The sequence below is a fragment of the Pseudomonas sp. KD5 genome, from assembly GCF_012932895.1.
Taxonomy (GTDB): domain Bacteria; phylum Pseudomonadota; class Gammaproteobacteria; order Pseudomonadales; family Pseudomonadaceae; genus Aquipseudomonas.
Genome location: NZ_JDWJ01000009.1, coordinates 1 through 224963, shown reverse-complemented (window position 1 = coordinate 224963; position 224963 = coordinate 1). Strand labels below are relative to the sequence as shown.

Genomic DNA, 224963 nt, shown 5'->3' with positions numbered 1-224963 from the left:
AAAGCCAATGGATTCGACTACTATGGTATCGGTCGTGGTCTATCGGTAAGGCCTGTCATTTAATTCTGCCCAGGTCGCAAACACCATAAAAGGCTCTTCCATACTTGTCCGTGTGCTGACGCGGACAAGTCCGGTAGTCAACAAACTTAGATAATGCTGACCATTAATAACAATGCTTCAGCGCACTGGAAGATTTTCGTACAAGAATTTGCAGAAAAAAATAGTAAAACTTCGGTTAATTTCTTAGAAAATCAGAAAAAAATGCGCCCGGGCCTCTCGTGAGCGTGCAGTCTATTCCAGCCTTTCGAGGAATGTTGGCCACTGGTTTACGTTACCAACGAGTGAGATGATTCCCAGGAGGCGACGTGCGTGATCTGACAAGATCTTTGTGAAGTGATCATTGCCTCTTCATCTCCGTTCCATTCCTGCTCCCTTATTATGAAGTTATATAAGGGTCTAATATCGAGAAGGAGTCTGATATGAAGAAACTACTTACGGCCAGCTTGCTGGCTGTCATGAGCACCGCAGCATTGGCGGCGGATGAACCGGCTGCTGAAACGGCGGCTGAAACGGCTAGCGAGCCACTGTCCCTGAGCACTCCGCTGGTTGGGGACGTGACGGTCGCCGAAACCGTGGTGATCGGCGCGGCCATTGTCGGCGCTGCGGCGGCCGCTTCAAACTCTGGAGGCAGTTCCAATGGCGGTACCTCTGGAACGGGTGGCACAACCGGTACTGGTGGTACGACGGGTACCAACTAAACCCCGCGAAGTATGTTGTTCAAGATCACTCAGAACTTTCTGAGTGATCTTGTTTTAGATTTGCCCTCGACTAGCGTAGTGCCATTATGATCCGTAGATTATCTGTTGTTATGCTGGCAAGTATCAGCTTGCACGGCTGTATGTTTTCGCCTGGTCAACACATGGACACCAGTCAAATGGTCAGTGACGGCTCTCCGGAAAGTAGCCGAGTGGAGCTTATTCCCATCACGCCTAAATTGATTGCCATGGATGCCGCCACGCAAGTTCGCGAATCCGTTCCCCCGGCATTGTTGTCCTATGTTCCAGGCGGTTATCGCGTGGGTGCCAACGACCTGTTATTTATCACGGTCTGGGATCACCCCGAGTTGACGGCGCCTTCGGGGCCGCAACAGCAAATCGATGCCAACGGGCGTCTGGTTCGTCCGGACGGCACGTTGTTTTATCCCTACATCGGTAATATCCCAGCCGCCGGTAAAACCATTGAAGAGTTGCGGGCCTTTATTGCCGAGCGCTTGTCGCAATTTGTCGAAAGCCCCCAGGTCGACGTCAGCGTATTGCGCTTCGCCAGCCAGACTGTGGTGATTTCCGGTGCGGTGCTCAAAGCTGGCCAACAGCCGATCACTACCACACCGTTGAGCGTGGTGGAGGCCGTTGGCGCGGCCGGTGTGGACCCCTCGAACGCAGACCTGTCAGGCCTGACGCTGACCCGGGACGGGCGCGAATACAAGCTCGATCTGGACACCCTCAATCGCCAGGACTCACAGCTGCAAGCCGTTTACCTCAAGGGCGGCGACCGGCTGTACTTGCCGTATAACGACCAAAAGCGGATCTATGTCATGGGTGAGGTCAACTTGCCTCGCGCGCTGAGCTTCAAAGGCAAGTCGATCAACCTGACCGATGCGCTGGGCACAGTGGGTGGCTTGAACCAGACTACCTCGAACGGCAATGCGGTGTACGTGATTCGCGGCGCCGACCACCTGGAAACTGAACCGGCCAAGGTGTTCCAACTCGATGCCGAATCCCCTTCGGCCCTGGTACTGGCCACCCGTTTCGACTTGCAACCGCAAGACATCGTCTATGTCGGCCCGGCCGGCGTGACGCGCTGGAACCGTCTGATCAGCCAGCTTCTGCCTACGGCCAGTGTCCTGGGGACCGGCGCCAGCTCTCTCAATAACCTCAGCGAAGCCAACAGCAGATAAGGCTCTATCCCGCCGTGAAAACTTTGCCTACCTGCGCCGGTCTGACGATGGCGCTCTTGCTGTGCGGGTGTAACCCGTTGATGAAGGCCTCCTGGGACACCCTTGAGACATCCGTCGCGGGGCCTGCCTCCATCAATTTGACCCGTGCTCAGGTCGACGCCGTGCCGTATCCGCAGATTCTGGTCACCACCCCCTCCAGTGAGGGTGTGATGGCCATGGCTCGTCGGCGGGGCGACCTGCAGTTCTGGGTCGCATCTGGCAAGCAGGTGCTGATGATGCGCGACGGTCTGGTGGTGCGCACTGTCGGGCTGGGCGTTTCCCTGGACGGTACTCGCTTCAATGAAGAGTCGCCCTTCAAGCGTGGCCTTCAGCATTTGCCCGACGGCTATACCAGCACGCGCTGGATAGACATCTACGACGGCAACCGCATCGGTATCGCGGTCAACAGCCGTTTCAGTCCCCATGGCATCGAGACCATCAGCATTCTGGACAAGGATTACGCCTTGCTACGCATCGACGAGCAGGTGGATGCACCCGCCCTGAATTTCCGCGCCACCAACCGCTACTGGGTCGACCCCCAGGACGGTTTCATTCTGCGCAGCGAGCAGCATCTGACGCCGCAGCTGTTTCTGAAAATCGTGCAGGTGCGCCGTGATCGGGGAGCTGCCCGGTGAAGTGTTCAAACCTTTTCTTGCTTGGCCTGCTGTTGATCGGCCCGGGCGTGGGCCAGGCGGCCGTGACAGTCAGCGGTGACGTGCGTAGCCCTGGCCAATTCGAAATCAAGCCCGGTGCGCGCTTGCTGGATGTCATTCGTAACGCCCAACCCAATGCCGAAAGTTACTGGCTGGGCGCGGCGTGGCTGCACCGTTCATTAGTGGACAAGCAGACGCGTTTGAAAGCAGGTGTTCTGTTCGATCTGAAACTGCTGCAACGGGGGGCCTTGCTCGATGGCAAAAACACGCGAGCAGAATTGAGCGCGCGCCTATATGAGCAGGTCGCGCAACTGCCGGTCACCGGACGTCAGGTCGCGGTGCTCGATCCGATCGCTGTGGAAACGGGGTTCGCCCGCAACGCGCTGCTGGATGATGGCGACCATCTGATTTACCCCCAGCGGCCGTCCACCGTGGAAGTTTTCGGGGCGGTCGCGCAGCCTTGTCAGGTACCTTACCGAGCCCTGCAGGAAGTGCGTGCCTATGCCCGTGACTGCGCCATTCTTGGCGACGCCGAGGGCGACTATCTGTGGCTGATCCAGCCTGACGGCCAAGTGCGGCGCCTGGGCGTGGCGGCGTGGAATCGTGAGGATGGCGTCGTGGCGGCGCCCGGCAGCAAGATCCTGGTGCCGATCAGGAGCGACGATCTCGAGACGCCGACCCCTGAGCTCAATCAACAACTGGCCGAGTTTCTCGCCACTCAACCGCTGGCTGAGGTGGCCCCTTGAAGTGCCCGTTGAAGTTACGTTTTGCTGCTGCATTGCTCCTGCCCTGCGGATTGGCTCACGGTGAACCGCGCTACACCCAGAGTGATTTTGGTGGCGTTGGTCTGTTACAGACCCCCACCGCGCGCATGGCCCCTGCGGGGGAGTTGAGCGTCACGGCCAGTCGTACCGACCCTTATTCGCGCTATAGTTTTTCCTTGCAGCCACTTGATTGGCTGGAGGGATCGTTTCGTTACACCGCAATCTCCAACCGCAGGTACGGCACCGAAGAATTGAGCGGTGATCAGAGCTTCAAAGACAAGGCCATCGACGTCAAGGCGCGGCTTTGGGAAGAAAGTCACTGGGCACCGCAGGTTGCCATCGGTGCGCGGGACATCGGTGGTACCGGGCTGTTTTCCAGCGAGTATTTCGTCGCCAACAAACGTTATGGCGACCTCGATTTCAGCCTGGGCATTGCCTGGGGTTATCTGGGTAATCGAGGGGATTTCAGTAACCCGCTTTCGGTTTTGGGCAGCCAGTTCAACGACCGCCCGCAGAGCACTGCAGTTGTCGCCAGGGCAGGGGACGTGAACACCAACGCTTACTTCAGGGGCCACCCTTCGTTGTTTGGCGGGATTGCCTATCAAACGCCCTGGGAACCACTGAGCCTGAAGATCGAGTACGAGGGCAACGATTACAAGAATGAGCCACTGGACAACCCGCTCAAGCAAGACCTGCCGATCAACTTCGGTGTGGTCTACAAGCTGGCCGACAGCGTCGACCTGAGCGCCGGTTGGGAGCGTGGCAATACGGCGATGTTCGGCATCACCCTGCACACCAACTTTGTCAGCCGCAAGGCACCGGTGAAGACCTATGACCCTCCCGCCGAGCCTCTGCCGGCGCAGGCACCATCAACTCCGGCCGACCAGGTCAACTGGGCCGATGTCTCCAATCGGTTACAGCAAAATGCTGGCTATAAGGTCAAACGCATTACCCAACGCGGTTCGGAGCTGATGGTGTATGGCGAGCAGTCTCGCTATTTTTATTCGGCCAAGGCTGTCGGGCGGGCCAGCCGGATTCTCGATAACAGCGTCAATCAGGACATCGATTGGTTCACCTTGGTGAATCAGCGTTATGACATGTCTATCGAAGAAACCAGCGTGCCGCGAGAAACCTTCCGCGCGGTGGTGAACAACGACCAGCCGCTGAAGGATCTACACCGTACGACCGAGGTCAATCCGGCGACTGCACACCGGGAAACCACGCTCTATACCCAGGCGCTGGAGCCGTTCAGCTATGGCTTGGGCCTGGGCTATAAACAGAACATCGGCGGCCCCAACGGCTTGCTCTATCAGTTCACCGCCGATGCCGACGCGGAGTACCGTTTCACCCGCAACACCTGGTGGAGCGGCTTGCTCAGCGCCAACCTGCTGAACAACTACGACAAGTTCACCTACGACGCACCGAGCGGGTTACCGCGAGTGCGCACCGATTTACGTCAGTACCTGACCACCTCCGATGTGACGATGCCGACGTTCCAGTTCAATCACGCGGCGCAGCTGGATCGGGACTGGTATGGCATGGTCTATGGCGGCTATCTGGAATCCATGTATGCCGGGGTCGGCAGCGAAGTGCTGTATCGACCTAACGGGAAACGCTGGTCGGTGGGCGCCGATCTGAATTTCGTGCGCCAGCGGGATTTTGATCAGGGCTTTGGCCTGCGCGATTACCAGACCATAACGGGTCATGTCACCAGCTATACTGAATTGCCCAATGACATGCTTGCAGCGGTCAGCGTCGGGCGTTACCTGGCACGGGACTGGGGCACCACCGTCGACTTGTCGCGTGAGTTCAAGAACGGCGTGAAGTTTGGCGGCTGGGTCACCCTGACCACTGCGTCGAAGGCGGAATATGGCGAGGGCAGCTTTGACAAAGGCATCTACATTTCCATCCCGTTCGACGAGTTGATGAGTACCTCGACCATGCGCCGTGCCAATATCGTCTGGGCGCCACTGACCCGTGATGGCGGTGCACGCCTGAACCGTTCCTACTCGTTGCAGACCATGACCGACGGACGCAACAGCGACCTGTTCTACAACAACTTCGAGAAAATTACCGAATGATCACGTGGCTTAAAGGCTTGGTCGAGTTGCCATTCTGGCTCCGGGGCTTGGTCTTTGCCGCGGTGACTATGATTCTGCTGTACGCAGGTTTGCGTCCTCAGCCGATCCCTGAGCTGTTCGTCGAAGAGGACAAGCTGCATCACTGGATCGGCTTTCTGGTATTTGCATGCAGTTGCCGTTTGGCTTTCCCCAATGTGAAGTTTACCTGGACAGCCTTGGGGTGTTTGCTCGCAGGCGTACTCATTGAGCTCGCGCAAGGTATGATGCCGCTGCGTACGGCCTCGCCCTACGACATGCTGGCAAATAGTATCGGCGTGTTAATGGGGTTATTGATTTCAAGGTACTGGGTACGTTGAAAAGGCGTTAGGCACCTGGCAGTTTGTCGGTATGTTGTAACCGTTGACCCTCGCTATATCCCCCCCTCCAGCAACACCTCTCTTGCCACTCCATCCGGCATATGTTCCGTAATGCAATCTGTAGCAGCTGCCGAGCCTGCGAGGCTGCGTTCGGCTGCGCAGCAGTCGTCAAACCAGAACTTGCGGTGCATCAGGCAAACCACGTCAGCCGGATTCACGACTGCTGCGCAGCCGAACGCAGCCTCGCAGGCTCGACAGCTGCTACGGGCGAACGCAGCCGTTGGCAGCTGCTACAAAACAGAGGGCGAATGGGGTGAGGCGGGGGAGAGAGGCTCGGGCAGTCAGAGATCTGACTGCCCGGACTGCGGCTCTGTTAGCCACAAGCTGAAGAACAGGCGGGGGGGAATCGCAGCGGTTAATAGATGTCCTTGGAAAAGAGCGTAAAGGGCGTCTTGATCAGGATCTTGATGTCGAGCCACAACGACCAGTTGTTGATGTAGTTGAGGTCGATCTCTACGCGCTTTTGCATCTTGTCGAGGGTCTCGGTTTCGCCACGGCAGCCACTGATCTGGGCCAGCCCGGTGATGCCCGGTTTGATTCGATGACGGGCCATGTAGGCCTGGATTTTGCCGGTGTAGTAGTCGTTATGGGCAATCGCGTGCGGCCGCGGCCCGACCAGCGCCATATGGCCTTGCAGTACGTTGAAGAACTGTGGCAGTTCATCGATGGACGTGCGTCGAATGAAACGGCCAACCGGGGTAATGCGTGGGTCTTCACGGCCGGCCTGGCGGACTTGATGGTCGTCGTGCAGGCGCATGGAGCGGAATTTCCAGACCTTGATGATCTTGCCGTTCCAGCCGTGCCGTTCCTGTTTGAAAATGATCGGCCCCGGGGAGGAGATCTTCACTGCGACGGCGATCACCAGCAGCAGTGGACTGAAGGCGATCAGCGCCAGGGCGGCGAGGCCTCTGTCCAGCAGGGTCTTGCTCAGTGCCGCCGTCGGGTAGCTGGTCAGCGGGCTTTCATTGAGGTGGATGGCGGGCAGGCCATCCAGCTCGCTGACGGAATGATTGAGCAACGTCATGCTGCCCAGGTCGGGAACCCAGACCACATCGACATTCGAGTCGAGGAGGTCGATGTACAGCGCTTCGACCTGTTTGGCTTCGCTCAAGGGCAGCGCGATGTACAACCGCCGGACATCGTGCACCCGGATCAGCTCGCGCAGTTCCTGCAGCTGGCCCACGATCCGGTGGGTATTGACGTTGGTCGACAGCTCGTTGGGTTTTGAGCTGATCAGGCCGACCAGCGGTGGAAACTCGGTTTTGGCCAGTTTGTCCGCCAGATTCACCGCCAGTTGGTCGGTGCCGATGATCAGGGTGTTATTTTGGCTATGCAATTGCCGGTGGTAGTGTCTGGAAAAACTATGCAGAGGCAGGTACAGCAAGGCCTGCACGCAATAACCTGCCACAGCCCAGACCATGATGATCTCCCGGGAGAACAATTCGCTGGTCTTGCTGAGAAAGCCAATGCTGGTCATCCCGGCCAGCAGCAGCAGCCATCCCAGCAGCAAGCGTCCCAGGCCGGAGAGGTATCCATGTTGCTTGTGATAGACCAGCAGCAGGGAGTAAGAAGGGACCGAGCCCAGGAAAGTCAGCACGGCAAGCACACGATAATGAGCTTCGATTTCTCCTGTCTGGTACAACGCCAGAGCAAATAACAACGCATTGACCGAAGTGATGGCAATTATCCATTGCCCCCAGAAGGTCAGTCCTTTGGATATGCTGTTTCGATTAATACGATTATGTACCATCGCGGTGTCCCTCGGGCGTGCGCCACGTTGTGTATCAGTCGACGGTTAATAAATGGCAGCCGCGCGCAAAGGCTGAGCGAGCGCAGTTCGGTCAGAAGTTATTTTTATTATTGGAAGGGAATAACGCGGGCTACGGCTGGCCATCCGAATGTTGTTTTCAAGTCAGCTGATACGGTTGTCTCAGTGTCCGGTTTTTATATTAGTATCTTAATCTTTGTGGGTGTCTGACGAATTATAACGGACACTACTTCCAGGGCCCATGTTATAAAAGGTCGTGCTCTTTCATTAGGAGGGCATCGCTAAATCGTCTATAAATTTACAGCATTCCGATAAACGCTTGCCCGCCATGTGGAGGGAACCGGGCAGGAACTATGGAGAGACAGATGTGCGAGGGACAGGCGGCGGGAAATACAAGGCGAGGTGGTTAGGCAGTCAAGCGGTATCGGGTGGGGCGGAAAATCGCATTTATTGTTATTGTTTTTGCGATCTCGCTCAGTAAGCGATTCTGATCCTTTGTGCCAGGCAATAACCACGGTTTCTGACCGAGCGAATCAGGCGTTCCCCGTTGGCGGCAGTCTTGAATTTTTTCTGCAGCCGGCTCAAGCACATTTCAAGGCCGCTGTAATTCTCCGGGTCTTTATCGATGCGTAGAATAAGATCGTTCTTGCTGAGTACCCGTCGATCACTGATGACCAGTTGGGTGAGCATTAACGATTCGGTGCTGGTCAATGGGATGGTTATATCTTCCTTGATTAATGTTCTGTCGTCGGCATTAAACCACCAGATGTCGGGGTTACCCTGCGACTCTTTAATCCGGCTGACTGCAGAGATGAACTCTTCGTCTGCCACCGGTTTCTTGAGAAAGCCATCAACCCCGAAATGCGAGAAGTGATGGAGTTCTGAATGTTCCGAGTTGGGAGTTATGAGTATGATTTCCGCATCTTTTTGATTCTTGCGGATAAAGCTGACATCGCTCAGCGAGATATCGGCCTGATCGAGCAGGATGTGCGTGAATCGACTCTTTCGGATGCGTTCGCTGCTGAGTTTGCCAGATTCGATTTCAAAAGATAAATACAGGCGTTGTGCGAGAAGCGATTCTATAGCTTGTCGTGCCAGTTGATCTCGGGTGAAAATTAGAAAGCTGTTGTTTGACGTATTCACAATAAGGCTCCTTCCTAGTTTGGTGAAATTTTTAAAGCTTAAATAACCTCGGTCGGAGAGTAATATCTCCCCTGGAAAAAATCGAAAGGCATGCTACGGGCCAGTGTGTGCAGTGCTTTGTGCTCGACCCGGTCCGCGATGAATCTGATCTTGCTGTCATGGATCATGCTGCTCAGGCAGTCGTAAGATCTGTTGAAAAAGTCCTGGCTGTTGTCGACCATGATGTCGAAATTGGATCGGGTCAGGTCTACTTTTATATAATCGAACAGCTTCGGGCTGATCAGTTTTTCAGCGCTGTCATCGCTTAAGTCATAGCCATCGAAAGCAATCTCGATCCCGTTGTCCTTCAATAAGTGAATGTGATTGATAATGGTTCTTTTTTCTTTGAGGTTGAACGAAAGGAGCGAACTGCCGTTAATGCTGGGGATTAACTGTTGTTCATGCTTCTTGAGTGTCGTTTGAGCGTCGTTCAGTTCTCGGATGAACGCTTTATCCAATAACGCGGATTGGTTCATGGTCACGAATAATTTATTGGGTGTCTGTACGGATGGGGACGACGTGACCTCGATCTGTGAAAGGGCATTTAATTGGATCCGCATCAGTACTTCACGATAAATCGCCAGCGGGTGATCGGGATGCAATGGCTGATACCCCTTGTTCAGAGGTGTCTGTTGTTTGGTCGCTTTGGCATAAATCTCACTGCCGAACAATTCATCGTTTCGCTTGAGAATTGATTGCCTGAAGAAAACCATGGCGAAGTTATCTTGCACGGTATATTGCCTGCTGGACTCCATCGTTTAGTCCCTTTAAGAATGAAAGTTTGCTTGCTTTACTGAAACGACCCCTCGAAGCAATCGATAGCCATAACCGCGAACACTATGAATGATGTTAATGCCGAAGTGCTTTTTGATTTTGTTTCGAAGGCGGCTTATGGATTTCTCCAGAACACGTGAGTCATAGAGCTTGATATTCAAACCCATGGATTCGGCCATGGAGTCATGGTGCAGGATATTACCTTCCGCATTAATAAGCGCATCCAGGGCTTTCATTTCCTGATAAGCCAGATCCAGTTTGAACTCATCGTTGTATAAGTGCAGGCATGTTTGGTCCAGGGTCAACTTAGTGGCGGACTGCCATTCAGGTGTTTCGAGCAACTCTGAAATTAACCTGGCTTTTTCATCCTGGTCGTTAGGTACATTGATACAATGATCGGCGCCGGCCAGGTAACATTCAATTTTGGTTTGCGGAGCGCGAAAATTGATTGCAACGATAATGGACAGTTCTGTTGGACTCGTACGTAATTTCTTGATGAGCGCCAGGCAGTCATTAAGAATGGAAGGGCTTTCAACGTCGATTAGTACGGCATCGTGGGCTTGAACTTCATTATCCGGGGTTAATGGGTTTGTGTAATCTAATGTATATATATGCGTGAGATTGGGTGCAAATAACAGTCGAAGTTTCTCCGCTGAGCGCCAAGTGCGCCCAATAGCGAGAATACCCCTCTGGCTATTTTCGATTTTGCTCTCAGTACTCATCGTGCAAATTACTCATATGTGCTGGCGTTGCAATCTTAATACACAAAATACTGAAATTATCTGACTTTTTATAACATTTTGGGCTTGTCAACAGGTGCCATTCTATCGCCAGTAGTTTCAGTTGATTCAATGACATAGCCAACTGTGGAGGCTTTAGCCAATTTGATTTTCTGATATCCGAATTAGTTGGTGAGCGCCTTTGCGTCGGACTAGGCCCTCTAGGTTGACTTTTCTATGATCAACACTGACGCGTGGCTGATCCGCGGATTGGGCTACAGAACGAGGCATCACTGAGAAGTCTTGCGTATAAATTGTGCGGAAGTCCGCATTTTTGATATCTGGAGTTGATTTATAAGGATATTCCACGGTGTTCTATGGCAGTTTAGGTGCGCGCTCGAAAGGCACCAGTTCAACTGTTGCCTCTTTTTAGGGCGAATGAGAGCGGGGGGGACATATTAATTGACTCCTTTTGCGTTGTATTCGTAATATTTTATGTCAAGAGCTGATTTTTTGAACGATGTAGTTGTTCCGTCTGGTTATTGAATAAAAAAAGCTAAAATTGATATCAAGGGGCCATTATACTTAAGTGTTAGTCTTGGGGCCCATCATCGGTCCTTTTCGCAATTAATCATCCATGACACGCCAAACCGATCGACCAGCATCCCGAAGCGTGCCGCCCAGAACGTCGTCTCCAATGGCATTTGAATACTCCCGCCTTGCGCCAATGCCGCAAACACTCGCTTTGCCTCAACCACGCTGTCGACATTCAACGACACCGAACAACCGCTCATGCCGGCGCTGGGGCGATCGGGTGTGGTATCCGACCCCATGATCGACTGATCCCCGACCAACAGGCGCGTATGAATGATCAGGTTGTGGCAGTCCGCTGGCACATGGTCGCGAGCCGGAGTTTCGCCGAAGGTCATCATGACTTCGATCTGGCCAGGCAGGCTTTTGGCGTAGAAATTGAAGGCATCCTGGCAGTCGCCGTTGAAGATCAGGTAGGGGTTGATTTTCATGTTCTGCTCCCGGTGATGGAATGGGGCACATTGGTTGGACGTTCAGGTTCGTCTACCAATCCCGATAGGCATTGACTCCTCATAGCAAAGCGCTAAAACGTAGTGCGCAACGATACTTTTTTAGATGTTTTTCCTATGGACGAGGCGAGGCTTATCGCCTCATATCCACGTAAGTGGGCGTTGCTCATTCCGCATACCGTATGACCTGCCGCGCCCCTCTACATCCGCCACCGAGCCCATTGCCCTATGCCTGTCCTTACCCGTTTCGCCTCTTTGCTCGACCAAGCGAGGCGTGCCTTGCTGCTGGTCTGGGGAACATCACGCGGGCTGTTCCTGGGGTTGGTGCTGGCGACACTGATTGCCGGGGTGCTGCCCGCATTGGCGGCCTGGTTGGGGCAGCGGATTGTCGACGCGGTCGTTACCGCCATGCAGTTGCACGCGCAACAGGGCAGCGCGCCGTTGTGGCCGGTCGTGCGCTATGTGTTGTTTGAAGCGGGCGTGCTTGCGTTGCTGTCCGGGACGCAGCGCGCGTTGTCGGTGCAGCAGTCGTTGTTGCGGGTGCAGTTGGGGCAGAAGGTTAACACGATGATTCTGGAGAAGGCCCAGACGTTATCGTTGGTGCAATTCGAGAATTCCGAGTTCTACGACAAGCTGGTTCGGGTTCGGCGCGAGGCATCGACCCGGCCGTTGGCGCTGGTGATGAAGTCGCTGGGGCTGATCCAGAACCTCATCGTGTTGATCAGCTTCGGTGTGTTGCTGGTGCATTTTTCGCCTTGGGCGCTGGTGTTGCTGGTGGTCGGGGCGTTGCCGGTGTTCTTTGCCGAAGCGCACTTTTCCGGGGATGCCTTTCGGCTGTTCACGCGCCGGGCACCGGAGAGTCGGCAGCAGAACTACATCGAGACACTGCTCTCCCATGAGGGCTACATCAAAGAGGTGAAGCTGTTCGGCTTCGCGCCGCTGTTGTTGCAGCGTTATCGGGACACGTTTGCTCGTCTCTACGCCGAAGACCGGCGCCTGACATTGCGTCGCGATGGCTGGGGATTTGTGCTGGGACTGCTGGGCACCGCGGCGTTTTATCTGGCCTATGCGTGGGTCGTGGTCGATACCGTTCACGGCAGCATCAGCCTCGGGCAAATGACCATGTACCTGGTGCTGTTCAAGCAGGGGCAGACGGCGGTGAGCAGCAGCTTGAGCGCGATCAGCGGTCTCTATGAAGATGGCCTTTACCTGTCGAGCCTCTATGAGTATTTGGCTGAGCCGGTGGTGGCCGATGCCGGAAGCCTTACCGTGGGTGCGGTGCCCGGCGATGGGTTGCGTTTCGAGAGTGTCGGTTTTCGTTATCCGGGGGCGAGCCGCGCTGCTTTGCAGGGCATCGATCTGCACCTGTTGCCCGGACACAGTGTTGCGCTGGTGGGGGAAAACGGCTCGGGCAAAACCACGCTGATCAAGTTGCTGACGCGGCTGTATCGCCCTGATCAGGGCCGCATTCTGTTGGATGGCAGTGATTTGCAGGCCTGGGAAGAAGAGGCGCTGAGACGGCGCATCGGCGTGATCTTCCAGGACTACATTCGCTACCAGTTCTCCGTCGGCGAGAACATTGGTGTCGGCGACACCCTGGCTTTCAACGATGAAACCCGTTGGCAGCAAGCGGCCGCCGAGGGTATGGCTGCGCCCTTCATCGAGCGTCTGGATCGTGGTTATGCCACGCAGTTAGGGCGATGGTTTGCCGGTGGGCAAGAGCTGTCCGGTGGGCAATGGCAAAAGATTGCCTTGTCTCGCGCTTACATGCGCCGCGACGCCGATATCCTGATTCTGGATGAACCGACCTCAGCCCTGGACCCGGCGGCGGAGGCTGCGGTGTTCGAGCATTTCAGCCAACACACTGAAGGGCGCATGACGTTGCTGATATCTCACCGCTTCTCCAGCGTACGCAATGCCGACCACATCATCGTGCTGGACCAGGGCGCGATCCTTGAGCGGGGTGATCACGACAGCCTGGTCGCGGCGGGTGGGCGTTATGCGCAGTTGTTCAACGTGCAGGCGCGTGGTTATCGATAGCCGCAAACTTGTGTTGCGCGATCATGAACAACTCATCGGCATCATCCGGTCCTTTAGCTTCAACAAGCGCAAGGCCTGTTCCAGCACGAGCGCGACGACGATGGCCCCGGCCGCGATGACGAACAGTAACCCGTGATGACCGCCGCTGGCGTTGAACAGCGCCGAGTAGGCAAACCCGGCGATGGCCTGAAAGGTTGCGAATGAAACCGTGGCGCGGCTCCAGGCCACTTGCTGTTGATGGTGTTGCGGTACCAGCTCATGCACCCGGGCCAGCGCCAGCGGCACGATGCCCGGCGGGAACGAACCGAGGATCACTGCCAGCAGGGCCAGGGCGGTGAACGAACTCGATATAGCCAGCAGGCCGACGGCAATCGCCTGCACCACCAGTACCAGGCGGATGCTCAGCTTCGCCCCCAGTTGATCGGCCAGAAAGCCATAACTCACCGGCCCGACTATCGCGCCCAGGCCGTACATCACCCAGATCAGTGCACCGACATGGGGCCCGGCACCGAGGCCGCGCGCCACGTAATCCACCAGAAACACCATGGCTGGCACCAGCCCGGCAGCCATGAACGCGTACTGTGCAAACAGCAGATAAAGGTTGGGATCAAACGGCGATTTGGTGTGCTGAGCGTGCGGTGCAGCCGTTTCATTGGCAACGGATGACGGCCAGCCAAACCAGCTGGCGGCGGTCAGAATCAAGGCCAAGGCGCCGAGCCCAAGCCAAGTGTTCTGTAAGCCAAGGCTCAGCAGCGGCGGAACGAGGGTGCCTGAGCCGGCAATCCCCAAGCCGATGCCCAGGAAAATCGCACCGCTGGCCAGGCCTCGGCGCGAGGCGGGCACATGGGGCAACACGGTCGCCGCCACCAGCACCATGATCGCGCCACCGGCAATCCCCGACAGCAATCGCCAACCGAAGAACCAGCTCACCGATAACGGAAAGGCACAGGCAAAAAACGCCAGTGTCACCGCCAGCATCATCAGCCGCAAAGCGGTTTTGTTGGATGTGCGACGGGCCAGCGGATGGCCGAGCAGTGCGCCGATCAAGTAGCCCACCAGATTGGCGGCGCCGAGGTACACCACGTCGCTGGCGGAAAACCACTGGGCCTGAATCAACGATGGTATCAACGGCGTGTAGGCAAAACGCGCCAGACCAATACTGACCAGGCTGGCGCAGAGACCGGCGAAGATCGGCAGCCAGATCGCGCTGCGCCCAGTGTCGAGGGATGTGCTGTGCATGGGAGCGGTCCTGTGAATTTGTGCTTGGCCTCAAGCATATCGAGGAACGCTGGTGCAATATTGCAGCGATTTCGCGCTACGATGATGCGTATATGCATCGCTGCAGGAAACGCTATGAATTGGGATGATGCGCGAGTGTTTTTGGCGGTATGTCGAGAATCGACCTTACGCGGTGCAGCGCGGGTGCTGAAGGTCGATCAAGCGACCGTCGGCCGGCGTATCGCCGCGCTGGAAAAATCGTTGAATGCGACTTTGTTTCTGCGCACCTCCGAGGGCTATGCGCTGACAGCGGTCGGCGAAGCGGCGTTGCAATCCGTGGAAAAGATGGAGCACTCGGCATTTGAGCTGGAGCGGCAGATTCAGGGCCTCGACGAACGATTGATCGGCAATGTGCGCGTCAGCACTACCGATTCTCTGGCCATCGATTTTCTGATCCCGGCCATCGCTCGTTTGCATGCAGTGCACCCCGACGTGCGAGTGCAGTTGGACGCCTCCACGCAAATCCTCAGCCTGGCCAAGCGTGAAGCCGACATCGCCGTGCGCAACACCCGGCCGGACAACCCCGACCTGATCGCCCGGCGCATCGCGCGCTGGCCGGTGGGGCTGTTCGCCTCGCGAAGTTATGTCGAGGCCAACGGCATGCCGCAACCGGGCTCGGCCTTCGAGGGGCATGATCTGGTGGTGTATCAGCCGTACTTGCAGGGCAACAAGAACATGACCCTGGTCTCGGAACCCCTGAGCCGTGGGCGGATTGTCGCCAGCCTGAGTTCCAGCCTGCTGGTGCGTCGTTCGATTGCCGCAGGTCTCGGGGTGGGGGAGATCCCGGTGTACATGGGCGAGCGCGATGGGCTGGTCAGGCTCTGGCCGGAACGCACACGTCCGCTGCCGTATGAAGTGTGGCTGGTGACCCATGCGGACCTGCGCCACACCGCGCGGGTGCGGGCGGTGATTGAGCAGATTGTCGAGGCGTTTGCACTGGAGAATGAATAAGTCAGGTTGTTCGTGTCGGTCGGGCCGCGCGGATTATTGTGGCGAGGGGGCTTGCCCCCGTTCGGCTGCGCAGCAGTCGCCAAGCCTGTGAATGCGGTATGCCTGATTTACCGTGGTGATCGGGTTTAGGGCCGCTTCGCAGCCCAACGGGGGCAAGCCCCCTCGCCACAAGAGAGCCCATTCAGTCAAAACAAATCACCCATCCTGCCGGCCCCCGACCATTCACAGCCCTCCAGCGTCAGCAACCGCTCTTTGGCCTCAAGCCCCCCGGCAAACCCCGTCATTTCCCCGACGCCCCAATCACCCGATGACACGGCGCGACAATCGATATCGGATTTTTGCCGTTGGCCGCACCCACCGCCCGAACCGCGCTGGGATTGCCGATCTGCCGGGCTATCTCGCTGTAGCTGCGCGTCTCGCCAAACGGAATCGTCAGCAATGCCTGCCACACCTGCTTCTGAAAGTCCGTCCCGGCAAAGTCCAGTTCCAGCTCGAAATGATTACGCGTGCCGGCAAAGTATTCCCGCAACTGCTGTGCGGCGCGTATCAGGATCGGGTTGTCCGCCGCTTCACTCATCGGCCCCAGTCTTACCCGACCTGGTTTGTCGTTTTCCCAGAGGATGGCCGCCAGACGCGTGCCTTTCGCGACCAGCTTCAACTCGCCGACCGGCGACGCCAGGGTGGTAAATGTGTAGGTCATGCCGGCGGACTCCGCACACGTGCTGAACAGGGGCCCAGCATACTGCCTCGCCGGGGAGGCGCAATACGCAATAGCAGCCATACTTGCCAACTGCTTTTGAACCGTTCCCTCTGTTTTTCCACAGAGCCTAAAAACAAAAAAGAGACCGACCCATGAAGTTTGAACCTTTTGCCAAATCGCTCATGGCGACCTCATTGGCGCTGAGCTGTCTGATGGCTCATGCGGCCTCCGTTGCACCGGTCGCGGCCGAAAATGGCATGGTCGTCACCGCCCAACATCTGGCCAGTCACGTCGGCGTCGATGTCCTCAAGAATGGCGGCAACGCCGTCGATGCAGCGGTTGCGGTGGGTTATGCGCTGGCGGTGGTGTACCCCGCTGCAGGCAACCTGGGCGGCGGCGGTTTCATGACGATTCAATTGGCGGACGGGCGCAAGACCTTCCTCGACTTCCGTGAAAAAGCGCCGCTGGCCGCCACGGCCGACATGTACCTCGACAAGCAGGGCAACGTCATCCCTGATCTCAGCACCCGCGGCCACTTGGCCGTCGGCGTGCCAGGCACCGTGTCTGGCATGGAGCTGGCGCTGAAGAAATTCGGCACCAAACCTCGCAAGGAAGTGATCGCCCCGGCGATCAAACTTGCCGAAGACGGTTTTGTGCTGGAGCAGGGCGATGTCGATTTGCTGGAGTACGCCACAGACGTCTTCAAGAAAGACATGCGCGACTCGGGCTCGATCTTCCTGAGCAATGGCGAGCCGATGCAGGTCGGGCAGAAACTCGTGCAAAAAGACTTGAGCAAAACCCTGCGGGAAATTTCCGAGAAGGGCGCCGACGGTTTCTATAAAGGCTGGGTGGCCGACGCTATTGTCACCTCCAGCCAGGCCAACAAGGGCATCATCACCCAGGCCGACCTCGACAAATACCAGACCCGCGAACTGGCACCCATCGAGTGCGACTACCGCGGCTACCACGTGGTCTCGGCGCCGCCGCCAAGCTCCGGCGGTGTGGTGATCTGCGAGATCATGAACATCCTCGACGGCTACCCGATGAAAGACCTCGGCTACCGCTCGGCCCAGGCCATGCACTACCAGATCGAAGCGATGCGCCACGCGTATGTGGACCGCAACAGCTACCTCGGCGACCCGGACTTCGTGAAAAATCCGATCGCCCATTTGCTGGATAAAAACTACGCGACCAAAATCCGCGCCGCCATCGATCCGCAAAAGGCCGGCGTGTCCCGCGAGCTCAAACCTGGCGTAGCGCCCCACGAAGGCAGTAACACCACCCATTACTCGATCGTCGACAAATGGGGCAACGCGGTATCGGTGACCTACACCCTCAACGACTGGTTCGGCGCCGGCGTGATGGCGAGCAAAACCGGGGTCATCCTCAATGATGAAATGGACGACTTCACCTCGAAAATCGGCGTGCCGAACATGTACGGCCTTGTACAAGGGGAGGCCAACGCCATCGCCCCCGGCAAGGCACCGCTGTCGTCCATGAGCCCGACCATCGTCACCAAGGATGGCAAAGTCGTCATGGTCGTCGGCACCCCCGGTGGCAGTCGCATCATCACCGCAACCCTGCTGACCATGCTCAACGTGATCGACTACGGCATGAACATCCAGGAAGCGGTGGATGCGCCGCGTTTCCATCAGCAATGGCTGCCGGAAGAAACCAACCTGGAGAACTTCGCCACCAGCCCGGACACCAAGAAGATGCTCGAAAGTTGGGGCCACAAGTTTGCCGGCCCGCAGGACCCCAACCATATTGCAGCTATTCTGGTAGGTGCGCCTTCGCTGGAAGGCAAACCCGTGGGCAAGAACCGGTTCTATGGGGCGAACGACCCACGGCGCAATACCGGGCTGTCGCTCGGTTACTGAAACAGGCGATCATCGGCCACCCCGACTCCCTGGGTGGCCTCGATCCCGGGTAGCAGTCGTAAAGTCGGTTAGCCACGTTCATTCGGGCAACCGCATTCGCTGATATGGCGAGCGCTGCGCGCTCGAACGCAGCCTCGCAAGCTCGACAGCTGCTACACCGGCTACATAGGCTAGAAGGGAGTTGAAATCCATCGTTCCAGCGACCTGTCTAAGGAAGGAAGCCATGAGCACCGCACTCCTGATCATCGATGTCCAACGCGCGCTGTGCACCGGCGAGTATGAATGCTTCGACATACAGCGCGTCATCGACACCATCAACGGCCTCAGCACCAAAGCCCGAACCGCCAATATTCCGGTCATCCTGATCCAGCACGAAGAAGAGGGCGACCTGCTGCAATACGGCGCCGAAGGCTGGCAACTGGCCGACGGCCTGAAGACGTCACCCCACGACATGCGCGTGCGCAAAACCACTCCGGATTCGTTCTACCAGACCCACCTGCATGAACATCTGCAAGAGCTGGACGTCGAACGCCTGATTATCTGCGGCCTGCAAACCGACTACTGCGTCAACGCGACGGTCCGTGAGGCATTATCGCGAGGCTACGACGTGGTGCTGGCGTCCGATGCTCATTCCACAATCGACAATGGCACGATGAGCGCCGAAGACATCATCACCGAACACAACAAGGATCTGGCGCACCTGACCGGTTCCGTGGCGCGGATCGATGTCGTGCCGGCCAGCGAAATCAATATCTGAAAGCATCGGTGGTTACTGGATGTATTTCCCTCTCGCTTCAAATGAAACGGGCGCCGATCATGGCGCCCGTTTTTTGTTCAATCCGTCTGTAGCCGCCGCACCACCGCCTGAAAACGCTCCGACGCAATCCAGTCCGGATCCGCGTCCTCCACCAGCAGCATGATCCCCAGGTAGTGTTCCAGATGCAGCGTAATCGTCTGCCCCTCGACGGCCAGGTCCCAATAACGCTGGTCCAACCCATTGATCTGTGCCGTCCAGGTCCCGCCCAGCCCTCGTGCCAATTCACTGGCGATGCGATTGAACAGATCCCGGTCGGATGTCTGCGAGAGATAAATTTCCCGCGGTGGTGGAGGCGACGGATCAGTCATGTTTTGCTCCTGGAGAATGAACGTGACTTTACGCTTCCTGCGAGATTTGTGGCGAGCGAGCTATACCAAAACAAGCGCCTTTTCACGTTTGTCTCGGCATACTGGCGCGCTCAAAGAATGGAATCTACCCATGCCCCCGACCTTGTTCTGCTCTAACGCTCGCCGCGCTTTACTGCTGGGGTTTCTCGCATTCTCTGCCGCAGCCCATGCCAGTAGCTTCGATTGCACCAGCGCCGCCAGCTCCAGTGAAAAAGCCATTTGCGCCGACGCTTACACGTCGAAGCTGGATCAAAAACTGGGAGCGGTCTGGCGCTCGACGCTGGAAAAAGTCACCGCCCCTGAAGCGTTAAAAGCAGACCAGCGTCAGTGGTTGAAACAACGTAATCGCTGCGCAGACCAAATCGATTGCCTGCGCCAGCAGTACCTGATGCGCATCACTGAACTCGAGCACGCGGCCATTCCGTTTACCTGGGACGCCACTTGGCAGCGTATTCCCTGGGGCGTTTCGACGGGAGCCGAGTTGAAGACAAAGCGCCGGGATTCGACTCATCTCGTCTTCGAAGTTTCTGCCGCGAGCGGCGCCAACTCTGGCGACCTGGATGGCATCGCCAAACTCGACGGCACTCAGGCGCATTACGTCGAAGGTGCATGCGCGTTGACCTTCCAAGCCATCAACGGCGTGCTTGATGTCACCCAGGACGGCGCCGATGCCGATTGTGGTGCTGGCATGGGCGTGTTCTATGCGGGGCGCTATATCGCGTCGGAACAGCCCTTGGTTCTGGACAACGATTTACTGAGTCTGGGGTTGGCGCGTACACAGGAAGAAGACGATGCATTGCGGCAATTGCTCAAGGACGATTACCAGACGCTGGTGGACAGCAGCAGTTCCAGGCTGATCGGCGATGAGTCGAATGACCTGCCGGGCGCCGAAGTGACTGAAATGTGGGTACGCGGGCTGGGCAATACCAACGCCGCCATCCTCATGCGTACAGCGGACGTCCGATTTTGGCTAGTGCTGCTGGTGTTCGATGAGCAGAACAATTCCCGAGCCCGTTACTACACCAACGTGTCGGGCTGGAAAGGCCGCTTACCCGATGTGCTGCAGCATTGGTATGACGAGCGAACGAAAGGGCAGGTGATGCCGTTGGATCTGATGCCTTAATGCAATCTCGTTGGCGACCGCGCTAATGCGACGCTGCCGAGTAGTTATGTCTAGACTCGGTTGTTGGCTCGATAGAAGTGGGCGGTAACTGAACAACAGAAATAAAAGCACGCCCAATGCCGGTGAGTTAAGAAATTTGAGCGACGAAAGCCTCGCTCCCACAGGTTCTGCACTTTGGCTCACTGGCATTAGCGTCTACCTCAATAAGAAGAGAACACAAAAAATGACCAAGGTCAGCGATACCCAGCAGCGAAGTCCCTTGATCGAGACACGCTCGATCGATTACATCCCCGAGGCGGAGCGTCATGGCAGCCTCTACAGCCAGTTCACCCTGTGGCTCGGCGCCAATCTGCAGATCACGGCGATTGTGACTGGCGCGCTGGCCGTGGTGCTGGGTGGCGATGTGTTCTGGTCACTCATTGGTTTGCTGATCGGCCAGTTGCTCGGCGGCGCGGTGGTGGCGCTGCACGCTGCACAAGGACCCAAGCTCGGGCTGCCGCAGATGATCTCCAGTCGTGTGCAGTTCGGGGTCTATGGGGCGGCGATTCCGATTGTGCTGGTGTGCCTGATGTACCTCGGCTTCAGCGCCACCGGCGCGGTACTGTCGGGGCAGGCCATTGCTCAATTGGTCCATGTCAGTGACAGCGCCGGCATCCTGATTTTCGCCTCCTGCATCGCGTTTCTGACCCTCTTCGGTTATCGGGTCATCCACCTGGTGGGCAGGGTGGCGAGCGTGCTGGGCATCATCGCCTTCGTCTATCTGTTTACCCGGTTGATGACGCTCAACGATATCGGTCTGTTGCTGGAAAACCGCCATTTCGGCTGGAGTACTTTCTTGCTGGCGGTGTCTCTTTCCGCATCCTGGCAGATCGCGTTCGGCCCTTATGTGGCCGACTACTCACGCTACCTGCCGAGCAAGACCTCGTCCTGGAAGACGTTCACCGCCGTCGGCCTGGGGACGGTGGTGGGGGCCCAGGCTTCCATGGTGCTGGGAGTGTTCGCCGCTGCGTTGGCGGGCGCAAATTTTCGTGGACATGAGGTCGCCACCATCGTCGGGTTGGGCAGTACCGGGGTGATGGCCTCCCTGCTGTACTTGAGCGTGGTGTTCGGCAAGGTCACGGTGTCGACCCTCAACGCTTATGGCAGCTTCATGTGCGTGGCCACCATCATCAGTGGCTTTCGTCGTGGCTTCGAAATATCCGCCGGCAAACGCATGCTGTTTGTGCTGGCGATTGTCGGCGCGTCCACCACGCTGGCGCTGTTGGGGCAGTACTCGTTCCTGAGTACGTTCAAGTACTTCATCCTCTTTCTGCTGACGTTCTTCACGCCGTGGAGCGCGATCAACCTGGTGGACTACTACTTCATCAACAAGGAGCGCTATGACATCCCGGCGTTGTCCGACCCGGCGGGGCGTTATGGCCGTTGGAATGTGTTGGGGATCAGCGTGTATGTGCTCGGTGTGTTGGTCCAGCTGCCTTTTGTCGACACTCACTTCTACTCCGGACCAATGGTCGCGCAGCTCGGTGGTGTCGATATTTCCTGGATCGTCGGGCTGGTGGTGCCGGGCATGCTCTATTACTGGCTGGCCAGGACATCTGCGCTTGCGGTGTCGGTCGAGCGCAGTTCAGAGGCTTGAATGCCCGGTCATCAAAGGGGGCAGGGTGGGCGCGCGGCTAACTACCGGGTCCTCGAGCGTCTCCTATACTGATCCGCGTTGACGGTTCAACGCAGACATCGAATGCCGCCGGAACAGCAGCCAGCATTCCGGCGACTTCCCTACGACTCAACAGTAAGGAGAACGAACATGGCAATCCGTATTGGCGACGAAGCACCGGATTTTACCGCTGAAAGCACTGAAGGCCCGTTGCATTTCCATGAGTGGATCGGTGACAAATGGGCGATTCTGTTCTCGCACCCCAAGGATTTCACCCCGGTGTGCACCACTGAGCTTGGCTACATGGCAGGGCTCAAGCCGGAGTTCGATAAGCGCAACACCAAAATCGTCGGGCTCAGTGTCGACCCTGTCAGTAACCATAAGACCTGGGCCAAAGACATCGAAGAGACCCAGGGGCATGCGGTCAACTACCCCATGATCGGCGACGAGAACCTGGTGGTGGCGAAGCTCTACGACATGATTCATCCGAATGCCAGTGGCGGCGCACGGACTGCCGTGGACAATGCCACGGTGCGTTCGGTGTTCATTATCGGCCCGGACAAAAAGGTCAAGGCGATGCTGATCTACCCGATGAGTGCCGGGCGCAACTTCGATGAAGTGCTGCGTCTGCTCGATTCTCTGCAACTGAACGCCAAGCACACCGTTGCCACGCCGGTGAACTGGCGTCCGGGCGAGGACGTCATCATTCCCACTTCGGTCTCCGATGAGGACGCCAGGAAGAAATACCCGGATGGCTTCAAGACGCTGAAACCTTATTTGCGCACCGTGGCGCAACCGAAGTAACTCATCTGTTCGGAGACCACCCACATGGCCGTCCAGGTCCTGCGCGTTGATGCAACCCACATCGATAAAGTCGCCAGCCTCTTCGACGCCTATCGAGGCTTTTACGGCCAGCCCTCGAACCTGATGCAGTCTCGCGCTTTCATCGCAGAGCGCATCGCCAGGGACGAATCGGTGATTTTCTTCGCCGAGGACTCCACGGGCGAAGCGCTCGGCTTTGTCCAGTTGTACCCGACGTTCTCCTCTATCGACGCCCACCGCACCTGGCTGCTCAACGACCTCTTCACCACACCTGCCGCCCGAGGCAGAGGGGTAGGGACGTTGCTGATGAACACCGCCCGAGCCTTTGCGCTGTTGACCGGCGCCAAGGGCATGGTGCTGGAAACGGCCACGGACAATCACCTCGCGCAACGGTTGTATGAATCATTGGGCTATGTGCGCGATACGGGTTACTACACCTACTGTCTCGACTTGAAGTAGGCGCAAACTTGTGGAAGCGAGCCTGTGTGGCGAGGGGGCTTGCCCCCGTTCGGCTGCGCAGCAGTCGTAAAACCGTTGCATGCGGTGTACCTGATATACCGCGATCGCAGGTTTTGGGGCCGCTTCGCAACCCAACGGGGGCAAGCCCCCTCGCCACACAAGTCTGCGGTGTTCAAGCCCCTAACTGACTGACCCCAGCGCCAGCCATTTTCTATGGACGGTTCGAAACCCTCACTCAAGGCGCGCCAAACAGCATCGTCCAATAAACCCCTTTATTGCTGCGCGAATCGCTGGCATACGCCGCGCCGACCTGGGTAAACATCGGATTCATCAGGTTGGCGCAATGCCCGGGGCTGGCCAGCCAGCCGGACATCGCCTGGCTGGGCGAGCCTTGCCCGGCGGCGATGTTCTCGCCGATCTGCCGGCCGCGGTAACCGGCGGCTCTGGCGCGATCCGCCGGCATATCGCCGTCGGGGTCCTGGTGGGCGAAGTAGTTGCCGTAGGCCATTGCCTTGCTGTGGCCTTGCGCGGCGGCGCCCAGGGCGGCGTTCCAGGTTAATGGGCGCGCGGCGGCAAAGCGTTGGCGCCCACACATACGTGGCCTGGCCCGTGCCGCATTGACCTGCGCCAGCAACGTCTTGCCCGCAGCGCGTGAATCGCCGATACGCCCATCGAGCACCGGTTGTGCCAGTACCACTCGCCATTCACTGCGGGCACGAGTGACGCCGATGTCGGCGTATTGGGTATCGAGCAGCGCCCCACAGTAATCGCTCTGAAGCATGTCGAACGCCTCATCGGCGTCTTGCGCGCCGACCAGACGGATGGTCCGCACCGTCACCGCCTGATAGCCGTTAGCCTTCAACCCCTCCCGTAAGCCACCGCCATAGCCGATCGGCAAGGACAAGTCCGATTTCAGCGCCAGCGGCCGTAACGGCCTGACCGCACGCCCCGCGCAACGATCGGGATCGGCGCGATAGTCGTTAATGACTTCCACCAGCTGCCGTTCCCCACTGGCATGGGCGGGGCTGGTGAACAGCGGAAACAAAGGCATCAGGCACAGCGAAATAAAGCGGCAGCAGCGGACAGTCGGGCGCATGAACAGACAGCTCTGATGAGTTGACGACGATAAGGGTGGGATAAAGATGAGCAATAACCGCATGAGCGCTTCATTGGGCGAGCGTCTTTTACGGCACGGCTATGACTGCGGGTCTCAAAACTGGTTCACGAGGGGAACAGACAAATTTGACGGCTACGCTGAGAGGCCCGATCCAGGCGGGTGACGAGCCTGGGACAGCAGACGCTCGCACTGGTAACGTACTGACATCATTCGAGTGGTACAGGGACATGACTAAGACCAAGGGCAACAAGGATTGGGTCAAGCGCTCGGCGCAGCCGTTGAAGATGGAACGCATCGAAGCCTTTTTTGGCGGCCATGGCTTTACGCCGCATCGCCACGATACTTACGCCATCGGGCGAACGCTGTCGGGTGTGCAAAGTTTCCAGTACCGCAAATCCCAACGCCACAGCCTGCCCGGTAAAACCATCGTCTTGCACCCGGACGAAGTGCATGACGGTGAGGCCGGTACCGAAGCAGGTTTTCATTACCGGATGATCTACATCGAGCCGGCCTTGATTCAGCAGGTGCTGGGCGGCAAGCCGTTACCATTTATCGAGGGCGGCTTATCGAGCGACCCGCGGCTGGGTGCCGCAACCCAGGTGCTGCTGCAAAACCTCGACGCTTGCATCGAGCCCCTGGAAGAAGACGATGCTATTTATGATCTCGCGCAGGCGCTGGACACGCTCTCTGGCCAGCGTGGGCGGCGCAAGTCGTTTGATTTTGCAGCGGCCGAGCGCGCGCGTGCGCTGATTCATGACTCGCTGGATCGGGTCATTACCCTGGATGAGTTATCGCAAGCGAGTGGCCGCGATCGCTGGAGCCTGAGCCGCGACTTTCGTGCGCTGTACGGTACGAGCCCCTATCGGTACATGACCCAACGCCGGCTCGACCTGGCAAGAGCATTGATGATTGGGGGCCATTCGATGGCAGAGGCGGCCGTATGCGCAGGTTTTTTCGACCAAAGCCACATGACGCGTCAATTCGTCCAGACCTATGGCGTTTCACCCGGCCGATGGCTGAAGAGGTTGGGCCTTGCTTGAGAATGGCCCCGGTCGACTTGCACAATCGTGCAATACGCAGCGTCAGGCCATCCCTAAAGTCAGGGCTCGATATCTTGTCCAATGAGGGTGACTTAAATGAATTCCCAGGTCTGCACCGCGATTAACTTTGCCGAAAAATATGCCTTGTTCAGCGAGCAATGGGCGCCCAAGGTGATTGCCGAAATGAACGACTATCAGTTCAAAGTGGTGAAAATCGAAGGCGATTTTGTCTGGCATTCCCATGCCGATACCGATGAAGCCTTCATCGTCCTTGAAGGCAAGCTTCGCATCGATTTTCGAGAGGGGGCGGTCGTGGTCGGGCAGGGAGAAATGTACATCGTCCCCAAGGGCGTCGAACACAAGCCTTACGCTGAACGCGAGGTGAAGTTGTTGCTGATCGAACCGCGTGGTGTGCTGAACACCGGTGATCAGGCCGGGAAAAGAACCGCAATCAATGATGTGTGGATTTAGCCATTTGGTGGTTTCTGTCGGCATTTTCGTTGAAACGATTCAATGGAGGCTGGCGAAATGCCTCTCGTCGGGAGACAAGGCAGCTATTGCGCGCTTTTCAGCTATTCTTCCGGCATCTGGATGGTAGCCATTACGTAGTGGCACACGATGCGCAGGGAAGGGAAAGACAAATGGATGATGTGCATTGCGTGCAAGTTATCGCTGTGACTGGCGGCAAGGGTGGCGTGGGCAAGACCACGGTGGCGGTTAACCTCTCGTTGGCGTTGGCGAAAATGGGGCGGCGCGTCGTACTGCTGGACGCCGACCTTGGACTGGCGAATATCGATATTCTGCTGGGGCTGACCCCGCGCTACACACTGGCCGATGTTCTCGAAGGGCGTTGCGAGCTGTCCGAGGCACTCATGCCAGGGCCTGGAGGCATTCGTGTGGCCCCGGCCTCTTCTGGTTTGCAGAACATGACTCATCTGGAGCCTGCGCAATACCGCGCGCTGATCCAGGCCTTTAGCGATATCGGCGACAAACTGGATGTGCTGATCATCGATACGGCCGCCGGTATCGGTGGCTCAGTGATCAACTTCATCCGCGCGTCTCAGGAAGTGCTGGTGGTGGTGTGCGATGAACCCACCTCGATCAGCGGCGCCTACGGGCTGATCAAATTGCTCAACCTGAACTACGGTCTGCAGCGTTTTCGCGTGCTGGCCAACATGACGGGCAGCCCGGCGGAAGGTCGCAATCTGTTTGCCAAGCTGGAAAAGATTACCGAAATGTTCCTGGATGTCTCGCTGCAATACGTCGGCGCGGTGCCGAACGACGACAGTGCGCACAAAGCCGTGCAGAAGGGACGTGCAGTGTTTGAAGCCTTCCCGCGCTCCAGGTGCGCTCAAGCTTTCCAGGCCCTTGCGCACAACGTCGACAGCTGGCCATTGCCAACTCATCCGAGAGGGCACGTGGAGTTCTTCGTTGAGCAACTCGTGCAGAATTCCGGCAGGTGAGGCTGTCGACGGCGGCAGCCCATCGTTAGCTCAGCAGCGAAACGTGTTTCACTGCTTGTAGCCAATCTGCCGCAACAAATTCTTGCGCCACAGGATGTCTTCGTCGCCTTCAATGCCATTGGCACAGAAGCCATCCACGACGCCCAGGATCGCGCGTCCCTGTTCCGTCTCGGCAAGAATCACTTCGGTTGGATTGGCTGTTGCACAAAAAATGCGGCACACCTCTGGCACCATTTTGACGGCGTTCAACACGTTCAGCGGATAGAAACCGTCGCCGAGGAAAATGATGAAGCTATGGCCGGCGGCAATGGCTTGCGCGTTTTTCTGCGCAAGCTCGATCATGGCGGTATTGGTGCCAGACCATCGCACCAGGCATTTGCCGGAGGCTTCACAAAAAGCCACGCCAAACTGGATGCCTGGCACGGCGTTTATCAACGCTTCGTGGAGGTCTTCAACGGACTTGATGAAGTGCGTCTGACCAAAAATGAAATTCGTCGCTTCCGGTTTGTCGATTTTCAACGTGATGAGTTGCATCTCAAACGCCTCCTGTCACGATGTCGCGGACCGGCATCGGGCCTCTATTCAAGCCGGGACGATCTCCTGCTCTTCTGGCTGTGACTCCGGGTGGATGCGAACATCACCCAGTCTCCTTATGGTTGACTTGGGTAAGGTCGGGGCATCCAGAAGAATCGAATCAATGCGCTTGCGGATGTCCAGCACGATTGGCCCCAGGATAGCTTCGTCCTTGCCGCTGGCGATTTCGTCCTGAATCTCGCGAGACATCGCACCGAGCTTCTCGGAGGTGTCTTTGTGCCCGGCAGCCCGGGTATCAAAGTTCAGGAAGGTCTGCACTGAACTCAGCACCAGGGTCAGCAGTGAAAGGATGCCGGCTGCATATTGGAGCCATGCTGGCGATGAGTCACTGATTGAACCAAAGACGCTGGCGCTGACTATCGCCGACAACACCACGCAAGGGATGCCCAGTTTCCAGCTGAACTTCTCGAAATCTCGGGCACTGATTTCGTGCTCGATCTGCAACCGCACGATCATGCGATTCCATTTGGTCAGTAACTCGAGCCGGCTCATGATTGCAGTCCTTTGCAGGGGAATACAGATGAATATTAGCTCCTATTTGACCACCAGCCAGGGCGCCGGGATTCAGTCTGTGGGCTGTCGTCGTACCTTAACGCGGTTTCATACGATAGGCCGTCGCGCTCCAGTACCGGTTACCATTGCTGGTATGGCGAATCCATCCGGTAGCCTCCAGGTGCTTGGCAATCATTCGATTCATTATTCCATGACCGAGCAGTAAAACGGGCCCTTCGTCGGCAAGGGATTGAAGCCGTTGAGCTGCCGTATTGGCGCGCATTCTGGCCTTACTGGCAGACTCGACCTTCCCCGAGAAACCGCACAACCATAAAACACGAAGAATGAATGCCCACGTAAATGGTGAAAGGCGCGGCAGTGTCCATCGTCCATGGGGGAGCTGCGCTTCGCAGAACATATCATCGACAAGGCTGGCTTGAAGGCCTAGCGCTCGAACCGACGTCAGCGCCCGGGGCGCACTGCTCGACACGATCGTTCTGGCAGTAAGCGCCAGTGCCACACTCGATTGTGGGGCGGGTTGGTCGATGATTTCTGACAGGTCGTATTGCTCGATCCAGCGTTTCATATCGCGCGCTGAAACTTTGTCTTGCACGGCCAGATCTGGCTGGCCATGACGCATCAAGATGATTTCCTTTTCCACTGTTGTTACGTCCTTGTTTTGCTATTCCGTGAGTGCACAAGTTGCATCCATCGGAGATTTGAAGGCAAACGACCCGTTGTGGGTCAAACTGCAACGCCTGCGTTGTAGTCCTGTCAGCGATACTCAAGAGGCAGGCGAGCGACAATCATTATGAAGAGGGATAGCCACTATGAGCAAGGAGACGGCTGGATCTAAGGACACTGAGGGGCAAGGCTCTGCCTCTGCGCTGATCGAGGCGAAAATCAAGGCACTGGATGATTGGCGGGGCGAGACGCTTGCTCGGGTTCGAGCGCTCATCAAGCAAGCCGACCCCGAAGTGGTCGAGGAGTTGAAGTGGCGGGGCGTTCCGGTGTGGTCGCATGCCGGCATCATCTGCACCGGCGAGACGTACAAGAATGCCGTGAAGATGACGTTCGCCAAGGGCGCCTCGCTGGAAGACCCTTCAGGACTGTTCAACGCCAGCCTCGATGGCAACACCCGGCGTGCCATCGATATTCATGAGGGCGACCGGATTGATGAAACAGCCTTGAAGGCACTGATTCGCGCCGCCGTGGCGCTCAATCTGTCGTAGCGCCGTTCAGTCGAGCACAGATTCCGGTTCATCCAGGTGATCGATGTGCTTGAAACGCTCGACCAGAAAATCGATCAGGCTGCGCACTCGCGCCGACAGGTGTAACTGTTGCGGGTAGATGGCATAGACATCGGCGCGGGTCGGTGTCTGGTCCTCCAGCACCAGGCGCAAGCGGCCACTGCGCACGTAGCGGGCGATGTCCCATTCGGCCCGCAGCAGAATCCCATGACCTTCCAGCGCCCAATTGAGGGCCACTTCACCGTCGTTGCAGCCTAACGCGCCACGCACTTTGACGTTTTGCGTGCGCCCACCGTTGGTAAAGCTCCATACGCCGTAGGGCGTTTCGTTTTGCCGCAGGAAAATGCAGTTGTGTTGTTGTAAATCCGCCAGGCGTTGCGGCACGCCATGCTTTTCCAGGTACAGCGGCGAGGCGCATAACAAACGGCGATTGGAGGCAATCTTGCGCGCATGAAAGGCCGCATCCGGCAGCGTGCCGAAACGAATGCCCAGGTCAAACCCGTGGGTCGCCAGGTCGAGCGGGTGATCGCTGATTTCCAGCTGTATTTCCACCTCCGGGTATTGCGCGAAGAACGCGCCCAATGCCGGGCCGATGTAGCGACGACCGAAACCCAAAGACGCGTTGACGCGAATCAGGCCTTTCGGCGTTGCACGACTGCTGCTGATGAGCTGCTCGACCTCATCGATCTGCGTCAGGATGCGCGCGGCATGGGAAAAATACAGCTCACCTTCCGAGGTCAGGCTCATCGAGCGCGTGGTGCGGTTGACCAGGCGGATGCCCAGCCGTGCTTCCAGCGCGCTCAAGCGTTTGCTCACCGCCGGTGGGGTCACACCCAGCTCTCGAGCCGTCGCCGCGAGGCTGCCTTTGTTGGCCAGCAGGTAGAAAAAAGACAAATCCAGGGTCTGGCTCATTGGTAACTCAAATTCATCTATGTAGTGATTTGGAGTAACTCACGCTCATTTGCTCACTACATATACTCCGCTCACACCCTGATTGAACACCCCCGTTCGACAGGCACAACAAGAACGTAACGAGAGTGGAGTTGATGATGAGCGCATACAAAATTGCTGCGGTTCCAGGTGATGGCATCGGCGTGGAAGTGATCGCTGCGGGCGTCGAGGTGCTGCAAGCCTTGTCGAAAAAGTCTGGCTTCGAACTGGCCTTCAAACACTTCGACTGGAACTCGGATAACTACCTGAAAAACGGCTACTACATCCCTGAAGGTGGCTTGGAAGAACTGAAAACCTTCGATGCGATTTTCTTCGGCGCAGTCGGTGCGCTCAATGTGCCGGATCACATTTCCCTGTGGGGCCTGCGGCTGCCGATCTGCCAGGGCTTCGACCAGTACGCCAACGTGCGTCCGGCCCGCGTGCTGCCAGGGGTGAAAAGCCCGCTGCATAACGGTGATCAGATCGACTGGGTAGTGGTGCGTGAAAACTCCGAGGGCGAATACTCCGGCAACGGCGGTCGCGTGCACCGGGGCCTGCCGGAAGAAGTCGCCACCGAAGTGTCGGTGTTCACTCGTGCCGGGGTCGAGCGCATTCACCGTTTTGCTTTCGAACTGGCGCGCAGCCGTCCGCGCAAGCACCTGACCATGGTCACCAAATCCAACGCTCAGCGTCACGGCATGGTGTTGTGGGACGAGATCTTCTACGAAGTCGCCAAGGACTTTCCGGACGTGAAGATCGACAAGGAACTGGTCGACGCCGTAACCACGCGCATGGTGCTCAAACCGTCGACGCTGGACGTGATCGTCGCCACCAACCTGCACGCCGACATCCTGTCCGATCTGGCCGCCGCGTTGTCCGGCAGCCTGGGCATCGCGCCGACCGCCAACCTCAACCCGTCGCGCAAATTCCCCTCGATGTTCGAACCGATCCACGGCTCGGCTTTCGACATCACCGGCAAAGGCGTGGCCAACCCGATTGCTACATTCTGGACCGCGGCAATGATGCTCGAACACCTGGGCGAAGCGGCCGCGGCGAAACAGCTGATGTCGGCCATCGAAGCCGTGACCGAAAGCGGTTTGCATACCCCGGATCTGGGCGGCACGGCCACCACCCGGCAGATCACCGATGCAGTCATTGCGTTGATCAACCGCTGATATTTCCCACCGATTCAAAGTAGTACTGCGGCACAGCGCCAAGGGGCAGATCGCTGAATCCGGTCCCTTGGCATTTCCTGACAACAATAAAAAATCAGGGCCCTGTCATGAAAAGAATATTTGGCAAACTCTACGTACAAGTGCTCATCGCGGTCATCCTCGGCGCCATTGTCGGGGTGTTCATTCCCGAGACCGGAGCAGCGCTCAAACCCTTGGGTGACGCGTTCATCAAACTGATCAAAATGCTGCTTGCCCCGGTGATTTTCCTCACGGTGGTGACGGGCATTGCGCGCATGGAGAACATGAAAGAGTTGGGGCGTGTCGGCTTCCGGGCTCTGCTCTATTTCGAAGTGGTGTCCACACTGGCGCTGGTGGTCGGCCTGGTCGTGGTCGATGTGTTCAAACCCGGCGCGGGCATGAACATCGATGTCGCCTCGCTGGATACGTCCAGCCTCGCGACCTACACCACGGCGGTGAAACATGCGTCGTTCATGGACTTTGTGATGAACATCATCCCCGACACCATCGTGGATGCCTTCGCCAAAGGCAACGTCCTGCAAATCTTGCTGTTCTCCATTCTGCTGGGTGTTGCCCTGGCGCATGTCGGGCCGCGCGCAAAAGTGTTCGTCGACACGCTGGATAGCCTGATGCAAGGGATGTTTCGCATCGTCAACATGGTCATGCGTCTGGCCCCCATCGGTGCCTTCGGGGCGATTGCCTTTACCATCGGCAAATACGGCTTCGGTTCGCTGTTCTCCCTCGGCAAATTGATGGCGTGCGTGTACCTGACCTGCGCGGTGTTCGTGATCTTCGTGCTCGGGCCGATCTGCCGCTACAGTGGTTTCAGCCTGTGGAAGTTTCTGAAGTTCATCAAGGAAGAACTGTTCACGGTACTGGGCACCAGCTCTTCGGAATCGGTGCTGCCGCAGATGATTTCCAAGATGGAAAAGGCCGGCGTTTCCAAACCCGTCGCCGGGATGATCATTCCCTCGGGCTTGACCTTTAACCCGGACGGCCAGGCGATCTACTACACCATCGCCGCGATCTTCATTGCCCAGGCGACCAACACGCCGCTGACCCTCATGGACCAGTTGATCGTGCTGGCGGTGCTGATGTTCACCTCCAAAGGCTCGGCGGGGGTGACCGGTTCGGGGTTCATCATCCTGGCGGCGACGCTGTCCTCCCTCGGCACCATCCCGGTGGCGGGCATGGTGCTGTTGTTGGGCGTCGATCGGTTCATGTCGGAAGCACGCGCGATCACCAACACCATCGGCAACGGCGTCGGCACCATGGCCATTGCCAAATGGGTCGGTGCGTTGGATACGGTGAAGATGAACAAGGCGCTGAACGGGGAGGGCGCGGAGGAAAAGCCTGAGATGGCTCAGGCGGACGTTATTGCTGTTCCTTCATCGATGACAGCAGGGCGGTTGAGCAACTAGCTTCTTCCCCTCGCAGCTGACGGCTCATGTCGTCGCAGCTTTGCGACCAGGCCGTCAGCCACATCGACATCTCGGGTGACTGTTCGGCCAATCCCAGCTCGCGGACGAACTCGACCGGTGCAACCGTGCCTTTGGCCGAGCGGAACAGCCCCCGCATGATGACGACGCCGATTACCCGTCCTTTGCTCACGAAGCGGTGTTCCATAAAGCTCCATTTATCGTCCCAGCCGAGTATGCGGGTATGAATCTCGAACGATTCGAACAGCTTGAGCTCACGCCGAAACTTGCCCCAGGTATCGCCAACGATCGGCACGGCTTTGTTGCGCAAGGCTACTCGAAAGGCGCCGCTGCGCAGCGTGAAATCCATGCGGCCTACGTCGGCCAGGGTGAAATAGCGGCCATTGGTGACGTGGCGGTTGAGGTCGAGGTCGAGCGGCCAGACGCGCAGGCGGATGACGGTGGTGGCCAGGCCGTCCACCGGTTTGCGCCATGGGCGACGGAACAGCATGAGGATAAGTCGGAACCAGAGATTCATAAGTACGCCGAGGATTGAATGACCAGCGCACTTTAGGGGGCAGAAATCGGATAAGGTAGGTGCACAAATGACTTTTTTCATGCGAAAAGCGCAATCTGGATGATTCATGCACGTCACCCTGCTACTGGCTGATCAATGTTCCGCCGCCAGCGCCACCCTGGCGCTGGAAGTGCTCAGTGCCGCCAACCTGTTCGCCGATACCGCCAGTGCGCCGTTTGAGGTGGTTGCCGCCTCGCTGGATGGCGCCGATGTCGCCGCATGGGGAGGGCAAACGCTGCGCGTGGACCGATCCATCGCCGACATCACCCGAACCGATCTGGTGCTGATCCCGGGGTTTCTCTTTACCCTGAAAGACGCCTTGCCGGCATTTCCCGGTTATGGGCCGTGGCTGCGTCAACAGCATGCACAAGGTGCCGTCATGGCTTCCATGTGTACGGCGGCGTTCATGCTGGCCGAAGCGGGAATGCTGGACGGCATTCGTGCCACCACGCACTGGGCCTTTGCCGATTTTTTTCGTCGTCGGTATTCAGAGGCCTGTCTGGAGGAGGCGCAGATCCTCTGTGAAGACAATCGCGTGATCACCTGCGGTGGCGCGACGGCCGCCATGGACCTTTTGCTGCATCTGATCCGCCGCTTCGCATCACTGGAGCTGGCGCAGAAGTGCGGCAAATACTTGCTGGCCGACAACGTACGCAGCGAGCAATCGGTCTATGTCATGTGGTCGATGCCGAAGAACCATGGGGACGGCGAAATCCTGCGGGTTCAGGCGTGGCTGGAAGATCACTTCCATCAGCCGCTGCTGATCAATGACATGGCCGAGCGATTCGGATTCGGCGTCAGGAACTTCAAAAGGCGTTTCAAGGAAGCCACCGGTTACACGCCGCTGACCTACCTGCAAACACTGCGTCTGGAAAAGGCAAAGCAGTTGCTCGAATCCACACGAATGACCCTGGACAGCATCACCTACAAAGTAGGTTACGAGGACAGCAACTCATTTCGCAGGCTTTTCCAGCAGCGCGTGGGCCTGCTACCGGCGGCTTACCGGAAGAAGTTTCAAGCGAGTGCGAGTTGAGTGACATCGGCTCCTGATCGAGGCGGTTTAAAAACCTGGATCAAGGCGCAGCGTTCGGACGAACATAGTAATTGTCGAACTCGCCGCTTTCGACGAATTGGAAGCCATGGCGGATGTAAAACCGATTCGAAGCGCTCTCTTTGAGCGCGCCCACCCTGACAGGGAGCGCGGCGGCATCCGCTTCTTTGAAAATCTGTTTGAGGACAGCAGAGCCTACACCTGTTCCCTGAGCATTCGGTCGCACATACAGGTGGTCAAGCAGCAGTTCATTCAGGAGAGGCTTGACCACAATAAAACCGACCCGCTCGCCGGCCAGCTCAATGTGGCGCGTGTTGCGGCAATCAAAACCGTTGAGAAAACGCTCACGGGCACGTACCGGATCAAATCGCCCAATCCGTTCAAGGCTTTCGCGCATGGCCTCAATTCGAATGGCCACTAGATTGTCCAGGCCGGCGGGGTGAGCCGGAACCAACATTACTGGAAGACTTTCAACAGGTATGACGGACATCGTTTGCACTCTAATCATCACGGGGAGCCAGCGCCAGTACGATGGATTTCATTCTGGCCCTCCTGCAACGGCGTTAATGGAGCAAAGAGAGTTATAGATTAGCTTCAAGGCTTCGATGTGAGCGCCAGTCATGATGAAATAGCCGCCCGCTTTTGCTGTCAGCCGCATCGATTTGGAGCCGAACATGAAAAACGCCGCCGTACTCACCTTGGCCTTGATGCTCAATATGGGGTTGTTCAGTACGCAAGCAGTAGCGGCTGGCGATGCTGAGGCGGGCGAGAAACTGTTCAAGCGAATCTGCGGTGGCTGCCATCAGGTAGGGAGTTCAGCGCGAGGGTTTTTTGGTCCGCAACTCAATGCGATTTTCGGGCGCCCTGCGGGCAGCACGACGGACTACCAGTACTCAGAGGCGATGAAATCATCAGGCGTCGTCTGGACCCGCGAAACACTCACCGCCTACATCGAGGCGCCAAAAACAGTGGTCCCCGGCACCCGCATGATTTTCTGGGGCCTCAGCGATCCGGAAAAGATCGAAAACCTGTTGGCCTATCTGCAGACGTTTCAGCCGCAATGATCGGTGCCTCATCGATCCGCTTTTTTCAGTGCTGAGTGATATCATTGGGCCACTTCATCCGTTAGAGTATGCGCCGCCCGAGAGATGGATCCCGGGTATTTCTAATGGAGTGACACAGTGAATTACCTCAGCAAAGCGGTTGCCGTAGCCCTGTTTGGCCTGGTTCTGGCGGGTTGCACCGGCACCCCGATGAAGACCCAGCAATACGACAGCAGCCAGTACACCGTTGTCGGCCACAGTGAAGCGACCGCCACTGGCCTGCTGCTGTTCGGCGTCATCCCGATCCAGCAGAACAACCGCTTCATCCGCGCTCAGGATGCGGCGATCAAAGCCAAGGGCGGCGACGCCATGATCAACACCCAAGTGCAGGAAAACTGGTTCTGGGCTTGGGTCCTGACCGGCTACACCACCAAAATCTCCGGTGATGTGGTCAAGCTGAAAACCGTTCAGTAAGTGCGGTGCGCCTTCAGTCATTTCAGCTGCGGCGCATTCCTTGTAGCAGCTGCCGAGCTCGCGAGGCTGCGTTCGGCTGCGAAGCAGTCGTGAATCCGACTGACGCGGTCTGCCTGATGCACCGCAAGTTCTGATCTTACGACTGCTGTGCAGCCGAACGCAGCCTCGCGAGCTCGGCAGCTGCTACAGATCGCATTACGGCTTAGGACATCGACCGGGGTGAGGCACATCCAGATGCCATCACCCGGCTCATTGATCGAACCTCACGCCCACGCTTTTCCGAGTTCCTCCAGACCGGCGTTCTGCAGGTCCTGCGGGTTCATGACCACACGGAATTTGCAGTTGGCCTGGAAGTTGAGGAAGAAGGGTTCCGCATATCCGGGTATTTCGGAGGGATCCACGACATCGATCAGAAAAATCCCACCTCGCATGCCATCTTGCTCAGTGAAATAAGCCGCTTCGGGCTTAATGGTGTCCAGGATACGGTTCATGATTTCGCCGACCTTCCCCGACCGGACAAACGCGTTGAAAGGCTCATGGGGAAACTCGACCATCAGTAGCATTTTCATTATTTGATACTCAGTTTGAAGTGGCGCACTCCTTACCCGGATCCTTACTCCTGATTTTGATGCCGCAAGCCGTGCCCGCGGTGTGTGTGGTTAAGAATAGCGAAGGGGGAGAGGCCGTCGGGGCGGGGTTACGGACGGTCGTTGTTGATGATTTCGCGCGGGTGCCAATTCGCTGAAACCCGCGTCTATGCTGCTTCGGGCGAACATCGATGCAGTTGGGCACCAAAAAAACGCATGAAAAAACCCGGCTGATGAGGCCGGGTTCTTTGGTCGAGTGTTACGGTAAAGCCACTCATTCATGCTGCACGGTTTTCGATCAGACGGTCGGAACCACCTTCAGCGACGCGGTTTTCGATCAGACGATCCGAACCACCTTCAGCGACGCGATTCTCGATCAGACGATCCGAGCCACCTTCAGCGACGCGGTTTTCGATCAGACGATCCGAGCCACCTTCAGCGACGCGGTTTTCGATCAGACGATCCGAACCACCTTCAGCAACGCGATTCTCGATCAGACGATCCGAGCCACCTTCAGCAACGCGGCTTTCGATCAGGCGATCCGAACCACCTTCAGCGACGCGGTTTTCGATCAAACGATCCGAACCACCTTCAGCCACACGGCTTTCAATCAGGCGATCCGAGCCGCCTTCAGCGACGACCGGGTGAGTAGAAGAGGCGGCGAAAGCGTTTACTGCAAAAACCGAGAAAGCGATGCTGAGAAGGGTTTGGCGTTTCATGATGGTGTGCTCCGGGGTGTTATTGGTTGGGTATGGAGCGGATGTTACGCCGAGGATTTTTTATGAGAACTTCATTGACGTGATGGTGACTATCGACGCCAGCAATGGTTGAAACGCGGTGGGCAAATGCCGCGTTCACGCGACATGGACCCACACCTATCGAACATTGGATGCGGGCTGTTTCCTCAGGTTTACATGAACAGGTCATAGGACAGTTTGCCGATCAGGATCAGCAGCAACACCAGGAACAGCGCCCGGACAAAGGGCACGCCTTTATGAACCGCCAGCCAGGTGCCGGTCAGTGCGCCGAGGATGTTGAATGCGGCCATGGGGATGGCGATCAGGTAGAGCACGTTCCCCGTCGGAATGAAGAACATCAGCGCTGCTACGTTGGTCGCGATGTTCACCAGTTTTGCCGACGCCGAGGCATGCAGGAAGTCGAAGGCGAAGCAGCGGATGAACAGGAAGATCAGGAAGCTGCCAGTGCCGGGCCCGAACAGTCCGTCGTAGAAACCGATGGCGCCGCCGATGACAATCGCCAGCAGTTTTTCCTTGGTGCCGATGTGCATGGGCTTGTGCAGGGCACCGAAGTCCTTTTTCCAGAAGGTGTAGATCGCCATCAGCACGATCAACACCAGCACCGCCGGCCGGATCACCGACTGGGGGACGAACGACACCGTCGCCGCTCCGAAGAAGGACATGACAAACGCCGCGCAGGCGGCAGGGATCACCAGACTCCAGTTGATCACCACCTTGCGCACGAAGGATCGGGCCGCGAATGCGGTGCCGCAGGCTGCCGCAACCTTGTTGGTCCCCAGCAGCGCTGCCGGTTGTGCCGTGGGCAGCACGTTGAACAGCGCGGGAATCTGGATCAGTCCGCCGCCGCCCACCGCCGCATCGATCAGGCCGGCAGAGAAGGCGAATACGCAAAGGATGACAATATCGATCATGGAATCAGGCTCTGACGGTGAAAGGTGGGTGAGAGTCCAGGTTGAACGGGAAGGTTAACCAAAGCGCTTTTTTTGTGTTGCAATACCACGTTGTGAAAAGTGCAATGAGGTGGCGCATGGCATTGGATATGTTGGGGGAACTTGAAGCCTTCGCGACGGTGGCTCGCAAGCGCAGCTTCGTCGCGGCAGCACGAACTCTGGGGCGCTCTCCCAGCGCGCTGACCCGCGCAGTTCAGGCCTTGGAGGAAAGTGTCGGAGTCAAGTTGTTCAATCGCTCCTCCAATGCCGTGAGCTTGACCGAGGCGGGTGAGCGCTTGTTGCCCCACGCCTACAAAATGCTGGATCTGCAACGTGAGGCGGATGAAGACCTGGCCGGCATCAGTGGCCAGGCCTACGGCTGGGTCCGCTTTTCCGCCCCCGAGTTTCTCGGGCACGGGGTATTGCCCCGGCTGATCGCGCGGTACGCCGAGCGTTATCCAGACGTGAACGTCGATGGGATTTTCACCGATGAAACCATCGACCCGGCCAAGAGCAAACTGGACTTCTCGATTCGCGGCGGCTATCCGCAATCCAGTGACCTGATCGGCTTTCCACTCTGGAGTTATTCACGTTATCTGTACGCCAGCCCCGAGTATCTGGAGCGGCACGGGATACCCGACTCCATCGAGGCGCTGGAGGCGCACTCGCTGATCCTGCACACGGCGCCGCGGATTCTCAAGGAGTGGAATTTTCGTAGTGAGACGCAGGCCATCAGCGTTCGGGCTCACCCCAAGTTCCGCTTCAACTCAGGTTCGGCGGCGTTCCAGGCGGCCCTGGCGGGCCTCGGCATCGCCCGCCTGGCGGACTGGCTGGCGGAGCCCGAAGTGGAAGCGGGGCGCCTGCTGCGGGTCTGTCCCCAGTACAAACTCACCTCCAGCAGCGGTGAGAGCCCGCAGATGCACGCGGTGTACCCGGCCGGGAATCTGCCGCTGCGGGTGAAGTCATTGCTGGAGATGATCCGTGGCTATGGCGAAAGCCTTGATCGAAAGCACGCAGTAACGCTCCAGGGTGGCTGATGCATCACCAATTGCGGACACAAAAAACGGGCGCCCTTCAAGTGCCCGTTTTTGTCTGCTCCATCGCTTGCGCCCGTAAGCGCCAAACGACCGGTTCTAACGCTTGATCAGGGAAATCTTGGTGCCTTCGATGCTGACGCCAGCCATTAACCCTTGCTGGTCGAAAATGAACGCGTAGGCATCGCCCTTCAGCGTCGTACTGGACAGATTTTTCGCCACACCCGCATCTACCAATACAACAGTGGGGCCTACGCCGATTTCCCAACCCTTGGTTTTACGTACATAGTCCACGGCTTTGTCGGTCATCAGGAAAACCGCATAGGCATACGACTGTGCGCCTGCCTGTAGCCCCCAGGACCCGGTTACGGTGTTGTAGTAATTCTCTACTTTCTTGTTCTTCAACAATACGCCTTCGCCGTAGCTGCCGCCGAATACAAGGCCCGCCTTGACGATATTCGGGAAGACAAGAATCGCTTTGGCATTGTGCGAAATGGATTCGGCCAGTGGTGTGGACTTGTAAAGAGTTTGCAACGCTTGCTGAGAGTCGGCATTCAGATCCTCAGCGGTTGCCGCACCTGCGGTGTTCAGGAAACTTGCCGATACCAGTGAAGCTGTCGCAAGGACGATCGATAAGAAGAACCGCATTGACTGAGTCATGTCAGGTACTCCAATACGGGAGCATTGGATGTCAGCAGCAGCCAGCACTTGCCCCGGCAGAATCCGGGCCTGCTGAAATTATCCGGCGCACCCTAAAGTGGTGTGAGCTACTGGCTTCGCCCTTGAATGAAGCAGGCCGGCGGCCTGTGATCAGTAGCGATGCCATCACTGGTTTCGACCTCTGCGTGTTGGCCGGGTTCGAAAAAAACAAAACGGGCGCCTGACGAGGCGCCCGTTTTCATTTATTCCGCGGCCTGCGCCCGCAAGCGTCTGCCGATCACATCCATCAAATCACAACCATCGCGCAACGGTATGGCCAGCAGTTTGGCAAAGTCCGACAGCACCACCGTGTCGCAACCGATCTCGGCGCGGAAGGCGATGTTTTCCAGCACCTGCGTGACCGCGCGGATGCGGTAGTCGGCCATGGCTTGCAGGACGTCGAGTGGGGCTTGGGTGTCGATGAGCAGGGAGGCCGGGATCAGGTCGATTCCGGTGAGGGGCATGTATCTATCCATAGGTGAAACTCCGAATCAGATTTAAAGGGACTGATCCGATCTGCAGGTCGCCAAACCTGGTCGCTTCGTGGGCGGCGGGGTGACTATAGGTTCTTCGCGCCAGTAGGGGGTAGGGGCGATTTCCGAGGTTGGTGTAGGACTTGTATGTAAAGCTGGCGTGATTAGTTTGGTTGAAAGTTGGAGCCCGGAGCATGCAGCGTTGCGTATCTGCTTAGCGCTCATTCGCACGGCGGATACGATTCGGGAAGTTCATACCATGGTGCCTTGGAGGCAACATGAATATGTTTCTGTTTCTGCGGTATGAAGGGAGTGTCCAGCGTGCCCAGAGCTACAGAAATCCAATGGGCGTACTCGCCTTGAATTCTTGACCAGAACAATGTCGAGCCACAGTGCGCACAGAACTGGCGAAGCACAGATTTGGACGAAGGGTAGGACTTGATATCAGATGCGCCGCTCAAGATCCGAAAGTCACTGCGTAGAACACTGCCGTAAGTAGCGAATGCCGCCCCGTGGCTTTTCCGACACTGGCCGCAATGGCAATGATTCACCGCTTTTGGCGGAACAAGCATCTCGTAACTCACCGCTGCACAAAGGCAGCTTCCCTGGTAAACCTTCGTCACTCACTCGACCTTCCGTGAAAAATAGAAGCTTAACGACCACGCACTCATCCGTCGATCGTTCGCTTTCGGCCTAGCCCGGAAGCAGCCATTACACATCCAAATCCACAAAATAGGAGCGCGTTGTTCCCAGTTCCGTAGCGTAGAATTTCCAAAACGCCAGCCCCCACCCGAGACGGACCCTCAATGCAAACCCCAGCCAAACCCCAACACCCCCTCTGGCAAACCTACCTCCTGTTCCTCGCCCCCATGGTCCTCTCCAACTTCCTCCAGTCCATGTCCGGCACCGTCAACAGCATCTACATCGGCCAATTGCTCGGCACCCAGGCGTTAGCGGCGGTATCGGGCATGTTCCCCGTGGTGTTCTTCTTCATCGCCCTGGTTATCGGCCTCGGTGCGGGCGCCGGGGTGTTGATTGGTCAGGCCTGGGGCGCCCGTGAGCCGCATCTGGTGAAGGCCATCGCCGGTTCGACGCTGCTGTTGGGGGCGATGATCGGGTTGGTGGCGGCGGTGTTGGGCAGTGTGTTTGCCCGGCCGGCGTTGCAGGGGTTGGGCACGCCGGCGGATGTGCTGGACGATGCGGTGGCGTATGCGCATGTGATGATGTGGATCTTGCCGTCGCTGTTGGTGTTTGTGTTGTTCACGCAGTTGCTGCGCGGGGTGAGCGATACGCTGTCGCCGTTGTTGGCGCTGGTGGTGTCGACGTGTGTCGGGCTGGCGCTGACGCCGGCGTTGATTCTCGGTTGGTTGGGGCTGCCGCCGATGGGGATTCAGAGTGCGGCGTGGGCGGGGTTGGTGGGTAACCTGTCGGCGATGGGGTGGCTGGCGTGGCGGTTGATTCGCAAGGGGCATCCGTTGGCGCCGGATCGGGAGATGTTTGCGGCGATGCGGCTCGACAGGGTCATCCTCGGCAAGGTGCTGCGCATCGGGCTGCCGACCGGGTTGCAGATGGTGGTGCTGTCGTTGTCGGAGTTGGTGATTCTGGCGCTGGTGAACCAGCACGGCTCCCAAGCGACGGCGGCGTACGGAGCGGTGACGCAGATCGTCAACTACGTGCAGTTCCCGGCGCTGTCGATTGCGATCACGGCGTCGATCCTTGGCGCGCAGGCAATCGGGGCAGGGCGCATTGAGCGCATGGGGGAGATTTTGCGCACCGGGTTGTTGATCAACGTGTGCCTGACCGGTGGCCTGGTGCTGTTGGGGTATCTGCTGTCGCACTGGTTGCTGGGGTTGTTCCTCACGGCGGATTCTACCCGGGCGATGGCCGAGCACTTGTTGCACATCATGCTCTGGAGCCTGCTGGTGTTTGGTTTTCAGGCGATTGTCGGCGGGATCATGCGCGCCAGCGGCACGGTGTTGGTGCCGGTAGCGGTGTCGATCGTTTGCGTGGTCGGGGTGCAGTTGCCGGTGGCGTATCTGCTGGATGCGCGCTTTGGGTTGCCTGGAGTGTGGATGGCGTTTCCGGTGGCGTATCTGGGCATGCTGATGCTGCAGACGCTGTATTACAAAATGGTCTGGCAGCATCAGAAGATCGAGCGGTTGGTCTAGGGGGCCTCTCAAGTATTGCTCTTGAGCCAGGTCTCGAAGCGTGTCGGCCCGACGATGGGGTGCTCGCCCGGCGTCAGCGAGTGGTCATCGATCGGCGCGCCGAAGTAGGGGACCGTGTCGTCCGGTTGGGCCTGGCGCGGGTCGTTGGTGTGTTGCAAAAACAAGCGCACGAACTCCACCAGCGGCCAGCGCTCAGGCCCGGCCACTTCCAGGGTGTTGTTGCTCGGCGCTTGCACGGCGACTTTCGCCAGCGCCGTCGCGACGTCGAACGCGGCAATCGGTTGCAACGCGGCGGAGGTCAAGCGCACGGTGTCGCCTTCCTGTACGCCCGAGTGGGAAATGGCCCCAATGAATTCGAAGAACTGTGTGGCCCGCAGGATTGTGTAAGGAATGCCTGAGTCCTTGATGAGTTGTTCCTGGGCCATTTTTGCCCGGAAATAGCCGCTGTCGAGCATGCGCTCGGTGCCTACTACCGACAGCGCGACATGGTGTTTGACCCCGGCGGCCTTCTCGGCGGCGAGCAGGTTGCGCCCGGAGGTTTCGAAGAACTCAAGCACTGCAGCGTCTTCGAAGGAGGGCGAGTTGGCCACGTCGACCACTACATCGGCGCCTTGCAAGGCGTTTTGCAAGCCCTCGCCAGTGAGGGCGTTGACGCCGGTGCTGGGTGACGCGGCCAGGGTTTCATGCCCCAGGTCTTGCAGGTTTCTGCAGAGCTGCCTGCCGATCAGCCCGGTACCGCCAATCACGACGATTTTCATGACGAGTCTCCCGATGCGTGTGCAGTGGGGTGCGAGGTGTCAGCCCCGCTTGGACGTCGTGTTTCTGGTCGGGGTGGGGGGCTGGCTTGGAATCCTGCAACCATTAAAGACCCGGAATCGGCTTAATGGCGCAAGGGGCGGGAAGTTGTCCGATAGGTGGTCAGTTCAGCCGTGATGCGATCCGTAGCAGCTGCCGAGCTTGCGAGGCTGCTGCTACGGATAGTTCCGGCACCATCCGGTGCAAAACCCATTATTGCTTCTGCTGATTCTCCGCCACAGCAGCCTTGGATTTGGAGAACCGATAGAACAGGTTGGGCTCGCTCACAATGTAGAGCTCGCCGGAGGTGTCCATGGTCATGCCTTCGGCTTGCGGTATGGTTTTTTTCAGGTCATTCAGGCCGAGCAGGGAGCGGAAGCTGACGAAGTTGCCGTCCTGGTCCAGTTCGGTCACGTTGCTGGACTGCTCGCTCAATAACAGCAAGTGACCGGTCCGCGGATCGTAGTAACCCTCGGAAAGGTCCAGGCCGGAGACGCTACGGTCGATCCAATGGGTCAAGTCCTGGATGTGCACCTGCAACGGGCTGCCGATGGACGCCAGCATGCCCGTGACCGTAAACAGCTGCCGCGGATCGCGCTCCTTGATCGCGAAGATACGATCATTGGCCGCGTCATAGGTCACGCCTTCAAAGCCCTTGTTGTGTTCGCTCAGGTTGATCTCGATGGCAACAAACGGGGTGTTCTCGACATGGATCGGGCCAGGGCTGTCCGGCAAGGTGACGACGTACAGTCGCTGCAACTGTTCATCGGCGATCACTACGCGACCGTTACCGAGGTAAGCAAGGCCTTCGGTGTCCTGGAAGCCGATCAGCGGGTAACGTTCAAGCAGATCACCGTTGCGGTTCATGGCCACAATCTGCATGGGCCCACCATTGGTGATGCCCAGCAGCCGATCATGGTCCGGGTCATAGGCGATGCCGGACAGATTGGTGATGTCCGCGACAGGCTTGGCCTGGATCACGGCTTTATAGTCCGGCAGCCAGATATTTTTATCGGGCGCCTGATTGCCATGCCAGAGGGTTTGCCAGTACGCATAAAGCTGCTGGTGGACCATGAAGCGTGCGGAAACCACGTAGGCGCCAAGTAGTACAACAATGAAAAATACTCCCAGCGTCCATCTCTTGCTCATGACCTGTCCTTGTCCCAGCTGAAGCGATAGACCTTGGCGGGTTGTCCGGGCTGGCATTGGCCGTTATCGGCATCGGCGCCCACGATCGACCACTGCGCACGAGATGTTTCGCCCAGCTCATGAGCGGCTTGGGGATTGAAACACTTGCTCAGCACATCGTCGGGGACCAAGGCGTAGGCGTCACGGTGTTCGCGCAGCCACTGCGCCGCCAGTTCGACCGTAGAGTTGGTCATCCCGAAATGCACGATCGGCTGCCGGGCGAATAACCAGTGGCCCTCGCGCCAGTTGACCAACACCAGATCGGCGCCGTGGGTCATGGTCGCCGCCTGCGCCATGATCGCTTCATGGGGGTTTTGACCTTCCTTGATCGGCTCGATAAACCCGCGGGCGAACCACAGAACAAACCAGGTCGCCACCAGCGCCTGGAATACCCGCATACCGCGCGGACGCTTTCCAAACCAGCGCTTAAGCAGCCAGGGAATCAGTGGCGCCGCCACCAGTACCAGACCGGGCAACGCCGGATAGATGTACAACTTGCGCTTGCCGGTGCTCAGGCAGAAAAACAGCACCACCAGCACGACCCAGCTCAGCAGCACCAGCACTCGACCGTCGTGCTTGCGCAGTTGCTTGCGCCAGGCCGGCACCAGCCACGGCAGGGCCAGCACCAATGGCAGCCAGTATTGCGGGATCACGTTGACGAAGAAGTACCAGAACGGTTCGCGATGGTCCCACGCGGCGGCATAGCGTCCCGCTGTCTGGCGCAGCAGGATTTCTCGCGCATAGGCGACTTCTTCAGCGGTGCCATTGAGCACGATGGACAGTGCCAGAGGCAGCAGCCAGATCGCGATGGCGCCGAGCGCCACCAAAAAGCCCAGGAACCACTTGCGCTTCTGGCCGGGCATGGCCACCACGCCGGACCAGTTTTTGCGCACCGCGTAGGCATACGGAATCAGCATCAAGGCCGGGACGAAGCCGACCCCTTTGGTGATGATGCCAATGCCCATGGCGGCGCAGCCTACGTAAAACCAGCGCCAGGCCGGCCCGAGCAGCAGGTGCCGTGCCAGTCCGTACAGACCCAGGGAGGTGAACAGAATCAACAGGCTGTCGATCTGGCCGGTACGCAGGATGCTATAAGTCTGATAGGTGGCCAGGTACAACAGCGCCGCTATTCGCCCAATGCGCTGATTCCACAGCCGACGGCCCAGGTCGTAGACCACGGCCGTGACCGTCGCCGCCGACAACATCCCCGGAATATACAGGGCGAGGGCGGGCAGGCCGGTGAGCCACGCGAAGAACGCCACCATCCACATGAAGACCGGCGGTTTATCGCCGTAGATCTCCGCAGCGCGGTGAGGGATGAACCACGACCCGTTGTGCAGCATCTCCAGCGCTACGCCGAGGAAACGTTCCTCGTCGACGTTTTGCGGTTGACGCAGCCCAAGGCCAGCGCCGATCAACAGCAAGGCAAGCAGCACCAGGCCCAGGCATTCGATGCTGGGCGACAGGTTTTTACGCATGGCTCAGTCCTTCAGGTGTTTGGTGCGGGCAATCAATTGCAAATTGCGCAGATAGACGATGGAACCAAAGGCCTGGCCGGCGATGAACACCGGGTCTGCCCGGTAAATGGCATAAGCGAGCAGCAGGGCGCTGCCGACAATGCTCAGGTACCAGAAACTCACCGGGATCACGCTGCGTTTTTTGTACTCGCTATACAGCCACTGCAGGATGAAGCGACCGGTAAAGGCGATCTGGCCAGCGAAGCCGACCACCAGCCACAGGGTTTCGCGGGAGAGGTTCATCCTTCGATCTCCTGCGCGTTGGTGTTCAACCGCGTGCGCTTGATCAGCCACCACACACCGAACAGGTCGAGAATACCCACCAGGGCGCGGTCGATGTTGCCGTATTTGGACACCCCGGCGGTGCGGGGCCGGTGGTTGACCGGGTGGACGATCATTCGGCCGTTGTGACGCTGGATCAGCGCGGGAATGTACCGATGCATGTGGTCGAAGTACGGCAGGCGCAGAAACGCCGCGCGCTCGATCAGCTTCAGCCCGCAACCGGTGTCCGGGGTATCGTCATTAAGCAGGCGGCGACGCAGCCCGTTGGCGAAACGCGAAGCCCAGCGTTTGCTTGCGGTATCGCGGCGGTTGACCCGGTGCCCGGCCACTAGCTGAACGTCGACCAGACCCTTTTCACCGCGCACCAGCGCCAACATCCCGGGGATGTCCGCAGGGTCGTTTTGACCGTCGCCATCAAGCGTGGCCAGCCATTGCCCCCGGGCGGCGATTGCCGCGTGGTAGAGCGAGGTGCTTTGCCCCAGCGAGCGCTCATGGCGCAGGATGCGCAACGCGTCCAGGCCATTGTTTTTCAGCTGCCGCAGTTCATGCAGGGTGGAGTCGGTGCTGCCATCGTCCACCACAATGATTTCGTAGGCCTCATCGGCCAATGCGGCGCGGACTTCCTCAAGTAACGGCTTGAGGTTGTTTGCTTCGTTCTTTGCTGGAATCAGTACAGATACAAAAATGTCTTGGCTCATAGAGTCCCCCCCTTGCTCCTTGGTCTTTTATTTATCAAGGGCTCGATTCATATCTGATAGAAGTGGCGATACCACTTCACAAATTCTGCTACACCGGTCTCGACCGTCACTTGAGGACGGAAGTCGACCCACTCGGCCAGTGCCGAAATATCGGCCCAGGTCTTGACCACATCGCCTGCCTGTAGCGGCATAAAATTACGTTGGGCCTTGATGCCCAGCGCCGATTCCAGGCAGTCGACAAACTCCAGCAGCGGCACGGGTTGGCCACGGCCGATGTTGAAAATCCGGTTGACGCCAGCGCCCGGCTCGTTCGGCACCGGTGGCTTGGAGCGCAGGCGGGCGATGCTTTCGACGATATCGTCGACATAGGTGAAATCGCGCGACATCTGGCCATGGTTATAGATGTCGATCGGCAAACCTTTGATGATCGCCTCGGTAAACTTGAACAGCGCCATGTCGGGGCGCCCCCAAGGTCCGTAAACGGTAAAAAAGCGCAATCCGCTGGCTTTCAGGCCATAGAGATGGCAATAGCTGTGTGCCAGCAGTTCATTGGAGCGTTTGGTGGCGGCGTACAGCGAAATGGGATGATCGACGGCGTCTTCGACGCTGAACGGCATTTTGCTGTTGGTGCCGTACACCGAGCTGCTCGAGGCATAGATCAGATGTGCGGGGCGATGGTGCCGGCAAGCTTCCAGCACATTCAGAAAACCCACCAGATTGGACTGCGCATAAACATCCGGGTTGTCCAGTGAATAGCGAACACCCGCCTGGGCGGCCAGGTGCACAACCTCGGTAAAAGCGTGAGTTTCGAACAGCGCCATCAAGGCCGGTTTGTCGACGATGTCCATGGCCTGGAAGCGAAAACCCGGCAAGGACCCCAGCTCCTTGAGCCGCGCGTGTTTGAGTTCTACGCTGTAATAGTCGTTGAGATTGTCGATACCGACGACTTCAAGGCCTTCTTGACACAAACGCTTGACGGTGTGATACCCGATGAAACCGGCGGCGCCAGTAACCAGAACAGTCATGAGGCCTGCGCCTGTGCGTGACTGATTCCGATTCTGCGCAAAGGACGCTTTTGCATCACAATACAATCCCCTGTAAGTACTCGTACTCGCTGATCAGTATATTTTTTGGGCTTGTTACCACCATTGGCTCCATGCCTTGCTCCATTGTATTGGTAAAGCCCTGTGCGGTGCTCATCATGAGCCGCAGAACTCGCAGCCGTATACCCTGCCAGTTGGATTGTAAAAAAAACGTTAAGTATTTACTTCGTTTTTCTGACCGTCTGCTTAAAAACGTGCTGCTGTGAGGGTGCTCACAACGCGGCGCCCAGCATTTGCAGGTAGTTGGGGCTCTCGGAGATCGAGTTGTGGCCCGTGTCCGGTATGACCTGCAGCGATGCTACACCCTTGGCGAAATGCGTGTAGAGCTGGTCTGTGCTTGCGCGCGGTACGACTTCGTCGTGCTCGGCCGCAACCAACAGCGTCGGGACCGTGATATGAGCGGCGTATTTCCAGGACTCGAACTTGTCCTGCAACAGCCATTTCACCGGGAACCAGGGAAACTGGCGGGCGGCGAGGTCTTCAAGGCTGTTGTAGGGCGTGATCAGGATCAGCCGCGACGCCGGTCGCTGGCTGGCCAGGCGCACGGCAACGCCTGAACCCAGGCTGCGCCCGATCACTGCAATATCGGGATGGCTGTTGTAGACATAGTCGAACAAGGTCATGGCATCACGCTGAATCGCCTCCTCGGACGGCGACCCGGTACTGCCTCCGTAACCTCGGTAATGCAGCAAGTAGATCGCATGATCCGCAAACGCCTGCGAAAACCCGGGCAGGCTGCGGGAAACGTCCTCGGCATTGCCACCAAAGTAGATCAACGCCTTCGGCCCGTCGTGTGGCCTGACGGTCACCAGCACCTGCGCGTCGGCGACTGACAAGGCAAGAAGTGATTCGGGTGTGCCGATGGCGCGAGGTTGCGGGTAGTAGATGAGGGCCCGTTGAAACACGAACAGCGCGACGCAGAGCAGCAGGTATGCAACGGCAAGGAAAGCGAAGAGAGACACCGGGGTTCGCGACATTCGGCTAAGTTTAGTGGACGGCATGGACTGCTTCGGGCCTTGAGACAGCTATTGCTGGAGCGTCGCCAGAGTGTAGTCCAGCAATTTCAGCTGTGCAGAAGCGCCGCCCAATGCCCGTGTGGGTGCGAGCACCTGTGGCGAGGGGGCTCGCCCCCGTTCGACTGCGTAGCAGTCGTAAATCCGTTGCATGCGGAGTACCTGATACACCGCGACTGCAGGTTTTGGGGCCGCTTCGCAACCCAACGGGGGCAAGCCCCCTCACCACACATGAGGCAAGAACATGCTGACCCGAGCGATTCCTTCCAGCAACGAGCCGTTGCCCATCGTCGGGTTGGGCACGTATCGCGGTTTTGATGTGGCGCCTTCCGATACCGCTTACAAACAACTGCACGCGGTGCTCAATGCGTTGTTCGAGAAGGGTGCAAAGGTGATCGACAGTTCGCCCATGTACGGTCGCGCCGAGCAGACCACCGGTGAGTTGCTGTCGATCCATCAACCGCGCTCGCCAGCATTCCTGGCCACCAAGGTCTGGACCCGTGGCCGCGAAGAAGGCATCGCGCAGATGGAGCAGTCGTTCAAGCTGTTGCAGACCGACCGGATCGACCTGATGCAGATTCACAACCTGCAGGACTGGAAAACCCATTTGCCGACCTTGCGTCAATGGAAGGCAGAAGGGCGCATCCGCTACATCGGCATCAGCCATTACACGGCGTCGGCCTACGACGAAGTGGAGGCGGTGTTGAAAGCCGAACCGATGGATTTTTTGCAGATCAACTATGCCCTGGACGACCGCGCTGTCGAGAAGCGAATCCTGCCGCTGTGTCGTGAGCGCGGTGTGGCGGTGATCTGCAATCGGCCCTTCGGTGGCGGCGGCCTGATCGCTCGATTGAAAGGCAAACCGCTACCGGGATGGGCTGCGCAAGTGGGGATCAACAGCTGGGCGCAACTGGCGCTCAAGTTCCTGCTGGCTCATCCGGCGGTGACCTGTGTCATCCCCGGCACCAGCAACCCGCGCTACATGACGGAAAACGCCGGTGCAGGTAGAGGACCGATGCTCACGGATGCGCAGCGCCAGCAATTGATTGCGCTGGTGGGTTGACGGCTACCTTGTAGCAGCTGCCGAGCAGCGCGAGGCTGCGTTCGGCTGCGCAGCAGTCGTGAGTCCGACTGACGCGGTCTGCCTGATGCACCGCAAGCTCTGGTTTGACGACGGCTTCGCCGCCGAACGCAGCCTCGCAGGCTCGACAGCTGCTACAGGCTTACGGCGGCCGGCATTACCTGCGCCATCTCCAGCGGAATCTCCAGGGTAAAAACCGCTCCCTGGCCGGGGCCGTCGCTATGGACGCTAAGGTGGCCGTTCATTTCCACCGCCGCGAGCGCGCAGCTGTGCAGGCCGAATCCATGGCCTTCCTTGCGCGTGGTGAAGCCGTGATTGAAGATGCGGGTCATGTTCTCGGCGGCGATCCCTTCGCCCTGATCCTCTACGCTGAAGCGCAGCGTTGCGTTATCGATAATCCTGACGCCCAGCGTCATACGGCGCTCATGATCGCTGACCCTGGACATCGCATATTTGGCATTGCTGATCAGGTTTATCAGGATCAGCAGCAGTCGGTGTTTGTCGCCGATGATGGTCGGTGTGGCCTGGTAGTCTTTAATGACGGTGACATGGTGTCGACTCAAGGCGCCGGAATTCATGCGTAACGCATCTTCGAACAGATCGACGACATTCAACGGCTCGACCAGCCTGGCGGCGCCGGCATAGGCCTGTTGGGTGGCAACAATATCCTTGATGTGATCGATGCTCTTGGTGAGTTGCGCCAGCTCGTCAACGATGCTCGATTGCTCGGCCGCGATGGAATCCACCAGTTGATTGAAGTAAAGGGGCAGCAGTTTGCCTTTTTCATCGTGCGTCATGAACTGACCCAGGTCTTCGGCATGTTCATTGATCATTTTTACCGCTTTGCCCAGGCCGAGGGTTTTGCTGGTCGATAATTTGCGGGTGATCAATTCCGCGGAGACGTTAACGCTATTCAACACATTACCGACGTTGTGCAGCACGTTGGTCGCGATCTCTGCCATACCGGCCATCCGCGCGGCGTCGATCAGTTCGCGCTCGGCTTCAAACAGTTCGCGGGTGCGTTCCTCGACCCGTTGCTCCAGCCGCTCGTTCGCTGTCTGCAATTGGTTGTTCATCTTGTTGATCAGCGCATAACTGCGAATCAGACGGGCGGCCAGGTACAGCAACAGCAGCGCCATGATGCCGGCGCAGATCCCCAGGTAGAGGTGGTATTGGCGGTCTGTCGCGGCTGTGCGCCGTTGTGTCTCGTTCAATAACTCGTTGATGCTGTCCAGTTGCTGTGCAACCGGAATGACACTGATGCGATCAACCAGGTCATTGACGATGGGCTGCTCTCGCACAATGGCATTCACAGCGTCTACGAGTGCAGTGAAAGTCGGGCGCCGTTCAGGCGGCAGTTGATTGATGTACTCATTCAGATATTCCAGATGCCCGGAGATTTCTTCGGCCCGTTCGCTGCTGACATAGAGGGCGTATTCAAGGGTGTCCAAGGTAAGGTCGAACACCACTGAGGCCGCCCGGGCATCCACCGACGAGAGTTTGTCGTTGGAATCTTCCTGCAACACCCGAATGGCATCTTCCAGCGTAGGCAGGGCCTCGAATGCTGTTCGCAAGGCCGTGTTGTGCTGTTTGAATTGCTCAACCAACCGGGCTTTGTTTTCTACCGCCTCCAGATAACCCTGGCGTCGGGTTTGCCAAAGGGTCGGGAGCGGGCCGACAGCGTTGAGGTTATCGAGCTGTTGCCAGCGCTCTTCCGCTTCAGGCGGCGCCACCAGCAACAGGTTGTTGTTCATGCCGATTTTGGCTCGCAGGAGCTTCACGTTCCAATTGGCATCGTATTGCTTGAGTTGACGAACGAAGTCGCGCGACTCGAAGTAGGTCGATGTGTCGTACGAGTAGGATTTGATCAGCAAAAATATCAGTACGCTGAAGAGGGTCAGTGCAATGGCTGCCAAGGCAGACCATTTGTAATGATTAGAAATCTGCATGGCGGCATTCCTCCCTGATACAGGCTGTCCTGAGAGAGAGAGGCTGCCAACGGTCAATTAATTCCATTTTTTGCGCTCCCTGCAGAATGACGAGGCATCGCCACGTCATCCGTAAGCCTAGCGTTGTTGGTGGACGGTGCCGGAAAAAACACCGAACGGCAGGGGCGAGCGTCAGGGGACGAGCACGATCGCCCCTTTGACCTGACCGGCCCGCAGGCTTGCCAGCGCCTGATTGGCATCGTCCAGGGCAAAACAGGTGACGTCGCTGTGCACGGGCGTATGACGCAGCTCTGCAAAAAACGCCGTGCCGTCTTCGCGGGTCAGGTTCGCCACCGAGCGGACGCTGCGTTCGCCCCACAACAGTCGATAGGGGAAGCTGGGGATGTCGCTCATGTGGATGCCGGCGCAAATCACACAACCGCCCTTGACGCTGGCCTCCAGCGCCAGCGGCACCAGCGCACCGACGGGGGCGAAGATCAGGCTGGCGTCGAGCGGATGCGGTGGTGGCTGATCTGAAGGGCCTGCCCACACGGCTCCCAGAGTCCGGGCATAAGCCTGGCCCTCGCTGTCGCCCGGTCGAGTGAAGGCGTACACCTGCTGCCCCCGGCCCCGCGCCACCTGAATCGCCAGATGCGCCGCCGCGCCGAAGCCATAGAGGCCCAGGTGGCGTGCACCTTTGGCCATTTGCAAGGCGCGAAAACCGATCAGCCCGGCACACAGCAGCGGTGCGGCTTCGGTGGTCGAGAGCGCGTCCGGGAGGGGGAAACAGAAGTGGGCATCGGCAACCGTGTAGTCGGCATAACCGCCATCCCGATGACAGCCGGTGAACTGTGCCCGGTCGCAGAGGTTTTCACGGCCCGAGCAGCAAAACGTGCACTCACCGCACGTCCAGCCAAGCCAGGGAACGCCGACGCGCTTGCCGACCCAGTCGGGCGAAACGTCGCCACCCACCGCTGTCACTTCACCGACGATTTCATGGCCCGGCACCCGCGGCAGCACTGCTTGCGGCAGTTCACCGTCCACTAAATGCAGGTCGGTGCGGCACACGCCACAGGCCAAAACCTTGATCAACAGTTGCTGCGCGCCGGGCTGCGGCACGGGACGTTCTTCGCGTTGCAGCGGCTGGCCGGGGGCATGCAGAACCATGGCGCGCATGACGATTCTCCAAAAGCCGATGCACCGCAAGGCGTTACAGGGGGGATTCCCGGTGGCAGCCGGCGACCAGTTGCTTGAGCCCGTCCAGATTCAGCACTTTGACGTTACGCCCGGAAATCTCGACCAGTTCCGAGTCCCGTAGATGAGCGATGCCCCGACAAATGGTTTCCAGACGCAGGCCCAGATAGGAGCCGATCTCTTCGCGACGCATCTTCAGCACAAAGTCTCGGGACGAGTACCCCCGAATGCTCAGCCGTTGCGACAGGTTCAGCAGGAAGGCGGCCAGGCGTTCATCGGAGTTCATGTTGCCCATCATCATCAGCAGGTTGTGCTCCCGGACGATTTCCCGGCTCAGGATCTTGTTCATGTTGTGCTGCAACGAGGGCAGCTCCAGGGCGAGTTTCTCCAGTTGGGCGAAGTTGAAGGGGCAGACTTCGCTGTCCTCCAGGGCAAAGGCACTGCAGGTGTGATGATCGTCGCTGATAGCGTCCAGACCGAGCATCTCGCCGGGGATCTGAAACCCGGTGACCTGCTCGCGGCCATCGACCGACAGCATGCTGGTCTTGAATGAGCCGATCCGCACCGCGTAGAGCGAGCGCAACGGATCGCCGGCCCGGTACAGGGCTGCACCTTTTTTAACCTTTACACGCTGAATGATCAGGGTATCCAGCCGTTCGACTTCGTGGCTGCTCAAGCCAATCGGCAGACACAACTCCAGAACGCTGCAATTGGCACACGCGGCTTTCAGATAATGATGTTGATACGGCCGAGTTTCAGGCATCGCAATAATTCCCCCTGACAGGAGCCTAGAGCATAGTTCGGATCGGCATTTCAATCAGGTGTTTAACCAGGTGCAATCGACGAGCGGGAAAAGGTTTATCCCCTGTTGAACCGGGACGGGTCACGCAAGGTTGATGTAAATCAAGTCTTAGGCCGTGCAGACACCCAGAATCGACGCATGTCTCCCGGTTTACCGAGGCCCTGGCGGAGGACGTCATGAGCGATTTTCTGAGTGCCGAGCAGCTGGAAGGGCTGGATGCCTACTGGCGGGCGTCCAATTACCTGGCGGTCGGGCAGATCTACCTCAAGGACAATCCGCTGATGGCGGTGCCGCTGACACTGGCGGATGTAAAGCCACGGTTACTGGGGCACTGGGGCACGACGCCGGGGTTGAACCTGATCTATACGCACCTCAATCGCCTGATCACGGCCCACGACCTGAACATGATCTTCATCGCCGGCCCCGGGCATGGCGGGCCGGCCATCGTGGCCCAGACCTACCTGGAAGGCACGTACACCGAGCTCTACCCGTCGGTGGGGCGCAATACCAATGGCCTGGCCCGACTGTTTCGGCAGTTTTCCTGGCCCTATGGCATTTCCAGCCATGTGTCGGCGCAGATTCCGGGGTCGATCCATGAAGGCGGCGAGCTGGGCTACAGCCTGGCCCATGCCTATGGCGCTGCGTTCGACAACCCGGACCTGATCGTGGCGTGTGTGATTGGCGACGGCGAGGCGGAAACCGGGGCGCTGGCGGCCAGTTGGCATTCCAACAAGTTTCTCAACCCGGCGCGTGACGGGGCGGTGTTGCCGATTCTGCATTTGAACGGATACAAAATCGCCAACCCGACGGTGCTCTCCAGCATCAGCGAGGAGGAGTTGTCGGCGTTGATGTACGGCTATGGCTACGACCCATATTTCGTCGAAGGCGATGACCCGGCAGAGGTTCATCAAACCCTGGCCAGAACGCTGGACACCATCGTGCAGGAGATTCGCGACATTCAGCGGGGCGCGCGTCAACGATCGTCGTCCCGGACGCTGGAGCGGCCCCTGTGGCCGATGCTGATCTTGCGCACGCCCAAGGGCTGGACGGGGCCGACATTCGTCGATGGCCAGCGGGTCGAAGGCACCTGGCGGGCGCATCAAGTGCCCTTGGCCGACTTCCAGCAGCCGCAGCATCTGCGGCAACTGGAGGAATGGCTCCGCAGCTACCGCCCCGACGAATTGTTTGACGCCAATGGCACCCTGTTGCCCGAGATCGCGGCGTTGGCGCCGACCGGCCATCGGCGAATGAGCGCCAACCCCCACGCCAACGGTGGGCTGCTGTTGCGCGCGCTGGATCTGCCACGGTTCACCCAGTACGCGGTGAACGTCGAGGCGCCCGGTGGCCTGCGGGCAGAGGCCACGCGGGTGCTGGGCCGGTTTTTGCGCGACGTGATGAAATGCAACCTGACGTCGAGCAATTTTCGCCTGTTCGGCCCGGATGAAACCGCCTCGAACCGGCTGGATGCGGTGTATGAAGTCAGTGCCAAGGCGTGGATGGAGCCGCTGGGGCCTGATGACGTCAATCTGTCGGCCGATGGCCGGGTGATGGAGATTCTGAGCGAACAGGTGTGCGAAGGCTGGCTCGAAGGTTATTTGCTGACCGGCCGGCATGGGGTGTTTTCCTGTTACGAGGCGTTCATCCACATCGTCGACTCGATGTTCAACCAGCATGCCAAATGGCTGAAAACCGCCGCCGAAGTGCCATGGCGCAAACCCGTGGCCTCGCTCAACTATGTGCTCACCTCCCATGTCTGGCGCCAGGACCACAACGGTTTTTCCCATCAGGACCCGGGGTTCATCGACCTGGTGGCGAACAAAACGGCGGACGTGGTGCGGATCTACCTGCCGCCCGATGCCAATTGCCTGCTGTCAGTGGCCGATCACTGCCTCAGGAGCCGCAACTACATCAACGTGATCGTGGCCGGCAAGCAACCGGAGTGGCAGTGGCTGGACATCGATGCCGCCATTCGTCATTGCCAGGCCGGTATCGGACGCTGGGACTGGGCCTGCCGCGATGACAGCGATCCGGACGTGGTGATGGCCTGTGCCGGCGACGTTCCGACCCTGGAAACCCTGGCGGCGGTCACTTTGCTGCGCGAATACGTGCCGGATCTGCGGGTGCGGGTGGTCAATGTCGTCGACCTGATGGTCCTGCAGCCGTCGTACCACCATCCCCACGGTTTGCCCGACAGCGCCTTCGATGAATTGTTTACCGTCGACCGGCCGGTGATCTTTGCCTTCCACGGCTACCCCGCGCTGATCCACCGGCTGCTGTACAAGCGCACCAATCATGAAAACTTCCATGTTCGCGGCTTCAAGGACGAGGGGGCGACCACCACGCCGTTCGACATGGCAGTGCTCAATAATCTGGATCGGTATCAGTTGGCCCTGGATGTCATCGAGCGCGTGCCCCGGCTGCACGATCAACTCCAGACCGCCCGGGCGCGTTACTGGGCGACGATGGAGAAACACAAGCTTTACCTCATCGAACACGGGCAGGACATGCCCGAAGTGATGGAGTGGCAATGGACGCCTGCGCCGGGCAATCAGGGCTGATGGACGGCGCCCGGCGCTATTTGCTCTTCCAGTACTTCTGCATCTCCAGAAACAGGAACGAAGCGGTCCAGGAAATCAGCACCAGCCCTGTCAGTGCCTCCAACCCGGTCAGGTACTTGAGGTTTCCCATGGGTGAAATGTCGCCGAAACCGATGGTCGTGAACGTGGTGAAGGAAAAGTACACGCAGTCCATGAACGAACCATCGAAATTGCCGCTCAGGCTGCCCCATTCGCTGGAGCGGATCAGCAGGTAATAGACCAGCGCGAAACACCAGACCTCTAACGCATGGGCCGCCATCGCGCCGAATACCCCGACGACGATCCGGAAGCGGCTCCAGAGTTTGAGCCTGGGCAGCCAATCGTTCAGACGCAGCAGGCATTCGTAGTGGATCACCACCGTGATGACCACCACCAACGTGTTGATCAGCGTGACTGCGAACATGATGATCCTTCAGCGATGGGGGCAGGGCGCCGTATCCGGGCGATTGATCGGTGCGTCACGGTGCGGGTAATGCCGGGGTGGGCTTGAGTGGCATCAGCGGCGGGAACTCCTCGGGCGTGAGGGTTTCCTTTTCCAGCAACAGACGGGCACCCTCATCCAAGTCGGCCCGACGACTCTGAAGCAGCGCCTTGGCCCGCTGGTAGGCTTCATCGAGCAGAGCGCGAATACCCAGGTCGATTTCCCGGGCGGTCTGTTCCGAATAATCCTTTTCGCCCATCGTGGCCATGCGATCTCCCAGGTACGTTGGGGTTTGCTTTTCCAGCACCGACTGGCCGAGCTCAGGGCTCATGCCGAAGCGGGTGATCAATTGCCGGGCGATATCGGTCGCGCGGCCCAGATCGTCGGCGGCTCCGGTGGAGATCTGGCCGTAGACAAGGTCCTCGGCGGCGCGTCCGGCCATCAGCACGACAATCCGGTCCTTGAGTGTCTGGCAACTGATCAGGAAGTGATCCTCGGTCGGTCGCTGCAAGGTATAGCCCAGCGAGCCGATGGCCCGGGGCACGATCGACACTTTATGCACCGGGTCCATGGCTGGCAGGCTGCTCGCGGCCAGGGCATGCCCCATCTCGTGATAGGCCACCACCCGGCGCTCGTCGGGATCGAGCAGGTTGCTCTTGCGTTCGAGCCCTGCGATAAGGCGTTCTACCGCGGCCGTGAAGTCATTCAGGTTGACGGCATCGGCGCCGCGGCGGGTGGCGACGATGGCCGCTTCGTTCACCAGGTTGGCCAGGTCGGCGCCGGTGAAACCGGTGGTGATTTCGGCGATACGTGCGCCATCGAGCCCTGGTTCCACGGTGATTTTCTTGAGGTGAACCTTGAGGATCGCTTCCCGGCCTCTGCGATCGGGGCGGTCGATCAGAATCTGCCGGTCGAAGCGCCCGGCGCGCAACAACGCCGGATCAAGGACCTCCGGCCGGTTGGTCGCAGCCAGCAATACCACGCCCTCACGCGGATCGAAGCCGTCCAGTTCGGCCAGTAACTGGTTCAGGGTCTGTTCTTTTTCGTCATTGCCGCCTAACACGCCGACGCCACGCATCTTGCCCAGCGCATCGAGTTCATCAATGAAGATGATGCAGGGCGACGCCTGGCGGGCCTGTTCGAACAGGTCACGGACCCTGGCCGCACCGACCCCGACGAACATTTCGACAAATTCGGACCCCGAAATCGAGAAAAACGGCACACCGGCTTCACCGGCGATGGCTTTGGCCACCAGTGTCTTGCCGGTGCCTGGCGGGCCGACCAGCAAGGTGCCCTTGGGAATGTGCGCGCCCAGGCGTGCGTATCGGGCCTTGTCCTTGAGGAACGAGACGATTTCCACCAGTTCGGCCTTGGCTTCGTCAATGCCCGCGACATCGGCGAAGGTCACTCCGGTGTCGCGTTCGACAAAGATCCTGGCCCGCGACTTGCCGACATTCATCAACCCGCCAAGGCCTTGTTTGTCCGCCATCCCGCGAAACAGGAAATGCCAGAACACCATGATCATTATGAACGGCAACAACCAGCCCAACAGGCTGTTCATAAAGGTGTTTTCGTTGACTCCGGTAAAGCCGACGCCCGATTGGGAGAGTTCGGTCGCCAGCGACGGATCGACCCGCACCGTGGAGAACCGGTCGCGTCCGTCGATGGGCTCCACCAATTTGCCGCTGATCCGGTCCTTGTCGATCTGCAAGTCACTGACTTTTTGCTCGTTCAACAATTGCATGAACTGGCTGTAGGGCAGGGGCTGCACGGCCTGGCGCTCGACAAAGAAGACCTGCATGAGGCCCATGACGATAAAAGCGATCGCCAAGTAGGACAGGTTCCACTGGTCGTTCTTTTTCATGGCCTTGGCTCAGAGTGGGAACGCATATCGGTAAGCCCGCGGCCAACCCGTTTTATAAAGATAGCCTGCTTCAGCTTCTCCCTCGCGCAGGGCGCCGGATGATGTGCACAGAGACCTCAGGTCTGGATCACCTCACCTCGTGCCGGTCATTCAGGAAACGGTGGCTGGGCAGGCGATTCCTTTTCTGGAATATCCGTCATGGTCGCCTCGGTGAGCAGCAGGACACTGGCGACCGACACGGCATTTTCCAGGGCAATGCGTACCACTTTGGTCGGGTCGATGATGCCGGCTTCGTACATGTCCACATAACAATTGGTTGCCGCATCGAAGCCCACGTTGCCCGGTTCGGCGAGCATCCGGGCAATGACCACGCCGGCATCCACCGCCGAGTTTTCAGCGATGAACCTGGCCGGTGCTTCCAGAGCCCGGCGCAGAATCTGCAGGCCGGTTTTGACATCGCCCTCATGGTTGGCTTCTTCGGCTGCAATCATCGGCACGGCTTTGAGCAGGGCCAGACCGCCCCCCGGAACAATGCCTTCGGCGATCGCCGCCCGGGTCGCGGAAATCGCGTCGTCGAGTGCATCCTTGCGCGATTTCATTTCCGCTTCGGAAGGCGCGCCGACGCGGATCACCGCCACGCCGCCAGACAGCCTGGCCAGGCGTTCCTGCAGTTTTTCCCGGTCGTAATCGCTGGTGGTGTTGTCCATTTGCACGCGGATCTGTTGCAGGCGCGCCTCGATAGCCTCGCGTGCACCTGCGCCGCCAATCAGCGCGGTGCTGTCTTTTTGCACCACGACGCGATGAGCCCGGCCCAACTGGCTCAATTCCACCTGTTCGAGGTTGATCCCCAGCTCATTGGAGATCACGGTTGCGCCGGTCAGAACGGCAATGTCCTGAAGCATTTCCTTGCGTCGATCACCGAAGCCTGGCGCCTTGATCGCCACTGCGCGCAATACCCCCCTAATCTGGTTGACCACCAGCGTGGTCAACGCTTCACCCTCTATGTCGTCGGCGATCAGGACCAGTGGCTGGCCACTTTTGGCAATCAGTTCCAGCAATGGCAGCAGGTCTTTGAGCACCCCGATCTTATGGTCACAGAGCAGCAGGTAGGCATCGTCGAGTTCGGCCTGCATCTTCTCGGTATCGGTCACGAAGTAGGGCGAGACATATCCACGATCCAGACGCATCCCTTCCATGACCTCGACCACTGTTTCGGTGGTCTTGGACTCTTCGACACTGACCACGCCTTCAATGCCGACCTTTTCCAGAGCGTCGGCCACCAGTTGACCGATGACCGCGTCGTTATGGGCCGAAAGCGTGGCCACTTGGGCCTTTTCCTTGGGCGTGCTGACCGGGCGCGATTGCGCCAGCAGTGATTGCATGACCAGAGAAAGCCCCCGGTCCATACCGCGCTTGAGGTCGATCGCACTGGCACCGGCGACGACGTTGCGGATGCCGTCAGCCAGGATTGCATGGGCCAGGACCGTCGATGTGCTGGTCCCGTCCCCCACGGCCTCGCCGGTGCGTTCCGCCGCCTGACGCAGCATTTGCGCACCCAGATTCTCCTCGGGGTCCAGCAGGTCGATCCGTTTGGCAATTGTCACGCCATCGTTGCAGACCGTCGGATTGCCCCATTTATTCTGGATCAACACCGATTTCGATTTCGGTCCCAGAGTCACCCGGACAGCGTCCGCCAATTGTGTGGCTCCGCTGAGGATTTTCTCGCGAGCGCCAGCACGAAACAGGATTTTAGTGTGAGCCATCAGGTTGTTCTCCTGAAGAGTTCTGCATTGTTTCAGCTTCTATGAAATGGCAGGTGCAGCGTTGATTTTTATCAACAAAGTCACATAGGCAGGCGTGCAGTCGCAGTACGTACCGTTCGGATGATCGACCGTCGGTTGTTGGCCCGAATTGACAAATATCAACCTGCGCCGCAGCAAACCGGGCCCAAATGAAATCTTCAAATCCACCGTGTTTTCAGTGGACCGGACGGGAAGGGGGGGCGATTTGAAAACACGGTTCGCGTGGGATTTTTAGCCAACTCATTTGCGAGGAAAGACCATGGACAAGTTTCAGCAGAGTCAGAAAAACCAGCTGTTCAAAACACCGGCCCATGATCCTTATTGCTTGCCGAAAATCGAAGGCTCTGCCGTCTGCCCGCAGTGTGGGGCCGCTTACCAGGCAGGTAACTGGACCTGGAAAGTTCCTGAAAACACGGTGGTTCATGATGCGCAATCAGTGACCTGTCCAGCCTGTCAGCGTACCAATGACAACAAGCCGGCGGGTACGCTCACGCTATCGGGCAGCTTCTTGGCCGCGCATCGAAGCGAGATCATCAACCTGATCGAAAACACCGAGAAAAACGAAAAAGCGGAGCATGCCCTGGAGCGCATCATCAGCCTGGCCGACTCCGAAGGCGCGCTGGTTGTAACCACCACGGGCATCCATCTCGCGAACCGCCTGGGTCATGCACTGAAAGCGGCCTTCAAAGGGCACGCCGATTATCAGTACAGCGATGATGAGTTCGGGGTGAACATCGACTGGACGCGTGACGAGTAGAACCGGGCGAGGGTGTACTCGACGCTACGAACTTGAACAAGTGACAGGAGGTCGGGATCGTTTACTGGTACTTGCGGGAGGAGTACGACCATGATCGCCAATGATTCAACGACACAATTTTCTGCCTGTTCTGAATCAATCAATCGATGTTCGGTGCTCTTTGCTGAGGCCGACCAACTGAGTAAACAAGCCTATGCGTTGTTGAGTGAGCCTGTTTCGACCCAGACGATACAGCGATTTTCTGCAGCGAAAAAACTGGCGGATGACAAATACCGTCAAGCCCACCAGGAATGGTTGAAAACCATCAGCAAGAGCGACTCATGATGGAGGGCTGCTGCCGGTAGCCTGCCCGGCGAAGGTATTTGATTTATATCAACGCCAAAGCGATTCCAACGGAGGACTCTGGGTTGACGCTGGTGCCTGGTCCAGCGAGGGCGCACCGACCGCGCCCTCGCAACAGGCCATGACGCGTTGAAGCCCACCTGCCTGGAGTCAGATCATGAGCCAGTATCAACGGTTGTTATTGATCATCAACCCGGCCCTGCGCCAGTCTCCTGCGATACAACATGCGGCGGCCCTGGCCAAGGCCAGCGGGGCACGTTTGCATATCGCTGCCTTGATAAAGTCGTTGGATATTCTGTCGCTGCTTGAAGAGGGCGTGCGGGAAACGGCGCGGGAGACCTACTTGCAGGACCACCGCGACTGGTTGAAGTATCAGGCAAAAAATATCCGTGGCCTGGGGATCGAGGTGACGGCAGAAGTGGCCTGGGCCGATGACCTGCAGCAGGACATTCTGGATCACGTCACGGAAATGCAGCCCGACCTGTTGATCAAGGAGGTTCAGCATGAATCGGCGCTCAAGCGCGCGTTCTTCACCCCGCTGGATTGGCACTTGCTGCGCCACTGCCCGGTGCCGGTCTATCTGGTGGGCGGCGGTGGCCATACCTTGCCGCACAAGATCGTGGCCGCCGTTGACGCTTCGGGTACCGATGCCGACAAAGAGTTGAATGACCGGATCATCCAGCAGGCCAATGGCCTTGCGCTGCAGTGCAATGCCGAGTTGCACTTGCTGTACGCCTGCGACACGACAGACTATCTGGGCGATATGGGCGGCGGTGGCCTGACTCTGTCGCAGCTGACCAAGCAGCTGCGCAGGGAACTGGAAAAATCGTTCCTGGCGCTGGCCGGTCGGTACGGTGTGGCCTCTGACCGTCGGCATTTCATTCTGGGGCACCCGGTCTCGGCGCTGAGTGAGTTTGCCGAGGCAAATCAGGTGGACGTGATCGTGATGGGCAGAGTCCAGTCCCATGGATTGAACAAACTGGTGGGCAGCACGACCGAACATATTCTGTATCAGGTGCCATGCAGCGTCCTGGCGGTCTAGGGACAGTCCCGTTCACGGTTGATCACACCCCTGGGTGACGAGTTGTGATGAACAGCCGTTGAGGTGAAGCCCATGCATTTGCCGATGATCAAAAAGCAACTCACCCGTTTGCCGACAAAGCCCAATTGGCTGGACAGCGAGCAAGCCCGCGCAGCCTTTTCATGGCAGGCTCAAGCGCTCGAATTGGCCGGGTTGCCAGGGGGCGGCATGAACCTCGCCTATGAGGCGGTGGATCGGCATGCGATGGGAGGGGCGCGTGAACATACTGCGTTGCGCATACTCGATCGCCATGGCGGGCACCGCGACATCAGCTACGGACAACTGAGTACGCTGACCAACCGCTTTGCCAATGTGCTGAAAACGTTGGGCGTGGCCCCCGGCGAACGCTTGTTTGTGCTCTGTGGCCAAGGGCTGGAGCTGTATCTGGGCGTGCTCGGTGGCTTGAAGCTCGGTTGCGTGGTTTCGCCGTTATTCTGCGCGTTCGGCCCCGAGCCCATCGAAACCCGGATGCGTCTTGGTGAAGGCAGCGTGCTGTTGACCAGCGAAACTCTTTATCGACGCAAGATCGCGGCGGTTCGTGAGCATTTGCCGGCACTCAAGCATGTGCTGCTGTATGACGCCGAGGGTGGGAATACGAACGCCGTTGAGGGTACCCTCAGCGTGCATCGATTGCTGGCCGAAGCCGCTGACGATTTTGACATCGCCCGGACAACGGTCGACAGCCCCGCACTTTTACACTTCACCAGCGGCACGACCGGCACCCCCAAAGGCGTGTTGCATGTGCACGGCGCCGCGCTGACGCACAGGGTCACCGCCAAATACGCCCTGGATTTACACCCTGAAGATATTTACTGGTGCAGCGCCGATCCGGGCTGGGTCACGGGGACTTCATACGGGATTTTCGCGCCGCTGCTGATGGGGGTGACCAGCGTGGTCGAGGGCAACGAATTCGATGCCGAACGCTGGTACAGGATTCTCGAAGAGCAACAGGTGACGGTCTGGTACACGGCACCGACGGCCATTCGCCTCTTGATGAAAGCCGGTGACGCCTTGGCGCGCCGCCATCACTTTCCCTGCCTGCGGTTTATTGCCAGTGTCGGCGAGCCGCTCAATGCCGAGGCTGTCTGGTGGGGCAAAGAGGTGTTGGGGCTGCCGATCCACGACAACTGGTGGCAGACCGAAACCGGCGGAATCATGATTGCCAACACGGTCTCGATGGCCATTAAACCGGGCTCCATGGGCAAACCGTTGCCCGGTGTCGAGGCGGCCATCGTCGAGCGCAAGGCGGACGGTTCGCTGGTGTTTCTCGAGGCAAATGAAGTCGGTGAACTGGCTCTGAAACGACCGTGGCCCGCCATGTTCCGTACTTATCTGGGGCAAGAGGAGCGCTATCGACAGAGCTTCGTCGGTGAGTGGTACCTCAGTGGCGATCTGGTGCGTCGCGATGCCGACGGTTATTACTGGTTCGTTAGCCGCGGCGACGATGTCATCAAGTCGGCCGGGCACCTTATCGGCCCGTTCGAGGTAGAAAGCTCACTGATGGAACATCCGGCGGTGGCCGAGGCTGCCGTGATTGGCAAGCCCGATCCTCTGCTGGGTGAAACCGTGAAGGCGTTTGTTTCGCTCAAGAGCGGATTCACCGCCAGCCCGGCCCTGCACGATGAATTGCTGGGCCATGGACGCAAGCGTCTCGGTGCCGTGGTCGCGCCAAAGGAACTGGCATTCATCCAGGCACTGCCGCACACCCGCAGCGGAAAGCTCATGCGACGTCTGCTCAAGGCTCGGGAGCTGGGTTTGCCGGAGGGCGATACTTCCAGCCTGGAGAATCCGTCATGAGTCTTCAATCGTTGCCCAAAGACTTTGCTCTCGATTTGCTGCGGGACATGGTGCGCATCCGTCGCCTTGAGGAGCGCGCCGGCGAGCTGTATGGAGAGGGCAAGATCCGTGGCTTCCTGCACCTGTACATCGGTGAAGAAGCGGTGGCGGTCGGCGCTCTGCATGCGCTGGCAGCCGACGATGCGGTGGTCGCGACGTATCGCGAACATGGCCATGCCCTGATCAAGGGAGTGCCCATGAAGACCATCATGGCCGAGATGTACGGGCGTCAGGAAGGCTGCTCGCGAGGGCGTGGCGGTTCGATGCACTTGTTCGATGCCGGTACACGTTTCTTCGGCGGCAATGCCATCGTCGCCGGCGGCTTGCCACTCACCGTCGGCCTGGCGCTGGCCGAGCGTATGCAGGGTGGATCGCGGCTCTCCGCGTGCTTTTTTGGTGAAGGTGCCATGGCCGAGGGAGCGTTTCACGAGTCGATCAACCTGGCCGCCTTGTGGCAGTTGCCGATGCTGTTTTGTTGCGAGAACAACCTCTATGCCATGGGCACGGCCCTGGAGCGTTCGCAATCGCAAACCGACCTGTGTGCCAAAGCCTCGGCGTACAAGGTCCAGACCCGGTCTGTCGATGGCATGGATGTGGTCGCGGTGTACGAAGCCACCCGTGAGGCGGTTGAACACATCCGGCAAGGGAGCGGGCCTTTTTTCCTGGAGTTTCGTACCTATCGGTTTCGCGCCCACTCGATGTTCGACCCGCAGCTGTATCGCGACAAGGCCGAGGTGGAGCAGTGGAAGACCCGTGGGCCGATTCACACCTACAGTGCCCGGCTCAAGGCCGAAGGCCTGTTGGACGAACCCGGTTTTCTGGCGATTCTGGCCCAGGTGGACGCTGAAGTGGAGGCCGCCATCGCTTATGCCGAAAGCGCCAGCCTGGAACCGCTGGAGGATCTGTCTCGCGATGTCTACACCCCGAGGGCCGCGCCATGAGCACTCGCATGACCTACCGCGATGCGTTGCGCGAGGCCCTGCGTGAAGCGTTGCAACGGGACCCTCGGGTGTTTCTGATGGGCGAAGACGTCGGCCGTTACGGTGGCAGCTATGCCGTCTCTTTGGGGCTGCTTGAAGCATTCGGCCCGGAACGCATTCGAGATGCGCCGTTGTCCGAGTTGGGCTTCGTGGGGGCCGGTATCGGGGCGGCGCTGGGGGGCATGCGGCCGATTGTAGAAATCATGACCGTGAATTTCAGCCTGCTCGCCCTCGATCCTCTGATGAACACGGCTGCTGCCCTGCGGCATATGTCCGGCGGCCAATTCTCGGTTCCCCTGGTGGTGCGCATGGCGACGGGCGCGGGACGTCAGCTTGCGGCGCAACACTCTCACAGCCTCGAAGGCTGGTATGCGCATATCCCAGGGCTGAAAATTCTCGCCCCGGCGACCGTCGAGGATGCACGCGGCATGCTCTGGCCTGCGCTGCTGGATCCGGACCCGGTGCTGATTTTCGAACACGCCCAGCTCTACAACATGGAGGGTGATACCGGCGACTGGAAGGCGCTGGATATCAGTGCCGCCAAGGTCCGCCGAGTCGGCAAGGACCTGACCCTGATTACGTATGGCGGCACCCTCGGCAAAGCCCTGACGGCGGCTGAGCAACTGGCCGGGGAGGGGATTGATTGTGAAGTCATCGACCTGCGGGTTCTGCGCCCTCTGGATGACAGCACAATCATGACGTCGGTTTGCAAAACCCGCCGCGCCCTCGTCGTCGATGAAGGCTGGCGCAGCGGCAGCCTGGCGGCGGAAATCATCACGCGGATCGTCGAACAGGGCTTTTTCGAACTGGATGCACCACCGGCGCGGGTGTGCAGCGCCGAAGTGCCGATGCCTTATCCCCGGCATCTTGAAGAAGCCGCACTGCCTCAAGTGTCGACGATCGTCGCCGCCGCGCATGAGCTGTGCGAGGGGACTGCAACGTGATGACAGGCATTTACCGCGTCCAGGTTTCGGGCCAGGAGGGGCAACCATGATCGAATTCAAATTGCCATCGCTGGGAGCCGATATGGATGAAGGCACGTTGCTGGAATGGAAAGTCCATCCCGGTGATGCGGTCAAGCGTGGTCAGGTGATTGCCGTCGTCGATACGGCCAAGGCTGCTATCGATGTGGAGTGTTGGCACGATGGCACGGTGTTGCAACTGCTGATCGATGTCGGCGCCAAAGTGCCTGTCGGTACCGCCATCGCGCAGTTGCTGGAACCGGGTGAAAGTCCGCAGAGCGTGCGACGGACAGCAACGCCCGCGCCTGTGCCGCGTGAGGTGGAAAACCTTTCTGCGCAGCGGCCGAAGATTTCCCCCGCAGCGCGCAAGCGCGCGGCCGAACTGGGGCTCGATGCCAGTCAGTTGCAGGGCCATGGTCCACACGGCGTGGTGACCCTGGAAGATGTCGAAGCCGCCGCCCGTGTGGCGCCGGAGCCCGACCGTAACCAGGCCATGCGTCGTACGATCGCGGCGGCGATGAGTCGTTCAAAACGCGAGATTCCCCATTACTACCTGAGCGAAACCATCGCCCTGGATAAGGCCATGGCCTGGCTGCAGGCACACAACGCGCAAAGCCCACTGCCGGAGCGTCTGTTACCCGGTGTCTTGTTGCTCAAAGCGGTGGCGTTGGCCTTGCGCGACTATCCACAACTCAACGGTTCCTGGCAGGACAACGGCTTTAAACCGGCGGCCGATACAGACCTTGGCGTGGCAATTACCTTGCGCCAGGGCGGGTTGGTCGCCCCGGTCCTGCGGCATGTGGCCGACACGTCCTTGACCGATTTGATGAGTGAACTGTCCAGCCTGGTGGAGCGCGCCCGCAGCGGTTCTCTGCGCAGCTCCGAACTGGGTGGCGCCGGCATCACGGTCACCCAGCTCGGCGATCAGGGCGTAGACAGCGTACTGGGGGTGATCTACCCGCCCCAGGTTGCCCTGGTCGGTTTCGGCCGTATCGGAGATCGGCCCTGGGTCAAAGATGGCCAGTTGTGTGTGATGCCCACCGTCGTCAGCAGCTTGTCAGCCGATCATCGGGTCAGCGATGGTCACTACGGCGCACGCTTTCTGGGGGAAGTCCGTCGTTTGTTACAAACCCCAGAGAACTTGTGAGGGTGAGCCCATGGACCCGCTATCGGTACGTAATCAGGTGTTGAACGCGTTGAAGAGCATCGCTCCTGAAGTCGACCCCGAGCAATTACCCGCTGACCGCCCGCTACGCGAGGAGGTTGATCTGGACTCCATGGATTGGCTTCGCCTCATCGAGGCCCTGAATCGGAGCCTGGGGGTGGTCATTCCTGAAATCGATTACCAACAGGTGGACACCCTGGACAAGCTCGTCGCCTATTTGATGCAAAAGAAAAAAACCGGCGGACAGGCGCCATCGATAGGTAGTCGATGACGCTGCCGGGCAGGTCAATACAGCAAGTTCTCCTGCCGTAGCCGCGCGAAGCGCGCAAGCGGCACCGTGTCGAGCGCCTGCGCCGCGTCAGGTGTCGCGCCATCGCGAATCGCCTGCCACACGCTTTGCGAGCCGATTGAATCACGGGTCGCCGCCAGGTCGAGTAGGTGGGGATAGAGCGTGTGCAAGGTGGCGAGCAGGGTCAGTCCAAGGCTGGCTACAGGGCGTTGCGCAGGCATTGAAAGGCGGGTGATGCTCACACCATGACAGAGCCGACCGTGCCAGTTTGATTCGGTGGGGACGAAGTCGACCGGCTCGAAATGCGCGCCGACGTCAAACGCATTCAGCGCGGTTGCGAGCCGGGGCGCGTCGATCCACGGCGCGCCGACCCACTCGAACGGGTGCGGTGTGCCGCGCCCCACACTCAGATTCGCGCCTTCGAGCAAACCGACATCCGGGTACAGGTCCAGCTGGGAGAGCGTGCGCAGGTTTGGCGAGAGCGGCACCCATCCCAACCCGGTGTCGGCAAAGGTCATCGTGCGCCGGTATCCCTGCATCGGCACAACGCGCAGATCCGCACTAATGTGCTTGTTGCGATTGAATAGACGCGCCAGCTCGCCGACGGTCATGCCGGGCTGCAGCGGTGCAGGGAAATAGCCGGTAAACGATTCACGGCGACTGTCCATCACCGGGCCGCCGAAACGTTGTGCGCCGAGCGGGTCGGGCCGGTCCAGCACGAACAGCGCAATGCCTTGCGCCGCGGCGGCTTCGAGTGCGTAGCCGAGTGTCGTCTCATAGGTGAAGAAGCGCACGCCGGCGTCCTGAATATCGAAGATCAGCGCATCCAGCCCTTTGAGCGAACCGGCCGGGAAGCGCTGCGTTGCGCCGTAGAGACTGTGCACGGTGAGGCCCGTCGCCGGGTCGCGAGTGTCGCCGACTCGTTCGTCCACGTCGATGTTCAGCCCATGCTCGGGCGAAAACAGCGCCACCAGTCTGACGCCTGGCGCATGGGCGAGGACGTCGACGGTGCGTCGGCCTTTGGCATCGAATCCGCTGCGATTGGTGATCAAGCCCACGCGCAGGCCGGCGAGCGGGGCAAACTGCTGTGCCTCAAGCACATCAATGCCTGTCTGCACCGGGCCCGTCGAGGTGGGCAGGCGATCGGCGGCACGCAGCGCCGGCAACGCTGAGGGCAGCAACCGGCCGATTTGCGCGCTGTTCGCAGGTGCCCCGCGACTGGCCATCAGTGCAAGCAATTGCGCACGAAGCGGGCGAGCGTCACCGCGGTCATCGGGATACACCCGGTTGCTCAGGATGACGATGAATTGGCGGGTCACCAGATCAATCCACAGCCCCGTGCCGGTGTATCCGGTATGGCCGATGACGCCAATCGGCGGCAGACGATCATGGTTCGATACGAACGGTGCGGCCAGTTCCCAGCCGAGGCCGCGCCACGGCACGCTGTCGAGCGGCGAAGCGGCGCTCGTGAGGGCGGCGATGCTCGCTGGCCGCAGAATCTGCCGGCTGCCTGCGCGTCCCTGGTTCAGCACCATCTGCGCGAAACGCGCAAGGTCGTCCGCCGTGGAAAACAGCCCGGCGTTACCGGATACACCGTCCATCCATTGCGCCGTCGGATCGTGTACGCGCCCCCGGAGCGTACCAGCCTTGGTGGCGAGTGTCGGTGCGCTGCGTATCGCTCGCAGGGTATCCGGCAGAAAAACCGTGTCGCGCATGCCCAGCGGCCCGAAGATGTGAGCCTGGCAATAGGCGTCGAGCGAGCTGTGGGTGATGCGTTCGACCAGTTCGCCGAGCACCACGAAATTCAGGTCACTGTAAATGACTTGGGCACCCGGCGCGTTGCGCAGCCGCTGCGCCGCGATGGCGCTCAACACACCTTTGCGGCCCGCACCGGGTGGCCGCCCAGGCAAATCTGGGCGCAGCCCGGACGTGTGTGCAAGCAGTTCACGCACCTTCACCGCCTCTTTGCCGTGCGCCCCAAAGGCCGGCCAATACCGTGCAACGGGGGCGTCCAGGTTGATGCGGCCCGTTTCGGCCAGTTGCAGGATAGCCGTGGTCGTCGCGATGACTTTGGTCAGCGATGCCAGATCGAACTCGGTGTCCAGCGTCATCGGCTCGCGGGGGGGCGTCGTCGTGCGTTGTCCGAAGGCCTGGCGATAGAACACATGCGTGGAATCACCGATCAGGACGACAGCCCCTGGAACGCGTCCGGTGGCGATCTGGCCCTCGACGATTTGTGCGGCTTGCAGGCGCGTCGTCGCATCGAGATCAGCGGCGCATGCAATGTGCGCCGCCATCGCCAGGCCAAGCAGCATCGCCCAGCGCTTCAGCGCTGTGGCAAATCGGCGGCCTCGTAGTGATTGCGTGGGTTCCATAACATCCATCCATCGGTGCCGGCTGCGTCGGCGGCGTGAACCTGAGCACTGATCGCGGCCGCGTCAAACGGGCGACGATCGAAGGCATAGTCACGAAAGGCCTGCAACCAGGGACGAAAGCGCACGCCCGGCAGGTGGGTGCGCTTCATCGCCTCCGCCAGGGTACGCCTGACAATCTGGCCGGGGTCGGCTGTCGGGTTGGTAAAGCCCGGCAGCCCCCATGTGAAACCGGACGGGTACAGCATTGGCGAAATGTAGTCGAGCTCCGCGCCCAGCAGTTCGATTTGCTGGCCGATCGCCGTATCGTCGAGGTTCCAGCAGACGTAGCCGAAGATGTCCGCGGAGACAAATACATTGTAGGGGGCGAGTCGTGCGCGTGCGGCCTGCAGAAAACCGATGATCGCCGCGGTCCGGTTGGCGCGGTTGTTGGGGAGGGCAAAGCGTAGCCCGCTCTTGTCGGGAAAACGCACATAGTCGAACTGGATCTCGTCGAAACCCATCTGCGCGGCCTCCTCGGCGACATCGAGATTGTGCTGCCAGACCTCGTGCGAAAACGGATCCATCCATTGCAGCTTTTCGAGATCCCGCCACGGCTGGCCGTCAGCGGTGTGCACGCTCCACTCTGGATGCGCACTGGCCAATGGATCGTCCTTGAACACCACGATGCGCGCGATCAGGTACGGGTGTTGCGCGCGTAGCTTGGCAAGCAGCGCCGGAAAGTCGCGCATCTGAGGTGCCCGTGTGGTCAAGTGGGCCGTTGCGCCGATCGCCTCGCGCGCCGCACTGCGATAGGGCGTCAGGCCACGGTCACCCTTGACGTCGATCACCAATGCATTGATCTCGGTGTTTTCAGCAAGGCTGACAGCGTTGTTGCGCAGGGTCGAACTGGTCACGCCGAACACCGACAGATAGACCGCTTTGGGGCGGAACGGGGTCAGGGCGAGCGTCACAGGCGTTTCGTCGCTCACTTTGGCCTCGGTGCGCAAATACCCAGGGGCGCGGGCGGCGACACTCTCGACCGCCTCGGCCGTCTCGAACCGCCCGTTTTCGTCGGTACGCATCACGCCGGCCGATGTCGTGACGATTGCGTCGGCGAGCGGGTCCTGCGTACTCGAGTCGAGCACGACACCGGTGACGGCCAGTGCGCTTCGCCCGGTCAGCAGGGCCGTGACGACGAATAGCGCCGGGATCGCATAGCGCCTCAATGCGCGGATAACGGTCATCGCGGGTTCCCCGCGGTCGGCTGAGTGTCCGGTTCACCGAGCAACTGCGCGAACGCGTGTGCGCCGTAGGCATCACTCATCAGAAAGCGCGGCAGGGCGAGCAGTCGTGCGTGCCGGTCGGCCTTGCGCGCGTCTAGTGTGAAGGCCACTGCGTAACCCTCGTCGGAGGCGAGTGCGATCAACTCGTCGTCATAGATACCGAACGGCCACGCGAGCATGTCGACCTGCTGCGCACCGGTTTGCGACTCGATGCGTTGACGTGATTTTTGCAGTTGGGTTCGGACGAATTGCTGGAAATCCGCCGGCGTGCGGTGCCTGCGCTCGACGTTGAAATTGGGATGCCAGTACGTATGCGACTGGATGTCGATGAGCCCGGTCTGCTTCAGGGTTCGCAACTGCTCCCAGGTCAGCGCATAGGACGCGTTGGAGATGGCCGATGGATAGATAAACAGGGTCACCGGAAAGCGTTCGCGCTGGATGATGGGCAGCAGTTTGTCGAAGACCGAACGGTGCCCGTCGTCGACGGTGATCGCCACCGGCTTTGACGCTAATGTCGCGTCGGGATTGCGCAGCCAGTCGACCACCTCGCGCAGCGACACAATGTGATAACCGTGCTCGCGCAGGACGCGCAACTGGGTTTCGAAGGTGCTCATGCGCACGGTCATCGAGTCGTCCGCCGTGTCCGAGAAACGGTGGTAAACGAGGATCGTGACGCGTGGTTCGACGTTCTGTGCGGCGCTCTGTGCGGCGCCACCCGTGCTCCAGGCCAGTGCGCAGACGCTTGTCAGCATGATGCGGATCAGCAGCCGGAACGCGACACTCCCACCGATACACGCCATGATTTTCCCGCACATGTCAGCGCTCCTGCGCGAGCCAGACGCTTGCAGTGTGTATTGAGCGTTCATCGTCTATCTGGTGCAGATCAATTTCGCGCAATGTGGTCCGCTCCGAGGGGGGCGAGTCGTCAGACAAAACGGGAGGCCGGTTGTGCCTTGATTTGATTTAGATCAACAGCAAGCCCTCGTGGGCGGATGACTTTATAAAGGATATGACACTCTTTTGAGGTATGCCCCCCATGAACATCAATAAGGCGATCTTGGGCCGTCGCTCGACACGGGAGTACACGACAGAAGCGGTTGATGAAGACATCATTCGTCGTTTGATCAGTGCCGCTGCGCAGGCGCCCAGCGCGATGAACCAACAACCGTGGACGTTTACCGTCATACGCGACCAGAGCCTGCTGGATCGGGTCTCGCGCGAAGCGAAGGCTCACCTGTTGGCGACGATACCCCCCGAGGCCCAGCCCGAGCACTTCCATACGTTGCTCGATGATGAGAACTATCAAATCTTCTACCACGCGCCGGTACTCATCCTGATTTCGGGAACCGCGCCGGGTCAGTGGGTCGTCGAAGACTGCGCACTGGCTGCCGAGAACCTGATGCTCGCGGCCTACGCTGAAGGGCTGGGTAGTTGCTGGATCGGTTTTGCCCAGGGGTTTCTCGGTACTGCGCAAGGAAAGCATGCACTTGGCCTTCCCACCGAGTGGACGCCAGTGGCACCGATCATCGTGGGTCACCCGAAATCTGCCCCCGCGCCCGTGCCCCGGAATGAACCCGTGATCCGCTGGATTGGGTGACAGCACCGTGGATAACGATTGTTGGCCGCTCCTCTTACGGGGTAGCTCGACCGTTTATCCACTTGCCCGGAGGTCTGCCTGTTTTCTGATGTGGATCAGATACGCCCCCAGGCCGACTCCTATTCTCGAATCAACCCACGGTATCGAGATGAACTGAAATGAACAGATCAAGCCTGATCGGCCAATGCATGTTAATGGCGGCAAGCCTGTTGCTGGTGCCCTCTACCAGCGTCTTCGCCAACCCGCCGACGTCTGCTGCGCAAGGTGGCATGTATCATCGTTTTCAGGATTTCGATTGGGTCAAATACACGCAACAGACCCTGGACGATCTCAAAGGCAAGCTCAATCTCAAGCCGGAACAAATGGCTGCCTGGGATACCTGGGCCACGGGGGTCATGGCGGACGCCAATCAGCATCAGGAAAAGGCCAAGGCCGAACGTGATGAAAGCGTGAGCATGAAGAGGGCGTCGATGAATGAAACGACCCCCGAAAGAATGGCCAGAGAGATAGAGCGTTTGCGCAAGCAAACCAAGTGGATGGAGGCGCATCTGGAGCGCATGGATGCTGCGCTGGTGCGTACCAAAACTTTCTACGAGGTTTTGGATGCTGAGCAGAAAACCATTTTCGATCTGTTCTGGACGGTGGTGCATCACCGGCTCTACGGCAATGACCGTTGGCAGATGCCGATGCACATGTTCAGACCACGAATGATGGAAGGCGACCAGGACGAAAAAAGTAAACAGTAAGCGCTACTCACTGTTCGATTACGCATGTCGCGCCGTCATCGCGCGGCGCCATGCCGCCAGACTTCAATACAGAACTCCTTTTCGTAAGGGGGCACGTTGCATTCGACGATGTCAGTGGCGGCCACTTGCAGATGCACGCCGACGATATCGGCATGGATCGGCTGCTGGCAGACGTGCCGGTCGACCAATACGGCCGTGTAGACCCGACGAGCACCGAGTTGCGCCAGATACGCGCAGGTACGCAGGAGTGAATGGCCTTCGAACAGCACATCGTCGACAACGAGCAGGGTGGTGCTGGCAAGGTCCAGCTCGCCCAGCAGCGGGTTTTCGGTCAGTTCGGTGTGGGCATGCAGCACTTTGAGGTCATCGGCATAGCGCTTGACCTTCAAGGGGTAGAGCGGCAGTTCTGGCTGGCCGGTCTGATGTGACAGATGCTGTTGTAAACGCTGCGCCAGAGGTTCGCCGCGGCGCTGGATGCCAATCAGTGCCACTTGAGTGGATGGCAACAGTGCAGCGGCCTGGCGCGCCATTGCCTGCAGCACCGAATCGAGTTCATCGCTGTCGTACAGGCGCAATCGCGGGCTCGCAAATAAGGTCGGCATGACAGTCTCCCATAGAGCGCCGCTGCGGGGCGGCGCTGTCCACTATTGGCAACGTAATCCATTGGGCCCCAGCCTGATTGATATTGATCAACAACGGCGAAATGAAATGCCCGGGCCCTTGCGCGGACAGGGTTGGCCTTGCGCGCGAGCTTGATAAAAATCAACGACAAGGAGACTCCAGCGGAGGACTTTTAATGAAAACTGATGCTTGATCCCGCAAGGACGTGGAGAGGTCAAGGCTGTGTGATACGAACCGACAGGTGTGATCGCCTGGGGAGGTTTTCAAGTGATTCATGGTCCCTCAACGCAAACCCTCCTGCGTGACCGGGTTGATGCCGGTCGAAGGCTGGTGGAGCCGCTGCTCAAATACGCTCATCGACCCGATGTCATCGTTCTCGCCTTGCCCCGTGGCGGCGTGCCGGTTGCCTATGAAATTGCCACGGCCCTGGAGGTTCGCCTGGACCTGATGCTGGTCCGCAAGCTCGGGGTGCCATTCCATCAGGAGTTCGCCATGGGCGCGATTGCCAGTGGCGGTATCCAGATCGTCAATGACGACACGCTGCGGGCGAACCGTATCGATCAGCGCACGCTCGATAACGTGGTGGCACGGGAAACCCAGGAGCTGTTGCGTCGCGAGCGCTTGTACCGGGGCTCGCGTGCCCCCTTGGCGCTCAAGGATCAGGTGGTGATTCTGGTCGACGATGGCCTGGCGACCGGGGCCTCAATGATGGCAGCGGTCCAGGCGGCGCGCTTGCAAGCACCGTCGCGTATTGTCGTCGCCGTGCCGGTGGCGCCACCGGAGACGGTAGAGGCGCTGTTTAGCGAAGTCGATGAGGTGATCTGCCCGCTCACCCCCGAATGGCTGATGTCGATCGGCAATTGGTATTTGAATTTTTCCCAGACCTCGGACGAAGAAGTCATCGATCTTTTGCATCGGGCCTGGCGCAGAGAATCCGATACGAGTGCTTCCGGTCAGGAGAACTCCGATGTTTGAGCTTCGCTATCGAAAACTGGACCTGGGGAACGTGGAGCTGTCTGCCGACCTGCGTCTGCCGGCGCACGCTGGCGGCCTGGTGGTGTTCGTTCATGGCAGCGGCAGTGGTCGTTCAAGCCCGCGTAATCAACAAGTTGCGCTGTCTCTGGCTCAGCGGGGGTTGGGCACGTTGCTGTTCGATCTGCTCACAGAGCCAGAGCAATACCTGGATAACCAGACCCGGGAATTGCGTTTCAATATTGCGCTGCTGTCCAACCGACTGGTGAAGGTGATCGACTGGATTGGTCGGGACGCCGAACTGCAACCGCTACCGATGGGATTGTTCGGCGCAAGCACCGGTGCTGCGGCGGCACTATTGGCAGCGGCCGAGCGGGCGGACGTGGTGCATGCGGTGGTGAGCCGGGGAGGGCGGACCGACCTCGCCGGAGCGGCGTTGTCCCGCGTGAAGGCGCCGACCTTGCAGATTGTCGGTGAGCTGGATCCGGTGGTGCTCAATCTCAATGTGCAAAGCAGTCGCGCCCTGCAGTGCGAACAGCGGCTGGAAGTGGTGGCGGGCGCGACACATCTTTTTGAGGAAGCAGGAACCCTCGAAGAAGTCGCCAGACTGGCCGGCGACTGGTTCGAGCAGTATTTGTGACGGTAGTCATCCCACGCAGACGACCACCGTCCGATGCCTGTCATATGCCGAATGGAAAGGTTTCGTCTTCCGGTTCCAGCGCCTGGCTTTTTGGCAGGGGCAACGCGGTTACCGGTTGCGTCTGTTCAATCCAGACCATGGCGTCGAATTGTTCGGTCAGCACTGACTCGAAGTAGTGGCTGCTGCGCTCGCTGGCGGGTCGATAAATCACACCGATGGCCCGTTCCAGCAGCGGTTTGGACAGGGCCCGCCGCAGCTCTTTTCGCTGTGGATCCCGCCAGTCGGTCAATGAAGCCGGGACGCCGGCGTCGAGGAACTTGCGCTCCCAACTGTCTGGCCGGGACGGCCGGATGTCCTTGATGAGCATCTCGCAATCCCAGTCGTCAGCCGCGGCCACTTGGCCACGGTCGGTGCTCATGCCGATCAGAACCACATCGCGCCCATAGGCATTGCGGCACAGTTGACCGATATTGAACTGACCTTTCCAACCCATCTCTGTCGCGGCCGCATTGCCGATATGGGAGTTGTGCGCCCACACCACGGCCTTGGCTTGCGGACCGCGGTGTTCGAGCAACGCACGTAACGTGTCGAACATGTGCCTGTCGCGCAGGTTCCAGGAGGCTGTCGAACCTCGATAAATCGCTCGGTAATATTGTTCCGCCGCCTGGATGACCCGGGCGTTCTGGGTCGCATCGAAGAACGCTTCATCATCCTTGATATCCCCGGCCAGTTGCTCGGCCAGCATGGCATTGAGTTGTTCGACCACCGCATGCTCGCAGGGCATTATGCCGTCGCGTTCGACGAAGTGGCCGTACAGCGCAGGATCATCCTGCCACGGGGTCAAACAGCCATAGCGACGCCGTGCTTCGTGTGCCAGTTGCGGGTCGGCACGGTCCAGATAGCTCAGCACCTCATGGATGGAGTTGCGCAAACTGTAAACGTCCAGACCGCGAAACTCGACGCGCTGTTCAGGTGCGTGTTGGTGGTTGTACTGATGCAGCCAATGGGTGAACGCTCTCACATCGGTGTTGCGCCACATCCAGGTCGGGAACCGGCTGAAAATGTGCCGCGTCCAGGCCGAGCGCGCCAACCCTCTGACATAACGGTCTACATGACCCGCGTCCGGCCAGTCTGCCTCAACGGCCACGATATTGAATCCGTGTTGCTCGATCAGCCGTTGGGTAATCGCCGCCCGGGTCCGATAGAAGTCACTGGTGCCATGGCTGGCTTCACCGATCATCACCACGCGCGCATCGGCGAAGCGGTCGAACATTTCGCCAAAGGCCGGTGAATTCAGTTCCGGCAGGGGTTCGGCGTATTGGCGCAAGAGCGGGACGATGGAGGCTTCGTCAATGTGGGTATGCGTGCCATACAGCTGGTTCAGCATGTTTTGGGAAGGTGTGTTCATGAACGTCATCCCCCTAAGGGTGGATTGCCCGACGTGCGATGCGGCGCGGCATCACGTCGACTGTCAGGGCAGGGCTCGCACGGGGTTGTTTTCGATCCATTCGACGTCGCGGGCCTGTACCGCCTCTTCAATCATTCCTACGCCTGAATGCAGTCGAGCATTTGAGTTTTATCAATAGTCGGTGCACAAAATGGCCGATGAATGTCCGGTTGCTGTCTGACCTATATCAATGCCGGGAAGTCTGGATCGGTAATGCTGATTTCATGAAGCGTGTGCGATGGGAGTCATGCCATGAAGCACGCTGTCGCGCCTTTCCAGGCACCTTCGTCGGCCTTGCCGCCCCCGACCAGCGGCAGTCAGGTGGTCGACAACGATCATATCGCTGCGGTTTTTGATGAAATCGCTGATCTGCTGGACATCGAGGACGCCAATCCCTTCCGGATCCGGGCTTACCGCAATGCAGCACGGACCCTGAGGGCGCTGACCTTTGATGTGGCGAAAAACCTCGCTCGTGGCGAGCCGCTACCCAAACTGACCGGGATCGGGGTTGATCTTGCCGGCAAGATCAATGAAATCGTGACCACCGGTGATTGCTCGCTACGTCAACGCTTGCGTTCGACATTGCCACCCGGGCTGGTCGGGCTGCTTTCCATTGCCGGGTTAGGACCCAGGCGCGTCAAAAACCTTTATCACGACCTGGGTATCGAAACTGCGCAGCAACTTCCGGAAGCCTGCGACGCATGCGCGACACCGTCGGCGACATCGATATTCTGGTGGCGGCAGCGCCCTCGGTGGATGTCACCACGCAGTTCATCAGCCATCCGGACATTTTGTCTGGCACCCATAAAAAACCCCTTGTCGGTTTCCCGACAAGGGGCGGGTCTGCCCGGGACTCAGTTGCCTTTGATCTGCACGACCTTGTCAGCCTTCAGGGCTTCAGGCTTTTTCGGCAGCGAGATGCTCAGTACGCCTTTGCTGTAACTGGCTTCGATCTTATCGGCATCCACCTCTTTGGGCAGGTTGAACATCCGTTCGAAGGAGCCATAGCTACGTTCGCTGAGATGGTAGCCTTTCTTTTTTTCTTCCTTCGTTTCTTGCTTTTCCCCTTTGATGATCAGGCTGCCATTGGACAGTTTGATCTCAATGTCCTTCTGATCCATGCCGGGAAGTTCGGCAGTGATTTCGAAGCTTTTATCTTTCTCGACGATGTCTACCGCAGGCATGCTCTGACCGATCAACTCCCGGTCCCACAGGGGGGCGACATCGAACAGTCCACGGTTGAACAGCGACAACCCCGAGCCAAGACTGAAGTCTTCGAACAGATGGTCGACCTGTTGCCGAAGCTTTTCGAAGGGGCGCATCAGTTCAGTTGTCTTTGGGCGCGGAGCGGTTTTCGCTTCGGTATGAACGGGTACTTTCTTCACGGAGTTGCTCATTTTCTTTTCTCCTCTTGGCGAATAAGGTGAGCCGCGAGCATTGGTTTCGGCCCACCACGACAAAACAACAACCCGGCACTCGCCCTTACAAGGCCAGTGCTCCGGACCACAACATCCAGCCGGCGATGGCTGCCGCCACCCAGATAATGATCAACAGTCCCGTCTCGGGGCCGTTGAGCGCTTGTCCCTGACGAGTCTTCAGGGTGCCCAGGTAAATCAACGAGCCGGGGGCGTAGAGCAAAGCGCTGAGCAACATGTATTTAGGCCCAGCGGCATACAGCAACCACAGGCAATACAGCGTGGCGACCGAGGCAATGACCATGTCGCGCAGTTGCAGGCCTCGGTGGCCGGCGTAGGTCTGGCCCTGCCAGGTCAGTTTCAATGCGTACAAACCGCTGAACAGGTACGGCAGCAGAATCATCGAAGTGGCCAGGGAAATCAGGGTCAGGTAAGTGGCGCTCGAGTACAGCGTCAGCAGCAGGAACAGTTGTATGCAGCCGTTGGTGATCCACAGCGCATTGGCGGGCACGCCACGGGTGCTCTCCATGGCGAGCGTACCCGGCATGACCTTTTCCTTGGCCGGGGTGAATATCGATTCGGCTGCCAGCAGCGTCCAGGCGAGCAGGGCGCCACCGACTGAAATGATCAAGCCGATGCTGATCAGCATCGCGCCCCACGGCCCGACAACTGCCTCAAGTACGCCCGCCATCGAAGGGTTTTTCAGGGTCGCCAGCTCCGGTTGTCCGAGAATGCCCAGCGACAACAGGGACACCGCAATCAGCAGCAACAAGGTAATGACGAAACCGATAACGGTGGCACGGCCGACATTGACGCGTTCTGCCGCTCGGGCGGAAAACACGTTGGCACCCTCGATCCCGATGAACACCCAGACGGTCACCAGCATGGTGCTTTTGACCTGATCCAGCGTGCTGCCCAGTGCGGGAGAACCCCAGAAGTCGACCATGAAGGTTTTACGCTGGAAGGCCGCGATCACCAGCCCGATAAACAGCAGCAAGGGCACGACTTTGGCCAGTGTGGTCAGGGCGTTGGCTTTGGCCGCGGTGCGCATGCCCCGCAGGATCATCCAGTGCAATGACCAGAGCACCACGGACGCCCCGACAATCGCCGCTTTGTTGTTGCCTTCGCCAAACAGCGGGAAGAAAAAACTCAGCGCGGAAAACAGAATCACCATGTAACTGACGTTGCCAACCCAGGCGCTGATCCAATAACCCCAGGCGGAGTTGAAGCCGAGGAACTCACCGCCCAACGCCCGGGCGTAGGCAAACACGCCGTTGTCCAGGGTCGGTTGACGGCTGGACAAGGTTTGATACACCAGGGCCAGCGACAGCATGCCGACGCCGGTGATCAGCCAGCCAATCAGGATGGCACCGGCACCCGCACTGGCGGCCATGTTTTGCGGCAGGCTGAAAATGCCGCTGCCGATCATCGAGCCGATCACCAGAGCCGTCAGCAGGCTCAGGGACAGGCGTTTAGGCTCCAGTTGTCGCCAACTGCCGGCCAGGGGTTGGGGGGCAGTCGGCGGGAGAATCGGTTGCGTGCCGTGCAGATGAGTCGCCATGTCAGGCCTCCACGAAACGAAAGAATGAGCGCTGACCGCAGATACGGCGGTTTGAACGCTGACTCTAAATGTCTACGTGAACGGCCCCTGGCTGTTTGATTTAAATCAGAAAGAAAGCACACAGCGATTTTGTCCCGCGGCGGCCATTGCGCTAACGCCAGACGAGGCTTCAATTGATAGCGCGCAGCGAACATGTCGGGCATTCGAGACCTAAGCTCTACCCATGACGGCGATGAGTCGCAGAGATTTGTACAACGAGGGCTGCGCAGCGTTTCTTGAGGAACCCACATCGATGTTCAGTAAGTGGCTGGACCCGGTTTTATTGCTGCTCACCACCCTGACCCTGCTGGCCGGGGGCATTGCGCAGCTTGCTCACAAGTCTGACTGGGCATCGATTTGCTGGGCCGCGGGCAGTCTGGTGATGGCCCTGGTGCTGCTCGTCGAGATTGTCAGGCGCCTGGCCCGGCGCGAGGCGGGTGTGGACCTGATCGCTCTGCTGTCGATTGCCGCCGCGTTGTTTTTTCAGCAGACGCTGGTGGCGGCGGTGATTGCCTTGATGCTGGCGTCGGGGCGCATCCTGGAGTTCTTCACCCAACAACGCGCCGAACGCGAACTGCGTGCGTTGGTCGACCGGGCGCCACGCGTTGCCTGGCTGCAGGAGAACGGCAATTTACGACAGATTCCGGTCGAGCAGATCCAACCGCATCAGACGCTGCTTGTGCGCCTGGGGGAAGTGGTACCGGTCGATGGCCGTTTACTCAGCCCCACGGCGATTCTCGACGAGTCGGCACTCACCGGCGAGTCATTGCCGGTCACCCGCCTGGAAGGAGAGCTACTGCCCAGCGGGGTGACCAATGTCGGTACGCCAATGCTGCTGACAGCCACTCGAACCGCAGCGCAGAGCACCTACGCCGGGGTCGTGCGCCTGGCTGAAGCCGCACGGCGATCGCGCGCGCCTTTTGTGCGTTTGGCCGACCGTTACGCGTTGTTCTTCATACCGCTGACATTGCTGATTGCCGGCCTCGCCTGGTACATGAGTGGCGACTCTTTGCGCGCGCTGGCAGTTATGGTGGTGGCCACGCCTTGCCCGTTGATTCTGGCCGTGCCGATTTCGATCATGTCAGGTATTTCCAGGGCAGCGCGGCGCGGGATCCTGATCAAGGACGGCGTCACCCTGGAAGCGCTGGCCGAGGTCAAGCAAGTGTTTCTCGACAAGACCGGCACGTTGACCAGCGGCCACGCGCGTCTGCAATCGATCGAGACCAACGGAGCGCTCGATCCGCAGCGTCTGCTGGGCCTCGCCGCTTCGCTGGCACAGGCCTCGACGCACCCCATCTCCCAGGCCATTGTCGAGGCGGCCTGTCAGCGTGGATTGCCGCTCAGCGTGCCGCAGGCGGTCGAGGAAAGTCCGGGCTCCGGTCTTTGCGGGTTGATCGATGGTCTGCGGGTGCGTTTCGGCACGTTGTCCTTTGTTCAGAATGAATCACCGGTTGGCGACTGGGCCGCCACCATGCTGCGTCGCATGGATTACCTGGCGTGCAGCGGCAGCTTTGTTGAAGTGGATGGGGCTCTCGCGGGCCTGCTGATCTTCTCCGACAAGCTGCGTCGGGAAACTCCACTAACCCTGCGCCGACTGCGCAACAGAGGCATCGAGCGGATCGTCATGCTCACGGGCGATCGCGTGGAAACCGCCGAGATGATTGCACTGTCGGCCGGGATCGACGAGTTGCGTGCCGGGTTGAGTCCTGGGGACAAGGTGCGTGCGGTACAGGATGCCTCCCAGCACGCCAGCACACTGATGGTCGGTGATGGCATCAACGATGCCCCCGCCCTGGCGGCGGCCAATGTCGGGGTGGCCATGGGGGCGAGCGGTGCCACGGCGTCCGCGCAAGCGGCGGGCGTGGTGCTGTTGGTGGATCGTCTGGACCGTCTGGTCGAGGCGCTGGACATCGCCCGTCAGACTCGCCACATCGCCCGTCAAGGTGTATTGGCCGGCATGGGCATGTCGGTGCTGGCCATGGGGGTAGCTGCCTTCGGCTACTTGCCGCCGCTGGTCGGTGCCGTGGTGCAGGAGGGTATTGACGTGGTGATCATCTTCAATGCCTTGCGTGCATTGGGGCCGTTACCGGGTTTGCGCCAACGCAAGCTGGCCGCCGAGCATATCGATCACCTGCAAGACGAACACGACCAGCTCGCTTCGGTACTCAGCGATCTGCATCAACTGGCAAGCGACTTCGCCCAGCGCCCACTCGAGCAAGCGCAGAGCGACTTGCTGGCGCTGGTAAAAAACCTGCAGGAATCACTGGCCCGCCATGAACGGGACGACGAAAACACTCTGTACCCACTGTTGACGCAAAGCCTGCCCGGCGAGGACCCCATGTCGGCGATGAGCCACGTCCACCGCGAGATCTTTCGCCTGATCCATTTGCTGGCGCGCATGAGCACGGATTTCAGTGCCGACCCTGCAACAGCTTCTGTCGATGAGATCCAGCATCAGTTGATCCGCCTGGATACCCTCGTGCGGCTGCACTTCGATCAGGAGGAAGAGTTGTTTCGTTACCTTGATAAGCGCTGAAAAGCCGTGCAGCGTCAGTGGAGGATCGCTGAATGGCAACCGGCGACCAGCTGCTTGAGCCCGTGCAGGTTCAGGATCTTGACCTCACGACCGGCTATTTCCACCAGCTCCTGTTCCCGCAGATGGGCAATGCCCCGGCAGATGGTTTCCAGGCGCAACCCCAGGTAGGAGCCTATTTCGTCGCGCCGCATCTTGAGTATGAATTGGTTCGATGAGTAGCCTCGCATGCTCAAGCGCTGCGACAGGTTCAGCAGAAAGGCGGCAAGACGCTCATCCGAGTTCATATTGCCCAACATCATCAGCAGATCGTGATCGCGGACGATTTCACGGCTCAGAAACCTGTTCAGGTTGTGTTGCAGTGCCGGCAGCTCCCGGGCGAGTTTTTCCAGCTGAGAAAAATGGATGGGACAGACTTCACTGTCCTCCAGGGCAAATGCATTACAGGTGTGCTCGTCGGTGCTGATGGCGTCCAGGCCGAGCATCTCGCCGGGTAACTGGAATCCGGTGACCTGCTCGCGGCCATTGAGCGACAGCACGCTGGTCTTGAATGAGCCGATACGGATCGCATACAGAAAACGCAAGGGATCGCCTGCGCGGTAGAGGGGGGCGCCTTTCCTGACCTTGAACCGTTGCAAAATCAGCTTGTCCAGGCGCTCGAGTTCCAGTTTGTCGAGACCAAAAGGCAGGCAAAACGCTAATACACTGCAATTGGAACAGGCAGCCTTGAGGTGTTGACCCTGAAGCAGGTGGACTTCAGTCATGTCAATGGCGCCCTTGGGGGGTTATATATAAAGCATAGGTGCTGTGCACTCGGGCACGGATTCCGTTCGGAAGATCGCCGGAAGCAATCGACAAACGGAAAACCGTTGGCCCGTCGCAAGTGATTGTTATCCCTGGGAATTACAGGTTCCCCGGGCTCTTTGATTCAGGCAATGCGCAGATGATCATCAACTTGCCTCACCCCCGGTACTGACCAGGCGGCACGTTCGGCGATCTGACGCTCACGCCACAAGTGAACCTTGCCTTCAAGCTTCACCACGTCGCCTTCCACCTTGATGTGAATTCCCTTGGCATCGACTTCGGCATTGCGTTTGAGGGCTTCTTCGATACGACGCTGGATATCGTCCACGTTCACTTGCGGACGAAGGACGAGCCGATTGTCCACGCCTACCACTCCCGACAGCTTGCGCACGGCCATCTCGGCGGTTTCTTTCTGGTACTGCCAGTCCACTTCGCCTTCAAGGGTGATCCACCCTTTCTGCACAATGACTTTGATGTCCTGTTCGGGAATGTCGGAGCTCCAGGTGAGGATATTCAAGGCGCGGGAGGCAATGGCGTCGTCCGCCGTGCCCGCGCTTTTCATCGGCCTGACCTGAATTTCTTCGGCCACGGCCCGTACCCCTTTTATGCTTTTTACCGCGCGTTCCGCGCTGACTTTTTGCGCGTAGCTCTTAACGTGCCCGGTGAGCGTGACGACGCCATTGTCCACGGTCACACCGATGTTGGCGGCATCGATCTCAGGCTGGAATTCAAGCTCATCCATAATGCTCTGACGCAGACTCAAGTCGTTCATGGTGATGTCCTTTGTCTGAAAGGTTGGTAGGCCAGGTGCGAAACAGCCCTCTACAGTTCCTCAGGTGAAACCACCCAGACACTGCACGGCATTTTGTACAGCAGATGCTCCACCGTGCTGCCCACCAGTCGACCCACGCCCCGGTGGCCGACCCGGCCCATGACAAGCACGTCGATGTCGTAGGCATCGGCGTATTGGGTAAGAACCTTGGTCGGGTTGCCCATGATCATGTGCTGTTGCTCTGGCGCAATACCATTGCGCTCAGCCAGTTCACGGAAGGCATCGGCCTGAGCATCAAACAGTGTCTTGGCTTTGCCTGGGGAAAACAGCGCTGAGCTACTGTCGAAATCGAACTCGTCCGCACTGAGGGATGAAAGATCGTGGGCGTAGATCACGTCGAGCTGAGCGTTACAGGTGCTGGCCAGTTTTGAGGCCTCGCGCAAAATCCTGTCGTTGAAATCCTTGTACTGGGTATTGCTATGGAAGGGATCGACCGCGGCGACGATTCTGCGCGGCAGCACGTGCTTCACGTGGCTGACAAAATGCAGCGGCACCGGGCATTCGCGCAGCAAATGGATATCCAGGGGCGTGAACATGATGCGTGACAGCAACGACTCGTATTCCAGTGCCTTGATCAGTACCGCCATCGGCTGTTCTTTGAGATGAATGAGGATTTCCTGCAAGGGTCGTTCAACCCAGATCACCTCCGTGGTGACGGGCACCCCGATTTTACGCAAGGGGCGGGCCTGTTCTTCGAGCCATTGCCGATGGCGCTCGACATACCCCAGCCGCATCTCCTCCAGCGCTTGTTCGTTGACCATGCTCGCCGTTGCCAGGCCTTGCAGGTAATCGAAGGCGACGATATGCAGGGCCGCGCCCGAGGCCTTGGCCAACGCGGCGGCGCGGTCGAACGCGGGGCTGTTTTCCATGAGGGGCGAGACGACCAGCATGAAGCGTGATTGCTCAGACATGACCAAACTCCCGTCAATAATCGTAGATATTCCTGTACTCACTGGCACCGCTGCGTTTGGGCAGTGGTTCTCTGGCTTTTATCCTGCCGATGACCGGGGGGGGCGGGATTGATCTTTATCAATCTGGCGAGTGATCCAGCTTGTAGCCCGACGTGTGGCGGGGGGCGCCACGTCCATCTATAAAACATTGACCACTATCAATCTCTCCTGCGTCATGCCGGTGCAGTCTTGGGGTTGTGGCTTACCCGGACAGGAGTCATATGAACGAAACCTTGGGCCTGGCAGGCGCGGCAGCTGCGCTGGGGATCGGCATGCTCGTCGGCCTTGAACGTGAACGGCACAAGGGGCGTGGGGACAGTCGCGCCTGTGCCGGATTGCGTACGTTCGCGATCACCGCGTTGCTGGGTTATGTGGCGATGCAAATCGGTGGTGGTTTGCTGGTGGGCATCATGGCGGTTTCGGTGGCCTTGCTGGTCACTGTGGCTTACTGGCGAAGCCTGGGCACTGACCCTGGTGTCACCAGTGAAGTGGCGTTATTCATGGTATTGGCACTGGGGGCGTTGTGTAACAGCGCGCCCGAACTGGCCATCGCCATCGGCGTGGTGGTGGCGGGGCTGCTGACGTATCGCCAGAAACTGCATCATTTTGCGCGCAGCCAATTGACTGAAAGGGAGATGCGCGACGGTCTGGTGCTGTTGGTCGCTGCCCTGGTGGTGTTGCCATTGGCGCCGGATCGCTTTATCGGCCCCTATGCCGCCATCAATCTGCGCACCATTTGCACCCTGACGGTGTTGCTGATGGCCGTCGGGGCGGTCGGGCATATTGCCGTTCGTACCCTGGGTGCCCGTTACGGCTATGTGGTCAGCGCCATCGCCTCCGGGTTTGCTTCCAGCATCGCGACCATCGCCGCGATGGGGCACCTTGTCGCCAAGGAGCCAGGCAACATCAAAGTCTTGAGTGCGGCAGCGATGCTGTCCAACCTGGCGACCATCATTCAGGTCGGCCTGATCCTGGGGGCGGTCGACATCGGTCTATTGCGCTACATGTGGGGGCCGCTGTTGTTGGGTGCCGCCGCCACGGCGCTGTATGGCTTGAGCCTGATGTTGCCCAAACCTGCGAGTGGCGACAATCAGCCGGTCAAGGTCGGCGGTGCGTTCAACCTCAAGCTGGCGTTGGTCATCGCACTGACCATGACCGGCGTTACCTTTGTGTCTTCGATGGTGCTCAATCACTTTGGCGAAGTGGGCGTGATGGTCACGACGACGCTCACCGGTTTCGCCGATGCCCATTCTTCGACGGCGTCCATTGGCGCCCTGGCCAAGGCCGGACTGTTGCCGTTCGACGCCATTGCCGGGCCCACGCTGGTTGCCATCAGCAGTAACTCCCTGAGCAAATGCCTGGTGGCCTGGGTCAGCGGTGGGCGACGGTTCGCCGCGTATGTCATTCCCGGCCAGGTCTTGCTGACGTTGGCGATGTGGGTGGGCATGTTGCTGCATTAACGGGCATCCGAGCGCTGTAGCTGACAAAGATCAAGTCGCCCGAATCTGCCGCGATCACTCTAGGGTTCTACTCATTGCATCGAGATGGCCGCGTGCCGAGGTGTCCCATGTCGCAGACTCAGCGTTTACTGTTGATCGCCCCCCATTCCATGACCTGTACTCCGGCGTTCGACCGGGCCGCCGCGTTGGCCCGCGCGATGCAATCGCCGCTGCACATCGTGGCATTCGATTACTTGCAGGCCTTGGCCGTCGCCGGCCTGTTCGCCCCCGAGCAAATTGCCCAGGCTCGGGAAGGCTATTTGCAAACCCATCGGCAATGGCTTGCCGAGCAAGCCCATTTGATAAGCAAACACGGCGTCGAGGTCACCAGCGAGGTGGTGTGGGTACAGCACCCTTACGAGGAAATCCTGCAATTCGTCAACGAGATGTCGCTGAGTCTGATCATCAAGGACGCCCAGGAAGAGTCGGCGTTGAAACGGGTTTTTTTCACCCCGCTGGATTGGCAGTTGTTGCGCGATTGTCCGGTGCCGGTGCATCTGGTGACCAACGCCCGGAACGCGCGGCCACGTAACGTGCTGGCCATCGTCGATGTGCTGCGCAGCGAAGAGCAGGACCTGGTGTTCAATGACCAGATTATCGACGCCGCCACCAAGCTGGCTGAACAGTGTGAGGCGCAGATCGAGTTGGTGCATGCGTACGACTGGACAGCCGTGTATGCCCTGGACATGGGCGTTGGCGCACTCCCGTTGGCCTCCGGTCTTTACGAAGCCATGGGCACGGCGCAACACCAGGCGTTCACGGCACTGGCCGAGCGTCACGGCGTGCCGTCGCAGCGTCGGCACTTCATCGAAGGTGCGCCAGTGCCGAGTATTTGCAAGTTCGTCGAGGACCATCACACCGATGTGATTGTGATGGGGACGGTGCAGCACTCGGGGTTGAACAAGCTATTGGGGACCACTGCCGAACAGCTCTTGCACCGGGCCCCTTGCAGTGTGCTGGCGATCAAACCCGACAGGTCGCTGTAACCCTGAACGTAGACTTGCCCCACGGCGGACCGTTGGCCGGTACGTCGTGGGGCAATCGGCTTTTATGACATGTACAGACGATGGATGACCTGACGACTGTCGTTAGGGTCATTGTGCCTCTCGAAACCCAAGGCTTTGGCCAGGTCACGCATGGGGGCATTGCTTGCAGCATCGATCGAATACATCTGATTAAAGCCGTTTCTGCGGGCGGCCTTGATCAGATGCTCCATCAAGGCGGTGCCGAGGCCCAGATGCTGCCATTCATCGGCGACCGTCACCGCGCACTCACACTCATGTTCCGACGTGGCGGCGTAGCGGCTGATGCCGATTTCGATCAATTTGCCGTTTTCGTGAACCAGCGCAATGTAAGCCATGCGCTGTTTGTTATCGGTGTCCATCAACTGATCGAGCATGGCGGCGCCGGGCTCGTTGATCTGCGCGAGAAAACGCATGTGTCGGGACTCGGGCGACAGGCGCTTGATGAAGGCGTATTCAAGTTCGCGGTCCTTTTCCAGCAGTGGCCGGATCAGCACATGGCGGCCGTCCCTGAGCGCTTCGATCCAGTATTTTCCGGGGACTGCGGCATAGGCGGCCGCGGCCCGATCATTGTGGTCTTTGACAGTGAGCATGGATGGTCCTCCATCTTGTTTGAAAGGTCGGTGCGTATTCACCCATCACGCGGTTGATTCCTTTCTACGCCACTGGCAGCCCTTGAATCTGATCTGGATCAGACACCTGTCACGAGGGCGTTCATTTGCGGGTATTTGATGTAAATCAACCTCGGGGAGGGGGCAACGAGCGCAGTCTTGGCCCATGCCGGCGGGTAAGGGACCGGTTTCGAGCGGAGGTGTGAGATGGGGCAATATCAACGTTTGTTACTGATCGCCGACCGGACCCTGCATCAGTCCCCTGCCTTGCTCCGGGCCGTCGCGTTGGCCAAGGCGAGCGGGGCCGCGCTGGATGTGCGGGCCTTTGTCGATCCGGCACCGATTGTTCATTTATGGGAAGAAAAAATCGACGAGGCGGGGTATCAGCGCTATCTGCGCCACTGTCATCGTTGGGTGGCTGACGAGGTCGAGCGGCTCAGCGGGCAGGGCGTGGACGTGACGGTTGAAGCGGTCTTCACCACCCATCCGTTGCTGGACATTTTGAAGGCAGTCGAAGACCTCAAGCCCGACCTGCTGATCAAGGATGTCACCCTGGAACCGGCGCTCAAACGGGTGTTCATCACTCCGCTCGATTGCCATCTACTGCGCGAATGCACGATCCCCGTGCACCTGGTCAATCAGGTCCGTTACGGGTTGCCGCACCGGGTCGTGGCCGCCGTGGACCCGTTCGATCCGGCGACGCAAATCAGTGGATTGAACGACACCATCATCCAGACGGCCAACGCGCTGGCGCTGCAATGCGACGCACCGCTGCATCTGCTGTACGCCTACGACTTGTCGCCCGCGTTCAATGGCGATGCGCCGCTGATCTCCGGTGGCTGGGGCGTGGACTTCGTCGAAGAATTGCGCGAATCCCTGCATCGGGCATTTATCACCCTGGCGGATCGTTACGGTGTTCCTCCCGAGCGTCGGCACTTTGTCATGGGCCTGCCGGTGCCGGTGATCAGTGAGTTTGTCGAGCAATACCTGGCGGATGTGGTGGTGATGGGCACTGTGCATCGCGTGGGGATCGACCGGTTGATTGGCAGCAACACCGAGCGGGCGTTGTACTCGGTACCGGGCAGCATTCTGGCGGTCAGGCAGCCGGGTTCGAGCGTCGCGCAGTAAGCCGATCGCTGGCCGGCCATTAGTTGATAAAAATCAGAGCCGCATGGCGAGAGCCCCCCGATACTTGAGCCACAACCTGAAGCTATCCAGAGATGAGGTGGGTGAGGGTGAAAATTCAACGTTTGCTATTGATTGCCCCGACCGAAATGATCCGCACCCCGGCGTTCGAACGGGCACGGGCCTTGGCTTGTGCAACCGGTGCGGCGTTGCACATTGTCGCTTTCGATTATGTCCAGGCGCTGGCGGCGGCTGGGCTGTTTGACCACGACGCGATGGCCCAGGCGCGGGAAGGTTACTTGCAGGTACATCGTCACTGGCTGGAGCAGCAAGCCCGGTTTCAACGATGCGAAGGCGTGCAGGTGACCACTGAAGTGGTGTGGGCCAGACCGACCCTGGCGCATCTGCTGGAGTACGTGAATGACTTCCATGCGGACCTGGTGATCAAGGACACGCACCGCGTATCGGCCCTCGATCGCGCTTTCCATCGGCCTCTGGACTGGCAGTTGCTGCGCGACTGTCCAGCGCCCTTGCACCTGGTCATCGATGCCACAAATCCCAAGCCGTTGAGCATACTTGCGACCATCGATTTGTCCCATCTGGAAGAGCTGACCCAAGGGCTCAATGATCGGATTCTCGACTTGGCCTCGAGCCTGGCCGAACCCTGCGGCGCCACCTTGCACCTGCTCAATGTCAGCGGCTGGTCGGAGCTGGGGGAGGCTGAAGTGAACGTGCCGACCGCGACGTTGGCTAGCAGTTTGAGAGACGCGGTCAGCGATGCTCAGCTGGAGGCCTTTGAGGCGCTTGCCGACCGCTACGGCATCGAGAAACAACAGCGCCATTTGCTGCCCGGTACTCCCGCCGAGGTGATTGCCCGTTTCGCACAACAAGGTGCCTTCGACATGGTGGTGTTGGGAACGACCTACCATCGCGGGATCGATATATTCATCGGCAGCACGGCCGAAAGTGTGTTGAACCGGTCACCTTGCAGCCTGACGATCGTCAAGCCCCGGCTAGACTGAAAAGATTAACCCGTGTGGCCCCGGTTGATAAAAATCAACTGCCCATGGGCGTAAAGGAGCGATCAATAGCGCTCCATGAATGCGCAAGGAAACGGCCATGCGAATGACATTTCTCGGTGCTGCGGGCACGGTCACGGGTAGCAAGTATTTGCTGGAACATCGCGACCAGCATGTGCTGATCGATTGCGGTCTGTTCCAGGGCTATAAACAACTGCGCTTGCACAACTGGGACCCGTTCCAGTTGCCGGTTCGCGACCTCGAAGCCATTGTGCTGACCCACGCTCATCTGGATCACAGCGGCTACCTGCCGGTGTTGGTGCGCAACGGTTATCGCGGCCCGGTGTATGCGACGCCAGCCACCTGTGAACTGGTGAAAATCCTGCTGTGCGACAGCGGCCGCTTGCAGGAAGAAGAGGCCGAGTTCGCCAATCGCCATGGCTTCTCCAAACACTCTCCGGCCTTGCCGCTGTACACCGAGCAAGACGCCGAGCGGGCATTGAAATTGCTGCGGCCGGTGCAGTTGCACCACCGGGTCGACATTGTCCCGGGGATGAGCATTCTGTTGCGCGGTGCCGGGCATATTCTGGGCGCAGCGACCGTGGAAGTCGTCGCCGATGGCATGACCCTGGTGTTCTCCGGGGATCTGGGGCGGCCGAACGATCCATTGATGTTTGCCCCGGAGACGATCGAGCAGGCCGATTATCTGCTGGTGGAGTCGACCTATGGTGACCGTCGGCATCCCGACGAGCCCCCGGAGGATCAACTGGCCGAGGTCATCACCCGTACCGCGCTGCGCCATGGCATCACGCTGGTGCCATCGTTCGCGGTCGGTCGCGCGCAGTTGCTGATGTATCACCTGTATCGCTTGCAACAAAAACGCGCGATTCCCGACCTGCCGATCTACCTCAACAGCCCCATGGCCACCGACGTCACGCGCTTGTACCAGCGCTTTCGCAGTGAACACCGGTTGTCCCTGGAAGAGTGCGAAGGCATGTGCCGTGTCACGCGTTTTGTGCGCTCCACCAGAGATTCCATCGAGCTGGACCAGCAGCGCACACCGGCGGTGATCATCGCCGCCAGCGGCATGGCCACTGGCGGGCGGGTGCTGCACCACCTCAAGGCGCTGGCGCCCAACCCGCTCAATACGCTGCTGGTGCCGGGCTTTCAGGCGGGCGGCACCCGCGGCGCGCAGATCATCGCAGGCGCCCCGTCGGTACGTATTCACGGCAAAGACGTGCCGATCCGCGCCGAAGTGGTGCCGATGGAAACCCTGTCCGCACACGCCGACTGCGATGAAATCATGCTGTGGTTGCGCGGCTTCAAGCGGCCACCGAAACACACCTATGTGGTACATGGCGAACCCAATGCCTCGGATGTATTGCGCCGACGCATCAGCCTGGAGCTGGGCTGGTCGGTCTCGGTGCCGGAGTACCGCGACAGCGTGGAGCTGACGGGGCCTCTTTAGTGCTCTGGCCACTATAGAAAAGGGGCTTTAAAAAGGCCCCTGGCTGATTTGTTTCGCCACGCGAGCCGTCTATTTCGAGAACTTTCGTGCCCCGGCCACGCAAAGAATCACCGCCACGGTCACCCCCAGCATGGCAAGGCTGACCTGCTCATGCAGCAACGTGGCAGCCAGTGCCAAGCCGAAAAACGGCTGCAGCAACTGAAGCTGGCCGACGGCGGCAATCCCGCCCTGAGCCAGCCCGCGGTACCAGAACACAAAGCCAATCAACATGCTGAACAGCGAGACGTAAGCCAGGCTCAACCACGCAGGCGGGGTAATTGCCGAGAGCGAAGGCGGGGCCAGCAACCAGGTCAGCGGCGCCATGACGGGCAGCGACAGCACCAGCGCCCAGGAAATCACCTGCCAGCCTCCCAGAGTCTTGGAAAGCTTCGCACCTTCGGCATAGCCCAACCCGCACGCCAGGATCGCCAGCAACATCAGAATGTCCCCCGCAGGAGAGGCCGTCAGGCCTTGGGAGACGGCAAACCCCACCACCAGCAGGCTGCCCAGCACCGAGAAGAACCAGAACACCGGCCGGGGCCGCTCGCCGCCGCGCCAGACCCCGAATGCTGCGGTGGCGAGCGGCAACAGGCCAACGAAGACGATGGAGTGCGCAGACGTTACATATTGCAGCGCCAGTGCGGTCAACAGCGGAAACCCTAATACAACGCCCAGGGCCACGATGGCCAGGGAGAGCAGCTGATGCCTGGCCGGGCGTTTTTCCTTGAACAGCAACAGCAAGCACAGCGCCACAATGGCAGCGATACTGGCCCGGGCAACCGTCAGGAAGACCGGGTCGAACTGTAGAACGGCCACCCGTGTCGCCGGCAGCGAGCCGCTGAAGATGAGCACGCCGATGAACCCGTTGAGCCATCCGCTCGCGGTCTTTTCCGTGGTGTGCTGTTGCAGGTTCGATGTGCGTTCCATTCTGGATCCCCTTCATGCTCAGGTTGCATGGAAGGCATCGTATGGACGAAACTCAATACAATCAAAATATTGTCATGGATACATCTGCTCATGCCTCGTTCCCGCTACAAATCACTGGTGGATATGTTTGCCGCGGATATTCGTTCAGGGCGCCTATTGCCGGGCACACGCTTGCCGACTCATCGTCAGTTGGCGACCACGGAAGGCCTGGCCCTGGTGACGGCTAGCCGGGTCTATGCGGAGCTGGAAGCCATGGGCCTGGTCAGCGGGGAGACGGGGCGGGGGACGTTCGTCAGGGAAACCTCGTGGTCGCCCAACCAGGCTATCGATCAACACAGCGTTGCCGCCGGTATGACCGACCTGAACTTCAACTATCCGGCGCTACCCGGGCAGGCAGAACTGTTGCGCAATGCACTGCGCCAACTCGCCTCAGCCGGTGATCTGGAAGCGTTGCTGCGCTACCAGCCACACGCCGGGCGACCCCATGAGCGCGCCGCTGTGGCGCGCCATCTGCGCGTTCGAGGGCTGACGGTCGAGGCTGAGCAAGTGCTGATCGTCACCGGCGCCCAGCAAGGGCTGGCGGTGACGATGATGGCGCTGTTGCAACCCGGTGACGTGATTGCCGCGGACGCGTTGACCTACCCGGGGTTCAAGGCCCTGGCCGACACGCTGCACCTTGAAATCGTGCCCATTCCGGTGCTTGATCACGGGCCTGATCTGCAAGCGCTGGAAAGCCTGTGCCGGCATCGACGCGTGCGGGCCGTGTACACGATGCCGACCCTGCACAATCCGCTGGGCTGGGTGATGAGTGCCGAGCAACGGGAACACCTGGTGACGATTGCGCGCCAGCATGGGCTGCTGATCATAGAAGACGCCGCTTACGCCTTCCTCGCCGAAAATCCACCCGCGCCGCTGGCGGTACTCGCCCCCGAGAGGACGATTTACGTGTCAGGGCTCTCCAAAAGCGTGGCCACCGGACTGCGCGTCGGCTTCGTCGCCGCCCCCCTGCAGAACGTGCCAGCGCTGGAACGCACAATCAAAGCGACCACCTGGAATACCCCGGGTGTGATGACGGCGATTGCCACCACCTGGCTTGACGACGGCACCGTCATGCAACTGGAAGCCGAAAAGCGCCGGGACGCGCAGGCCCGGCAAATCGTGGCCGGCGAGGTACTGGCGGGGCTGCGCTGTATTCGCCACCCCTCGTCGTATTTTCTTTGGCTGCCATTGTCGGAAGACGCACGGGCCGACCAGATCGCCATGGCGTTGATGCGGGAAAACGTCTCGGTTTCAACCGCCGAACCGTTTGCCACATCGGCCAACGTTCCACATGCGTTTCGCCTGGCGCTGGGCTCCGTGGAGATGGGGGCGCTCAGGGAGGCGCTGGAGAAAGTGAAGTGGGTGGTTGGGGCTTATACATAGTCTCGTTATTACCGAAGAGTATGTGCCTGCGCCGTAGTGGTCAGTAGAGAGCCTTTATTCCAACAACTAGCGCATTACAATCTCACTGAATTTGACGGTAAGCGTCTCATCATTCCCATCTCGAAACACCAACTTGATCGCTGGTGTTTTGCTGAGTTTGCTGTTGCTCTGCTGGAAGATCAGCGTAACGCGTGTAGGTACGTTGCGAATCAGCTGAAAGCGCAGCCAGGCGTTGTCCTCGACCTGGCCCACCCGGATCGACTCGAACTTCAGTGGACCGCCAGACTCGTCGAATAGCCGGGTGCCGTCGTCGAAGCGAAAGCTGCGGTCTACGTTCAGATTGGTCAGTTCAAAAGTGCAGGTGGGCAGACGGCCGATGTTCTCGCAACCCTCCAGTTCGATGCGAATGTTATCCAGCACTTCCATGCGTTTGCCGAGCAGGTTGTTGCCTTCGTTTTCGACTATTTTGGCTTGCAGTTTGGCGAACTCGAAAGAGGGCTTGGCGTATTCGGTGCCTAGGATGAAGAAGCCGAAAGACAAGCCGGCGATCATGAAAAACTGCAACGCGCCGCGGAGCATCGGCGTGAAATTACGAATCTGCCAGCCGATTGAAACGGCTCCCAGAAATATGAATGCACTCACCAGCAGGACCACGTTTTTCCAGCTGATGAAGCTGAAACCGAACACGCTCGGGTCCGGCACGGCATAGGTGATTAACGCCCACATGGCGCCCAGCACGACGCTGAGGCCTGCCATGCCGCGGGTGATCAACGAGGTGAATTTCTGAGTGCGGGTAAGCGGTATTGCTGAGTCTTGCTGGGATATCACGGTGCTGATTCCTTGTTCCGTAGCCGATCGTCCGTCCTTGAAGGTGACTGTCAGGCTGTAGCAATATAAAACCTTGAGAAATCAAGGTCAGAGCCTGGTTGTGGCAGGGGGCCATTATCCAGTAATGGCAGGCTGGGTAAAGACGTGGGAGCACCAATCACGAGTAGGTGAATGGCTCAAGAAAAATTTGCGGATCAATCCAGAGTCTTAAACCGTAAGGAATGACTGAATAGCCGTCGTAGCGACCCGAGAAGGTATTAGACGCAGCGAACTCTAAAAAACGACCACGTTTATCGTTAACGACGCGTATACCCGGGCAATCGAGCATTGAGTACCGCACTATTGGGTTTGGTAGCGGAGCCGCCCACAGCTGGACTTCAACATCGCAATCAAATTGCCAAATGGTCAATTGCAGTCTGACAGCGCCCTGTTCGACGATGTACTGGTGCGAGATCCCGGACTCTCCTTCAGAAGGAGCAACCCCAAGTACGTTGAAAAGGTCAAACGGGTCCCATATCAGCGGTGGCATTGCACTTTCCTTTATCGAAGAGCAGTTCGGGTTGTTTCACGCCCCATCGAGCCCAAATTTTTTGGAGTCCAGGCGTCGCTGTCAGCGTTATCTACAATGGGGTTCCTGGACTCCGAATACCTCATCCATCACTGGTCGATCATGGGTTAGTAAAAAACGCTGATGTTTCTGATACAGCTGCGCCAGGGCAGTCCTGTTCGGTCCGACGACATCCATGCCGCGATCATCGTAGGGAAATGCCATAACCTGCAGGTTCAGGTTGAAAAAGTAGATGTCACAAAACGGGCGGGGCCGAATGTCTCCAATGTCCTTCGCCAATGCACACCATAGAAAGTTCTGAAGTAGCGACAATGGGGCATGAAAGGCGACATTTGCCCAATGCTCTTCTTCATGTTCATTAAACCAATTGTCCGGATGAATGGGGTTAAGCCATCGGGAATGATTCGAGGGGATCTTGATACCGGCCGCCCGAAGCTCCGCTAGAACAGGTCGGTGTGCAAATGGATTTGCTCTGGAACGAACACGAAGACAGACAACGAGCGATCCTTCCTTGGAGAATATGTCCTCGCAAATGCACCGTGCTTTTTGAAGCGCCAGGAGAAACTGTTCAATGGCAGTTCCCTTTTCGGAAAGGCTGAATCGCAAACCTCCCGGGTAGGAATAGAACAGTGGCCGTTCGAAGGCTTTTCTTTCGTAAACCTCGTCAATTTCACGCTGTAGGTTCACTACTTTACGGTCCTTCGTAAGAGGAGTTAGTAAAAGGGAGTCGGCGGCCAAGAGCACAACTTTAGGCACATCGGGCTTTCCGGCGAGTCCAAAGACCCGTGGGGCCGGGCTTTTGAGGAGCAGGGGCTCTGCTGGGCTGGAATAACCCTCGAATATTTGCTTAAGTCCAGCTATCGCAGCCACACGGGTGCAGCACTTCAATCCCTGAAGGGCGTTCCACCCGGAGAACTCCATGCCTCTTCGATTCCCGCGTTTCGCCGCATTGCTCGCCATCCTCACGATCGGCGTCTTGCCCTGTGCCCAAGCCGTTGAATACACCCGAGTCAACACCACCGCCAGCAAGATCTCCTTCACCTATAACCAGTTCGGCTCCAGGGTGTACGGCACCTTCGGCAAATTCGACGCCACGCTCGATTTCGACACGGCAAACCCCACCGCGGCCCACGCCAGGATGACCATCGACCTTGCCAGCATCGACGCCGGCAGCAGCGATGCCAATGCCGAATTGCAAAAGCCTGCCTGGTTCAACACGGCGGACTATCCGGTGGCGACCTTTGAATCGACCCGGGTGAAAGCGCTGGGCAATCAGCGCTATCTGATCACCGGCAAACTTAACCTCAGGGGCATGACGCGCGAGTTGCAGGTGAAGGTGCTGTTGAAACCGGAGCAGGCCATCGGGATTTTCGATGGCAACATCATTCTCAAACGCAGTGACTTCAAGATCGGGGAGGGGGAGTGGGCCGATACGGTGGTCTCCAACGACATCGACATCCGCTTCCGCATCGTCGCGCCGCAGCGTTGATTTTCCTGCGAGGGGCTCGATCTGTGACAATGGCCGGGCTGATGTTCAGTAAGCCTTGATCCGGAGTCAGAAACGCAATGCCCCAGCTCACCCACTTTGCCACTCCATGCCCGGAGCCCATCAACAGCCAGATTCTGCAGATGGTCGTCGACAACCTGACCGACATCAGCATGGTAGGCATCGCGCCGAGCAACCCGTTGTACAACGTCTATCAATACGCGGTGGGCTATGAGGTTCATCTCTACCTGGAAGCGCTCGGCGGCGCCAAAGGCATTGCGGTCGAGTTGATCGTCGCCATGGATGATGAAGATCCCGAGAAGGTCATCGGGTTTTTGCTGTACCTGCCGGTCAAGGACGATCCCGAGGCCTGCGGCGTGGCGTACATGGCGGTGCAGGCCAGTCACCGGCGACAGGGTGTCGCGCGGGCGATGCTGCAAGACATGCTCGGTCGCTACCCCCATGCCGAGTTGACATGCACCGTCGCCAAGGTGCCCTGGTTCGAGTCGATGGGTTTTCAAGTGCTGGGCGTGCGCGGCACTCAGGTGCTGATGAACACCCGGGATCACGGCACTGAAGGCCTGATGGGTCTGTTGGATGTCACCTCGATCTACAGTTCTTTGGAGGTGCGGCAGATACATACGTATCTGCTGCAAAAACACGGCAAGCGGGCAATGATCGATGCGGAAAAGCAGCGCGACCGGCATCTCGACCAAATGACGCGCAACGCCAAGGCGTTTGTGCTGGATCGTTTGAGCAAAAACGCCGAGCACGGGCCTCGTCCCGTCTAGACTGTCGAGTCCTTTCGGGCGCGCAGGCTGGCCGAGGCGTGATATTCTGTCGCATTAACTTGGTTTGACTTATTCGGTTCGTACGTCCACAGACGTGCGACAGAATCAATGTCGCTCAAGTAGCTGAGCCAATAATGATAAGAAGTCAGTGCACGAGGGACATATAACTGAGGTCGATGGAGACACGTCGGCCTTGTGTGCCCACCTTCAAATCTTTCTGAATGTAGAAACCCGCGGCACGCTGCCTGCGTACCCGTGAACCTGGGTTGCTCATGAATGAGGGTTGGAGGCGGATGGCGTTTATCATAGGTGCTACAAATGTTTAAGAAACTGAACACAGCCCTGCTGGGGCTGGCTTTGTCGATGGGGATCACGTCCGCTTACGCGGAGGCAAAGAAAGTCGATGTGCTGCTCATTGGCGGCGGCATCATGAGTGCAACGCTGGGTGTATGGCTCAATGAGCTGGAACCCGACTTGTCGATGGAAATGGTCGAGCGCCTCGACGGCGTCGCCCAGGAAAGCTCCAACGGCTGGAACAACGCCGGTACTGGTCACTCCGCTCTGGCCGAGCTGAACTACACCCCGGAAGACGACAAGGGCAACGTCCAGATCGCGAAAGCCGTTGAAATCAACGAAGCCTTCCAGATCTCCCGTCAGTTCTGGGCCTGGCAGGTTCAGCAAGGCGTGCTGAAGAACCCGCGTTCGTTCATCAACTCCACTCCGCACATGAGCTTTGTGTGGGGCGATGACAACATCAAGTTCCTGAAGAAGCGCTACGAAGCCCTGCAAGCCAGCCCGCTGTTCGCCGGCATGCAGTACTCCGAAGACCCGGCTGTGATCAAGAAGTGGGTTCCGCTGATGATGGAAGGGCGTGACCCGAACCAGAAAGTCGCGGCCACCTGGAGCCCAATCGGCACCGACATGAACTTTGGCGAGATCACCCGCCAGTTTGTTGCGCACCTGCAAACCACGCCGAAATTCGACTTGAAGTTGTCTAGCGAAGTGCAAGACATCACCAAGAACGCAGACGGCAGCTGGCGCGTCAGCTACAAAAACCTGAAAGACGGCACCAAAACCGAAACCGACGCCAAGTTCGTGTTCATCGGCGCGGGCGGCGGTGCACTGCACCTGCTGCAGAAGTCCGGCATTCCTGAAGCCCAGGAATACGCAGGCTTCCCGGTTGGCGGCTCGTTCCTGGTCACCGATAACCCGACCATCGCCGAACAACACCTGGCCAAGGCCTACGGCAAAGCCTCCGTTGGCGCACCGCCAATGTCGGTTCCGCATCTGGACACCCGTGTCCTGGACGGCAAGCGCGTCATCCTGTTTGGCCCATTCGCGACCTTCAGCACCAAGTTCCTCAAAGAAGGCTCGTACCTGGACCTGCTGACCACCACTACTACACACAACGTGTGGCCAATGACCCGCGTCGGCATCAAGGAATACCCGCTGGTCGAGTACCTCGCAGGCCAACTGATGCTGTCTGACGAAGACCGCATGAATGCCCTGAAAGAATACTTCCCGAATGCCAAAGCCGAAGACTGGCGCCTGTGGCAAGCCGGCCAGCGCGTGCAAATCATCAAGCGTGATGAAGCCGCCGGTGGCGTGCTGAAGCTGGGTACCGAAATCGTTGCTTCGCAAGACGGCACCATCGCCGGCCTGCTGGGCGCATCGCCAGGCGCNTCGACTGCCGCACCGATCATGCTGACCGTGCTGCAGAAAGTGTTCAAGGACAAGGTTGCCACCCCAGCCTGGCAGGAAAAACTGCANCAGATCGTGCCTAGCTACGGCACTCAGCTGAACAACAGCCCTGAGAAAGTGGCTCAAGAGTGGGCTTACACTGCCAAGGTGTTGGAGCTGACTCCGCCGCCGGCGATTAGTCAGGTGGCGGCTCCGGCTGCTGCTCCGGCTGCTCCGGCTAAGGCGCCGAAGGCCAATGCTGCGACGGATATGGCTCTGTAACTAGAAACCCTGTCAAAAGCCCACTGAACCGGTGACGGTCAGTGGGCTTTTTTGTGGGCGAAAGATCAAAAGATCGCAGCCTTCGGTAGCTCCTACGTGTTCGTGGTGTTCGTGGTGTTCGCGTGTCGCAGATATCGCCGATACAAAACGACACCCATGACAACCGAAAGCAACCCAACCCCCGCATTACCCAAAAGCCAAATTGCAAAGTTCCGACTTTGGTCTGCCTCACTCTCGTAGAACGGCCCAAAGTAGCCAGACACTGCCACGAATATCAAATTAAACGCCCCAACGGCCAGGGCAACAACAAGGATGACGAACAATGCCCCTTTGACAATTTTCATATGACCTTCCAAAACCATATTTCCTTCGACTCGTGGTAGTCGGAGAAGCTGCCCTCAATGGAAAACCCCAACTGAATACGAGGGTAGCTCATCCAGTCCGTTAATCTACGCCCGTTCCATAGATCGATATGATCGCCGCTGCGATTGCCGAAGGTCTCGTTTCCTCGGCGCCAGAAATCCTTGAAGAAAATGATGCCTTGTTGCCCTTCAAGATCATCTTCGAAGTCCTTCGGCTTTATCTTTTTGATGGCGTGCAGCCCGGGTATTTTGGCTTGGCTTAACGCCTGCGCGATCTCTTCTGCTGCCAATACATGCCCTTCGCTCTTGGGGTGCTGCCAACAGTGGCGGACATCCTTGAGCTTGCCGAGATCAGCACCTGCCCGGCGTAGTGCCACGCCGAGGTTGATAGCACACTGATCACTGAAGTTTTTGGCGCCGTTGGTTCTGCACGGAGCTGCGTCTCCAAATATTTCTGGGTGGTTTTTCCATAACGTGTCGAATGTGAGCACCCTGCCTTCTCCCTGTGGCCCTTTAATCCTGACGGCTAGCCTAGCAGAAGGCCCTGTTTGCTGAAGAGACCTCTCAGAGGTCAATGGAAAAATCGGAATATTCCTTCATCCTGCCGTAGGGAAGCGCAGTCTGTGACAAGCCGGCCAACGCGTGCAAATCATCAAGCAGCGCCATCGCCGGCCTGCTGGGCGCATTGCCAGGCACGTCGACTACCGCAGCGATCATGCTCTGCCTCTACCGTCCCGGCACGACTGTATATCCGGTACGTGAAGCAGCATTGCCAGTCGCTCACCGTAACTTTGCTTTTTCCCTCTTCAAACATTCATCCATTGCTCTTTCTTGCACTGCTAATATCTTGTTTTGAGGTTGATAGAGTCCCGACACGGTTGTATATCCGGTACGTGAAGCGGCATTGTCTTTCGCTCCCTGTAACTTTGCTTTTTCCGCCTTCAAACATTCATCCATCGCTCTTTCTTGCTCTGCCGATACATCGATTTGAGGTCCGCTGGTGTCATAACTTGGCGCGTCGTTTTTAATGGTGTCATCCTTCAATGGCTCCAATGAGCTAGTAATGCCGCTTGAACTGCTGTCGTCTGTTTTAGTTTCAGTCGCAGCCTGGCTTGAGTTCTGACTGACAGGGTTTTCACTCGATGTAACGGTGTTTGCGGTGGGGGGCTCGCTAGCTGTGCTAGGTTTCAGAGGGCGGGTAGCGGGAGCGGAGACGGTGTCTACTCTAACGGTTGACTTATTTTTCTTCGTCGATTTATTGCTGTTTTTTTGCGTTTTCTTAGCCATTGAAAAAGCAGAGTTTAGTTCTTTTTTGTTCTTGTGAATAAGACTGTCGATCGGCACATAGCTAATAATTTGGTTGGGTTTTCTTTTAATATTTGAATTATAAAATTTCACTTGCTTCTGCGTTAGCTGGATATCGGCAACAGGCGACAATCGAACGAGGCCAAAAATCGCCTCGCGAGTAATAGCGTATGTCAGTTGATCAAGGCTGTAAGAAAAACTATTACTGGGTTTTGGTATGGCAGAGGATGGTGCTATTAATTCAATGGCTCTGTCATGCCTGGAGAGTATTTTTCCTGCCGCTAAATCTTTATATGTGTAAACAACATTGCATTTCGATCGAGTCCCGCCTCGGGCGTTGCTTATAGATACTGAAGATATTTCTGTACTGATTTCAATGCGGCCGCTGTAATGTCCAAATTCGATAAAGCGATCACTGTTATGAATTTCTTTCTGGGTCGCATCCTTGATGGCATTTCCCCAGTTTGAAATTTGTAATTCGCCTGAAAAGTTATTGTCTATATCTACATTTTCTTTGGTTTTTATTTCTGCAGGAAGCACAATAACATCTACGTTGTATGCAAGGTCATAATAGTCAATATCAGGAACAATGCTCTTGTTTCTTTCGCTTGAGACTTCTGAATAATTTCTTATGCTGGCACAACTCGTCACTCCGAAAAAGCTAAAAGCCAGCACGAGTAAGGCAGTTGTTTTTTTTATCGACATGTTACCCTCCCATAATTATTGATTAAGGGCTTGCCTTGTCGTTGGCGCATAACAATGATTGGACCGAATTCGGCGGTAACGAAATAATAGAAGCCTCTAGATAACTCTGCGCTACCAATTCCGATATTTTTAAAAGTCTATATAAATCATAGGCTTATATTTCACGCCCAACCCCTCAGCTGTAATCGCGCGACTTCTGTTTTTTGACGTCAATATCCTGTTGGCTCAGATTGATCCGCAGGAGTAGGTGAAGTTCAAGACGGTATCTACGGTCACCAACTGCCTGTGCTCAACCAGTTCAGGCATATAACAGGGAGCCATGAAATCAAGGCTCCACCACTGGTCTTTCGGATCATTCTTTCCTGACAAGGGATCAGAGGACTGGCAGCCGTGTTCAAACTGAATGTCCGCCCCCCGGGAGAGATGAAATCCGGTCCCATTACTCTGGCTTCAACAGCATCTCTACCCATCACCGACTACACTTTCTCCAGCCAGTCCGGGCAATCGTCCGGGGGCACACTCCAGGAGGAATCATGACAAGGAAAAATGTCTCCAGCCCTGAACCCTCAGCTACCGAAGCCAACGCGCTGTTGAGCCCGCCCGACATAGCTGCTCTCGCCGAGATATCCATCACTGATCCTGACAAAATGCACCCAGCGTGGATCAAGGAGCAGTTTCCCGAGTACGTGGACCCGCATGCAGGCCATGAGGCCAGGACGGTTCGCGAGATTAACCACAAAGGGCACGTTGTCCGGATCGTGACTACCTATCAGGTGGAGGTGGATGGCGCTCCGGTCCAGGCGCATCTGTTTGTGGACGATGCTGGGCAGGTCCATACGCACGCCACTCCATTCGTTTCTTACGGATCGGCTCTCGATTTGATGACAGCGGTGATCGATGCCTATCCCGAGTCTTTCGCCAAGAGCGATGGCGACGGGAAAGAGCACTCCGACCATCCCGTCCACCATGATCACGGAGCACATCATGATCAGGTCTAATGCAGTTAAAGATCTCGCGGCGCTCCAGAAATACGTCGAAGGGGTGAAGCGGCTCAAGGACCCCGTGCAGAATCCCTGGCCTGGGCAGGCCAATCTCTCGATTTATGACTCCTTGGTGGCCTGGCACCACCGAGCCATGATGATTTCAACGCCTGCGGGCCAGATGGCCAGGAATGCTGCGCATGGAGGCCCGTCATTTTTACCGTGGCATCGCTACTTTCTCGTGCGGCTGGAATCGTTGCTTCGCAAAGCGGTAAACGACCCACACTTTCGAATTCCGTACTGGGACTGGAACACTGACGCGGAACTTCAGGACCCCAGGACATCAGTCATCTGGTCGAATCAGTACCTTGGACAGTTCGTGGACGGGAAGTGGCGGGTACGACTGATGGGTGACGGCCGCACCATGGAACTGGGTCGGGTAAACCGCCCTCTGGTGCGTTATCTGGGTGGAGATGGAGCACTGCCCAGTCGAGCCAATGTACGCAAGGTCATCCAGGAAAATACCGTGTATGACAAAACACCCTACGACGCGGCGCAATCCACCGGTGGTGCGCGCAACTCCATCGAGGGATGGGCGGGCAAAGAGCGCATTCATAACAACGTCCATGTGTGGGTCGGCGGTGACATGGGGTTGTCGTCTTCGCCAAACGACCCGGTGTTCTTTCTGCATCATTGCAATGTCGACCGACTCTGGGCTGCATGGCAAGCGAAGCATCCCACCGCCGCTTACGTACCTGACGCAGCGGCTCCCGATACGCTCAAGTTCCATCGGATCGATGATCCGATGTACAGCCCTTTTCCGGAAAAGGTGACACCTCGAGATGTTCTGAATTACAGCCAGTACTACAAGTACGACACTTTGAGCGACCTGCTTTAGGCAGCATCAAGCGGGGGAGCCTCTAGTCATACTGAACGCCTGCTCTTGCAGACTCGTTTGTATCAACGCAGCCAATTGTCGGGGGGCAGGCGCCAAGTGTTCTGCTCCTCGATGAAGTACATAGCCGAGGGTCGGCAACGAGGGTAGACCGGCAATCACGGCGAGATGCGCTGGCAGCCCAATGCGAGTTCGCAATGTGAGGCCCAAACCGGCCGCAACGGCCGCCCAGATTCCACCAACGCTGGGGCTGGTCAGCGCGATTCGCCAGGGAATCCGCGCCTCATCCAGTGCCTGGGTTGCCGCGCTGCGTAACACGCAAGGGGCGTCGAACATGATCAATGGCAGGGGGGAATCGACAGAGCCGTTGATGGGGGGCGCGTCACGAGGCCCGATCCAGTGCATCTGCGTTTCACCCAGGTGCGTGGCGTAGGGGGATTTGTGCCCTGTGTCCCAAGACAGGGCCAGGTCCAGGCCACCGCTGTCGATCAATGCAAGCAGTTCGGTATTACGCGCGATCCTGACTTCGAGGCTCACCATCGGGTACATCTTGACGTAGCGTCGCAGAATGTCGCTGAGAAAGTGTTCGCCAAAGTCTTCCTGAAGCCCAAGGCGTACCGTGGCGGCGGTCTGGCTTTCGTGCAGGGTCTGGAAAATGCTGTCGTTCAATTCGAGCAGTCGGCGTGCATGGCTGAGCAGGGTTTCACCCACCGGCGTCAACACCAATCCTCGACCGGATTTTGACAGCACTGGCGTGCCTACCTGTTCCTCAAGCTTCTTGAGTTGTGCGCTTACGGCAGACGTCGAGCGATTGAGCCGATCCGCCGCCTTGGCAAAGCTGTTGAACTCCACGCCGGTCACGAAAGTACGCAGCACATCAAGATCGAAGGTCGGACGGCGCATCGAATCATCCATTAATTCGGGACTAAGGCCGCTATTAAATCTGATATTCGGAATGATCGCGACTTGATAGTTTTCCCCGGTCAGTTGGATTTTCAGGAGTAGGTCTTAATGCCATTTGCACGTATTTCACTGCACCGGGGAAAGTCTGCCGAGTATTTACAGGCCCTCTCACAAGGGCTGCACGATGCCTTGGTAGAATGCTTCGAAGTGCCGATGGCCGACCGGTTCCAGGTCATTCACCAACACGAAGTGGGCGAACTGATCTTTGACCCCAACTACCTGGGCGGTCCGCGCAGCCATGACTTTGTGTTGATCGCGATTACTGCCGGTCGCCCTCGAGACATCGAGACGAAACAGCGTTTCTATCGCAACCTGGTCGAGAGACTGGGCCGAGCGCCGGGCATCGATTCTGAGGACGTGATGGTGGTGATTACCACGACCGCGGCAGATGAGTGGTCGTTTGGTGGCGGGCGGGGCAACTAGTTCCTACGCGGTTGTGTGTAAAACACCAGACGCCGTGGTGTCCACACAGATGAGTCAGGCAGGGTGCCAAAACAAACAAGGGATATCGAGTGGTTACGTCAACGGGCGAACTGACGATACGTCAGATATCAGCACTTCCTCCGGAAATTCTGGTACTGGAAGCGGAGGCCGTTACAGAGGGTTTCAGGTTTCTCACGCGCTTGGTTGCAGATTGGAAAAACGGGTCGAATCGATTCGATCAACCAGGTGAATGTCTTTTGGGAGCCTTCCGCAACGGGCAACTGATGGCCATCGGTGGTCTTTCATATGATCCATATGCCGGGTCGGATATCGGGAGACTACGGCGGGTATACGTCGCGCGCGCATCAAGGGGCCAGAATGTGGGTAAAGCTCTGGTGGAGCGGCTTCTGGAATATGCGGCTCAGAGATTCCGTGTCGTGCGCCTATCCACGGATACCCCAGAGGGATCGGCATTTTACCTTCGCTGCGGGTTCCAACAGATACACGATGATTTTGCGACTCATGTGAAGTCATTAGTAGACGCCACATAACCAGGGCGACGTGTTTAAGATCAAAAGATCGCAGCCTTCGGCAGCTACAGGGGGCGTGAATCGCGGATCTGATCCGTATTTTTCTTGGCTATCTGCATCTGTAATGGGATCAGCCTGCGGCTCACAATGACGGCACGGTCAGCAGTGGTGGTAACCGCTGCACCGCAAACTCATAGCGTAGGAGGCCCCATGGGCAAGATGGCAATTTTCCTGGGTGGATTTCTGGTGTTGACCATTTTGATTGGCGCGCTGGCCACGATTTCTCCCGTTTAGTCTCGTCCTGCGATCAGCAAAAAGCACAACGCCTCCACACTGGGGGGGCGTTGGTTTTTTTCGGACAAGCTGATGGCAGAGGGGGATCAAGACCGCTTCAACGAATATGCTTGGAATAGGCGGCCTTAAGTGCCTCGGATACAAGGGCAATCAGTATCGGGGTCGAGCTGGACTGCATGTCTCTGCCGATGTCAGTTCGACGCTCCAGCACTTTGCCAGCGTATTTGGATGCCTGGCCTTCAGACGCGAGTGATAACAGCTCTTCTTCAGTAAAAGACTTCTCATAAGCCGCAGCAAGATTTTGATTCCATTTCGGCTGGTACTGCGGAAGTAGTGCGTCAATTTCGCTCGATACGGCACTGTGTGCTTTTTCACTTCCTAACTTTTCAATGAGCATCGCAAAGGTTTGCGTTTTCTTTGCCGCCAACAGCGCCAGTGTTGGCAGGCTGTCACCCACATGGGTTTGAGCAACAAAAGCGAGCGCTGTCTTATGCGCAAGTACTTCAGCAGTGACCGTGGTGGACAACACGATGGGCGCTACGAATGCGACCGCGACACACAAAGACCTCATCAATTGATCTGGCTCCTTCGGTTCGCCACGTCGGTGATGCGCCACTGCGATAGGTGGTTTAATCGCAATCACACAGAGAACCCTAGTTGGGAAAAACCTTTGTCGCTAGTGCTTCGGTTCCACTTGGGATTGAACCTGAGAGCCAAGCCATAAAAAGCCCACTGAACCAGTAACGGTCAGTGGGCTTTTTTCACGCTGGATTGAGCGCTTGCATCACCTCAGGTCAAACCGATCCAGATTCATCACCTTGACCCAGGCTGCCACGAAGTCTTTCACAAACTTCTCCTTCGCGTCGTTGCTGGCATAAACCTCAGCCAACGCCCTCAGCTGTGCATTCGAGCCAAACACCAGATCAACACGCGTCCCTGTCCATTTGAGATCGCCGGTTTTGCGGTCGCGTCCCTCGAACTCTTCATTGGCCTGCGACACCGGTTTCCATTCCACGCCCATGTCGAGCAGGTTTTTGAAGAAGTCGTTGGTCAACGCTCCCGGTTGCTTCGTGAACACGCCGTGTTGGGTTTGGCCGACGTTGGTGTTCAGCACGCGCAGGCCACCAATGAGCACGGTCATTTCCGGCGCGGTGAGGGTCAGCAGCTGGGCCTTGTCGATCAGCAGGGCCTCGGCCGGTACGCGATAGCGGGTTTTGAGGTAGTTGCGGAAGCCATCGGCGGCGGGTTCGAGGTAGCCGAAGGATTCAACGTCCGTTTGCTCTTGCGAGGCGTCCATGCGTCCCGGTGTGAAAGGCACCGTGATGGTCTGGCCGGCATTTTTTGCCGCTTGTTCGACGCCGGCACAACCGGCCAGCACGATCAGGTCGGCCAGGGAGATTTTCTTGCCGCCGGTTTGCGCGCTGTTGAACTCGTTCTGGATGCTTTCGAGTTTCGCCAACACGCTCGCCAGTTGCTCAGGCTGGTTGGCCTGCCAGGATTTCTGCGGGGCCAGACGCAGGCGTCCGCCGTTGGCGCCGCCACGTTTGTCGGAGCCGCGGAAGGTGGAGGCCGCTGCCCAGGCGGTCGATACCAGTTGCGAGACGGTCAGGCCGCTGGCCAGGAGCTTGCCCTTGAGTGCGGCGATGTCGCTGTCGTTGACCAAGGTATGGTCGACCGGCGGGATCGGGTCTTGCCACAGGAGTACTTCGTTGGGCATTTCCGGGCCGAGGTAGCGGGAGAGGGGGCCCATGTCGCGGTGGATCAGTTTGAACCAGGCGCGGGCGAAGGCGTCGGCCAACTGATCCGGATTGGCGAGGAAACGCCGCGAAATCGGCTCATAGATCGGGTCGAATCGCAGTGACAGGTCCGTGGTCAGCATGGTCGGATTACGCCGCTTGGACGGGTCGTGAGCATCGGGAATGATGCCCGCGCCGGCACCACCTTTCGCCGTCCACTGGTTGGCACCCGCCGGGCTCTTGGTCAGTTCCCACTCGAAGCCGAACAGGTTTTCCAGGTAGTTGTTGCTCCACTTCGTGGGCGTGGTGGTCCAGGTCACTTCCAGGCCGCTGGTGATGGTGTCGCCGCCTTTGCCGCTGCCGAAAGTGCTCTTCCAGCCCAGGCCCTGTTGTTCAAGCCCCGCGGCTTCGGGCTCGGGACCGACATTGTCGGCAGGGCCGGCACCGTGGGTTTTGCCAAAAGCGTGGCCGCCAGCGATCAGCGCCACGGTTTCTTCATCATTCATCGCCATGCGCCCGAAGGTTTCGCGGATGTCTATCGCCGCAGCGACTGGGTCCGGGTTGCCTTCCGGGCCTTCGGGGTTGACGTAGATCAGGCCCATTTGCACGGCGGCAAGCGGGTTCTCCAGGTTGCGTTCGCCGGGTTGTTGCGTGGCTTCTTTGTCTTTGCCGTAGCGGACGTCACCGCCCAGCCACGTGCTTTCGGTGCCCCAGTAGACGTCTTCATCCGGTTCCCAGACGTCTGGCCGACCGCCGGAAAAGCCAAAGGTCTTGAAGCCCATGGACTCCAGCGCGACGTTGCCGGTGAGGACGATCAGGTCAGCCCAGGAGATGTTGTTGCCATACTTTTGCTTGATCGGCCAAAGCAGCCTCCGCGCCTTGTCGAGGCTGACGTTGTCCGGCCAGCTGTTGAGCGGGGCGAAGCGCTGCTGACCGGAGCCGGCACCGCCACGACCGTCACCGACGCGGTACGTGCCGGCGGCGTGCCAGGCCATGCGAATAAACAGTGGCCCATAGTGACCGAAGTCCGCAGGCCACCAGTCTTGCGAATCAGTCATCAGTGCATGCAGGTCTTGCTTGACCGCCGCAAAGTCCAGTTTTTTGAACGCTTCGGCGTAGTTGAAGCCCTCGTCCATGGGGTCGGACAGGGGCGAGTGTTGGTGCAGGATCTTCAGATTCAGTTGGTTCGGCCACCAATCGCGGTTCGTCGTGCCACCGCCAGCGGCGGCGTGATTGAACGGGCATTTCGATTCATTTGCCATGTGTGCGCTACCTTTGGTCGTGTTCATCCGGCTATCCGGCCCGGGGTTGGGCACGCAATAGCGACGAGCGGAATCAATGACATAGGCTGCAGCCGTGCGATCAATTGATCGTCGTGGTCACACGGGAAATCCGGATAGCGGCAATCGAGTTGCCAGCACGGTGGCCCACGGCAAGCCTAGTACGTTTCCTACTCATTCGTATCTCTTCTCAGGTCTCAACCGGCCGGCTGACGCCAGCGCTCCAGTAAGGTTAGACGCCTATAAAGCAGTCAGCTAATAGGGGGAGTATTGGGAGGTGATAGGGATAGTCTTTTATCTGAGCCGTCGAGATGGAGCCGCTGTTGCGCGTTTCTTTTATCCAGCGCCGGCAAAACGTAATCTGTCGCATCGACCTTTGGATGGAACCAAACCAATGCTGCTAACCCACCGCCCCGTCAGTGCTGAAGACGTGTTGACGATTTGCGACTTTCCTCAAACGCCCCAAGAGCTTTTTTTCATGTTCCCGAAGGCGCAGTACCCGCTGACGGAAGCTCAGCTGCTTGCATCGATAGCTCAACGCTCGGACTCAACGGTGGTTGAAGGGGATAATGCTGTTGTCGGTTTTGCTAACTTTTATTCGTTTCAGCGCGATGGCGTTTGCGCGATCGGCAATGTGATCGTTTCGCCCAAGGCCCGGGGGAAAGGTGTCGCGAGGTTTTTGGTGGAAACGATGGTGGGGCTGGCGTTTGATCGTCATCGGGCAAGTGAGGTGCAGCTTTCGTGTTTCAACGAGAACACGGCGGGGCTACTTTTGTATCCGCAGCTTGGGTTTGTGCCGTTTGGGGTTGAAGAGCGGGTGTCGCAGGATGGGCGCCGTGTAGCACTGATACAGATGCGAAAGATTCGGGGGGATGGAAGGTATCGTATGATGAGTCTTTTCCGTTGACCGCCACCCAAGGATCCACCCGATGTCTTTAAGCAAACGCGATCAGGCACACATCGAACGTCGCCTGGTCGCCACTCTGACCGAGGCGTGCGAAACAGCCAAAGCGGAAATAGTCGGGTTTTGCTGGTTGACCCACGAAATCGATTACGACGCCTTTCCATCAAGCCTGCGGGTGATCTGGGTCTTCGATACGCAGGCCCATAAGGATCAGGCGCTGGCGAGCGGGCAGGGCGAGCGCATGGTCGAACTGACGGCCGTAGCATTAAATGAAGCGGACGTTCTCGTCAGCCCGGTCGCGGCCCATGTGCAGTTCGATTCTGAAGAACAATGTCAGCGTGCCAATGGCGGCAACTGGCAGCAACGCCTGGCGCCCAAGCGCTCAACGCGGGGTTGAGCCGTGGCCAAGGATATCGAAAATCCGTGTATTTCCGTTTGCCAGCTCAGTGGTGAGCTGTGCGTCAGTTGTGGTCGCACCAAGGACGACATCAGAAAATGGAAACGCATGAAGCGTCCGGAAAAAATGGCGGCGGCGCAACGGGCGAGTGTGCGGTTGAAGGGGCTTCAGAAAAGGAAGGGTTGAGGGTTCCTCAGGGCCGCGCACAAACCTCTCGAACACATTCACGCAGCCACCGATGTGCCGAATCGGCATCCATCCGTGGATGCCACAGCATCGAAATGGTGATCGGCGGCAGCTCGAACGGCAGCTCGAAACTGTGCAGGCCGGTGCGCAGGTTTTGGGTGTGTCGGGCAGGCACGGTGGCGATCAGGTCCGAGGCGCGAGCCAGTGCCAGGGCGGCTGAGAAACCGCCGACGACGGTGATGATTTCCCGCTGCAGTCCCAGCGCCTCCAACGCTTCATCCATCGGCCCCTTATCGAGCCCGCGCCGTGAGACCAGGATGTGCCGGCCAGCGGCGTAACGGGAGGTGCTGACCTCGCCTTGGCTCAGCGGATGCCCCGTGCGCACGACGCCGATGAAACGGTCCTCGAACAGCGCGCGGGTGCGCACTTCCGGGCTGGTCGTGCCGCCGACCACACCGGTTTCCAGATCGACGGAGCCGTCGCGAAGTGCGGCGCTGTCCTTGCTCAGCTTCTGCACAAAGTGCAAACGCACGCCGGGGGCTTGCTCACCGGCGCGGGCGATCAGCGCCGGGCCGAAGTTTTCGACGAAACCGTCACTGGTGCGCAGCGTGAATGTTCGAACCAGTTGCTTGAGGTCGAGTTGTTCGGCGGGGCGCAAAACTGCTTCGGCGTCTTGCACCAATCGACTGACGTGCTCGCGCAGTTCCAGTGCTCGGGGCGTCGGTACCAGGCCGCGTCCGGCCCGGACCAGCAGCGGGTCGCCCGTCGTTTCGCGCAACCGCGCCAACGCCCGGCTCATGGCCGACGGGCTCAGCCGCAGTCGTTGGGCGGCGCGGGCGACGCTGCCTTCGGCGAGCAGCACGTCCAGGGTAATCAGCAGATTGAGATCGGGAGTGGTCATGCCGCAACGTTAGCACGGCGCGGGGATGACATGGCGTCAAACGCATCTATCAAGTGCAAATGCTGCGCCTTCCGCCTTGTCACGCACGGGCATACGCTGCTGCTCTACCTTTCAGACGTGGCCAGACAATGAAATCCATCACTCAATCAGGTTCGGTGCGCTGGGCGCTCGCCAGCCTTTCGCTGTCGATGTTGATGCCTTCACTCGACACCAGCATCGCCAATGCAGGATTGCCGACGTTGGCCGAGGCATTCGATGCTTCCTTCCAACACGTGCAGTGGATTGTGCTGGCGTATCTGCTGGCGATCACCACGCTGATCGTCAGCGTCGGACGGCTTGGCGACATGCTCGGCCGTCGGCGTTTGCTACTGGTGGGCATCGCCATTTTTACCCTGTCATCGCTGGCCTGCGGTGTCGCGCCGTCGCTTGGGTGGCTGGTCGGCGCCCGGGCGGTGCAGGGGCTTGGGGCGGCGATCATGCTGGCGCTGACCGTGGCGTTTGTCGGTGAGACGGTGCCGAAAGCGCAGACCGGCAGCGCCATGGGGGTGCTCGGAACGATGTCGGCGATCGGCACCACGCTGGGGCCGTCGCTCGGTGGGATGTTGATTGCCGGCGTTGACTGGCAGGCGATTTTTCTGATCAACATACCACTGGGTGTGCTGAACATCTGGCTCGCGTATCGCTATTTGCCGGCGGATGTTCAGCGGGTGAAAGCAGGGCGGGTGGGGTTCGACAAGGCCGGCACGTTGCTGCTGGCGCTGACGCTCGCAGCGTACGCGCTGGCCATGACGATCGGGCACGGTGATTTTGGACCGCTCAATATCGCGCTGCTGCTGGCGGCTGTTTTCGGCGTTGGGCTTTTCATCTTCGTCGAGGCCACGGTCGCATCGCCATTGATCACATTAGCGATGTTCCGCCAGCAGGGATTGAGCGCCAGCCTGGCCATGAGCGCGCTCGTTTCGACGGTGATGATGGCGACGCTGGTGGTCGGGCCGTTTTATCTCTCGGGTGCGCTTGGCCTCGGCACGGCACTTGTCGGTTTCGCCTTGTCGGTCGGCCCGTTGGTGGCTGCATTGACCGGCGTGCCGGCCGGTCGCCTGGTGGACCGTTTTGGCACTCGGCGCATGACCCGTCTCGGACTCGCGACAATGGCGCTCGGCGCGAGTGCTTTATCAATGATGCCTGCGGGGTTCGGCCTCCTCGGTTACCTCGCGCCCATCGCGGTGATCACGGCCAGCTACGCGTTGTTTCAGGCGGCCAACAACACCGCGATCATGACCGACATCCGCCCGGACCAGCGCGGCGTGATTTCCGGCATGCTCAGCCTGTCACGCAATCTCGGCCTGATCACCGGAGCCTCGGTGATGGGCGCGGTGTTTGCGCTTGCTTCGGCGACGACAGACATCACCAGCGCGTCTCCCGCAGCCGTCGCCAGCGGCATGCGGATAACGTTTGCCGTCGCCGTGGCACTGATCATCCTGGCCCTTGCTGTGGCCCTGTTGCCGAGGGATTCTGACTGCTGCACTGTGTGCAGTAATGAACTGCAGTAAGGCTATATTGTTCATCTAAAATCGAATACCGATACTGCCTGAACATCGCGCAGTCGACGCTCATGGCGTTCAAGACATGGCTGGAGGCCAGATTTGCAGAGGGGCCGCCTTGGCTGCATGTGGACCGAAGCGAACTAAAACCTATGGGGCACGCCGATTAAATGTGGGAGCGGGCTTGCTCGCGAAGGCGGTGTGTCAGGCAACATCAGTGTTTACTGACACTCCCTCTTCGCGAGCAAGCCCGCTCCTACAGGTTCTGCACCTGACTGCGTTCCTTTTAGTGAGCGCCTCTGATGACAGCCGCTTGCGCCGTGCGCAACGCATGCCGATTGCCACGGAACAACACCAGTGTCGCGATCAACCCCAGCACCGCCGCGCCACTGAGCCAGATCCCCGGCGCTGCCTTGTTGTCCAGCACATGGATAAGGTACGTACAGGCCGCCGGGGTGAAACCACCGAACGTTGCGGTCGCCAGGCTGTAGGCCAGGGAGAAACCAGTCGTACGCACTTCCACCGGCATGATCTCGGTCAGGGCCACCACCATGGCGCCATTGTACGAGCCATACAGGAACGACAACCACAATTCGACAATGAGCAAATGGCTGAAGCTGGGGTTCGCCACCAGCCACGACAGCGCCGGATATGCTGTGAGGATCGCCAGAATCGTCGCGCCCAGCAGCAGGGGTTTGCGTCCGATCTTGTCGGAAAGCGCGCCCATCACCGGCAGCCAGAAGAAGTTCGACAGGCCGATGCACACCGTCACCAGCAACGCATCCAGATCCGACAGATGCAGCTCGGCTTTGCCGAAGGTCGGGGTGTAGGCGGTGATCAGGTAGAACGACACCGTGGTCATCACCACCAGCGCCATGCCGGCGAGGACGATGCCGAAGTTCTGACCAATCGAGCGGACGATGTCCCGCAGGGTAGGGCGGTGTTTGCGTGCCTGGAATTCCGGGGTTTCTTCCAGCGAACGGCGGATCACGAAGATCGCCGGCACGATCATGCAGCCGATCAGGAACGGCACGCGCCAGCCCCACTCACCCATTTGGTCGGGGCTCAGCCAATGGTTCAAACCCACGCCGAGCAGGCCGGCGAATACCACCGCGGCTTGCTGGCTGGCGGACTGCCAACTGACGAAGAAGCCTTTGCGGCCCGGCGTGGAGATTTCGGCGAGGTACACCGACACACCGCCCAGTTCCACGCCAGCGGAGAAGCCTTGCAACAGGCGGCCGAACAATACGATCAGCGGCGCCGCGACGCCCAGCGTGGCATAACCCGGCACACCGGCAATCAGCACCGTGCCGGCGGCCATCATCGCCAGCGTGATGATCAGGCCTTTACGACGGCCGTGGCGGTCGATGTAGGCCCCGAGGAAAATCGCCCCCAGCGGACGCATCAGGAAACCGGCCCCGAAAGTGGCCAGAGACAGCATCAGGGAAGCAAACGCGCTATCGGCGGGAAAGAAGGTTTTGGCAATGGCCGTGGCGTAAAAGCCGTAGACCATGAAGTCGAACATTTCGAGAAAGTTACCGCTGACAACGCGAAAAATCGCTTTGCCTTTGCTCGTGCTGGAAGACATTTGTAGATACTCACTCTGGTCAATCTTGTTTGAAAGCGCTGCACCTGTGGGAGGGAGCAGGCCTCGCTCCCATGCGCTCTGAAGCCCATAATGGCGGGCGCGGTTTTGAGGGGAGATGAAGATTTGTTAACTGGACGGTGGAGTGGACTTGTGGTTCTGGCCGGCATTTTGTCCGGTTGCGGTAACGGCGACAGCCTGGAACGCTTCGACGGCCCGACCATGGGCAGTCGTTATTCCATTCAATACGTAAGGCATGCCTCCACGCCCGGGCCGAAAGCGGTGCAGGCCGAAGTGGAAAATATCCTCGCCGACGTGGATCGACAATTTTCGACCTATCGCAGCGACTCGGACATCGAGCGCTTCAATAATTTGCCCGCCAACCACTGTCAGAAAATGCCCGCGCCGATCCTTGAATTGATCCGTGTGGGCGAACAGTTGTCATCCCAAAGCGACGGCTCCTACGACCTGACGGTGGAGCCGCTGCTCAACCTCTGGGGATTTGGTCCGCAGGCGCGTGAGGAAAAGGTCCCGAGCGCCGAAGCGCTGGCCGAGGTGCAGCAGCGCGTCGGCCACCGTCACTTGCGCATTGACGGTGACCAGTTGTGCAAGGATGCCGCGGTCGAGGTCGACTTCAACAGCATCGCTGCCGGTTACGCGGTCGACACGATTGCCGCCAGACTCGAAGCGCTGGGCATCCACGACTACCTCGCTGAAGCCACCGGTGAACTCAAGGCCGTCGGCAAAAAACTCGACGGCTCACCGTGGCGCATCGCCCTGGAAGAACCCCGTGATGATCAGCAAGTGGCCGAGCGTGTCATCGCCGTCGACGGCTACGGTGTGTCCACCTCCGGTGACTACCGAAACTATTTCGAGCAGGGTGGCCGACGCTATTCCCACACCTTCGATGCCCGCACCGGAACACCGGTCCTACACACCCTGGCGTCAGTCACGGTGATTCATCCTTCAGCGTTGATGGCCGATGGCTTATCGACGCTGTTGCTGATTCTTGGCCCTGAACGGGGTTGGGACTATGCCCAAACGCATGACATTGCTGCATTCTTTGTGATTCGTGCCGATACAGGTTTTGTCACACGCACCAATCAGGCTTTTGAGCGCCTGGCCGGTGAGAAAACCGAGTGATTGCGGCTGCAAAAGCATTTTTCGATGGCTTTGTAGTGCAGGCAAAACTAGCCTACGACGCGACCAAGGGTTAATGTGCGCGGCGTTGACGCTTCTATAGACTGTGTCCGGGTTCTGCACTGGCCCCAAATTGTTCCTTCACGCCGCCGATCGGTGTGATTTAGCCGCAGGCGCCGAGGGTGCCGCGGCCTGTTCTGAGGAGTACGCATGGCTGTCTACAACTACGATGTGGTGGTGTTGGGTTCCGGCCCGGCGGGAGAAGGCGCGGCAATGAACGCCGCCAAGGCAGGGCGCAAGGTGGCGATGGTCGATAGCCGTCGCCAGGTCGGCGGCAACTGCACCCACCTGGGCACCATCCCGTCCAAGGCCTTGCGTCACTCGGTCCGGCAGATCATGCAGTTCAACACCAACCCGATGTTCCGGGCCATTGGTGAGCCGCGCTGGTTCTCGTTCCCGGACGTGTTGAAGAGCGCTGAAAAAGTCATCTCCAAACAAGTCGCCTCGCGCACCGGCTACTACGCCCGTAACCGCGTCGACGTATTCTTCGGCACCGGCAGCTTCGCCGACGAGCAAACCATCGAAGTCGTCTGCGCCAACGGCGTGGTCGAAAAACTGGTGGCCAAGCACATCATCATCGCCACCGGCTCGCGTCCTTATCGTCCGGCGGACATCGATTTCCATCACCCGCGTATCTACGATAGCGACACCATCCTCAGCCTCGGCCACACCCCGCGTAAACTCATTGTTTACGGCGCCGGCGTGATCGGCTGCGAATACGCCTCGATCTTCAGTGGTCTGGGTGTATTGGTTGAACTGGTGGACAACCGTGGTCAGTTGCTGAGCTTCCTCGACTCGGAAATTTCCCAGGCCCTGAGCTACCACTTCAGCAACAACAACATCACGGTTCGCCACAACGAAGACTACGACCGCGTCGAAGGCGTGGACAACGGCGTGATCCTGCACCTCAAGTCCGGCAAGAAGATCAAGGCCGACGCCCTGCTCTGGTGCAACGGCCGTACCGGCAACACCGATCAGCTGGGTCTGGAAAACATCGGCGTGAAGGTCAACAGCCGTGGCCAGATCGAAGTCGACGAGAACTACCGCACCTGCGTGCCGAACATTTATGGCGCCGGTGATGTGATTGGCTGGCCAAGCCTGGCCAGTGCCGCCCACGACCAGGGCCGTTCGGCCGCTGGCAGCATCGTCGACAACGGCAGCTGGCGCTTCGTCAACGACGTGCCGACCGGCATCTACACGATTCCGGAGATCAGCTCGATCGGCAAGAACGAGCAGGAGCTGACTCAGGCCAAGGTGCCGTATGAAGTGGGCAAGGCATTCTTCAAGAGCATGGCGCGTGCGCAGATCGCCGGCGAGCCTCAGGGCATGCTGAAGATCCTGTTCCACCGCGAGACGCTGGAAGTGCTGGGCGTTCACTGCTTCGGTTATCAGGCGTCGGAGATCGTGCACATCGGTCAGGCGATCATGAACCAGCCGGGCGAGCAGAACACCCTGAAGTACTTCGTCAACACGACGTTCAACTACCCGACCATGGCCGAAGCCTATCGGGTAGCGGCGTACGATGGCCTCAACCGGCTTTTTTGAGCGGCTCCGGCCGGTGGCCTGAGCCGGCCGGGGAGACCGATTTCAGCAATTCTCGAGCGTGGCGCTGGCCAAACCGGGAAAGTCTGTAATCAGGCTGTCAACGCCGAAGTCGGCGAGCCTGCGCATCAGCGCGGGCTCGTTGACTGTCCACACCGACACATGCAGCCCCTGACGCTGCGCCTTCTGCAGGCGTTCCGGCGTACACAGGGTCCAGTTCAGCGCCAGCATCTCACAGCCATAGTTTTGCGCGACCTTCAGCGGGTCGAGCCAGGCGTACTCGGCTACCAGTCCGCGAGACACGTCCGGCACCAGGTCCAGCGCGGCTTTCAACACTTCGCGTGAACTCGAGGTAATCGTGACCTTGTCCCGTATGCCGAAACGCTGGGCCATTTCGCGAATCGCCAGCACGGTGGTTGCGGCACGGGTGCGTGAAGCGCTTTTGACTTCCAGCTGCCAGTGCTCGAAATCGCATTTTTCGAACAACTCTTCCAGCGTCGGGATCGGGCAGGGTTTGATCCAGCCCGGGCCGCCCTTGCGCGCGTCGTAGGTCACCAGTTCCGCAGCCGTGTGTTCGGCCACTTTGCCGCGGCGGTCGGTGGTGCGTTTGAGGGTCGGGTCGTGGATCACCATCAACTCGCCGTCCTTGGACAGGTGCAGGTCCAGTTCGCAGCGGCGCACGCCGTGCTTGAGGCATTGCTGAAAGCTGGTCAGGGTGTTTTCCGGTGCTTCGCCTTTGGCGCCGCGATGGCCGTAGATGAGAGTCACGGTTCTTCCTTAATTAATGGCCGTTTTCGTTTTGTTCGCGCGCCAGGCGTCGTTCTTGTGCCTGTCGCTGCAAGATGTAGCGGGCCAGCAGTTGTCGCTGGGCATCGGACAGGTATTCGAATTCGGTGCCGACGTCGTAGCCGCCGCCCTTGCGGTCGCAATGGGTGACGCGGGCCCGCAGCAACAGGCCGAGGGCTTGTGGCATCAGCACCAGCTTGACCGACAGGTGCGCGCCGACGGCAATGGGCGTCGGATGCTGAAAGTCGATGCCGCCTTCGGAGATGATCACCGGCTGCGGTTCGCCGATCTGTCCGAGCACGGTCAGGGCGACCACCTGGCTCAGCAGATCGATGCGTTTGTTCTGTGATTTGAGGAACGCGGCGATGGCTCGGTCGCGTTCGTTGATCTGGCGCAACAGGTGTTGCGACTCGAATTCGCTCAGGTGCAGTTCGCTGAGCAGGTTGAATAGCGGGGAAGCATCCTGCAACACTTCCTGGCCTGCTGCTTCGGGAGCAGACAGGGGCCGAATTTCCAGTGCGATCGTGTCCTCGATACGGTAGTATTCGCGGCGATCTTCTTCATCTAATGTCGACATGGCGAACCCATGGTAGCGGCGGTGGTCTGAGTGTAAAGCTGGTTATCGACCCCCGCCACAAGGACGTTCCTTTTCCCTCCGAACAAGCCCCGACATGTTCAGACCTCTCTTCGTATTTATCGGCACGCGTTATACCCGTGCAAAACGTCGCAATCATTTTGTGTCATTCATTTCCCTGACCTCGATGATCGGACTCGCCCTCGGCGTGGTCGTGATGATCGTGGTGCTGTCGGTCATGAACGGCTTCGATCATGAGATGCGCACCCGTGTGCTGGGCATGGTGCCCCACGCGACCATCGAGTCCGGCGAGCCGATCAGCGACTGGCAAAGCCTGGCCGCCAAGGTCAAGCAGAACCCGCAGGTGGCGGCGGTTGCGCCCTTCGTCCAGATGCAGGGCCTGCTGACCAACAACGGCAAGGTTTCCAAAGTGTTGCTCAATGCCATCGACCCTGTGCAGGAACGGCAGGTGTCGATCATTGATAACTTCATGCAGCAGGGCAAACTCGACGACCTGGCGCCGGGCAGTTTCGGCATCGTCATCGGCGACAAGGCGGCAGCCAAGCTCGGCGCGGCGGTTGGCGACAAGCTGACGTTTGTCGCGCCGGAAGTCACCGTGACCCCGGCCGGGATGTTCCCGCGCATGAAACGCTTTACTGTGGTCGGCATCTTCCATGTCGGCGCCGGTGAGCTGGATGGCTATCTGGGCCTGACCAATCTGCAGGATCTGGCCAGGTTGCACCGCTGGCAACCGGATCAGGTCCAGGGCTTGCGACTGAAGTTCGACGACCTGTTCCAGGCGCCGCGCACCGCGTGGACTATCGCCCAGCAGCTCGGCGAAGACCGTTACTACGCCCGCGACTGGACTCGTACCCACGGCAACCTGTATCAGGCAATCCGCATGGAAAAAGCCATGATTGGCCTGCTGTTGCTGCTGATCGTCGCCGTTGCTGCGTTCAACATCATTTCCACGCTGGTGATGGTGGTGAACGACAAGAAGGGCGACATCGCGATCCTGCGCACCCTGGGCGCCACGCCGGGCTCGATCATGGCGACGTTCATGGTCCAGGGCACGGTCATTGGTGTGGTCGGTACGCTGATCGGCGCCGTGGTCGGGATCTTCGCCGCGCTGAACGTCAGCGCCGCGATCTCGGCCCTGGAAGGGCTGATCGGCCACAAGTTCTTGAACGCCGACGTGTATTTCATCGATTACCTGCCGTCGCAAGTGCAGAGCCAGGACGTGTTGATGGTCTGCGCCGCCGCGTTGGTCCTGAGTTTCCTCGCCACCCTGTATCCAGCCTGGCGTGCCGCGCGCACCCAGCCTGCGGAGGCGCTACGTTATGAGTGAGTCGGGCATGAGTGATAAAGCAATCTTGAGCTGCCGCAACCTGGGCAAATCCTACGTGGAAGGCCCGGAATCGGTAGAGGTTCTGGCCGGTCTGCAACTGGAACTGCATCCGGGTGAGCGCGTGGCGATCGTCGGTACGTCGGGTTCGGGCAAAAGTACCTTGCTCAACCTGCTGGGCGGCCTCGATACGCCGACCAAGGGCAGCGTCTGGCTGGCCGGTGAAGAACTCTCGGCCCTGAACGAAAAGGCCCGTGGCCTGTTGCGCAACCGGTCGCTGGGTTTCGTTTACCAGTTCCACCACTTGCTGCCTGAGTTCACCGCGCTGGAAAACGTCTGCATGCCGTTGCTGATCGGCAAGACCGCGATCCCGGAAGCGCGTCAGCGTGCGACGGCGTTGCTGGAGCGGGTAGGGCTGGGCCATCGCCTGGAGCACAAACCGGCGGAGTTGTCCGGTGGCGAACGCCAGCGTGTGGCTATTGCCCGCGCCCTGGTGAACAAGCCAGGCCTGGTGATGCTCGACGAGCCGACCGGCAACCTCGACTCCCACACCGCCCAGGGCATTCAGGATTTGATGCTGGAACTCAGCACCTCGATGCGCACGGCGTTCCTTGTGGTGACCCACGACATGAACCTGGCTCGCCAGATGGATCGCGTCCTGCATTTGCAGGAAGGTTGCCTGACCCCCATCTGATTGGCTGAAACCCGGCACACTGAACAGTGCGTCGGGTCTTTTATTTTTATACGGTGCCCCAGCGAATGTTCAGACCGTTATCGATCTTTATCGGCACGCGCTATACCCGCGCCAAGCGCCGCAATCGCTTTGTTTCCTTCATCTCGATGACCTCGATGATCGGCCTCGCCCTGGGCGTACTGGCGATGATCGTGGTGCTGTCGGTGATGAACGGCTTCCAGCGCGAAATGAGCTCGCGCATCCTCGGCATGGTGCCCCACGCGACCATCGTCGGTGTGAACCCTATCGACGATTGGCAGCCGGTGGCCGCCGCGGCGATGAAGAATCCTGAAGTCACCGCCGCCGTGCCATTCACCGAGATGGAAGGCATGCTGTCCTACAAGGGCACCATGCAGCCGATCCAGGTCAGCGGGGTCGATCCGGCGCTGGAAAGCAAGGTCTCGATTGTTGCCAAGCACATTGTTCAGGGGCGTCTCGACGCCTTGAAACCGGGCGAATTCGGCGTGGTGATCGGCGAGATCACCGCGCGGCGCTTTCGCTTGAACGTCGGCGACAAGATCACCCTGATCGTGCCGGAAGTCAGCAATGCGCCGGGTGGCATCACCCCGCGCATGCAGCGGCTGAACGTGGTGGGCGTGTTCAAGGTCGGCGCCGAACTGGACGGTTCGATGGCGCTGATCCACATGGCCGATGCCGCGCAAATGCAGCACTGGCAACCGAATCAGGTGCAGAGCGTGCGCCTGGCGGTGAAGGATCTGTACGCCGCGCCGCAAGTATCGAGCGACATCGCGACCGGCCTGGGCGCCGCCTACAAGGCTGACGACTGGACTCACACCCAGGGCAGTCTGTTCAGCGCGATGAAGATGGAAAAAACCATGATCGGCTTGCTGTTGCTGATGATCGTCGCCGTGGCGGCGTTCAACATCATCGCCACCCTGATCATGGTGGTGAACGACAAGGGCGCGGACATCGCGATCCTGCGCACCATCGGCGCCACACCTCGGCAGATCATGGCGATCTTCATGGTGCAGGGCACGGTGATCGGGATTGTCGGCACCTTGATCGGTGGTGTGCTGGGCGTGATCGCGGCGTTGAACGTCAGTGAACTGGTGGGCTGGATGGAGCGGGTCAGCGGGCAGCACATCTTCAGTTCCGATGTGTACTTCGTCAGCAACTTGCCGTCCGAATTGCAGGGCGCGGATGTGCTGTTGATCTGCTCCGCCGGTTTCATCATGAGCTTTCTGGCGACGGTTTATCCGGCGTGGCGTGCGGCGAAAGTCGAGCCGGCTACTGCGTTGCGGTATTCGTAGTCCGTTAGACCGCGAAGGGGCCAGTCCTGCTGGCCTCAGTCCTTTCTTGGCAACTCAATTATGAACCGCGTCCACCCCTGAGCCGATTCGCAACGAATCTGCCCGCCATGGGCGCGGATGATCGACTGGGTGATCGCCAATCCCAATCCCGCATGCTCACTGCTGCCTTCACGGCGCGCGGGGTCTGCCCGGTAGAAACGGTCAAACAAACGCGGCACCAGGTCCTCGGAAATCCCTTCACCACTGTTTTCAACGGTCAGGCTCAAGCCTGCCGGTTGCTCGACGATCTTTACCCGCACCTCACCACCGGCAGGGGTAAACCGCAACGCATTGTCCAGCAAATTGGACAGTGCCCGGCGCAACATGCTGCGATCGCCCTGCATACGCGCGTGGCCGTCACGACTCAACTTCACCCGGGCGTCCTCGGCCAGTGGCGCGAAAAACTCCAGCAGCACATCCGCTTCTTCCGCCAGGTCCAGCGGTTCGCGCTTGGGCATTAGCAAGCCGTGATCGGCCTTGGCCAGGTACAACATGTCGTTGACCAGTTGCGCCATCCATTGCAGTTCTTCGAGGTTGCTGTGCAGCGCCTCGCGGTAATCCTCAAGGGGGCGAGGGCGGGTGAGGGTGACTTGGGTGTGGGTCAGCAGGTTCGACAGCGGTGTGCGCAGTTCATGGGCGATGTCGGCGGAGAAGGCCGAGAGCCGCTGAAAAGAGTCATCGAGGCGTCCGAGCATGGCGTTGAAGCTGTGGGCCATTTCCGCGAGTTCCGGCGGCATGTCTGCTTCCGGCAGACGGGCGTTGAGTGATTGCGCCGACACGCCGCTGGCGACCGCACTCATACGCAGCAACGGACGCAAACCACTGCGCGCCGCCCAGGCACCGAGCAGGGCAGTGGCCAGGGCCGAGAGGCCAACCGTCAGCCAGATCAGGTGTTGCATGCGCTGCAGAAAGTGTTGGTGATGGGTGATGTCCAGCAACAAGGTCAGTTGCGGTGAGTCGGGTTTGTCGAGGAACAGCGGCGCATTCAGGACGCGGTAATCGGTGCCGTCGTCGCTCACTGTCGACAGGCCACGCTTGCGCGGCAAATCTTTGGGCACGCTGGGCGAGCTGTCGTACATGCGTTGGCCGTCACTGCTAATGATGCGCAGCGAAAGATCGGCCTGTCGGCTCAATTCATCGGCCAGCCTGGCCTCGGCGTCGCCGGCCTGAATGTCATCCAGCGCCCGGCGTAAACCAATCAGTTTGTCATCCAGCAACTGCTGGTCCAACTCGACAAAGTGCGCCTCGCTGGCGCGGCTGAACAACACCCCGGCGAACAACGACACCACCGCAGTACAGGCGGCAAACAGCAGTGCCAGGCGGTTGCTTAATGAAAGCCGGCGCATCAGGCGGGGCGCTCTTCAAGGACGTAACCCATGCCGCGCACGGTGTGAATCAACTTGTTCGGGAAATCGTCATCGATCTTCAGGCGCAACCGGCGGATCGCCACTTCGATGACGTTGGTGTCGCTGTCGAAATTCATGTCCCACACCTGGGACGCGATCAGCGACTTGGGCAGAACTTCGCCCTGGCGCCGCAGGAGCATTTCCAGCAGGGCGAATTCCTTGGCGGTCAGGTCGATGCGCTGACCGTTACGCTCGACCCGTCGACGGATCAGGTCCAGGCGCAAATCGGCCAGTTGCAGGCTGGTTTCCTGAGGCGTGGCGCTGCCGCGACGCAGCAGGCTACGAACCCGGGCCAGCAGTTCGGAGAAGGCGAAAGGTTTGACCAGGTAGTCGTCGGCGCCCAGTTCCAGGCCGTGGACTCGGTCCTCCACCGCGTCTCGTGCGGTCAGAAACAGTACCGGCGTGTCCAGGCCTGCACCGCGCACCGCTTGCAAAATCTGCCAGCCATCGCGTCCGGGCAGCATCACATCGAGAATCAACAAGGCGTAATCGCCACTCAAGGCCAGCTGCTGGCCGGTGGTGCCGTCGGTCACCAGTTCGGTATTGAACCCGGCCTCGGTCAGGCCCTGGCGCAGGTATTGGCCGGTTTTCGGTTGGTCTTCGACGATCAGCAGTTTCATGGGCGACTCGGGTAGTTGGAACAGGTGCGTTATACCGTGGGCGGCGAGGAAGCTGGCCAATCTGACAAAGTTGTAATCTGCCTGTCAGGTAGCTGGCAGAGCCGGCTGGTAGAGTTTCCCACAAGCTGAACCTCATCTTGTTGGAGTACGACTATGTTTTTGCAAAAGCGTCTGGCACTGGCCGCTTGTTTGCTGACTCTGAGTTTAGGGCTGGAAGCCTCACCGGCGCAGACCTACGATTTCGGTCGACCAGCCTCGGCCGCCCAGGCCACCCGCAGCGTTGAAGTGGTGATGGGCGATATGACCTTCAGCCCCAAGACCATCGATATCAAGGCCGGGGAAACCGTGCGTCTCGTACTGGTGAATAAAGGACAGTTGCTGCATGAATTCAACCTCGGCGATGCACAGATGCATGCCAGGCATCAGCAGGAAATGCTCCAGATGCAGCAAAGCGGCATGCTGATGCCTACAGGCATGAAGGCCATGGACCACGGTTCCATGGCCGGAATGGATCATGGCGCCATGGATCACGGCATGAAGCATGACGACCCCAATAGTGTGTTGGTGGAGCCGGGTAAAACCGCCGAGCTGACCTGGACCTTCACCAAGGCCACTAACCTGGAATTTGCCTGCAACATCCCCGGCCATTACCAGGCCGGCATGGTCGGCAAACTGACAGTCAGTCAGTAAGCACTCAAAGGCGGGAGCAAAGGCTGGTAGAATCCGCTGATTCTTCAGTCAGGTTTCCGCCATGCATCCCGCAGCCGAACATTCGCCGCTGGGCAAATCCAGCGAATACATCGCCACCTACACGCCGTCCTTGCTGTTCCCGATCCCGCGCACAGCGAAATGGGCCGAGCTGGGCCTGACCGCGCAAACCCTGCCGTACAAGGGGGTGGACTTCTGGAACTGCTTCGAGCTGTCGTGGCTGTTGCCGTCCGGCAAGCCTGTGGTGGCGATCGGCGAATTCAGCATCCCGGCGGATTCGCCGAACATCATCGAGTCGAAGTCGTTCAAGCTGTACCTCAACTCGCTGAACCAGACGCCATTTGCCGACACCGCCAGCCTTGAAGCGACGCTGGTGAAAGATCTCTCGGCCGCTGCCGGCAAACCGGTGGGCGTGCGGGTTCGCAGCCTGAAAGAGGTAGAGGCGGAAGGCGTCGTGGCGTTGCCGGGCGTGTGCATCGATGACCTGGACATCAGTGTCAGCAACTATGAGCATCCGCGTCCGGAACTGCTGCGTTGCGATGAGTCGCGCATCGTTGAAGAGTGCGTGCACAGCCATTTGCTCAAATCCAACTGCCCGGTCACCAGTCAGCCGGACTGGGGCAGCGTGGTGGTGGAGTATCGTGGCGCGGCGCTGGATCACGCGAGTTTGCTGGAATACATCGTGAGCTTCCGCCAGCACTCGGACTTCCATGAGCAGTGCGTAGAGCGGATTTTCCTCGACCTGCAGCGGTTGCTGAAGCCGGAGAAATTGACGGTGTACGCGCGGTATGTGCGTCGTGGTGGATTGGACATCAACCCGTATCGCAGCACCGAAGAGGTGCAACTGCCGAACCATCGCTTGGTCCGACAATAAAGAGCCAGTGCGGGATTGCATTTGCAAATCCCGGAAATGAAAAAGCCCCGCTATCAATAGCGGGGCTTTTTTGCATCTGACGGGTTCAGATCCCCATGCTGACCAAGGCTTGCATGATGTTACGCAAGGTGCCGGCAAGGGCGGGATGTTCGACTTCGAAGCGATCGACTGCCAGGTTCACACTGTCGGCGAGGTTGGTGTCCTGGGTTTTGGTTTCCAGCTCAAGCTCCAGTTGGATCTGTTGCATCAGCGCGTGCAGGTCTTCGCGCTCGGCTTCGGTCAGTGGCGGATTCTGTTCCAATTGCTCGCGCAGTTTATTGAGCTGATCTTGCAGTTCGCGGGCGGGCATGGCGTTCTTCCTTTTCTCGATAGGCACTGGCATAGACCGCAGCGGCGTGCCAAAGGTCTATGGCTGACCTTTAGATTAATCCACTCCCGGGCAACCTGCATGATCTCAGTCAGGGCTTTTCGCCTTTGAGCCGACGCAGGCTGATATCGGCCAGGCAGGTATCGAGCTCGCCCAGATGATCGATCACCGAATGCACGCCCAGGCCGAACAACTGCACCGTCGCCTTGCCGCGCAAGTGTTCCCGTTCCTTCTGGCTCAAGGCTTGCCATTCGTTCGGCGCGAGCCCGCATAACGAGCCGCACGACGCCAGGCCGATGGTCCACAGCCCGGCGTTCAGGCCCGATTGCAGCAGTCGCGGCTCGCCGCTGACCAGCACGCAACCGTCCAGGCGCTCGACATTCAGCGCCATCAAGGCTTGCCAGCAGGCATTCGGGGCCGGCCATGGATTGATTGTTTCAGAGTGTTGCAAAGATTTGATCCAGGCCGGAAGTGCGACGGCCAGGGAATGGCTGAGGGCAGGGGGTAGTTCATCAAGCCAGGCGCAGGGAATCCGTTGTCGCTGCAAGCTGGACAGGCTCTCCAGGGCGCCGGGCGTGACCTCGGTGTGCTCGGCAGAAACGGTGCCGTGCTGACGCGTGCGCGCGCCGAAATCCACCAGGCAACCACTGAGGCCGAACAGCACGGCGGTCAGATTTGGTGCGGCAAGGGGCAAGACTTCGGCGTGCGGCATGGAAACGTCCCTGAAATAGCGACAAGGCTATTCACGGACGATGACAATCGAGTGACACGGATGTGAATCGCTCGCCGTCAGGAGGGCGTCGTTCGTAGACCATCGTGCACGATGCTGCCTAAACCGGGTTTTCCGTCATATACTAGCGGTCTTTGCGGCTGGGCCAAGCGCCCGCGTCAGTACAATCCAAGGAGTTTTTCTATGCGCTGGAGCAATCGACTCGCTCAGCTTTGTATGTGTGCCAGCGTGTTGCTGGTTCCGTTCGCGGCCCAGGCTGCCACGGAAGAAGACCCTTGGGAAAGCATCAACCGCCCGATCTACAAATTCAACGACTTTGTCGACACCTACGCACTGAAGCCGTTGGCTCAGGGCTACCAGTTCGTCACACCGCAGTTCCTGGAAGACGGCATCCACAACATGTTCCGCAACGTCGGCGATGTGACCAACCTCGCCAACGACGTGTTGCAGGCCAAGCCCGCTGCGGCTGGCGTCGACACCGCGCGTTTGATTTTCAACACCACCTTCGGCCTGCTGGGCTTCTTTGACGTGGGCACCAAAATGGGCCTGCACCGCAACGACGAAGACTTCGGCCAGACCCTCGGTTACTGGGGCGTGGGCAGCGGCCCGTACGTGATGCTGCCGCTCTTGGGCCCAAGCACCTTGCGTGATACACCTTCCAAGTATGTCGACGGCTATACCGGTCCGTACCCTTACATCAACGATATACCGGTACGTAACTCGATTTACGGCCTGAACATCGTCGACACTCGCGCCAGCCTGTTGTCGGCCGAGAAACTGATCACTGGCGACAAATACACCTTTATTCGCAATGCATACCTGCAAAACCGCGAATTCAAAGTCAAGGACGGTAAGGTCGAAGACGATTTTTAATCTCGACCGGTAAAACGAAGAGGGCGGCCAATTGGCCGCCTTCTTTCGTTTGGCTTGCGGGTGAAGTCAGGGCTATTTCATCTTCAGGATTGTAAGCCCGAGTTTCTGGCCGCCACCGTCCTGTGCTTTCACCCACACCACCTCGGTGTCGGCCTCAAGGCCTTTGAGCGCTGCGTGATCGGAATCGATCCGCACACTGAGCCGGTCACCGACCTTGAATGAGCGGGGCGCCTCCAGCTGCATGCCACTGCTGGAAAGGTCGATGCAGACGGCTTGCACCTCATCGCCTTCATGAATCAGCGACACATCGGCATCAACCCGCATGCGGATGAAATCGCGCTTTTCGCTGTAGTCCCGATCGGTTTGGCTCATGGGCTCGATCCTTCCTTTGGGTTACGGTTTTGCCTGTTCTTATAACTCTCGGTGATTTGACAAGTAAAGACGTCAAGCGACCATCGGCGTGAGCTTGAAACGCCTCGCGGATGGGAGTACCGTCTGCGCCTTAGAAGGGCACCTCTGGTGGAACAGTGAGTAGGGCAAACGCTCGAAAACGGTGCAGCAGAGAGGCTAGAAAGCGAATCCAGTAGTGTGTGCAGGGCCAAATGCCCAGCCTGCTACGCCAACCTAATTCTGGCGCCGTTTGCCCACATGCCAAAAACCAGTGCCACGCTGCTGATAATCGATGATGACGAAGTAGTGCGTGCGAGCCTCGCGGCCTACTTGGAAGACAGTGGTTTCAGTGTCCTGCAGGCCAGCAATGGCCAGCAGGGTCTTCAGGTATTCGAGCAAGACAAGCCCGACTTGGTCATCTGCGATCTGCGCATGCCGCAGATGGGCGGACTCGAACTCATTCGCCAGGTCACCGAACTGTCGCCGCAAACCCCGGTAATCGTGGTTTCGGGCGCCGGTGTGATGAACGACGCCGTCGAGGCCCTGCGCTTGGGCGCAGCGGACTACCTGATCAAGCCTCTCGAAGATCTCGCCGTACTCGAGCACTCCGTGCGCCGTGCCCTGGATCGTGCGCGTCTGCTGCTGGAAAACCAGCGCTACCGCGAGAAGCTGGAAAAGGCCAACCGCGAGCTCGAAGCCAGCCTGAACCTGCTCCAGGAAGACCAGAACGCCGGTCGCCAGGTGCAGATGAACATGCTGCCGGTGAGCCCCTGGACCATCGACGAGTTCCAGTTTGCGCACCAGATCATCCCGTCGCTGTACCTGTCGGGCGATTTCGTCGACTACTTTCGGGTCGACGAGCGTCGGGTAGCGTTCTACCTGGCGGACGTTTCCGGTCATGGCGCCTCTTCAGCCTTCGTCACCGTGCTGCTGAAGTTCATGACCACACGCTTGCTGTTCGAATCCAAGCGCAACGGCACATTGCCGGAATTCAAGCCTTCAGAAGTCCTTGGTCATATCAACCGGGGCCTGATCAGTTGTAAGCTGGGTAAACACGTCACAATGGTCGGTGGAGTCATCGACGAGGAGACAGGTTTGTTGACCTATAGCATCGGCGGTCATCTGCCGTTGCCCGTGTTGTACACGCCAGACAGTGTTCGTTACCTGGAAGGGCGTGGTCTGCCGGTGGGCCTCTTCAATGAAGCCACCTACGAAGACCACGTACTGGAGCTGCCGCCGGTATTCAGCCTGACGCTGATGTCTGATGGCATTCTGGACCTTTTGCCAGAACCCACACTCAAAGATAAAGAAGCTGCTTTGCCTCAACGGGTCAAAGCGGCGGGCGGCAGCCTGGATGGTCTGCGCCAGGTTTTTGGATTGGCCACGCTAGGGGAGATGCCGGATGATATCGCCCTGTTGGTGTTGAGCAGGAATCTTTAATGAGTACCGGTAGAATCCAGTTCGCCGAGCAGGACGGCACCTTCGTCCTGAAGTTCGTCGGTGAAGTTCGCCTGACCCTGTGTTCGGCGTTGGATGCGACTATTGAGCGGATCTTCACTGCGTTGAACTTCAACGCCATCGTGATCGACCTGACCGAAACCCGTAGCATCGACAGCACCACCCTGGGCCTGCTGGCCAAGCTGTCGATCCTGTCGCGGCAAAAAGTCGGCCTGTTGCCGACTGTCGTCACCACCCACGAAGACATCACCCGTCTGCTGCAGTCCATGGGCTTCGAGCAAGTGTTCAACATCGTTGATCGCCCGATCCCATGCCCTGAATGCCTGACCGACCTGCCAGACCAGGACCAGTCCGAAGAAGTGGTGCGGATCAAAGTCCTCGAAGCACACAAAATCCTCATGGGCCTGAACGACTCCAACCGTGAGGCGTTTCATGACCTGGTGAACGCGCTGGAGCGTCACTGATTCCCTGAAGCCGCTTGGGCCTGACAGGCCCAGCCACAAATCCCCTGTGGGAGCGGGTTTGCCCGCAAAGGCGCCCTAACAATCACCACATCTTCCAGTACTAAGCCCATTACCCAAATTCAACGCAAAAAAAGGGCGAACCCATGGTTCGCCCTTTTTGCATCCAGCTAACTCAAATCACAGCTTGGCCTGCAACAACGCCTCAAGCTTCTCCTGATCCCGAGCAAACTGACGAATGCCCTCAGCCAGCTTCTCGGTCGCCATCGCATCTTCGTTGGACAACCAACGGAACTGCGCTTCATTCAAGCTCAGACGCGCTTCACCCGCATGCCCAGGCACCAATTTGCGCTCCAGCTTGCCGGTATCCGCCGCCAGTTTCTCCAGCAGATCAGGGCTGATGGTCAACCGATCACAACCGGCCAACTGCTCGATCTGATTCAGATTACGGAAGCTGGCACCCATCACTACGGTTTTGTAGTCATTGGCCTTGTAGTAGTTGTAGATGCGCGTCACCGACTGCACGCCCGGATCATTCGCGCCGGTGTAGTCGTTGCCGGTGGCCTTCTTGTACCAGTCGTAGATACGGCCCACGAACGGCGAAATCAGGAAAACCCCAGCGTCAGCACATGCCGCCGCCTGAGCGAAAGAGAACAGCAAGGTCAGGTTGGTCTGGATGCCTTCCTTTTCCAGCTTCTCGGCAGCGCGGATGCCTTCCCAAGTCGAAGCAATCTTGATCAGCACACGGTCACGGCCAACGCCGGCCTTTTCGTACAAGTCGATCAGACGGTGCGCACGCTTCAATACGGCGTCAGTGTCGAACGACAGGCGCGCATCCACTTCAGTGGAAATACGGCCAGGAATCACCTTCAGAATCTCTTGCCCCACCGCCACACCAAAACGGTCACTGGCCAGGCCCACATCGCCCTTGCAGTCGCTGACGCAAGCGTTCAGCAACTCGGCATAACCGGGAATGGCCGCCGCTTTGAGCAGCAGGGAAGGGTTGGTGGTGGCGTCCACGGGTTTAACGCGAGCGATTGCTTCGAAGTCGCCAGTGTCGGCAACTACGGTGGTCATTTGTTTGAGTTGTTCCAGCTTGGAAGTCATGGGCGTGCTCTGTCCTATGGGTCTAATGACATTACCCGAGCGCTGACAGCCACTCAAGGGTGCATGTGCGTATCGAAGGCCCCAGCGGCAACATCCTGAAAACGGATGTTTGAAAGGCGGGGCGTGGTCTCGGTAAATACGATGCTGAAATGGAGGGCAGGTTCAATGGAGGTGACGGTTAGCGTGCTGAGCAGGCCTGGGTCATGTCCTCAATGCTTACCGATTTGACCAGCTTGCGAATTAGACCTTTGAGCGCTCGGGCCGAACAAGTGACGGCCGCCATTTCAAAGCGGCCATTTTCTAACGAGACAGAGCGCGGACACCGGCGCGCGAAACCTGCAAGTGAGTGACGAGGGATTAACGTCCCTCCAACAACTCTGCCGCCTGATCCAGCAACGCCAACGGCTCTTTAGCCTTGTGAATATCCACCGACAACAACTGCCGAAACTTGCGCGCCCCCGGAAACCCGGTGCCCAGTCCCAGTACATGCCGAGTGATGTGATGCATCGCGCCACCCGCCAGCAGATGCTCGGCAATATAAGGCCGCAACTGCGCCAGCGCCTCGGCCCGGCTGATCACCGGCGCCGTGCTGCCAAACAGCTGCTGATCCACCTCAGCCATCACATAAGGGTTGTGATACGCCTCACGGCCCAGCATCACACCGTCGAACGTCTGCAAATGCTCGTGACAGGCCTCCAGCGTCTTGATCCCGCCGTTGAGAATAATCTCCAGCTCCGGAAAATCCGCCTTCAACCGCGCCGCCACGTCATAACGCAGAGGCGGAATGTCACGGTTCTCCTTCGGCGACAACCCCTCCAGAATCGCAATCCGCGCATGCACGGTAAAACTCGTGCACCCGGCATCCCGAACCGTGCCGACGAAATCGCACAGTTCCTCGTAACTGTCCCGCCCATTAATCCCGATCCGATGCTTCACCGTCACCGGAATCGACACCGCATCACGCATCGCCTTCACACAATCGGCCACCAACTGCGGATGCCCCATCAGGCAAGCCCCGATCATATTGTTCTGCACCCGATCACTCGGGCAGCCGACGTTCAGGTTTACCTCGTCGTAACCGTGATCCTGGGCCATGCGTGCGCAGGCGGCTAGGTCCAGCGGAACACTGCCACCGAGTTGCAGGGCGAGCGGGTGCTCGGCTTCGTTGTGACGCAGGAAGCGCTCGTGATCGCCGTTGAGGAGCGCGCCGGTGGTGACCATTTCGGTGTAGAGCAGTGCGTGCTTGGAGAGCAGTCGCAGGAAGAAACGGCAGTGGCGGTCGGTCCAGTCCATCATCGGCGCCACGCTGAAGCGGCGAGACGGCTCGGAACGGGTAGGGCTAGTGTTTACGGGCGCTTCAGGTTTTTCGAAATTCATTAGTACTGATCTTTTATACAGCAGTTTTTACCCATTTTTCCTTGTTTTTTGAAGTCGGTTGCTACAATGTAGCAAGCGTATTCAGCAATGTAGCAACTGGAAATGGGCACGATCACATCACGCAAGCGCAAGGACAATTCGACGGCTTACACGGCGCAGATACGGATCAATCGGGACGGGAAGACAGTTTATCAGGAAAGCCAAACCTTCGACCGCAAGCAGGTCGCCCAAGCCTGGATCAAACGCCGCGAAACGGAGCTGGCGGAGCCTGGGGGCATCGAGCGCGCGAACCGCAAGGGCGTGACGATCAAGAAGATGATCGAGCAGTACCTGGACGAGTACGAAAAGATCCGCCCGCTGGGCAAGACCAAGAACGCGACGCTGAAGGCGATCAAGGATACCTGGTTGGGTGAGCTCGACGACTCGGCATTGACCAGCCAAAAGCTGGTGGAATTCGCGCAGTGGCGGATGAGTGAGGAGGGCGGTGGGGTTCAGGCACAGACGGTTGGCAACGACTTGTCGCACTTGGGCGCGGTGCTGTCTGTGGCGCGGCCGGCCTGGGGTTACGAGGTCGATGCGCTGGCCATGCCCGACGCGCGCAAGGTGCTGCGTAAGCTGGGCATGGTGAGCAAGAGCAAAGAGCGCAATCGTCGTCCTACCCTGGAAGAGCTGGATAAGCTAATGAAGCACTTCTTCGAGATGCAGGTGCGCCGGCCGGGCTCGATCCCCATGCCGAAGATTATTGCTTTCGCGATCTTTTCGACGCGTCGGCAAGAGGAGATCACGCGGATTCGTTGGGACGATCTCGACGAGTCCAGGCAGGCCGTCCTGGTGCGGGACATGAAGAACCCTGGGCAGAAGATCGGCAACGACGTGTGGTGTCATCTGCCTGATGAAGCCTGGGCGATCCTGCAGACCATGCCCAAAGAGGAAAAGGAGATCTTTCCCTATAACGGCAAGTCGGTGTCGGCGTCCTTCACGCGGGCGTGCCCGCTATTGGGCATTGAGGATCTGCATTTTCATGACCTGCGGCATGAAGGGGTGAGCAGGTTGTTCGAAATGGATTGGGACATTCCGAGAGTGTCGAGCGTGTCGGGGCATCGAGATTGGAACTCATTGCGTCGTTATACGCACCTGAGAGGAAGGGGGGATTCCTATAAGAGTTGGCAGTGGAAAGATTGCCTTCTCAAGAAGTGACGAAACATTTCTGAGTCGGTTTGGCCTGGTGGGTCGTTGCTTGCGGTGGGCAAAATTAGTATGTTCTCAGACCTGTGATATTAAAAAGACATCCGGCCTGTCTTTTTACCCCCAATTTGCCCATTGCTGAGATTAGAAATGAGAGCTGAGTTCAAGGAAAAGAAAGCGGTTTCTATTGATCTATTGACATTGGATGAGAAAAACCCTCGTCTCGGTTTCGCCAAAGATCAAGATGCTGTTTTAGCTCGAATGATTGCGTACGGGCAGCCTTTTTTTGCGCTTGCCAAGGATATTGCTGAAAGTGGACTGTCCATTGAGCCAGTTGTGGTTCAGAACGACGGAAACAAATATAAAGTTAGGGATGGAAATCGCAGGATTTCAGCGCTCAAGTTGTTAAATCGGCCACATCTTTGTCCTGATAAAGCTTCTAGAGATCGATTCACAAAGCTTGCAGAGATTGCAGAGCAGAATGGCCATTTACTTAGTAAAATTGATTGCATGGTTGGAGCAAGTGATGATGCGATTAATGCTTACATTTGGCGCGCTCATACAGGTGAAAATGGAGGATTAGGTCGAAAAAATTGGGAGTCGTTACAGCAAGAGTTTTATCTGCTTTCTATAGGCGAGAAAGGAGCATTTTGGAAGGCTGCGAAACTCGTGCTTTGGGCTGACGAAAATGACTTGGAGGTTTCGGAGGGGTTTAGTGTAACGACTTTGGGGCGTTATTTTAACGCTGCAAAAAATATTAGGCTGCTCGGATTTGATTTTGATGCTGAGGATAATATATTTCCGATAGTTCCCCTGTTTACAGCTGTCCTCATCGTTAAGAAAATTATTGGAGATATTGAGTCTGGTTTTGTTCACGTTAAACGTGGAGCTACTCCTGGAACAATGTCGCTTATGGGGGCGGCAGATCGTGACTTGTATATAGCGGCGTTTCGACGCGAGTTGAAGCTGGATTCTGTTGATGTGGTCGACCCTGTGCCTGGCGCTAATGGAACGGGTGCAAGGCCCGCGGCTTCGCAGGCCGGCCAACCTGGCGGAAATGGTACCAGTGTCGATGCGGGAGGTAGCAAGCCTGAAGCAGGCCCTGCGCAAGCAGGTACTCCAGAGGCTGAGGGGGCGAATGTAAAGGGTGGCAAAAACGGTACCACTCCCGCAACTCACAGCTCTCTCCGGAAAAAATATGTGACCAGGGCTTTGCATCCGCTGGAAATGCCCACGGGCGAACAAAAAATCAGAGATATCTATAAAGAGCTTCAGACTATCGAAAAGTGCCCGATAGCGGGAATGATGCTTGTGCGGGCCTTTGTTGAAAGTACATTCAGGGCATTCGTGAGGAGAAACGAATTGATGGAGGAGGGGCGTATCGATGGCGCCTCAATAAAGGACATGCTTAGGTTTATTCGAAAGAAGTTGATTGATGATAGTATTTTGGTAGAGGGAACAGGGTCGGATTTATTTCAGAAGGTCGAGTTGATGGCGCAAAATTCGATCGTGACAGTGCCGACTATGCAGAAGTTTATTCATTCTGAAATGTTTAATCCCAAGGACGCGGATGTTATAAGAACTTGGGATGAGTTCTATCACTTCTTGAAATTGCTATGGCAGTTGCTAGCTGCTAGGGCTTAATTGTTTTGTGCTCGGCTCCTTAATTGGGCTTATCTGTTTTGATGTGAACGGTAAGGGGTCGATGTTTATATTTTTGTAGATTAGGAGCTCTTTTGCAATGGGGCGTTCCAAGTGGCTTGAGTAGATTATGTTGAATGTTAATGTATTGTGGTCTTCGTAAATTTCTTGAATTTCTTCGCAGTTGTCATACGTCACAATAATTGGTGTCTTTATTGAATGTACCAGTTGCGCAATGCGTACGTGATCGTCGTGCGTATAGAAACTTGAGTAAAGTTGGTCGGCCTTCTTGTAGTATGGTGGGTCAAGGTTTATCAATGAGTTCGCATTGTGCGGAACTTTGTTCATGAACTTGATGGCGTCATCCGACGAAATTGTTATGTTGGATCTCATTTCGCTTATGTCTAGGATGCGTTTAGCTAGATTTTCTTTTGTATACCGGGCGTCAATTTTGTAATTCCCATCCTGGTTCTTCCCTCCAATAACTCCCCCTTTTATAATGCCCGAACGATTGGTTCTGTTCAGAAAGAAAGTAGCGAAGCCTAATTCGAGCTCGGTGTGCTTTAGAGGATTGAAGTAGATTTCTCGCTGCTTTTCTCTTTCGTCGATAGTCACTTCAGTTTCAAGCAGAAGCTTGATGAAGCTGCGGCTATCATTTGTAACGGAATTCCAGAAGCTATAAATTGCAGGGTCAATATCATTAATAAATATGTTTTTTACGTACTTGTTGCTCAGCAGATAAATTGCCGCGCCTGCGCCGCCGGCGTAGGCCTCAATGTACGAGCCATCTTGAATGTTGTTGTTCCTTAGCAGGTGCGCAAGCCAGGCTCCAAGCTTGGCCTTGCCACCGGGATAGCGTAACGGTGTAAGCATCTGACTATTCTCTAAAAAATCGCTTATGATATTGGATTTTTTAAGGGATTACAAATGGTGATTGGTAATCCCTCAGTAGTAGCGAAAATATAGCTCTTATTTAAGTTAACGCATAAGTTGTTTTTGCTCTTTGGTCGCTTTGTCTCTTTGCTTGTCGATGTAGTCGGCCAAATCTCTTAGGTGAATGCCAAGGGCGGCCTTTTGGCTATTGGCTCCAAGTCTGACAATTGGAATGTCTATTTCTCCTGACATGCATTTCAGTTTAAATTTTTCAACAGTCAGGTGCATGTAATCAGCACAAACGCGACTGAGTGGGATGACAGCCTGTCCATCGTATTGGGCCATGAGTAAAAAAAGTGTATTCATGCTGCCACTCCTATCGAAACGCCATCTACTTGAACTTTGTTTGCGTTAACTAACGCCATCATTGGCCACGGCGAAACCGAATTACCCACCATCATTACCTGCGTCTTATTGCTGAACTTCCGGCCGTCGTGCCCGGTGTCGATAATGTAGTTGTCAGGAAAGCCTTGAGCGCGGTACAGCTCGCGTGGTGTGAGCATTCGCATGCCGATATCGACGATTACATAGGGCGTGCCTTTGATCGTGACGGTGACGAGTGCCAGGCGGTCCCGTGTGGTGATGGTGGCGGCGGGATCGCGCAAGTCGTAGACGTTATCGCTGCCGTAGTAGCCCATTAAAAACGAAGCGACCCGCAAGGCTCCTGCTTCAATCTCGGGCGCGAGCGTGTACTTCACCAGTGCGTGATGTTCAGCGCCGGCCGTGATGGTAGGCACTAGCTCATCCATACTTCGTCCGACGCAATTCCGGCGCAGGGTTGCTAGGTGCGCCGTGACAATCTGTTGCTGGCTGCCGGTGGTGGTGATTGCGGTTAGCGGCTGGGTTGGGTGATGACCTGGTGTTTCGTTGTAACCACCGTTGTGTTGTGCGACGTACGCTACGGCCACAGCGAAGTGGCCGCCTTTGACGCCGCTGCATATGGTGCGCAGTGGATCGTCACCGGGCATGTTGCGCTGGCTGCTGCCATTCGCGTGTTCGGTGATGAAGGGCGCCAGTTGTGGCGTTACAAGGGCAAAGCCGTGAGCCCCGGTGATGGTTTTCGCAAGATCTTGCACTGAGTGGCAGCGGGACAGGTCGTTGTCACTGTGGTTGACGCTGACGATGAAGGGGTTTTTGTGTTCAACCACGTAGCGTTTGGCGCCTTTGCGCAGGCGTTCCATGGTGTTGTTTACCAGCGGCCGCTTGACCCCGGCAGCACGGCCTTCCTCTTTGGTGAGAAAGATGCTCGGGCACGGGATTGACCAGTCGATGCAACTGGCAGCGGTGCGGTAGGGGAGCTGCCCCTTGCCTGGATTTTTGAAGTGTGTCGGCTCTGGCCAGCGCAGAAGTTTGCCATCGCGACGGGCGATCATGAACAGACGCTCACGGGTGGTGGCGGCACCGAAGTCGCAGGCCTTGAGTTTGCCGTGCATCAGGTCATAGCCCATTGCGCGCAGTTGGCATTCGAAGTGGCGCCAGGTGCGACCTTTGCGTTTCGGGTTGGGCACCAGGTACTGATCCTGCACCGGTACACGCTCGCCGACCGCTGCGACGGTGAGGTCTCGACGAACAACTCGGCCTGTTTTCGGGCAGCGCTTGGCTATCAGCGGACCCCATTGCAGGATCTGCGTCACGTTTTCCATCGTGATCATGTCCGGGCTGACCTGGCCTGCCCATTTAATGATGACCCATGACAAAGAGCGGCTGGTGGTGCTGCGGGCCTGCCCACCTGCTGCAAGGCTATGATGGGTGCATTCCGGGCTGGCGTGAAGATGATCGACTGGGCGGCCACGGGTCGCCATACGCGGGCATACATCATAGACGTCGGTGATGTAATGCTCGGCGCTCGGGTGATTACGCTTGTGCATGCTGATCGCGTCGGCATTGTGGTTGATGGCAATATCCACTGGAATGTCGGTGGCCATCTCCTGGCCCATGGTCGCGCCACCGCCGCCTGCGAACAGGTCGACGCGGATTCCGCCAGCCAAGTTCAGACCAAATTGGGTTTTGACTGCTGTGGTGATTGGAGTGGGGTCGAAGGAGGTCATGCTTGGCCTCCATGGACGGGATCAACGAAAGTAGGCAAGCTTTGCGACCGCTTTGGCGCAAGGAGCCAGCAATGAATACTGACAGCGCTAAATTCACGAATAAGAGGCTTGTTTTGTGGTTGCTTTCCCCTCTCGGTGTGTTGTTCGTTGTAGGGGGGACGGTTTTGGCTTTTAACCAAAAAGATGCGCCTGCATGGTTTCAAGTTATCGGAAGCTTGGCGGCCGTCATTACTGCACTGGTCGTAGCTAACAAGCAGGCGCGTGATACTGCTCAAGCGCGCAGGTCTAAAGATGACGTGGTATTTAGGCTCGTTTGTGGCGTCGCAGAGCGTGCTGCTGCGGTGAGTAGCCTTTTGTTTCAGAATTTCGACACGATTCAATCTGATGACAAGGCTGCTCGGGTTGAAATCATGACGACGGTTGAGGAGCAGTTGCTCGCTATGCGCGGCATTAATCCTGTCGATTTGCCATTGCCAGATATGGTCGAACCCTTCCTGGTTATAAGGGGGGCATTGGAACAGAGTGTGGTTATGGCGCGTCTGCTTTCCGATACGGGCATGATTGATAGATTTAGGTGTGCGACAGCACTCTCGATGAACTCTCAGGCTATTCACGTGGCGGCCAGAAAGTTGTCTGGAATGCGGCTGGCTTAGAGTTCCTTTCGGGGGGTTATACCCCATAACAGGCTGCGCGGGCGGGCAATTCTGAGCGATTAGCGTTGCATCGGGTGTGGCTGCCTCGCGCAGCTTTTCGTGGGGTATAAGTGCCTCGGCAGTGGCGCTGATAGACGCAGTAATGCCTGCTGCTGCGCAGCAGAGACTCTTTGTTTTTTGTGTGTCGACGCCATTAGCGTGGCGGAGCAAAGCGGTTGATGCTTGGGTGGTATGCCGGTTCGTTTTCATGCCGCTTTCCTCCGGTGTTCGATAGCGAGTTGGTCCATCAGGCGCTGGTTGAATTGCTGTCATGTGGTGTGCTCCTGGTATCACTTGGCTGGTGGTGGCGGCAGCCATTTGGATTGGTGGTCTTACTCGGTTGGTTCGTCCTGCGGTCGCAGCATTTCTTCATCCGCCTTGTAGGCACGGATGTCGATCAGTGAGGCGACATGCCGGATGTGGGCGTACTTCGGTGCCTTGCGGCTGGTGTCCAGCGTGGTGATGGGAAGCTGAATCCGGCCGCTGTTGATCTCCGCTACAAACGACTGCTCGTTGAGGTTGCGGAAGTACTGCTCGCGTACTTTTTCAAGTGGGATCAACACGTCGCCGAAGGTGCGGTAGAGCAGTTCTACGGTGGCCGATTCGGGTGCGGGTTGTAGCCGGAGTGGGGTTTGTCCGGTGTTAGTCATCGGCTTGTTCGGCCTCCTTGCGTTGTTTTCTTGCTGGATGATTCCAGGCATTCAGACAGTGGCATCTAGTCAGCTCGCGCAGATGTTCGGGCACTTCGAGGAGCGCGGCATTGCGCTCCTCGCGTGTCCTCATGGCGATGATCTGGCGGGCATATTCCCTAGGCCACGTCACGGTTGTCTGCCGGGATAGCAGGAAGGTCGATACTCAACTGGTCCGCCAGCCAACGGATGCCGGCTTGTCTGACCTTGGTCGACTGGCTGTACTGAAGGCCGTACTTCTCGTGAAACCACTGGCCGTCTTTAATCCGCAGGTACTCGCGGTCGCGGATGGGGTAAGCCGGCAATCTGCATTCGTTGAGCAGACCTTTTTCCTGCATGAGAGCTATTAGCTGGGTCCGGGTCAGGCTCAGCTGAGTCGCGGCTTGGGCGAGCGTGCGTTCCATGGCATCCCCCTCATGCTGCGTGCGCGGCTGGGGTTGCCGCTGCAGCGAGATGGCTGATGGACTCGGTGACCTTGCCGTAGATCTCGACATCGGTGCCGCACACGGTGAAGCATTTGGTGTGTGGGCTCTTTACGCCGATGCTGAGAATGGTGGTGACGCCGGGACGCGTGTGGGTGCGGTGCACCGCGACGTGCAGGGGGACGTCGAAGCCCATGTCGAGACTCAGGATGCCGCCGGTGCGCACCAGCTCGAACACGCGCTGTTTGTCCTGGATTTCAAACCGGCCGTATTCGCGGCTTGCGTGAGGACGATGCTCCAGCTCGCTGGTGTTGCTCGGGTCGAACGGGCCGTTGGCAATTTCTTCGATGAAGTCGGCCAGTTTGAGGTGCATCTTCTTGCCGTTTTTCAAGGTCAGCGTGTGGCGTTCGCTACCCAGTTCGACGACGAAAATGGTCTCCGATGTGCCGCGTTCAACCTTGAGACGGAACGCCAAGGATTCACGTTTGGGGGGCGACCTCAGTACGTGATTGAAGGTCTCGGTCAGGTTGACCTGGGCGTTGAGCAACTGCAGGGTGCGGTTGTCGAGTTTGAACTTGCTCATGCTGCGTGCCCTCCGCCATTTGGGTCGGAGGGGAAGGGCTGATAGTTTTGGGCGACGAGCTTGGGTTTGTTGTTGTGGATAATGATCAAGCAGCCGGTGGTGGATTGCAGCTGCTCGATCAGTTTCCGGTTGCTGGTGCACGCGGGATGGACGTGCAAGGTTGCCGTGGTGTGCATGGTGTTGCCTCGCTCTGTGGTGGAAGAGTGAGGTAAATATCACGTATTGTGTTTAATGTGTCAACACGATGTGTGATTATTCGGGCTTGTCATGCGCAAACCGTGATGATTTCAGTATCCCGCCCACTAGATGTACCTTGGAGACGTCATGCTGATCGAGGTGAAGGGGGCTATGGTCCTGGTTGACACTGTCAAACCGATATACGCCATCTCGAAGGTAGATGAACTCTTTGATCATTGACCGGCCGTCTTGGGTTTGAACCATCACCTCGTCTCCGGTGACGTATATCTTGTTGGGCTCAATGAGAACGTATTCGCCACTTTTGATTCGTGGATGCATGCTATCGCCGATGACCCTGAGGCCGTACGCGTTAGGGTCATCACTATAAATGTGGAGATAGCCATCACCATGCCCGACAGGGAAATCTAGTGCCTCGAAATAACCATCCATGCCTAATTTTGCCGTGCCGACTACTGGCACCACTCCTTCCTTCGTAGGGCCAATCGGCTTGACAACGCCTGCTGTCTTTTTGGGTGCCCTGCTCAATATCTGCGGTTCAAGGTTGGCCTGTGCCGGAACGAGTTGTTGAGAATTGGTGCCACTAATCAACTCCGCGATCGATACGCCAAGCGCAGGAGCAAGCAGTGTCAGGTCTGTGAGATTAGGTTCCCTGAGGTCGCTCTCATAGTTCCCTATTCGAGATTGTGATGACCAGCCGCATTCTTCAGCCAATTGTTTCTGGCTGAACCCTTTTTGTTTTCTGAGCCGCTTGATGCGGAAGCCTAAAGTTTCCATTCGGAATTTTTATCACGTAATGAAATGTTTTTTTCTCACTTATCGTGTTGAAATAATCACGATCCGTGTTTAGAGTGTGCGAGGTCAAAAGGAGTCAGATTCATGAACCGAATTGCCTGCCTCAGAAAGGAGGCGCAGATAAAACAAAGGGATCTTGGTGAGCTGCTTGGCTGGACCCAGACAAGGCTTAGTAACTACGAGTCTGGTCACAGAATGCCAGGCCTCAGTGAGTGTAGGGCAATCACCTCTGCTCTGAATCAACTGGGGGCCGCTTGCTCACTTGACGATGTTTTTCCACCAGAGCGGGAAACATCAAAAGCTGCTTAGAAAAAAGGCGACCCAAGGGCCGCCCAGCTCCTCCCGGCACGCACCACAACAGCGCTGTCGGGTCGCGATAAAGATAGGCGGGCACACCACATGCTAACCACCTCTCTTTATCGCGCTTTCCAAGGCACGGATGCCTTGGTGTTGCTGCCTTTTCCACCACAGATTGGGCAGCTGTTGCGCCAGAGGTGAACGACGGATCGTTCGCCTCGGCACGGTGCCGGTGTCGATCCTGAAGATCTAACCGGCGTTTGGGCCCTTTCAAGCCACGCGGCAAATGTATCACCACTGCATGTCGCGAGGCACTGGCAACCTGTAAGGATTAATGCCATGAGCCGAATCGCTCTGAGTTCTGTAGAACGGGCGCAGCGGGAGATCCTGCCGCTCGATCTAGCGCTTTACCATGCTGCTCGGGACTATCCCGGTGGTGCGGCTGCAATCGCCGCCACCACAGGCAGAAACCCCACCACGCTGCAGCACAAGCTTTCTCCCACGCACCCGAGCCACACGGTGAACATTCAGGAGTTTGGCGAGATCCTGGAGCTGACCAAAGACCGCCGCATTCTCGATGCGGTACACGCGTTGGTGGGGGATACCACTTGGCAGGAATTGGCCGAGGCGTACACCAACGACATGCCTGAAACCTTGACCACCGGCATTGCTGAGTATTTTCGGCAGGTGGCTGACTTGGCTGATATCTGGGCCAAGAGTATCGGTGACGGCGCGGTCAGTGACCACGAATTGGCGGCGATCCGCCTGCAGGTGTTTCGCGGTATTCAAGGGCTGCTGGGGATGTTCAACCGCGCCACCTACGTCAATCAGACAACGCGGGGTATCGACCGTGGTTGATATCGTCGACTTTGCCAATGACCTGGTGCAGGAGCGTCTTGATCAAGCCCTGGCTGCACGTCGTAATGCTGCTAAGCCCGCTTTAGCGGCGCATTCATTTCTATTCTGCGAGAGTTGTGACGATCCGATTCCGGAGTCTCGTCGGTTAGCTCAGGCGGGTTGCACTCAGTGCGTGAGTTGCCAGTCCATCGAAGAATCGCGGGAGGCCCGGCATGCTCGATGAGGTACTAGGTCAATTCGCAGACTTTGGTCTTGAGCCGAAACTACCGCTGACTTTTGGCAAGCTGACTCGGTGCAAAACAGCGCAGGACAGGGGGGCGGAAAAGAACGGTTGGTACGTCGTCCACGAACATCGCACCGAGAAAAACGAAACGCTGATTTTCGGCAGTTTTGGTGACTGGCGTTCGGGTGAGTCGCAGAAGGTCAAGGTCAAGGCCGGGCGGATGTCGCCAGAAGAGCGCGAAGTCATGCGGGCTCGTCAGGAGGATGCTAAACGCCGGGCTGCCGAGGTTAAGGCCAATGCAGCGCGTCGCGCCGCGAACCGTGCTGCGGGCATGTTCAAGCGCATGCCGGAAAAGGGCCGTAGCGACTATCTGGACCGCAAGCAGATCGTCGGTTTCGGCGTTCGATACGCACCGCGCTCCGGCGCGTTTTTGGTGCCTATGTGCAACGTGCGAGATGAGATCGTTGGCTTGCAAGTTGTATTTCCCGCCAAGCAGGAAGACACCGGTCGGGACAAATCCTACTGGCCCTACGGGATGTCCAAAGAGGGCGCTTTTCACTTGATCGGGCCGCACCCTGATCCGGGTGAGCCGGTGCTGGTGTGTGAGGGCTACGCCACCGGCGCCAGCCTGCACATGGCGACCTCGCTAACGGTGGCTATCGCCTTCGATGCGGGCAATCTGTTGGTGGTCTGTAAGGCCATGCGCGAACGCTTCCCGGGTTGCCCTTTGATTGTCTGCCGTGACGATGACTGGAAGACCAAGCGCCCGAACGGCGATCCTTGGAACCCCGGTGAAGAAAAGGCGAACAACGCCGCGTTGGTCGTTGGTGGCCAGGTGGTCGCGCCGATCTTTTCCGGCGAGCGGGAAGACAAGTGGACCGACTTCAATGATCTGCATGTCGCTGAAGGTTTGGACGCGGTGCGCCGCCAGGTGCTGGCGGTGGTCAAGCCGCCGGCCGCAGGCGGTTGGAAGGATCTGCTGGCCCGCAGTGAAAGCGGTGCGTTAATTGCGCACATGCAGAACGTCGAGCTGATTCTGGCCAATGACGAGCGATGGGCCGGAGTGATCAGCTACAGCGCTTTCAGCTCGAAGATCGTGAAGTTACGGGCTGCACCTTATGGCGGCGGCACGGGAGACTGGGCCGACATCGACGATATGCGTGTCATGAAGTGGCTCGCGCAGCAGTACAACCTGCGGGTTAAGGCGTCTCATGTGATCGAGGCTGTGAGTGTGGTTGCCCATGACCATGCCTTTCACCCGGTGCGACAGTACTTGCAAAAGCAGGAGTGGGATCGTGTACCGCGCCTTGAGAGCTGGCTCACAGATGTCATGGGTGTGAAGGAAAGCGAATACACGTCGAAAGTCGGCAAGCGTTGGATGCTCTCGGCCGTGGCGCGGGTGATGAAGCCTGGCTGCAAGGCTGATTCGGTGATGATCCTCGAAGGCGCGCAGGGCGCCGGTAAGTCGACAGCAATGAACATCCTCGGCGGCGAATGGTTTATGGACACGCCTTTCGCCCTGGGTGACAAGGACGGGTTTCAGGCAATCCGGGGCAAGTGGATCGTTGAGCTGGGCGAGCTGGACAGCTTCAACAAGGCCGAAAGCACCAAGGCCAAGCAGTTCTTTTCGGCATCGACCGACACCTACCGCGAGAGCTACGGCCGCAGAACCATGGATGTGCCACGCCAGTGTGTATTCGTTGGCACGACCAACCAGGACGAATACCTGAAGGATGCGACCGGTAACCGTCGCTATTGGCCGGTGGCCTGTACCAAGGTGGATCTGGAGCTGCTGCGCACGATCCGCGACCAGCTGTGGGCCGAGGCAATGTTCTGCTACGAGGCGGGGGATCTTTGGTGGGTGACGCTGGACGAGGCGGCGATGTTCGGCGAGGAGCAGGACGAGCGCTTTGTGGTGGACGAGTGGGAAGGGCCAATTCTGACCTGGCTTGAAGAGTCGCAGATCGGCGAAACCACCACCGGCAGTGAAGTGCTGGCCAACGCGCTGAAGCTGGACTACGGGCACTGGAGCAAGCCTGAGCAGATACGGGTCGGGGCGATCATGCACCGGCTTGGCTGGCGACGTGTGCGTCTGCCAGCGTTGGTGAAGAGCGGTCAGCGGCCCTGGGCTTACAAGAAGCCCGCAGGGTGGGGTAGTGCATCAGCATTGCAGCGCGAAACATTCGAGGAGCCTTGCTTTGATTAGGCGAATCGACGAAATGCTCAAGCTGTGGGCAGAGGATTTGCACAGCCCACACGAAGGGGTGGCGGAGCTGGGTGGCGGCAACATGATTGCCATGCTGATGGAGTGCAAAGGCGAGCTGATTCGTGGCACGCGGGGCAGTAGGGTGCTGCTGGACGAATCGGCGGATATCGAGCTGATCGTGAACAAGCATCTGCCGCCGCAGCTGTCGGTGGTTGTGCGCGAGCACTACTGCAATCACGACAGCTTCCTGACGCAGAAGATCATTTATTGCGGCTGCAGCCGCAAAACCTACTACGAGCGCTTGCACGAGGCTCACGAGTACATCGCCGGCATGCTGATGGGGAAGGCTGCGTGACCCCAGCTTTGGCTCCAGCTATTGCTGTCCTATTGGCCCACCTTGTCCCATTGCGTTTCGACGTAATGGGACAAGCGCGGGCCTTGTATTTGTTGGCGTGTCCCATTGTCCCAGCTCAAAACGCCTCCCGCCCGTGTGAGCGAAGCGCAGAGCTGTACGCGCTATCGCGCGCACGCGTGTTTTTCGATTTTCTTCTTTACACGAGAAAAGAGAAAACAGATGGGACAATGGGGCAAAGCCCCGAATTTAGGCGTGCTCAGGCGTCCCATAGCGATTTCGAAGCATGGGACATATGGGACAACGTCGAAAGAGCAGAATGCCGACTTGGGATATTCGCCGACATTCGCTAGGCGTTCACCCTGCGTTACCCACATATTCACCGGGTGGCATTAAAGTGGGGTTGCTGCCAGGAAATTCGACCTGTAAAAAGTAGTCATCTTCGATAGGTGCGACCGCAGAGAGCGGCAGGCACCACACCACCAAACCCGGCCATTGCGCCGGGTTTTTGCGTTTATGGGGTAGGGCGATGACGAACGAGCAGCAAGCGCTGGCAGAGATGCCCATCTGGTTAGTGATCGTCCTGGCCTTGGTCGGCGGCGTATCGGGAGAGATGTGGCGGGCCGACAAGGATGGGGCGCGAGGCTGGGTGTTGTTACGACGCCTGGCCCTTCGGTCCGGTGCCTGTATCGTCTGCGGCGTGTCGGCCATGATGCTGATGATCGGTGCGGGCGTGACGATCTGGACGGCGGGCAGCTTGGGTTGTCTGACTGCAATGGCCGGTGCTGATGTTGCCATCGGGTTGTACGAACGTTGGGCCGCCAAGCGCCTGGGCGTCAGCGAGTCGTCGACGGCGGGCGGCGATCCAGGGCAATGATGCGGCTGGAGATGCGTGACAACATCGACAAGATCGTGAAGGGCATGCGAGGGCTCAGCCGCAACAAGGTGCCCATTGCAGCGGCCAAGGCGCTGACCTTCACCGCCGAGCGGGTGCATATCGCAGAGAAAGAAGAGATCGCCCGCGTGTTTGATCGACCTACCCGCTGGACGTTGAACTCGATCTATAAGCGAAGTGCCACAGCCACGCGGTTGTTCGCCCGCGTGTGGGTCAAGGATGAGGCCAGCTCGGGTGTTGCGGCCTCGAAGTACTTGCCGGTGCATATCGAGGGTGGCAATCGTCCGCACAAACGATTCGAGAAGGCGCTGATTCACTACGGCTTGATGCCTGCTGACATGTACGCAGTGCCCGGCAGACGCGCCCGAATGGATGGCAGCGGCAACATCAGTCGCGGGCAGATCGTTCAGATACTGTCGGCACTCGGTGCTGCTGAGCGTGTGTCAGGTTTCATGGCCAACCGCACGACCCGCAGTAAACGACGCAATCGTAATGCCCCCGACTACTTCGCGGGTCGCCCGGGCAACGGCACCGGCCCGTTGGGTATCTGGCAGCGCATCGGCAACGGTGCACGGCCCATCCTGATCTTCGTTAAGCGCCCGACCTACCGTCGTCGCTTCGACTTCTACGGGGTGGCCAACCGCGTCGCCGCTGCCGAGTTCGAACCGCTGTTCCGCCGGGCATTGGCCCGTGAGATGGCTCGCGACTGAGGCCTTGGTCGATCTTTCAGCGTTTTTCGCCCGGTATTTGGCCGACTCGGGCACGGATCGAGGCCTCATCCCCTTTTTCAATGGGTCCTTTCGGCGATCTGAGGGAATGGGGTAATTCGAACCCCGATCTTTTTGCAGATTCAACCCGACATAGGGGGTTCCGCTTCCTAGTCCAGACCTTGGAGATGAGCATGCCAACACAGCGTGAAATCGCAGATCACCTGGACATGAGCGAGCGAAACGCTCGCGACGTGCTGAAGGGGGTCGGCATCAGCGATTGGCAGTCATCCAGTTTGGACGAGATTCGGATCGCTTACATCCGCGACCTACGTGCGAAAGCGGCTGGGCGCGGAGGCAGCCAACTGGAAGAGCTGAATGCGGTGCGGATCGATGAGGGGCGGGTCAAGGCCGCGAACGGTCGCCTGCTGTACCACGAAAAATTGCGGTCACTGATTCCCAGCATGGAAGCGGAACGTGTGCTGGCCGACTGGGCCGGCTTTGCCAACCGGGAATACCTGGGCGGTGTCGAACGACTTATTCAGGAAATCGAGAACGTGCAGAAACTCACGGTAGATCGATCTGTGGTGGCCAAAGTTGCTGGACCTACAACCGAGCGAATTGCAGGCTACGCGCGAAAACTTGGCGCGGAGCTTGTCGGCAGCAGCGGGGAAGTTCAACCCGCCGCGTGACGTGCCGACAGCGGAGTACTTGAGCACCAAATTTTACCTGCCCGCTGAAAGCGGTGTGCTGCACGGCCTCTACGATTTTCATTACACGCCCTATTTCCTCGGTGTAGCCGCCGCGCTGGACGATCCGCGTGTCAGCGAAGTGGACCTGATGAAGGCCGCGCAGATCGGCTGGACCTGGTTCTTGATCGGCTACCTGTTCAAGTTTGTCCAGTTCCTGCCTCGGCCAATCATGATCCTGTTTGCCAAGGAGAAGGACGGGAAGAACTTCCATGACGAAAAGCTCAAGCACGGTGTGACTGCGAACACCGAGATCAACAAGCTGATGCCGGTCGATACCAGTCGAACCTCCGGCAATCGGTGGGACCACAAAAGCTTCCCGGGTGGCTTCCTCAAACTGGTGGCGTCGAATTCACCTGGCAACGTCAAGTCGACCTCGTCCGTGGGCCTGTCGGTGGTCGAGGAACCGGACGACACCAGCGACGACGTGAAGGGGCAGGGTGACGCGATCGCCTTGCTCGAAGAGCGCGGCAAACGCTACCCCGGTTCGAAAATGCTGGTCGGCGGAACACCGGCGATCAAGGGGGCGAGCAAGACCGAAGCGCGTTTGGCGCAGACGGATTGCCGGGTATTGCCGATCATCTGCCACACGTGCGGCCAGGCCCATGTGTTGGACTTTGCTCACATCAAATACCTCGACATCGCCGAGGGGGCAGAGCCCCACGAAATCTATGGCCGTGCGGATCCCGAGACCGCCGGCTATGCCTGTCCGCACTGCGGGGAAATTTGGGACGACTACCAGCGCAAAGAGAACATCCGTAACACGGTGTTCAATGCGATCGAGGCGGGTGATCCGAACTGCGGCTGGGTACCGACCAAACCCTTTGCCGGGCGTGCCGGGTTCATCGAGCTGAACGAACTCTATGCCTGCCTTCCTGGTACCAGTCTGGCGGACATCGTGCGCGAACAACTCAACGCCGAGCACCGAGCGGAGATGGGCGACCTGTCGCTGCTGATCAAGTTCGTCAACCAGAAACAGGGTCGAGCTTACGAGTACAAATCGGATCTGCCCGAAGCCGACAAACTGGCGGAGCGGGCTGAAGACTATCCCGAACTGTTCGTGCCCATGGGCGGGTTGGTCCTGACGGCCGGCGTCGACGTCCAGCATGACCGGCTGGCAATCATCATCCGCGCGTGGGGCCGGGGCGAGGAGTCCTGGCTGGTCTATTGGGGCGAGATTCACGGTCAAGTGGTGTTGCCGGACCAGGGCGTTTGGCTTGACCTGGAGAAGCTGTTGTTTGCTCCGATTCCCCATGCCTGCGGCGCCAAGTTGAAGGTGCTGGCCGTCTCGCTGGACACCTCCGATGGCACCATCACCCAGGATGCCGCGTACGCATTTGTCCGTAAGCATCAGCAGCGTGGGGTGATGGCGATCAAGGGGGCGAGTGAGCGAGGCAACACCCGCGACGATGAGCGCAAGGAAATTTTCAGCGCGCCCCGGCAGGGGGTGGACACCGATAAGGAGCAAAAGGCCTCGAAGTACGGCCTGCGGCCTTACATCGTCGGCACGTCACGGGCCAAGGATCTGTGGATCGAAGGTCGGCTGCCGCTGACCGGCAATGGTCCTGGCCGAATGCACTTCTACAAGACGGTGCGGCCGGACTACTTCCGGCAGATCACCGCCGAAGTGAAGGCACCCAGTCGGCGGCATCACTACCGCAAAGTCTGGCAGAAGAAGGCCGGTGAGCCGAACGAAGGGACGGACTGCGAAACCTACGCGCTGCATGCGGCCCGGTCGTTGAAAACGCACCTGCTGAATGAACACGACTGGGCGGCGCTGGATGCGCAGATCCGGCAGGGCGGGTTGTTCGATTCGCCACCACCGGAACCCGAAGCTGAGCACGATCCCGAGCCCGCAACGGCACCGGAAAATCCGGCACCCACACCACCCGCTGAACCCAACGATCTGCCGCCTTCTGGCGGGAGAGTTGTTTCTGGGCGCCGCAGCGCAATGCGCGTGCTCTCTCAACGCAGGAATTAGACATGGCCATCACATTGGAACAAGCGCAGAACCAGCTGCAGGCCTGGCTCGACGCGAGCCTCAAGGTCAGCCAGAAACAGAGTTACCGTATCGGTACCCGCCAGCTCAATTACGCTGATGCGGCGGAGATCACCCGGATGATCGATTACTGGCAGGGGCAGGTTGATCGACTGTCCAGTGGCCGGCCTCGCGGCATTGTCCTGCGCGGGATCACACCGTTATGAGTCGCGCGCCGAAGGTGCCTGAGCCCACTTTGTTGGACCGGGCCATCAGTTGGTTCAGCCCCGAAAGCGGCGCCAAGCGTATGCAGGCGCGCATGACCATGACGGCGCTGGGTGGTTACAGCGGCGCCTCCAAACGCAAGCGCTCGCTCAGTGCCTGGCATGCGTCGGCTGGTAGTGCCGCCGCAGATCTGCTTCCGGATCTGCCGACGCTGCGGGAACGTTGCCGCGATCTGGAGCGTAACAACCCCATCGGCGGCGGTGCGATCAACACGGTCACCACCAAAACAGTGGGTACCGGCCTGGCACTCAAGTCGGTGGTCAATCGGCAGATCCTCGGTTGGGATGAAAATACCGCCCGCGAATGGCAGCGCAACACAGAGTCGTTGTTCAAGTCCTGGGCGGAAACCACGGCGTGCGACATCACCCGCGAACAAAATTTTTACGGGCTGCAGGATCTGGCCTGGCGTTCGGTGTTGAGCAGCGGTGACGTGTTTCCGCTGCTGACACACAAGGAACGTCCGGGTCAGCATTATTCGGCGTGCATCCAGTTGATTGAGGCCGACCGGATCTGCAATCCGCAGGGCAAGGCCGACACGGAAACACTCACGGCCGGCATAGAGCGAGACGCCGACGGCGAGCCGCTCAAGGCGCACATCCTGCGCAGTCATCCTGGAGCGTTGGGTGTGAAAGAGCGGGTGTGGGATGAACGCCCATTCTTCAATGAGCGGGGTGGGCGGGCGCTGTTGCATTTGTACCGGCGTCGACGTGTGGGTCAACCGCGCGGCGTACCGTATCTCACCCCGGTCATCGAGAAGCTCAAACAACTCGATCGCTACACCGACGCGGAGCTGGAAGCCGCCGTGGTGTCGGCGTTCTTTGCGGTGTTCATCAAGCCCGGGAACGGCGGCAATCTCAGCCCGCTGGCCTCGGCCGCGACCGGCAATACCCCGGTGGGTGGTGATCGTCCAGCCGGTCGCGAGTCAGGCGGGTGGGACGGTTCGCTCAGCGGCGGCATTGTCGCCGAGCTGGACGACGGCGCCTCGATTGACACCGCCGCGCCGGGCCGTCCCAACCTGGCATTCGATCCGTTCGTGTTGGCGATGTTGCGGCAGATCGGCATGGCCCTGGAACTGCCGTATGAGGTGCTGATCAAGCACTTCACCGCCAGTTACACCGCCGCCCGTGCGGCGGTTATGGAAGCCTGGCAGTTCATCCGCGGCTGCCGCGACTTCCTTGGCAACGGCTTCTGTCAGCCGGTGTACGAGCATTGGCTGGAAGAAGCGGTCGCTCAGGGCGATGTCGATGCCCCCGGCTTTTTCGACCACCCGCTGCTGCGTTATGCCTACTGCGGCTCGCTATGGGTCGGCGATGGTCCGGGCACCGTGGATCCGCTCAAGGACATCAACGCGGCCAAGGGGCGTGTCGATCTTGGCGTCAGCACGCTGGCCAAGGAATCGATGCTCTACGACGGCAGCGACTGGGAAGAAAACCACGAACAGCGCGCACTGGAAGTGAAGCGTCGGATGGAGGACGGCCTGTCGGCAACGCCGGCCTCCCAGCCTGAAGATCAGCTGCCGCAAAACCCTGACTTACCCGAACGGACCTGACCATGACCGATAAACCAACCGACGCATCCCCCGTGCATCGGGTGACGGCGTTCGACCTGGTGTCGCGTGAACCCTGGGCCATTACCCCGGACATGCTCAACACCATTGCCGCCATCGCCCGGCGTGAACATGAAGGCCCCGACGCCGTCGAGGCTCGTCAAGGTCGGCCCCTGCAGAACAGCCGCACGGTCACTCAGCGCGGCAACGTGGCGTTGGTGCCGGTCACTGGCCCGGTCTTTCGCTATGCAAACCTGTTCACCGCATTGTCCGGTGCGACTTCGCTGGACGTGCTGGCGAAGGACTTCACCACGGCGGTGGATGACCCGCGAACCGAAAGCATCATCCTGGTGATGGACACGCCCGGCGGGCAGGCCAACGGCATCGCTGAGTTTGCGCAGATGATCCGCGCCTCTCCCAAACGGGTGGTCGCTTACGTCTCGGGCAATGCCGCCAGTGCGGGTTATTGGATGGCTTCGGCGGCGCACGAAATCGTCATGAGCCGCACCGGTGGCGTCGGCTCCATCGGCGCCGTGCTCAACATTCGGGCGAACAAGGATGACGGCAGCCTGGAGATTGTCAGCAGCCAGAGCCCCAACAAACGTCCGGACTTTACGACCGAGCAGGGCCGAGCGGTCGTGCAAAGCCATGTCGATCGGTTGGCCGGCATCTTCATCGAGGACGTTGCGAACTATCGCGGCGTGACCGTCGACGACGTCCTCGCCGATTTCGGCCAGGGCGACATGCGCATTGGTTCTGACGCCGTGGCGTTGGGCATGGCCGACCGCGAATCCACCCTGGAAAACCTAATTGCCGAACTCAATGGCAGCACTTTTGGAGATCGTTCCATGAGCACCACAACCACCAGCAAGCCCAACGACAGCGACAAGCCGCCGGTCATCGACCGCAACTACCTGGCCACCCACCATGCCGAGCTGCTCGCGACACTGGAGCACGACGCTCACGCGGCCGGTGCGCGCGCCGAGTGCGATCGCATCAAGGGCGTCGAAGCCGCCGCGCTTCCGGGCCACGAAGAGCTGATCGCCAGTCTCAAGTTCGATGGCGTCACCAGCGGCCCCGAGGCTTCTGCCCAGGTCATCGCGGCGGAGCGAGCCAAGCGCAGCAATGCCCTGGCCACGCTTCGCAGCGATGCCCCGGCGCCGGTCCCGAATGCCCCAGCACCCGCGCCGGAACCGGTGGCAAAAACTGCTGAGGATCCGGATGCACCGCTGGCAGAGCGCGCCAAGGCAACTTGGGACAGTGACAAGGAAGTACGTGCCGAATTCGGCACCTTCGAGGCCTATCACGGTTATCGCCGGGCTGAGGACAAAGGCCTGATCAAGGTCTTGAAAAAGTAAATCGGCATTTAACCCTCAACCCCTCGGCTTTGGAGAACATCTATGCCTCTTACCCTCGACACCCCACGCTCCCACGAGATCGGGGATATCAACGAATTGCCTGTTGCAGCGGCCACGCAGATCTTTGAAGGCTCGGCGGTCGGGATCAACTCGGCGAACGGATTGGCTCGCCCCTTGGCGGCGGGTGACCTGTTTGCCGGCTTTGCTGATCGCAATGCCGACAACCGCTTGGGCGCAGCAGCTGCCCTGCGCGTGCGGCTGCGTGAAGCCGGCAAGATCGAAGTGCCGATCGCCGGGCTGGCCGTGACTGACATTGGCAAGCTGGTTTATGCCAGTGACAGCGGCACCTTTGGGCTCACGACCGCCGGCAACAGTTTAATCGGCCACGTGCACCGTTTTGTCAGCGGTGGCGTGGGCATCGTCAAGTATGCCGCCCAGGCTATTCCGGCCGCGTAATCACGCGCCCATCCGTCACCTTCATCAGGAGAAACACCCATGGGTGCTGAAGTACTTTCCAGCCGTGCCGTTATCGGCACTTTTTACGAACTGCTCGAGCAGAACACCGGGGCCAGCTGGATCGACTTCTTGTCGAACCTGTTCGACTCCGATCAGGCCAAAGAAACCTATCCGTGGATCGGTAGCGTTCCGACCTTGCGGGAGTGGATCGGTGGTCGTCATGCCAAAGGCTTCATTTCCGCTGACCTCGAAATCGAAAACCTGCACTTCGAAGCGACCATCGAAGTACTGGTCAAAGAGCTGCGCCGCGACAAAACCGGGCAGCTACGCATCCGCCTTGGTGAACTGGCCGACCGCACCAACTCGCACTGGGCGCGGCTGCTGTCGGCGCTGATTCTCAACGGTGAAAGCCAGGTCTGCTACGACGGCCAGTACTTCTTCGATACCGATCATGAGGAAGGCAAAAGCGGGGTGCAGTCGAACAAGATCACTACCGACATCAGCGAACTGAGCGCCACGCTGCATGGCACTCCCAGCCGCCCGAGCCCTGAAGAGTTCCAGCAGGCGGTTGCCAAATCGGTCACCCAGTTGACCAGCCTGAAGGACGACCAAGGCGAGCCGATCAACGAACTGGCGCGTGAGTTCCTGGTGATGGTGCCCTTCAGCTTGTTGAGTGTGGCGCAGTCGGCATTGACCGTACCGCGCGGTACCAACATCAGCGAAATCGTCATGCCGGACAACGTCACCGTCCGTGTGATCGGCAATGTGCGCCTCAATGCCTGGACCGACAAGTTCGTCACGTTCCGCACCGACGGCCGCCTGAAAGCGTTCATTCGTCAGCAGGAAACGGACGTGGTGATGAAGGCCAAGGCCGAGGGCTCGGAGTTCGAATTCGACAACGATGCTCACCAATACGGCGTCGATACCTGGCGCAACGTCGGGTTCGGTCGCTGGCAGTACGGCGTCCTGAACCAACTGGTGTAAGCCCTCAGGCTTTCATCCCACAGAGGACAACACCATGCCGAAATACCGTGTGGATCAGCCCATCACCCTGTATGGGGGGGAGCTGATTCTGACTGATGCTCAGGCCAGTGCGCGAGCGCACAGCCTGGAGCAGGTTAAAAAAGGGCGCTACACCATTGTGCAGCCAGTCCAGTTCAAGATCGGGGAGGAAATCGTGATCCCTGGCGAACCGGACAAAGCGCTGTCGCAGCGAGTGACCAAACTCGAACGAACGGCGGGGGCAGCCAATGGCGAATAAATCCTACACCGTGCTATCCGGTTCCTTTCGCGACCATAACAACGAAGTGATTGGCGCCGGTGGCACTGTCGAATTGCCCGATGATGTGGCGGTCCGTTTTCGTCACCAGCTACTGGAAATCAAACAGGATCCGGCACCGGCCACGGTCGCTGCACCGGCCAAGTCCAGCGGAGCGGCCAAGGAGGGCCGTGATGTTTGACGAAGACCTGGCGGGCTTTCTTGAAGATTTTGATGCCGGCGGTTTGGTCGATGATCAGCCATTTCTGGCCGTTCGCGATATGCCGGACGAAATCCGGGCCATGGCCGGCATCAATAGCCAGTCCACCTATTACGAGATCCTGGTCATCACCGCCGAGGCCCAGCGGATGGCCATCGACAACGGGAAAATGATCAAGGTCGGGGGCGTTGCTTTCCGGGTGCGTGACCGACTGATGATCGATGACGGGGCGTTCAGTCTCGTTTCACTCACCGAGATTTAATCATGCCTTCGATCCAAGAACGCGTCGTCCAGCGGGCGCAGGCGCTGATTCTGGGCGCCAATACGTTGGCCGAAGATCGAGTGTTTCGAAGTCGGACGGATGCCTTCACGCGCAAACAAACACCCGCCATCGTGATCCGCCCGGATCTGGAAACCACCGAACGTGAGAGTCACACGGTGGATCGCAACCAGTTCGAGCTGTCGGTGGAAATCCTCGCCCGTGAAGACACCGTGACCAGGAACGCATGGGATCAAGTTGCCGACCTGGTGAAGGTTGCCGTGCATACGGTGCTGATGGGGGAGGACGCGTTTCCCGAAGCCGATCGTGTACAGCGCTTTTACATCGACTGGATTGAAGAAGACGGTGACAACACCGCAGGCAACTGCATGGTGCGTTATCGCTTCACTTACTTGTGCAATGCCGGCGATCTGACGTCCGGTCCTACCTTTTACTGAGGAACACAACCATGCAAATTGCATTCGGCAGCGGGTTGTTTTACGCCACCCCGCTGATGGACGCCTTCGGCAACGCCATTTCCGCACCGACGCCGATCCTGCTGGGCATCATGCAGGAAGCGTCGGTCGACCTGTCTTTCGATTCCAAGGAGTTGTTTGGCAGTGAGCAGTTCGCGGTCGATGCGGCACGCGGCCAAGGCAAGCTGACGGGTAAGGCCAAATCGGCGCAGATCAGCTTGCTGCAGTGGAACCAGCTGGTGTTCGGCCAGACCCTGACGACCGGCCAGGTGCTGGTCCATCACGCCACGACCCCGACCGCTATTCCGGTCGGCGCCGAGATCCTCGTCACCCCACCAGCCGGGGGCTCGCTCTCCGGTGATCTGGGGGTGCGTGGTGCCGGTGCGGTGCCTTTTGTGCGCGTGCTGAGTGCGCCGACCGCTGGCCAGTACACCTTCGATGTGGCGACCGGTACCTACGGATTCGCCGCGGCTGATGTCGCCACGCCGGTGTTCATTGACTATCGCTACACCGTGCAGACCGGTAAGAGTCTGTCGGTGCGCAATTTACCGATGGGTGACATGCCGGTTTTTCAGGGTGAGTTGATCCTGAAGTACAAGGGCAAAAGCATTTATGTCCGGGTGCCCAACTTTGTCAGCAACAAGCTGGGCATCGCCACCAAGCAGGATGATTACACCATTCCGGACTTCGAATTCACCGGCTATGCCGATGAGTTTGGCGAGGTGTGCTACTGGAGTGCGAACGAATGAGCACCGTGAACATCCCCGGCATCAGTTACCCGTTTCCCGGTAAGCCGTTGGTGATTCCACCGCTGTCGTTGGGTGACCTGGAACAGCTGCTGGATCGGATCAATGCGATCGTCGCAGGCGGTATGGACCGGGGCAGCATTGCGACGGTGATCGACGCCACGCACGCGGCGCTTCGCCGTAACTACCCGGACATGCTCCGCGAGGAAGTGGCGGGTTTGCTGGATCTTCGCAACATGCGCGACGTACTCAACGCCGTGATGAGTGCATCCGGCATGGAGGCGCAGCCGGTGAATGAACAGGGGGAAGTAGCGGCCCCTTCGACTGGGGCCAACTCTACGCTCACCTGATTGCCAGCACTGGGCAAAGCCCCACCACGCTGCGGCGTGAGTGGGACATGACGATGGTGGGGCACATGACCGACTACTGGCGTCACCATCCGCCGGTTCATGTGCTCGTCGCCGGCTACATGGGCTTCAAGCCGGAATCACAGGTTACCGATGCACCGGATCTTTCCACCAACCTTGCCAGCTTGGCAGCGGATCTGCGCGACGAGTTGCCATCGCATTTAAGGAGTGCCTTGGATGCATTTATTGGGAAGGATTAAGTCGATGTGGGGTACCTCTTACAGGTTGCCGGATAGCATTAGGTGCCGAATTCTAACAATATCCTTTTTTACTGGCGCTGGGCCATTATTGGGCTAGCCTTGATCCAAGGGACTGTGTCTAGCGATTTTAAATCTCCCTTAATTCAGCCTACTTGATATCGGTCAGCATTTGCTGTGAGGGCTTTCGTATGTCGGCAATCATAAAAGGATGTATGTTTCTTGCTGTGCTTCTGGGGTTTGTAAATGTATCGGGATGCTCTGGGATAGGGCCGCAAGTGGATAATAGATATACTGTATTTACTCCGGAATTTGCAGATAATCGAGTTTATTATCTAGGGTCGAAAGGTGTCGGGCAAAACCAACCTCTAGAATCAATAGGAACTAGCTCGACAAGGGGCGGTAATACTATTGCTCGGAACTCTCCAATTTCTATAGTTCTGAGGTCTGTTGAGATTCCAGCAAAGTATGAAAGTGATGGAAAGGGTGGGATGAGAAAGGGGGTGGTTACTGAGGATGCGGATTATGCGGTTATTCTCGATGTTGGTACAAAAGCCGATGGGTCATCCAGCTCAATGGTTGTCTGGTATCAGCGTGGCGTCCAGCCGGACCAGTCGCTAAACTTCTCCAATCTGCTTGTTTATTACGAGCCTAGATGGGATGAAAGAGTCGCACCATTTTTTCGTGTGCGAGTAATGAATGTGACAAAGGAAAAAAATATTGAGACCCGAAAGGCGTTAGAACGAGCGCATAATATCGCTGGCTCTGTTGGTGTGATGGCGACAAATCCAATTGTTACACCCCTGATCGGAATTTCATTTACTGCTGCTGAATTGGTATTTGCTAACAAGGAAAACAAAATGCTTTTGGACTACTCAGTTCAATTGTATTCATCTTCCTCAGCCGCGCAGGCCGGTATGGAACTAGGAACACTAAAACGTGGTTCGTATGTAGTTGTAGGACGGCCTCCGGCAGAGACTCGTGATTTTTGGAAGGGACCATTTTCTTACGAGCCAGACAGTCGAGCAATTTTCAGGGGGACGAATGTGATTAATGTCCCAACTGCGTCACTAACAGTGGGCACTTTCGAGAGTATCGTACCAACTATCGTTATGGAACGTTCAACAGCTCTCACTGCATTGTTGAGCTCTAATGGCTCTGGATCAACTGTTGAAGAAATAGAAGATGTGAATAATCGTCTTTCCGCGAGCATTGAGGCATTTGCTGCAACGGAAAAAATTCGGAGATATAGAAATCATCAGGATGTTGAAGCTATTTTAGTAAAAATGGATATGGATCCTGTTTTTCAAGGGCGGTTAGGTTCAGAAGATGTCTTTTTTGTTTTGCGCGCCGCAAGCGAATGTTTTGGTGTTAAGCCTTTTGTTTCAGTGAAAGAGGCGATTGATTATAGGGCTGCGCATGCGAATGAGAGTTGCAAGGGGGAAGCGTCATGAAGCATGTAGCATTGTTATTTGTTGTATTAATTTTGGCTGGCTGTAGTAGTGGGGTAGGGTTGGACACTTATCCATACTATAAAAAGTCTGCAGGCCTACTAGGTCCAGGCATTCCTCGTTATCCGGAGCTTGGGGATTTTCAGCTTAATGAGGGTACTCCTACAATTGATGCGTTGCTTAAAAGCTTTAGTCATAATGGATCTAAGGCTTTCATGGGTCGAGGGCTAAGTCAGACGTATTTTGAGATTTATCCTGGGCGAGCTTGGTGTGATATTTCTTTTAAGAGTGGGCTAGTGAACTATATGTTTGGTGTTCAATTTGTCCAGGTATCAGGGGGTGGGGTAACTGCGGTGGTACGAAATATGCGTACGGTTGAAGGTTATCCAGTGGATTCTAAAGTGATGGAAATAACTCCTAAAGTGTATGCCGCTCTGGTAGATGCACAACTTTTCAAGCCAGCACTGGCAAGCGAACAAAGTTTAAAGTAGTAGGGTTTTTGTAGTTAACCTAGGTTTTTTTTGCATAGATAGCCCCGCTTCGGTGGGGCTTTTTATTGCCTGCATTTCGAGGTTTCGGCATGGACAGAAACATCGCGTACCAGTTCACTGCCGGGACCCAGGGTTTTGATCGGGCGGTGGATAACATTGAGCGCAACATGCGTGACGCTCGAAGCACCTTCAATCGCGAACTCAAGGCGATCAACACCGACATGGTCGGCAGCCAAGTGCAGATCAGCCGTCTGGGGGCTGCTGCTAATGATGCCTTTGCCTGGGTGGGTTCCAAGCTCAAAGGAGACCTATTGGCGTTGGGCGCCTCAATGGCGGCGGTTTTTTCGGCCGTCGCCATCAAGGATTTTGTGACCGATAGCAAAGCGGCCGCGATCCAGCAGGAGGCCGCTTACCGGGGCTTGGAGGCTGTGGCTAATCATGCCGGTGTCGGCATCGGCCGGGCGATGCAGGAAGCGCAGAAGTTGTCCGCCGACGGTCTGCTCAGCGTGGGGGATGCCGCCAAAGCCCTGCAAAACCTGCTGAGCCGGGGTTATAACCTGGATCAGTCGATCGCGGTCATCAACCGCCTGAAGGATGCAGCAGCCTTCAACCGGCAGGCTAATCTCGGTTTATCCGAAGCGGTGTTGACGGCTACCGAGGGTCTGAAGAGCGAAAACTCGGTGCTGGTCGACAACGCGGGTGTGACAAAAAACGTCGCCAAGATGTGGGACGAGTACGCCAAAAGCATTGGCTCCACACGCGACAAATTGACCGCGTCCCAGAAGGTGCAGGCGGAATACACAGGCATCCTCAAGGAAACCGAAGCTCAGGTGGGTAATGCGGCGAAAGCCGCAAAAGGGCTCACCGGTAGCCAGGCTGAACTGAACGCCAAAAGCAACGAGCTGAAGGTCACGGTCGGTACCATCCTTGAGCCCGCGTTCATCAGCCTGAATAAAACCTTGGCCGAGACCGCGAGCTGGTTCAATGGCTTGCTCAAGAGCATGACCGGTGTGGGGTTAACAGTCGATGACGTCACCGGCAACATCGCCCGTCTTGAGGCTTCTTTGGCAAATTTCAAAGAAGGCCCGCGAGGCGGCGGTGCCAGGGGGCCGCTGGAAGGCACACTTCAAGAGCAGCGTTTGCTCTTGGAGCAACTGCAGTTGTCGTCGGACAAAATCGACGAAGTCGACGCGGGCATGAAGACGCGTCTGGCTCGCATTGAAGAGCAGCGGCGCAAAGTTGCCGCGATGGCAGCGACCGGCGATACCGCCTTGTCCACCAAGCAGCAAGCCCAATTGCGTCCTACGGCCTATGGTCTTGAAGTTAGCCGTCTGACCAAGCTGGAAGAGTCATATGCCGCTGCTATTAAGCGGCGCAAGGAACTGCAAAAGGGCACCGAGCCACCGGCCAAGCCCGAGCCCGAAGTTAGCGGCGGCGGTGCGACAAAGTCCCGGGTCAGTCAGTGGTCCGAGGTGCTGGACGCGCAGAAGGTCGCCCACGCCCAGCAGCAGGCAGAGCAAGGCACCTACTACCAGTTTTCGCTTCGGCAGGAAGTCGAATACTGGCAGGGGATTCTCAAACGCACGGACCTGAGTGCGTCCGAACGTCTCGGCGTTCAGCGCAATTACCTGGCCGCACTGACAGCCATGCGGCGTCAGGACGAGGGTAAAGCGTTCGCGGATCTACAGGCACAGGCGCAGCAGTATCGCAACAACATGGATGCGCGATTGCAGATCGCCCAGCAAGCGTTGGAGCGCAGCCGGCAACTGTATGGCCAGGACAGTCAGGAGTATCGCCAGGCGGCGGCGGAAGTGGTCGCGATCGAGCGAGAGAAGCAACAGCAGATCTCGACGATGAAGCAGCAGCAATTGGCAGCCGATCAGCAGGCCCGGCTGGGCAATATCGCCCATGCCGAACAGATGGCCCAGCTGGACCTGCAGGCCAACCTGATCACCCAAGGGCAATTGCTGCAGGCGCAGGCCGAGTTCGAACAGCAGCGCTACGCCATTGAGGCGGCTGCATTGGCGCAGCGAAAAGCTTTGCTCGATCAAGACCCTGACCGCAACCCCGTTGCCCTGCAACAGGTTCAGCAACAGATCCTGGCCCTGGAACAAACGCATCGCAACAGCATGGCAGTCATCGGCCGGCAGCAAACCCTGGAATCGCAAAACAACTGGACCGGCATGCTCGGCAGTGTTCAGTCGAGTTGGACCAGCGGCCTCAACGGCATCCTGACCGGGACGATGAGCACTCAAGGTTTGCTGCAGGGCATCTTCGGCAGCATCGGCACCGCGTTCATCGAGAACATGGTGACCAAGCCGTTGATGGCCTGGATGTTCGGTGAAACCGCCAAGACCGGCGCGACGGTGGCCGGCGTCGGTGTGCGGACAGCGGCAGAGGCGGGTGGTGCGGCAACGTCCGTGGCGATCTGGGGAGCGGCGACGATCAAGAACATCATTGCCAGTGCCTGGCAAGCGATGGCGGGTGCCTTCGCGGCCATGTCGGCCATTCCCATCATCGGTCCCGTGCTGGGTGTCGCTGCCGCTGCGGCGGCTGGCGCCTTCGTGTTTGGCCTGGTGAAAAACGTGGCGTCGGCCGAAGGCGGCTACGACATTCCGGCGGGTACCAACCCGATGACTCAGCTTCACGAACAGGAAATGGTTCTGCCCAAGCAGTACGCCAACGTTATTCGCCAGGCGGCGAATGGCGACGGGCAACTGGGGGGCGGCGGCACCTATCACTACAACGATTACAGCGGCCGGATGACGCCGGCAGACATCCGGCGCAATGCCCGGGCGTTTGCCGAAGAAATGCAAAAAATGCGGCGCAACGGTGCCATCAAGGCATAGGGGGAATCATGCCATTAGGTCCGTTCTGGCCACCACGCTGGATAGCCAGCTATCCGGATGTGGGAGTAGTCAGAGAAGGTGTTTTGCCGCGTATGCCAGGGCAAACATTGCTGTCGAAAAAGGCTCCGGAGTGGAGCACGGGGGTGCAAAAGGCGGTTAGCGGCCGACGTCGCACTACTGCTTATTACTCGGCGCCCTTGTGGTCATTCCAGATCAGTTACAACGCGGTGCGCAAGCGGCCGGGGCTGGATGAGTGGTCGCGCCTGGTGGACTTTTTCAACAGTCGCAAAGGGCAGTTTGGCGAGTTCCTGTACTTCGATCGCTCCGACCACCTCGTTAGACAGCACCGGTTCGGTACCGGCGACGGCACCACCGTAAGGTTCCAGTTATCCCGCCCCATCGGCGGCTGGGTCGAGCCGGTGTATGGCGTCGTCAACATTGATGCGCTGACGGTGGGTGGCGTTCTCACGGCGGCGTACAGCGTCGACGAGCTCGGCCTGGTCACTTTTGCCGTGCCGCCGCCGAACGGGGCGTCATTGGTGTGGAGCGGCGCGTTTTATTTTCGCTGCGCCTTTGATGCGGATTCGCTGGATGGCGCTCAGCCTTTCCGGACGATTTGGGAAATGAAGAACGTCGCCTTTACGAGTATCAAACCATGATCGATGCCAGTCCAGAGTTGAAGCAGTTCCTGGCCACGGCACGCAGTTTCGTGATGGCCGACCTGTACACGATTGTCTTGGCCAGCGGACAGGTGCTGCGTTACACCGATGCGGGCCTGCAGATTTACTACGCCGGACAGAACTACTCGGCCAGTGGTCCGCTGATCAAACGCACCGGCGTGCGTGCGGTGCGCGGCATCGAGGTGGATACCTTGAACGTCACCTTTACCGCCGGCCTGAGCGACACAGTACTGGGGGAGTCGGTGCTGCCGTTCATTGCCGGTGGTGGGTTTGATGGCGCTACGTTGAATCTCGCCCGGGCCTTCATGGTGGACTGGGGCAAGCCGGTGGTCGGAGCGGTGACACGCTTCATCGGCCGGGTGGCCGAGGTCGATCCCGCGGATCGCGAGCAAGCGACCGTGACAGTCAAGTCGCCGATGGAACTGCTGGACACCAAAGTCCCTCGGGGTGTGTATCAGCCGTCGTGTCTGCGCACGGTGTACAGCGCCGATTGCGGTGTTAATAGGGCGTTGTTCCAAACGGCGGGAGTGGTCCAGGCCGGCAGCAACACCGCCTTGCGCATCAATTCCAACGTATCGGCTGAACAGGGTTGGTTTGACCAGGGGGTGATCCGCTTCGTCAACGGGGCCAATGCCGGTGTGGCCCGCACGGTGCGTCGGCAGACTGCAGACGGCGCGATCACGATGATCCTCGGCGTGCCTGCTGTGCCCGTCCCGGGCGATCAGTTCCTGATTTATCCGGGCTGTCCGCGCACGCTGGATGCCTGCACCAACAAGTTCGGCAATCGCGCGCGTTATCGCGGCATGCCCTTCATCCCTGTCGCGGAGACATCCATATGAACGCGCTTGAAGCTCAGCAGCGGGCGGCCGTGGTGGCCGAGGCAGAACGCTGGCTGCGTACACCGTACCAGCACCGTCAGCACTTGCTGGGTGTCGGTGTTGATTGTGCCTGGCTGCTGATCGAGGTCTACAACGCGGTTGGACTGATGCCCTTGATCGACCCCGGACCTTATGCCCAGGACTGGCACCTGCACCGCAGTGAGGAACGCTACCTGGACTGGCTCGACCGGTACGGTCACCCGGTGGAAACACCACAACGCGGAGACATGGCGGTGTGGCGTTTCGGCCGCACCTACAGTCACGGCGCGGTGGTGATCGATGAACACCGGGTCATCCATGCCTACCGCGATATAGGCGTGGAATACGCAGACATGCGCGAGGAACGGCTGGCCAGCCAGTTGGTGCGTTATTACACACTCAATCTATATGGAGTCAGCGATGGGGGGCAGCAGCACCACGATCTCTAACAGCGCCACGCGCATCAATGCACTGCAAGTTCAGAGCAGCGCGAGCGGCAAGCCGATTGCCTGGCTCGCCGGCCGCAATCGCATCAGTCCCAACCTGATTTACTACACCGACTTTGAGTCCGTGGCGAAGACCACGAAGAAAAAGTCGGGCGGCAAGGGCGGCGGCGGGGCGACCCAAAAAGACACTACCTACACCTACTACGCGGCGCTGATCCTCGCGATCGGTCGCGGAACGTTGGGGGCTGTTCACCGCATTTTCCGCGACAAGGAAGTGTTCACGGAAACGGTCATAAAAGGTGTGACCCAGTCGGCCTTGGCTCAGGCCGGTTTCAGTTTTGCGCAGGGTACCCGTGACCAGCCGGTGTGGGGCTTTCTTCAAACCAAGCATCCAGCCGAGGCCATCGCCTACGCGGACACGGCCTATGTGTATGCCAGTCGGTATCTGCTCAACGATAGCGCTGGGGTGCAGAACCACACGTTCGAAGTCGATGGTCCCTATCAAGTGCCGGGGCTGCCGGACGCCAATCCTGGGGAGTTCTTGCCTGGACTACTGCTCGACCCTCTGGACGGTATCGGATTTAACCCGGCGTGGATTGCCGACCTGAGCAACTATCGCAATTACTGCCTGGCTGAAAACCTGTTGTTGAGTCCTGTGCTCGACGAACAGTCACCGGCCAGTGAGGCGATCGCCCGCTGGCTGCAGCTGACCAACAGCGAGCTGGTCTGGTCGGCGGGTCAGCTCAAGGTCATTCCCTATGGCGATCAGGCCGTCACCGGCAACGGCGTGTCCTGGTTTCCGGATGTCGCGCCGGTGGCGAACCTGACCGATGACGATTTTCTGGCCGAGGAGGGTGAGCCTCCGGTCTCACTCAAGATCAAGAGTCAGGCGGACAGCTACAACGAAGTCTCGCTGGAGATTCTCGATCGCGCTCACGAGTACAACACCGACGTGGTGCGTGGCACCGATCAGGCGGCCATCGAGCAGTTCGGCTCGCGACCGATGGAGACGATCAAGGCCTATGAGATTTGCGATGTAGCGATCGGCGCGCATGCCGCGCAGCTGCTGGTTCAACGCAAGCTTTACGTGCGCAATGAATACCAGTTCTCGCTGGGTTGGCAGCATGTGCTGCTGGAACCGATGGACCTGGTCACCATCACCGAGCCGGGATTGAATTTGCATCAGCGTTTAGTGCGCTTGATCTCGGTCGAGGAGGACGAAGAGGGCAAGTTGGCCGTGGTGGCCGAGGATGCATTGTTGGGCGTCGGCAGTGCGCCGAAGTATCCAGTGCAAAGCAAGAGCGGCTTTCAAAGCAATCAGAACATCGCACCCGGTCCGGTCTTGGCGCCGATCATGTTCAACCCGCCGGAAAGCCTGTTGCTCGCCGGTGAGTTACAAGTGTGGGGGGCTGTGGCCGGTGCGAGCCCCAGCTGGGGTGGTTGCGAGATCTGGATCAGTGCCGACGGCGACAGTTATCGGATGGCCGAAACCATCTATGGCCGGGCGCGTATGGGCAGGCTCTCCGCGACGTTGGCTGCCGGTAGCGATCCGGACTCGGCCAATGCCTTGTCCGTGCAACTGGCGGCCACGGATGAACTGACGGCCGCGACCACCGCCGAGGCAGACAGTGGCGCCACCCTGTGTTGGGTGGACGGAGAACTGCTCAGCTATCGTGATGCAACGCTGACCGGCGTGGGGGCTTATCAGTTGGGCTACCTGCGACGTGGTCGGCTCAGCTCGCCGGTGGCCAGCCATCCGGCCGGTTCACCCTTCGTGCGCTTGGACGATGCGGTCTGGAAATACAGCTATGCCCGGGATCAGATTGGCAGAACCGTGTGGGTGAAGTTCCGCTCGTTCAACGTGTATGGCCGGGCGCTGGAGAATCTGGCGGACGTCACGGCGTACAGCGTCACCTTGTCGCCCGCGCGGGTGGTACCGGCTTCGGCGCAGAATCTGGCATTGGTCGGCTCATTCGAAGCGCCGTACTTCACCGTCAGTTGGACGGCAGGGGCGCGTGCCGAAGATCGGCTGGTACGGATCCGCAATGCAGGCAGCAATGCGCTGCTGCGTCAGGTGTCGACGACCAGCACCGCCTTCACCTACCAGCGTGCCGATGCCTTGGTCGACGGCGCGTTGATTCGCAGTTATCGCGTGGAGATCATCGAGCGAAACGCTGCTGGCAGCGCACCGTTGACGTCGGTGTTGGTGACCAATACGGCACCGCCGGCCGTGACCGGTACTGTTGCGACAGTCAGCGGCACCACAGTTGATGTGAGTTGCGACGAAAGCACTGCAGCAGACGCTGCTGGTTATGTGTTCGTGTACTCCACGTTCGCTGATTTCGATCCGACCATCGCAGGGGCTGTTGGATATCAGGGCTCGTCCCGTTCCGGGGAGATTGCCGGCTTGATCGTCGGTACCACGTACTACCTGCGCGCTGCTGCCTATGACACCTGGAGCAGCACACGCAACCAGCTCAATTTCGCTTCGGCGATCACCTTTAACACCTGATAGAGAGCCACCATGCAACCCATTCAATTCTTTGCCGCAAGGGCCGAGGACGGCGTCCTATTGCCTGGAGCGACGGTGCGTGTGCTTGTGTCAGGGACTCAGACGCTGGCCACCTTGTTCACCGACGCGACCGCGTCCGTGATTCAGGGCAATCCATTTAGTGCCGATGCAGCAGCCCGGGTGTTCTTCTATACGAAGGTCGACCGGATTGATATTCAGATCAGCTACGGGGGGTACCAGGCACCCTTGCTGCGTGAGATCCACACGGTGGATGCCGCCGACGTGGTGGACGCCGAGGTTGGAAGGCTTCGGTTAGAACTCACCGATGGGAAAATCTATCCCAGCGAAGCGGCAGGCCGAGCCAGTGCTACCGTTCTCAACGGGATGATGTTCTGGGCCGCCAGTACGGATCCACGGATTCTGCGGACGTTGTGGCAGAAGGTGGACAGCGCCACTTCGCTGCATATCTCTGATGATGTCAGTAAGAAAGTCGTCGATGACCTTTCCAGCAGGGCAGATCGTGACGATGCTCTCGGGTTTTATCGGGACGGCGTGTCGGATTTTGCCTTTCCGATCGTGGACCCCTCGGGAAAGGTCGTCGGTTTTTTGGGGAACGGTGGAGTGTTTGCGACTCACCTTGAGGTGCCCTCCATGGCCTCGGTCCCTTCCAGGGATGGGCCGTCGGGGATTCCCATTATCCAATCGCTGGTCGATCGCAAGAACGGCATCACCTTCAATCCCGACGATGGTCGGACCGATCTGTTGTTGTCTGACAGCGCGATTCGGTTTGTCGCGCAGAACCTGAGCGGCGTCTCGACCTACCTGCCGCTGACGGAGATGCGCGGCTCTTATGCGGTCTCTGCAGTACGGCGAACCACAGCGTTCAATATCGCCGCGATTCAGGACCGCAGTGGTCAATCGTATGACGGGAAGCAAAGGGCCACGGGCTCTTACGACACCATCGTGATCGATCGCAAGGCGCCGATGCGATTCCGGGGAATGATCGGGCAGTCAAATTCTCTAGGGGCATCCAGCCCTGGCATCCTCGAAGGTCGGCCGTTGTTTCCTCATACGGTATTGTCGTTTGACGGCCGTTTTTTTATGCAGGGATCAAATGGGCTGGTGAACGGGGAAACCTTGACCGATCTGGTGCCGCTGTACGATTCAGCCGCCGGCCTCGGTCAATGGCCGGCTGCCCTGGCGGCGTTCGCCTCCGCGCAGGCGTGGGCAGACGCCGGCCTTCCTCAGGTCGGCCAAATCGTGGCGACGGCAGGCCAAGGCGATCAGCCGGCCGCCAGTTTTTTATCCGGTACGGTGAACTGGATCAATTTGATGACCTTCGCCAATCGCGCCAAGGTCTGCGCCGCCCTCTACGGGCGCACCATTGAATGCCGGCACCTGACCTACATTCAGGGTGAAAAGTCGGATAACTGGTACGCCGATTTCAATACCTTTGCCGACACGGTCATCCCTGCGCTGAAGACCCAGCTCGGCCAGACCAGCCTGATGGAAATTGCCCTGTGGCAAACCGTCGGCGTGGCACCGGATAACGGTGTCGGTCAACTGCAGATTGCAGCAGCGGATGCGCGGACTGATGTGAAGCTCTTCGGCCCGATGTACATGCTGCCGGTCAGTGATCTTCAGCATGCCAATGCCTTGGGCAAGATGTTGATGGCCGATATCCATGCGGCAGTGGAGGTCCAGATCGAACTGGGCAGGACGTGGAAACCCCTGCGGATGCGCAGCGCAGTGCGGGTCGGTACGACCGTTACCCTCACGGTGGACTTGCCGCCCGGGACCACCAGCACTGCTAAGGACCAGGACTGGCTGCCGCAGGTCACTCAGGATGGCTTTGTGTTCCGCGACAGCAACGGCGCCACTGCGATCACCGCCATTGCGTATGCCGGGGCCACCATCACCTTGACCCTGGCGGCGGTACCAACCGGGGGCAGTCCGGTTGTGCGGTACGGAATGGATTACGGCCTAGGAGCTGGCTACTACTCCATGGCAGGCAACGCCATTGCCATGACCGAGACACCATCTTTTTACCATCGCCTGGGGCATCCGGTACCGAAGTTCATTCGGCATAACCTCTTGCGTCAACAAATAGGAGTCACCGTATGAGCATCGCTGGAATCCGGATCAATCAACCCTTTAACAACGATGCGTTGAGCGTGGGCGGCTCGCGGGCTGAAGCGCTCATTGGCGATGTTCACCTGGTTAACTGGTTCCAGGCGGATCCCCGTAGCGTGGACCTGGACGGTGCCGAAATCATTTCCTTTACGGACAAAAAGGGTACGGGGGCCAAGTTCACTCGGGCGACTTCGGCCAACTCGGCGACGCTGGTCAACGGCTTGTTTGGAATCTACCCGGGGGCCAGGTTCAACGCGTCGGAATCCGACAAGTCGGTGTTCTCCGGGGCTGCCGCCAATCTATCGCAGCCGTTTACCTGGGCGGGTGTAGCGACGCTCAACAACAATGCGGCAGCCGCCAACCTGATGGGCACGTTTACCAGCACCACGGTCCGATCGATTCTGAACGTATCTGGTGGAGCGGCGGCGATGCGTCTGCAATTTGGCACGGTGAGTACCGGCGCACTCGCCATTCCCATCGGGGAGCCGTTCGCCTTCGCCGCTGGATTTGATGGCACCAACATCTTTTTGATGGTCAATGGTGCGGTGAGCGTTGTTGCGGCGGCTGGCGCTCCCAGTATGTCGGCCTTGAGCCTTGGTGCGTTGCCTGGAGGAGGGCAGTTCTGGGACGGCAATGTGTCCGACATTTTTATCTGTGATATCGCCTTGAACAGCTCGGCTCCTGCAGCCACCGCGTTGCTCAGCAAGATTCGAGGCTTCACCCAAAGGGCCTATGGCCTAAGTGCCTGATCAATTCCCGTCATCTATTGCCCGCCAAGTGCGGGCTTTTTTTCGCCTGGAGAAAAGTTATGACTGCAACCGAAGTAGACCGAGACATTTTTGCGCGCACGCTGTGGGGTGAAGCTCGAGGGGAGGGGCTGGCTGGCCAGATCGCTGTGGCCTGGACCATCCGCAACCGGGTGAACGATGGCAAGGCCAGATCCTGGTGGGGCGAGGGCTATGTCGGTGTGTGCCAGAAACCCTACCAGTTCAGCTGCTGGAACAAGAACGATCCGAACTTCGTCTACCTGAGCGGTGCTAAGCCGATCCCGTTCCGCGAGTTTGCTCAAGCGCAGATCGCCGCTGAACAGGTGATGACCGGCAAGGTTCCGGATCCCACCGGTGGGGCCACGCATTACTACGCGACCACTTTGCCGAAAGCACCGGCATGGACTGTGGGAGCGAAACAAACATTCCGACTCGGCCACCACGTCTTTTTCAGGGATGTGCCGTGAGCCCCGCGTCGCTGAAGTTGGCGGCCGTAGGCGTACTGGTCCTAATGCTGCTGACGACTGGAGTTACCTGGAAGGTGCAGGACTGGCGGTACGGCAAGCAGCTGGCTGAACAGGCTGGCCTGCACAAAGACGATTTGACCGCCATCAGTAATGCAGTCGCGGGCCAAGTCCGAGCCGATCAGGAAAAGCGCCTGGCCCTGGAGCAGCGCTTGTCTACCAGCGAACAATCTCACTACAAGGAACTGAGCGATGCTCAAACCAACCAGGCTCGCCTGCGCGATCGGCTTGCCACTGCTGATCTGCGGCTGTCAGTCCTCCTTACCGAAGGTCCAGCCGGTGGCAGTTCAGTGCCAGCCGGTACCGCAGCCGGTAGCGTGGTTCATGACGGAGCGCGCGCCCGACTTGACCCAGCGCATGCTCAACGAATTATCGGCATCACCGATACCGGCGACCAAGGACTGATCGCCTTGGCAGCCTGTCAGGCCTACGCCAGAGAAGTCTCAACACCGAAGTGAAAAAGAGCGACCGGGGTGAATGCGTCAACATCCAACCCGGCCGCCGTCCCTGCAGATTGTCCCTGCAAGTCCAGCCAAGGCTCTTACTCCGTGCACGAAGCGCGGCGAGCCTAGCACCTGTTTATCCATACAGTAAAGGTCTTGCTCTCAATGTCTACACCCATCATCCCTTGGATGGGCGGCAAACGCCGCCTGGCCGATCGCCTCATTCCGCTGTTCCCACCCCACGAATGCTACGTCGAAGTCTTTGCCGGCGGTGCTGCTCTGTACTTCATGCGACCCCAGGCGGCGCCGGTTGAAGTCCTCAACGACATCAACGGCGACCTGGTCACGCTATACCGCGTCGTGCAGAACCACCTTGAAGAATTCGTGCGCCAGTTCAAGTGGGCGCTGAGCTCGCGTCAGGTGTTTGAGTGGCAGAAGATGACCCGCCCCGAAACCCTCACCGATATCCAGCGCGCCGCTCGATTTTTCTACCTGCAGCACCATGCCTTCGCCGGCAAGGTCACTGGGCAAACGTTCGGTACCGCGACGACTGGCCCGGCCATCAACCTGCTGCGGATCGAAGAAAACCTTTCGGCCGCCTGGCAGCGACTGTCCGGCACCTACGTCGAAAACCTGCCCTGGTTGGAATGTGCCGAGCGCTACGATCGAGCCCATACCTTCCATTACATGGACCCGCCTTACTGGAAGACCGCCGGCTATGGGGGGGATTTTCCATTTGAAAACTATGAGCGCATGGCCGACTTCATGCGGCGCTGCAAAGGCAAGGTGATGGTCAGCATCAATGATCACCCGGACATTAGGCTCGTGTTTGAAGGGTTCTATTTTGAAACAATAGATATTCGCTACAGCACCACTAACCAACGGCAGGGGAAGTCAGAAATGAGTCGGGAGTTGGTAATTATGAATTGGAAACCCGGTTTGCTTGACAGACTATTTTGACTTCCAAAAAACGTTGAGCCTTTTGCCATGTCAACTTTGACCAGCAACGTACAAAAGGTGTAGTGTGGTGGCATTTTGTCATAATGAGATTCTCTGGGATGAAAAAATTTCCTTCGGCTTTAACTAAGATTGAGCTGGGTTATTCAGAAAACAAGGAAGTCGTTATTGCGTCAATCGCAGGTATTGCGATTAAGCGATTTAGAACTATGCAAGATCAAGATGTTTTTTTAGGAACAAATATTACGATATTTTCTGGTCGAAATGGAACAATGAAAACATCCTTGATGGGGTTGATAGCGCACCCCTTCAATAGTGAGGCTCAAGATGTATTTGGTAAGGTTCTGAAAACACCTCTAAAAGAAGTGTTTAAATTGTCACCTGTTTTCGACAGAGATAAGTATGAGTATGACCTTATCCTTTGTACGGATAAAGGTACAACTATGAAAGAAACCGTATCGATGTACTATGTTGGTGATAAAACTAATCGCCATCGAGTTGTGGTTTCCGGGGCTGAAAAAGGGGATGGAAACTTTGCGTATAATACGTCTTTTCTAAATTTGAAAAGATTGTATCCTTTGGTCGATACTAAAGCGGTGCCGGATAAGGCGACTTCACTTGATTTGAGTTCTGAAGAAGCTGCTGACCTGAAAGATTATTATGAGACGGTTTTGCCAAGTACTGATTATAATCAATTTACACCAGTGCATGAGAAAAATGTTAAGACAACTTTCGCCCCGGTAGGAGAAGGTGCTAGGTATGACTGGCTTTCAATTTCTTCAGGGGAGGATAATTTGGGGGCTATATTCAATAGGCTTCTTGGCTTTAGGCGTTCATTTAAAGGGAAAAATGGTGGGGGTAATGGGATTTTTTGTATAGATGAATTTGAAAGTAGTTTGCATCCTGTTGCTCAGTTAAGACTTTTTGACTATCTTCAGCGCTGGTCAAGTAAGTACAATGTCCAAGTAATCGTATCAACACACTCGCTGCATCTGATTTCTCATATTTATTTGGAGCATGGCGAAAACTTAAAGAAAGACAGGATAGTAGTTAATTTTGTTAGCAAATCTACAGCGGCGGATGGTAACTATCCGATTCTGCGCAATCCGCCCTATGAGCTGGCGTACAAAGAGTTAACACTTCAGGATCCAGAGGAAGCTGTTAAAGCAAGAAAGATAAGAGTTTTCTGTGAGGATGATTACGCTGTTCATTTTGCTAAAAAGCTAATAAAGTCGAGAAAGATATTGAGTTGTGTTGAATTTCATTCGTCATTGAATAAACAAGAAAATGGCCCGGGCACATCTTATTCTGCATTACGTGCTTTGTGTGTGAATTATCCGTTACTGCTTGAGCGGAGTCTGGTTTTGTTTGATGGAGATGTGCCTGATACAGTTACTAATAACATAAAAAACAAAAGCTTGTACTTGACGTTGCCTGATAGCCACGGGCTGGCGATTGAGCGGCGAATTATAGTGTTTATTTTGGAGTTGGAAAATGATGACGGTTTTTTTGTAAAGTTTAAGAAGGAGCGCGAGCGTCTTTTGAGTGAGTTTAAAGATGCAGGCATCAAGTCGTTAGCAGTTAAAGATGTTATGAGTGAAGCCAAAACACCAATTTCTAATTGTAAGGCGTGGGCGGATAAAGATAAGGTGAAATTCAAGGAGTACATAACTTATTATTGTGGAATGGCGCAAGGTCGAGATGAGTTTTCGGTTTCATTTGTGAATGCTATCAATAAAATAAATGCCATGAGTGGAATGCCTGCTTTGACAAATTGATCAGGTTTTGGGTTTTAAATTTCGTGTGGGGGCTGCGATGACACCGGGTGCAATTTTTACTGAATTGAAAAAAGAGTTGGGTGGGGTCAATCCATACATGGCTATTGTGGATTCTTCGGTTAGAATTTTTTTGGATGACGCGAAAACTCATGTAAGTCCTTCAAAATTCATGGCGGAAAAGGCCAAGCTCTTAGGCTATGGACGATTGTATCTAGATCAGTTGGAGTTAGAGCGAGCGAAACAGTTTGTTTATATTTCGCATGTGGCTTTCATAAATAGTAAGGCTGAAGTTGCGTGTGAAAAAATAAGAAAGCAGCCCTTGGTGCGCAAACCAGTTTCTGCCGTAGAAGGAGATTATTTACGTCAGGCTATCCGTGTCATACATGCGTCACGGAATGGTTCGTCTACAATAATGAATGATGATTTGGCAATGGGCGAGTTGGTGGGCATTGGGGATGTTGCGATAATTGATTATTATAGGAAACTCCGGAACGAGAATTTCCATGGGAGTAAGGTTAATACTGCGTATCCTTTCGATCAAACCCAAATCAGTCATATAGTCTCTAGATATGGGGTCGCCCCAAGTCAGTCAGGAAGTTTGAATAGTCAAGATATGATTTTGTTGTCGAAAGTCTGGCAGCAGGTAATTTTTGATTTGTGTGTCAAGTCGTTACACCCCGAAAATGACGTACTTCCGGTGGTGGCCAAAAGGTATAAGGGAATAACAGGCGATAGAAGAGCTAAAGGAATTACTCAGCATCTTCAGCAAGAATATTTACTTGACAGCTATTCTGCGCATGAGCTATTTTTGAAAATGTAGGCTGGTTAGCATAATCGGTAATGCGCCCTACGGCTGTGCTACGGCACAGCCTTCCCTCGAATGGCACTTGGTTTCAGGTGATATTCGAGGGGTAGATGGAGGTTCGAGTCCTCTGCCAGCCACCAATTCCTACAGGTCTGCACCTCGTTTGTGAAGACAGACTAAGCGATTCAGCACCCGCTTCACCTTCAGGCCTCTTGATTTAAACCCTCCAGCACAATGCGTAGTGCGTTCAGTCGAATAGGGCACTACTCGTAATTCTTAACTCATGCTGTGGCGACCATTAATTTTTAAGATGTCCACTAGTGTCCCCGTATAAGACAAAATCCAGTTACCCTAACGGGACGTTCTCGTCTACGGGGGGATTATTTTCAGCCAAAGCTTGACTCAGTTATAAGCATCCGCTGACCTCTCACCCATGGCGCTAATTGTAGATGGGGGCACCACTAACGACGCCCCCCTTTCACTACGTCTGACAGGTTCTTGTTGGGCTTTTTCAATCGGTATTTCTGTTATTCAAGCGGGCAAGCCCTTGTTTGATATGGCCGGCGTTTTCACCCATGGTCCACAGTGCTCCACGGACATTTCCGCCCACCTCCTGTGCCCCTTGCTCCTCAACCAGCAGTGTCAATTCCATAATGGCCGCCTGCAGAGCCTCCTGGTTTTCGTACAGCCTTTGCAGCACATCCGACAGTGAATAATCACCAGACATGACGTCGACTCCTTTCATGCAAAACACAAGCATAGTACCGGCAGTGCCCATGTCAGGCAGTAATTGCAGCTTGCTTAGAAATTGCTACAAAGCGAAGAAGTCGCAGCGGATTAGCCAGTCGGGCTGGGGCGTTGGAGGACTGCTAGACCCAATCCATCATCGGGGCGACGGAGAAGCGGCGGGAGAGCGGTTGGGCGATGGTTGGTGCGGCTGAATGGGGCATGGGTATCTGAATAAAAGAAGCGTGAGGCGGGGTAGGGAGTTTATCAGGAATGAAGGAGTGGAAGGGCGCTAGGGGGCACTTGCGGCGACCACGATTCTGACGTCGTGCTTCTCACCGCAGTCGGCTTCGTCTCTTTTCGCGCGCCATGCCAGCGCCAGTGATAAACGTGACTAGCGCCAATGGCGTAAGGCCGATGTATCCAATGCTTGCCACGCTTCGGAGTGGCAAAGTTGATCCTTCGTCAGCCAGAGTCCTGCGTGCGGGCACAGGGACTCGGCGGGGAGTGCCAGCAGGTCGCTCAACTTCATTGCGCTGATTGAGCCTCGGTCTCCTTCATCCTCGGCTTCCCAGTCGCGCAGAAATAGACGTACCTTCAAGACATTGGCATTAAAACCTTCAAACTGTGGTCGATTATGGAGCCACTGAGGTGAATGCCTCAAGGTTCGCTCCTGGACATCCAACAGCAAGATCTGCCATGCCAAGCGACCTCCGTGGTCATCTTCGACGTTGGTATGGAGTCGAGTCAGCGCGAGATAACGTGCATCCTCGGACCAGATCATCGAGGGCGCGAGATGGCTGATGGCGCAACCGGACGCCGTCAGCAAATGCCCGCCCAGGCGTGGGCTCTGGACGCGTAGCCAACTGTCGGCGTATTCGGTTTCACAACCGAACAGCCAAGCGGCATCTTTATCCATCGGTGCTGGCTGGACAAAGTTTCCATCGGCGATTGCAGACTGTGGCTGTTTAACCAGGCGCCAATCGGGGAGGGCGCTCAGGCCTTGTTGGCTGACATTGAGCTCACACCACTCGTAGTAAAGCCGCGAGTCCTGTCGATACTGGCAAAATGCAGCGGCATCGTCCGCCTCGGGTGGCGATTGATCAAAGCGCTGCAATGGACTGCTTTGCCGATCCTGATCCAGGCGACCTCGAATCACTGCCAGGCTCAGTCTCGGCCCACGAAAGTCCAACAATCGTGCGACCAACAGAGGAGGGCTGTTCATCAATTGTCGTTCCTGTGCGTCGACCACCACCACGTGACCTGCTGTGGCGGGCGGCAGGGCGAACGGTATTAATGCGATGTAACGTCCAGTGTCTGAAACTCGATGATCGAGCAGCCAAACGCCCGGTAACTCCCAGTCCCCAATCCTGCAGGTATAACCCCCGAGCCCCAGGCTGTTGTCTTGCCGCCAGCTAAATTGAGCCCGCGTATCACCAGTCAATGGTGCCGACTCGACCATCGTCGCGCCTCGCTGTCCATCACCCACCAGAGGCACGGCCAACCGCACGCGAGTCAGGTGCCGCTGCGCAACCTGCACCCGGCCGTTCGGATCATGGCCCACCTGAGACTCACAGTCGCTGTGTATGCTGTACAAGCCATAACCATAGCGACCGCGATCAGGCTGCGGGTAGTCGAAGTAGGACGATAGCCGCAGGTAGTGGTCATCCAGCTCCAGGGGGGCGCTCCAACCCACGGAAGGTTCGCTGTCGGCAGATAGCCACGGACAAGGCAATGCTTGCCAGCCGCGGTCTACGTGCCAGAGCCAATATTCGAGGGCTTGCGGTTGCTCATCATTCATCCGTGCATGGCAAGCGAACGAGCGGCCATCATGATTCCAGATGATTGAGGTATCGGCCCTGATCAGCAACGAAGTGGGCTCACCGTTCATGCTCACGCTGTATTCCGGGCTCATCAGCGGGGCGCAAGGCTGTGGCAATTCGCGCAGGCTGGCCGGCAGCGCCAGACAGGCGTCCAATCTTTGCTGACCATCGGGAGACGTATGCCGGAACGCGTCGAGCGCAAGGTTTTTTTGCCAGTCACCAGGCTCAACCCAAAGGTCAATAACGGGCACCAGGCTGACCTTTTCAGCCGTCGTCAGCAGTTGCTCCAGGCTGATCTCCCGTGCGCCGTTGTCGACCAGAGGACTGTAACGCCCACTCAGGATGCCGTCGTTAAAGGCATCCAGTTCCCAAAATTCATCACACGAACACTGGTAAAGCTGACGCAACTGTCGATCCAGAATCACCAATCCCCAGGCTTGGCGCGAGGGTAAAGGCGCGGCGAAATAACGTCCGTCATTCGAGAAGCGAGCCGACGACCCAAGGCCCTGGAGCAGCACCCCATCGGGAAATAGGTAATCGCACAGGACGGGTCCGCCCATGGCGATTTCGCTGTAGTTGAACACCCTGATGGGCTCGCCCTCGGGAGTTTGCTGCGGTTCGTCCCCACCCCAGGCACTGGCGCCGCCTGAAGACTGACCAGGCGATACCGGTGACGACTTGGCCTGTGTTTTATCGACCAGGCCAAAACGTCTTTCCAAGTGACTGACGCAAGCCAGCCCGAAGAACATCACAGCCGCTGCCCCCGCAATATCCCAGTACGCCGGCAAAGCCCTGCCCAGATTAAAACCCAGGCCTAGTGCGGCAGAGGTCATGAGCCGGGCAGCCCCTCGACCGGTTCGTTGCCAACCGGCCCGTGCCGTCAGCCACATCAAGGCAGCACAACCCAGTACCACACCGAGCGCCCACAGCAGCGGTAATACCGCCACGAGAAAAATCGGGATCAACAGTACGGCGATTTGCCAAAGTAGATCGAGCAACAATCGAGGCAGGCTTTTTTCGTCAGTACGTTGATCCGAAGAGTGAGTCACCATTACCTCGAGAATAAATGGGCGATTTCAAATAAGCGTGTTTGCGTAAAAGAGAGATGCTGAGTTACCAACGACCAGTCTGATCGACGCAAAATGGGGCGACGCAGAAGCGGCGGGAGAGCAGGGCGAGTGTGGCGGTGATTGGTGGCATTGGCGTTTCTGGAATGGGTGAGGCTGGGAGGTGGGGAGTTTATCAGGATTGGGCTTACGGGGCTCAGGTGAGTCTTGCTGCGGTAGTTGAGAGCGAGTGAGAACAGGAACGGGAGGGGTTGAGTGACTTGCAACGAAGAGCCGTCGATATACGGACACCCCTGTAAGTTAATACGTGGTGTCCGCGTAATACTTAAGTGAAGTCAGTGCTAAGTAAGCTAATTTTTTAAGGTGTACGGCGAACTCCAACTAATGCCATTGATTCTTGACTTCCTGCCACTGGTCGTCTGACAGCCACTTATCTGCCGCCGGAAAGAAAATATTTTCCTCGGCGTCCATATGATCGTAATATTTTTTGATAAAGTCATCGATAGTGTCAGCAATTACTCTCGTTTCCTTAGTGGTGTCCTCCAACATCTTCAACTGTCCAGCAATGCGCCCAAATGCCTGATGATCTCGCTCGATATCCTTGACCCGTTGGTGGATCGGCGCCTCAGTCGCTAGCAAGGCCAGCCGAATAAGTTCTTCATTTTCATGGTGGTGTCGCTCTGCATCACCATGCAAGGCTTCCAGCATCGTGAACAACAGCTTGCAGTCATCAGTTCCATCGGGTTCATGTCTGATTTTCCTCAGCAATTCTTTGATCTGAGTAATTTTCATAGACACTTCGTGATGATAGGTCAGAAGTTCTTTCAACAAAACGTTCATGTCAAATCCTCGTCGCGACACCAGATCATCACAGAAAATGTTTTTAACCAGTAACTCCAAAAGACGCCTAGGTTTCAATATCTTGTTAAATGCACTCGCTGACACTATTTAATCTTTTTAGTATAGGCGAGCACAAAGCTCCCACCCCAGGAAATTTTTCGTCTTTGGAAAAAATTGAAATATCGAGTGTATGTTTATATGCACTATTTGATCTGCCGGATGCCCGCCCGCGAAAACGGAAGGAGAAAGCAGCGCCCAATCGATGCGGTGGCAGCTGTGCGCGGGTCTGCAAGACCGGGAAACCAGGAACCCGGCAGACCCGAAGGTCTCCCGCACAAAGCCGCCATTGAGCAGGTGGGTCGCTTCAGAGAAAACAAGGATGCTGAACCCACGCTGTCGCTCAGTAATGTTTCATCAAGTTGGGTAGGCTCGCGGCATAGGATGACCACCTAAGACCGTGCTGCCACACCTCCAGCCCACAGGAAACAACAAGATGATCTCGAACCTCTTCAAAGCCATGCTGATCACCGGTGCTTTGCTCTTGAGCGCCTGTTCGGGTGTGAGCACCAGTTCCTGCTTTTCAGAAGGCTGCCAACAATTCGATGGCCATAACCCCAACAAGGTGAACTTTGGTGGGAGCGCCATCGGCAACAGCTTTAATGAGTACAGCTCGGGCTTGCTGCACGACTAAGGAATGACGCAACGGCTGGGGTGTTTTCGCCGTTGCGTGATTTGCCTGATGAACCGTGTGCCCTGATTTTGCGACTGCTGCGCAGCCGAACGCAGGCTGCGCCAGCTGCTACAGGGAATGTGTCGCGGCAACTAACAGGCTATTTAGCCTCTGGCACCGCGATCCACTGACCGAGGATTTTCTGGTAGTTCCCCGTCACCTTGGCCAGATGCAGCCACTGATCGACATACATCTTCCAGCTGATGTCATCCCGTGGCAGCAGATATGCCTTCTCACCGTACTGCATGTATTGCGTCGGGTTGACCGCGCACAAACCTGGTTTGAGTTTCTGCTGATACAGCGCTTCCGAGGCGTCGGTAATCATCACGTCAGCCTTCTTGTCCAGCAGTTGCTGGAAGATGGTCACGTTGTCGTGCAGCTGCAATTGCGCCTTGGGCAGGAAGGCGTGGACGAAGGCTTCGTTGGTGCCGCCGGCCGGTTCGACCAGGCGAACCGAAGGCTGGTTGATTTGTTCGAGGGTCTGGTATTTCGCTTGATCTTCGCAGCGCACCAGCGGGATTTTGCCGTCGACATCCAGGGTGGTGCTGAAGAAGGCTTTTTTCTGGCGTTCCAGGGTGACGGAGATGCCGCCGACGCCGATGTCGCATTTGCCCGCGAGCATGTCGGGCATCAGGGTTTTCCAGGTGGTCTGGACCCACTCGACCTTCGCTCCCAGGCTGTCGGCCAGTGAGCGGGCCATGGCGATGTCGATGCCCGAGTATTCGCCGTCTTCACCTTTGAAGGTATAGGGTTTGTAGTCGCCTGTGGTGCAAACGCGCAGTTGGCCTTGTTGCAGGACGGTGTCCAGATGGGAAGAGTTTTGCTCTGCCTGAGCGCCGCAGGATAGAGCCAGCAGGCCACAGAGCATCATTGTGCTTTTTATGGTTTTCATTGTTATCGGGCTTTTGTGATGGAGTGGGGGGCAAGGCTGGATCAGTGTAGTGAAACCGCTTCTTGGCTGTCATCCACGCTGAATGCGATGCTCCCCGGCCCTGGTTCAATATGCTCGATGATCGAGAGGGCGATGCATGGGTCAGTGTCTGCCGTGGTGATGCCCGAATAGGTGCATCAGCGGGCACAGCAATAGAATCAGATAGGGCAGAAGCGGGTAGATATGACCGTAATGCTCGCGGGCCAGGTAGAACAGTCCGATCACCAGCAGCATGCCTAGCGCGATGCCGGGTTTGCTGCGCCAGAATGAGGTGACTGGAGGTGTCGAGGGGTTTGAGTGGTTCATGTGACGCGCTCCGTTCTGACGAAAATCTTCCGGGGTGTCGTCCGGCCATGCCGGCCAATGCCAATCGTTAACGACGGGTGCTATGGCGCAATGCTTATTGGCCCATCGGCATCTTCATCATCCTGGATTGCTGATCCATCATTTTCATCATCATGTCCATCATCGCTGTATCCGAGCTGCCCTTGCCACCGGACATGCCCATGCCCATCCCCATACCTCTGCAATTGTCGTGCAGCATGCCGAGGCTTGTTCTCATCGTAGTCATGGCTTCCTGCATGGCTGCCCGGCGTTCGGCCGGGGTTTTGGCGGCGATCATTTTGTCGTGGGCCGCCTGCATTTTTTTCATCTGTTCGCTCATGGCCTTGTCTTGCATGGGCGTGGCTTGGGTTGCGTTATCGGTGGGGGCGGCGGGCGCTGTTTCGGGGTATTCGGCAGCAAGCGTCAGCAATGGGCTGCTGATGACCAGTGCGGCCAGGAGGGACTTGATGTCGATGTGCATGGCGATCTCCACAGTGATAACGCGGATCGGCAGCGTCGGATGGCTGCGGACCAAGGTATGTTGTGTTCCCGTTAGAGGGAGTGATCTTGAACTTACGCCACGGTCGCAGGGCGTTGTTGATCCATATCAAACGACGCCCACAGAGGTTTGTTGTGCTGCCAGGGTGACATTTCAATGGCTGATACGTGTCAGGCAAGGCCCGACACGTATCCCTCTACATGAGTTGTTTATCCACAAGCCACGGACTTCGAACTCTTAAGGTGAGCTTCAATCGAGTTGCTGGCAGAGTGCACTCTTACTCCCTTGAGTTTATCGAGTGGCGGGTCTTTCCAAAGTTTTGATGCGTCGATGGGAAGGATGACCTGAATAGCGGCTCCTTGGGGCGGATCAGCAACAAAATCGAAGTCCTGAATGCCGTCTGGTGGGAACTGAATGTAAACCCGCGGCTCCAGTCTCGGGTTTGTCCATCCACCAGAATTCACCAGGCCAATTGCCGATATGTGTAGCTGCGGTGGGTTGGATTTAAGTATTTTTAAGTCGACATCCACCACTTTCATTACTTCAGCCATTTTCGAACTCCTTTCGATAATTGCGCCGCTTTTTTCACCTTGGCGCTTGGGTGTTGAACCCTCTGGCTTGAAATCTAGTGTGGTTAGACGCTAGTAAAGGACCCTCACCCTGTCCACTGACTGGTCTGGCCGGTCATCGGATGCTTTCATTTCCCTACTGGGCACCCATTTCCGGGCTCAGCGTTCCGAGCCAAGCCACCAATCCCACGATCAACACCGCCGCTGCCAATTCCACCACCACGCTGCGCCGCAACGCATTGGCGGCGACCGTGTATTGCCCGTCCCGCAACGAGCGCTCCAGAAACGGCCCGAGGTGAAACCGGTTCAACGCGGCGAGCACCAGCATGCCGGCAAACAGCACCACTTTGATGAACAGCAGAATCCCGTAAGTGCTGAGAAACACCTCGTCCAGCTTCGGCCCAACGATGAACAGATAATTCACGACTCCCGTCGCGGTGATGACCACGACGATGGCCGCGCCAATCGCCTCAAACCGATTAACCGCGCGGGCCAGCAACCTGAGGCGCGCTTCGGTTTGCAGGGCGTTGATCTTCGCCATCAACGCAAACGCCAGCAACGCGCCAAGCCAAGCCCCCGCCGCCAGCAGGTGCAGAATGTCCACCGCGAAATGCCAAAAGCGACGATCGCCTTCATCCATCGCCCCATGCCCGCTCCAGGCCAGGCTGGCGAGGGCAACAGCACCGGCAAAAGCCGCGACCCATAAACTGAAACCAGGCGCACGGAGCATCACCGCTAAGCCAGCGATGACCAGCGCAACAATGCGAACCCCCCAAGCCAAGCCGACATCCGTCTCAAACAGCATCATCTCGATGTGCGGACGCAGCTCGGCGAAGTCCGTTTCACCGCTCATGGCGCTCGCCATCATCACCATGCTGGCGACGGACAACACCGCGCCCAGCACTGCCATCCCCGCCAGCATCGACCGGAATGGCAGCACCGCCCCGGACATCCGTTCCTGCCCTTTAAGGCTGTACAGCCCAAAAAGTGCCACCCCGAACAACAGCATCAAATCCACATACAACGCAAACCGCAGGGCAATGCCGACCGAGTCGCTCATCAATCACTTCACTTTGAACGTAACGTTGCCGGTGATCGGGTGAGTGTCCGAAGACACGGCGCGCCATTCGACTTTGTAGCTGCCGGTGGGCAGGGGCGAGAGCGGGGTGACGACCATGGTTTTCGGGTCGCTGCCGCCGGAGACTTTGGCTTTCATCGGCATGGGGGAATGGGCCATGCCGGGCATTTCGGTCATGACCAGTTTGGCGCCGGAGAATTGGGTCATGAGGTTTTCGGAAAAGTGCAGCTCGATGTTGCTCGGTGCTGCGCCGTCCGCGCCTTCGGTTGGGGTGGAGGAGAGCAGTTTCGGGTGGGCTTGAGCCAGTGCGCTCATGAGCAGCCCGGTGGAAAGTGCGATGGCGACAGCGGTGGTTTTGATGGTGCGCATGCAAGGCCTCTTACCGCTTTAAGCGGTTGTTTTTTAGGTTTTTGAGTTGAAGTGTTTAGAACCACAGCCGAACGCCGACGACCAGTCGGGCTTCGCTGCGGTCCTCGCCTTCGTCCCTGGCGTAATCGGCGGTTTTGCCGTAGGTGCGGTTCCAGGTCACACCGATGTAGGGCGCGAACTCCCGGCGGATTTCATAGCGCAGCCGCAGGCCGGCTTCGGTGTTCGACAGTCCGGAGCCAATGCCCCGTTGCGGGTCGTTTTTGCCGTAGACGTTGAGCTCGGCGGTCGGCTGCAAAATCAGCCGATTGGTGAGCAGGATGTCGTAGTCACCTTCCAGTCGTGCAGCGGTCTGGCCGCCTTCGCCGATGAAGGCGGTGGCCTCGGTTTCGAAGTTGTACAGGGCCATGCCTTGCACGCCGAGCGCGGCCCAGGTTTGCGGGGCGCCGGGTTTGAAATCCTGGCGCACGCCGGTCACCACGTCCCACCATGGGCTGATCGCGTGGCCCCAGAGGGCCTGGACTTCGGCATCTTCGGTTTTGCCATTGACGCGTTCGCCTTCGGAGCGCAACCACAGGCGATCAACGTCGCCGCCGATCCAGCCAGACAGATCCCACGCCAATGCGCTGCCGTTATCGGCGTCCTGCCATTCGAGTTTGTCGGCGAGGAAGTAATAGTTGAGCGCACTGTCGTGCATGTCATGGCCGGCGGGGCTGACGAAAACGGCAGCACGGTCGGCGTCGGTCAATGCCGGGATCGGCGTGCGGCTTTGGGTCGGCGCGGCGGGCTGCATTTGCCCGTAATCCTCGTTCTGCATCTGGCTGTGATCCATGCCCGGCATCTGGCTATGGTCCATGCCCTGCATGTTGTCAGTGGCGGCCATGGCCGAAGAGAGCGTCAGGCCCATGGTAACGAGGGTCAAAGTGATCGGAGTGAGTCTGGTCATGGGTAGCGCCTTATTCTTCCACGCGAACTTCACGGAACATGCCCATTTCCATGTGGTACAGGAGATGGCAGTGGTAGGCCCAGCGGCCGAGCGCATCGGCGGTAACCCGATAGCTGCGCTTCGATCCCGGCGGCACATCAATGGTGTGTTTGCGCACCATGAACTGGCCGTTCTCGTCTTCGAGGTCGCTCCACATACCGTGCAAATGAATGGGGTGAGTCATCATCGTGTCGTTGACCAGCACCACTCGAACCCGCTCGCCGTACTTGAGTCGCACGGGTTCGGCATCAGAGAACTTCACGCCGTTGAACGACCAGGCGAACTTCTCCATGTGGCCGGTCAGGTGCAGTTCGATGGTGCGGCCGGGCTCGCGGCCGTCCGGGTCTTCGAAGGTGCTGCGCAGGTCGGAGTAGGTCAGCACACGGCGGCCGTTGTTGCGCAGGCCCATGCCCGGGTCGTCGAGTTTTGGCGTGGTGCTCATGGCTTGCATGTCCACCAGCGGGTTGTCTTTTTCCGTGTCGGGATGGGATTGCATACCGGCCATCCCGGCCATCCCGGCCATCCCGGCCATCCCGGCCATGCCACCCATGTCCATGCTGCTGTGATCCATGCCGGCCATGCTGTTCGTGCCCTGCATGTTGCCGCCGTCCATGCCCTGCATGTCGCCGCCGTCCATGCCCTGCATGTCACCACCGTTCATGCCTTGCATGGCACCGTGGTCCATCCCCGCCATGTCACCGCCCATGCTGCCGTGATCCATGCCGCCCATGCCCATGTCATCCATGGTCAGCAGCGGTCGCGGATCCAGCGCTGGAATCGGCGCCGACAACCCGGCCTTCACCGCCAGGGTGCCTCGCGCATAACCCGTTCGGTCCATCGATTGGGCAAACAGGGTGTAGGCGTCCTGGGTCGGCTCGACAATTACATCGAACGTCTCCGCCACCGCGATGCGGAACTCGTCGACGCTCACCGGTTTGACGTGTTGGCCATCCGCCGCGACTACGGTCATTTTCAAACCCGGGATGCGCACGTCGAAGTAGGTCATGGACGAGCCGTTGATAAAACGCAGGCGCAGCTTTTCGCCGGGACGGAATAGGCCAGTCCAGTTCATGTTCGGCGCCTGGCCGTTCATCAAGTAGGTGTAAGTGGCACCGCTGACGTCCGCCAGGTCGGTGGGGTTCATCTTCATCTCGGCCCACATCTTGCGATCGGCCACCGTCGACCCCCAGCCTTTCTCGCTGACGTCGTGGATGAAGTCGCCCACAGTGCGTTTGTTGTAGTTGTAGTAGTCCGATTGTTTCTTGAGTTTTTTCATCAGGCCGACGGCGTCTTCGTCGGTCCAGTCGGTGAGCATCACCACGTAATCGCGGTCGTATTGGAACGGCTCCGGCTCCTTGGCGTCGATCACCAACGGCCCATAAACCCCGGACTGTTCCTGAAAGCCCGAATGGCTGTGGTACCAGTAAGTGCCGTTCTGCCGGACCTTGAACTGGTAGACGTACATGCCGTCCGGTTCGATCCCGTGAAAACTCAGGCCCGGCACGCCATCCATGTTGGCCGGCAGCAAAATGCCGTGCCAGTGAATGGACGTGCTGTCCTTGAGTTTGTTTTTCACCCGCAGCGTGACGGTGTCGCCTTCGCGCCAGCGCAGCAGGGGGCCGGGAATGCCGCCGTTGATGGTCATCGCGGTTCGAGGGTTGCCGGTGATGTTGACCGGGGATTCGCCAATGAACAGGTCGAAGTCGGTACCGGCCAGCACATTCGGTTGGCCGGGGCTGGTGACCGCCCAGACTGGCGTGCGCCACAGCCCGAGGCCAGCGAGCACCCCGCCAGCGGCCAGGCCCTTCACAAAGGTGCGTCTTGAGGTGTTGGAATGCATGCCGTTTTATCCCGTCCGTCAGCCTGATGAAGCCCTCAGGTCCATCCTGAGCGGAAGGAAGAGAACTCAATGGGGAGGAGGCTAACGGGCGGTGCCTTTCAGCAGGCTGAGGCCAAGATTACAGTTTTGACAGTTTCACGCGGTGTTCAAGGACTGCTATTGGACCTGGACGAATCCGCCACGGTGGCGTTACCGCAATTGATATACGAAGAAGACTTCAACCAACGCTGATCCGGGTAGTAAGAAAATAACAACTGCCCATCCTTCATCGAGTCGATCAGCCGATGTGCAATCGCAGGCCTCACCGCAGGGCAGCCGAGACTTCTGCCAATCCGGCCATTGGCCCGCGCCAGGGCAGGGCTGACGTAAGGCGCGCCGTGAATGACGATCGCCCGTTCGAAGGCGTTGTCGTTAAAACCCGGTTCCAGGCCTTCCATGCGCAGGGAATAACCGTTCTGCCCGACATAGCTGGATTGGGTGCGGTACAAGCCCAGGCTGGTGGCGTAGCTGGCATTCTGATTGGAGAATTGGCTGGCCATGTTCTCGCCACTGTTGCGACCGTGGGCGACCAGTTCATGGAACAACAATTTGCGTTGTTTAAGGTCGAATACCCAAAGACGTTGCACCGTCGAGGGCAGGGAATAATCGATCACTGCGAGTCTCTGCACCGGGGACGTGCCTTGGGCCCGGCTGCATTGGGAGGCGCGGACGGCCAGGGCAATGACTTTGGCGTTGGCATCGGGAGCCGCTTTGACCAAGGCAGCTTCAAGCGAATCGGCGTAGGCTGCCGGTAATGAAAAAAAAGCAGTCAGCAGCAGGGCCGTCATTAAGCAGCCAAAGCGGTGTGGGGCCATATGCAAGTCTCATCTGAATATTTCGAGTCTAGCAGCGCGCACGACGCTAGCCGGTTGAAAACGGAAGATTAAGGATTATCCATGGGGCAGTTAACAAGGTTATTCGTCATAAGCCGCATATTTTTTATGGGCTTTCTGATAAGCGGCACGGCGATCGCGCAAACTTCGCCGATTGAGCCGGTATCTCCCGTTAGCAGTGTGGCTGAAGCGGCACCTGGCGATTATGTTGGCCAAGCGATTCAGGCGGAGTTGGCGCCATTGAGTTCGGCGTTTCCGCCGCTGCTCACCTCGCCGCGTCATCAACGGGTCGATGTGAACCGAGTCGTGCTGGATTTTTATAGCCATCGTGGCTATCGCGCCGCCTGGACGGACGATGACGATGTCGCCCAGTTGTTGAAAAGCTTGGGTGATACCCAGGCCGATGGCCTGAACCCCGCGGATTTCCGGATCGCCGAGTTGGCCGAGGCCCACACACTGATGCAGACAACCTCCCCAACCCCCGGGCAACGGGCAGCCTTTGATATCTCCGCCACCCGGACGTTCATCACGGCGCTGCTGCAGTTGCGGCGCGGCAAGGTCGACCCTTCGCGGTTGGACATCCACTGGAACTTCGACCCCGCTGGCGTCGATCCTCGGGAGGACGTCAATAAGTTTTTTGCCGCCCTCGATAGCCATGACATTGCGCGCGCCTTTGCCCTGGCGCCGCCCCAAGAAGCGGTTTACGGCACGTTGCGCCATGGCCTGGCGCAACTGCGCAAGGTTCGTGATCGGGGTGGCTGGCCAAAGATCCCGGAAGGGCAGACGCTCAGGCCCGGCATGGACGACGCCTCGGTTGCTCTACTGCGTACGCGTTTGGCGGCGGGCGGTTATCTCGCCGCGCAAGGAACTGCTCGCACCGACTACGACGACGCCGTCACCGCGGCGGTGAAGAAGTTTCAGACTGAGCAATACCTTGGGGCGGACGGTGTAGCGGGGCCGGCGACACTCACGGAGCTGAATGTACCGGTCGAGGCGCGAATCGATCAGGTGCGGGTGAACATGGAGCGGGCGCGATGGCTGCTGTACAAACTTCAGGGCACCTTCGTCGTGGTCGATATCGCCGGGTATAAAGTCGCGTTCTATCGCGATGGCAAACCGGTCTGGCGCTCACGGGTGCAGGTCGGTAAACCGTTTCGCAGCACGCCGATTTTTCAATCCGCGATCACCTACGTCACGTTCAACCCCACCTGGACCGTACCACCGACGATTCTGCTCAAGGACATGCTTCCGAAGATTCGCGACAACCCTGGTTACCTTGAGGCAAGCCGGATTCGCGTGATCGATCGAGATGGCAATGTGCTTGATCCGTCCACTGTCGATTGGGACAACCCGCGCGGCCTTACCTTACGGCAGGATGCGGGGTCGGATAACTCGCTGGGGCAGGTAGTGATTCGTTTTCCCAATGAGTATTCGATTTATCTGCACGACACGCCGCATCGAGATTTGTTCGCGAAATCCAATCGCGCGACCAGCTCCGGCTGTATTCGGGTAGAAAACCCGCTGCAATTGGTGGAGCTGTTGTTCAACGATCCGGTTCACTGGAACAGCGAAGGGATTCAAAAACAGTTAGCCAACGGCAAGACAGAGAACATCAGGCTCCCGGTGAAAGTGCCGGTGCTGTTGGCCTACTGGACGGTGGACCTGAGTCTTGATGGGCGCGTGACATTCAAGCCCGATGTGTATGGCTATGACTCCCCGGTATTGCGGGCGTTGAATCAGCCTTCGGAGCGGCCGGCGCTGGACGGGAGGCGAGCGGCGCCTCCTTCGGTGGCAGCGGAGCAGAGCAAGTTGTAGGCTTTAAAGCCCCAAGCCTTCTTGCACGGCCAGCAGCAAATTGTGTTCCGTCAGCGCGATCGCATCCGGTTGTTGTCCGGATTGTTCGCTCGCCTGGAGCCACCACTGCGTCTCGCCGTGTTCGTTCACGGTTCGTAACAAGGCGAGTTCCTTGCCTGTCGAGTGGATTTCGATCCGCCCGGCGCCGTCGACAGTGAAGCGCGCGACGGGATCGAAGGTGATGCCGTGGTGGTTGCCTTCGATCAGCAGTTGGTCGATGGCGTAATCGTAAGTCGCACCGTCCGGCGCACTCTCGAACACATGGGTGGAATTGCGTCGCAGCTTCAGGCCCACCTCGATCAGTGGTTGCAGCCAGGCTTCGATCTGGTGATACAGCTCGTAGACCTGGGCGGGCCAGCTGTCGATGGCTTGATCGGCGATGGTCGCGTCGGCACTGGTTTGCCGGGATTGTTTAAGCTTCGCGGCGAGCTCGTCTACCTTACTCATTTCGATTTCCTGTCGTGATGTCAGTTAATCGTAGCTCCTTCAAGGTCATGTGGTTTTGCCTTGCGTCATGGAATTAAAACACAACCATTTATCCCTCAATCCTCTGTTTATCCCGCACAACCCCGTAGACTACGCTCAAAAAAAATAGGGGCTTTGGGCCGTTGCCCATGTCTTACCCTTCCAGGACTCACTTTTGCCTATCCCCATTCACGATCCGCAGGACGCGTCCGGCGGTGCCTTGAAGCGACTGCCTTTGCTCAAGGCCGCGGTGCTGTTCATTGCGGCGGTATGCCTTTGTCTCTGTGGGCTGCTTTACCTGCAACTGGAGCAGTCGCGTCGGCACGACCTCGCGTTGGCCGAGGTGTCGTCGTCGAACCTGACCCGAGCCATGGCGCAGCAGGCCGAAGACACGTTCATGAAGGCCGATCTGGTGCTGACCAGTCTGGTGGACTGGATTCAGGCTGAAGGTTTCGATGCTGCCCAGACGTCACGCTTGCAGAAAACCTTCGCGCGGCGGGTGCAGGCGCTGAATCAGTTGCACGGGATATTTCTGTTCGACAGGCAGGGGCAATGGACTGTGACGTCGTTCGAGAGTCTGCCTCGTGGGCCGGGTGTCGCGGATCGCGAGTATTTCAGGTTTCACCAGCAAAACATCTCAACCCTGGCGCACATCGGCCCGGCAATTCGTAGTCGGGAAAATGGCGAGTGGATCATTCCGGTTTCCAAACGGATAAACGATCAGAGCGGTCATTTCCAGGGCGTGTTGCTGGCCGGGATCAAGATGTCGTACTTCGATCAGTTCTTCAAAAGCTTCAGCCTCGACGACAACGGCGCGATGTTTTTGGCATTGACCGATGGAACACTGCTGGCGCGGCGGCCGTTTGTGGAATCGCAGATCGGCAGGTCATTGGCTAAGGGTGAGATTTTTCAGAAACTCTTGCCCAACGCCACGTCCGGCAACGCCATGATCGACTCGGTGGTCGATGGCATCCCTCGGCTGTATGGCTACCGTCAGCTCGACGCCTATCCGGTGGTGGTCGCGGCGGCATCCTCCAAAGACGCAGTCCTCAAGGACTGGTACGACACGGCGATTCAATCCGGTGTGATCGTCGCTCTGGTTGTCCTCGGCGTGGGGTTGTTCGGTTGGGTGTTCATTCATCAGGTTCGTGCGGGCGAGCGCATCGAGGCGGATTTGCGCGAGGCGCAGAAAACCCTGGAGCTGATCGCCACCCACGACAGCCTGACCGGGTTGGCCAACCGCCGCTTGTTCGAACGGGCGCTGGAGAAAGAGTTCGGGCGCGGTGCCCGGCGGTTGAGCTCGCTGGGCCTGATTATGCTCGATATCGATTACTTCAAGCGCTACAACGACACTTACGGCCATGTGGCCGGGGACCATTGCCTGGCCGAAGTGGCGCGGGCCCTGAAGAGTTGCTGCCACCGCAAAGCCGATCTGGCGGTGCGCTACGGCGGCGAAGAGTTCGCGGTGTTGCTGCCGGACACCGACATTCATGGAGCACTGACGATCGCCGAGCAAATCCGCCGTAGCGTCATGGACAAAAACATCACCCACAGCGGTTCACCCACGGGCTATCTGACGGTCAGTCTTGGCTGTTATTCGTTTGTGCCGACGGCGCACGACAGCACCGAAATGTTGATCAAGCGCGCGGATGCGGCGCTGTACCAGGCCAAGCACTCAGGGCGAAATCGCTCGGCGGTGTTGTCGATGGAAGGGGGCGTCGAGGCGCTGATGCGCTCGGATCGATGACGCTTGCGGCCATCGATGGGCAATGGTCCTTGTGACCGGTTCTTCAAGTGCGGCAATGACTTGCGTTATCCAGGAGCGATGATCGGGCATGCCTGCTATGGTCAGTGCAGAGAGCCTGGCTGTCACACCTGACCGACTGGGCCCACCGGTCTCATCCCGATCGGGCAATCGAATGACAGGATCAAGTGCATGGATTTGTCTGCCGTTACCACCGCTGCACCTGCGCGCCATACCCCGATTACTCGCAACCTGATGTTGGTGGTCGGTCTGTTGTTTGTGGTTGGGGTGCTGATCGCGCTGATCGCCCTGTTCAGTATTGCCGGGCGGCTCGATGCCGAGGACTTGGCCAAGACCACGTTTTATACCCAGCGCGCGCTGGAAAACCGCATTACCGCCACTAAAAACTACATCGCCAGTTATGCCGACTGGACGTCGGCCTACGATCACCTGAACGGCGAGGTCGATGTGCAGTGGGCCTACGTCGAGCAGAACATGGGTAAAACCCTGTTCACCATGGACCACTACGAGGGTGTTTTCGTGGTCGATGTTCAGCGAACAAAATACGCCGTGGTGCGTGGGCTTCAGGTTCAGGACGAGGCGGCGGCCTATCTGTCGACCTCGATGGCGACGCTCATTGACGAGGCTCAGGGTCAGGAGAACCTCATCAAACCCGTCAGCCACTACACCTTGTTCGAGGGCAAACCCGCGCTGCTGTCGGCCGCCGCGATTGTGCCCAATGACGAACGCACGGCGGTCGATCCCAAAAGCACTTCGGTGCTTATATACGTCGACCAACTGAACCCTGAAAAGCTCAGCACCTTGAGCGTCGATTACGGTTTGCACGACTTGAGCCTGATGCCCGACAACGCCATCGCTCCCGGTCAGCCCGCTATTGCACTCACTGGCACCGGTTACAGTCTGGTCTCCCGGCTCGAGCGGCCGGGTCATCAATTGCTCTGGTCACTGTTGCCGCCACTGGGCGGGGCGCTGCTGGTTCTGGCGTTGTTGACCGCTTATTTCTTTCGCTATGTCCTGCGCACGTCGGGGCATGTGGATGCCAGTTACACCAGCCTCGATTTGTCGAACCAGGCACTGGAGGCCAGTGAAGAGCGTTTTCGTGCGGTAGCCGAGGCCGCGTCCGACTGGATCTGGGAAATCGACGACCAGCATTGCATCACTTATCTGTCGGGACGCTTCAGCACCGTCACCGGGTTCTCCGATCAGCAGTGGCTGGGACAGAACATCGGGCAATTGCTCCATTGCGATACGACGCCGTTGTCGCTGTGGCTGAACAAACTCGATGAAGAGCAAGCCGTCAGCCATTTGCGCTGTTCCTACCGCGATCAATCGGGGCAACAGCGGGTCTGTCGGGTGTCGGCACGGCCGATCCAGCGCAAGGGCGCGGTGCTGGGCTATCGCGGAACGGCCAGCGACATCACCGATGAAGTCGCCGCCCATGCGCAGATCCAGCATCTGTCGTTGCACGACGCCCTGACTGGCCTGCCGAACCGCAACAAACTGGCGCGTTTTCTCGATGAGGCGCTGGCACTGAAAGAGCAGTCGACGGCGCTGACGTTGTTGATGATCGACCTGGATAACTTCAAGCCGATCAACGATTCCCTCGGCCACCCGGCCGGCGATGCGGTATTGCTGGAAGTCGCCACTCGTTTGCGCGAGTGCACACGAGAAATTGACCTGGTCGCCCGACTGGGTGGCGACGAGTTCGTGCTGGTGCTCCATGGCATGGACAGCCACGCGGAAATCGACAGGTTTTGCGAGCGCTTGCTCGACAGCCTGCATCAGCCGATTCACTACGACCATCACTCGCTGCACATCGGCGCGAGCATCGGTATCGCCTTGAGTCGGCGCCAGGGGCATATTCCACAGGAGCTGATTCGGTGTGCCGATATCGCGTTGTATCAGGCCAAATCTGATGGCAAGAAAACCTGGTGCTATTTTGCCGCGCACATGAACGATCAGATCCAGCATCGCCGGCAACTGGAAAACGACCTGCGTCGGGCGATCAAGAACAACGAATTCGTGATGCATTACCAGCCGCGTTATCACGTCGATGGCAAGCGCATCGTCTCGGTCGAAGCGCTGCTGCGCTGGCAGCATCCAGTGCAAGGCTTGTTGAGCCCCGACGCGTTTATCCCGCTGGCCGAGCAAACCGATCTGATCGTGCCATTGGGCCGCTGGGTGCTGCGCGAGGCGTGCGAGACGGCTCTGACCTGGCCCGGTGCGATGATGGTGTCGGTCAACCTGTCGCCGGTTCAATTCGCCCGTAGCGATGTGATCGAGGACGTGCGCGAAGCGTTGATCCAGACCCGCTTGCCCGCCAGTCGGCTGGAGCTGGAGATCACTGAAAACGTGATGCTCATCGATGTCGATGGCGCCCTGGCGACCATGAATGCACTCAAGGAGTTGGGCGTGCGCCTGAACATGGACGACTTCGGCACCGGTTATTCCTCGCTGGGTTACTTGCGCACGTATCCGTTCGACGGGATCAAGATCGACAAACGCTTTATTTCGTCCATGAGCAGCGGCAGCAATGATCGCGCCGTGGTGCAGGCGATCATCAACCTGGGCAAGGCGATGGGCCTGACCGTCACTGCAGAAGGTGTCGAGACGCTGGAGCAACTGGACTTCCTGATCTCGGATCAGTGCCATGAAGTGCAGGGGTTTTACCTCAGTCGTCCGGTGGACAGGTCTGCACTGCTGCCTTTGCTCAAGGCCTCGCAGGAAGACTTTGCGCAGCAGGGCGCGCACCTTTAGTCGCCTGTTTCGTGCGCCACGGCAACTGCCGTGGCGTACTCCGGTCACAACTGGATACCGCCCATCCGTTGCGAGCGTCGGATCATGAACAACCTGAAAATCGCCACCTTCAACGTCAACGGCATGCGCGCACGCCTGCCGAATCTACTGGCGTGGCTTGCGCGGGAGCAGCCAGACATCGCCTGCCTGCAGGAACTCAAATCGGTGGACGGGGCATTCCCTGCCGCTGAGCTGGAGGCGGCCGGTTATGGCGCTATCTGGCAGGGCCAGGCGGCGTGGAACGGGGTGGCGATTCTGGCGCGCGATGCGCAACCGCTGGAGCGTCGGCGTGGTCTGCCGGGCGATGACAGTGACACCCATAGCCGCTACATCGAAGCGGCCGTGCACGGGGTTCTGGTGGGGTGTCTGTACTTGCCCAACGGCAATCCGCAGCCAGGGCCAAAGTTCGATTACAAACTGGCGTGGTTCGAGCGGCTGATCTCTTACGCCAAGGACCTGCAAGGCAGCGACCATCCGGTGGTGCTGGCCGGCGACTACAACGTGGTGCCCACCGACATGGACATCTACAACCCACGCTCCTGGCTCAAGGACGCGCTGCTGCAACCCGAGAGTCGGGCGTGTTATCAACGTCTGCTGGATCAGGGTTGGATTGATTCCCTGCGTCATCTGTATCCGCAGGAGCGGATCTACACCTTCTGGGACTACTTCCGGCAGCACTGGCAAAAAAACTCCGGACTGCGCATCGATCATCTACTGCTCAATCAGGCAGCGCGTCCTTACCTGCAAGAGGCCGGTGTCGACGCCTGGGTTCGCAACGAGTCTCATGCCAGCGATCACGCGCCGACGTGGATTCGATTGGGTTCACGCAAGCGGCGATAGTTTTGGCGTGTGCGGCGATTGGCGAAATCAATTATCGGCCCGGACGCTTTTTCCCTTATACATGGCGGCCATCGGCGGAGCGATCCGCGGGTTCCATGCATAAGGATTGAGCGATGAGCGAACCACGACTGACAAATCTTGCGCTGTACCTGCAACGCCTGGGTTTCGACGCGCCCCCGGCGCCGACCCTGCAAACCCTGCGTCAATTGCAGTTGCGCCACACCGGCGCCTTCCCGTTCGAAAACCTCACCACGCTGTTAGGGCAACCGGTACTCATCGACCTGCCGTCCATCGAGCAGAAAGTCCTGCACGACGGCCGTGGCGGTTACTGCTACGAACTCAACAACCTGTTCCTGGCCTTGCTGCAGACGCTGGGTTTCGATGCGCGCGGCATCACCGGTCGCGTGGTCATGAACCAGCCCGAAGGCGCATGGACTGCACGCACTCACCGCTTGAGCCTGGTGACCCTCGACGGCGTGCGTTACATCACCGACGTCGGCTTCGGTGGCATGGTGCCCACCGCACCGCTGATCCTCGACACCGAGGACGAACAGCTCACTCCCCACGAACCCTATCGCATCGAACAGCATGCAGACGGTTACACCCTGCGTGCCAACGTCGGCGGTGAATGGCGGGCGATGTACATCTTCGACCTGCAACGTCAGGAAGACATCGATTACACCCTCGGCAACTGGTACGTCTCGACTCATCCCGAATCGTCCTTCGTCAAACAATTGATGGTGGCGCGGACGGGGGAGGGATGGCGACGCACTCTGAACAATGGCAGTTTTGCCATTCACCGCATGGGCAGCGAGAGCGAGCGGCGGCAGGTGACGGATGTGGATGAGTTGATTGGGTTGCTGGAACGTGAGTTCGACATTCGGGTGCCAGCGAAGGAGGCGTTGAAGCCGGTGCTGGAGCGGTTGATCGAGCCGGTGCCGCAGGCAAACTGAGCACCACGCGAAGGGCGGATCTGATCAATCCGCCCTTTTTTATTTGGCCGACTCAAGCGGTTTGTGTCTAGGAACGAACTTCTAGCTCCATCACGTGATGGATTTCGCTGAGGGCCTCTGACAATTTTTTCTCCAGGCTTTTCAGCTCCGAGGCGGTTATGCCTTTTTTGAAATGCCCGACGTTTGCCCCCGCGGTGTTCTCATCGGGCTTCGCCGCTTTGCCTTTATCACTGAGCAACACCTGGCGCAAAGTATTGTTGATCACTGTCTGGTAGCCATACCCCTCGTTTTCTGCCAGAGCACGCGCGGCCTCTATGACGACATCGTCGAGCATGATGGTGATTCGGGTCTTGCCTTTGCTTGTGGCAATTGCTCCACGCTTGGCGTTGCTGAAGTCGTATTCGTCTTTCATCGTTCAAGCCTCCAAATAGTGGCGACGCTCGCCTTTGGTGGCGACGCGTGCGGAAATGATTCGCACGAAATTCGGGTCGCGATAGGTGTACGCAACGACCAGCAAGCGATCTTTGGCATCCAGCCCCATGATGATCCACCGCAGCTCATCATGATGGTCGTCCTGAAAAGTCAGGGCGCGTTCGTCATAAAACACCGGTTCTGTCTCTGCGAGGCTGATGCCTTGATGTTTTAGTTTGTTGGCCGCGTTCTTTGCCCTGTGATACTGAATCTCGAATGACTTCATTATGCATACTTTATATGTATAAGCGAGGAGGCGTCCGTGCCGGCGGTCGCTTGGAAAGCAAAAGATTAGCGGTGAGGAGGGATAGGGGGGCAGGGATGTATTTCAAGACGTTTGGGGCTGGAGGCGCTATGGCCAAAGGGTGGCGTGGACAAGTGTCCATAATCTGACTGGCTAGTTGTATACAACTCTATAGACATTTGTCTTGAGTATTGAATACAGTGTGCGCATAACAAAAACCAGGGAACCCCCCAACCATGAAAACGCCCCATGTTTCACACCAACGGCCCGAGGACGAAAACCTTGGGATCGGCGCGAATATGGCTTATGGCCTGCAACACGTTCTGACCATGTACGGCGGTATCGTCGCGGTGCCTTTGATCATCGGCCAGGCGGCCGGGCTCTCGCCGGCGGACATCGGTTTGTTGATTGCTGCTTCATTGTTTGCAGGGGGGCTGGCGACATTGCTGCAAACCCTGGGTTTGCCGTTTTTCGGTTGTCAGTTGCCGCTGGTGCAGGGCGTGTCGTTCTCCGGCGTTGCGACCATGGTCGCGATTGTCAGCAGTGGCGGGGAGGGTGGCTTTCAGTCGATTCTCGGGGCGGTGATTGCCGCGTCGTTGATCGGTTTGCTGATCACGCCGGTGTTCTCAAGGATTACCAAGTTCTTTCCACCGCTGGTGACCGGCATTGTGATCACCACTATCGGCTTGACGCTGATGCCGGTGGCCGCGCGCTGGGCCATGGGTGGCAACAGCCATGCGCCGGATTTCGGCAGCATGGCGAACATCGGTCTGGCGGCGGTGACGCTGGTGCTGGTGCTGCTTTTGAGCAAGATCGGCAGCGCGACCATTTCCCGTTTGTCGATCCTCCTGGCGATGGTCATCGGCACGGTCATCGCTGTGTTCCTCGGCATGGCGGATTTCTCGTCCGTTACCCAAGGGCCAATGTTCGGCTTTCCGGCGCCGTTCCATTTCGGCATGCCGACCTTCCACTTCGCCGCGATCCTGTCGATGTGCATCGTGGTCATGGTGACCTTGGTGGAAACCTCGGCCGACATCCTTGCCGTTGGTGAAATCATCGGCACCAAGGTCGACTCCAAACGCCTCGGTAATGGTCTGCGCGCCGACATGTTGTCGAGCATGATTGCGCCAATCTTCGGCTCCTTCACTCAGAGCGCCTTCGCCCAGAACGTTGGGCTGGTGGCGGTGACCGGGATCAAGAGCCGCTTCGTGGTGGCCACGGGTGGTGTGTTTCTGGTGGTGCTCGGATTGCTGCCGTTCATGGGCCGGGTCATCGCCGCCGTGCCGACCTCGGTGCTCGGCGGCGCCGGCATCGTGTTGTTCGGTACCGTCGCCGCCAGCGGCATCCGGACACTGTCCAAGGTCGACTACCGCAACAACGTCAACCTGATCATCGTCGCCACTTCCATCGGTTTCGGCATGATCCCCATCGCCGCCTCGAACTTCTACGACCACTTTCCAAGCTGGTTCTCGACGATCTTCCACTCGGGCATCAGCTCCTCGGCGATCATGGCTATCGTGCTGAACCTGACCTTCAACCACCTCACGGCCGGCAACTCGGACCAGCAATCGGTGTTTGCCGCCGGTACTGAACGAGTCCTGCGTTATCAAGACCTGGCGGCGCTGCGGGAAGGGGACTACTTCAGCGAAGGTAAACTGCGCGACTGCGACGGGAATGAGATTCCGGTGGTGGAGATGGACCATGGGCATGCCGAGTTGCAGGTGGTGCATGCGAAAAACCGTGAGCATGTCTGACTGGCGATCGGGGGTGGGTCGACCGATTCAGTTGTCGGTCAGGTTGACACTCGCTCCACGCATGGTTGAGAATCGAATTTGAGGTCTGCAATTGCGCATCCTTGGGCTTGGCCTCCAGCATTGGCCCCCCATCTTGTTGGCAGCAGAGAAGCTGGCTCCCTCTGAAGTAGTGACGACTGGCATGCCGGTCGGATTCTGAACCCAAGGTCATTTGTGGCCAGGAGCTAAAGAATCGCTGCGACTACTCCTCGAAAATTCAAAAGGCGTCCATCAGGACGCCTTTTTTATTGCTTGGGATCTGGTTTGGCGATTGTGCCGACCAGGGTGCCTTCTGCACGTCTCTTGGGATACCAGGTTACGACGTAGTATCCGAAGCCGCGACGCTCATTTCGAGGCTCCAGAATGAGCGAGCCGGTAGGATTTTTAAGCACGGCGACTCTGTGATCACCTCTCATTTCCTTGAACTCACAGTAGATGGGGGCGCCGGGTACGATCATTTTGGCGATGTGGGCTGCCACATCATCAATGGTGTGGAAGCCAAATATTGCCAGGTCGGTCTTGTGGGCTTCCCAGACATGTCGAACGCCAAATCCTTTGTTGATGCCTTTGTGAATTCCGACCCGCAGGAATATTTCGCCACCCCGTAAATTGAACCTGGGCATCTCGGGAAGGGTGCCAAAGCTCAGTGAGCCGCCAGGGTGAGGGATAAGGACGTTCTCCTTGAGTTTGAGTAACTCTGACACGTGAACGATCCGGGGATGTTGGCAGGCGAGAGGCGCTATTCATAACGCACAAGTTCGCTGCTTTACAGTCAGCATCCGGCCACTATGAAAGTGGCTATTGATGCTCTAGTCCAGGGTTTACGGGGGCTCAGGCGAAAGCCTGAAACACGGCTACAGAAAATCAGGAAGCTTCCTACTCTGTCGGGGGAGGGAATTCATAGGATCGTGTCTTTTCGTCAAGCACAAAAAAAGCCCCTGAACCTTTCGATTCAGGGGCTTTTCGGTTTTGCTGTCTGGCTCCACGACCTGGACTCGAACCAGGGACCCAGTGATTAACAGTCACTTGCTCTACCAACTGAGCTATCGCGGAATGGCGTGTATGTTACTGATTCAAAAAGAGAAGTCAAGCCTCTGTTGGCAATTTGATGTTTTCATCGGATCAGAGGGAGGTTTATCGGCCATCGGCGGTTACCAGAAGCGCGGGAGAGGTCTACCATGGCTGCCCGGAAGTGGTGACACGCGCTGCCGGCCCTCAGCCGAAAAGGTACGCGCCATGAATCACCCAGCCTTCACACCCCGAAACAGTGGGGTGTTCCCATGAGCATCGCTCAGATCAGCCTGCCCAAAGGTGTCGGCCCGCACGCCGAGAAACTGCTCGACGCAATCACTCAGGCCAGCACCGCTGACGAGCTGAACCGCGCAGGCGGCAAGGCCGAAGGTTTTGTCCTGGGCCTGGAAAGCACCAAGGCGATCAAAAGCCAGGTGGCCGAGTCGCTTTATGTCGCCTATGACGACGCGGCCAGCCAGCGTGCGAGCGAATTGGCCTAACCGCCAAAAGTGATGGTGCCGAGCATCAGCTTGGCATACAGCATCGTGGCGGCCAGTTGCACCAGCCACAAGGCCAGGCCGCCAAGGAACACGCCCGCGGCCACTTGCAGCACCAGGTTATTACCGCGTTTGGCAGAGGAGCGGGGCACGAAGTGGTCCAGCTCGTCGCGGTCGGCGCGTAGGTCATCGTTTTTCATGTGGGGTTCTCGCAAGAATTCTCGGGTGTACATAAAGCCTGTGGGAGTTTAAAGGGCGCAGCGGCTGCTTTGAGATTTATCTGAGGCCAATAAAAAACGGGAAGCCAGTTTGGCTTCCCGTTTTCATGTCACGCGACGACTCAGATCACCTGAACGATGGCCTTGGTCACGGCGTCGATGTTGCTCTGGTTCAGCGCGGCAACGCAGATGCGGCCGGTGTCCAAGGCGTAGATGCCGAACTCGTTGCGCAGACGGGTCACTTGCTCAACCGTCAGGCCGGAGTAGGAGAACATGCCGCGTTGGCGACCGACGAAGCTGAAATCGCGCTGTGGAGCGTTTTTCGCCAGCAGGTCGACCATCTGGGTGCGCATGCCGCGAATCCGCAGACGCATTTCTGCCAGTTCTTCTTCCCACTGGGCACGCAATACCGGGCTGTTCAGCACAGCGGCGACGATGCTTGCACCGTGGGTCGGCGGGTTGGAGTAGTTGGTGCGGATCACGCGTTTGACTTGCGACAGCACGCGAGCGCTTTCTTCTTTCGATTCGCTGACGATCGACAAAGCGCCAACGCGCTCGCCGTACAGCGAGAAGGATTTGGAGAACGAACTGGAAACGAAGAAGGTCAGGTTCGATTCGGCGAACAGGCGCACGGCAGCGGCGTCTTCATCGATACCGTCGCCAAAGCCCTGGTAGGCCATGTCGAGGAACGGCACGTGACCTTTGGCTTTCACTACTTCCAGTACGTTTTTCCAGTCCGCCGGGCTCAGGTCGACACCAGTCGGGTTGTGGCAGCAGGCGTGCAGCACAACGATGGAGCCGGACGGCAGGGCGTTCAGGTCTTCCAGCAGGCCGGCGCGGTTAACGTCGTGGGTGGCGGCGTCATAGTAGCGATAGTTCTGCACTGGGAAACCGGCGGTTTCGAACAGTGCGCGGTGGTTTTCCCAGCTCGGGTCGCTGATCGCCACGACGGCGTTCGGCAGCAGTTGCTTGAGGAAATCGGCACCGATTTTCAGCGCGCCAGTACCGCCGACGGCCTGGGTGGTGATGACCCGGCCAGCAGCGATCAGCGGCGAATCATTGCCGAACAGCAGTTTCTGCACGGCCTGGTCATAGGCGGCGATGCCGTCGATCGGCAAGTAGCCACGGGAAACGTGTTGAGCGGCGCGAATCGTCTCGGCTTCGACAACGGCGCGCAGGAGAGGAATTCGTCCTTGCTCGTCGCAGTAAACACCGACCCCCAGGTTGACCTTGTTGGTACGGGTATCGGCATTGAATGCTTCGTTGAGGCCCAGGATTGGATCGCGTGGTGCCATTTCGACAGCGGAGAACAGGCTCATTATTACGGCGGCTCTGAATGGAGTGTGGAGGGACGTGTCGCGCTCCAGCCGAATGCACTAGAGCGGTGCACAAACGGGGAGCTAGTATAGAGGCCATCAGCGATTGATGGCGACAGGCGATTCGGTTTTTACGGTAAGTTTTTCCAATTATTTTTCGATCGCTGTTTGAGTGACGTCGTCAAAGGTTTTACCCGATGTAGGACGTTTGCCTTGAAAGGGATGGCAATCGGCTCCACATTGAGCACAATCCAGTTTTTTCCTCGGGCGACATCGGTCGTTTGCGGTCTTTCTCGTTCCTGTCCGGTGTAACCGGGCAAGAGTGAACCAGAGGTATGTATGTCTGAATTCCAGCTAGTCACCCGCTTCGAGCCCGCCGGCGATCAGCCGGAAGCCATCCGTCTGATGGTCGAGGGCATCGAGGCCGGGCTGGCGCACCAGACGCTGCTCGGTGTGACCGGCTCGGGCAAGACCTTCAGCATCGCCAACGTGATCGCCCAAGTGCAGCGCCCGACGCTGGTGCTGGCGCCGAACAAGACCCTGGCTGCGCAGTTGTACGGCGAGTTCAAGGCGTTCTTCCCGAACAACGCCGTTGAATACTTCGTCTCCTATTACGACTACTACCAGCCCGAAGCCTATGTGCCGTCGTCCGACACCTTCATTGAGAAGGACGCCTCGATCAACGACCACATCGAGCAGATGCGCCTGTCCGCGACCAAAGCGCTGCTGGAACGCAAAGACGCAATCATTGTCACCACGGTGTCGTGCATCTACGGTCTGGGCAGCCCGGAAACCTATTTGAAGATGGTGTTGCACGTGGATCGCGGCGACAAGCTCGACCAGCGTGCCTTGTTGCGTCGCCTGGCCGACCTGCAATACACCCGCAACGACGTGGACTTCGCCCGGGCGACTTTCCGGGTGCGCGGCGATGTGATTGATATCCACCCGGCGGAATCCGATTTTGAGGCGATCCGCATCGAGCTGTTCGATGACGAGGTGGAGAGTCTGTCCGCCTTCGATCCGCTGACGGGCGAAGTCATCCGCAAGCTGCCGCGCTTCACCTTCTATCCGAAGAGCCACTACGTGACGCCTCGGGAAACCCTGCTCGACGCCGTGGAGGGGATCAAGGTCGAGTTGCAGGAACGCCTGGAATACCTGCGTTCCAACAACAAACTGGTGGAAGCCCAACGCTTGGAGCAACGCACTCGTTTCGACCTGGAGATGATTCTGGAGCTGGGTTACTGCAACGGCATCGAAAACTACTCGCGCTACCTGTCGGGCCGTGCATCCGGCGAGGCGCCGCCCACCTTGTTCGACTACCTGCCGGCCGACGCCTTGCTGGTGATCGACGAATCCCACGTCAGCGTGCCGCAGGTCGGCGCCATGTATAAGGGCGACCGGTCCCGTAAGGAAACGCTGGTGGAATATGGCTTCCGCCTGCCATCGGCGCTGGATAACCGGCCAATGCGTTTCGACGAGTTCGAAGGCATCAGCCCGCAGACAATATTTGTCTCGGCCACGCCGGGCAATTACGAGGCTGAGCACGCAGGGCGCGTGGTCGAGCAAGTGGTGCGCCCGACTGGCCTTGTGGACCCGCAGATCGAAATCCGTCCGGCGCTGACTCAGGTCGACGACTTGCTCTCGGAAATCACCAAGCGCGTAGCCCTGGAAGAGCGGGTGCTGGTCACCACGCTGACCAAGCGCATGTCCGAGGATTTGACCGATTACCTGGCCGATCACGGCGTGCGCGTGCGTTATCTGCACTCGGACATCGACACCGTGGAGCGGGTCGAGATCATCCGTGACTTGCGCCTCGGCACCTTCGATGTGCTGGTGGGGATCAACCTGCTGCGTGAAGGCCTGGACATGCCGGAAGTCTCGCTGGTGGCGATTCTTGATGCGGACAAGGAGGGCTTCCTGCGCTCCGAACGCTCGCTGATCCAGACCATTGGCCGGGCGGCACGCAACCTTAATGGCCGGGCGATTCTGTATGCGGATCGGATTACTGGTTCCATGGAGCGGGCAATCGGCGAAACCGAGCGTCGTCGCGACAAGCAGATCGCCTTCAACCTGGCCAACGGCATTACGCCCAAAGGGGTGTTCAAGGACGTTGCCGACATTATGGAAGGCGCGACTGTGCCGGGTTCGCGCAGCAAGAAGCGCAAAGGCATGGCCAAGGCCGCCGAGGAAAGCGCCAAATACGAAGCCGAATTGCGCTCGCCAAGCGAGATCACCAAGCGCATTCGTCAGCTGGAAGAGAAGATGTACCAGCTCGCCCGCGACCTGGAATTCGAAGCCGCGGCGCAGCTGCGCGACGAAATCGGCAAGCTGCGGGAGCGGTTGATCGCGGTTTGACGTTCCCTCTGTAGACGCTGCCGAAGGCTGCGATCTTTTGATCTTGTTTTTACAGGCAAAGTCAAAAGATCGCAGCCTTGGCGACTCCTGCAGCGCTTAAATCCCGCACTCACTGGAGCCGGGCGGCTATCGCCTGTTACCATTCGCCCCTTGTTTGATCTTTGCTTTTCATTCTTTTTGAGACATGCCATGACCACCGTCCGCACTCGCATCGCGCCATCGCCTACCGGGGACCCCCACGTAGGTACCGCTTACATCGCTTTGTTCAACTACTGCTTTGCCAAGCAGCATGGCGGTGAGTTCATCCTGCGGATCGAAGACACCGACCAACTGCGTTCGACCCGCGAGTCCGAACAGCAGATTTTCGACGCCCTGCGCTGGTTGGGTATCGACTGGAGCGAAGGCCCGGATGTCGGCGGCCCGCACGGTCCTTACCGTCAGAGTGAGCGCGGCGATATCTACCAGAAGTACTGCCAGCAACTGGTCGACATGGGCCATGCCTTCCCGTGCTTCTGCACTGCCGAAGAACTGGACCAGATGCGCGCCGAGCAAATGGCCCGCGGTGAGACCCCGCGTTACGACGGCCGTGCGCTGTTGCTGTCCAAGGAAGAAGTCGCGCGCCGCCTGGCCGCTGGCGAACCTCACGTGATCCGCATGAAAGTGCCGACCGAAGGCGTGTGCGTGGTGCCGGACATGCTGCGTGGCGACGTTGAGATCCCGTGGGATCGCATGGACATGCAAGTGTTGATGAAAACCGACGGCCTGCCGACGTACTTCCTGGCCAACGTGGTCGATGACCACCTGATGGGCATCACTCACGTGCTGCGCGGTGAAGAATGGCTGCCTTCGGCACCGAAACTGATCCTGCTGTACGAGTACTTCGGCTGGGAACAGCCGCAGCTGTGCTACATGCCGCTGCTGCGTAACCCGGACAAGAGCAAGCTGTCCAAGCGCAAGAACCCGACCTCGGTGACGTTCTACGAGCGCATGGGCTTCATGCCGGAAGCGATGCTCAACTACCTGGGCCGCATGGGCTGGTCGATGCCGGACGAGCGCGAGAAGTTCTCCCTGCAGGAAATGGTCGACAACTTCGACCTGAGCCGCGTCTCGCTTGGCGGGCCGATTTTCGACATCGAGAAACTGTCGTGGCTCAACGGCCAGTGGTTGCGTGACCTGCCGGTGGAAGAGTTCGCCGCTCGCGTGCAGAAGTGGGCGCTGAACCCTGAATACATGATGAAGATCGCGCCGCACGTGCAGGGCCGGGTTGAAACCTTCAGCCAGGTCGCACCGCTGGCTGGCTTCTTCTTCGCTGGTGGCGTGAATCCGGACGCTAAACTGTTCGAATCCAAGAAGCTCTCGGGCGATCAGGTTCGTCAGTTGATGCAATTGATCCTGTGGAAGCTGGAAAGCCTGCGTCAATGGGAGAAGGACAGCATCACCGCAACGATTCAGGCGGTGGTCGAATCCCTGGAGCTGAAGCTGCGTGACGCCATGCCGCTGATGTTTGCTGCGATCACCGGGCAGGCCAGTTCGGTATCGGTGCTCGACGCGATGGAAATCCTCGGTCCGGACCTGACCCGTTTCCGTCTGCGCCAGGCCATTGACCTGCTGGGCGGCGTGTCGAAGAAAGAAAACAAAGAGTGGGAAAAGCTTCTGGGCGCGATTGCCTGACGGCGTTTGACTCTGTAGGAGCTGCCGGAGGCCGCGATCTTTTGATCCTGATCTTCGGCGCTTCCCCCGAATTTACGGGGGGAGGGCGGTAAGTGATTGTTATGTCGGCAAAAAATTTTAAATTTTTTGAAAAATAAGTTTGACAGCTTTCCGATGCGCCATTAAGATTCGCCCCGTCCTCAGCGATGAGGGGCTATAGCTCAGCTGGGAGAGCGCTTGCATGGCATGCAAGAGGTCGACGGTTCGATCCCGTCTAGCTCCACCAATTTACACTTCAAGGTCTGGCCACACCGACCTTGAAGCGATCAACACTCAGCGTTGATCAGTTGTATAGAAGGGTTTGCGTCCCCTTCGTCTAGTGGCCTAGGACACCGCCCTTTCACGGCGGTAACAGGGGTTCGAGTCCCCTAGGGGACGCCAGTTTTACAGAAGCGATGTTGCAAGATGTCGCTCCGCCGCGAGGCGAAAAATCCGGGGCTATAGCTCAGCTGGGAGAGCGCTTGCATGGCATGCAAGAGGTCGACGGTTCGATCCCGTCTAGCTCCACCAATTTTACAGTTCAAGGTCTGGCCACACCGGCCTTGAATCGATCAGCTCTCAGCACTGATCAGTTGTATAGAAGGGTTTGCGTCCCCTTCGTCTAGTGGCCTAGGACACCGCCCTTTCACGGCGGTAACAGGGGTTCGAGTCCCCTAGGGGACGCCACGATTACCCGCTTTGCGGGATTTTTAAGGGTCATTCAATTATTGAATGGCCCTTTTGTTTGTCTGGCGTTTGGCCAAATCTCCTTTTTCCCCAAAACTGTTCTTCAGACCAGCGGTCACATCCACGACTTGCGAAAAATTATTATGAGAATAATATTCTAGTCGTAATATTCGGAGGCAACGATGAACGATAAAAAAGCTCAAACCCGCGAACGCATCCTCAAGGCTGCCAGTGCAGCGCTGATCCAGCGCGGCCCGGCCGAGCCGAGCGTGGGCGAAGTGATGGGCGCGGCCGGCCTGACGGTCGGCGGTTTCTACGCGCACTTCGAGAGCAAGGACGCGTTGATGCTGGAAGCGTTCAAGCAGCTGCTCAGCCATCGTCGTGACTTGATCGCCGACATGGATGCCGAGTTGACCGGCGAAGAGCGTCGCGCGTTGGTCGCAGCGTTCTACCTGTCGCGCAAACACCGTGATTCCACCGAGCAGGCATGCCCGGTTCCAGCGTCGATCAGTGAACTGGGCCGTCTGCCGGACGAATTTCGTGTGGCGTTGAATGAACATATTGAATTGATGGTCGCGCAGTTGGCAGCCTGCCCGGAAGACATCGACAAGGTCTTGGCCGACATCGCCTTGATGGTGGGTGGTTTGGCGCTGGCGCGGGCGCTGGGGCCGGGAGAGTTGTCCGATCGATTGCTGCGCGCCGCCAAATCGGCGGTGCTGTGACCTAAAGGCATCCAGCCTGAGGAGATGAGCGATGAACGCGTTGAGCTGGGTTCGTGGCGTTAATGGCACCTTGGGCTGGTTCGCACCGAAGCTGGTGGCGAGCAAGATGCGTCTGGCATTCATGACCCCGCGGGAGTTGCCGCCGCGTGATTGGGAATTGCCGCTGCTGGCGAAATCCGAGCGGATCACCTTGCGCTTCGGCCTCTCGGCGCTGCGTTGGGGACAGGGCCCGGCAGTGTTGTTGATGCACGGCTGGGAAGGCCGGCCAACGCAGTTTGCCGCGCTGATCACGGCGCTGGTCGATGCCGGTTACACCGTGGTCGCCTTGGACGGCCCGGCTCACGGTCGCTCGCCTGGACGCGAAGCCAATGTGGTGCTGTTCGCCCGGGCGATGCTTGAAGCAGCTGCTGAACTACCGCCGCTGCAAGCGGTAATCGGTCACTCGATGGGCGGCGCCAGTGCGATGCTCGCGGTGCAGTTGGGCTTGCGCACCGAAACCCTGGTCTCGATCGCCGCCCCGGCGCGAATCCTTGGGGTGCTGCGCGGTTTTGCGCGCTATGTACGCCTGCCGCCCAAAGCCCGTTCGGCGTTCATTCGTCAGGTCGAAAAAGACGTTGGCATGCGTGCTGCTGCGCTGGATGTCGCGCACTATCAGCTCGACATGCCAGGCCTGATTGTCCATGCCGAGGACGACAGCTTTGTCTCGGTCAAGGAGTCCCAATTGATTCACGAAGCCTGGTTCGACAGTCGCTTGTTGCGCCTGGAAGAGGGCGGTCATCAGCGGGTCCTGGCCGATCCGCGGGTAATCGATGGCGTGCTCTCGCTGCTGGCCGGTCGTAGCCTGCAGTCGCGCCAATCGGCCTGAGCTTCCGTTACACTGCCCCGGTCGAAATAATCTGACCGGGAGTGGGGCATGGGCTGGGATCGGGCAACGCCGTTTATCATTGATCTGGAAGTGGGCGCCGAAGACATCGACGGGTTGGGTCACGCGAACAACGCGGTGTACGTGACCTGGCTCGAGCGCTGTGCCTGGCGTCACTCGCAGCGGCTGGGCCTGGACCTGGTCGAGTATCGGCGGCTGGACCGGGCGATGGCAGTGGTGCGGCACGAGATCGATTACCTGGCGGCGGCCTACGAAGGTGATGAGCTGCAATTGGCGACCTGGATCGTCGATTGGGACCAGCGCCTGAGAATGACCCGACACTTCCAGCTGATCCGCCCCAGTGACAACTCAACGTTGCTGCGGGCGCAGACCACGTTCGTGTGCATCGAACTGTCGACCGGCAAGCCCAAGCGCATGCCGGCGGAATTCATCGAGGGCTACGGCTCGGCGTTGCAAGTTCCAAGTTGACACAGTCCGCACATTTGCCACCGCCCGGTCTGACGAAATACCTTCTGCACGCCGAAACCAGTAAACTGCCGCACGTTTTTCGTCGAGTGTGTTTTTCATGCAAATTGCTTTGGCGCCCATGGAGGGGTTGGTCGACAACATCCTGCGGGACGTGCTGACCCGTGTGGGCGGTATCGATTGGTGTGTAACCGAGTTCATTCGGATCAACGATCAGCTGCTCACGCCTGCCTACTACCACAAGTTCGGCCCGGAACTGCTGACGGGCGCCCGTACCGCCTCTGGCGTGCCGCTGCGGGTGCAACTGCTTGGCTCCGATCCGGTGTGTCTGGCGGAAAACGCTGCACTGGCCTGCGAATTGGGTTCCGAAGTCATCGACCTGAACTTTGGCTGCCCGGCCAAGACCGTCAATAAGTCGCGTGGTGGCGCCGTTCTGCTCAAAGAGCCTGAGCTGCTCAACGAAATCGTCGAACATGTCCGTCGCGCGGTGCCCGCACACATTCCAGTGACCGCCAAAATGCGCCTGGGCTTCGACAGTCCCGATGGCTCGCTGGTTTGCGCCACAGCCCTGGCCGAAGGCGGTGCGGCGCACATCGTGGTTCACGCACGGACCAAAACGGATGGCTACAAGCCGCCAGCTCACTGGGAGTGGATCCCGCGGGTGCAGGACGTGGTCAAGGTGCCAGTGTTCGCCAACGGTGACATCTGGAGCGTCGAGGACTGGCGCCGTTGCCGCGAGATCAGCGGCGTCGAAGACATCATGCTCGGCCGCGGCCTGGTGTCGCGTCCGGACTTGGCCCGACAAATCGCCGCCGCCCGCGCCGGTGAGGAGGTCGTCGAGATGACCTGGGCCGAGCTGCTGCCGCTGATTCAGGATTTCTGGCTGCAAGCCAAGGCCCAGATGACACCACGCCAATCGCCGGGTCGCTTGAAGCAATGGCTGGCGATGCTAACCCGCAATTATCCTGAAGCGGTAGAGTTGTTCAGCGTGCTGCGACGTGAAACCGAACTGGATCAGGTCTCGCGTTTACTGGGGTTGCAGGTGTCTGAAGCCGCCTGAATCGGCTTGAAAAAAATCTGAAAATAATCTCTTGAAAAGTAATCAGCGGTCCTTATCTAAGGATTACGCGATGCCGAATTCGGGTCGCGGAGACAAAAAAACTTGCTGATTATGTTCAGGAGATTTGAATCATGAGTACTGCATTTTCCTTGGCCCCACTGTTCCGTTCCTCGGTAGGTTTCGACCGTTTCAACGACCTGTTCGAAACCGCCCTGCGCAATGAGCCAGGCAGCACCTATCCACCCTACAACGTTGAAAAATACGGTGATGATCAATACCGCATCGTTGTAGCGGCCGCCGGTTTCCAGGAAGACGACCTGGACCTGCAAGTAGAAAAAGGTGTACTGACCATCAGTGGCGGCAAACGTGACGCGGACGAAAACGTCACTTACCTGTACCAGGGCATCGCACAGCGCGCCTTCAAACTGTCGTTCCGTCTGGCGGACCACATCGAAATCAAGGCCGCCGAACTGCGCAACGGTTTGTTGAGTATCGATCTGCTGCGTGTAATCCCGGAAGAAGCGAAAGCCAAACGCATCCCGATCAATGGGGCGGAAAAACCGGCTCTGCAACACTAATCGGTCAGAGCAAATGAGAAGGGCGCCATCCACTGGCGCCCTTTTTTTGTCCGTTATCCCGTCCTGAATAAGATTTACACCTATTTGTAGCAGCTGCCGAGCCCGCGAGGCTGCGTTCGGCTGCGTAGCAGTCGCAAAACCTGCCACCGCGTTCTTTCAGCTAAATGGTATTGACTGGATTACGACTGCTTCGCAGCCGAACGGAGCCTCGCTGGCTCGACAGCTGCTACAGTCGAATGCGGAGCTGCTACGGGTTTATTTGAGGAGTTTCTGAAACTCCTCCACCAGCAACGGCCTGCTGTGCAAATACCCCTGATACAAATGGCAGCCCAGCCCTTGCAAAAACTCCAGTTGCTCCTCGGTTTCCACCCCTTCGGCAATCACTTCCAGCTCCAGGCTGCGGGCCATGGCGACGATGGCGCGAATGATTTCGGCATCGTTGGGGTCGGTGGTGGCGTCGCGGATGAACGACTGGTCGATTTTCAGGGTGTCGACCGGCAGGCGCTTGAGGTAGGTCAGCGAGGAGTAACCGGTACCGAAATCGTCCATGGCAAAGCTCACGCCGAGTTTTTTCAGGCGTCGCATTTTGCTGATGGTGTCGTCCAGGTTCTGGATGACGATGCCTTCGGTGATTTCCAGTTTCAGTAACGAGCAGGGCAGGTCGTGGCTGCCGAGGCTGTGCTCGATGCGTTCGACGAAGTCGTTCTGGCGGAATTGTCGCGGGCTGATATTCACGCACAGGCTGAAATTGAGCGGGTCGATCAGGCCTTTGGCGATCAGGCTTTTGAAGGCCGCACAGGCTTCGTCGAGGATCCATGTGCCGACTTCCAGAATCAGCCCGCTGTCTTCCAGCACCTTGATGAACTCGGTCGGCGATTGCGCGCCCAGTTGCGGATGGTGCCAGCGCACCAGGGCTTCGGCGCCGGTAATGCGGTTGTTGCGGGCGTCCACCTGAGGCTGGTATTGCACGCTGAATTCACCCCGGGAAAGGGCTAGGCGCAGGTCGGTCTCCATGCGCAGGCGTTCGCTGGCGGCCTTCTGCATGGTGTTGTGATACATCTGCGTGGTGTTGCGGCCCGAGTCTTTGGCGCGATAGAGGGCGATATCGGCGCGCTTGAGCAGGTCGGTCGGGGTCGAGCCGTGGTCGGGGATCAGCGCGATGCCGATGCTCGGCGTCACTTGCAGGCGCTGTCCATCGAGGAACATCGGTTCGGACAGCAATTCGCGCAAGGTATCCGCCAGTTCCCGGACTTGAGCGCTGACGTCGCTGCGCGAGCCTTCCAGGCCACTGAGCAGCACCACGAACTCATCGCCGCCCAGGCGTGCGACGGTGTCTTCCATGCGTACGCTGGCTTCAAGGCGCGCGGTGATGATTTTCAGCACCGTATCGCCCACCGGGTGGCCGAGGGAGTCGTTGATGTGCTTGAAGTGGTCGAGGTCGAGGAACATCAGGGCGCCACGCAAGTTGTGGCGCTTGAGCAGGGCGATCTGCTGGCTCAGGCGGTCCATCAACAGCGCGCGGTTCGGCAGGTTGGTCAGCGGGTCGTGGTAGGCCAGGTGACGGATCTGCGCTTCGGCATTTTTCAGCAGGCTGACGTCCCGGGCGGTCAGCAGCAGGCAGGCGGTTTCGTTGAGGGTGATCGGTTCCACCGAGACTTCGACGGTCAGCAACTCGCCGCGCTTGTTGCGCCCGAGCATTTCCAGGTGGTGAACCCGGCCCTTGATCTGTAGTTCGGCCAGCAACGCCGAGCGTTGTTTCTCCTCGGCCCAGATGCCGACCTGATACACCGTGCGGCCCACCACTTCATCGGCACGGTAGCCGGTCAGGCGGCAGAAGCCGTCGTTAACCTCCAGATAGCGTCCAGTGTCTCGCTCGGTAATGGTGATGGCGTCGGGGCTTGAGTGGAAGGCCTTGGCGAACTTCTCCTCGCTGGCCTTGAGCGCCGCTTCCGAGCGTTGCTGTTGGGTGATGTCGCGCAGGGTGGTGACGATGCACGGCTGGTCGCCGACGCTGATCTGGCGGCTGGAGATCACGCAGGTCAGGGATTGCCCGTCCTTGTGTTGAACGATGATCGCCACATTGTTCAGGCCCTGTTCGCGGATGACCCGCTCGATCCTTTGCAGGCTTTTCGCCGAGGCGTCCCACAGGCCGATTTCGTCGGCGCTGCGGCCGATGACGTCGGTGGTGCTCCAGCCGAACGTCTGGGTGAAGCTGGAGTTGATCTCGATGAAGTGGCCGGTGTCCTGGCGCGTGACGCAGATCGGGTCGGGGCTGACCTGGAACAACGTGGCAAATTTCTCTTCCGACGCTATCAGTTGCTGTTCGCGCTCCACTTGCTCGGTGATGTCCAGCAGCGTGCCGGCCATGCGCAGGGGATTGCCGTCATCATCGCGGTAGAGTCTGGCGCGGCTTTCCAGGTAGCGCGAACTGCCGTCCGGCAGTTGCACGCGGTAGGTCAGTTGATAATTGCCGGCCGGGCCTTCGCGTAAGCTGCGGTAAGCGTCGCGCATGGTGTCGCGTTCTTCGCCGGGTACACCTTCGAAAAACGCATCGAAGGACTCATGGAAGGGTTTGGGCTCCAGCCCGTGCAGCTGAGCGGCCCGCGCCGAGCCATAAAGCATGCCGCTGGGGATGTGCCAGTCCCAGGTGCCGAGTTGTGCTGAATCGAGGGCCAGGTCGAGGCGTTCCTGGCTGTCTTTGAGGGCGTGCTCGGCGATTTTGCGTTCGGTAGTGTCAAGGAATGTGCTCAGCAGATAGGGCTGGCCTTCGAGCTCGACCTTTTGTGCGCTGAGAATGCCGTCGTGAACCTGCCCATTGCTGGCGCGAAATTGCACCTCCATGTTGATCAGCTCGCCTTTGGCCTTGGTGGCCTTGACCAGTTCCGCCCGTTGCTCCGGGTTGACCCAAAGGCCCAGTTCCAGCGTGGTTCGGCCGATTGCGTCTTGCACCGGCCAGCCGAACAGGCTTTCGAAGTACTGGTTGGCTTCGCTGATCAGGCCGTCTTCCTGTCGGGTCAGCAGCACCATGTTCGGGCACAGGTGAAACAGCGTGGCGAAGCGTTTTTCCGAGCTGCTCAGCGCTTGTTCACGCTGGCGCTGGTGGGTGATTTCACGGATGACCCCGATCATTCGTGGCCGGCCGTTTTTGTCCGGTAGCAGGCTGCCGTTGATTTCCAGCCAGTGCAGGCTGCCGTCGGGCCAGCGGATGCGGTGGTGCATGGCCTGCTCCAGCGGGGCGCCGGCGATCACTGCATTGAAGGCGCGGATGGCTTTCGCCCGATCCTCCTGGGGCAGCAGGTCGAGGTATTCCAGATCCTCGGGCAACGGTTGTCGGGGATCGAAGCCGAACAACGCCTGAGTGCCCCGTGACCAGCTGATCTGCCCGCGCTCGATGTCCCAATACCAGGCGCCCAGTCGGGCACCATTGAGGGCCGCGAGCAACTGTGGGGCACTTTCCCAGCTCTGCTCGGACCGTTTTGGGTCAATTGCCTGAATTCGCGGCATTGGCGGCATACGTTCAACAGATTTGGGCATGGATGACAGGCCTTGGGCTGAATTGGGCGTTAGGCACAGGGTTTTGGGGCTCTATAGGCGTAGCACAAAAGAAGAAGCACAGCTTAGCCGCGAGTCCCTGGCTGATCGATTTGTGCATCCAGCAAAGCCATGAAGGCCTTTGCCGCGTTCGACAGCGTCCGTTCGGTGTGCAGGATATAGCCTAGCTGGCGAGTGAGCTGTATGCCCGGCAAAGGTATGCGCGCCACTTGTTCATCCAGCATGGTGCGCGGCAAAACGCTCCAGGCCAGGCCGATCGAGACCATCATCTTGATGGTTTCCAGATAATTGGTGCTCATGGCGATGTTCGGCGTCAGGCCCTGGGCCTCGAACAGGCGTTGCACGATGTGGTGGGTAAAGGTGTTGCCGCCGGGGAAAACCGCGGGGTGCAAGGCAATATCCGCCAGGCTGACCGCGCCGTTGCTGATCAGCGGATGCTCCGGGGCGGCCACGAAATCCAGCGGGTCGTCCCACACGGGCATGGCCTTGACCAATGTGTGAGGTTCCGGTGCAAGGGTGATGACTGCCAGTTCAGCGCGGCCATGGAGGATTTCTTCGTAGGCCACTTCCGAATCGAGGAACTGAATATCCAGCGCCACTTGCGGGTAACGTCGGGTGAACTCCCTTAATAAGGGTGGCAAGCGATGCAGGCCGATGTGATGGCTGGTGGCCAATGTCAGACGACCGGTCACTTCGCCAGTCAGGTTGGTCAGGGCGCGGCGGGTGTCATCCAGTACATTGAGGATCTGATAGGCCCGTGGCAGCAAGGCGCGGCCGGCTTCGGTCAGGCCGACTTCCCGGCCCAGTCGATCGAACAGTCGCACCTTCAATTGCTGCTCCAGCCCGGCGATGCGCTTGCTGATGGCCGGTTGCGTCAGGTGCAGCCGTTCGCCGGCGCCGGAGAAGCTTCCGGTCTCGGCAATCGCGATAAAAGCGTTGAGGTTGGCGAGGTCCATAATGAGGTCTCAGTGGCATTCCAGTTGGTTATGCAAAGCATAAAAAATATGAATTTGAGTTATTTAATGTAACCCCCTAGGATCGACCTCACAAGCCAAGGGGTTATTGAATTACTCAAGATCCGGGGCATAGAAACAAGCTGATGAGGAAACCGTCTGATGGCCGGCAAAACGCTCTACGACAAGCTCTGGGATTCGCATTTGGTCAAGCAGCGCGACGATGGCTCTGCGCTGATCTACATCGATCGTCACATCATCCACGAAGTGACCTCGCCGCAAGCCTTCGAAGGCCTGCGTCTGGCCGGGCGCAAGCCTTGGCGCATCGATGCCAACATCGCGACCCCGGACCACAACGTACCGACCACCCCGGAGCGCAAGGGCGGCATCGAAGCGATCGTCGACCAGGTCTCGCGTTTGCAGGTTCAGACCCTCGACGATAACTGTGACGAATACGGCATCGTCGAATTCAAGATGAATGACGTCCGCCAAGGCATCGTCCACGTCATCGGCCCGGAGCAGGGTGCCACCTTGCCGGGCATGACCGTGGTCTGCGGCGACTCCCACACCTCGACCCACGGCGCATTCGGTGCCCTGGCTCATGGTATCGGCACCTCCGAGGTCGAGCACGTGCTCGCCACTCAGTGCCTGGTCGCCAAGAAAATGAAGAACATGCTGGTGTCGGTCGAGGGCAAATTGCCGTTCGGCGTGACCGCCAAGGACATCGTCCTCGCCGTAATCGGCAAGATCGGCACCGCCGGCGGTAATGGCCACGCCATCGAATTCGCCGGTAGCGCGATTCGCGACCTGTCCGTTGAAGGCCGCATGACCATCTGCAACATGTCCATCGAAGCCGGCGCCCGTGTTGGCCTGGTGGCCGCCGACGAAAAAACCGTGGCTTACGTCAAGGGCCGTCCATTTGCTCCGAAGGGCGCGGAATGGGATTTGGCCGTCGAAGCCTGGAAAGACCTGGTCTCCGATGCGGATGCCAAGTTCGACACCGTCGTCGAGCTCGATGCCTCTCAGATCAAGCCGCAAGTCAGCTGGGGCACCTCGCCTGAGATGGTGTTGGCCGTGGACCAGAACGTGCCGGATCCGGCCAAGGAAATGGACCTGGTCAAGCGTGACTCCATCGAACGCGCCTTGAAATACATGGGTTTGACCGCCAATCAGGCGATCACCGACATTCAGCTGGACCGCGTATTCATTGGTTCCTGCACCAACTCGCGGATCGAAGACCTGCGCGCCGCCGCGGTGATCGCCAAGGGCCGCAAAGTGGCTTCGACCATCAAGCAAGCCATCGTGGTGCCGGGTTCGGGGCTGGTGAAGGCTCAGGCTGAATCCGAAGGCCTGGACAAGATTTTTATCGAGGCCGGTTTTGAATGGCGTGAGCCTGGCTGCTCGATGTGCCTGGCGATGAACCCGGACCGTTTGGAATCGGGCGAGCATTGCGCGTCGACCTCCAACCGTAACTTCGAAGGCCGTCAGGGCGCCGGTGGTCGTACCCACCTCGTCAGCCCGGCCATGGCCGCCGCCGCCGCTGTGAACGGTCGTTTCGTCGACGTCCGTGAATTGATCTAAAGGAGCGCAGCATGAAAGCTTTTACCCAGCACACTGGTCTTGTCGCGCCTTTGGATCGTGCCAACGTCGACACCGACCAGATCATCCCGAAGCAGTTCTTGAAGTCGATCAAGCGCACCGGTTTCGGTCCGAACCTGTTCGATGAATGGCGTTATCTGGACGTTGGCCAGCCGTATCAGGACAACTCCAAGCGCCCGCTGAACAAGGACTTCGTCCTCAACGCCGAGCGTTATCAAGGCGCCAGCGTGTTGCTGGCCCGCGAGAACTTCGGTTGCGGCTCCAGCCGCGAGCACGCGCCGTGGGCACTGGAAGAGTACGGTTTCCGCAGCATCATCGCGCCGAGTTACGCCGACATCTTCTTCAACAACAGCTTCAAGAACGGCTTGCTGCCGATCATCTTGAGTGACGCTGAAGTCGATGAGCTGTTCAAGCAGGTTGAAGCGAACCCGGGCTACCAGTTGCAGATCGATCTGCAGGCCCAGACCGTGACCCGTCCGGACGGTAAAGTGTTGAGCTTCGAGATCGATGCCTTCCGCAAGCACTGCCTGTTGAATGGTCTCGACGATATCGGTCTGACTTTGCAGGATCACGAGGCGATTGCGACGTTTGAAGCCAAACACCGCGCAAGCCAGCCATGGTTGTTTCGCGACGCCTGAGATTGATCAGGAATCGATGTAATCAGGGTCGGCCTCTTCGCGGGCAGGCCCAGGCAGCGCAAGGTTAAACCTAAAAAGGAAGTCCCGATGACCAGCACCGCCCAGCACAGCCAAGTAGTCCAAAAACAATTCGGTGAACAGGCCTCGGCCTATCTGAGCAGCGCCGTACACGCTCAAGGCACCGAGTTCGCGCTGCTACAGGCTGAACTGGCGGGGCAGGGCGAAGCCCGGGTACTGGACCTGGGTTGCGGCGCCGGTCATGTGAGTTTTCATGTGGCCTCGCTGGTCAAGGAAGTAGTCGCTTACGACCTGTCCCAGCAGATGCTCGATGTAGTCGCCGCCGCTGCTATCGACCGGGGTTTGAGTAATGTGACCACGGTCAACGGCGCCGCCGAGCGTCTGCCGTTCGCCGATGGCGAGTTCGATTTCGTCTTCAGCCGCTATTCGGCGCACCATTGGAGCGACCTCGGTGTGGCCCTGCGCGAAGTTCGCCGGGTGCTGAAACCGGGCGGGGTGGCGGCGTTCATCGATGTGTTGTCGCCGGGCAGCCCGTTGTTCGACACTTACCTGCAAAGCGTCGAAGTGCTGCGCGACACCAGCCACGTGCGCGATTATTCTGCGGGCGAGTGGTTGCGTCAGGTCAGCGAAGCGGGGTTGCATACCCGCAGCACCACGCGTCAACGGTTGCGCCTGGAGTACACCTCCTGGGTCGAGCGCATGCGCACGCCGCAGGTGATGCGCGCGGCAATCCTCGAGTTGCAGCAATCGATGGGCAACGAGGTGCGCGAATATTTTGAGATTGAGGCCGATGGTTCGTTCAGCACCGATGTGCTGGTGCTGATGGCTGAACGATAGAATTTTTCCGGGCGCGCCCCAGGGCGCGCCGACTGATGACATGAGGAAAGCATGAGCAAGCAGATTCTGATTCTCCCAGGCGACGGTATTGGCCCGGAAATCATGGCCGAAGCGGTCAAGGTGCTGGAGCTGGCGAACGACAAGTACAGCCTGGGCTTCGAACTGAGCCATGACGTGATCGGTGGCGCCGCCATCGACAAGCACGGCGTGCCGCTGGCCGATGAAACCCTGGCCCGTGCACGCGCAGCCGACGCTGTGCTGCTGGGCGCCGTGGGCGGCCCGAAATGGGACACCATCGAGCGTGACATCCGCCCTGAGCGCGGTCTGCTGAAAATCCGTGCGCAACTGGGCCTGTTCGGCAACCTGCGTCCGGCGATCCTGTACCCGCAACTGGCCGAGGCTTCCAGCCTGAAGGCAGAAATCGTTGCCGGCCTGGACATCCTGATCGTCCGTGAACTGACCGGCGGTATCTACTTCGGTGCGCCACGTGGCGTGCGCGAACTGGAAAACGGCGAGCGCCAGGCCTACGACACGCTGCCATACAGCGAAACTGAAATCCGTCGTATCGCCCGTGTCGGTTTCGACATGGCCCGCGTACGCGGCAAGAAGCTGTGCTCGGTGGACAAGGCCAACGTGCTGGCCTCCAGCCAGCTGTGGCGTGAAATCGTCGAGCAAGTGGCCAAGGACTACCCGGACGTCGAACTGAGCCACATGTACGTCGACAACGCCGCCATGCAACTGGTGCGTGCACCGAAGCAGTTCGACGTGATCGTCACCGACAACCTGTTCGGCGACATTCTTTCCGACGAAGCGTCGATGCTCACCGGTTCCATCGGCATGCTGCCGTCGGCGTCGCTGGATGCCAACAACAAAGGCATGTACGAGCCGTGCCACGGTTCGGCGCCGGACATCGCTGGCAAGGGCATTGCCAACCCGTTGGCGACCATTTTGTCGGTGTCGATGATGCTGCGTTACAGCTTCAATCTGCAGGATGCGGCCGATGCCATCGAGAAGGCCGTGAGCCTGGTTTTGGATCAGGGTCTGCGTACGGGCGACATCTGGTCGGCTGGTTGCACCAAGGTCGGTACACAGGAAATGGGCGACGCAGTAGTCGCCGCGCTGCGGAATCTGTAATCTCTCTGGCCCGCTGCAATTTTCAACCTTGAAAGCAGCGGCCCACTTTTCAAGAAGGTGTAGTTGCGATGAAACGTGTAGGTCTGATCGGTTGGCGCGGCATGGTCGGTTCCGTGCTCATGCAGCGGATGCTGGAAGAGCAGGATTTCGATCTTATCGAGCCGGTGTTTTTCACCACTTCCAATGTCGGTGGCCAAGGCCCGTCCGTGGGCAAGGACATTGCTCCGCTCAAGGACGCTTACAGCATTGAAGAGCTGAAAACCCTCGACGTGATTCTGACCTGCCAAGGTGGCGACTACACCAGCGAAGTGTTCCCGAAGCTGCGCGAAGCCGGCTGGCAGGGTTACTGGATCGACGCCGCTTCCAGCCTGCGCATGCAGGATGACGCGGTGATCGTGCTGGACCCGGTCAACCGCAAGGTCATCGACCAGCAGCTCGACGCGGGCACCAAAAACTACATCGGCGGCAACTGCACTGTCAGTCTGATGCTGATGGGCCTGGGCGGTCTGTTCGAAGCCGGTCTGGTGGAGTGGATGAGCGCCATGACCTATCAGGCGGCCTCCGGTGGCGGCGCGCAGCACATGCGTGAGCTGATCAAGCAAATGGGTGTGACTCACGGCGCTGTCGCCGATCAACTGGCCGATCCGGCCAGCGCCATCCTCGACATCGACCGCCGTGTTGCCGAGGCCATGCGCAGCGACGCGTACCCGACCGAAAACTTCGGCGTACCGCTGGCCGGCAGCCTGATCCCGTGGATCGACAAGGAGCTGCCGAACGGCCAGAGCCGTGAAGAGTGGAAGGCCCAGGCCGAGACCAACAAAATCCTTGGTCGCTTCAAGAGCCCGATCCCGGTGGACGGTATCTGCGTGCGCATCGGCGCCATGCGTTGCCACAGCCAGGCGCTGACCATCAAGCTGAACAAAGACGTGCCGATCGCTGATATCGAAGGGCTGATCAGCCAGCACAACCCTTGGGTCAAGCTGGTGCCGAACAACCGTGAAATCAGCATGCAGGAGCTGAGCCCGACGAAAGTCACCGGCACCCTGAACGTGCCGGTCGGTCGTCTGCGCAAGCTGAACATGGGGTCGCAATTCGTCGGTGCCTTCACCGTCGGCGACCAACTGCTGTGGGGTGCGGCCGAGCCGCTGCGTCGCATGCTGCGGATCCTGCTTGAGCGTTGATCGATTGATGCAATGAAAGAACCCGCGCCTTGAAAGAGGTGCGGGTTTTTTATGCGCGCCATCCAACTTCTGTAGCAGCTGGCGAAGCCTGCGTCCGGCTGCGCAGCGGTCGTAAACCCTGCGCGCGCGGTTTGCCTGAATGATCGGGATCGCCATGACGAGGACTTCGTCCTCGAACGCAGCCTTCGGCAGCTGCTACAAGGCTTCCCCATTCATTGCCTCACCACCAACCACCCGGTAAAGTGCCGCTCCCCCCGTTTCGCCAGAGGTAGAACCATGAGCCAGTCCTTCGATATTGCCGTGATCGGCGCCACCGGTACTGTCGGCGAAACACTCGTCCAGATTCTCGAAGAACGCGACTTCCCGGTCGGAAATCTGCACCTGCTGGCGAGCAGTGAATCGGCCGGACACTCGGTGCCGTTTCGCGGCAAGAACGTGCGGGTGCGCGAAGTCGATGAGTTCGACTTCAGCAAAGTCCAGTTGGTGTTCTTCGCCGCCGGCCCGGCGGTGACCCTCAGTTTCGCCCCGCGCGCTACGGCCGCCGGTTGCTCGCTGATCGACCTGTCCGGCGCGTTGCCGGCCGATCAGGCGCCGCAAGTGGTGCCCGAGGCCAATGCCGCAATTCTTGCTGGCCTGAAAAAGCCCTTCCAGGTCAGCAGCCCAAGCCCTTCGGCGACAGCGCTGGCGGTGGTGCTGGCGCCGCTGCTCGACTTGCTCGACCTGCAACGCATCAGCCTGACGGCGTGCCTGGCGGTATCCGCCCAGGGCCGTGAAGCCGTCAGCGAGCTGGCCCGGCAAACCGCCGAACTGCTCAACGTGCGTCCGCTGGAGCCGGCATTCTTCGATCGGCAGATGGCTTTTAACCTGTTGGCGCAAGTCGGTGCGCCCGATGCTCAGGGCCACACGTTGCTGGAAAAGCGTCTGGTGCGCGAGCTGCGTCAGGTCTTGTCGCTGCCTTTATTAAAGATTTCCGTCACTTGCATTCAAGCCCCGGTGTTTTTTGGCGATAGCTATAGCGTGACCTTGCAGTCATCGAGTGCTGTCGACCTGGCGAAAGTCAACGCGGCACTGGAAGCGGCGCCCGGTATCGAGCTGGTCGAGGCGGGCGATTACCCGACTCCGGTGGGCGATGCGGTAGGGCAGGACGTGGTTTACGTTGGTCGGGTTCGCAGCGGGATCGACGACCCGGCGGAACTTAACGTGTGGCTGACGTCAGATAACGTACGCAAAGGCGCCGCGCTCAATGCTGTGCAGGTGGCTGAATTGTTGATAAAAGACCTGCTGTAAAAGATACTTGGCAACAATTTTTTCTAGTGGTTCCAGCCGAACACCATGTTTGGTTGGAATGCTTGAGGCGAGCCATCCCGCAGGGCTTTCGTCGCATGAATGAAACGATCGCGCGCGACGACCCTTCGCCGTCGCGCGCAACGCCTTACGGCAGCGGCAATCAACACCTTCTCGCTGGCCGAGGAATGTTCAAACAAAGGATGAGGCTATGGTTCAAGTTCGCAAACTGGTGTTAGCAATAGCGGCCGCCTCGGCGCTGTCCTCCGGTATGGCGCATGCCCTCGGGCTTGGGGAATTGACCCTGAAATCGACGCTGAACCAGCCTCTGGTAGCAGAAATCGAGTTGCTCGACGTCAAGGACCTCACGGCTGCCGAAGTGGTGCCGAGCCTGGCCTCGCCCGAAGATTTCGCCAAGGCCGGTGTCGATCGTCAGGCGTTCCTCAACGACCTGACATTCACACCGGTGCTTAACGCCAGCGGCAAAAGCATCCTGCGCATCACCTCCAGCAAACCGCTGTCTGAACCGATGGTGAAATTCCTGGTTCAGGTGATGTGGCCAAACGGTCGTCTGCTGCGCGATTACAGCGTGCTGCTCGATCCGTCCAAATTCTCGCCGCAAACTGCCGATGCCGCCGCGCAACCGGCGCCAGCCCAAACGGTGACCGCGCCAGTCACTGGTGCGACCAAATCGACGCAATACACCACCACGTCGCGCGATACCCTGTGGGAAATCGCCGCGAAGGCGCGTAACGGTGGATCGATCCAGCAAACCATGCTGGCCATCCAGGCGCTGAACCCGGATGCCTTTATCGACGGCAACATCAACCGGCTGAAAACCGGCCAGGTGCTGCGTCTGCCGGATCAGGTGCAAAGCGCCAGCCTGCCGCAACCCAAGGCCATCGCTGAAGTCGCGGCGCAGAACTCTGCATGGCGCCACGGTCGTCGCTATGTGGCGAAGCCCGGAAGTGGGCAGCAGCAACTCGATGCCACCAAGCGTGCTCGTGGTGATGGCGCTTCGTCGCAAGTTGCCACGGACAAGCTGAGCCTGGTCTCTGCCGACACCGGCAAGGGCCGTGGCAAAGGTGCCGCTGGTGATGCGAAAGCCTTGAGCAACAAGCTGGCCGTGACCCAGGAAAGCCTCGACACGGCTCGCCGTGACAACGCTGAACTGAAAAGCCGCATGAACGACCTGCAAAGCCAGCTGGACAAGCTGCAGCGCCTGATCGAACTGAAGAATAATCAGTTGGCCAAGCTGCAAGCCGAAGGCGGCGCGGGCGCACCGGCAGCTACGACCGCTCCGGCGATGTCGGCCGAGCTGGCAGCCAGTCCGGCGGCAACGCCAGTTGAAGCGACTCCGACGGCTCCCGCGCCAGAGGCTGCCGCACCGGAAGTCGTTCCGGCGCCAGCCGTCGAGCCGACGCCTGTGGCGTCCGACGAGCAGAAATTCAACGAACTGCTGACCAACCCGATCCTGCTGGGTCTGGTGGGTGGCGGTGCAGTGGTTCTGCTGCTCTTGCTGTTGTTGCTGGCCCGTCGCCGCAAAGCTCAGCAAGAAGCAGAAAAACATCTGCGCATGGCCCGTGCCTTGGCTGAGGAGCAAGAGTTCTCCACCGACCTCGACCTGCCGGAAAGCAGCTTCGAAGGTCTGGAAGTTCCACCGCCAAGCGTGAAACTCGCGACCGCGCCAACGCCTGCACCTGCACCGGCCCCGGTGATTGCCCCGGTTGTGGTGACGCCACCGATCGCTGCACCGTTGGTTGCGCCTGCCGCCGAACGCTCTGACGACGTCTTGGCCCAAGCACAGTCGCACATCGCGGCCGGTCGCCTGAATCAGGCTGCCGCGCTGCTGGAAGACGCTATCAAGCAAGAGCCGCAACGCAGCGACCTGCGCCTGAAGCTGATGGAAGTCTACGGTCAGCAGGGCGATCGCGATGCGTTCGTCGCTCAGGAGCGTCAACTGGTGGCCAACGGCGATAACTTCGCCCGGGTCGAACAGCTGAAAAGCCGTTTCCCGGCCATGGTGGTCGCGGCGGTGGGTGGTCTGGCCGCCGCGGCTGTCGCCGCCGAGCTGGACGCGCAGTACGTCAAGGAGCTGCTGCTGGACGAGCCGCAAGCCCCGGAACCGACACTGGCTGACTTTGACAGTGCTTTCGATCTGAGTCTCGACGATCTGGAAGCGGCTACTCCGATCACGCCTGCGGTTGCAGTCGAGCCAGCACCGCAACCACAGCCTGAGCCAGAGCCAGAGCCAGAACCAGAGTCTCTGGCTGAGCTGGACGAGTTTCCGCTGGACGACGACCTGAGCTTTGAGTCGGTGTTGCAACAACAGACTGAAATCAAGGAAAGCCTCGACGATCTGTCGGACTTCGACCTGGACATGGATCTGGGCGGCGATGCTTCCCCAGAGACTCTGGCTGAAGACGACTTCCTGCTGAGCCTGGATGACGACCTCAAGGACTTGCCTGTCGCTGAAGCGCCGACCGTCACTGAGGCGCCAAAGGTGACTGAGGCGCCGCTCGACGATCTGGAGTTGCCGGCTGATTTCGATCTGTCGCTGGCCGATGAAATGGACGCCACCCCGGATAAGCCTGACGCCTTTGAAAATGAACTCAACGACGTCAATGCCGAGCTGGATCGTTTGTCCCAGAGCCTCGGCGAGCCAAGCTTCACCGAGGAAGATGCGTTTGCCTCGTCAGATGATGAGCTCGATTTCCTCTCTGGCGCTGACGAAGTCGCCACCAAACTCGACCTGGCCCAGGCCTACATCGACATGGGCGACAATGACGGCGCTCGGGACATCCTCAATGAGGTGGTGACCGAGGGCGATGCGGGGCAGAAGAGCGAAGCCAAGGAAATGCTCTCGCGTCTGGCGTGAATCGTCGGTAAGGCGTAAACAAAACGGCAGCCCATCAAGGCTGCCGTTTTTGTTTGGGGAGGGTGTGGTGGCGTCTGTTGGAGTGCCTTCGCGGGCAAGCCTCGCTCCTTGTATGTTGGCCGAACACCCGGCGAGAGCAGCTAAGCTCCTCGGTGTTGTCTCAAAGATGTGTTTCTGGGGGAGGCCGACCGCTCCTGAAGGCAGGACTTGCTCCTGACCTTGTCTGTAGAGAGGCTCCCCCGCCTCATTGCCCACCACGAAGAGTATCGAGAAGCCGACAAGTCGGACTTCGCATTACAAGGTTGCAGCGGCATGAAGTTCGAGGTCAGGGGAACCAGGAGCCATCTTCACCCAGTTTCCTTGGAGTG

The 224963-nt window shown here is 58.5% G+C and carries 224 protein-coding genes, 6 tRNA genes and 1 pseudogene (1 of these 231 running past the window's edge); 135 read left to right on the top strand and 96 right to left on the bottom strand.

All coding sequences use genetic code 11. The features are described 5' to 3' along the window. The 7 genes from AF70_RS20780 to AF70_RS20750 all read left to right on the top strand — a co-directional run. On the top strand, window positions 1-63 hold the final stretch of the coding sequence (locus AF70_RS20780) for a UDP-glucose/GDP-mannose dehydrogenase family protein (protein ID WP_019581981.1). 1281 nt of this gene lie to the left of the window's left edge; only the last 63 of its 1344 coding nucleotides appear in the window; the start codon falls outside the window, past its left edge; the stop codon is at window positions 61-63. A gap of 416 nt (window positions 64-479) precedes the next feature. Further along, entirely contained in the window at window positions 480-758 is a 279-nt protein-coding gene (locus AF70_RS20775) for a hypothetical protein (protein WP_028939766.1), read from the top strand. A gap of 86 nt (window positions 759-844) precedes the next feature. Then, entirely contained in the window at window positions 845-1957 is a 1113-nt protein-coding gene (locus AF70_RS20770; RefSeq protein ID WP_172901206.1) for a polysaccharide biosynthesis/export family protein, read from the top strand. Between the two features lie 14 nt (window positions 1958-1971). Continuing rightward, on the top strand, window positions 1972-2631 hold the full coding sequence (locus AF70_RS20765; RefSeq protein ID WP_032831007.1) for a YjbF family lipoprotein: 660 nt from the start codon (window positions 1972-1974) through the stop codon (window positions 2629-2631). Next, complete coding sequence (locus tag AF70_RS20760) at window positions 2628-3395, top strand: capsule biosynthesis GfcC family protein (RefSeq protein ID WP_028939765.1); 768 nt, start codon at window positions 2628-2630, stop codon at window positions 3393-3395. Before AF70_RS20765 ends, AF70_RS20760 begins: the two co-directional genes overlap by 4 nt. An 8-nt stretch (window positions 3396-3403) precedes the next feature. Then, entirely contained in the window at window positions 3404-5494 is a 2091-nt protein-coding gene (locus AF70_RS20755; RefSeq protein WP_019581986.1) for a YjbH domain-containing protein, read from the top strand. After that, on the top strand, window positions 5491-5850 hold the full coding sequence (locus AF70_RS20750) for a VanZ family protein (protein WP_019581987.1): 360 nt from the start codon (window positions 5491-5493) through the stop codon (window positions 5848-5850). The genes AF70_RS20755 and AF70_RS20750 overlap by 4 nt, the downstream gene beginning before the upstream one ends. 415 nt (window positions 5851-6265) lie before the next feature. On the opposite strand, the gene AF70_RS20745 is transcribed toward AF70_RS20750, so the two are convergent. The 5 genes from AF70_RS20745 to AF70_RS20725 form a co-directional block, all read right to left on the bottom strand. Further along, window positions 6266-7660 carry an undecaprenyl-phosphate glucose phosphotransferase gene (locus AF70_RS20745; RefSeq protein ID WP_019581988.1) on the bottom strand — a complete coding sequence of 465 codons (1395 nt, stop codon included), beginning with the start codon at window positions 7658-7660 and terminating at the stop codon, window positions 6266-6268. Window positions 7661-8152: 492 nt separating this feature from the next. Next, complete coding sequence (locus AF70_RS30080; protein ID WP_019581989.1) at window positions 8153-8821, bottom strand: winged helix-turn-helix domain-containing protein; 669 nt, start codon at window positions 8819-8821, stop codon at window positions 8153-8155. A 38-nt stretch (window positions 8822-8859) separates the two neighbouring features. After that, complete coding sequence (locus AF70_RS20735) at window positions 8860-9615, bottom strand: EAL domain-containing protein (RefSeq protein ID WP_019581990.1); 756 nt, start codon at window positions 9613-9615, stop codon at window positions 8860-8862. A 12-nt stretch (window positions 9616-9627) separates the two neighbouring features. After that, the gene (locus tag AF70_RS20730; protein ID WP_019581991.1) at window positions 9628-10356 is read right to left on the bottom strand and encodes a winged helix-turn-helix domain-containing protein; all 729 of its coding nucleotides are present in this window, start codon (window positions 10354-10356) and stop codon (window positions 9628-9630) included. Between the two features lie 605 nt (window positions 10357-10961). Further along, window positions 10962-11375, bottom strand: coding sequence for a VOC family protein (locus AF70_RS20725; RefSeq protein WP_019581992.1), 414 nt, complete (start codon window positions 11373-11375; stop codon window positions 10962-10964). A 246-nt stretch (window positions 11376-11621) separates the two neighbouring features. On the opposite strand from AF70_RS20725, the gene AF70_RS20720 reads away from it, so the two are divergent. Continuing rightward, window positions 11622-13433 carry an ABC transporter ATP-binding protein gene (locus AF70_RS20720; RefSeq protein ID WP_019581993.1) on the top strand — a complete coding sequence of 604 codons (1812 nt, stop codon included), beginning with the start codon at window positions 11622-11624 and terminating at the stop codon, window positions 13431-13433. A gap of 21 nt (window positions 13434-13454) precedes the next feature. Here AF70_RS20720 and AF70_RS20715 read toward each other — a convergent pair whose 3' ends face one another. Then, window positions 13455-14672, bottom strand: coding sequence for a YbfB/YjiJ family MFS transporter (locus tag AF70_RS20715; protein WP_028939764.1), 1218 nt, complete (start codon window positions 14670-14672; stop codon window positions 13455-13457). Window positions 14673-14786: 114 nt separating this feature from the next. Between AF70_RS20715 and AF70_RS20710 the strand changes: the two genes are divergently transcribed. After that, window positions 14787-15662: a LysR family transcriptional regulator gene (locus tag AF70_RS20710; RefSeq protein WP_019581995.1), complete on the top strand. Its 876-nt coding sequence runs from the start codon at window positions 14787-14789 to the stop codon at window positions 15660-15662. A gap of 185 nt (window positions 15663-15847) precedes the next feature. Here AF70_RS20710 and AF70_RS20705 read toward each other — a convergent pair. Next, window positions 15848-16362, bottom strand: a pseudogene (locus tag AF70_RS20705) (methylated-DNA--[protein]-cysteine S-methyltransferase). A gap of 152 nt (window positions 16363-16514) precedes the next feature. Between AF70_RS20705 and ggt the strand changes: the two are divergent. Both ggt and AF70_RS20695 read left to right on the top strand, forming a co-directional pair. Beyond that, window positions 16515-18242, top strand: coding sequence for a gamma-glutamyltransferase (ggt, locus tag AF70_RS20700; RefSeq protein ID WP_028939763.1), 1728 nt, complete (start codon window positions 16515-16517; stop codon window positions 18240-18242). A gap of 223 nt (window positions 18243-18465) precedes the next feature. After that, window positions 18466-18999 carry a cysteine hydrolase family protein gene (locus tag AF70_RS20695; RefSeq protein ID WP_028939762.1) on the top strand — a complete coding sequence of 178 codons (534 nt, stop codon included), beginning with the start codon at window positions 18466-18468 and terminating at the stop codon, window positions 18997-18999. Window positions 19000-19076: 77 nt separating this feature from the next. On the opposite strand, the gene AF70_RS20690 is transcribed toward AF70_RS20695, so the two are convergent. Next, entirely contained in the window at window positions 19077-19367 is a 291-nt protein-coding gene (locus AF70_RS20690) for a DUF3630 family protein (RefSeq protein WP_019582000.1), read from the bottom strand. A gap of 130 nt (window positions 19368-19497) precedes the next feature. On the opposite strand from AF70_RS20690, the gene AF70_RS20685 reads away from it, so the two are divergent. The 4 genes from AF70_RS20685 to AF70_RS20670 all read left to right on the top strand — a co-directional run bounded on the left by AF70_RS20685 (window position 19498) and on the right by AF70_RS20670 (window position 23464). Then, complete coding sequence (locus AF70_RS20685; protein WP_019582001.1) at window positions 19498-20529, top strand: lysozyme inhibitor LprI family protein; 1032 nt, start codon at window positions 19498-19500, stop codon at window positions 20527-20529. 223 nt (window positions 20530-20752) lie between these two features. Next, window positions 20753-22165, top strand: a complete 1413-nt coding sequence (locus tag AF70_RS20680) for a cytosine permease (protein ID WP_028939761.1) — start codon at window positions 20753-20755, stop codon at window positions 22163-22165. A 168-nt stretch (window positions 22166-22333) separates the two neighbouring features. Continuing rightward, on the top strand, window positions 22334-22987 hold the full coding sequence (locus AF70_RS20675) for a peroxiredoxin (RefSeq protein ID WP_018928249.1): 654 nt from the start codon (window positions 22334-22336) through the stop codon (window positions 22985-22987). A 24-nt stretch (window positions 22988-23011) separates the two neighbouring features. Beyond that, window positions 23012-23464: an N-acetyltransferase gene (locus AF70_RS20670; protein ID WP_018928248.1), complete on the top strand. Its 453-nt coding sequence runs from the start codon at window positions 23012-23014 to the stop codon at window positions 23462-23464. 235 nt (window positions 23465-23699) lie between these two features. Here AF70_RS20670 and AF70_RS20665 read toward each other — a convergent pair whose 3' ends face one another. Then, window positions 23700-24560, bottom strand: a complete 861-nt coding sequence (locus tag AF70_RS20665; protein ID WP_019582003.1) for a CAP domain-containing protein — start codon at window positions 24558-24560, stop codon at window positions 23700-23702. 248 nt (window positions 24561-24808) lie between these two features. On the opposite strand from AF70_RS20665, the gene AF70_RS20660 reads away from it, so the two are divergent. The 3 genes from AF70_RS20660 (at window position 24809) to AF70_RS20650 (ending at window position 27084) form a co-directional block, all read left to right on the top strand. Then, window positions 24809-25621: an AraC family transcriptional regulator gene (locus AF70_RS20660; RefSeq protein WP_019582004.1), complete on the top strand. Its 813-nt coding sequence runs from the start codon at window positions 24809-24811 to the stop codon at window positions 25619-25621. A gap of 96 nt (window positions 25622-25717) precedes the next feature. Further along, the gene (locus AF70_RS20655) at window positions 25718-26092 is read left to right on the top strand and encodes a cupin domain-containing protein (RefSeq protein ID WP_028939760.1); all 375 of its coding nucleotides are present in this window, start codon (window positions 25718-25720) and stop codon (window positions 26090-26092) included. Window positions 26093-26262: 170 nt separating this feature from the next. Continuing rightward, complete coding sequence (locus AF70_RS20650) at window positions 26263-27084, top strand: MinD/ParA family protein (protein WP_019582006.1); 822 nt, start codon at window positions 26263-26265, stop codon at window positions 27082-27084. 48 nt (window positions 27085-27132) lie between these two features. Here the strand turns inward: AF70_RS20650 and AF70_RS20645 are convergent, their stop codons facing one another. From AF70_RS20645 to AF70_RS20635, 3 genes are all read right to left on the bottom strand, one after another. Beyond that, the gene (locus AF70_RS20645; RefSeq protein ID WP_028939759.1) at window positions 27133-27618 is read right to left on the bottom strand and encodes an adenosine-specific kinase; all 486 of its coding nucleotides are present in this window, start codon (window positions 27616-27618) and stop codon (window positions 27133-27135) included. Between the two features lie 48 nt (window positions 27619-27666). Then, window positions 27667-28170 (bottom strand): SLATT domain-containing protein, encoded by a 504-nt coding sequence (locus AF70_RS20640; protein WP_019582008.1) that lies wholly within the window; start codon window positions 28168-28170, stop codon window positions 27667-27669. A 97-nt stretch (window positions 28171-28267) separates the two neighbouring features. After that, the gene (locus tag AF70_RS20635; protein ID WP_028939758.1) at window positions 28268-28831 is read right to left on the bottom strand and encodes a histidine phosphatase family protein; all 564 of its coding nucleotides are present in this window, start codon (window positions 28829-28831) and stop codon (window positions 28268-28270) included. A gap of 169 nt (window positions 28832-29000) precedes the next feature. On the opposite strand from AF70_RS20635, the gene AF70_RS20630 reads away from it, so the two are divergent. Next, window positions 29001-29402 carry a DUF1801 domain-containing protein gene (locus AF70_RS20630; protein ID WP_019582010.1) on the top strand — a complete coding sequence of 134 codons (402 nt, stop codon included), beginning with the start codon at window positions 29001-29003 and terminating at the stop codon, window positions 29400-29402. A 6-nt stretch (window positions 29403-29408) separates the two neighbouring features. Here AF70_RS20630 and AF70_RS20625 read toward each other — a convergent pair whose 3' ends face one another. Continuing rightward, complete coding sequence (locus AF70_RS20625; protein WP_019582011.1) at window positions 29409-30332, bottom strand: LysR family transcriptional regulator; 924 nt, start codon at window positions 30330-30332, stop codon at window positions 29409-29411. 137 nt (window positions 30333-30469) lie between these two features. Between AF70_RS20625 and AF70_RS20620 the strand changes: the two genes are divergently transcribed. Beyond that, window positions 30470-31525, top strand: coding sequence for a tartrate dehydrogenase (locus AF70_RS20620; protein ID WP_007935426.1), 1056 nt, complete (start codon window positions 30470-30472; stop codon window positions 31523-31525). A gap of 107 nt (window positions 31526-31632) precedes the next feature. Continuing rightward, a complete protein-coding gene (locus AF70_RS20615) occupies window positions 31633-32964 on the top strand; it encodes a dicarboxylate/amino acid:cation symporter (RefSeq protein ID WP_028939757.1) in 1332 nt (443 codons plus the stop codon). On the opposite strand, the gene AF70_RS20610 is transcribed toward AF70_RS20615, so the two are convergent. After that, the gene (locus AF70_RS20610) at window positions 32918-33499 is read right to left on the bottom strand and encodes a thioesterase family protein (protein ID WP_050438300.1); all 582 of its coding nucleotides are present in this window, start codon (window positions 33497-33499) and stop codon (window positions 32918-32920) included. The two genes, AF70_RS20615 and AF70_RS20610, sit on opposite strands and share 47 nt — an antisense overlap. 106 nt (window positions 33500-33605) lie before the next feature. Here AF70_RS20610 and AF70_RS20605 point away from each other — a divergent pair, with 106 nt between their 5' ends. Further along, window positions 33606-34571 carry a GlxA family transcriptional regulator gene (locus tag AF70_RS20605; RefSeq protein ID WP_028939756.1) on the top strand — a complete coding sequence of 322 codons (966 nt, stop codon included), beginning with the start codon at window positions 33606-33608 and terminating at the stop codon, window positions 34569-34571. 40 nt (window positions 34572-34611) lie between these two features. Here the strand turns inward: AF70_RS20605 and AF70_RS20600 are convergent, their stop codons facing one another. Together AF70_RS20600 and AF70_RS20595 are read right to left on the bottom strand one after the other, a co-directional pair. Further along, window positions 34612-35079, bottom strand: a complete 468-nt coding sequence (locus tag AF70_RS20600; protein ID WP_028939755.1) for a GNAT family N-acetyltransferase — start codon at window positions 35077-35079, stop codon at window positions 34612-34614. Between the two features lie 48 nt (window positions 35080-35127). Beyond that, complete coding sequence (locus AF70_RS20595; protein WP_019582016.1) at window positions 35128-35265, bottom strand: hypothetical protein; 138 nt, start codon at window positions 35263-35265, stop codon at window positions 35128-35130. Between AF70_RS20595 and AF70_RS20590 the strand changes: the two genes are divergently transcribed. Beyond that, on the top strand, window positions 35264-35653 hold the full coding sequence (locus tag AF70_RS20590; protein WP_028939754.1) for a cytochrome c family protein: 390 nt from the start codon (window positions 35264-35266) through the stop codon (window positions 35651-35653). The two genes, AF70_RS20595 and AF70_RS20590, sit on opposite strands and share 2 nt — an antisense overlap. A gap of 117 nt (window positions 35654-35770) precedes the next feature. After that, the gene (locus AF70_RS20585; protein ID WP_018928235.1) at window positions 35771-36106 is read left to right on the top strand and encodes a hypothetical protein; all 336 of its coding nucleotides are present in this window, start codon (window positions 35771-35773) and stop codon (window positions 36104-36106) included. Between the two features lie 263 nt (window positions 36107-36369). Here AF70_RS20585 and AF70_RS20580 read toward each other — a convergent pair whose 3' ends face one another. From AF70_RS20580 to AF70_RS20570, 3 genes are all read right to left on the bottom strand, one after another. Further along, window positions 36370-36675, bottom strand: a complete 306-nt coding sequence (locus tag AF70_RS20580; RefSeq protein WP_028939753.1) for a hypothetical protein — start codon at window positions 36673-36675, stop codon at window positions 36370-36372. Window positions 36676-36971: 296 nt separating this feature from the next. Then, on the bottom strand, window positions 36972-37412 hold the full coding sequence (locus tag AF70_RS20575; protein ID WP_169342494.1) for a phage infection protein: 441 nt from the start codon (window positions 37410-37412) through the stop codon (window positions 36972-36974). A 191-nt stretch (window positions 37413-37603) separates the two neighbouring features. Next, window positions 37604-38362: a TSUP family transporter gene (locus AF70_RS20570; protein ID WP_028939751.1), complete on the bottom strand. Its 759-nt coding sequence runs from the start codon at window positions 38360-38362 to the stop codon at window positions 37604-37606. 116 nt (window positions 38363-38478) lie between these two features. Between AF70_RS20570 and AF70_RS20565 the strand changes: the two genes are divergently transcribed. Next, entirely contained in the window at window positions 38479-39417 is a 939-nt protein-coding gene (locus AF70_RS20565) for a LysR family transcriptional regulator (protein WP_019582023.1), read from the top strand. A 96-nt stretch (window positions 39418-39513) separates the two neighbouring features. Here AF70_RS20565 and AF70_RS20560 read toward each other — a convergent pair whose 3' ends face one another. The 3 genes from AF70_RS20560 to AF70_RS20550 form a co-directional block, all read right to left on the bottom strand. Continuing rightward, window positions 39514-40074, bottom strand: a complete 561-nt coding sequence (locus tag AF70_RS20560; RefSeq protein WP_018928229.1) for a YSC84-related protein — start codon at window positions 40072-40074, stop codon at window positions 39514-39516. Window positions 40075-40316: 242 nt separating this feature from the next. Further along, the gene (locus tag AF70_RS20555; protein ID WP_026331910.1) at window positions 40317-40589 is read right to left on the bottom strand and encodes a hypothetical protein; all 273 of its coding nucleotides are present in this window, start codon (window positions 40587-40589) and stop codon (window positions 40317-40319) included. Between the two features lie 218 nt (window positions 40590-40807). Then, a complete protein-coding gene (locus AF70_RS20550) occupies window positions 40808-41209 on the bottom strand; it encodes a GFA family protein (protein ID WP_081791051.1) in 402 nt (133 codons plus the stop codon). A gap of 183 nt (window positions 41210-41392) precedes the next feature. On the opposite strand from AF70_RS20550, the gene AF70_RS20545 reads away from it, so the two are divergent. Continuing rightward, entirely contained in the window at window positions 41393-42754 is a 1362-nt protein-coding gene (locus tag AF70_RS20545; RefSeq protein WP_028939750.1) for an MATE family efflux transporter, read from the top strand. Window positions 42755-42762: 8 nt separating this feature from the next. On the opposite strand, the gene AF70_RS20540 is transcribed toward AF70_RS20545, so the two are convergent. From AF70_RS20540 to AF70_RS20510, 7 genes are all read right to left on the bottom strand, one after another. Beyond that, on the bottom strand, window positions 42763-43512 hold the full coding sequence (locus AF70_RS20540; RefSeq protein WP_028939749.1) for an SDR family oxidoreductase: 750 nt from the start codon (window positions 43510-43512) through the stop codon (window positions 42763-42765). Between the two features lie 250 nt (window positions 43513-43762). Beyond that, window positions 43763-44698 (bottom strand): SdiA-regulated domain-containing protein, encoded by a 936-nt coding sequence (locus AF70_RS20535; protein WP_028939748.1) that lies wholly within the window; start codon window positions 44696-44698, stop codon window positions 43763-43765. Continuing rightward, entirely contained in the window at window positions 44695-46215 is a 1521-nt protein-coding gene (locus AF70_RS20530; RefSeq protein WP_019582029.1) for a glycosyltransferase family 39 protein, read from the bottom strand. The genes AF70_RS20535 and AF70_RS20530 overlap by 4 nt, the downstream gene beginning before the upstream one ends. 3 nt (window positions 46216-46218) lie before the next feature. Beyond that, window positions 46219-46497 carry a lipid-A-disaccharide synthase N-terminal domain-containing protein gene (locus tag AF70_RS20525; RefSeq protein WP_018928220.1) on the bottom strand — a complete coding sequence of 93 codons (279 nt, stop codon included), beginning with the start codon at window positions 46495-46497 and terminating at the stop codon, window positions 46219-46221. Further along, complete coding sequence (locus AF70_RS20520) at window positions 46494-47234, bottom strand: glycosyltransferase family 2 protein (RefSeq protein ID WP_019582030.1); 741 nt, start codon at window positions 47232-47234, stop codon at window positions 46494-46496. Before AF70_RS20520 ends, AF70_RS20525 begins: the two co-directional genes overlap by 4 nt. 47 nt (window positions 47235-47281) lie before the next feature. After that, the gene (locus tag AF70_RS20515) at window positions 47282-48259 is read right to left on the bottom strand and encodes an NAD-dependent epimerase (protein WP_028939747.1); all 978 of its coding nucleotides are present in this window, start codon (window positions 48257-48259) and stop codon (window positions 47282-47284) included. Between the two features lie 290 nt (window positions 48260-48549). Further along, the gene (locus tag AF70_RS20510; RefSeq protein ID WP_026331911.1) at window positions 48550-49338 is read right to left on the bottom strand and encodes an alpha/beta hydrolase; all 789 of its coding nucleotides are present in this window, start codon (window positions 49336-49338) and stop codon (window positions 48550-48552) included. Window positions 49339-49594: 256 nt separating this feature from the next. Here AF70_RS20510 and AF70_RS20505 point away from each other — a divergent pair, with 256 nt between their 5' ends. Then, on the top strand, window positions 49595-50413 hold the full coding sequence (locus AF70_RS20505; RefSeq protein ID WP_019582034.1) for an aldo/keto reductase: 819 nt from the start codon (window positions 49595-49597) through the stop codon (window positions 50411-50413). 152 nt (window positions 50414-50565) lie between these two features. Here AF70_RS20505 and AF70_RS20500 read toward each other — a convergent pair whose 3' ends face one another. From AF70_RS20500 to fnr (AF70_RS20490), 3 genes are all read right to left on the bottom strand, one after another. Next, the gene (locus AF70_RS20500; protein WP_028939746.1) at window positions 50566-52380 is read right to left on the bottom strand and encodes a DAHL domain-containing protein; all 1815 of its coding nucleotides are present in this window, start codon (window positions 52378-52380) and stop codon (window positions 50566-50568) included. 171 nt (window positions 52381-52551) lie between these two features. Further along, entirely contained in the window at window positions 52552-53535 is a 984-nt protein-coding gene (locus tag AF70_RS20495; RefSeq protein ID WP_028939745.1) for a zinc-dependent alcohol dehydrogenase family protein, read from the bottom strand. 34 nt (window positions 53536-53569) lie between these two features. Beyond that, the gene (gene fnr / locus AF70_RS20490) at window positions 53570-54316 is read right to left on the bottom strand and encodes a fumarate/nitrate reduction transcriptional regulator Fnr (RefSeq protein ID WP_018928212.1); all 747 of its coding nucleotides are present in this window, start codon (window positions 54314-54316) and stop codon (window positions 53570-53572) included. 215 nt (window positions 54317-54531) lie between these two features. Here fnr (AF70_RS20490) and AF70_RS20485 point away from each other — a divergent pair, with 215 nt between their 5' ends. Next, complete coding sequence (locus tag AF70_RS20485; protein WP_028939744.1) at window positions 54532-56913, top strand: phosphoketolase; 2382 nt, start codon at window positions 54532-54534, stop codon at window positions 56911-56913. Between the two features lie 16 nt (window positions 56914-56929). Here AF70_RS20485 and AF70_RS20480 read toward each other — a convergent pair whose 3' ends face one another. The 3 genes from AF70_RS20480 to groL form a co-directional block, all read right to left on the bottom strand. Continuing rightward, window positions 56930-57355 carry a potassium channel family protein gene (locus tag AF70_RS20480; RefSeq protein WP_019582039.1) on the bottom strand — a complete coding sequence of 142 codons (426 nt, stop codon included), beginning with the start codon at window positions 57353-57355 and terminating at the stop codon, window positions 56930-56932. 55 nt (window positions 57356-57410) lie between these two features. Next, a complete protein-coding gene (ftsH, locus tag AF70_RS20475) occupies window positions 57411-59237 on the bottom strand; it encodes an ATP-dependent zinc metalloprotease FtsH (protein ID WP_028939743.1) in 1827 nt (608 codons plus the stop codon). A gap of 146 nt (window positions 59238-59383) precedes the next feature. Further along, entirely contained in the window at window positions 59384-61000 is a 1617-nt protein-coding gene (gene groL, locus AF70_RS20470) for a chaperonin GroEL (RefSeq protein WP_028939742.1), read from the bottom strand. Between the two features lie 298 nt (window positions 61001-61298). Between groL and AF70_RS20465 the strand changes: the two genes are divergently transcribed. The 8 genes from AF70_RS20465 to AF70_RS20430 all read left to right on the top strand — a co-directional run bounded on the left by AF70_RS20465 (window position 61299) and on the right by AF70_RS20430 (window position 68433). Then, the gene (locus tag AF70_RS20465) at window positions 61299-61796 is read left to right on the top strand and encodes a BCAM0308 family protein (protein ID WP_028939741.1); all 498 of its coding nucleotides are present in this window, start codon (window positions 61299-61301) and stop codon (window positions 61794-61796) included. Window positions 61797-61886: 90 nt separating this feature from the next. After that, window positions 61887-62120 (top strand): hypothetical protein, encoded by a 234-nt coding sequence (locus AF70_RS20460; RefSeq protein WP_028939740.1) that lies wholly within the window; start codon window positions 61887-61889, stop codon window positions 62118-62120. A gap of 175 nt (window positions 62121-62295) precedes the next feature. Next, entirely contained in the window at window positions 62296-63180 is an 885-nt protein-coding gene (locus AF70_RS20455) for a universal stress protein (RefSeq protein WP_028939739.1), read from the top strand. Window positions 63181-63252: 72 nt separating this feature from the next. Further along, window positions 63253-65016, top strand: coding sequence for an acetate--CoA ligase (gene acsA / locus AF70_RS20450; RefSeq protein WP_028939738.1), 1764 nt, complete (start codon window positions 63253-63255; stop codon window positions 65014-65016). Continuing rightward, entirely contained in the window at window positions 65013-65996 is a 984-nt protein-coding gene (gene pdhA, locus AF70_RS20445; RefSeq protein ID WP_028939737.1) for a pyruvate dehydrogenase (acetyl-transferring) E1 component subunit alpha, read from the top strand. The genes acsA and pdhA overlap by 4 nt, the downstream gene beginning before the upstream one ends. Further along, window positions 65993-66979 (top strand): alpha-ketoacid dehydrogenase subunit beta, encoded by a 987-nt coding sequence (locus AF70_RS20440; RefSeq protein WP_028939736.1) that lies wholly within the window; start codon window positions 65993-65995, stop codon window positions 66977-66979. The genes pdhA and AF70_RS20440 overlap by 4 nt, the downstream gene beginning before the upstream one ends. Before the next feature lie 46 nt (window positions 66980-67025). After that, on the top strand, window positions 67026-68144 hold the full coding sequence (locus AF70_RS20435; protein WP_028939735.1) for a dihydrolipoamide acetyltransferase family protein: 1119 nt from the start codon (window positions 67026-67028) through the stop codon (window positions 68142-68144). A gap of 10 nt (window positions 68145-68154) precedes the next feature. Beyond that, complete coding sequence (locus AF70_RS20430) at window positions 68155-68433, top strand: acyl carrier protein (protein ID WP_028939734.1); 279 nt, start codon at window positions 68155-68157, stop codon at window positions 68431-68433. 14 nt (window positions 68434-68447) lie between these two features. Here the strand turns inward: AF70_RS20430 and AF70_RS20425 are convergent, their stop codons facing one another. Genes AF70_RS20425 through AF70_RS20415 form a run of 3 tightly spaced genes read right to left on the bottom strand, consistent with a single transcriptional unit; the run spans window position 68448 to window position 72903 of the window. Continuing rightward, the gene (locus AF70_RS20425) at window positions 68448-70826 is read right to left on the bottom strand and encodes an exo-beta-N-acetylmuramidase NamZ domain-containing protein (RefSeq protein WP_231508967.1); all 2379 of its coding nucleotides are present in this window, start codon (window positions 70824-70826) and stop codon (window positions 68448-68450) included. After that, window positions 70778-72049, bottom strand: coding sequence for a putative glycoside hydrolase (locus tag AF70_RS20420; RefSeq protein WP_028939732.1), 1272 nt, complete (start codon window positions 72047-72049; stop codon window positions 70778-70780). The genes AF70_RS20425 and AF70_RS20420 overlap by 49 nt, the downstream gene beginning before the upstream one ends. Further along, complete coding sequence (locus AF70_RS20415) at window positions 72046-72903, bottom strand: polysaccharide deacetylase family protein (RefSeq protein ID WP_028939731.1); 858 nt, start codon at window positions 72901-72903, stop codon at window positions 72046-72048. The genes AF70_RS20420 and AF70_RS20415 overlap by 4 nt, the downstream gene beginning before the upstream one ends. 221 nt (window positions 72904-73124) lie before the next feature. Between AF70_RS20415 and AF70_RS20410 the strand changes: the two genes are divergently transcribed. Both AF70_RS20410 and AF70_RS20405 read left to right on the top strand, forming a co-directional pair. Then, on the top strand, window positions 73125-73685 hold the full coding sequence (locus tag AF70_RS20410; protein WP_028939730.1) for a nitroreductase: 561 nt from the start codon (window positions 73125-73127) through the stop codon (window positions 73683-73685). Between the two features lie 194 nt (window positions 73686-73879). After that, window positions 73880-74431 carry a Spy/CpxP family protein refolding chaperone gene (locus AF70_RS20405; protein WP_032831006.1) on the top strand — a complete coding sequence of 184 codons (552 nt, stop codon included), beginning with the start codon at window positions 73880-73882 and terminating at the stop codon, window positions 74429-74431. Window positions 74432-74466: 35 nt separating this feature from the next. Here the strand turns inward: AF70_RS20405 and AF70_RS20400 are convergent, their stop codons facing one another. After that, window positions 74467-75033: a phosphoribosyltransferase family protein gene (locus AF70_RS20400; protein WP_028939728.1), complete on the bottom strand. Its 567-nt coding sequence runs from the start codon at window positions 75031-75033 to the stop codon at window positions 74467-74469. A gap of 289 nt (window positions 75034-75322) precedes the next feature. On the opposite strand from AF70_RS20400, the gene AF70_RS20395 reads away from it, so the two are divergent. Together AF70_RS20395 and AF70_RS20390 are read left to right on the top strand one after the other, a co-directional pair. Further along, window positions 75323-76027, top strand: coding sequence for a phosphoribosyltransferase (locus AF70_RS20395; RefSeq protein WP_155954642.1), 705 nt, complete (start codon window positions 75323-75325; stop codon window positions 76025-76027). Continuing rightward, a complete protein-coding gene (locus AF70_RS20390; protein WP_028939726.1) occupies window positions 76020-76664 on the top strand; it encodes a dienelactone hydrolase family protein in 645 nt (214 codons plus the stop codon). The genes AF70_RS20395 and AF70_RS20390 overlap by 8 nt, the downstream gene beginning before the upstream one ends. Window positions 76665-76704: 40 nt before the next feature. On the opposite strand, the gene AF70_RS20385 is transcribed toward AF70_RS20390, so the two are convergent. Continuing rightward, window positions 76705-78072, bottom strand: coding sequence for an erythromycin esterase family protein (locus AF70_RS20385; RefSeq protein WP_026331914.1), 1368 nt, complete (start codon window positions 78070-78072; stop codon window positions 76705-76707). 291 nt (window positions 78073-78363) lie between these two features. On the opposite strand from AF70_RS20385, the gene AF70_RS20380 reads away from it, so the two are divergent. Then, on the top strand, window positions 78364-79053 hold the full coding sequence (locus AF70_RS20380; protein ID WP_231508966.1) for a hypothetical protein: 690 nt from the start codon (window positions 78364-78366) through the stop codon (window positions 79051-79053). Here AF70_RS20380 and AF70_RS20375 read toward each other — a convergent pair. Both AF70_RS20375 and arcD read right to left on the bottom strand, forming a co-directional pair. Further along, on the bottom strand, window positions 78966-79508 hold the full coding sequence (locus AF70_RS20375; protein ID WP_019582052.1) for an Hsp20/alpha crystallin family protein: 543 nt from the start codon (window positions 79506-79508) through the stop codon (window positions 78966-78968). The genes AF70_RS20380 and AF70_RS20375 overlap by 88 nt on opposite strands. 85 nt (window positions 79509-79593) lie before the next feature. Further along, window positions 79594-81087 (bottom strand): arginine-ornithine antiporter, encoded by a 1494-nt coding sequence (gene arcD / locus AF70_RS20370; protein WP_028939725.1) that lies wholly within the window; start codon window positions 81085-81087, stop codon window positions 79594-79596. 292 nt (window positions 81088-81379) lie between these two features. Between arcD and AF70_RS20365 the strand changes: the two genes are divergently transcribed. Beyond that, a complete protein-coding gene (locus tag AF70_RS20365; protein ID WP_028939724.1) occupies window positions 81380-83662 on the top strand; it encodes a heavy metal translocating P-type ATPase in 2283 nt (760 codons plus the stop codon). Window positions 83663-83676: 14 nt separating this feature from the next. Here the strand turns inward: AF70_RS20365 and fnr (AF70_RS20360) are convergent, their stop codons facing one another. The 3 genes from fnr (AF70_RS20360) to AF70_RS20350 all read right to left on the bottom strand — a co-directional run bounded on the left by fnr (AF70_RS20360) (window position 83677) and on the right by AF70_RS20350 (window position 86206). Next, complete coding sequence (gene fnr, locus AF70_RS20360; protein ID WP_028939723.1) at window positions 83677-84423, bottom strand: fumarate/nitrate reduction transcriptional regulator Fnr; 747 nt, start codon at window positions 84421-84423, stop codon at window positions 83677-83679. Window positions 84424-84587: 164 nt separating this feature from the next. Next, on the bottom strand, window positions 84588-85235 hold the full coding sequence (locus AF70_RS20355) for a BON domain-containing protein (RefSeq protein ID WP_019582056.1): 648 nt from the start codon (window positions 85233-85235) through the stop codon (window positions 84588-84590). Window positions 85236-85285: 50 nt separating this feature from the next. Beyond that, a complete protein-coding gene (locus AF70_RS20350) occupies window positions 85286-86206 on the bottom strand; it encodes a universal stress protein (protein ID WP_028939722.1) in 921 nt (306 codons plus the stop codon). A 260-nt stretch (window positions 86207-86466) separates the two neighbouring features. Between AF70_RS20350 and AF70_RS20345 the strand changes: the two genes are divergently transcribed. Further along, on the top strand, window positions 86467-87705 hold the full coding sequence (locus tag AF70_RS20345; protein ID WP_019582057.1) for a DUF4010 domain-containing protein: 1239 nt from the start codon (window positions 86467-86469) through the stop codon (window positions 87703-87705). A 107-nt stretch (window positions 87706-87812) separates the two neighbouring features. Next, window positions 87813-88730 carry a universal stress protein gene (locus tag AF70_RS20340; RefSeq protein WP_028939721.1) on the top strand — a complete coding sequence of 306 codons (918 nt, stop codon included), beginning with the start codon at window positions 87813-87815 and terminating at the stop codon, window positions 88728-88730. A gap of 62 nt (window positions 88731-88792) precedes the next feature. Here the strand turns inward: AF70_RS20340 and AF70_RS20335 are convergent, their stop codons facing one another. After that, complete coding sequence (locus tag AF70_RS20335) at window positions 88793-89359, bottom strand: GNAT family N-acetyltransferase (RefSeq protein ID WP_028939720.1); 567 nt, start codon at window positions 89357-89359, stop codon at window positions 88793-88795. A 225-nt stretch (window positions 89360-89584) separates the two neighbouring features. Between AF70_RS20335 and AF70_RS20330 the strand changes: the two genes are divergently transcribed. The 3 genes from AF70_RS20330 to AF70_RS20320 all read left to right on the top strand — a co-directional run bounded on the left by AF70_RS20330 (window position 89585) and on the right by AF70_RS20320 (window position 92989). Next, complete coding sequence (locus tag AF70_RS20330) at window positions 89585-90505, top strand: universal stress protein (protein ID WP_028939719.1); 921 nt, start codon at window positions 89585-89587, stop codon at window positions 90503-90505. Between the two features lie 107 nt (window positions 90506-90612). Then, entirely contained in the window at window positions 90613-91524 is a 912-nt protein-coding gene (locus AF70_RS20325) for a universal stress protein (protein ID WP_028939718.1), read from the top strand. A 97-nt stretch (window positions 91525-91621) separates the two neighbouring features. Next, complete coding sequence (locus AF70_RS20320) at window positions 91622-92989, top strand: MBL fold metallo-hydrolase RNA specificity domain-containing protein (protein ID WP_230172797.1); 1368 nt, start codon at window positions 91622-91624, stop codon at window positions 92987-92989. A 69-nt stretch (window positions 92990-93058) separates the two neighbouring features. Here the strand turns inward: AF70_RS20320 and AF70_RS20315 are convergent, their stop codons facing one another. Beyond that, window positions 93059-93955, bottom strand: coding sequence for a DMT family transporter (locus AF70_RS20315; protein WP_028939716.1), 897 nt, complete (start codon window positions 93953-93955; stop codon window positions 93059-93061). A 90-nt stretch (window positions 93956-94045) separates the two neighbouring features. Between AF70_RS20315 and AF70_RS20310 the strand changes: the two genes are divergently transcribed. Further along, on the top strand, window positions 94046-95377 hold the full coding sequence (locus tag AF70_RS20310; RefSeq protein ID WP_028939715.1) for a PLP-dependent aminotransferase family protein: 1332 nt from the start codon (window positions 94046-94048) through the stop codon (window positions 95375-95377). Between the two features lie 66 nt (window positions 95378-95443). Here AF70_RS20310 and AF70_RS20305 read toward each other — a convergent pair whose 3' ends face one another. From AF70_RS20305 to AF70_RS20295, 3 genes are all read right to left on the bottom strand, one after another. Continuing rightward, entirely contained in the window at window positions 95444-96205 is a 762-nt protein-coding gene (locus AF70_RS20305; protein WP_018928175.1) for a hypothetical protein, read from the bottom strand. A 157-nt stretch (window positions 96206-96362) separates the two neighbouring features. Next, window positions 96363-96734 carry a hypothetical protein gene (locus AF70_RS29670; RefSeq protein ID WP_018928174.1) on the bottom strand — a complete coding sequence of 124 codons (372 nt, stop codon included), beginning with the start codon at window positions 96732-96734 and terminating at the stop codon, window positions 96363-96365. 87 nt (window positions 96735-96821) lie between these two features. Continuing rightward, window positions 96822-97694, bottom strand: coding sequence for a DUF3885 domain-containing protein (locus tag AF70_RS20295; RefSeq protein ID WP_230172795.1), 873 nt, complete (start codon window positions 97692-97694; stop codon window positions 96822-96824). Between AF70_RS20295 and AF70_RS20290 the strand changes: the two genes are divergently transcribed. The 3 genes from AF70_RS20290 (at window position 97693) to mqo (ending at window position 101012) form a co-directional block, all read left to right on the top strand. Then, window positions 97693-98262, top strand: coding sequence for a YceI family protein (locus AF70_RS20290; RefSeq protein WP_028939714.1), 570 nt, complete (start codon window positions 97693-97695; stop codon window positions 98260-98262). The two genes, AF70_RS20295 and AF70_RS20290, sit on opposite strands and share 2 nt — an antisense overlap. A 77-nt stretch (window positions 98263-98339) precedes the next feature. After that, window positions 98340-99050, top strand: a complete 711-nt coding sequence (locus AF70_RS20285; RefSeq protein WP_018928170.1) for a GNAT family N-acetyltransferase — start codon at window positions 98340-98342, stop codon at window positions 99048-99050. 318 nt (window positions 99051-99368) lie between these two features. Then, the gene (gene mqo, locus AF70_RS20280; RefSeq protein ID WP_169342493.1) at window positions 99369-101012 is read left to right on the top strand and encodes a malate dehydrogenase (quinone); all 1644 of its coding nucleotides are present in this window, start codon (window positions 99369-99371) and stop codon (window positions 101010-101012) included. A 92-nt stretch (window positions 101013-101104) separates the two neighbouring features. On the opposite strand, the gene AF70_RS29890 is transcribed toward mqo, so the two are convergent. The 4 genes from AF70_RS29890 to AF70_RS20265 all read right to left on the bottom strand — a co-directional run bounded on the left by AF70_RS29890 (window position 101105) and on the right by AF70_RS20265 (window position 103384). Continuing rightward, on the bottom strand, window positions 101105-101356 hold the full coding sequence (locus tag AF70_RS29890; RefSeq protein ID WP_028939712.1) for a hypothetical protein: 252 nt from the start codon (window positions 101354-101356) through the stop codon (window positions 101105-101107). Beyond that, entirely contained in the window at window positions 101353-101865 is a 513-nt protein-coding gene (locus AF70_RS20275; protein ID WP_019582068.1) for a type VI secretion system amidase effector protein Tae4, read from the bottom strand. Before AF70_RS20275 ends, AF70_RS29890 begins: the two co-directional genes overlap by 4 nt. Window positions 101866-101938: 73 nt before the next feature. Then, on the bottom strand, window positions 101939-102091 hold the full coding sequence (locus AF70_RS20270) for a hypothetical protein (RefSeq protein WP_019582069.1): 153 nt from the start codon (window positions 102089-102091) through the stop codon (window positions 101939-101941). Window positions 102092-102154: 63 nt separating this feature from the next. Then, entirely contained in the window at window positions 102155-103384 is a 1230-nt protein-coding gene (locus AF70_RS20265; RefSeq protein WP_028939711.1) for a hypothetical protein, read from the bottom strand. A 533-nt stretch (window positions 103385-103917) separates the two neighbouring features. Here AF70_RS20265 and AF70_RS20260 point away from each other — a divergent pair. Then, entirely contained in the window at window positions 103918-104382 is a 465-nt protein-coding gene (locus AF70_RS20260) for a hypothetical protein (protein WP_028939710.1), read from the top strand. Further along, window positions 104369-105262, top strand: a complete 894-nt coding sequence (locus AF70_RS20255; RefSeq protein WP_019582072.1) for a tyrosinase family protein — start codon at window positions 104369-104371, stop codon at window positions 105260-105262. The genes AF70_RS20260 and AF70_RS20255 overlap by 14 nt, the downstream gene beginning before the upstream one ends. Window positions 105263-105268: 6 nt before the next feature. Here the strand turns inward: AF70_RS20255 and AF70_RS20250 are convergent, their stop codons facing one another. Then, window positions 105269-106162, bottom strand: a complete 894-nt coding sequence (locus AF70_RS20250) for a LysR substrate-binding domain-containing protein (RefSeq protein WP_028939709.1) — start codon at window positions 106160-106162, stop codon at window positions 105269-105271. A 108-nt stretch (window positions 106163-106270) separates the two neighbouring features. Between AF70_RS20250 and AF70_RS20245 the strand changes: the two genes are divergently transcribed. Both AF70_RS20245 and AF70_RS20240 read left to right on the top strand, forming a co-directional pair. Next, the gene (locus AF70_RS20245; RefSeq protein ID WP_028939708.1) at window positions 106271-106645 is read left to right on the top strand and encodes a tautomerase family protein; all 375 of its coding nucleotides are present in this window, start codon (window positions 106271-106273) and stop codon (window positions 106643-106645) included. Window positions 106646-106734: 89 nt separating this feature from the next. Next, complete coding sequence (locus AF70_RS20240; protein ID WP_026331915.1) at window positions 106735-107196, top strand: GNAT family N-acetyltransferase; 462 nt, start codon at window positions 106735-106737, stop codon at window positions 107194-107196. Between the two features lie 370 nt (window positions 107197-107566). On the opposite strand, the gene AF70_RS20235 is transcribed toward AF70_RS20240, so the two are convergent. Together AF70_RS20235 and katG are read right to left on the bottom strand one after the other, a co-directional pair. Next, the gene (locus AF70_RS20235; RefSeq protein WP_230172783.1) at window positions 107567-108112 is read right to left on the bottom strand and encodes a hypothetical protein; all 546 of its coding nucleotides are present in this window, start codon (window positions 108110-108112) and stop codon (window positions 107567-107569) included. A 141-nt stretch (window positions 108113-108253) separates the two neighbouring features. Beyond that, entirely contained in the window at window positions 108254-110494 is a 2241-nt protein-coding gene (gene katG / locus AF70_RS20230; protein ID WP_032831003.1) for a catalase/peroxidase HPI, read from the bottom strand. A gap of 385 nt (window positions 110495-110879) precedes the next feature. Between katG and AF70_RS20225 the strand changes: the two genes are divergently transcribed. The 3 genes from AF70_RS20225 to AF70_RS20215 are packed head-to-tail and all read left to right on the top strand — an operon-like array spanning window position 110880 to window position 111972. Beyond that, window positions 110880-111392, top strand: a complete 513-nt coding sequence (locus AF70_RS20225) for a GNAT family N-acetyltransferase (RefSeq protein WP_028939705.1) — start codon at window positions 110880-110882, stop codon at window positions 111390-111392. 22 nt (window positions 111393-111414) lie between these two features. After that, entirely contained in the window at window positions 111415-111786 is a 372-nt protein-coding gene (locus AF70_RS20220) for a hypothetical protein (protein ID WP_028939704.1), read from the top strand. A gap of 3 nt (window positions 111787-111789) precedes the next feature. After that, window positions 111790-111972: a DUF1289 domain-containing protein gene (locus AF70_RS20215; protein ID WP_081626539.1), complete on the top strand. Its 183-nt coding sequence runs from the start codon at window positions 111790-111792 to the stop codon at window positions 111970-111972. A gap of 7 nt (window positions 111973-111979) precedes the next feature. Here the strand turns inward: AF70_RS20215 and AF70_RS20210 are convergent, their stop codons facing one another. After that, window positions 111980-112873 carry a LysR family transcriptional regulator gene (locus tag AF70_RS20210; RefSeq protein ID WP_028939703.1) on the bottom strand — a complete coding sequence of 298 codons (894 nt, stop codon included), beginning with the start codon at window positions 112871-112873 and terminating at the stop codon, window positions 111980-111982. A gap of 128 nt (window positions 112874-113001) precedes the next feature. Between AF70_RS20210 and AF70_RS20205 the strand changes: the two genes are divergently transcribed. After that, a complete protein-coding gene (locus AF70_RS20205) occupies window positions 113002-114423 on the top strand; it encodes an MFS transporter (RefSeq protein WP_028939702.1) in 1422 nt (473 codons plus the stop codon). A gap of 277 nt (window positions 114424-114700) precedes the next feature. On the opposite strand, the gene AF70_RS20200 is transcribed toward AF70_RS20205, so the two are convergent. Beyond that, the gene (locus AF70_RS20200; protein ID WP_019582081.1) at window positions 114701-116002 is read right to left on the bottom strand and encodes an MFS transporter; all 1302 of its coding nucleotides are present in this window, start codon (window positions 116000-116002) and stop codon (window positions 114701-114703) included. 90 nt (window positions 116003-116092) lie between these two features. Here AF70_RS20200 and AF70_RS20195 point away from each other — a divergent pair, with 90 nt between their 5' ends. Both AF70_RS20195 and sthA read left to right on the top strand, forming a co-directional pair. Beyond that, the gene (locus AF70_RS20195; RefSeq protein ID WP_218584946.1) at window positions 116093-117142 is read left to right on the top strand and encodes an FAD:protein FMN transferase; all 1050 of its coding nucleotides are present in this window, start codon (window positions 116093-116095) and stop codon (window positions 117140-117142) included. Between the two features lie 207 nt (window positions 117143-117349). Continuing rightward, window positions 117350-118744 carry a Si-specific NAD(P)(+) transhydrogenase gene (sthA, locus tag AF70_RS20190; RefSeq protein ID WP_007935284.1) on the top strand — a complete coding sequence of 465 codons (1395 nt, stop codon included), beginning with the start codon at window positions 117350-117352 and terminating at the stop codon, window positions 118742-118744. 42 nt (window positions 118745-118786) lie between these two features. On the opposite strand, the gene AF70_RS20185 is transcribed toward sthA, so the two are convergent. Further along, a complete protein-coding gene (locus AF70_RS20185; RefSeq protein ID WP_018928152.1) occupies window positions 118787-119509 on the bottom strand; it encodes a glycerophosphodiester phosphodiesterase family protein in 723 nt (240 codons plus the stop codon). A gap of 13 nt (window positions 119510-119522) precedes the next feature. Beyond that, window positions 119523-120104, bottom strand: coding sequence for a PilZ domain-containing protein (locus AF70_RS20180; RefSeq protein ID WP_028939700.1), 582 nt, complete (start codon window positions 120102-120104; stop codon window positions 119523-119525). A 94-nt stretch (window positions 120105-120198) separates the two neighbouring features. On the opposite strand from AF70_RS20180, the gene AF70_RS20175 reads away from it, so the two are divergent. From AF70_RS20175 to AF70_RS20165, 3 genes are all read left to right on the top strand, one after another. Further along, entirely contained in the window at window positions 120199-121449 is a 1251-nt protein-coding gene (locus AF70_RS20175) for a lipoprotein-releasing ABC transporter permease subunit (protein ID WP_007935280.1), read from the top strand. Window positions 121450-121456: 7 nt separating this feature from the next. Then, the gene (gene lolD, locus AF70_RS20170) at window positions 121457-122140 is read left to right on the top strand and encodes a lipoprotein-releasing ABC transporter ATP-binding protein LolD (protein WP_018928149.1); all 684 of its coding nucleotides are present in this window, start codon (window positions 121457-121459) and stop codon (window positions 122138-122140) included. A gap of 65 nt (window positions 122141-122205) precedes the next feature. Next, window positions 122206-123450, top strand: coding sequence for a lipoprotein-releasing ABC transporter permease subunit (locus AF70_RS20165; RefSeq protein WP_018928148.1), 1245 nt, complete (start codon window positions 122206-122208; stop codon window positions 123448-123450). A 35-nt stretch (window positions 123451-123485) separates the two neighbouring features. On the opposite strand, the gene AF70_RS20160 is transcribed toward AF70_RS20165, so the two are convergent. Beyond that, on the bottom strand, window positions 123486-124835 hold the full coding sequence (locus tag AF70_RS20160) for a heavy metal sensor histidine kinase (RefSeq protein ID WP_019582085.1): 1350 nt from the start codon (window positions 124833-124835) through the stop codon (window positions 123486-123488). After that, window positions 124835-125515: a heavy metal response regulator transcription factor gene (locus AF70_RS20155; RefSeq protein WP_019582086.1), complete on the bottom strand. Its 681-nt coding sequence runs from the start codon at window positions 125513-125515 to the stop codon at window positions 124835-124837. The genes AF70_RS20160 and AF70_RS20155 overlap by 1 nt, the downstream gene beginning before the upstream one ends. A 153-nt stretch (window positions 125516-125668) precedes the next feature. On the opposite strand from AF70_RS20155, the gene AF70_RS20150 reads away from it, so the two are divergent. Both AF70_RS20150 and queF read left to right on the top strand, forming a co-directional pair. Then, the gene (locus tag AF70_RS20150) at window positions 125669-126205 is read left to right on the top strand and encodes a plastocyanin/azurin family copper-binding protein (protein WP_028939699.1); all 537 of its coding nucleotides are present in this window, start codon (window positions 125669-125671) and stop codon (window positions 126203-126205) included. 61 nt (window positions 126206-126266) lie between these two features. Further along, the gene (gene queF, locus AF70_RS20145) at window positions 126267-127097 is read left to right on the top strand and encodes an NADPH-dependent 7-cyano-7-deazaguanine reductase QueF (RefSeq protein WP_007935274.1); all 831 of its coding nucleotides are present in this window, start codon (window positions 126267-126269) and stop codon (window positions 127095-127097) included. A gap of 85 nt (window positions 127098-127182) precedes the next feature. Here queF and AF70_RS20140 read toward each other — a convergent pair whose 3' ends face one another. Next, entirely contained in the window at window positions 127183-127446 is a 264-nt protein-coding gene (locus AF70_RS20140) for a DUF4404 family protein (protein ID WP_019582089.1), read from the bottom strand. A 109-nt stretch (window positions 127447-127555) separates the two neighbouring features. Next, the gene (locus AF70_RS20135; protein WP_019582090.1) at window positions 127556-128176 is read right to left on the bottom strand and encodes a hypothetical protein; all 621 of its coding nucleotides are present in this window, start codon (window positions 128174-128176) and stop codon (window positions 127556-127558) included. Window positions 128177-128377: 201 nt separating this feature from the next. On the opposite strand from AF70_RS20135, the gene AF70_RS20130 reads away from it, so the two are divergent. Beyond that, a complete protein-coding gene (locus tag AF70_RS20130; protein ID WP_019582091.1) occupies window positions 128378-129067 on the top strand; it encodes a VacJ family lipoprotein in 690 nt (229 codons plus the stop codon). A 72-nt stretch (window positions 129068-129139) separates the two neighbouring features. On the opposite strand, the gene AF70_RS20125 is transcribed toward AF70_RS20130, so the two are convergent. After that, window positions 129140-129439, bottom strand: a complete 300-nt coding sequence (locus AF70_RS20125; RefSeq protein ID WP_007935265.1) for a PilZ domain-containing protein — start codon at window positions 129437-129439, stop codon at window positions 129140-129142. 276 nt (window positions 129440-129715) lie between these two features. Between AF70_RS20125 and rssB the strand changes: the two genes are divergently transcribed. Both rssB and rssC read left to right on the top strand, forming a co-directional pair. Beyond that, entirely contained in the window at window positions 129716-130897 is a 1182-nt protein-coding gene (gene rssB / locus AF70_RS20120; RefSeq protein ID WP_007935264.1) for a two-component system response regulator RssB, read from the top strand. Further along, window positions 130897-131379: an anti-sigma factor antagonist RssC gene (gene rssC, locus AF70_RS20115; protein ID WP_007935262.1), complete on the top strand. Its 483-nt coding sequence runs from the start codon at window positions 130897-130899 to the stop codon at window positions 131377-131379. The genes rssB and rssC overlap by 1 nt, the downstream gene beginning before the upstream one ends. A gap of 177 nt (window positions 131380-131556) precedes the next feature. Here the strand turns inward: rssC and tal are convergent, their stop codons facing one another. Beyond that, the gene (tal, locus tag AF70_RS20110) at window positions 131557-132483 is read right to left on the bottom strand and encodes a transaldolase (RefSeq protein ID WP_028939698.1); all 927 of its coding nucleotides are present in this window, start codon (window positions 132481-132483) and stop codon (window positions 131557-131559) included. A gap of 357 nt (window positions 132484-132840) precedes the next feature. Beyond that, the gene (gene dusA / locus AF70_RS20105; RefSeq protein WP_028939697.1) at window positions 132841-133860 is read right to left on the bottom strand and encodes a tRNA dihydrouridine(20/20a) synthase DusA; all 1020 of its coding nucleotides are present in this window, start codon (window positions 133858-133860) and stop codon (window positions 132841-132843) included. A 102-nt stretch (window positions 133861-133962) separates the two neighbouring features. Between dusA and AF70_RS20100 the strand changes: the two genes are divergently transcribed. Next, window positions 133963-135057: a site-specific integrase gene (locus tag AF70_RS20100; protein ID WP_028939696.1), complete on the top strand. Its 1095-nt coding sequence runs from the start codon at window positions 133963-133965 to the stop codon at window positions 135055-135057. A 138-nt stretch (window positions 135058-135195) separates the two neighbouring features. Further along, window positions 135196-136689 (top strand): ParB/Srx family N-terminal domain-containing protein, encoded by a 1494-nt coding sequence (locus tag AF70_RS20095; RefSeq protein WP_028939695.1) that lies wholly within the window; start codon window positions 135196-135198, stop codon window positions 136687-136689. On the opposite strand, the gene AF70_RS20090 is transcribed toward AF70_RS20095, so the two are convergent. From AF70_RS20090 to AF70_RS20080, 3 genes are all read right to left on the bottom strand, one after another. Next, on the bottom strand, window positions 136672-137559 hold the full coding sequence (locus tag AF70_RS20090) for a DNA adenine methylase (protein WP_050438299.1): 888 nt from the start codon (window positions 137557-137559) through the stop codon (window positions 136672-136674). The genes AF70_RS20095 and AF70_RS20090 overlap by 18 nt on opposite strands. A gap of 105 nt (window positions 137560-137664) precedes the next feature. Continuing rightward, a complete protein-coding gene (locus AF70_RS20085; RefSeq protein ID WP_028939694.1) occupies window positions 137665-137925 on the bottom strand; it encodes a pyocin activator PrtN family protein in 261 nt (86 codons plus the stop codon). Beyond that, a complete protein-coding gene (locus tag AF70_RS20080; RefSeq protein ID WP_050438298.1) occupies window positions 137922-139667 on the bottom strand; it encodes a DNA cytosine methyltransferase in 1746 nt (581 codons plus the stop codon). The genes AF70_RS20085 and AF70_RS20080 overlap by 4 nt, the downstream gene beginning before the upstream one ends. Window positions 139668-139738: 71 nt before the next feature. On the opposite strand from AF70_RS20080, the gene AF70_RS20075 reads away from it, so the two are divergent. Beyond that, window positions 139739-140320, top strand: coding sequence for a hypothetical protein (locus AF70_RS20075; protein ID WP_028939693.1), 582 nt, complete (start codon window positions 139739-139741; stop codon window positions 140318-140320). 371 nt (window positions 140321-140691) lie between these two features. On the opposite strand, the gene AF70_RS20070 is transcribed toward AF70_RS20075, so the two are convergent. The 3 genes from AF70_RS20070 to AF70_RS20060 all read right to left on the bottom strand — a co-directional run bounded on the left by AF70_RS20070 (window position 140692) and on the right by AF70_RS20060 (window position 142053). After that, a complete protein-coding gene (locus AF70_RS20070; protein ID WP_028939692.1) occupies window positions 140692-141009 on the bottom strand; it encodes a pyocin activator PrtN family protein in 318 nt (105 codons plus the stop codon). Window positions 141010-141167: 158 nt separating this feature from the next. After that, entirely contained in the window at window positions 141168-141452 is a 285-nt protein-coding gene (locus AF70_RS20065; protein ID WP_028939691.1) for a hypothetical protein, read from the bottom strand. A gap of 10 nt (window positions 141453-141462) precedes the next feature. Beyond that, complete coding sequence (locus AF70_RS20060; RefSeq protein WP_028939690.1) at window positions 141463-142053, bottom strand: hypothetical protein; 591 nt, start codon at window positions 142051-142053, stop codon at window positions 141463-141465. Between the two features lie 66 nt (window positions 142054-142119). On the opposite strand from AF70_RS20060, the gene AF70_RS20055 reads away from it, so the two are divergent. Beyond that, entirely contained in the window at window positions 142120-142260 is a 141-nt protein-coding gene (locus AF70_RS20055) for a hypothetical protein (RefSeq protein WP_155954641.1), read from the top strand. Window positions 142261-142305: 45 nt separating this feature from the next. On the opposite strand, the gene AF70_RS20050 is transcribed toward AF70_RS20055, so the two are convergent. Beyond that, a complete protein-coding gene (locus AF70_RS20050; protein WP_028939688.1) occupies window positions 142306-143025 on the bottom strand; it encodes an XRE family transcriptional regulator in 720 nt (239 codons plus the stop codon). Between the two features lie 102 nt (window positions 143026-143127). On the opposite strand from AF70_RS20050, the gene AF70_RS20045 reads away from it, so the two are divergent. From AF70_RS20045 to AF70_RS19870, 36 genes are all read left to right on the top strand, one after another. Continuing rightward, the gene (locus AF70_RS20045) at window positions 143128-143352 is read left to right on the top strand and encodes a helix-turn-helix transcriptional regulator (protein ID WP_028939687.1); all 225 of its coding nucleotides are present in this window, start codon (window positions 143128-143130) and stop codon (window positions 143350-143352) included. A 327-nt stretch (window positions 143353-143679) separates the two neighbouring features. Continuing rightward, window positions 143680-144198, top strand: coding sequence for a phage regulatory CII family protein (locus tag AF70_RS29885; protein WP_028939686.1), 519 nt, complete (start codon window positions 143680-143682; stop codon window positions 144196-144198). Then, window positions 144191-144421 (top strand): TraR/DksA family transcriptional regulator, encoded by a 231-nt coding sequence (locus tag AF70_RS29880; RefSeq protein ID WP_032831000.1) that lies wholly within the window; start codon window positions 144191-144193, stop codon window positions 144419-144421. The genes AF70_RS29885 and AF70_RS29880 overlap by 8 nt, the downstream gene beginning before the upstream one ends. After that, window positions 144411-146627 carry a VapE domain-containing protein gene (locus AF70_RS20030; RefSeq protein WP_028939685.1) on the top strand — a complete coding sequence of 739 codons (2217 nt, stop codon included), beginning with the start codon at window positions 144411-144413 and terminating at the stop codon, window positions 146625-146627. The genes AF70_RS29880 and AF70_RS20030 overlap by 11 nt, the downstream gene beginning before the upstream one ends. After that, window positions 146620-146982 carry a hypothetical protein gene (locus AF70_RS20025; RefSeq protein WP_028939684.1) on the top strand — a complete coding sequence of 121 codons (363 nt, stop codon included), beginning with the start codon at window positions 146620-146622 and terminating at the stop codon, window positions 146980-146982. The genes AF70_RS20030 and AF70_RS20025 overlap by 8 nt, the downstream gene beginning before the upstream one ends. 526 nt (window positions 146983-147508) lie before the next feature. Then, window positions 147509-147856 carry a phage holin family protein gene (locus AF70_RS20020; protein ID WP_028939683.1) on the top strand — a complete coding sequence of 116 codons (348 nt, stop codon included), beginning with the start codon at window positions 147509-147511 and terminating at the stop codon, window positions 147854-147856. Between the two features lie 11 nt (window positions 147857-147867). Further along, window positions 147868-148584 (top strand): hypothetical protein, encoded by a 717-nt coding sequence (locus AF70_RS20015; protein ID WP_050438297.1) that lies wholly within the window; start codon window positions 147868-147870, stop codon window positions 148582-148584. 191 nt (window positions 148585-148775) lie between these two features. Beyond that, a complete protein-coding gene (locus AF70_RS20010) occupies window positions 148776-149273 on the top strand; it encodes a hypothetical protein (RefSeq protein ID WP_028939681.1) in 498 nt (165 codons plus the stop codon). Between the two features lie 19 nt (window positions 149274-149292). Then, on the top strand, window positions 149293-151311 hold the full coding sequence (locus AF70_RS20005) for a phage terminase large subunit family protein (protein ID WP_050438296.1): 2019 nt from the start codon (window positions 149293-149295) through the stop codon (window positions 151309-151311). Between the two features lie 2 nt (window positions 151312-151313). Next, window positions 151314-151535 (top strand): DUF6148 family protein, encoded by a 222-nt coding sequence (locus AF70_RS20000; RefSeq protein WP_028939679.1) that lies wholly within the window; start codon window positions 151314-151316, stop codon window positions 151533-151535. Continuing rightward, a complete protein-coding gene (locus tag AF70_RS19995; protein WP_032830999.1) occupies window positions 151532-153142 on the top strand; it encodes a phage portal protein in 1611 nt (536 codons plus the stop codon). The genes AF70_RS20000 and AF70_RS19995 overlap by 4 nt, the downstream gene beginning before the upstream one ends. Before the next feature lie 2 nt (window positions 153143-153144). Then, entirely contained in the window at window positions 153145-154497 is a 1353-nt protein-coding gene (locus AF70_RS19990; protein ID WP_050438295.1) for a S49 family peptidase, read from the top strand. A 42-nt stretch (window positions 154498-154539) separates the two neighbouring features. After that, a complete protein-coding gene (locus tag AF70_RS19985; RefSeq protein ID WP_028939677.1) occupies window positions 154540-154953 on the top strand; it encodes a hypothetical protein in 414 nt (137 codons plus the stop codon). Between the two features lie 39 nt (window positions 154954-154992). Continuing rightward, window positions 154993-155937, top strand: coding sequence for a Mu-like prophage major head subunit gpT family protein (locus tag AF70_RS19980; RefSeq protein ID WP_028939676.1), 945 nt, complete (start codon window positions 154993-154995; stop codon window positions 155935-155937). Between the two features lie 34 nt (window positions 155938-155971). Next, on the top strand, window positions 155972-156214 hold the full coding sequence (locus tag AF70_RS19975; protein ID WP_028939675.1) for a hypothetical protein: 243 nt from the start codon (window positions 155972-155974) through the stop codon (window positions 156212-156214). Next, window positions 156204-156413: a hypothetical protein gene (locus AF70_RS19970; RefSeq protein WP_028939674.1), complete on the top strand. Its 210-nt coding sequence runs from the start codon at window positions 156204-156206 to the stop codon at window positions 156411-156413. Before AF70_RS19975 ends, AF70_RS19970 begins: the two co-directional genes overlap by 11 nt. Further along, a complete protein-coding gene (locus AF70_RS19965) occupies window positions 156406-156693 on the top strand; it encodes a hypothetical protein (RefSeq protein ID WP_028939673.1) in 288 nt (95 codons plus the stop codon). The genes AF70_RS19970 and AF70_RS19965 overlap by 8 nt, the downstream gene beginning before the upstream one ends. Before the next feature lie 2 nt (window positions 156694-156695). Continuing rightward, complete coding sequence (locus AF70_RS19960) at window positions 156696-157148, top strand: hypothetical protein (RefSeq protein ID WP_028939672.1); 453 nt, start codon at window positions 156696-156698, stop codon at window positions 157146-157148. An 11-nt stretch (window positions 157149-157159) separates the two neighbouring features. After that, the gene (locus tag AF70_RS19955; RefSeq protein ID WP_028939671.1) at window positions 157160-157915 is read left to right on the top strand and encodes a hypothetical protein; all 756 of its coding nucleotides are present in this window, start codon (window positions 157160-157162) and stop codon (window positions 157913-157915) included. Next, entirely contained in the window at window positions 157912-158262 is a 351-nt protein-coding gene (locus AF70_RS19950) for a hypothetical protein (protein ID WP_032830998.1), read from the top strand. The genes AF70_RS19955 and AF70_RS19950 overlap by 4 nt, the downstream gene beginning before the upstream one ends. A gap of 65 nt (window positions 158263-158327) precedes the next feature. Beyond that, window positions 158328-158519, top strand: a complete 192-nt coding sequence (locus tag AF70_RS19945; RefSeq protein WP_155954639.1) for a hypothetical protein — start codon at window positions 158328-158330, stop codon at window positions 158517-158519. 188 nt (window positions 158520-158707) lie between these two features. Further along, window positions 158708-159970, top strand: a complete 1263-nt coding sequence (locus AF70_RS19940) for a hypothetical protein (protein ID WP_155954637.1) — start codon at window positions 158708-158710, stop codon at window positions 159968-159970. Continuing rightward, window positions 159967-160458 (top strand): hypothetical protein, encoded by a 492-nt coding sequence (locus tag AF70_RS19935; protein ID WP_155954636.1) that lies wholly within the window; start codon window positions 159967-159969, stop codon window positions 160456-160458. Before AF70_RS19940 ends, AF70_RS19935 begins: the two co-directional genes overlap by 4 nt. 89 nt (window positions 160459-160547) lie before the next feature. Then, window positions 160548-163307, top strand: coding sequence for a hypothetical protein (locus AF70_RS19930; protein ID WP_028939668.1), 2760 nt, complete (start codon window positions 160548-160550; stop codon window positions 163305-163307). A gap of 8 nt (window positions 163308-163315) precedes the next feature. After that, complete coding sequence (locus AF70_RS19925; protein WP_081791048.1) at window positions 163316-163966, top strand: DUF2460 domain-containing protein; 651 nt, start codon at window positions 163316-163318, stop codon at window positions 163964-163966. Then, window positions 163963-164826 carry a DUF2163 domain-containing protein gene (locus tag AF70_RS19920; RefSeq protein WP_028939666.1) on the top strand — a complete coding sequence of 288 codons (864 nt, stop codon included), beginning with the start codon at window positions 163963-163965 and terminating at the stop codon, window positions 164824-164826. Before AF70_RS19925 ends, AF70_RS19920 begins: the two co-directional genes overlap by 4 nt. After that, window positions 164823-165293 (top strand): NlpC/P60 family protein, encoded by a 471-nt coding sequence (locus tag AF70_RS19915; protein WP_028939665.1) that lies wholly within the window; start codon window positions 164823-164825, stop codon window positions 165291-165293. Before AF70_RS19920 ends, AF70_RS19915 begins: the two co-directional genes overlap by 4 nt. Next, on the top strand, window positions 165265-167802 hold the full coding sequence (locus AF70_RS19910; RefSeq protein WP_028939664.1) for a phage tail protein: 2538 nt from the start codon (window positions 165265-165267) through the stop codon (window positions 167800-167802). The genes AF70_RS19915 and AF70_RS19910 overlap by 29 nt, the downstream gene beginning before the upstream one ends. Before the next feature lie 12 nt (window positions 167803-167814). Further along, entirely contained in the window at window positions 167815-169926 is a 2112-nt protein-coding gene (locus tag AF70_RS19905; RefSeq protein ID WP_155954634.1) for a hypothetical protein, read from the top strand. Beyond that, a complete protein-coding gene (locus tag AF70_RS19900) occupies window positions 169923-170684 on the top strand; it encodes a hypothetical protein (RefSeq protein WP_028939662.1) in 762 nt (253 codons plus the stop codon). Before AF70_RS19905 ends, AF70_RS19900 begins: the two co-directional genes overlap by 4 nt. 59 nt (window positions 170685-170743) lie before the next feature. Further along, the gene (locus tag AF70_RS19895; RefSeq protein WP_028939661.1) at window positions 170744-171169 is read left to right on the top strand and encodes a cell wall hydrolase; all 426 of its coding nucleotides are present in this window, start codon (window positions 170744-170746) and stop codon (window positions 171167-171169) included. Window positions 171170-171213: 44 nt separating this feature from the next. After that, window positions 171214-171684: a lysis system i-spanin subunit Rz gene (locus AF70_RS19890; protein ID WP_231508965.1), complete on the top strand. Its 471-nt coding sequence runs from the start codon at window positions 171214-171216 to the stop codon at window positions 171682-171684. A gap of 150 nt (window positions 171685-171834) precedes the next feature. Continuing rightward, window positions 171835-172629 carry a DNA adenine methylase gene (locus AF70_RS19885; protein WP_028939658.1) on the top strand — a complete coding sequence of 265 codons (795 nt, stop codon included), beginning with the start codon at window positions 171835-171837 and terminating at the stop codon, window positions 172627-172629. Window positions 172630-172727: 98 nt separating this feature from the next. Beyond that, window positions 172728-174404 carry an AAA family ATPase gene (locus tag AF70_RS19880; RefSeq protein ID WP_050438293.1) on the top strand — a complete coding sequence of 559 codons (1677 nt, stop codon included), beginning with the start codon at window positions 172728-172730 and terminating at the stop codon, window positions 174402-174404. 7 nt (window positions 174405-174411) lie between these two features. Next, window positions 174412-175224, top strand: a complete 813-nt coding sequence (locus AF70_RS19875) for a hypothetical protein (protein ID WP_028939657.1) — start codon at window positions 174412-174414, stop codon at window positions 175222-175224. Continuing rightward, window positions 175224-175349, top strand: a tRNA-OTHER gene (locus AF70_RS19870). The genes AF70_RS19875 and AF70_RS19870 overlap by 1 nt, the downstream gene beginning before the upstream one ends. 371 nt (window positions 175350-175720) lie before the next feature. On the opposite strand, the gene AF70_RS19865 is transcribed toward AF70_RS19870, so the two are convergent. The 3 genes from AF70_RS19865 to AF70_RS19855 all read right to left on the bottom strand — a co-directional run bounded on the left by AF70_RS19865 (window position 175721) and on the right by AF70_RS19855 (window position 179665). Further along, window positions 175721-175936, bottom strand: a complete 216-nt coding sequence (locus tag AF70_RS19865) for a hypothetical protein (RefSeq protein WP_028939656.1) — start codon at window positions 175934-175936, stop codon at window positions 175721-175723. Between the two features lie 393 nt (window positions 175937-176329). Next, the gene (locus AF70_RS19860) at window positions 176330-178810 is read right to left on the bottom strand and encodes a hypothetical protein (RefSeq protein ID WP_028939655.1); all 2481 of its coding nucleotides are present in this window, start codon (window positions 178808-178810) and stop codon (window positions 176330-176332) included. 396 nt (window positions 178811-179206) lie between these two features. Beyond that, window positions 179207-179665 (bottom strand): hemerythrin domain-containing protein, encoded by a 459-nt coding sequence (locus AF70_RS19855; RefSeq protein WP_019582095.1) that lies wholly within the window; start codon window positions 179663-179665, stop codon window positions 179207-179209. Window positions 179666-180158: 493 nt separating this feature from the next. Between AF70_RS19855 and AF70_RS19850 the strand changes: the two genes are divergently transcribed. Continuing rightward, entirely contained in the window at window positions 180159-180356 is a 198-nt protein-coding gene (locus AF70_RS19850; RefSeq protein WP_019582096.1) for a hypothetical protein, read from the top strand. A 139-nt stretch (window positions 180357-180495) separates the two neighbouring features. On the opposite strand, the gene AF70_RS19845 is transcribed toward AF70_RS19850, so the two are convergent. The 9 genes from AF70_RS19845 to AF70_RS19805 form a co-directional block, all read right to left on the bottom strand. Next, a complete protein-coding gene (locus AF70_RS19845) occupies window positions 180496-181287 on the bottom strand; it encodes a transporter substrate-binding domain-containing protein (RefSeq protein WP_028939654.1) in 792 nt (263 codons plus the stop codon). 141 nt (window positions 181288-181428) lie between these two features. After that, window positions 181429-181632, bottom strand: a complete 204-nt coding sequence (locus AF70_RS19840) for a DUF2933 domain-containing protein (RefSeq protein ID WP_028939653.1) — start codon at window positions 181630-181632, stop codon at window positions 181429-181431. A gap of 94 nt (window positions 181633-181726) precedes the next feature. Further along, a complete protein-coding gene (locus tag AF70_RS19835; protein WP_028939652.1) occupies window positions 181727-182131 on the bottom strand; it encodes a hypothetical protein in 405 nt (134 codons plus the stop codon). A gap of 227 nt (window positions 182132-182358) precedes the next feature. Beyond that, entirely contained in the window at window positions 182359-182700 is a 342-nt protein-coding gene (locus tag AF70_RS19830) for a hypothetical protein (protein ID WP_019582098.1), read from the bottom strand. Between the two features lie 154 nt (window positions 182701-182854). Further along, entirely contained in the window at window positions 182855-183778 is a 924-nt protein-coding gene (gene copD / locus AF70_RS19825) for a copper homeostasis membrane protein CopD (protein ID WP_028939651.1), read from the bottom strand. A gap of 3 nt (window positions 183779-183781) precedes the next feature. Then, window positions 183782-184165 carry a copper homeostasis periplasmic binding protein CopC gene (gene copC, locus AF70_RS19820; RefSeq protein WP_028939650.1) on the bottom strand — a complete coding sequence of 128 codons (384 nt, stop codon included), beginning with the start codon at window positions 184163-184165 and terminating at the stop codon, window positions 183782-183784. Window positions 184166-184220: 55 nt separating this feature from the next. Then, window positions 184221-185108 (bottom strand): copper resistance protein B, encoded by an 888-nt coding sequence (locus tag AF70_RS19815; protein WP_028939649.1) that lies wholly within the window; start codon window positions 185106-185108, stop codon window positions 184221-184223. Between the two features lie 10 nt (window positions 185109-185118). After that, a complete protein-coding gene (locus AF70_RS19810) occupies window positions 185119-186987 on the bottom strand; it encodes a copper resistance system multicopper oxidase (RefSeq protein ID WP_028939648.1) in 1869 nt (622 codons plus the stop codon). A gap of 146 nt (window positions 186988-187133) precedes the next feature. Next, complete coding sequence (locus tag AF70_RS19805; protein WP_018928119.1) at window positions 187134-187841, bottom strand: murein L,D-transpeptidase catalytic domain family protein; 708 nt, start codon at window positions 187839-187841, stop codon at window positions 187134-187136. An 81-nt stretch (window positions 187842-187922) separates the two neighbouring features. Between AF70_RS19805 and AF70_RS19800 the strand changes: the two genes are divergently transcribed. Continuing rightward, window positions 187923-189674 carry a murein L,D-transpeptidase gene (locus AF70_RS19800; protein WP_028939647.1) on the top strand — a complete coding sequence of 584 codons (1752 nt, stop codon included), beginning with the start codon at window positions 187923-187925 and terminating at the stop codon, window positions 189672-189674. Window positions 189675-189677: 3 nt separating this feature from the next. On the opposite strand, the gene AF70_RS19795 is transcribed toward AF70_RS19800, so the two are convergent. Beyond that, window positions 189678-190160, bottom strand: coding sequence for a hypothetical protein (locus tag AF70_RS19795; RefSeq protein ID WP_018928117.1), 483 nt, complete (start codon window positions 190158-190160; stop codon window positions 189678-189680). A gap of 193 nt (window positions 190161-190353) precedes the next feature. Here AF70_RS19795 and AF70_RS19790 point away from each other — a divergent pair, with 193 nt between their 5' ends. The 4 genes from AF70_RS19790 (at window position 190354) to AF70_RS19775 (ending at window position 196532) form a co-directional block, all read left to right on the top strand. Beyond that, window positions 190354-191925 carry a diguanylate cyclase gene (locus AF70_RS19790; protein WP_028939646.1) on the top strand — a complete coding sequence of 524 codons (1572 nt, stop codon included), beginning with the start codon at window positions 190354-190356 and terminating at the stop codon, window positions 191923-191925. Window positions 191926-192114: 189 nt separating this feature from the next. Further along, window positions 192115-194700: an EAL domain-containing protein gene (locus tag AF70_RS19785; RefSeq protein ID WP_028939645.1), complete on the top strand. Its 2586-nt coding sequence runs from the start codon at window positions 192115-192117 to the stop codon at window positions 194698-194700. Window positions 194701-194784: 84 nt separating this feature from the next. Next, window positions 194785-195579, top strand: coding sequence for an exodeoxyribonuclease III (xth, locus tag AF70_RS19780; RefSeq protein WP_019582105.1), 795 nt, complete (start codon window positions 194785-194787; stop codon window positions 195577-195579). Window positions 195580-195692: 113 nt separating this feature from the next. After that, on the top strand, window positions 195693-196532 hold the full coding sequence (locus AF70_RS19775; protein ID WP_028939644.1) for an arylamine N-acetyltransferase: 840 nt from the start codon (window positions 195693-195695) through the stop codon (window positions 196530-196532). A gap of 67 nt (window positions 196533-196599) precedes the next feature. Here AF70_RS19775 and AF70_RS19770 read toward each other — a convergent pair whose 3' ends face one another. Together AF70_RS19770 and AF70_RS19765 are read right to left on the bottom strand one after the other, a co-directional pair. Next, window positions 196600-196944, bottom strand: a complete 345-nt coding sequence (locus tag AF70_RS19770) for a BrnA antitoxin family protein (RefSeq protein WP_028939643.1) — start codon at window positions 196942-196944, stop codon at window positions 196600-196602. A 3-nt stretch (window positions 196945-196947) separates the two neighbouring features. After that, the gene (locus tag AF70_RS19765) at window positions 196948-197229 is read right to left on the bottom strand and encodes a BrnT family toxin (RefSeq protein ID WP_028939642.1); all 282 of its coding nucleotides are present in this window, start codon (window positions 197227-197229) and stop codon (window positions 196948-196950) included. A 254-nt stretch (window positions 197230-197483) separates the two neighbouring features. Here AF70_RS19765 and AF70_RS19760 point away from each other — a divergent pair, with 254 nt between their 5' ends. Then, window positions 197484-199001, top strand: a complete 1518-nt coding sequence (locus AF70_RS19760; protein WP_028939641.1) for a nucleobase:cation symporter-2 family protein — start codon at window positions 197484-197486, stop codon at window positions 198999-199001. 284 nt (window positions 199002-199285) lie between these two features. Here the strand turns inward: AF70_RS19760 and AF70_RS19755 are convergent, their stop codons facing one another. Both AF70_RS19755 and AF70_RS19750 read right to left on the bottom strand, forming a co-directional pair. Further along, complete coding sequence (locus AF70_RS19755; RefSeq protein ID WP_028939640.1) at window positions 199286-199744, bottom strand: hypothetical protein; 459 nt, start codon at window positions 199742-199744, stop codon at window positions 199286-199288. A gap of 273 nt (window positions 199745-200017) precedes the next feature. Then, window positions 200018-200093 (bottom strand) — tRNA-Asn (locus tag AF70_RS19750). A gap of 227 nt (window positions 200094-200320) precedes the next feature. Here AF70_RS19750 and AF70_RS19745 point away from each other — a divergent pair. Further along, window positions 200321-200551 (top strand): hypothetical protein, encoded by a 231-nt coding sequence (locus AF70_RS19745; protein ID WP_019582110.1) that lies wholly within the window; start codon window positions 200321-200323, stop codon window positions 200549-200551. Here the strand turns inward: AF70_RS19745 and AF70_RS19740 are convergent. Both AF70_RS19740 and AF70_RS19735 read right to left on the bottom strand, forming a co-directional pair. After that, window positions 200548-200748 (bottom strand): hypothetical protein, encoded by a 201-nt coding sequence (locus AF70_RS19740; protein ID WP_007935214.1) that lies wholly within the window; start codon window positions 200746-200748, stop codon window positions 200548-200550. The two genes, AF70_RS19745 and AF70_RS19740, sit on opposite strands and share 4 nt — an antisense overlap. 140 nt (window positions 200749-200888) lie before the next feature. Next, window positions 200889-202085, bottom strand: a complete 1197-nt coding sequence (locus AF70_RS19735) for an amino acid aminotransferase (protein WP_028939639.1) — start codon at window positions 202083-202085, stop codon at window positions 200889-200891. Between the two features lie 336 nt (window positions 202086-202421). Here AF70_RS19735 and uvrB point away from each other — a divergent pair, with 336 nt between their 5' ends. The 11 genes from uvrB (at window position 202422) to AF70_RS19680 (ending at window position 210521) form a co-directional block, all read left to right on the top strand. Continuing rightward, window positions 202422-204437 carry an excinuclease ABC subunit UvrB gene (uvrB, locus tag AF70_RS19730; protein WP_019582112.1) on the top strand — a complete coding sequence of 672 codons (2016 nt, stop codon included), beginning with the start codon at window positions 202422-202424 and terminating at the stop codon, window positions 204435-204437. 189 nt (window positions 204438-204626) lie between these two features. After that, the gene (gltX, locus tag AF70_RS19725; RefSeq protein WP_018928106.1) at window positions 204627-206108 is read left to right on the top strand and encodes a glutamate--tRNA ligase; all 1482 of its coding nucleotides are present in this window, start codon (window positions 204627-204629) and stop codon (window positions 206106-206108) included. A 189-nt stretch (window positions 206109-206297) separates the two neighbouring features. Next, a tRNA-Ala gene (locus AF70_RS19720) sits at window positions 206298-206373 on the top strand. Between the two features lie 79 nt (window positions 206374-206452). Further along, window positions 206453-206528, top strand: a tRNA-Glu gene (locus AF70_RS19715). A gap of 53 nt (window positions 206529-206581) precedes the next feature. Then, a tRNA-Ala gene (locus AF70_RS19710) sits at window positions 206582-206657 on the top strand. 80 nt (window positions 206658-206737) lie between these two features. Next, a tRNA-Glu gene (locus AF70_RS19705) sits at window positions 206738-206813 on the top strand. Window positions 206814-206995: 182 nt separating this feature from the next. Then, window positions 206996-207535, top strand: a complete 540-nt coding sequence (locus AF70_RS19700) for a TetR/AcrR family transcriptional regulator (protein ID WP_028939638.1) — start codon at window positions 206996-206998, stop codon at window positions 207533-207535. Window positions 207536-207566: 31 nt separating this feature from the next. After that, window positions 207567-208400 (top strand): alpha/beta fold hydrolase, encoded by an 834-nt coding sequence (locus tag AF70_RS19695; protein WP_019582114.1) that lies wholly within the window; start codon window positions 207567-207569, stop codon window positions 208398-208400. A 48-nt stretch (window positions 208401-208448) separates the two neighbouring features. Beyond that, window positions 208449-208886 carry a thioesterase family protein gene (locus AF70_RS19690; protein WP_019582115.1) on the top strand — a complete coding sequence of 146 codons (438 nt, stop codon included), beginning with the start codon at window positions 208449-208451 and terminating at the stop codon, window positions 208884-208886. 97 nt (window positions 208887-208983) lie between these two features. Beyond that, window positions 208984-209943 (top strand): tRNA-dihydrouridine synthase, encoded by a 960-nt coding sequence (locus AF70_RS19685; protein WP_007935194.1) that lies wholly within the window; start codon window positions 208984-208986, stop codon window positions 209941-209943. Between the two features lie 131 nt (window positions 209944-210074). Next, a complete protein-coding gene (locus tag AF70_RS19680; RefSeq protein WP_019582116.1) occupies window positions 210075-210521 on the top strand; it encodes an Hsp20 family protein in 447 nt (148 codons plus the stop codon). A gap of 255 nt (window positions 210522-210776) precedes the next feature. Here the strand turns inward: AF70_RS19680 and AF70_RS19675 are convergent, their stop codons facing one another. Together AF70_RS19675 and AF70_RS19670 are read right to left on the bottom strand one after the other, a co-directional pair. Next, window positions 210777-214055, bottom strand: coding sequence for a PAS domain S-box protein (locus AF70_RS19675; RefSeq protein ID WP_028939637.1), 3279 nt, complete (start codon window positions 214053-214055; stop codon window positions 210777-210779). A gap of 83 nt (window positions 214056-214138) precedes the next feature. Beyond that, window positions 214139-215029, bottom strand: a complete 891-nt coding sequence (locus AF70_RS19670; RefSeq protein WP_028939636.1) for a LysR family transcriptional regulator — start codon at window positions 215027-215029, stop codon at window positions 214139-214141. A gap of 159 nt (window positions 215030-215188) precedes the next feature. Between AF70_RS19670 and leuC the strand changes: the two genes are divergently transcribed. The 7 genes from leuC (at window position 215189) to AF70_RS19635 (ending at window position 224595) form a co-directional block, all read left to right on the top strand. After that, entirely contained in the window at window positions 215189-216607 is a 1419-nt protein-coding gene (leuC, locus tag AF70_RS19665; protein WP_028939635.1) for a 3-isopropylmalate dehydratase large subunit, read from the top strand. An 11-nt stretch (window positions 216608-216618) separates the two neighbouring features. Then, entirely contained in the window at window positions 216619-217263 is a 645-nt protein-coding gene (gene leuD / locus AF70_RS19660; protein WP_018928097.1) for a 3-isopropylmalate dehydratase small subunit, read from the top strand. An 87-nt stretch (window positions 217264-217350) separates the two neighbouring features. Next, window positions 217351-218118 carry a class I SAM-dependent methyltransferase gene (locus AF70_RS19655; RefSeq protein WP_019582120.1) on the top strand — a complete coding sequence of 256 codons (768 nt, stop codon included), beginning with the start codon at window positions 217351-217353 and terminating at the stop codon, window positions 218116-218118. 51 nt (window positions 218119-218169) lie between these two features. Continuing rightward, the gene (gene leuB / locus AF70_RS19650; protein WP_007935187.1) at window positions 218170-219252 is read left to right on the top strand and encodes a 3-isopropylmalate dehydrogenase; all 1083 of its coding nucleotides are present in this window, start codon (window positions 218170-218172) and stop codon (window positions 219250-219252) included. A gap of 68 nt (window positions 219253-219320) precedes the next feature. Then, a complete protein-coding gene (gene asd / locus AF70_RS19645; protein ID WP_007935182.1) occupies window positions 219321-220433 on the top strand; it encodes an aspartate-semialdehyde dehydrogenase in 1113 nt (370 codons plus the stop codon). Between the two features lie 276 nt (window positions 220434-220709). Then, window positions 220710-221720 carry an aspartate-semialdehyde dehydrogenase gene (locus AF70_RS19640; protein ID WP_019582121.1) on the top strand — a complete coding sequence of 337 codons (1011 nt, stop codon included), beginning with the start codon at window positions 220710-220712 and terminating at the stop codon, window positions 221718-221720. A 208-nt stretch (window positions 221721-221928) separates the two neighbouring features. Beyond that, the gene (locus AF70_RS19635; protein ID WP_019582122.1) at window positions 221929-224595 is read left to right on the top strand and encodes a FimV/HubP family polar landmark protein; all 2667 of its coding nucleotides are present in this window, start codon (window positions 221929-221931) and stop codon (window positions 224593-224595) included. Window positions 224596-224963 lie beyond the last annotated feature (368 nt).

Excerpts from the sequence above, each read along its gene's own strand:
- AF70_RS20775 (WP_028939766.1), top strand. The coding sequence starts at position 480 with ATGAAGAAACTACTTACGGCCAGCTTGCTGGCTGTCATGAGCACCGCA.
- AF70_RS20770 (WP_172901206.1), top strand. The coding sequence starts at position 845 with ATGATCCGTAGATTATCTGTTGTTATGCTGGCAAGTATCAGCTTGCAC.
- AF70_RS20750 (WP_019581987.1), top strand. The coding sequence starts at position 5,491 with ATGATCACGTGGCTTAAAGGCTTGGTCGAGTTGCCATTCTGGCTCCGG.
- AF70_RS20745 (WP_019581988.1), bottom strand. The coding sequence starts at position 7,660 with ATGGTACATAATCGTATTAATCGAAACAGCATATCCAAAGGACTGACC.
- AF70_RS20735 (WP_019581990.1), bottom strand. The coding sequence starts at position 9,615 with ATGGAGTCCAGCAGGCAATATACCGTGCAAGATAACTTCGCCATGGTT.
- AF70_RS20730 (WP_019581991.1), bottom strand. The coding sequence starts at position 10,356 with ATGAGTACTGAGAGCAAAATCGAAAATAGCCAGAGGGGTATTCTCGCT.
- AF70_RS20725 (WP_019581992.1), bottom strand. The coding sequence starts at position 11,375 with ATGAAAATCAACCCCTACCTGATCTTCAACGGCGACTGCCAGGATGCC.
- AF70_RS20720 (WP_019581993.1), top strand. The coding sequence starts at position 11,622 with ATGCCTGTCCTTACCCGTTTCGCCTCTTTGCTCGACCAAGCGAGGCGT.
- AF70_RS20715 (WP_028939764.1), bottom strand. The coding sequence starts at position 14,672 with ATGCACAGCACATCCCTCGACACTGGGCGCAGCGCGATCTGGCTGCCG.
- AF70_RS20710 (WP_019581995.1), top strand. The coding sequence starts at position 14,787 with ATGAATTGGGATGATGCGCGAGTGTTTTTGGCGGTATGTCGAGAATCG.
- ggt (WP_028939763.1), top strand. The coding sequence starts at position 16,515 with ATGAAGTTTGAACCTTTTGCCAAATCGCTCATGGCGACCTCATTGGCG.
- AF70_RS20695 (WP_028939762.1), top strand. The coding sequence starts at position 18,466 with ATGAGCACCGCACTCCTGATCATCGATGTCCAACGCGCGCTGTGCACC.
- AF70_RS20690 (WP_019582000.1), bottom strand. The coding sequence starts at position 19,367 with ATGACTGATCCGTCGCCTCCACCACCGCGGGAAATTTATCTCTCGCAG.
- AF70_RS20685 (WP_019582001.1), top strand. The coding sequence starts at position 19,498 with ATGCCCCCGACCTTGTTCTGCTCTAACGCTCGCCGCGCTTTACTGCTG.
- AF70_RS20680 (WP_028939761.1), top strand. The coding sequence starts at position 20,753 with ATGACCAAGGTCAGCGATACCCAGCAGCGAAGTCCCTTGATCGAGACA.
- AF70_RS20675 (WP_018928249.1), top strand. The coding sequence starts at position 22,334 with ATGGCAATCCGTATTGGCGACGAAGCACCGGATTTTACCGCTGAAAGC.
- AF70_RS20670 (WP_018928248.1), top strand. The coding sequence starts at position 23,012 with ATGGCCGTCCAGGTCCTGCGCGTTGATGCAACCCACATCGATAAAGTC.
- AF70_RS20665 (WP_019582003.1), bottom strand. The coding sequence starts at position 24,560 with ATGCGCCCGACTGTCCGCTGCTGCCGCTTTATTTCGCTGTGCCTGATG.
- AF70_RS20660 (WP_019582004.1), top strand. The coding sequence starts at position 24,809 with ATGACTAAGACCAAGGGCAACAAGGATTGGGTCAAGCGCTCGGCGCAG.
- AF70_RS20655 (WP_028939760.1), top strand. The coding sequence starts at position 25,718 with ATGAATTCCCAGGTCTGCACCGCGATTAACTTTGCCGAAAAATATGCC.
- AF70_RS20650 (WP_019582006.1), top strand. The coding sequence starts at position 26,263 with ATGGATGATGTGCATTGCGTGCAAGTTATCGCTGTGACTGGCGGCAAG.
- AF70_RS20645 (WP_028939759.1), bottom strand. The coding sequence starts at position 27,618 with ATGCAACTCATCACGTTGAAAATCGACAAACCGGAAGCGACGAATTTC.
- AF70_RS20640 (WP_019582008.1), bottom strand. The coding sequence starts at position 28,170 with ATGAGCCGGCTCGAGTTACTGACCAAATGGAATCGCATGATCGTGCGG.
- AF70_RS20630 (WP_019582010.1), top strand. The coding sequence starts at position 29,001 with ATGAGCAAGGAGACGGCTGGATCTAAGGACACTGAGGGGCAAGGCTCT.
- AF70_RS20625 (WP_019582011.1), bottom strand. The coding sequence starts at position 30,332 with ATGAGCCAGACCCTGGATTTGTCTTTTTTCTACCTGCTGGCCAACAAA.
- AF70_RS20620 (WP_007935426.1), top strand. The coding sequence starts at position 30,470 with ATGAGCGCATACAAAATTGCTGCGGTTCCAGGTGATGGCATCGGCGTG.
- AF70_RS20615 (WP_028939757.1), top strand. The coding sequence starts at position 31,633 with ATGAAAAGAATATTTGGCAAACTCTACGTACAAGTGCTCATCGCGGTC.
- AF70_RS20610 (WP_050438300.1), bottom strand. The coding sequence starts at position 33,499 with ATGAATCTCTGGTTCCGACTTATCCTCATGCTGTTCCGTCGCCCATGG.
- AF70_RS20605 (WP_028939756.1), top strand. The coding sequence starts at position 33,606 with ATGCACGTCACCCTGCTACTGGCTGATCAATGTTCCGCCGCCAGCGCC.
- AF70_RS20600 (WP_028939755.1), bottom strand. The coding sequence starts at position 35,079 with ATGTCCGTCATACCTGTTGAAAGTCTTCCAGTAATGTTGGTTCCGGCT.
- AF70_RS20590 (WP_028939754.1), top strand. The coding sequence starts at position 35,264 with ATGAAAAACGCCGCCGTACTCACCTTGGCCTTGATGCTCAATATGGGG.
- AF70_RS20595 (WP_019582016.1), bottom strand. The coding sequence starts at position 35,265 with ATGTTCGGCTCCAAATCGATGCGGCTGACAGCAAAAGCGGGCGGCTAT.
- AF70_RS20580 (WP_028939753.1), bottom strand. The coding sequence starts at position 36,675 with ATGAAAATGCTACTGATGGTCGAGTTTCCCCATGAGCCTTTCAACGCG.
- AF70_RS20575 (WP_169342494.1), bottom strand. The coding sequence starts at position 37,412 with ATGAAACGCCAAACCCTTCTCAGCATCGCTTTCTCGGTTTTTGCAGTA.
- AF70_RS20570 (WP_028939751.1), bottom strand. The coding sequence starts at position 38,362 with ATGATCGATATTGTCATCCTTTGCGTATTCGCCTTCTCTGCCGGCCTG.
- AF70_RS20565 (WP_019582023.1), top strand. The coding sequence starts at position 38,479 with ATGGCATTGGATATGTTGGGGGAACTTGAAGCCTTCGCGACGGTGGCT.
- AF70_RS20560 (WP_018928229.1), bottom strand. The coding sequence starts at position 40,074 with ATGACTCAGTCAATGCGGTTCTTCTTATCGATCGTCCTTGCGACAGCT.
- AF70_RS20555 (WP_026331910.1), bottom strand. The coding sequence starts at position 40,589 with ATGGATAGATACATGCCCCTCACCGGAATCGACCTGATCCCGGCCTCC.
- AF70_RS20545 (WP_028939750.1), top strand. The coding sequence starts at position 41,393 with ATGCAAACCCCAGCCAAACCCCAACACCCCCTCTGGCAAACCTACCTC.
- AF70_RS20540 (WP_028939749.1), bottom strand. The coding sequence starts at position 43,512 with ATGAAAATCGTCGTGATTGGCGGTACCGGGCTGATCGGCAGGCAGCTC.
- AF70_RS20535 (WP_028939748.1), bottom strand. The coding sequence starts at position 44,698 with ATGAGCAAGAGATGGACGCTGGGAGTATTTTTCATTGTTGTACTACTT.
- AF70_RS20530 (WP_019582029.1), bottom strand. The coding sequence starts at position 46,215 with ATGCGTAAAAACCTGTCGCCCAGCATCGAATGCCTGGGCCTGGTGCTG.
- AF70_RS20525 (WP_018928220.1), bottom strand. The coding sequence starts at position 46,497 with ATGAACCTCTCCCGCGAAACCCTGTGGCTGGTGGTCGGCTTCGCTGGC.
- AF70_RS20520 (WP_019582030.1), bottom strand. The coding sequence starts at position 47,234 with ATGAGCCAAGACATTTTTGTATCTGTACTGATTCCAGCAAAGAACGAA.
- AF70_RS20515 (WP_028939747.1), bottom strand. The coding sequence starts at position 48,259 with ATGACTGTTCTGGTTACTGGCGCCGCCGGTTTCATCGGGTATCACACC.
- AF70_RS20510 (WP_026331911.1), bottom strand. The coding sequence starts at position 49,338 with ATGCCGTCCACTAAACTTAGCCGAATGTCGCGAACCCCGGTGTCTCTC.
- AF70_RS20505 (WP_019582034.1), top strand. The coding sequence starts at position 49,595 with ATGCTGACCCGAGCGATTCCTTCCAGCAACGAGCCGTTGCCCATCGTC.
- AF70_RS20500 (WP_028939746.1), bottom strand. The coding sequence starts at position 52,380 with ATGCAGATTTCTAATCATTACAAATGGTCTGCCTTGGCAGCCATTGCA.
- AF70_RS20495 (WP_028939745.1), bottom strand. The coding sequence starts at position 53,535 with ATGCGCGCCATGGTTCTGCATGCCCCCGGCCAGCCGCTGCAACGCGAA.
- fnr (WP_018928212.1), bottom strand. The coding sequence starts at position 54,316 with ATGCCTGAAACTCGGCCGTATCAACATCATTATCTGAAAGCCGCGTGT.
- AF70_RS20485 (WP_028939744.1), top strand. The coding sequence starts at position 54,532 with ATGAGCGATTTTCTGAGTGCCGAGCAGCTGGAAGGGCTGGATGCCTAC.
- AF70_RS20480 (WP_019582039.1), bottom strand. The coding sequence starts at position 57,355 with ATGTTCGCAGTCACGCTGATCAACACGTTGGTGGTGGTCATCACGGTG.
- ftsH (WP_028939743.1), bottom strand. The coding sequence starts at position 59,237 with ATGAAAAAGAACGACCAGTGGAACCTGTCCTACTTGGCGATCGCTTTT.
- groL (WP_028939742.1), bottom strand. The coding sequence starts at position 61,000 with ATGGCTCACACTAAAATCCTGTTTCGTGCTGGCGCTCGCGAGAAAATC.
- AF70_RS20465 (WP_028939741.1), top strand. The coding sequence starts at position 61,299 with ATGGACAAGTTTCAGCAGAGTCAGAAAAACCAGCTGTTCAAAACACCG.
- AF70_RS20460 (WP_028939740.1), top strand. The coding sequence starts at position 61,887 with ATGATCGCCAATGATTCAACGACACAATTTTCTGCCTGTTCTGAATCA.
- AF70_RS20455 (WP_028939739.1), top strand. The coding sequence starts at position 62,296 with ATGAGCCAGTATCAACGGTTGTTATTGATCATCAACCCGGCCCTGCGC.
- acsA (WP_028939738.1), top strand. The coding sequence starts at position 63,253 with ATGCATTTGCCGATGATCAAAAAGCAACTCACCCGTTTGCCGACAAAG.
- pdhA (WP_028939737.1), top strand. The coding sequence starts at position 65,013 with ATGAGTCTTCAATCGTTGCCCAAAGACTTTGCTCTCGATTTGCTGCGG.
- AF70_RS20440 (WP_028939736.1), top strand. The coding sequence starts at position 65,993 with ATGAGCACTCGCATGACCTACCGCGATGCGTTGCGCGAGGCCCTGCGT.
- AF70_RS20435 (WP_028939735.1), top strand. The coding sequence starts at position 67,026 with ATGATCGAATTCAAATTGCCATCGCTGGGAGCCGATATGGATGAAGGC.
- AF70_RS20430 (WP_028939734.1), top strand. The coding sequence starts at position 68,155 with ATGGACCCGCTATCGGTACGTAATCAGGTGTTGAACGCGTTGAAGAGC.
- AF70_RS20425 (WP_231508967.1), bottom strand. The coding sequence starts at position 70,826 with ATGGAACCCACGCAATCACTACGAGGCCGCCGATTTGCCACAGCGCTG.
- AF70_RS20420 (WP_028939732.1), bottom strand. The coding sequence starts at position 72,049 with ATGACCGTTATCCGCGCATTGAGGCGCTATGCGATCCCGGCGCTATTC.
- AF70_RS20415 (WP_028939731.1), bottom strand. The coding sequence starts at position 72,903 with ATGTGCGGGAAAATCATGGCGTGTATCGGTGGGAGTGTCGCGTTCCGG.
- AF70_RS20410 (WP_028939730.1), top strand. The coding sequence starts at position 73,125 with ATGAACATCAATAAGGCGATCTTGGGCCGTCGCTCGACACGGGAGTAC.
- AF70_RS20405 (WP_032831006.1), top strand. The coding sequence starts at position 73,880 with ATGGCGGCAAGCCTGTTGCTGGTGCCCTCTACCAGCGTCTTCGCCAAC.
- AF70_RS20400 (WP_028939728.1), bottom strand. The coding sequence starts at position 75,033 with ATGCCGACCTTATTTGCGAGCCCGCGATTGCGCCTGTACGACAGCGAT.
- AF70_RS20390 (WP_028939726.1), top strand. The coding sequence starts at position 76,020 with ATGTTTGAGCTTCGCTATCGAAAACTGGACCTGGGGAACGTGGAGCTG.
- AF70_RS20385 (WP_026331914.1), bottom strand. The coding sequence starts at position 78,072 with ATGAACACACCTTCCCAAAACATGCTGAACCAGCTGTATGGCACGCAT.
- AF70_RS20380 (WP_231508966.1), top strand. The coding sequence starts at position 78,364 with ATGAAGCACGCTGTCGCGCCTTTCCAGGCACCTTCGTCGGCCTTGCCG.
- AF70_RS20375 (WP_019582052.1), bottom strand. The coding sequence starts at position 79,508 with ATGAGCAACTCCGTGAAGAAAGTACCCGTTCATACCGAAGCGAAAACC.
- arcD (WP_028939725.1), bottom strand. The coding sequence starts at position 81,087 with ATGGCGACTCATCTGCACGGCACGCAACCGATTCTCCCGCCGACTGCC.
- AF70_RS20365 (WP_028939724.1), top strand. The coding sequence starts at position 81,380 with ATGTTCAGTAAGTGGCTGGACCCGGTTTTATTGCTGCTCACCACCCTG.
- fnr (WP_028939723.1), bottom strand. The coding sequence starts at position 84,423 with ATGACTGAAGTCCACCTGCTTCAGGGTCAACACCTCAAGGCTGCCTGT.
- AF70_RS20355 (WP_019582056.1), bottom strand. The coding sequence starts at position 85,235 with ATGAACGACTTGAGTCTGCGTCAGAGCATTATGGATGAGCTTGAATTC.
- AF70_RS20350 (WP_028939722.1), bottom strand. The coding sequence starts at position 86,206 with ATGTCTGAGCAATCACGCTTCATGCTGGTCGTCTCGCCCCTCATGGAA.
- AF70_RS20345 (WP_019582057.1), top strand. The coding sequence starts at position 86,467 with ATGAACGAAACCTTGGGCCTGGCAGGCGCGGCAGCTGCGCTGGGGATC.
- AF70_RS20340 (WP_028939721.1), top strand. The coding sequence starts at position 87,813 with ATGTCGCAGACTCAGCGTTTACTGTTGATCGCCCCCCATTCCATGACC.
- AF70_RS20335 (WP_028939720.1), bottom strand. The coding sequence starts at position 89,359 with ATGCTCACTGTCAAAGACCACAATGATCGGGCCGCGGCCGCCTATGCC.
- AF70_RS20330 (WP_028939719.1), top strand. The coding sequence starts at position 89,585 with ATGGGGCAATATCAACGTTTGTTACTGATCGCCGACCGGACCCTGCAT.
- AF70_RS20320 (WP_230172797.1), top strand. The coding sequence starts at position 91,622 with ATGCGAATGACATTTCTCGGTGCTGCGGGCACGGTCACGGGTAGCAAG.
- AF70_RS20315 (WP_028939716.1), bottom strand. The coding sequence starts at position 93,955 with ATGGAACGCACATCGAACCTGCAACAGCACACCACGGAAAAGACCGCG.
- AF70_RS20310 (WP_028939715.1), top strand. The coding sequence starts at position 94,046 with ATGCCTCGTTCCCGCTACAAATCACTGGTGGATATGTTTGCCGCGGAT.
- AF70_RS29670 (WP_018928174.1), bottom strand. The coding sequence starts at position 96,734 with ATGCCACCGCTGATATGGGACCCGTTTGACCTTTTCAACGTACTTGGG.
- AF70_RS20290 (WP_028939714.1), top strand. The coding sequence starts at position 97,693 with ATGCCTCTTCGATTCCCGCGTTTCGCCGCATTGCTCGCCATCCTCACG.
- AF70_RS20295 (WP_230172795.1), bottom strand. The coding sequence starts at position 97,694 with ATGGAGTTCTCCGGGTGGAACGCCCTTCAGGGATTGAAGTGCTGCACC.
- AF70_RS20285 (WP_018928170.1), top strand. The coding sequence starts at position 98,340 with ATGCCCCAGCTCACCCACTTTGCCACTCCATGCCCGGAGCCCATCAAC.
- AF70_RS29890 (WP_028939712.1), bottom strand. The coding sequence starts at position 101,356 with ATGAAAATTGTCAAAGGGGCATTGTTCGTCATCCTTGTTGTTGCCCTG.
- AF70_RS20270 (WP_019582069.1), bottom strand. The coding sequence starts at position 102,091 with ATGATCGCTGCGGTAGTCGACGTGCCTGGCAATGCGCCCAGCAGGCCG.
- AF70_RS20265 (WP_028939711.1), bottom strand. The coding sequence starts at position 103,384 with ATGTCGATAAAAAAAACAACTGCCTTACTCGTGCTGGCTTTTAGCTTT.
- AF70_RS20260 (WP_028939710.1), top strand. The coding sequence starts at position 103,918 with ATGACAAGGAAAAATGTCTCCAGCCCTGAACCCTCAGCTACCGAAGCC.
- AF70_RS20255 (WP_019582072.1), top strand. The coding sequence starts at position 104,369 with ATGATCAGGTCTAATGCAGTTAAAGATCTCGCGGCGCTCCAGAAATAC.
- AF70_RS20250 (WP_028939709.1), bottom strand. The coding sequence starts at position 106,162 with ATGCGCCGTCCGACCTTCGATCTTGATGTGCTGCGTACTTTCGTGACC.
- AF70_RS20245 (WP_028939708.1), top strand. The coding sequence starts at position 106,271 with ATGCCATTTGCACGTATTTCACTGCACCGGGGAAAGTCTGCCGAGTAT.
- katG (WP_032831003.1), bottom strand. The coding sequence starts at position 110,494 with ATGAACACGACCAAAGGTAGCGCACACATGGCAAATGAATCGAAATGC.
- AF70_RS20225 (WP_028939705.1), top strand. The coding sequence starts at position 110,880 with ATGCTGCTAACCCACCGCCCCGTCAGTGCTGAAGACGTGTTGACGATT.
- AF70_RS20220 (WP_028939704.1), top strand. The coding sequence starts at position 111,415 with ATGTCTTTAAGCAAACGCGATCAGGCACACATCGAACGTCGCCTGGTC.
- AF70_RS20210 (WP_028939703.1), bottom strand. The coding sequence starts at position 112,873 with ATGACCACTCCCGATCTCAATCTGCTGATTACCCTGGACGTGCTGCTC.
- AF70_RS20205 (WP_028939702.1), top strand. The coding sequence starts at position 113,002 with ATGAAATCCATCACTCAATCAGGTTCGGTGCGCTGGGCGCTCGCCAGC.
- AF70_RS20200 (WP_019582081.1), bottom strand. The coding sequence starts at position 116,002 with ATGTCTTCCAGCACGAGCAAAGGCAAAGCGATTTTTCGCGTTGTCAGC.
- AF70_RS20195 (WP_218584946.1), top strand. The coding sequence starts at position 116,093 with ATGGCGGGCGCGGTTTTGAGGGGAGATGAAGATTTGTTAACTGGACGG.
- sthA (WP_007935284.1), top strand. The coding sequence starts at position 117,350 with ATGGCTGTCTACAACTACGATGTGGTGGTGTTGGGTTCCGGCCCGGCG.
- AF70_RS20180 (WP_028939700.1), bottom strand. The coding sequence starts at position 120,104 with ATGTCGACATTAGATGAAGAAGATCGCCGCGAATACTACCGTATCGAG.
- AF70_RS20175 (WP_007935280.1), top strand. The coding sequence starts at position 120,199 with ATGTTCAGACCTCTCTTCGTATTTATCGGCACGCGTTATACCCGTGCA.
- lolD (WP_018928149.1), top strand. The coding sequence starts at position 121,457 with ATGAGTGATAAAGCAATCTTGAGCTGCCGCAACCTGGGCAAATCCTAC.
- AF70_RS20165 (WP_018928148.1), top strand. The coding sequence starts at position 122,206 with ATGTTCAGACCGTTATCGATCTTTATCGGCACGCGCTATACCCGCGCC.
- AF70_RS20160 (WP_019582085.1), bottom strand. The coding sequence starts at position 124,835 with ATGCGCCGGCTTTCATTAAGCAACCGCCTGGCACTGCTGTTTGCCGCC.
- AF70_RS20155 (WP_019582086.1), bottom strand. The coding sequence starts at position 125,515 with ATGAAACTGCTGATCGTCGAAGACCAACCGAAAACCGGCCAATACCTG.
- AF70_RS20150 (WP_028939699.1), top strand. The coding sequence starts at position 125,669 with ATGTTTTTGCAAAAGCGTCTGGCACTGGCCGCTTGTTTGCTGACTCTG.
- queF (WP_007935274.1), top strand. The coding sequence starts at position 126,267 with ATGCATCCCGCAGCCGAACATTCGCCGCTGGGCAAATCCAGCGAATAC.
- AF70_RS20140 (WP_019582089.1), bottom strand. The coding sequence starts at position 127,446 with ATGCCCGCCCGCGAACTGCAAGATCAGCTCAATAAACTGCGCGAGCAA.
- AF70_RS20135 (WP_019582090.1), bottom strand. The coding sequence starts at position 128,176 with ATGCCGCACGCCGAAGTCTTGCCCCTTGCCGCACCAAATCTGACCGCC.
- AF70_RS20130 (WP_019582091.1), top strand. The coding sequence starts at position 128,378 with ATGCGCTGGAGCAATCGACTCGCTCAGCTTTGTATGTGTGCCAGCGTG.
- AF70_RS20125 (WP_007935265.1), bottom strand. The coding sequence starts at position 129,439 with ATGAGCCAAACCGATCGGGACTACAGCGAAAAGCGCGATTTCATCCGC.
- rssB (WP_007935264.1), top strand. The coding sequence starts at position 129,716 with ATGCCAAAAACCAGTGCCACGCTGCTGATAATCGATGATGACGAAGTA.
- rssC (WP_007935262.1), top strand. The coding sequence starts at position 130,897 with ATGAGTACCGGTAGAATCCAGTTCGCCGAGCAGGACGGCACCTTCGTC.
- tal (WP_028939698.1), bottom strand. The coding sequence starts at position 132,483 with ATGACTTCCAAGCTGGAACAACTCAAACAAATGACCACCGTAGTTGCC.
- dusA (WP_028939697.1), bottom strand. The coding sequence starts at position 133,860 with ATGAATTTCGAAAAACCTGAAGCGCCCGTAAACACTAGCCCTACCCGT.
- AF70_RS20100 (WP_028939696.1), top strand. The coding sequence starts at position 133,963 with ATGGGCACGATCACATCACGCAAGCGCAAGGACAATTCGACGGCTTAC.
- AF70_RS20095 (WP_028939695.1), top strand. The coding sequence starts at position 135,196 with ATGAGAGCTGAGTTCAAGGAAAAGAAAGCGGTTTCTATTGATCTATTG.
- AF70_RS20090 (WP_050438299.1), bottom strand. The coding sequence starts at position 137,559 with ATGCTTACACCGTTACGCTATCCCGGTGGCAAGGCCAAGCTTGGAGCC.
- AF70_RS20085 (WP_028939694.1), bottom strand. The coding sequence starts at position 137,925 with ATGAATACACTTTTTTTACTCATGGCCCAATACGATGGACAGGCTGTC.
- AF70_RS20080 (WP_050438298.1), bottom strand. The coding sequence starts at position 139,667 with ATGACCTCCTTCGACCCCACTCCAATCACCACAGCAGTCAAAACCCAA.
- AF70_RS20075 (WP_028939693.1), top strand. The coding sequence starts at position 139,739 with ATGAATACTGACAGCGCTAAATTCACGAATAAGAGGCTTGTTTTGTGG.
- AF70_RS20070 (WP_028939692.1), bottom strand. The coding sequence starts at position 141,009 with ATGACTAACACCGGACAAACCCCACTCCGGCTACAACCCGCACCCGAA.
- AF70_RS20065 (WP_028939691.1), bottom strand. The coding sequence starts at position 141,452 with ATGGAACGCACGCTCGCCCAAGCCGCGACTCAGCTGAGCCTGACCCGG.
- AF70_RS20060 (WP_028939690.1), bottom strand. The coding sequence starts at position 142,053 with ATGAGCAAGTTCAAACTCGACAACCGCACCCTGCAGTTGCTCAACGCC.
- AF70_RS20050 (WP_028939688.1), bottom strand. The coding sequence starts at position 143,025 with ATGGAAACTTTAGGCTTCCGCATCAAGCGGCTCAGAAAACAAAAAGGG.
- AF70_RS20045 (WP_028939687.1), top strand. The coding sequence starts at position 143,128 with ATGAACCGAATTGCCTGCCTCAGAAAGGAGGCGCAGATAAAACAAAGG.
- AF70_RS29885 (WP_028939686.1), top strand. The coding sequence starts at position 143,680 with ATGAGCCGAATCGCTCTGAGTTCTGTAGAACGGGCGCAGCGGGAGATC.
- AF70_RS20030 (WP_028939685.1), top strand. The coding sequence starts at position 144,411 with ATGCTCGATGAGGTACTAGGTCAATTCGCAGACTTTGGTCTTGAGCCG.
- AF70_RS20020 (WP_028939683.1), top strand. The coding sequence starts at position 147,509 with ATGACGAACGAGCAGCAAGCGCTGGCAGAGATGCCCATCTGGTTAGTG.
- AF70_RS20015 (WP_050438297.1), top strand. The coding sequence starts at position 147,868 with ATGCGTGACAACATCGACAAGATCGTGAAGGGCATGCGAGGGCTCAGC.
- AF70_RS20010 (WP_028939681.1), top strand. The coding sequence starts at position 148,776 with ATGCCAACACAGCGTGAAATCGCAGATCACCTGGACATGAGCGAGCGA.
- AF70_RS20000 (WP_028939679.1), top strand. The coding sequence starts at position 151,314 with ATGGCCATCACATTGGAACAAGCGCAGAACCAGCTGCAGGCCTGGCTC.
- AF70_RS19995 (WP_032830999.1), top strand. The coding sequence starts at position 151,532 with ATGAGTCGCGCGCCGAAGGTGCCTGAGCCCACTTTGTTGGACCGGGCC.
- AF70_RS19990 (WP_050438295.1), top strand. The coding sequence starts at position 153,145 with ATGACCGATAAACCAACCGACGCATCCCCCGTGCATCGGGTGACGGCG.
- AF70_RS19985 (WP_028939677.1), top strand. The coding sequence starts at position 154,540 with ATGCCTCTTACCCTCGACACCCCACGCTCCCACGAGATCGGGGATATC.
- AF70_RS19980 (WP_028939676.1), top strand. The coding sequence starts at position 154,993 with ATGGGTGCTGAAGTACTTTCCAGCCGTGCCGTTATCGGCACTTTTTAC.
- AF70_RS19975 (WP_028939675.1), top strand. The coding sequence starts at position 155,972 with ATGCCGAAATACCGTGTGGATCAGCCCATCACCCTGTATGGGGGGGAG.
- AF70_RS19970 (WP_028939674.1), top strand. The coding sequence starts at position 156,204 with ATGGCGAATAAATCCTACACCGTGCTATCCGGTTCCTTTCGCGACCAT.
- AF70_RS19965 (WP_028939673.1), top strand. The coding sequence starts at position 156,406 with ATGTTTGACGAAGACCTGGCGGGCTTTCTTGAAGATTTTGATGCCGGC.
- AF70_RS19960 (WP_028939672.1), top strand. The coding sequence starts at position 156,696 with ATGCCTTCGATCCAAGAACGCGTCGTCCAGCGGGCGCAGGCGCTGATT.
- AF70_RS19955 (WP_028939671.1), top strand. The coding sequence starts at position 157,160 with ATGCAAATTGCATTCGGCAGCGGGTTGTTTTACGCCACCCCGCTGATG.
- AF70_RS19950 (WP_032830998.1), top strand. The coding sequence starts at position 157,912 with ATGAGCACCGTGAACATCCCCGGCATCAGTTACCCGTTTCCCGGTAAG.
- AF70_RS19945 (WP_155954639.1), top strand. The coding sequence starts at position 158,328 with ATGACCGACTACTGGCGTCACCATCCGCCGGTTCATGTGCTCGTCGCC.
- AF70_RS19940 (WP_155954637.1), top strand. The coding sequence starts at position 158,708 with ATGTCGGCAATCATAAAAGGATGTATGTTTCTTGCTGTGCTTCTGGGG.
- AF70_RS19935 (WP_155954636.1), top strand. The coding sequence starts at position 159,967 with ATGAAGCATGTAGCATTGTTATTTGTTGTATTAATTTTGGCTGGCTGT.
- AF70_RS19930 (WP_028939668.1), top strand. The coding sequence starts at position 160,548 with ATGGACAGAAACATCGCGTACCAGTTCACTGCCGGGACCCAGGGTTTT.
- AF70_RS19925 (WP_081791048.1), top strand. The coding sequence starts at position 163,316 with ATGCCATTAGGTCCGTTCTGGCCACCACGCTGGATAGCCAGCTATCCG.
- AF70_RS19920 (WP_028939666.1), top strand. The coding sequence starts at position 163,963 with ATGATCGATGCCAGTCCAGAGTTGAAGCAGTTCCTGGCCACGGCACGC.
- AF70_RS19915 (WP_028939665.1), top strand. The coding sequence starts at position 164,823 with ATGAACGCGCTTGAAGCTCAGCAGCGGGCGGCCGTGGTGGCCGAGGCA.
- AF70_RS19910 (WP_028939664.1), top strand. The coding sequence starts at position 165,265 with ATGGGGGGCAGCAGCACCACGATCTCTAACAGCGCCACGCGCATCAAT.
- AF70_RS19905 (WP_155954634.1), top strand. The coding sequence starts at position 167,815 with ATGCAACCCATTCAATTCTTTGCCGCAAGGGCCGAGGACGGCGTCCTA.
- AF70_RS19900 (WP_028939662.1), top strand. The coding sequence starts at position 169,923 with ATGAGCATCGCTGGAATCCGGATCAATCAACCCTTTAACAACGATGCG.
- AF70_RS19895 (WP_028939661.1), top strand. The coding sequence starts at position 170,744 with ATGACTGCAACCGAAGTAGACCGAGACATTTTTGCGCGCACGCTGTGG.
- AF70_RS19890 (WP_231508965.1), top strand. The coding sequence starts at position 171,214 with ATGCTGCTGACGACTGGAGTTACCTGGAAGGTGCAGGACTGGCGGTAC.
- AF70_RS19885 (WP_028939658.1), top strand. The coding sequence starts at position 171,835 with ATGTCTACACCCATCATCCCTTGGATGGGCGGCAAACGCCGCCTGGCC.
- AF70_RS19880 (WP_050438293.1), top strand. The coding sequence starts at position 172,728 with ATGAAAAAATTTCCTTCGGCTTTAACTAAGATTGAGCTGGGTTATTCA.
- AF70_RS19865 (WP_028939656.1), bottom strand. The coding sequence starts at position 175,936 with ATGTCTGGTGATTATTCACTGTCGGATGTGCTGCAAAGGCTGTACGAA.
- AF70_RS19860 (WP_028939655.1), bottom strand. The coding sequence starts at position 178,810 with ATGGTGACTCACTCTTCGGATCAACGTACTGACGAAAAAAGCCTGCCT.
- AF70_RS19855 (WP_019582095.1), bottom strand. The coding sequence starts at position 179,665 with ATGAACGTTTTGTTGAAAGAACTTCTGACCTATCATCACGAAGTGTCT.
- AF70_RS19850 (WP_019582096.1), top strand. The coding sequence starts at position 180,159 with ATGATCTCGAACCTCTTCAAAGCCATGCTGATCACCGGTGCTTTGCTC.
- AF70_RS19845 (WP_028939654.1), bottom strand. The coding sequence starts at position 181,287 with ATGAAAACCATAAAAAGCACAATGATGCTCTGTGGCCTGCTGGCTCTA.
- AF70_RS19840 (WP_028939653.1), bottom strand. The coding sequence starts at position 181,632 with ATGAACCACTCAAACCCCTCGACACCTCCAGTCACCTCATTCTGGCGC.
- AF70_RS19835 (WP_028939652.1), bottom strand. The coding sequence starts at position 182,131 with ATGCACATCGACATCAAGTCCCTCCTGGCCGCACTGGTCATCAGCAGC.
- AF70_RS19830 (WP_019582098.1), bottom strand. The coding sequence starts at position 182,700 with ATGGCTGAAGTAATGAAAGTGGTGGATGTCGACTTAAAAATACTTAAA.
- copD (WP_028939651.1), bottom strand. The coding sequence starts at position 183,778 with ATGAGCGACTCGGTCGGCATTGCCCTGCGGTTTGCGTTGTATGTGGAT.
- copC (WP_028939650.1), bottom strand. The coding sequence starts at position 184,165 with ATGCGCACCATCAAAACCACCGCTGTCGCCATCGCACTTTCCACCGGG.
- AF70_RS19815 (WP_028939649.1), bottom strand. The coding sequence starts at position 185,108 with ATGACCAGACTCACTCCGATCACTTTGACCCTCGTTACCATGGGCCTG.
- AF70_RS19810 (WP_028939648.1), bottom strand. The coding sequence starts at position 186,987 with ATGCATTCCAACACCTCAAGACGCACCTTTGTGAAGGGCCTGGCCGCT.
- AF70_RS19805 (WP_018928119.1), bottom strand. The coding sequence starts at position 187,841 with ATGGCCCCACACCGCTTTGGCTGCTTAATGACGGCCCTGCTGCTGACT.
- AF70_RS19800 (WP_028939647.1), top strand. The coding sequence starts at position 187,923 with ATGGGGCAGTTAACAAGGTTATTCGTCATAAGCCGCATATTTTTTATG.
- AF70_RS19795 (WP_018928117.1), bottom strand. The coding sequence starts at position 190,160 with ATGAGTAAGGTAGACGAGCTCGCCGCGAAGCTTAAACAATCCCGGCAA.
- AF70_RS19785 (WP_028939645.1), top strand. The coding sequence starts at position 192,115 with ATGGATTTGTCTGCCGTTACCACCGCTGCACCTGCGCGCCATACCCCG.
- xth (WP_019582105.1), top strand. The coding sequence starts at position 194,785 with ATGAACAACCTGAAAATCGCCACCTTCAACGTCAACGGCATGCGCGCA.
- AF70_RS19775 (WP_028939644.1), top strand. The coding sequence starts at position 195,693 with ATGAGCGAACCACGACTGACAAATCTTGCGCTGTACCTGCAACGCCTG.
- AF70_RS19770 (WP_028939643.1), bottom strand. The coding sequence starts at position 196,944 with ATGAAAGACGAATACGACTTCAGCAACGCCAAGCGTGGAGCAATTGCC.
- AF70_RS19765 (WP_028939642.1), bottom strand. The coding sequence starts at position 197,229 with ATGAAGTCATTCGAGATTCAGTATCACAGGGCAAAGAACGCGGCCAAC.
- AF70_RS19760 (WP_028939641.1), top strand. The coding sequence starts at position 197,484 with ATGAAAACGCCCCATGTTTCACACCAACGGCCCGAGGACGAAAACCTT.
- AF70_RS19745 (WP_019582110.1), top strand. The coding sequence starts at position 200,321 with ATGAGCATCGCTCAGATCAGCCTGCCCAAAGGTGTCGGCCCGCACGCC.
- AF70_RS19740 (WP_007935214.1), bottom strand. The coding sequence starts at position 200,748 with ATGAAAAACGATGACCTACGCGCCGACCGCGACGAGCTGGACCACTTC.
- AF70_RS19735 (WP_028939639.1), bottom strand. The coding sequence starts at position 202,085 with ATGAGCCTGTTCTCCGCTGTCGAAATGGCACCACGCGATCCAATCCTG.
- uvrB (WP_019582112.1), top strand. The coding sequence starts at position 202,422 with ATGTCTGAATTCCAGCTAGTCACCCGCTTCGAGCCCGCCGGCGATCAG.
- gltX (WP_018928106.1), top strand. The coding sequence starts at position 204,627 with ATGACCACCGTCCGCACTCGCATCGCGCCATCGCCTACCGGGGACCCC.
- AF70_RS19700 (WP_028939638.1), top strand. The coding sequence starts at position 206,996 with ATGAACGATAAAAAAGCTCAAACCCGCGAACGCATCCTCAAGGCTGCC.
- AF70_RS19695 (WP_019582114.1), top strand. The coding sequence starts at position 207,567 with ATGAACGCGTTGAGCTGGGTTCGTGGCGTTAATGGCACCTTGGGCTGG.
- AF70_RS19690 (WP_019582115.1), top strand. The coding sequence starts at position 208,449 with ATGGGCTGGGATCGGGCAACGCCGTTTATCATTGATCTGGAAGTGGGC.
- AF70_RS19685 (WP_007935194.1), top strand. The coding sequence starts at position 208,984 with ATGCAAATTGCTTTGGCGCCCATGGAGGGGTTGGTCGACAACATCCTG.
- AF70_RS19680 (WP_019582116.1), top strand. The coding sequence starts at position 210,075 with ATGAGTACTGCATTTTCCTTGGCCCCACTGTTCCGTTCCTCGGTAGGT.
- AF70_RS19675 (WP_028939637.1), bottom strand. The coding sequence starts at position 214,055 with ATGCCCAAATCTGTTGAACGTATGCCGCCAATGCCGCGAATTCAGGCA.
- AF70_RS19670 (WP_028939636.1), bottom strand. The coding sequence starts at position 215,029 with ATGGACCTCGCCAACCTCAACGCTTTTATCGCGATTGCCGAGACCGGA.
- leuC (WP_028939635.1), top strand. The coding sequence starts at position 215,189 with ATGGCCGGCAAAACGCTCTACGACAAGCTCTGGGATTCGCATTTGGTC.
- leuD (WP_018928097.1), top strand. The coding sequence starts at position 216,619 with ATGAAAGCTTTTACCCAGCACACTGGTCTTGTCGCGCCTTTGGATCGT.
- AF70_RS19655 (WP_019582120.1), top strand. The coding sequence starts at position 217,351 with ATGACCAGCACCGCCCAGCACAGCCAAGTAGTCCAAAAACAATTCGGT.
- leuB (WP_007935187.1), top strand. The coding sequence starts at position 218,170 with ATGAGCAAGCAGATTCTGATTCTCCCAGGCGACGGTATTGGCCCGGAA.
- asd (WP_007935182.1), top strand. The coding sequence starts at position 219,321 with ATGAAACGTGTAGGTCTGATCGGTTGGCGCGGCATGGTCGGTTCCGTG.
- AF70_RS19640 (WP_019582121.1), top strand. The coding sequence starts at position 220,710 with ATGAGCCAGTCCTTCGATATTGCCGTGATCGGCGCCACCGGTACTGTC.
- AF70_RS19635 (WP_019582122.1), top strand. The coding sequence starts at position 221,929 with ATGGTTCAAGTTCGCAAACTGGTGTTAGCAATAGCGGCCGCCTCGGCG.